197 protein-coding genes and 1 tRNA gene (2 of these 198 cut by a window edge) are annotated in these 230,686 nt (G+C 45.5%); 75 read left to right on the top strand and 123 right to left on the bottom strand.

Annotated elements, in window-relative coordinates; genetic code table 11:
• From AC0L6N_RS21375 to AC0L6N_RS21360, 4 genes are all read right to left on the bottom strand, one after another.
• A protein-coding gene (locus tag AC0L6N_RS21375; protein ID WP_011573181.1) for an OmpA family protein crosses the window boundary here: on the bottom strand, window positions 1-1,035 show its 5' portion. Its footprint begins 72 nt before the window's first position; 1,035 of the gene's 1,107 nt are visible here — the first part of the coding sequence; it begins with the start codon at window positions 1,033-1,035; the stop codon falls past the left edge of the window.
• 88 nt (window positions 1,036-1,123) lie between these two features.
• Complete coding sequence (locus AC0L6N_RS21370; RefSeq protein ID WP_473477536.1) at window positions 1,124-1,561, bottom strand: secondary thiamine-phosphate synthase enzyme YjbQ; 438 nt, start codon at window positions 1,559-1,561, stop codon at window positions 1,124-1,126.
• A complete protein-coding gene (locus tag AC0L6N_RS21365) occupies window positions 1,551-2,015 on the bottom strand; it encodes a chemotaxis protein CheX (RefSeq protein ID WP_006993004.1) in 465 nt (154 codons plus the stop codon). The genes AC0L6N_RS21370 and AC0L6N_RS21365 overlap by 11 nt, the downstream gene beginning before the upstream one ends.
• Window positions 2,016-2,064: 49 nt before the next feature.
• Window positions 2,065-2,496, bottom strand: coding sequence for a transcriptional repressor (locus tag AC0L6N_RS21360; protein ID WP_006993003.1), 432 nt, complete (start codon window positions 2,494-2,496; stop codon window positions 2,065-2,067).
• A 334-nt stretch (window positions 2,497-2,830) separates the two neighbouring features.
• Between AC0L6N_RS21360 and nudC the strand changes: the two genes are divergently transcribed.
• Together nudC and hemE are read left to right on the top strand one after the other, a co-directional pair.
• Complete coding sequence (gene nudC / locus AC0L6N_RS21355) at window positions 2,831-3,646, top strand: NAD(+) diphosphatase (protein WP_011573179.1); 816 nt, start codon at window positions 2,831-2,833, stop codon at window positions 3,644-3,646.
• Window positions 3,647-3,897: 251 nt separating this feature from the next.
• A complete protein-coding gene (gene hemE, locus AC0L6N_RS21350; RefSeq protein ID WP_473477534.1) occupies window positions 3,898-4,965 on the top strand; it encodes a uroporphyrinogen decarboxylase in 1,068 nt (355 codons plus the stop codon).
• A gap of 74 nt (window positions 4,966-5,039) precedes the next feature.
• Here the strand turns inward: hemE and AC0L6N_RS21345 are convergent, their stop codons facing one another.
• Window positions 5,040-5,810 (bottom strand): S1/P1 nuclease, encoded by a 771-nt coding sequence (locus AC0L6N_RS21345; RefSeq protein WP_473477532.1) that lies wholly within the window; start codon window positions 5,808-5,810, stop codon window positions 5,040-5,042.
• Between the two features lie 59 nt (window positions 5,811-5,869).
• The gene (gene mpl / locus AC0L6N_RS21340) at window positions 5,870-7,216 is read right to left on the bottom strand and encodes a UDP-N-acetylmuramate:L-alanyl-gamma-D-glutamyl-meso-diaminopimelate ligase (protein ID WP_011573176.1); all 1,347 of its coding nucleotides are present in this window, start codon (window positions 7,214-7,216) and stop codon (window positions 5,870-5,872) included.
• A 225-nt stretch (window positions 7,217-7,441) separates the two neighbouring features.
• Here mpl and AC0L6N_RS21335 point away from each other — a divergent pair, with 225 nt between their 5' ends.
• Complete coding sequence (locus tag AC0L6N_RS21335; protein ID WP_006992291.1) at window positions 7,442-8,413, top strand: class 1 fructose-bisphosphatase; 972 nt, start codon at window positions 7,442-7,444, stop codon at window positions 8,411-8,413.
• A 93-nt stretch (window positions 8,414-8,506) separates the two neighbouring features.
• On the opposite strand, the gene AC0L6N_RS21330 is transcribed toward AC0L6N_RS21335, so the two are convergent.
• The 13 genes from AC0L6N_RS21330 to AC0L6N_RS21270 form a co-directional block, all read right to left on the bottom strand.
• Entirely contained in the window at window positions 8,507-9,250 is a 744-nt protein-coding gene (locus AC0L6N_RS21330) for a type II secretion system protein N (protein ID WP_011573175.1), read from the bottom strand.
• Window positions 9,247-9,726: a type II secretion system protein GspM gene (gene gspM, locus AC0L6N_RS21325; RefSeq protein ID WP_011573174.1), complete on the bottom strand. Its 480-nt coding sequence runs from the start codon at window positions 9,724-9,726 to the stop codon at window positions 9,247-9,249. The genes AC0L6N_RS21330 and gspM (AC0L6N_RS21325) overlap by 4 nt, the downstream gene beginning before the upstream one ends.
• Before the next feature lies 1 nt (window position 9,727).
• On the bottom strand, window positions 9,728-10,921 hold the full coding sequence (gspL, locus tag AC0L6N_RS21320) for a type II secretion system protein GspL (protein WP_473477529.1): 1,194 nt from the start codon (window positions 10,919-10,921) through the stop codon (window positions 9,728-9,730).
• Window positions 10,922-11,000: 79 nt separating this feature from the next.
• Entirely contained in the window at window positions 11,001-12,005 is a 1,005-nt protein-coding gene (gene gspK / locus AC0L6N_RS21315; protein WP_473477527.1) for a type II secretion system minor pseudopilin GspK, read from the bottom strand.
• Window positions 12,002-12,700 (bottom strand): type II secretion system minor pseudopilin GspJ, encoded by a 699-nt coding sequence (gspJ, locus tag AC0L6N_RS21310; RefSeq protein ID WP_473477525.1) that lies wholly within the window; start codon window positions 12,698-12,700, stop codon window positions 12,002-12,004. The genes gspK and gspJ overlap by 4 nt, the downstream gene beginning before the upstream one ends.
• Window positions 12,687-13,082 (bottom strand): type II secretion system minor pseudopilin GspI, encoded by a 396-nt coding sequence (gene gspI, locus AC0L6N_RS21305; protein WP_473477523.1) that lies wholly within the window; start codon window positions 13,080-13,082, stop codon window positions 12,687-12,689. The genes gspJ and gspI overlap by 14 nt, the downstream gene beginning before the upstream one ends.
• Window positions 13,079-13,687 (bottom strand): type II secretion system minor pseudopilin GspH, encoded by a 609-nt coding sequence (gene gspH, locus AC0L6N_RS21300; RefSeq protein ID WP_473477521.1) that lies wholly within the window; start codon window positions 13,685-13,687, stop codon window positions 13,079-13,081. The genes gspI and gspH overlap by 4 nt, the downstream gene beginning before the upstream one ends.
• A gap of 42 nt (window positions 13,688-13,729) precedes the next feature.
• A complete protein-coding gene (gene gspG / locus AC0L6N_RS21295) occupies window positions 13,730-14,170 on the bottom strand; it encodes a type II secretion system major pseudopilin GspG (RefSeq protein ID WP_006992299.1) in 441 nt (146 codons plus the stop codon).
• On the bottom strand, window positions 14,170-15,390 hold the full coding sequence (gspF, locus tag AC0L6N_RS21290; RefSeq protein WP_011573168.1) for a type II secretion system inner membrane protein GspF: 1,221 nt from the start codon (window positions 15,388-15,390) through the stop codon (window positions 14,170-14,172). The genes gspG and gspF overlap by 1 nt, the downstream gene beginning before the upstream one ends.
• A 1-nt stretch (window position 15,391) precedes the next feature.
• The gene (gene gspE / locus AC0L6N_RS21285; protein ID WP_011573167.1) at window positions 15,392-16,969 is read right to left on the bottom strand and encodes a type II secretion system ATPase GspE; all 1,578 of its coding nucleotides are present in this window, start codon (window positions 16,967-16,969) and stop codon (window positions 15,392-15,394) included.
• Between the two features lie 2 nt (window positions 16,970-16,971).
• Window positions 16,972-19,041 (bottom strand): type II secretion system secretin GspD, encoded by a 2,070-nt coding sequence (gene gspD / locus AC0L6N_RS21280; protein ID WP_011573166.1) that lies wholly within the window; start codon window positions 19,039-19,041, stop codon window positions 16,972-16,974.
• A 5-nt stretch (window positions 19,042-19,046) separates the two neighbouring features.
• Window positions 19,047-19,949 (bottom strand): type II secretion system protein GspC, encoded by a 903-nt coding sequence (gspC, locus tag AC0L6N_RS21275; protein WP_473477520.1) that lies wholly within the window; start codon window positions 19,947-19,949, stop codon window positions 19,047-19,049.
• Window positions 19,950-20,045: 96 nt separating this feature from the next.
• Window positions 20,046-20,741 (bottom strand): SDR family oxidoreductase, encoded by a 696-nt coding sequence (locus AC0L6N_RS21270; protein ID WP_473477518.1) that lies wholly within the window; start codon window positions 20,739-20,741, stop codon window positions 20,046-20,048.
• Window positions 20,742-20,899: 158 nt separating this feature from the next.
• Between AC0L6N_RS21270 and hslR the strand changes: the two genes are divergently transcribed.
• Both hslR and hslO read left to right on the top strand, forming a co-directional pair.
• Window positions 20,900-21,316 (top strand): ribosome-associated heat shock protein Hsp15, encoded by a 417-nt coding sequence (hslR, locus tag AC0L6N_RS21265; RefSeq protein WP_011573163.1) that lies wholly within the window; start codon window positions 20,900-20,902, stop codon window positions 21,314-21,316.
• A 32-nt stretch (window positions 21,317-21,348) separates the two neighbouring features.
• A complete protein-coding gene (hslO, locus tag AC0L6N_RS21260) occupies window positions 21,349-22,242 on the top strand; it encodes an Hsp33 family molecular chaperone HslO (protein ID WP_011573162.1) in 894 nt (297 codons plus the stop codon).
• Window positions 22,243-22,296: 54 nt separating this feature from the next.
• Here hslO and envZ read toward each other — a convergent pair whose 3' ends face one another.
• Together envZ and ompR are read right to left on the bottom strand one after the other, a co-directional pair.
• Window positions 22,297-23,595, bottom strand: a complete 1,299-nt coding sequence (envZ, locus tag AC0L6N_RS21255; protein ID WP_011573161.1) for a two-component system sensor histidine kinase EnvZ — start codon at window positions 23,593-23,595, stop codon at window positions 22,297-22,299.
• Window positions 23,596-23,620: 25 nt separating this feature from the next.
• Window positions 23,621-24,343 carry an osmolarity response regulator transcription factor OmpR gene (ompR, locus tag AC0L6N_RS21250; RefSeq protein WP_007983803.1) on the bottom strand — a complete coding sequence of 241 codons (723 nt, stop codon included), beginning with the start codon at window positions 24,341-24,343 and terminating at the stop codon, window positions 23,621-23,623.
• Between the two features lie 380 nt (window positions 24,344-24,723).
• Here ompR and AC0L6N_RS21245 point away from each other — a divergent pair, with 380 nt between their 5' ends.
• Both AC0L6N_RS21245 and AC0L6N_RS21240 read left to right on the top strand, forming a co-directional pair.
• Complete coding sequence (locus tag AC0L6N_RS21245; protein WP_011573160.1) at window positions 24,724-25,626, top strand: phosphoribulokinase; 903 nt, start codon at window positions 24,724-24,726, stop codon at window positions 25,624-25,626.
• A gap of 81 nt (window positions 25,627-25,707) precedes the next feature.
• Window positions 25,708-26,781: a peptidase M42 gene (locus AC0L6N_RS21240; RefSeq protein WP_473477516.1), complete on the top strand. Its 1,074-nt coding sequence runs from the start codon at window positions 25,708-25,710 to the stop codon at window positions 26,779-26,781.
• Between the two features lie 85 nt (window positions 26,782-26,866).
• Here the strand turns inward: AC0L6N_RS21240 and AC0L6N_RS21235 are convergent, their stop codons facing one another.
• Window positions 26,867-27,088 carry a hypothetical protein gene (locus AC0L6N_RS21235; protein ID WP_473477515.1) on the bottom strand — a complete coding sequence of 74 codons (222 nt, stop codon included), beginning with the start codon at window positions 27,086-27,088 and terminating at the stop codon, window positions 26,867-26,869.
• A 377-nt stretch (window positions 27,089-27,465) separates the two neighbouring features.
• On the opposite strand from AC0L6N_RS21235, the gene AC0L6N_RS21230 reads away from it, so the two are divergent.
• From AC0L6N_RS21230 to AC0L6N_RS21195, 8 genes are all read left to right on the top strand, one after another.
• Window positions 27,466-28,551, top strand: a complete 1,086-nt coding sequence (locus AC0L6N_RS21230) for a hypothetical protein (protein WP_473477513.1) — start codon at window positions 27,466-27,468, stop codon at window positions 28,549-28,551.
• Between the two features lie 184 nt (window positions 28,552-28,735).
• Window positions 28,736-29,440: a spondin domain-containing protein gene (locus tag AC0L6N_RS21225; RefSeq protein WP_011573156.1), complete on the top strand. Its 705-nt coding sequence runs from the start codon at window positions 28,736-28,738 to the stop codon at window positions 29,438-29,440.
• A 10-nt stretch (window positions 29,441-29,450) separates the two neighbouring features.
• Window positions 29,451-30,170 (top strand): spondin domain-containing protein, encoded by a 720-nt coding sequence (locus AC0L6N_RS21220; RefSeq protein ID WP_473477511.1) that lies wholly within the window; start codon window positions 29,451-29,453, stop codon window positions 30,168-30,170.
• A 105-nt stretch (window positions 30,171-30,275) separates the two neighbouring features.
• Window positions 30,276-30,995 carry a winged helix-turn-helix domain-containing protein gene (locus AC0L6N_RS21215; protein WP_473477510.1) on the top strand — a complete coding sequence of 240 codons (720 nt, stop codon included), beginning with the start codon at window positions 30,276-30,278 and terminating at the stop codon, window positions 30,993-30,995.
• Window positions 30,995-32,494 (top strand): sensor histidine kinase, encoded by a 1,500-nt coding sequence (locus AC0L6N_RS21210; protein WP_473477508.1) that lies wholly within the window; start codon window positions 30,995-30,997, stop codon window positions 32,492-32,494. The genes AC0L6N_RS21215 and AC0L6N_RS21210 overlap by 1 nt, the downstream gene beginning before the upstream one ends.
• Window positions 32,495-32,550: 56 nt before the next feature.
• On the top strand, window positions 32,551-32,736 hold the full coding sequence (locus AC0L6N_RS21205) for a DUF2065 domain-containing protein (RefSeq protein ID WP_011573152.1): 186 nt from the start codon (window positions 32,551-32,553) through the stop codon (window positions 32,734-32,736).
• 81 nt (window positions 32,737-32,817) lie between these two features.
• Window positions 32,818-34,116, top strand: a complete 1,299-nt coding sequence (locus AC0L6N_RS21200; protein ID WP_011573151.1) for an adenylosuccinate synthase — start codon at window positions 32,818-32,820, stop codon at window positions 34,114-34,116.
• A 123-nt stretch (window positions 34,117-34,239) separates the two neighbouring features.
• On the top strand, window positions 34,240-34,659 hold the full coding sequence (locus AC0L6N_RS21195) for a VOC family protein (RefSeq protein WP_473477505.1): 420 nt from the start codon (window positions 34,240-34,242) through the stop codon (window positions 34,657-34,659).
• On the opposite strand, the gene AC0L6N_RS21190 is transcribed toward AC0L6N_RS21195, so the two are convergent.
• Entirely contained in the window at window positions 34,641-35,324 is a 684-nt protein-coding gene (locus tag AC0L6N_RS21190) for a YitT family protein (RefSeq protein ID WP_473477503.1), read from the bottom strand. The two genes, AC0L6N_RS21195 and AC0L6N_RS21190, sit on opposite strands and share 19 nt — an antisense overlap.
• Window positions 35,325-35,681: 357 nt before the next feature.
• Between AC0L6N_RS21190 and AC0L6N_RS21185 the strand changes: the two genes are divergently transcribed.
• The gene (locus AC0L6N_RS21185; protein WP_473477501.1) at window positions 35,682-36,878 is read left to right on the top strand and encodes a pyridoxal-phosphate-dependent aminotransferase family protein; all 1,197 of its coding nucleotides are present in this window, start codon (window positions 35,682-35,684) and stop codon (window positions 36,876-36,878) included.
• Between the two features lie 243 nt (window positions 36,879-37,121).
• Window positions 37,122-38,144: a patatin-like phospholipase family protein gene (locus tag AC0L6N_RS21180; RefSeq protein ID WP_473477499.1), complete on the top strand. Its 1,023-nt coding sequence runs from the start codon at window positions 37,122-37,124 to the stop codon at window positions 38,142-38,144.
• Between the two features lie 3 nt (window positions 38,145-38,147).
• On the opposite strand, the gene AC0L6N_RS21175 is transcribed toward AC0L6N_RS21180, so the two are convergent.
• Entirely contained in the window at window positions 38,148-39,026 is an 879-nt protein-coding gene (locus AC0L6N_RS21175; RefSeq protein WP_473477497.1) for an ADP-polyphosphate phosphotransferase, read from the bottom strand.
• A 354-nt stretch (window positions 39,027-39,380) separates the two neighbouring features.
• On the bottom strand, window positions 39,381-40,115 hold the full coding sequence (locus AC0L6N_RS21170; RefSeq protein WP_473477496.1) for an SDR family oxidoreductase: 735 nt from the start codon (window positions 40,113-40,115) through the stop codon (window positions 39,381-39,383).
• Between the two features lie 149 nt (window positions 40,116-40,264).
• Here AC0L6N_RS21170 and AC0L6N_RS21165 point away from each other — a divergent pair, with 149 nt between their 5' ends.
• Both AC0L6N_RS21165 and AC0L6N_RS21160 read left to right on the top strand, forming a co-directional pair.
• The gene (locus tag AC0L6N_RS21165) at window positions 40,265-40,864 is read left to right on the top strand and encodes a TetR/AcrR family transcriptional regulator (protein WP_011573144.1); all 600 of its coding nucleotides are present in this window, start codon (window positions 40,265-40,267) and stop codon (window positions 40,862-40,864) included.
• Between the two features lie 224 nt (window positions 40,865-41,088).
• Window positions 41,089-41,979, top strand: coding sequence for a dienelactone hydrolase family protein (locus tag AC0L6N_RS21160; RefSeq protein ID WP_473477494.1), 891 nt, complete (start codon window positions 41,089-41,091; stop codon window positions 41,977-41,979).
• Window positions 41,980-42,071: 92 nt separating this feature from the next.
• On the opposite strand, the gene AC0L6N_RS21155 is transcribed toward AC0L6N_RS21160, so the two are convergent.
• Window positions 42,072-44,651, bottom strand: coding sequence for a CotH kinase family protein (locus AC0L6N_RS21155; protein WP_473477493.1), 2,580 nt, complete (start codon window positions 44,649-44,651; stop codon window positions 42,072-42,074).
• Between the two features lie 413 nt (window positions 44,652-45,064).
• Between AC0L6N_RS21155 and AC0L6N_RS21150 the strand changes: the two genes are divergently transcribed.
• Complete coding sequence (locus AC0L6N_RS21150; protein WP_473477491.1) at window positions 45,065-46,816, top strand: FAD/NAD(P)-binding protein; 1,752 nt, start codon at window positions 45,065-45,067, stop codon at window positions 46,814-46,816.
• A 67-nt stretch (window positions 46,817-46,883) separates the two neighbouring features.
• Here the strand turns inward: AC0L6N_RS21150 and AC0L6N_RS21145 are convergent, their stop codons facing one another.
• Window positions 46,884-47,381: a hypothetical protein gene (locus AC0L6N_RS21145; protein WP_473477489.1), complete on the bottom strand. Its 498-nt coding sequence runs from the start codon at window positions 47,379-47,381 to the stop codon at window positions 46,884-46,886.
• A 74-nt stretch (window positions 47,382-47,455) separates the two neighbouring features.
• Window positions 47,456-48,733, bottom strand: coding sequence for an MFS transporter (locus tag AC0L6N_RS21140; protein ID WP_473477486.1), 1,278 nt, complete (start codon window positions 48,731-48,733; stop codon window positions 47,456-47,458).
• Window positions 48,734-49,201: 468 nt separating this feature from the next.
• Here AC0L6N_RS21140 and AC0L6N_RS21135 point away from each other — a divergent pair, with 468 nt between their 5' ends.
• Window positions 49,202-51,157 (top strand): TonB-dependent receptor plug domain-containing protein, encoded by a 1,956-nt coding sequence (locus AC0L6N_RS21135; protein ID WP_473481409.1) that lies wholly within the window; start codon window positions 49,202-49,204, stop codon window positions 51,155-51,157.
• A gap of 499 nt (window positions 51,158-51,656) precedes the next feature.
• Here the strand turns inward: AC0L6N_RS21135 and fadA are convergent, their stop codons facing one another.
• Both fadA and fadB read right to left on the bottom strand, forming a co-directional pair.
• Window positions 51,657-52,817, bottom strand: coding sequence for an acetyl-CoA C-acyltransferase FadA (gene fadA, locus AC0L6N_RS21130; protein WP_473477484.1), 1,161 nt, complete (start codon window positions 52,815-52,817; stop codon window positions 51,657-51,659).
• A 21-nt stretch (window positions 52,818-52,838) separates the two neighbouring features.
• Window positions 52,839-54,998, bottom strand: a complete 2,160-nt coding sequence (gene fadB / locus AC0L6N_RS21125) for a fatty acid oxidation complex subunit alpha FadB (RefSeq protein ID WP_473477481.1) — start codon at window positions 54,996-54,998, stop codon at window positions 52,839-52,841.
• Window positions 54,999-55,305: 307 nt separating this feature from the next.
• On the opposite strand from fadB, the gene AC0L6N_RS21120 reads away from it, so the two are divergent.
• From AC0L6N_RS21120 to AC0L6N_RS21105, 4 genes are all read left to right on the top strand, one after another.
• A complete protein-coding gene (locus AC0L6N_RS21120; RefSeq protein WP_473477479.1) occupies window positions 55,306-57,219 on the top strand; it encodes a lytic transglycosylase domain-containing protein in 1,914 nt (637 codons plus the stop codon).
• Between the two features lie 94 nt (window positions 57,220-57,313).
• The gene (gene pepQ / locus AC0L6N_RS21115; RefSeq protein WP_473477476.1) at window positions 57,314-58,645 is read left to right on the top strand and encodes a Xaa-Pro dipeptidase; all 1,332 of its coding nucleotides are present in this window, start codon (window positions 57,314-57,316) and stop codon (window positions 58,643-58,645) included.
• Between the two features lie 143 nt (window positions 58,646-58,788).
• Window positions 58,789-59,745 (top strand): SPFH domain-containing protein, encoded by a 957-nt coding sequence (locus tag AC0L6N_RS21110; protein WP_006992346.1) that lies wholly within the window; start codon window positions 58,789-58,791, stop codon window positions 59,743-59,745.
• Window positions 59,729-60,181: an NfeD family protein gene (locus tag AC0L6N_RS21105; RefSeq protein WP_473481407.1), complete on the top strand. Its 453-nt coding sequence runs from the start codon at window positions 59,729-59,731 to the stop codon at window positions 60,179-60,181. Before AC0L6N_RS21110 ends, AC0L6N_RS21105 begins: the two co-directional genes overlap by 17 nt.
• A gap of 64 nt (window positions 60,182-60,245) precedes the next feature.
• On the opposite strand, the gene AC0L6N_RS21100 is transcribed toward AC0L6N_RS21105, so the two are convergent.
• Window positions 60,246-60,848, bottom strand: coding sequence for a glutathione S-transferase family protein (locus AC0L6N_RS21100; protein WP_473477474.1), 603 nt, complete (start codon window positions 60,846-60,848; stop codon window positions 60,246-60,248).
• Between the two features lie 168 nt (window positions 60,849-61,016).
• On the opposite strand from AC0L6N_RS21100, the gene AC0L6N_RS21095 reads away from it, so the two are divergent.
• Complete coding sequence (locus AC0L6N_RS21095; protein WP_473477473.1) at window positions 61,017-62,129, top strand: hypothetical protein; 1,113 nt, start codon at window positions 61,017-61,019, stop codon at window positions 62,127-62,129.
• Window positions 62,130-62,215: 86 nt separating this feature from the next.
• The gene (locus AC0L6N_RS21090) at window positions 62,216-64,132 is read left to right on the top strand and encodes a S9 family peptidase (protein WP_473477471.1); all 1,917 of its coding nucleotides are present in this window, start codon (window positions 62,216-62,218) and stop codon (window positions 64,130-64,132) included.
• A 74-nt stretch (window positions 64,133-64,206) separates the two neighbouring features.
• Here the strand turns inward: AC0L6N_RS21090 and pmbA are convergent, their stop codons facing one another.
• Window positions 64,207-65,532, bottom strand: a complete 1,326-nt coding sequence (pmbA, locus tag AC0L6N_RS21085; protein ID WP_011573130.1) for a metalloprotease PmbA — start codon at window positions 65,530-65,532, stop codon at window positions 64,207-64,209.
• 108 nt (window positions 65,533-65,640) lie between these two features.
• Between pmbA and yjgA the strand changes: the two genes are divergently transcribed.
• On the top strand, window positions 65,641-66,168 hold the full coding sequence (gene yjgA / locus AC0L6N_RS21080; RefSeq protein ID WP_011573129.1) for a ribosome biogenesis factor YjgA: 528 nt from the start codon (window positions 65,641-65,643) through the stop codon (window positions 66,166-66,168).
• A 5-nt stretch (window positions 66,169-66,173) separates the two neighbouring features.
• Window positions 66,174-68,609, top strand: coding sequence for an Ig-like protein, group 1 (locus tag AC0L6N_RS21075; protein ID WP_473477468.1), 2,436 nt, complete (start codon window positions 66,174-66,176; stop codon window positions 68,607-68,609).
• A 98-nt stretch (window positions 68,610-68,707) separates the two neighbouring features.
• Here AC0L6N_RS21075 and tldD read toward each other — a convergent pair whose 3' ends face one another.
• From tldD to AC0L6N_RS20935, 28 genes are all read right to left on the bottom strand, one after another.
• Window positions 68,708-70,150, bottom strand: a complete 1,443-nt coding sequence (gene tldD / locus AC0L6N_RS21070) for a metalloprotease TldD (protein ID WP_011573127.1) — start codon at window positions 70,148-70,150, stop codon at window positions 68,708-68,710.
• A complete protein-coding gene (locus AC0L6N_RS21065; protein WP_473477465.1) occupies window positions 70,143-70,973 on the bottom strand; it encodes a carbon-nitrogen hydrolase family protein in 831 nt (276 codons plus the stop codon). The genes tldD and AC0L6N_RS21065 overlap by 8 nt, the downstream gene beginning before the upstream one ends.
• Window positions 70,966-74,871 carry a YhdP family protein gene (locus AC0L6N_RS21060; RefSeq protein WP_473477463.1) on the bottom strand — a complete coding sequence of 1,302 codons (3,906 nt, stop codon included), beginning with the start codon at window positions 74,869-74,871 and terminating at the stop codon, window positions 70,966-70,968. The genes AC0L6N_RS21065 and AC0L6N_RS21060 overlap by 8 nt, the downstream gene beginning before the upstream one ends.
• Complete coding sequence (gene rng / locus AC0L6N_RS21055) at window positions 74,868-76,331, bottom strand: ribonuclease G (RefSeq protein WP_473477461.1); 1,464 nt, start codon at window positions 76,329-76,331, stop codon at window positions 74,868-74,870. Before rng ends, AC0L6N_RS21060 begins: the two co-directional genes overlap by 4 nt.
• Complete coding sequence (locus AC0L6N_RS21050) at window positions 76,321-76,899, bottom strand: Maf family protein (protein WP_473477459.1); 579 nt, start codon at window positions 76,897-76,899, stop codon at window positions 76,321-76,323. Before AC0L6N_RS21050 ends, rng begins: the two co-directional genes overlap by 11 nt.
• A 19-nt stretch (window positions 76,900-76,918) precedes the next feature.
• Window positions 76,919-77,395: a rod shape-determining protein MreD gene (gene mreD / locus AC0L6N_RS21045; RefSeq protein WP_011573122.1), complete on the bottom strand. Its 477-nt coding sequence runs from the start codon at window positions 77,393-77,395 to the stop codon at window positions 76,919-76,921.
• Window positions 77,392-78,252 (bottom strand): rod shape-determining protein MreC, encoded by an 861-nt coding sequence (gene mreC / locus AC0L6N_RS21040; RefSeq protein ID WP_011573121.1) that lies wholly within the window; start codon window positions 78,250-78,252, stop codon window positions 77,392-77,394. Before mreC ends, mreD begins: the two co-directional genes overlap by 4 nt.
• A gap of 50 nt (window positions 78,253-78,302) precedes the next feature.
• Window positions 78,303-79,346 carry a rod shape-determining protein gene (locus AC0L6N_RS21035; RefSeq protein WP_006992360.1) on the bottom strand — a complete coding sequence of 348 codons (1,044 nt, stop codon included), beginning with the start codon at window positions 79,344-79,346 and terminating at the stop codon, window positions 78,303-78,305.
• Between the two features lie 265 nt (window positions 79,347-79,611).
• Window positions 79,612-84,225 carry a DUF6701 domain-containing protein gene (locus AC0L6N_RS21030; protein WP_473477457.1) on the bottom strand — a complete coding sequence of 1,538 codons (4,614 nt, stop codon included), beginning with the start codon at window positions 84,223-84,225 and terminating at the stop codon, window positions 79,612-79,614.
• A complete protein-coding gene (locus AC0L6N_RS21025) occupies window positions 84,225-84,665 on the bottom strand; it encodes a pilus assembly PilX family protein (RefSeq protein WP_011573119.1) in 441 nt (146 codons plus the stop codon). The genes AC0L6N_RS21030 and AC0L6N_RS21025 overlap by 1 nt, the downstream gene beginning before the upstream one ends.
• Window positions 84,655-85,497 (bottom strand): PilW family protein, encoded by an 843-nt coding sequence (locus tag AC0L6N_RS21020; protein WP_473477455.1) that lies wholly within the window; start codon window positions 85,495-85,497, stop codon window positions 84,655-84,657. The genes AC0L6N_RS21025 and AC0L6N_RS21020 overlap by 11 nt, the downstream gene beginning before the upstream one ends.
• Entirely contained in the window at window positions 85,497-86,066 is a 570-nt protein-coding gene (locus AC0L6N_RS21015; protein ID WP_473477453.1) for a type IV pilus modification PilV family protein, read from the bottom strand. The genes AC0L6N_RS21020 and AC0L6N_RS21015 overlap by 1 nt, the downstream gene beginning before the upstream one ends.
• A complete protein-coding gene (locus tag AC0L6N_RS21010; RefSeq protein WP_473477451.1) occupies window positions 86,056-86,622 on the bottom strand; it encodes a prepilin-type N-terminal cleavage/methylation domain-containing protein in 567 nt (188 codons plus the stop codon). Before AC0L6N_RS21010 ends, AC0L6N_RS21015 begins: the two co-directional genes overlap by 11 nt.
• An 82-nt stretch (window positions 86,623-86,704) precedes the next feature.
• Window positions 86,705-87,259 (bottom strand): prepilin-type N-terminal cleavage/methylation domain-containing protein, encoded by a 555-nt coding sequence (locus tag AC0L6N_RS21005; RefSeq protein WP_473477449.1) that lies wholly within the window; start codon window positions 87,257-87,259, stop codon window positions 86,705-86,707.
• Between the two features lie 103 nt (window positions 87,260-87,362).
• Window positions 87,363-88,001, bottom strand: coding sequence for a type II secretion system protein (locus AC0L6N_RS21000; RefSeq protein WP_011573114.1), 639 nt, complete (start codon window positions 87,999-88,001; stop codon window positions 87,363-87,365).
• Window positions 88,002-88,018: 17 nt separating this feature from the next.
• The gene (locus tag AC0L6N_RS20995; RefSeq protein WP_011573113.1) at window positions 88,019-88,531 is read right to left on the bottom strand and encodes a hypothetical protein; all 513 of its coding nucleotides are present in this window, start codon (window positions 88,529-88,531) and stop codon (window positions 88,019-88,021) included.
• A gap of 3 nt (window positions 88,532-88,534) precedes the next feature.
• The gene (locus tag AC0L6N_RS20990; protein ID WP_011573112.1) at window positions 88,535-89,752 is read right to left on the bottom strand and encodes a type II secretion system F family protein; all 1,218 of its coding nucleotides are present in this window, start codon (window positions 89,750-89,752) and stop codon (window positions 88,535-88,537) included.
• Window positions 89,745-91,658 (bottom strand): GspE/PulE family protein, encoded by a 1,914-nt coding sequence (locus AC0L6N_RS20985; protein ID WP_473477446.1) that lies wholly within the window; start codon window positions 91,656-91,658, stop codon window positions 89,745-89,747. The genes AC0L6N_RS20990 and AC0L6N_RS20985 overlap by 8 nt, the downstream gene beginning before the upstream one ends.
• Entirely contained in the window at window positions 91,655-92,776 is a 1,122-nt protein-coding gene (locus AC0L6N_RS20980; RefSeq protein WP_011573110.1) for a tetratricopeptide repeat protein, read from the bottom strand. Before AC0L6N_RS20980 ends, AC0L6N_RS20985 begins: the two co-directional genes overlap by 4 nt.
• A complete protein-coding gene (locus AC0L6N_RS20975; protein ID WP_011573109.1) occupies window positions 92,773-93,681 on the bottom strand; it encodes an ExeA family protein in 909 nt (302 codons plus the stop codon). The genes AC0L6N_RS20980 and AC0L6N_RS20975 overlap by 4 nt, the downstream gene beginning before the upstream one ends.
• A 4-nt stretch (window positions 93,682-93,685) precedes the next feature.
• Window positions 93,686-95,338 (bottom strand): pilus (MSHA type) biogenesis protein MshL, encoded by a 1,653-nt coding sequence (gene mshL, locus AC0L6N_RS20970; protein ID WP_473481405.1) that lies wholly within the window; start codon window positions 95,336-95,338, stop codon window positions 93,686-93,688.
• A complete protein-coding gene (locus tag AC0L6N_RS20965) occupies window positions 95,328-95,678 on the bottom strand; it encodes an MSHA biogenesis protein MshK (protein ID WP_473477443.1) in 351 nt (116 codons plus the stop codon). Before AC0L6N_RS20965 ends, mshL begins: the two co-directional genes overlap by 11 nt.
• A gap of 1 nt (window position 95,679) precedes the next feature.
• The gene (gspM, locus tag AC0L6N_RS20960; protein ID WP_473477441.1) at window positions 95,680-96,372 is read right to left on the bottom strand and encodes a type II secretion system protein GspM; all 693 of its coding nucleotides are present in this window, start codon (window positions 96,370-96,372) and stop codon (window positions 95,680-95,682) included.
• Window positions 96,369-96,980 carry a PilN domain-containing protein gene (locus AC0L6N_RS20955; protein WP_473477440.1) on the bottom strand — a complete coding sequence of 204 codons (612 nt, stop codon included), beginning with the start codon at window positions 96,978-96,980 and terminating at the stop codon, window positions 96,369-96,371. The genes gspM (AC0L6N_RS20960) and AC0L6N_RS20955 overlap by 4 nt, the downstream gene beginning before the upstream one ends.
• Entirely contained in the window at window positions 96,977-97,909 is a 933-nt protein-coding gene (locus AC0L6N_RS20950) for a type IV pilus biogenesis protein PilM (RefSeq protein WP_011573104.1), read from the bottom strand. The genes AC0L6N_RS20955 and AC0L6N_RS20950 overlap by 4 nt, the downstream gene beginning before the upstream one ends.
• Window positions 97,910-98,161: 252 nt before the next feature.
• Window positions 98,162-98,968, bottom strand: a complete 807-nt coding sequence (locus tag AC0L6N_RS20945) for a 2-oxoadipate dioxygenase/decarboxylase family protein (protein ID WP_473477437.1) — start codon at window positions 98,966-98,968, stop codon at window positions 98,162-98,164.
• A 70-nt stretch (window positions 98,969-99,038) separates the two neighbouring features.
• Entirely contained in the window at window positions 99,039-100,079 is a 1,041-nt protein-coding gene (gene astA, locus AC0L6N_RS20940; RefSeq protein WP_473477435.1) for an arginine N-succinyltransferase, read from the bottom strand.
• Between the two features lie 5 nt (window positions 100,080-100,084).
• Window positions 100,085-101,290, bottom strand: a complete 1,206-nt coding sequence (locus AC0L6N_RS20935) for an aspartate aminotransferase family protein (RefSeq protein WP_473477434.1) — start codon at window positions 101,288-101,290, stop codon at window positions 100,085-100,087.
• Window positions 101,291-101,442: 152 nt separating this feature from the next.
• On the opposite strand from AC0L6N_RS20935, the gene AC0L6N_RS20930 reads away from it, so the two are divergent.
• Window positions 101,443-101,871, top strand: coding sequence for an Lrp/AsnC family transcriptional regulator (locus AC0L6N_RS20930; protein WP_011573100.1), 429 nt, complete (start codon window positions 101,443-101,445; stop codon window positions 101,869-101,871).
• Between the two features lie 93 nt (window positions 101,872-101,964).
• On the opposite strand, the gene AC0L6N_RS20925 is transcribed toward AC0L6N_RS20930, so the two are convergent.
• On the bottom strand, window positions 101,965-102,639 hold the full coding sequence (locus tag AC0L6N_RS20925) for a TetR/AcrR family transcriptional regulator (protein ID WP_473481403.1): 675 nt from the start codon (window positions 102,637-102,639) through the stop codon (window positions 101,965-101,967).
• 183 nt (window positions 102,640-102,822) lie between these two features.
• Here AC0L6N_RS20925 and AC0L6N_RS20920 point away from each other — a divergent pair, with 183 nt between their 5' ends.
• Complete coding sequence (locus AC0L6N_RS20920; RefSeq protein ID WP_473477432.1) at window positions 102,823-104,160, top strand: DASH family cryptochrome; 1,338 nt, start codon at window positions 102,823-102,825, stop codon at window positions 104,158-104,160.
• Window positions 104,153-105,640 carry an FAD-binding domain-containing protein gene (locus AC0L6N_RS20915; RefSeq protein ID WP_473477430.1) on the top strand — a complete coding sequence of 496 codons (1,488 nt, stop codon included), beginning with the start codon at window positions 104,153-104,155 and terminating at the stop codon, window positions 105,638-105,640. Before AC0L6N_RS20920 ends, AC0L6N_RS20915 begins: the two co-directional genes overlap by 8 nt.
• Window positions 105,641-105,682: 42 nt before the next feature.
• Here AC0L6N_RS20915 and AC0L6N_RS20910 read toward each other — a convergent pair whose 3' ends face one another.
• The 4 genes from AC0L6N_RS20910 to AC0L6N_RS20895 form a co-directional block, all read right to left on the bottom strand.
• Window positions 105,683-105,832: a DUF2256 domain-containing protein gene (locus tag AC0L6N_RS20910; protein WP_011573088.1), complete on the bottom strand. Its 150-nt coding sequence runs from the start codon at window positions 105,830-105,832 to the stop codon at window positions 105,683-105,685.
• Between the two features lie 475 nt (window positions 105,833-106,307).
• A complete protein-coding gene (locus tag AC0L6N_RS20905; protein ID WP_473477426.1) occupies window positions 106,308-108,716 on the bottom strand; it encodes a TonB-dependent receptor in 2,409 nt (802 codons plus the stop codon).
• A gap of 593 nt (window positions 108,717-109,309) precedes the next feature.
• Window positions 109,310-109,912 carry a single-stranded DNA-binding protein gene (locus tag AC0L6N_RS20900; protein WP_473477425.1) on the bottom strand — a complete coding sequence of 201 codons (603 nt, stop codon included), beginning with the start codon at window positions 109,910-109,912 and terminating at the stop codon, window positions 109,310-109,312.
• A 316-nt stretch (window positions 109,913-110,228) separates the two neighbouring features.
• The gene (locus AC0L6N_RS20895) at window positions 110,229-111,572 is read right to left on the bottom strand and encodes an MFS transporter (protein WP_011573085.1); all 1,344 of its coding nucleotides are present in this window, start codon (window positions 111,570-111,572) and stop codon (window positions 110,229-110,231) included.
• Between the two features lie 291 nt (window positions 111,573-111,863).
• Here AC0L6N_RS20895 and uvrA point away from each other — a divergent pair, with 291 nt between their 5' ends.
• The 3 genes from uvrA to AC0L6N_RS20880 are packed head-to-tail and all read left to right on the top strand — an operon-like array spanning window position 111,864 to window position 115,816.
• Window positions 111,864-114,692, top strand: coding sequence for an excinuclease ABC subunit UvrA (gene uvrA, locus AC0L6N_RS20890; RefSeq protein WP_011573084.1), 2,829 nt, complete (start codon window positions 111,864-111,866; stop codon window positions 114,690-114,692).
• Between the two features lie 16 nt (window positions 114,693-114,708).
• Window positions 114,709-115,116, top strand: a complete 408-nt coding sequence (locus tag AC0L6N_RS20885) for an acyl-CoA thioesterase (protein WP_011573083.1) — start codon at window positions 114,709-114,711, stop codon at window positions 115,114-115,116.
• On the top strand, window positions 115,109-115,816 hold the full coding sequence (locus AC0L6N_RS20880) for a 2OG-Fe(II) oxygenase (RefSeq protein ID WP_011573082.1): 708 nt from the start codon (window positions 115,109-115,111) through the stop codon (window positions 115,814-115,816). The genes AC0L6N_RS20885 and AC0L6N_RS20880 overlap by 8 nt, the downstream gene beginning before the upstream one ends.
• Before the next feature lie 25 nt (window positions 115,817-115,841).
• Here the strand turns inward: AC0L6N_RS20880 and AC0L6N_RS20875 are convergent, their stop codons facing one another.
• The 5 genes from AC0L6N_RS20875 to yrfG form a co-directional block, all read right to left on the bottom strand.
• Window positions 115,842-117,461, bottom strand: coding sequence for a methyl-accepting chemotaxis protein (locus AC0L6N_RS20875; protein WP_011573081.1), 1,620 nt, complete (start codon window positions 117,459-117,461; stop codon window positions 115,842-115,844).
• An 84-nt stretch (window positions 117,462-117,545) separates the two neighbouring features.
• A complete protein-coding gene (locus AC0L6N_RS20870; protein WP_011573080.1) occupies window positions 117,546-118,007 on the bottom strand; it encodes a DUF3299 domain-containing protein in 462 nt (153 codons plus the stop codon).
• The gene (locus AC0L6N_RS20865) at window positions 118,004-119,227 is read right to left on the bottom strand and encodes an MFS transporter (protein ID WP_473477422.1); all 1,224 of its coding nucleotides are present in this window, start codon (window positions 119,225-119,227) and stop codon (window positions 118,004-118,006) included. The genes AC0L6N_RS20870 and AC0L6N_RS20865 overlap by 4 nt, the downstream gene beginning before the upstream one ends.
• Window positions 119,228-119,347: 120 nt before the next feature.
• Complete coding sequence (gene ppa / locus AC0L6N_RS20860; RefSeq protein ID WP_011573078.1) at window positions 119,348-119,881, bottom strand: inorganic diphosphatase; 534 nt, start codon at window positions 119,879-119,881, stop codon at window positions 119,348-119,350.
• Between the two features lie 166 nt (window positions 119,882-120,047).
• Entirely contained in the window at window positions 120,048-120,731 is a 684-nt protein-coding gene (gene yrfG / locus AC0L6N_RS20855) for a GMP/IMP nucleotidase (protein ID WP_011573077.1), read from the bottom strand.
• Between the two features lie 94 nt (window positions 120,732-120,825).
• Here yrfG and nudE point away from each other — a divergent pair, with 94 nt between their 5' ends.
• Genes nudE through AC0L6N_RS20840 form a run of 3 tightly spaced genes read left to right on the top strand, consistent with a single transcriptional unit; the run spans window position 120,826 to window position 122,818 of the window.
• Complete coding sequence (nudE, locus tag AC0L6N_RS20850; protein WP_011573076.1) at window positions 120,826-121,389, top strand: ADP compounds hydrolase NudE; 564 nt, start codon at window positions 120,826-120,828, stop codon at window positions 121,387-121,389.
• Window positions 121,389-122,225 carry a 3'(2'),5'-bisphosphate nucleotidase CysQ gene (gene cysQ, locus AC0L6N_RS20845; protein ID WP_473477419.1) on the top strand — a complete coding sequence of 279 codons (837 nt, stop codon included), beginning with the start codon at window positions 121,389-121,391 and terminating at the stop codon, window positions 122,223-122,225. Before nudE ends, cysQ begins: the two co-directional genes overlap by 1 nt.
• On the top strand, window positions 122,222-122,818 hold the full coding sequence (locus AC0L6N_RS20840) for a YceI family protein (protein WP_473477417.1): 597 nt from the start codon (window positions 122,222-122,224) through the stop codon (window positions 122,816-122,818). Before cysQ ends, AC0L6N_RS20840 begins: the two co-directional genes overlap by 4 nt.
• A gap of 36 nt (window positions 122,819-122,854) precedes the next feature.
• Here the strand turns inward: AC0L6N_RS20840 and AC0L6N_RS20835 are convergent, their stop codons facing one another.
• From AC0L6N_RS20835 to AC0L6N_RS20765, 15 genes are all read right to left on the bottom strand, one after another.
• On the bottom strand, window positions 122,855-123,091 hold the full coding sequence (locus AC0L6N_RS20835) for a YheU family protein (RefSeq protein WP_011573073.1): 237 nt from the start codon (window positions 123,089-123,091) through the stop codon (window positions 122,855-122,857).
• Window positions 123,092-123,111: 20 nt separating this feature from the next.
• Window positions 123,112-124,173: a hydrolase gene (locus AC0L6N_RS20830; protein ID WP_473477414.1), complete on the bottom strand. Its 1,062-nt coding sequence runs from the start codon at window positions 124,171-124,173 to the stop codon at window positions 123,112-123,114.
• 193 nt (window positions 124,174-124,366) lie between these two features.
• The gene (locus AC0L6N_RS20825; RefSeq protein ID WP_473477412.1) at window positions 124,367-125,494 is read right to left on the bottom strand and encodes a topoisomerase IV; all 1,128 of its coding nucleotides are present in this window, start codon (window positions 125,492-125,494) and stop codon (window positions 124,367-124,369) included.
• A gap of 14 nt (window positions 125,495-125,508) precedes the next feature.
• A complete protein-coding gene (locus tag AC0L6N_RS20820; protein ID WP_473477410.1) occupies window positions 125,509-125,934 on the bottom strand; it encodes a type 2 periplasmic-binding domain-containing protein in 426 nt (141 codons plus the stop codon).
• 369 nt (window positions 125,935-126,303) lie between these two features.
• The gene (gene nagB-II / locus AC0L6N_RS20815; RefSeq protein ID WP_473477408.1) at window positions 126,304-127,299 is read right to left on the bottom strand and encodes a glucosamine-6-phosphate deaminase NagB-II; all 996 of its coding nucleotides are present in this window, start codon (window positions 127,297-127,299) and stop codon (window positions 126,304-126,306) included.
• 66 nt (window positions 127,300-127,365) lie between these two features.
• On the bottom strand, window positions 127,366-129,609 hold the full coding sequence (locus AC0L6N_RS20810) for a GH92 family glycosyl hydrolase (RefSeq protein WP_473477407.1): 2,244 nt from the start codon (window positions 129,607-129,609) through the stop codon (window positions 127,366-127,368).
• A gap of 32 nt (window positions 129,610-129,641) precedes the next feature.
• The gene (locus AC0L6N_RS20805; protein WP_011573067.1) at window positions 129,642-131,432 is read right to left on the bottom strand and encodes a sodium:solute symporter family protein; all 1,791 of its coding nucleotides are present in this window, start codon (window positions 131,430-131,432) and stop codon (window positions 129,642-129,644) included.
• 2 nt (window positions 131,433-131,434) lie between these two features.
• Window positions 131,435-133,999, bottom strand: coding sequence for a beta-mannosidase (locus AC0L6N_RS20800; RefSeq protein ID WP_473477405.1), 2,565 nt, complete (start codon window positions 133,997-133,999; stop codon window positions 131,435-131,437).
• Window positions 134,000-134,108: 109 nt separating this feature from the next.
• The gene (locus AC0L6N_RS20795) at window positions 134,109-134,846 is read right to left on the bottom strand and encodes a copper homeostasis protein CutC (protein WP_473477403.1); all 738 of its coding nucleotides are present in this window, start codon (window positions 134,844-134,846) and stop codon (window positions 134,109-134,111) included.
• Window positions 134,846-136,615, bottom strand: coding sequence for an endo-beta-N-acetylglucosaminidase (locus tag AC0L6N_RS20790; protein ID WP_473481401.1), 1,770 nt, complete (start codon window positions 136,613-136,615; stop codon window positions 134,846-134,848). Before AC0L6N_RS20790 ends, AC0L6N_RS20795 begins: the two co-directional genes overlap by 1 nt.
• A complete protein-coding gene (locus AC0L6N_RS20785; RefSeq protein ID WP_473477401.1) occupies window positions 136,615-137,598 on the bottom strand; it encodes a glycosylasparaginase in 984 nt (327 codons plus the stop codon). Before AC0L6N_RS20785 ends, AC0L6N_RS20790 begins: the two co-directional genes overlap by 1 nt.
• Window positions 137,599-137,638: 40 nt before the next feature.
• Entirely contained in the window at window positions 137,639-138,508 is an 870-nt protein-coding gene (locus AC0L6N_RS20780) for a glucosamine kinase nucleotide-binding domain-containing protein (protein WP_473477399.1), read from the bottom strand.
• An 86-nt stretch (window positions 138,509-138,594) separates the two neighbouring features.
• Window positions 138,595-141,429: a discoidin domain-containing protein gene (locus AC0L6N_RS20775; protein WP_473477397.1), complete on the bottom strand. Its 2,835-nt coding sequence runs from the start codon at window positions 141,427-141,429 to the stop codon at window positions 138,595-138,597.
• Window positions 141,430-141,498: 69 nt separating this feature from the next.
• The gene (locus tag AC0L6N_RS20770) at window positions 141,499-144,393 is read right to left on the bottom strand and encodes a TonB-dependent receptor (protein WP_473477396.1); all 2,895 of its coding nucleotides are present in this window, start codon (window positions 144,391-144,393) and stop codon (window positions 141,499-141,501) included.
• A gap of 286 nt (window positions 144,394-144,679) precedes the next feature.
• Window positions 144,680-145,693, bottom strand: coding sequence for a LacI family DNA-binding transcriptional regulator (locus tag AC0L6N_RS20765; protein WP_473477394.1), 1,014 nt, complete (start codon window positions 145,691-145,693; stop codon window positions 144,680-144,682).
• A 352-nt stretch (window positions 145,694-146,045) separates the two neighbouring features.
• Here AC0L6N_RS20765 and AC0L6N_RS20760 point away from each other — a divergent pair, with 352 nt between their 5' ends.
• The 5 genes from AC0L6N_RS20760 (at window position 146,046) to AC0L6N_RS20740 (ending at window position 155,485) form a co-directional block, all read left to right on the top strand.
• Window positions 146,046-148,364, top strand: a complete 2,319-nt coding sequence (locus AC0L6N_RS20760) for a GH92 family glycosyl hydrolase (RefSeq protein WP_473477391.1) — start codon at window positions 146,046-146,048, stop codon at window positions 148,362-148,364.
• 56 nt (window positions 148,365-148,420) lie between these two features.
• Window positions 148,421-149,698: a sugar MFS transporter gene (locus tag AC0L6N_RS20755; protein ID WP_473477389.1), complete on the top strand. Its 1,278-nt coding sequence runs from the start codon at window positions 148,421-148,423 to the stop codon at window positions 149,696-149,698.
• Between the two features lie 79 nt (window positions 149,699-149,777).
• Window positions 149,778-150,965: an AGE family epimerase/isomerase gene (locus tag AC0L6N_RS20750; protein ID WP_473477387.1), complete on the top strand. Its 1,188-nt coding sequence runs from the start codon at window positions 149,778-149,780 to the stop codon at window positions 150,963-150,965.
• A gap of 12 nt (window positions 150,966-150,977) precedes the next feature.
• A complete protein-coding gene (locus tag AC0L6N_RS20745; protein WP_473477385.1) occupies window positions 150,978-153,206 on the top strand; it encodes a GH92 family glycosyl hydrolase in 2,229 nt (742 codons plus the stop codon).
• On the top strand, window positions 153,203-155,485 hold the full coding sequence (locus AC0L6N_RS20740) for a GH92 family glycosyl hydrolase (protein ID WP_473477382.1): 2,283 nt from the start codon (window positions 153,203-153,205) through the stop codon (window positions 155,483-155,485). The genes AC0L6N_RS20745 and AC0L6N_RS20740 overlap by 4 nt, the downstream gene beginning before the upstream one ends.
• Window positions 155,486-155,591: 106 nt before the next feature.
• On the opposite strand, the gene AC0L6N_RS20735 is transcribed toward AC0L6N_RS20740, so the two are convergent.
• Window positions 155,592-156,698: a YeiH family protein gene (locus AC0L6N_RS20735; protein ID WP_473477379.1), complete on the bottom strand. Its 1,107-nt coding sequence runs from the start codon at window positions 156,696-156,698 to the stop codon at window positions 155,592-155,594.
• 118 nt (window positions 156,699-156,816) lie between these two features.
• Between AC0L6N_RS20735 and AC0L6N_RS20730 the strand changes: the two genes are divergently transcribed.
• Window positions 156,817-157,701, top strand: a complete 885-nt coding sequence (locus AC0L6N_RS20730; RefSeq protein WP_473477377.1) for a LysR family transcriptional regulator — start codon at window positions 156,817-156,819, stop codon at window positions 157,699-157,701.
• A gap of 4 nt (window positions 157,702-157,705) precedes the next feature.
• On the opposite strand, the gene AC0L6N_RS20725 is transcribed toward AC0L6N_RS20730, so the two are convergent.
• Together AC0L6N_RS20725 and AC0L6N_RS20720 are read right to left on the bottom strand one after the other, a co-directional pair.
• Window positions 157,706-158,275, bottom strand: a complete 570-nt coding sequence (locus AC0L6N_RS20725; protein ID WP_473477374.1) for a GNAT family N-acetyltransferase — start codon at window positions 158,273-158,275, stop codon at window positions 157,706-157,708.
• 39 nt (window positions 158,276-158,314) lie between these two features.
• Entirely contained in the window at window positions 158,315-160,267 is a 1,953-nt protein-coding gene (locus AC0L6N_RS20720; protein ID WP_473477371.1) for an ATP-binding cassette domain-containing protein, read from the bottom strand.
• Window positions 160,268-160,346: 79 nt separating this feature from the next.
• Here AC0L6N_RS20720 and AC0L6N_RS20715 point away from each other — a divergent pair, with 79 nt between their 5' ends.
• The gene (locus AC0L6N_RS20715) at window positions 160,347-160,553 is read left to right on the top strand and encodes a YheV family putative zinc ribbon protein (RefSeq protein WP_006993525.1); all 207 of its coding nucleotides are present in this window, start codon (window positions 160,347-160,349) and stop codon (window positions 160,551-160,553) included.
• Window positions 160,554-160,592: 39 nt separating this feature from the next.
• On the opposite strand, the gene AC0L6N_RS20710 is transcribed toward AC0L6N_RS20715, so the two are convergent.
• Together AC0L6N_RS20710 and AC0L6N_RS20705 are read right to left on the bottom strand one after the other, a co-directional pair.
• Complete coding sequence (locus tag AC0L6N_RS20710; RefSeq protein WP_006993524.1) at window positions 160,593-160,805, bottom strand: SlyX family protein; 213 nt, start codon at window positions 160,803-160,805, stop codon at window positions 160,593-160,595.
• 12 nt (window positions 160,806-160,817) lie between these two features.
• On the bottom strand, window positions 160,818-161,792 hold the full coding sequence (locus AC0L6N_RS20705) for a WD40 repeat domain-containing protein (RefSeq protein WP_473477368.1): 975 nt from the start codon (window positions 161,790-161,792) through the stop codon (window positions 160,818-160,820).
• A gap of 118 nt (window positions 161,793-161,910) precedes the next feature.
• On the opposite strand from AC0L6N_RS20705, the gene fkpA reads away from it, so the two are divergent.
• Both fkpA and greB read left to right on the top strand, forming a co-directional pair.
• Complete coding sequence (gene fkpA, locus AC0L6N_RS20700) at window positions 161,911-162,660, top strand: FKBP-type peptidyl-prolyl cis-trans isomerase (protein ID WP_006993522.1); 750 nt, start codon at window positions 161,911-161,913, stop codon at window positions 162,658-162,660.
• A 457-nt stretch (window positions 162,661-163,117) separates the two neighbouring features.
• Window positions 163,118-163,594, top strand: a complete 477-nt coding sequence (gene greB, locus AC0L6N_RS20695; RefSeq protein ID WP_006993520.1) for a transcription elongation factor GreB — start codon at window positions 163,118-163,120, stop codon at window positions 163,592-163,594.
• An 82-nt stretch (window positions 163,595-163,676) separates the two neighbouring features.
• Here the strand turns inward: greB and AC0L6N_RS20690 are convergent, their stop codons facing one another.
• The 3 genes from AC0L6N_RS20690 to AC0L6N_RS20680 form a co-directional block, all read right to left on the bottom strand.
• Window positions 163,677-164,078 carry a GFA family protein gene (locus tag AC0L6N_RS20690; protein ID WP_473477364.1) on the bottom strand — a complete coding sequence of 134 codons (402 nt, stop codon included), beginning with the start codon at window positions 164,076-164,078 and terminating at the stop codon, window positions 163,677-163,679.
• 770 nt (window positions 164,079-164,848) lie between these two features.
• Window positions 164,849-165,988, bottom strand: coding sequence for an acyl-CoA dehydrogenase family protein (locus AC0L6N_RS20685; protein ID WP_473477362.1), 1,140 nt, complete (start codon window positions 165,986-165,988; stop codon window positions 164,849-164,851).
• Window positions 165,989-165,990: 2 nt separating this feature from the next.
• Window positions 165,991-167,172, bottom strand: a complete 1,182-nt coding sequence (locus AC0L6N_RS20680) for an acyl-CoA dehydrogenase family protein (RefSeq protein WP_033185221.1) — start codon at window positions 167,170-167,172, stop codon at window positions 165,991-165,993.
• Window positions 167,173-167,376: 204 nt separating this feature from the next.
• On the opposite strand from AC0L6N_RS20680, the gene AC0L6N_RS20675 reads away from it, so the two are divergent.
• Complete coding sequence (locus AC0L6N_RS20675; RefSeq protein ID WP_473477359.1) at window positions 167,377-168,363, top strand: GlxA family transcriptional regulator; 987 nt, start codon at window positions 167,377-167,379, stop codon at window positions 168,361-168,363.
• Window positions 168,364-168,367: 4 nt separating this feature from the next.
• On the opposite strand, the gene AC0L6N_RS20670 is transcribed toward AC0L6N_RS20675, so the two are convergent.
• The 3 genes from AC0L6N_RS20670 to AC0L6N_RS20660 all read right to left on the bottom strand — a co-directional run bounded on the left by AC0L6N_RS20670 (window position 168,368) and on the right by AC0L6N_RS20660 (window position 171,482).
• Complete coding sequence (locus AC0L6N_RS20670) at window positions 168,368-169,738, bottom strand: vWA domain-containing protein (protein WP_473477357.1); 1,371 nt, start codon at window positions 169,736-169,738, stop codon at window positions 168,368-168,370.
• Complete coding sequence (locus AC0L6N_RS20665; protein ID WP_473477355.1) at window positions 169,739-170,674, bottom strand: AAA family ATPase; 936 nt, start codon at window positions 170,672-170,674, stop codon at window positions 169,739-169,741.
• Between the two features lie 379 nt (window positions 170,675-171,053).
• Window positions 171,054-171,482 (bottom strand): organic hydroperoxide resistance protein, encoded by a 429-nt coding sequence (locus AC0L6N_RS20660; protein WP_473477354.1) that lies wholly within the window; start codon window positions 171,480-171,482, stop codon window positions 171,054-171,056.
• 129 nt (window positions 171,483-171,611) lie between these two features.
• Between AC0L6N_RS20660 and AC0L6N_RS20655 the strand changes: the two genes are divergently transcribed.
• The gene (locus tag AC0L6N_RS20655; RefSeq protein WP_473477352.1) at window positions 171,612-172,052 is read left to right on the top strand and encodes a MarR family winged helix-turn-helix transcriptional regulator; all 441 of its coding nucleotides are present in this window, start codon (window positions 171,612-171,614) and stop codon (window positions 172,050-172,052) included.
• A 109-nt stretch (window positions 172,053-172,161) separates the two neighbouring features.
• On the top strand, window positions 172,162-173,433 hold the full coding sequence (locus AC0L6N_RS20650) for a hypothetical protein (RefSeq protein ID WP_473477349.1): 1,272 nt from the start codon (window positions 172,162-172,164) through the stop codon (window positions 173,431-173,433).
• A gap of 105 nt (window positions 173,434-173,538) precedes the next feature.
• On the opposite strand, the gene AC0L6N_RS20645 is transcribed toward AC0L6N_RS20650, so the two are convergent.
• From AC0L6N_RS20645 to AC0L6N_RS20635, 3 genes are all read right to left on the bottom strand, one after another.
• The gene (locus AC0L6N_RS20645) at window positions 173,539-174,657 is read right to left on the bottom strand and encodes a nucleoside hydrolase (protein ID WP_473477348.1); all 1,119 of its coding nucleotides are present in this window, start codon (window positions 174,655-174,657) and stop codon (window positions 173,539-173,541) included.
• A 283-nt stretch (window positions 174,658-174,940) separates the two neighbouring features.
• Entirely contained in the window at window positions 174,941-181,996 is a 7,056-nt protein-coding gene (locus AC0L6N_RS20640) for a family 16 glycosylhydrolase (protein WP_473477345.1), read from the bottom strand.
• Entirely contained in the window at window positions 181,993-182,676 is a 684-nt protein-coding gene (locus AC0L6N_RS20635) for a PEP-CTERM sorting domain-containing protein (protein WP_473477343.1), read from the bottom strand. Before AC0L6N_RS20635 ends, AC0L6N_RS20640 begins: the two co-directional genes overlap by 4 nt.
• A gap of 770 nt (window positions 182,677-183,446) precedes the next feature.
• On the opposite strand from AC0L6N_RS20635, the gene AC0L6N_RS20630 reads away from it, so the two are divergent.
• Window positions 183,447-183,959, top strand: a complete 513-nt coding sequence (locus tag AC0L6N_RS20630; protein WP_473477341.1) for a winged helix-turn-helix transcriptional regulator — start codon at window positions 183,447-183,449, stop codon at window positions 183,957-183,959.
• A gap of 23 nt (window positions 183,960-183,982) precedes the next feature.
• On the opposite strand, the gene prmA is transcribed toward AC0L6N_RS20630, so the two are convergent.
• Window positions 183,983-184,861, bottom strand: coding sequence for a 50S ribosomal protein L11 methyltransferase (prmA, locus tag AC0L6N_RS20625; RefSeq protein WP_473477338.1), 879 nt, complete (start codon window positions 184,859-184,861; stop codon window positions 183,983-183,985).
• A 140-nt stretch (window positions 184,862-185,001) separates the two neighbouring features.
• Between prmA and AC0L6N_RS20620 the strand changes: the two genes are divergently transcribed.
• Window positions 185,002-186,366, top strand: a complete 1,365-nt coding sequence (locus tag AC0L6N_RS20620) for an MATE family efflux transporter (RefSeq protein WP_473477336.1) — start codon at window positions 185,002-185,004, stop codon at window positions 186,364-186,366.
• 65 nt (window positions 186,367-186,431) lie between these two features.
• On the opposite strand, the gene accC is transcribed toward AC0L6N_RS20620, so the two are convergent.
• The 3 genes from accC to aroQ are packed head-to-tail and all read right to left on the bottom strand — an operon-like array spanning window position 186,432 to window position 188,787.
• Window positions 186,432-187,781, bottom strand: a complete 1,350-nt coding sequence (gene accC / locus AC0L6N_RS20615; RefSeq protein ID WP_011573031.1) for an acetyl-CoA carboxylase biotin carboxylase subunit — start codon at window positions 187,779-187,781, stop codon at window positions 186,432-186,434.
• A 14-nt stretch (window positions 187,782-187,795) separates the two neighbouring features.
• Window positions 187,796-188,242, bottom strand: coding sequence for an acetyl-CoA carboxylase biotin carboxyl carrier protein (gene accB, locus AC0L6N_RS20610; RefSeq protein WP_011573030.1), 447 nt, complete (start codon window positions 188,240-188,242; stop codon window positions 187,796-187,798).
• 59 nt (window positions 188,243-188,301) lie between these two features.
• The gene (aroQ, locus tag AC0L6N_RS20605; protein WP_011573029.1) at window positions 188,302-188,787 is read right to left on the bottom strand and encodes a type II 3-dehydroquinate dehydratase; all 486 of its coding nucleotides are present in this window, start codon (window positions 188,785-188,787) and stop codon (window positions 188,302-188,304) included.
• 214 nt (window positions 188,788-189,001) lie between these two features.
• On the opposite strand from aroQ, the gene AC0L6N_RS20600 reads away from it, so the two are divergent.
• Both AC0L6N_RS20600 and upp read left to right on the top strand, forming a co-directional pair.
• Window positions 189,002-189,601, top strand: a complete 600-nt coding sequence (locus AC0L6N_RS20600; protein WP_473477333.1) for an acyl carrier protein phosphodiesterase — start codon at window positions 189,002-189,004, stop codon at window positions 189,599-189,601.
• A gap of 25 nt (window positions 189,602-189,626) precedes the next feature.
• Window positions 189,627-190,256, top strand: coding sequence for a uracil phosphoribosyltransferase (upp, locus tag AC0L6N_RS20595; protein WP_473477331.1), 630 nt, complete (start codon window positions 189,627-189,629; stop codon window positions 190,254-190,256).
• A gap of 83 nt (window positions 190,257-190,339) precedes the next feature.
• On the opposite strand, the gene AC0L6N_RS20590 is transcribed toward upp, so the two are convergent.
• The gene (locus AC0L6N_RS20590; protein ID WP_473477330.1) at window positions 190,340-191,194 is read right to left on the bottom strand and encodes an alpha/beta hydrolase; all 855 of its coding nucleotides are present in this window, start codon (window positions 191,192-191,194) and stop codon (window positions 190,340-190,342) included.
• Between the two features lie 46 nt (window positions 191,195-191,240).
• Entirely contained in the window at window positions 191,241-193,019 is a 1,779-nt protein-coding gene (locus tag AC0L6N_RS20585; protein WP_473477329.1) for a protein-disulfide reductase DsbD, read from the bottom strand.
• Between the two features lie 261 nt (window positions 193,020-193,280).
• On the opposite strand from AC0L6N_RS20585, the gene AC0L6N_RS20580 reads away from it, so the two are divergent.
• Entirely contained in the window at window positions 193,281-193,784 is a 504-nt protein-coding gene (locus tag AC0L6N_RS20580; RefSeq protein ID WP_473477327.1) for an FxsA family protein, read from the top strand.
• Window positions 193,785-193,851: 67 nt separating this feature from the next.
• On the opposite strand, the gene arcA is transcribed toward AC0L6N_RS20580, so the two are convergent.
• From arcA to AC0L6N_RS20545, 7 genes are all read right to left on the bottom strand, one after another.
• Window positions 193,852-194,559: a two-component system response regulator ArcA gene (gene arcA / locus AC0L6N_RS20575; protein WP_006993490.1), complete on the bottom strand. Its 708-nt coding sequence runs from the start codon at window positions 194,557-194,559 to the stop codon at window positions 193,852-193,854.
• 216 nt (window positions 194,560-194,775) lie between these two features.
• Entirely contained in the window at window positions 194,776-196,419 is a 1,644-nt protein-coding gene (locus AC0L6N_RS20570) for a sensor histidine kinase (RefSeq protein ID WP_473477325.1), read from the bottom strand.
• 109 nt (window positions 196,420-196,528) lie between these two features.
• Window positions 196,529-196,849 carry a hypothetical protein gene (locus AC0L6N_RS20565; RefSeq protein ID WP_473477323.1) on the bottom strand — a complete coding sequence of 107 codons (321 nt, stop codon included), beginning with the start codon at window positions 196,847-196,849 and terminating at the stop codon, window positions 196,529-196,531.
• Window positions 196,850-196,873: 24 nt separating this feature from the next.
• A complete protein-coding gene (glgA, locus tag AC0L6N_RS20560; RefSeq protein WP_473477321.1) occupies window positions 196,874-198,304 on the bottom strand; it encodes a glycogen synthase GlgA in 1,431 nt (476 codons plus the stop codon).
• A gap of 118 nt (window positions 198,305-198,422) precedes the next feature.
• Window positions 198,423-199,454, bottom strand: coding sequence for a methyltransferase (locus tag AC0L6N_RS20555; protein ID WP_473477319.1), 1,032 nt, complete (start codon window positions 199,452-199,454; stop codon window positions 198,423-198,425).
• Window positions 199,454-200,173 (bottom strand): tRNA (guanosine(46)-N7)-methyltransferase TrmB, encoded by a 720-nt coding sequence (gene trmB, locus AC0L6N_RS20550; RefSeq protein WP_011573020.1) that lies wholly within the window; start codon window positions 200,171-200,173, stop codon window positions 199,454-199,456. Before trmB ends, AC0L6N_RS20555 begins: the two co-directional genes overlap by 1 nt.
• 80 nt (window positions 200,174-200,253) lie before the next feature.
• Window positions 200,254-200,985, bottom strand: coding sequence for an alpha/beta fold hydrolase (locus AC0L6N_RS20545; protein ID WP_473477316.1), 732 nt, complete (start codon window positions 200,983-200,985; stop codon window positions 200,254-200,256).
• Between the two features lie 76 nt (window positions 200,986-201,061).
• Between AC0L6N_RS20545 and mutY the strand changes: the two genes are divergently transcribed.
• From mutY to AC0L6N_RS20460, 17 genes are all read left to right on the top strand, one after another.
• Window positions 201,062-202,126: an A/G-specific adenine glycosylase gene (gene mutY / locus AC0L6N_RS20540; RefSeq protein WP_473477314.1), complete on the top strand. Its 1,065-nt coding sequence runs from the start codon at window positions 201,062-201,064 to the stop codon at window positions 202,124-202,126.
• A 113-nt stretch (window positions 202,127-202,239) separates the two neighbouring features.
• On the top strand, window positions 202,240-202,512 hold the full coding sequence (locus tag AC0L6N_RS20535) for an oxidative damage protection protein (RefSeq protein WP_033185091.1): 273 nt from the start codon (window positions 202,240-202,242) through the stop codon (window positions 202,510-202,512).
• Between the two features lie 177 nt (window positions 202,513-202,689).
• Window positions 202,690-202,765, top strand: a tRNA-Phe gene (locus AC0L6N_RS20530).
• Between the two features lie 152 nt (window positions 202,766-202,917).
• Window positions 202,918-204,165, top strand: coding sequence for an integrase domain-containing protein (locus tag AC0L6N_RS20525; protein ID WP_473477312.1), 1,248 nt, complete (start codon window positions 202,918-202,920; stop codon window positions 204,163-204,165).
• Between the two features lie 27 nt (window positions 204,166-204,192).
• The gene (locus tag AC0L6N_RS20520; RefSeq protein ID WP_473477309.1) at window positions 204,193-204,636 is read left to right on the top strand and encodes a hypothetical protein; all 444 of its coding nucleotides are present in this window, start codon (window positions 204,193-204,195) and stop codon (window positions 204,634-204,636) included.
• 92 nt (window positions 204,637-204,728) lie between these two features.
• Window positions 204,729-205,334 (top strand): hypothetical protein, encoded by a 606-nt coding sequence (locus AC0L6N_RS20515; protein ID WP_473477307.1) that lies wholly within the window; start codon window positions 204,729-204,731, stop codon window positions 205,332-205,334.
• 79 nt (window positions 205,335-205,413) lie between these two features.
• Window positions 205,414-205,692: a helix-turn-helix transcriptional regulator gene (locus tag AC0L6N_RS20510; protein WP_473477305.1), complete on the top strand. Its 279-nt coding sequence runs from the start codon at window positions 205,414-205,416 to the stop codon at window positions 205,690-205,692.
• A gap of 11 nt (window positions 205,693-205,703) precedes the next feature.
• A complete protein-coding gene (locus tag AC0L6N_RS20505; RefSeq protein WP_473477303.1) occupies window positions 205,704-206,015 on the top strand; it encodes a helix-turn-helix domain-containing protein in 312 nt (103 codons plus the stop codon).
• Window positions 206,012-206,254, top strand: coding sequence for a hypothetical protein (locus tag AC0L6N_RS20500; protein ID WP_473477301.1), 243 nt, complete (start codon window positions 206,012-206,014; stop codon window positions 206,252-206,254). The genes AC0L6N_RS20505 and AC0L6N_RS20500 overlap by 4 nt, the downstream gene beginning before the upstream one ends.
• 6 nt (window positions 206,255-206,260) lie before the next feature.
• Window positions 206,261-207,145: a hypothetical protein gene (locus AC0L6N_RS20495; protein ID WP_473477299.1), complete on the top strand. Its 885-nt coding sequence runs from the start codon at window positions 206,261-206,263 to the stop codon at window positions 207,143-207,145.
• 81 nt (window positions 207,146-207,226) lie between these two features.
• Window positions 207,227-207,559 (top strand): HGGxSTG domain-containing protein, encoded by a 333-nt coding sequence (locus AC0L6N_RS20490; RefSeq protein ID WP_473477296.1) that lies wholly within the window; start codon window positions 207,227-207,229, stop codon window positions 207,557-207,559.
• 290 nt (window positions 207,560-207,849) lie between these two features.
• Window positions 207,850-208,041, top strand: coding sequence for a hypothetical protein (locus tag AC0L6N_RS20485; protein ID WP_473477293.1), 192 nt, complete (start codon window positions 207,850-207,852; stop codon window positions 208,039-208,041).
• Window positions 208,042-208,666: 625 nt separating this feature from the next.
• Entirely contained in the window at window positions 208,667-209,215 is a 549-nt protein-coding gene (locus tag AC0L6N_RS20480; RefSeq protein ID WP_473477291.1) for a DUF4760 domain-containing protein, read from the top strand.
• Window positions 209,216-210,499: 1,284 nt separating this feature from the next.
• Window positions 210,500-211,327 (top strand): alpha/beta fold hydrolase, encoded by an 828-nt coding sequence (locus AC0L6N_RS20475; RefSeq protein ID WP_473477289.1) that lies wholly within the window; start codon window positions 210,500-210,502, stop codon window positions 211,325-211,327.
• A gap of 254 nt (window positions 211,328-211,581) precedes the next feature.
• Window positions 211,582-212,421: a DNA ligase gene (locus AC0L6N_RS20470; protein ID WP_473477287.1), complete on the top strand. Its 840-nt coding sequence runs from the start codon at window positions 211,582-211,584 to the stop codon at window positions 212,419-212,421.
• A 109-nt stretch (window positions 212,422-212,530) separates the two neighbouring features.
• Complete coding sequence (locus tag AC0L6N_RS20465) at window positions 212,531-212,929, top strand: c-type cytochrome (protein WP_033185088.1); 399 nt, start codon at window positions 212,531-212,533, stop codon at window positions 212,927-212,929.
• 136 nt (window positions 212,930-213,065) lie between these two features.
• Window positions 213,066-215,657, top strand: a complete 2,592-nt coding sequence (locus AC0L6N_RS20460; protein WP_011573014.1) for an EAL domain-containing protein — start codon at window positions 213,066-213,068, stop codon at window positions 215,655-215,657.
• Window positions 215,658-215,660: 3 nt separating this feature from the next.
• Here the strand turns inward: AC0L6N_RS20460 and rep are convergent, their stop codons facing one another.
• Entirely contained in the window at window positions 215,661-217,676 is a 2,016-nt protein-coding gene (gene rep, locus AC0L6N_RS20455; RefSeq protein ID WP_473477285.1) for a DNA helicase Rep, read from the bottom strand.
• Window positions 217,677-217,858: 182 nt separating this feature from the next.
• On the opposite strand from rep, the gene ubiK reads away from it, so the two are divergent.
• The gene (ubiK, locus tag AC0L6N_RS20450) at window positions 217,859-218,110 is read left to right on the top strand and encodes a ubiquinone biosynthesis accessory factor UbiK (protein ID WP_011573012.1); all 252 of its coding nucleotides are present in this window, start codon (window positions 217,859-217,861) and stop codon (window positions 218,108-218,110) included.
• A gap of 5 nt (window positions 218,111-218,115) precedes the next feature.
• On the opposite strand, the gene AC0L6N_RS20445 is transcribed toward ubiK, so the two are convergent.
• Genes AC0L6N_RS20445 through AC0L6N_RS20435 form a run of 3 tightly spaced genes read right to left on the bottom strand, consistent with a single transcriptional unit; the run spans window position 218,116 to window position 221,540 of the window.
• Complete coding sequence (locus AC0L6N_RS20445; RefSeq protein WP_473477283.1) at window positions 218,116-220,062, bottom strand: methyl-accepting chemotaxis protein; 1,947 nt, start codon at window positions 220,060-220,062, stop codon at window positions 218,116-218,118.
• A 37-nt stretch (window positions 220,063-220,099) separates the two neighbouring features.
• Window positions 220,100-220,921, bottom strand: coding sequence for a 4-hydroxybenzoate octaprenyltransferase (ubiA, locus tag AC0L6N_RS20440; RefSeq protein WP_473481399.1), 822 nt, complete (start codon window positions 220,919-220,921; stop codon window positions 220,100-220,102).
• Window positions 220,922-220,961: 40 nt separating this feature from the next.
• Window positions 220,962-221,540 carry a chorismate--pyruvate lyase family protein gene (locus AC0L6N_RS20435; protein ID WP_473477282.1) on the bottom strand — a complete coding sequence of 193 codons (579 nt, stop codon included), beginning with the start codon at window positions 221,538-221,540 and terminating at the stop codon, window positions 220,962-220,964.
• A 127-nt stretch (window positions 221,541-221,667) separates the two neighbouring features.
• On the opposite strand from AC0L6N_RS20435, the gene AC0L6N_RS20430 reads away from it, so the two are divergent.
• Complete coding sequence (locus tag AC0L6N_RS20430; RefSeq protein ID WP_011573008.1) at window positions 221,668-222,081, top strand: flagellar basal body-associated protein FliL; 414 nt, start codon at window positions 221,668-221,670, stop codon at window positions 222,079-222,081.
• A 6-nt stretch (window positions 222,082-222,087) separates the two neighbouring features.
• On the opposite strand, the gene glpG is transcribed toward AC0L6N_RS20430, so the two are convergent.
• The 7 genes from glpG to AC0L6N_RS20395 form a co-directional block, all read right to left on the bottom strand.
• The gene (glpG, locus tag AC0L6N_RS20425) at window positions 222,088-222,966 is read right to left on the bottom strand and encodes a rhomboid family intramembrane serine protease GlpG (RefSeq protein ID WP_473477279.1); all 879 of its coding nucleotides are present in this window, start codon (window positions 222,964-222,966) and stop codon (window positions 222,088-222,090) included.
• 3 nt (window positions 222,967-222,969) lie between these two features.
• Window positions 222,970-223,290, bottom strand: a complete 321-nt coding sequence (gene glpE, locus AC0L6N_RS20420) for a thiosulfate sulfurtransferase GlpE (RefSeq protein ID WP_011573006.1) — start codon at window positions 223,288-223,290, stop codon at window positions 222,970-222,972.
• A 15-nt stretch (window positions 223,291-223,305) separates the two neighbouring features.
• Window positions 223,306-224,328 (bottom strand): L-threonine 3-dehydrogenase, encoded by a 1,023-nt coding sequence (tdh, locus tag AC0L6N_RS20415; protein WP_011573005.1) that lies wholly within the window; start codon window positions 224,326-224,328, stop codon window positions 223,306-223,308.
• Window positions 224,325-225,521, bottom strand: coding sequence for a glycine C-acetyltransferase (locus AC0L6N_RS20410; protein WP_011573004.1), 1,197 nt, complete (start codon window positions 225,519-225,521; stop codon window positions 224,325-224,327). The genes tdh and AC0L6N_RS20410 overlap by 4 nt, the downstream gene beginning before the upstream one ends.
• 146 nt (window positions 225,522-225,667) lie before the next feature.
• The gene (locus AC0L6N_RS20405) at window positions 225,668-228,082 is read right to left on the bottom strand and encodes a putative bifunctional diguanylate cyclase/phosphodiesterase (protein ID WP_041713103.1); all 2,415 of its coding nucleotides are present in this window, start codon (window positions 228,080-228,082) and stop codon (window positions 225,668-225,670) included.
• Between the two features lie 35 nt (window positions 228,083-228,117).
• The gene (locus AC0L6N_RS20400) at window positions 228,118-229,299 is read right to left on the bottom strand and encodes a TonB-dependent receptor (RefSeq protein ID WP_473477277.1); all 1,182 of its coding nucleotides are present in this window, start codon (window positions 229,297-229,299) and stop codon (window positions 228,118-228,120) included.
• A gap of 1 nt (window position 229,300) precedes the next feature.
• A complete protein-coding gene (locus AC0L6N_RS20395; protein WP_473477275.1) occupies window positions 229,301-229,753 on the bottom strand; it encodes a hypothetical protein in 453 nt (150 codons plus the stop codon).
• Window positions 229,754-229,979: 226 nt separating this feature from the next.
• Here AC0L6N_RS20395 and AC0L6N_RS20390 point away from each other — a divergent pair, with 226 nt between their 5' ends.
• A protein-coding gene (locus AC0L6N_RS20390) for a 3-deoxy-D-manno-octulosonic acid transferase (protein WP_473477273.1) crosses the window boundary here: on the top strand, window positions 229,980-230,686 show its 5' portion. The gene runs 610 nt beyond the window's last position; only the first 707 of its 1,317 coding nucleotides appear in the window; its start codon is at window positions 229,980-229,982; its stop codon lies beyond the right edge, outside the window.

Here is a 230,686-nt window from a genome sequence, read left to right as displayed (position 1 = left end):
TTTAGCTGTAGGTGCGTCAAGCAATTTGCTTTCACCAAAACCAACCGCTGTGATGCGAGCAGGTTTGATGTCGTAATCTTCAATCAATACCATACGTACCGCTTTTGCACGCTCTTCAGACAACCACTGATTGTAGTCGCTTTCACCAGGAGCTGACGCGTAGCCTTCGATTACAGTATCAGTTGAAGGGAAGCGCTTCATGAATGCTGCGAAGTCACGGATGTCGCTGTTCGCACGGTTTGCAATTTCTGCACTGTTGTTAGCGAACAAAATGCGTAAGGTTTCTTCAACTTCAACTTCAGTAAAAATGCTACAACCCGTTGCATCTACTTGGTCTGTTGAAGGCGTGTTTGCACACTTATCTTTGCTATCTACAACGCCATCGTTGTCTGAATCAGATTCAGTCATTGCAGCAGCAAGTGCACAGCCCATAGCGTCAACTTTAACGCCAGGTGCAGTACCAGGACATTTGTCCATGCTGTTGTTTACGCCGTCGTTATCAGAATCGCGAGTCACTGGAGTAGATGTTGTACCGAAGCTATATGCCAAACCAATTTTTGCGCTTACGTCATTGTATGCTTCACCAAAATCGTGATACGCAGCGATTTCGGTAATAACACGCCATTTGTCATTGATAGCCCAGTGCTTACCAATACCAACATTAGCTAAGCGAGAACTATCAGCTAAATCAAGGTGTTTGACACCTGCGAACACATACATTAAGTCGTCAGGTAAAAAGTACATGGCGTCGACACCAAAGCGGTTACCAGACTCGTCGCCTAGGCCATTAGTTTGGTCAATGTTTAAGTGTGACCATTCTAATCTTGCAGCCCACTGAGGCTTGAAGCGAAAGCCTAGCTCAGCACCAAAGCCTACACCGTCATCATAAAATGTAGGCGCGCCATCTAGCTCACCATCAGTTTTATAATATTCACCGAAACCACCTACCCATTTGTCGCCTACTGGCGCAGATTGTGCGAAAGCGCCACTGGTAAAAGCAAGTAAGATACCCATGGCTGTCATGGTTTTTTTCATAATAAACGTCCTTAATGTAATGTGTTAATCATTCGATATAACGACCGACTTAACGTCGATATATATTCTGATTCAGTGTGTAAAATATTTATTGGCCGGTAATTGTTGCAATCACGCTACGCTTACCACCATGATTTCTATGCTCTCCCAAATATATTCCTTGCCATGTACCCAGTGCTAACCTTCCGTTTTGTATAGGAATGGTAATGTTGCTACCAAATACACTGGCTTTAATATGTGCTGGCATATCATCCGAACCTTCATAATTATGCAGATAATATGCCGCATTCTCTGGAATAGCTTGATTAATGTGACTCTCTAGGTCTGACCTGACTGTTGGGTCTGCATTTTCATTAATCGTCAAACTGGCACTTGTATGCTGAATAAACAGATGCAGAATGCCAATATTTACCGTCGTTAAAACTTCTAACTGCTTCTCTATTTCATCTGTGATGAGATGAAATCCTCTAGGTTTAGCACGAAGGCTTAACTGAAATTGTTGCCAAACCGGTAAACTATTTGTCAAAACACATCTCTAAATACACTTTGCCGTGTTCATTAGCGAATGGCATGATCAATTTACGACCAGATGCCGTGTGACTTAGTGTATGATTTTTACCGAAAACTACAACCGGTGTTGCCATACCAAAATTGTAACCAAGTTTAGCTAATTCGTTTTTTGCACCACCACAAATCATATTGGTGATTTCACCAACCATATCGGCCACGTCTTCATTGACCGATTCTAATTGCTCTCCGAGCATATTATGCATAACTTTAAGCGCAATGCTGGTTTCAAAAGTAATTGATAGTGACCCTTTTACATCGTCACCAACCATACCAATTAAACCAGACACATCACCTTTCGCCGCAGAATCCGTTTTCTTCTGTGGCTTGCCTGGCACCAACTCTAATTGCGCCATGGTACTGAGAACGTTGCGTAAAGCGGCAATGAACGGATTTATAAACTCTGCATTCATTTTTGCCATACTTCCTGTCGATTACTAAGTATCTGCACTGCCTTGAACATTATTGGCATGCTGTACACAAACCATGCGCCTCAATAGTTTGTTTTGAAACCTTAAATCCATGGGACTCAGCATGCTTGACTAAGGTATCTTGCAACCCTTCAGACTGAATCTCTTTAACCAAACCACAATTATCACAGATTAAAAACTGCACTGGATGGCTGCAACCAAAATGATGGCAAGCAACAAATGCGTTAGTCGACTCCAATCGGTGGATCAGACCGAACTCAAGCAAAAAATCTAAAGTACGGTAAACAGTCGCAGGCTTGGCATTCGTTTCCGTTTCTTTCAATGTATCAAGCAAGTCATAGGCGCCAACAGCCCCTTCTTTTTCTAACAACAGGGCGTACACTGTTTCTCTTAAATGGGTAAAACGTGCACCTTTTTGTTCACAATATTGACGTGCTTTTTCTACTTGCGATCCAATACTCATCTTTATGCTGCAGGCCTTCCAGTTAATCAAGCTGTCCTTTAAACGTAAAAGAATAGCGCTCAATCAGAGTTATCTGATTATTTTAGCGAAGTATATCACTCATCTAATAGGGTTTGTATGAATAGTAGCTTGATTTACTTCATAAAGTTGAGGAATTAGTACACATAATGAGTATCATTGTGGACAAGCATTTCTTAACGAAAGCTGAACCAATCCGTTTTAGGCGCAAAATGATAAATCGCTAAGATGTAATTTTTGCATTCTCTCCTACAAAAACGTCCATCGTGTAGGTAGCAGTATCATTTTAGTGCCGATGAATAAGTGGTAAAAATCTATGATCAAACAAAATGTAAACATCAATGTTGATACCCCAAGCATCTGGTTTATTTTCAGCGCCGAAAAACTGTTAGTGCCTACAAAGCAGCCTGGTCCAATTATCGAAACATGGAAAAAGCTAGAATTTGCTCATGCATATGAAGAGCAAGTTGTGCAGGTAGGGGAGCATAATGGACAAGTTTGCTATCTCGTCGATATGGGCAATGAACTCATCGAACAAGCGGGATTACAACTAAGTCACCTCAGATCGTTATTGCTTCATGATGAAATGGATATATTTTCTGTGGCAGCCAGAGCTTGGCAAGTTGCTCTATTTTTGCGTACTCATAGGTTTTGCGGCCAATGTGGCTCTACCATGCAGAAAATAGATTGGGAAATGGCCATGCACTGTCATCGCTGCCATCACAGATGTTATCCAAGAATATCGCCCTGCATTATTGTTGCTATTCGCCATGAAGACAAAATTCTACTGGCACAAGGTAAACCCCAGAAAGAGCGCAATATGTTTTCAACATTGGCTGGTTTTGTTGAAAGCGGAGAAACCTTAGAGGACGCGGTTCACAGGGAAGTATTTGAAGAAGTGGGTGTCGCGATCAAAAATATCAGATACATGTCTAGCCAACCTTGGCCTTTTCCACATTCATTGATGGTCGGCTTCTTAGCAGACTTTGATAGCGGCGATATCAATGTAGATGGGCACGAAATCATCGAAGCCCACTGGTTTAAATTTGACGAGTTGCCGAATATACCACCGAAGTTTTCTATTGCCGGACAATTAATCGAACGCACGATTGAAGAAATTTGCCAAAACTGAAAAAAACACCAAGCATAAAAAACCCCACTTTGAGTGGGGTTCGAATATTTTAGCGTCTAAGTCTCGTTTTTTCGAGCTTCTTATTGTTAGTTTGCTTTCGCAACATTGTTATAACAGAGTTTTTGGTTATGTTGCAAGTTTTTACAAAATTTAGGTTGATTTCACTTCTACCTTAAGATTAACAGGGTACAATGTCGACTTTTTTGGCCTAGGACTGGCGCACTACTTTCACAGATGTATAGAGGAAATTCATGAATTCGTTAAAAAACGATCGTTATCTACGCGCTTTACTTCGCCAACCAGTCGATGTCACCCCTGTGTGGATGATGCGCCAAGCAGGCCGTTATTTGCCTGAATATAAAGCAACGCGCGCGCAAGCCGGTGATTTCATGTCATTGTGCAAAAATGCAGAGTTGGCATGCGAGGTGACGCTACAACCTCTTCGTCGCTTTGATTTAGACGCCGCTATACTGTTTTCTGACATACTCACTATCCCTGATGCGATGGGCTTAGGATTGTATTTCGAGCAAGGGGAAGGTCCAAAATTCTCTAAACCAATTACATCTATGGCGGACATCCAAAATCTACCCGCACCGGATCCTGAGCAAGAACTGCAATATGTGATGAATGCAGTGCGTACCATTCGTAAAAACTTACAAGGTGAAGTACCACTTATTGGTTTCTCTGGCAGCCCCTGGACGCTAGCCACTTACATGATTGAGGGCGGTTCCAGCAAGGCGTTTACTAAGATTAAAAAGATGGCGTTTAGCGATCCTCAAGCGCTGCATTTATTACTCGATAAACTCGCTGACTCTGTCATTTTATATCTTAATGCTCAAATCGCTGCTGGCGCTCAATCCGTCATGGTGTTTGATACTTGGGGCGGTGTATTATCGCCGCGCGACTATCAAGACTTTTCACTGCAATATATGCATAAAATTGTTGATGGGTTAACCCGTGAAAATGATGGGCGTAAAGTGCCTGTCACCTTATTCACCAAAAACGCTGGTATGTGGTTAGAGTCCATAGCCGCGACGGGTTGTGATGGGGTAGGCTTAGATTGGACTATCGATATCGACAACGCTAAAGCCCGCGTGGGTGATAAGGTTGCTTTACAAGGTAATATGGACCCATCCATGCTTTATGCCGCACCAGAGCGTATAGAGCAAGAAGTACAGAAAATACTAGCAGGATTCGGTGAAGGCCCAGGGCACGTGTTTAATTTAGGGCACGGCATTCATTTAGATGTTCCCCCCGAAAACGCTAAAGTATTTGTCGACGCAGTGCATAAATACAGTGCTCAGTATCACAAGGGCTAAACATTAGTTACCAGTACATCTAATAAAAAGGCAGCGAATTCGCTGCCTTTTTGCTGTCTGCTATTGGCCAATATTTATTTATAAATCTCATTCAAATAAGCAGCAATTCGAATACCTGCCATTTTTAGGCGCTGCTTCGCTTGCGGTAAATGATGGTATAAGTAATCCCAAGATATCGTTTCTTGCGAAGGGTAAATCTCGTCGCGAATTTTCACACTTTCTGCTATCCATACTTTAGGGTCAGTTGTGTTCCAATCATTTATATCCTGCGCGCTAATTTTGCGATTCAATATTGCTGTCCACTCGGTATAAGAAAGCTGACGCTGATCAAGAAGCTCACTATCCCACACTCTGTGCAAGTTAGAATCCTGCCAAAAAAAGTTCACTTTAAAGTCATTACCGCCACGGTCAGTGCCATTTCCAGCATGCAAAGGCTGATGTAAATCTCCGATAATATGCACGATAAAGCGTAGTGCGAGTTGCTTTTCTGCTTTGCTGGTCTGGCTGCTGGTTAAATTTGCCGTAAACATTTTTAAAGCCGATACGCCATCCCCCTGCTCAGGTGCACCGACATCTGCATAGGTCTGACCTTTAGGAATAGTCACATAGTGAAACGGACCTGCTTTTTTCTGCCAAAAATCATCTGGACTTGAGCGCATTTCATCGGGGTAAGTCGAGGCTTCGGCCAAGTCTTCGTTTGGTAGCAAAGCACTGATAGCCGCTTGAGCCTGCGGCGTGAGATGTTGCTGCGCAATTGCACCTGTTACTCGATGTCCTATTTGCCCCCAAGCCAACACATTGACGCTGAACGAAGCCATAAGAAGGCCAACTATAAATTTATACATGAATGAAAAGTCCTAAAATTTTACTTATACGAAGACAGAGTATTAATAATTGTGTACTTCTACTGTGACAGTTTTTGTAATAGCCGCTGGTGTATACCACCAAATCCACCATTACTCATAATCAACACGTGATCGCCAGGCTGAACGTAAGACAAAATAGACTTTTCTAATATGTTCAAGTCATTGTGCAGTGATGCCGTTACCTCACTTTGCGCCAATAGCGCATCCATTGACCAACTAAGGTTACTCGGCTCATAAATAAAAACTTGGTCCGCCGCAGACCAAGACTTCGCGAGTGTTTGCTTATGTACACCCATCTTCATTGTGTTTGAGCGAGGCTCAAGCACCGCTAAAATACGGGCATCGCCTACTTTTGCTCGCAGCCCTTCCAGGGTTGTAGCAATAGCGGTGGGATGATGTGCGAAATCATCGTACACCGTGATGCCATTGACAGTGCCTAATATCTCCATACGTCGCTTGGCATTCACAAAACTGCCTAACGCCTCAATAGCCACTTCTGGTAACACACCTGCGTGACGAGCAGCAATAATGGCCATCATGGCATTTTGTACATTGTGCAGGCCTAACAGCGACCATTTCACCCTACCAAAGGACTTACCCTTGTAGATCACATCAAACTCACCGCCATCTGCAGAGCCGTTTTCTGCTTTCCAATCGCTACCCACAAATTGCACTGGCGACCAACAACCTTTATCTAGCACTTGTGTAATCTGGTTATCTGTCTTTGGCGCAATCACCAATCCGTTTCCGGGTATCATTCGGATAAGATGATGAAACTGCTTTTGAATATCTGCGATGCTATCAAATATATCAGCGTGGTCGAACTCGATATTGTTAATCACTAGCGTACGAGGACGATAGTGAACAAACTTCGAACGTTTATCGAAAAAGGCACTGTCGTATTCATCTGCTTCGATAACAAAAAACGGCGTTTCACCCAAACGAGCAGAAATATCAAAATTCTGTGGAATACCACCAATCAAAAAACCAGGTGACATTCCCGCAGATTCTAATATCCACGCCAACATACTTGATGTGCTGGTTTTGCCATGGGTACCTGATACCGCTAATACCCAGCGGTCTTTAAGAACATTTTCCAATAACCATTGCGGGCCACTAGTATAGGGAATTCCTCTGTTGAGTACGTATTCAACTGCAAGATTGCCCCGGGAAAGCGCGTTGCCGATCACCACCATGTCAGGCTGTGGATCAAATTGGTCTTCACCGAAACCTTGGGTTAGCTCAATGCCTAGTGCCTCGAGCTGCGTACTCATTGGCGGGTAAACATTATTATCAGAACCGGTAACTTTATGACCCATCGCTTTAGCTATTGCCGCAATGCCGCCCATAAACGTCCCGCAAATACCTAAAATATGTAGATGCATATAATCTTTTCTGGGATAAATAGGGAAGTAGATTACCAGATTCCTATGCCGGTTCGCACTGACAAGATGACAAATTCATCAACAAGTCTACAAACAGGATTATTCGGTGCTGAGTTTTGCGAAAAATCCAGTTACACTGGTCTTTACGTACTTAGCGAGCATAAAAACAACAATATTCGCCGGTATTTCTGTCCCTACAATCATGATAAAAGGTCAAAATAACACATGAAAAGACTCAACTCGCAACTGCAAGAAGACGGCGCTCCTATGGAGCTCATCCTGCTACTGAGAACACTTTTAGCAGGGTGCAAAGAGATATCATTTAGGGTCAGCCAAGGGGCGTTAGCTGGAGTGTTAGGCTCAACACTAAGTGAAAACGTACAAGGCGAAACACAGAAGAAACTGGATGTTATCTCCAATCAAATTTTAAAAGACATACTCAGTGAATCTGGCTATGTAAAAGCCATATCATCTGAAGAAGAAGACGACGTGGTGGCTTGTAATCCCAACGGGAACTATTTAGTCAGTTTCGACCCCCTTGATGGCTCATCAAACACGGATATCAACAGCTTGATCGGTACGATATTCTCCATTACCCACGCTCCGCAGTGGATGGATGCCGATGATCCATCAGCATTTCTACAGCCAGGTACGCAGATCGTCGCTGCTGGCTATGTGCTATACGGCCCAAGCGCTATGCTCGCACTTAGCACAGGTCGTGGTACGCATTTATACACGCTTGATAAAACCCACGGTGGTTTTTTGTTAACTCAAAAAAATATTCAAGTGCCTGCACAAACCTCTGAGTTTGCTATCAATGCGTCTAATCAGCGCCACTGGGAAGACCCGGTACAAAATTACATTGGCGATCTAATTGCCGGTGAAGACGGTCCTAGAGAAAAAGATTTTAACATGCGCTGGGTAGCCGCCATGGTAGGCGATATTCACCGGGTACTTAGCCGAGGCGGCATTTTCATGTACCCATTTGATAGACGTAACCCTGAAATGCCAGGGAAATTACGTTTGCTATATGAAGCAAACCCAATGGCTTTTTTGATGGAGCAGGCCGGCGGCTTAGCCTCTACAGGACAAGGGCGAATACTAGAAGTCATGCCCACTGAGATTCACCAACGAGTACCTGTCATTTTAGGCTCTAAGGAAGAAGTAGAGACCTGTTTGAGCTATTACAAGGCTTAAGCCTCGCTCAAACTGTCTTGCAATAGTTGGTATATATAAAAAAGGCGCTTTTAAGCGCCTTTTTTATATTTGTTACGTATCCTCGCGACAACACTAGAATTTAACAGGATAATAGCCTTGTGCATCTTTCTTACCAAAAAATTGCGCCGCTTGATGCACTTCTTCCGGTAGATTTTCATCTGGTTTAAAGCGGCCATTGATGCGAAATGCCAAGTCACTAGGAATATGCGCAACGGCACTTAACCCAAAGCTATTCGGCTCATTAATCGTCATCACCACTTCTTTGTTTTCACACTTTAGGTTGGCTTCAAAATTACCCAACTCTATATCTTGCTGAGTGCCCTGTACTTTCGCTTTAAGCCATAAACCTTGACCAGTTAGTACTTGGCATTGCTCGGTATAATCCAACTCCTGCAGGGATATTTTGAAACGCCCACTGGCATTCACTGGAATAGGCAAAGGCAAACTAGTAATCACTAAACGAGTAGGTAAAAAAACTTGAACATCTTCACCTTGCACATGTCCGTTAGATATCGCCACATGACCTTTAACAGAGATATCGTCCACTTCGCGAATATTACCTGCATCGACATCGATGGCGGCCGTGCCAGTGAGTAACGGCCAAAATGCCAATTGCCATTTAACATCTCGTATGGGTAAACCCTGTAACGTGACGGTATCTGCTTGTCCATTCCAAATGGTGCCTGAGACTCCGCTGACGGTAATATCAGGTGGTAACTGAACCTTTGCAATCACGTGTACTGCGGGGAGTTTAGCAATCAAAAAAACAACATAAATAATCAGGCAAGCAATTACCCATTTCACAACTAACTTCATGATTTACCTAATTTCAAACGACGAATTTTGACTTGTCCTGGAGCATCGGCTTCAGCAATATCTAAATCCAAAATGCTGACTCCCATCTCCTCAAGCGACTTAAGCCAATCTAGCACTCCGTTAAACGGCGCCTGATCAACCCACACTTGCAGCTCATCACCTTGCGGCTGCATGCGCGCAATAGGAATATTAGCGTTCGCAGCAGTCTGATTTGCCGCTTGGGCGAGTGAACCGTTAAATCCTGCGCTTACTCCTTTAGCCGCGCGTAACTGTATTGCACGATTAGCACTTTTCTGAACCCAGCTTAATAATGATTTTTGCGAATCAAGCGCCTTTTGATCTCGTTCGATCGCTTGGTTTAACGGAGACCACACCAACCAGTAAAACATTCCAACGACCACCACCACGGCTGAAATAAGCACCAAGCGCTGTTCTCGTTCGGTCAATTGACTGAATTTTTGCTTAAGGGTATTCATCTTAACTCCTTACCAACAATGAGCCGTAAACCAGATCGTTGCGGTTATTGATGGCGCCCTGCTCTACTTCAAAACCTTGCGCTTCGGCTAAACGCTTGAACAGCTCTAAAGACTCGAAGTTAGCTGCCATCGCTTGCATACGTAGTTCTCTTCTTGATGCATCGAACTTTACGCTAGAGGGCTTTACTTGGCTTTTAGCAAAGGCATTTGCAAGCTGGTCCATCATCACCAGCATAGATGAGCCACCTGTGCCTTGCTCAAGCGCGGCTAACTTAGCGCGCATAGTTGCACGAACATCACGATAAGCCCCTGCGTTTGGGAAGGCTCGCGTAAATTCCGCCTTTATCTGACTGGAAACCAGCGCTCTTTCGCTACTTAATTGCTGCTGTAAAGCAACCTTGTCAATCAACGTTGTGCACAGCGCGACAATGGCCAATACCGCGGCTAAACGCCATTTCTTGAACTCCCCGCCTTGCTTTTTGCGCGATTTAAATTCACCTTGCAGCAAGTTGAACTGCGTTGTTTGTAAACCACTTGCCAGTATTTTCATCGGCATATCAACGTGCTGCTCTTGCAGCAGCACGTTATTTAATTCTTGCGAAGACAAACGACTGAAGTTGTCCAGCGACAAGGGAATTGGTTGCTGCTTTGCGTGATGGTTAATGGCCTGAACCAACCAGTTTTTCTCACCTTGAATACCCGCCCACTGGTCTTGTCGGATAAGTAACTGCTCACCCAATTCGAGCACTGCCCAGCCAGATGTAGGTTCAGGCACGGCCAAAATGTCTGGCACAATTCGCTCACAATGCAAACCTGCATCAGCCAATTGAGTTCGCCACGCTTGCAGTCGTATTTTACTCACCACAGCAACTGCTTGTTGGTTATCTTTACGCCCACCGAGCGCGAAAAACTGGCTGTCAATATCGCCGCTGATTTCATCCTCAAGCATAAACGGGATAGCCGATAGTGCTTTGCGCCCGGCTTTACTAGGAAGCGTGACCCATTTGAGTAATACATCGCTAGTCGGTACCAGTGCTGTGATGGGACGTTGCCCCGCTCGGTCTTTTAAAGACGATAAATGCGCTACACCGGGAAGTTCACCGCTGGCTATGACGTCATCCTCATTGCAAGAGCAGACAATCCAATGGATAACATCGTCATCATTCGAACCCAATCTAACTATTAACTGTTCCATTATGCTAGCCTGCTTTGGTCAATACACATTTCGTTGTCCCCACTGTTCACTGCCGGTGGATTTTCATTTTTAGCGTTTATCATTGTATGCCAAACTCTCTTCGCAGTATGCTCACGTTCTGGCTGTCATCTACGGTGAATACGGTGACCATGGAAAATGTGGCGTTATTATACGTAGTCTTCACCTTCAATAAGAAGTGCTGCGTGGTGACATCAAACCAATCTTCTCTCTCGGTAGGCATGTTTAAAGCTGACACCGTATTCACGGCTAAAAAGTCATCTTTGGTTTTATAACCATCATTTGGGCGATTGGAGATGACATCTTGTGCACCTGACTCATCTAGACCCGTTAAAGCAGCTAATACCACCACGCTGTCTTCATTTATCGTGTTCACATTGATTTTTAATTGATCATCACCTGGTATCACACAAACCTGCTCTAAAATATCGTCTAACCATTCGTTACTGACGCCATTAACTAACCGTAATTCTGATTTATGCGCCATTAAACTGTTTGCCGCAAGATAGGGAAACTGACGAGATTCATACTCGCTATCTTCTGCGCCCTGTTGACTCATCTGGCTGTCCACATCGAGCCAGTCGACGAGCGAATCACTAAAGGTATCAATGTCATAGGTACTGATATCGGCATTAATGTTGGTCATTAAACGCTTAAAGGCCAACTGACGCTCGCTGACACCTGAATTTGAATCAGAGCCTGTACTGTTTTGCGCACTTGCTTGTAGGCTATTAATATTAAAACAGCTCTGCATATCAAATAGCTGAGCTTGTATTCCCCCACCTTCAAGTGGGTAAACGAAAGGCTCTGACCACTGCTGGTCTAGATGAATCACTCCGTCGCTATTCTCAAGTAGGAACTTTATCGACTTTTGCGCGTATTGTTCAGCCCCCATGGCATACCAGTAAGCTTGGTTATTGTCCTTGATATTCGACGCGCGTTTTACTTGTAGCTGTAACCTTGAGCCCATTTGCGTTGCTAATACACTTACTAGGGCAACAATCAGCAATACAATAATCAGCGCGACGCCTTTTTGGTGCTTTACAGTTGCAACGCTCAACCTCATGAACTCGCGCCTGATAACAAAAACTCACGGCGAATTAGCCCAAAGTCTTGACTGGTAATTTCTATGGCGACAGCCTTAGGCAAAACCTCATCGCTGTAATCATCTTGCCACGCAGAGTCGCCCTCTTCATCCTCATCAACCGGTATAAAATACACTTTAAAATCATCGATGTTCTCAAGTAGCACTTTTACTTTGGGCTCATAGCCAATAACATTATCCACATAGTTGCCGTACAAACGCTGTAATTGGCGCTCCTGCACCCGATAACCCACACCTTGTAATGTGCTACGAGGCAAACGTAGCTGCGGATTATGCCAACCACCATGCACAAAAACTAACCCGTCATGATAGCTGTCTAACACCCCGTCGCCACCTAGCATGACGCGCTCATTCGCTTCGCCTTCCACTCTAACGGGACGCGCAACAGCCTGTAATATATCACGCTCAAGTGTCAGCATTGCTCGCTGCAATGTTTGTAGTTTCTCAAAACGTTCAGTGGAGAGCTCATCGCTATCGATTACACTTGTCAGTACACCTGTGCTGGCGATACCAATTAAGGTAAAAATCGCCATGGCAATAAGAATCTCTAACAAGGTGAAGCCGTGCTCTGCCCTACGCTTTACTGAAGTTTTTAAACATCCTGCAGGTGAAACAAGTTGGCAAGTAGGCGCGAGAGCTGGCTTACACATCATCATCTCGCTTAGCCACAAAGGTCACCACAGATGTGATTGGCGCAGATAACTTCGCGTCAAGGGCAACGCTCACCTCCACCGACATAAGCTCGCTATCATTCGTTTTGGTGACTTTTTGCTGCCAATACCACGTACGATCTGCCATGGTTTGCTCCCCCTTGGCATTATCTTTTGGGGGCCACTGGCTCGATAACTGTAATTGTGTCAGGCGATTATTCGCCACCCAAGTAGCAAAGGTAATTTCTTCAATTTGGCCAATACTGCTCAGGTGATCACTCGCGGCCTTCATTATCGCGGTGGCGGTCATGGCAAAAATCACTAAGGCAACCATCACCTCTAGCAGTGTCATACCCTTTTGATGGCAGCCTCTGGCAAGTGACCTCATAAATTTTCCAATGGCCCCTCTACCGCAACCGGCAGAGAATCTTGTACATTCACTCGAAAATAACTGGCAGCTTCAGACGAAAAATCAGGCTCAAAAGAAAATGCCAGTGAAAACGGGGTGATATCACCGCTGGACAATAAAAACACTTGAGGAGGCGGCAGTTTTTTCTCTTCTTCATCACCGATACTTATTTCATCATCACTGAAAGACAATTCAGCATCGATAGATGACTCATTAAACAAGCTGTCGTCAGTATCCCAAGGCAGATCGTTTAACGCTAATGCAAAGGTGAACTCATCAGGCAAGGTATGCGCTTCAAAGGTTTTATCACCAGATATAAGCTGCCAGTTTTGCTCCTCATCCAACATCACAAAGCTGTATTGGTTTCTGTCTTCATCTACATACAAACCAAGCTGTTGTTGGTTCAGCACTGCGTAATCTGAGGCCATACTAAACACGACTTGAAAGCGTTGTACTTGCTGTTTAAGCCTGTCTTGCCCACTTTGACCACTGATATTGAACACCACAGTACCCGCCAAAAGCCCCATAATAACTAACACCAACATCACCTCTAATAAGGTGAAACCACGTTGTATGCGAGTCATAATGCTGTTCGTTTTGTATGAAGCTGTCTGGGCACCTGCGAGCTAGCCTAAATAGTCATTAAGGTTCCAGTTACCAATATCATCATCAGTGCCGGCTTCGCCATCAGGTCCATTTGAGAAAATATCAATCACCCCGACTTCCCCTGGGCTAATTAGCTGATAGGGATTGCCCCAAGGGTCCTCAGGTAAACGCTTGATGAATCCACCGTCTTGATAATTACGAGGAATGGGATCGATGGTAGGAATGGTAACTAGGGCATCTAGGCCTTGTTCACTGGTAGGAAACACGTTATTACGCAGCTTGTACATTTCTAGTGCGCTTTCAAGCTGCTGAATATCCACTGCCGCTTTTTTCAGTTGCGCTTGTTCTTGATTACCTAAAATAGACGGGGCAATCATCGATGCCATAATGCCGATAATTAGTAGAACCACCATGACTTCAATCAAGCTAAAGCCGCGCTGTGTACGTTGTAACGTTTTCATTAAAGATTCACCATGTTGTTTAAAGCTAAAATAGGTTGCAGGATGGCCATTACGATAAACAGCACAATGCCCGCCATAGAGACAATTAAAAGAGGCTCGAACACTTTCAAAGATACCCCAACCAAGGATTCAAACTCTCTGTCTTGGTTGTCCGCTGCGCGCCCTAACATTTGCGTCAGCTCACCACTGCGCTCCCCCGATGCAATCATATGCATCATCATGGGTGGAAACATTTTGGTACGCTCTAGAGCCGCACGCAGGCTTGAACCTTCTTTTACATTGACTGATGCACCTTTGACCTCGTCTCGAATGTACAAGTTCGCCAACACATCACTGGAAATTTTCATGCTCTCAAGTAAAGGCACCGAGCTAGAGGTCAGAATACTTAATGTTCGAGCAAAGCGTGCAGTATTTAACCCTTTAGAGACCTTTCCCAATAAGGGTAAACCTAGAATAAAATGATGGTAGCGTTTTTTCATCGCAGGTTGTTGCAGCACGCGACTTAGAACAACAGCCGCCAATGCAAAAATCACAATCAATAGTAAACCGTAGTTTTGCATCCATTCACTGACGCTGATCAGCACCTTAGTAATGGTGGGCAAATCTTGCCCCATGTGATCAAATTGGCCGACAATTTTCGGCACCACCACGGTGAGTAATAAGATCACTATTCCCATGGCAAAAAACATCATAAGCGTAGGGTAAACCATGGCTTGGGTTATTTGGCTGCGGGTTTGTTGACGCTTCTCAGTGTAATCCGCTAAGCGATTAAGCACCGTATCTAAGTGGCCAGACTTTTCACCCGCTGCGACCATAGCTCTGAACAGCTCATCAAATACGTGAGGGAATTCCGCCATGGCATCCGCTAAATTGTATCCCTCTACCACTTTACTGCGTACCGCCATCATCATGTTTTTCTGGCGAGGTTTTTCAGATTGCTGCGCCACAGCCATTAACGCTTCTTCAATGGGCAAAGAGGACTCTACCAAAGTCGCTAACTGACGCGTTAACAAGGCTAAATCAGAGGCAGAAATTTTCGGTTTGAACAATGAAAACTGTTTGGCGGACTGGCGCTCCTTTTCCGCGACTTGTTCGACTTCTAGCGGAATAAGTTGCTTTTCACGCAGTTGCTGACGTATTTGGCGAGCATTGTCACCTTCTAGTACGCCACTTTTATTTTTACCGCTTTTATCAATCGCTTTATATGCAAACGCTGCCATTCTAGTCTTCTCGCGTTACACGCAGGACTTCTTCTAGTGAAGTTTCTCCGCTCAAGACTTTTCGACAACCATCATCACGAATGCTAGGCGTATTTTGACGTATGTATTTTTCAATAGCTTGCTCGCCGTGACCGTTATGGATCAGCTCGCGTATGCCTTCATCGACAATCAATAATTCGTGAATACCGGTACGCCCGCGATAACCAGTATGGTTGCACGCCGCGCAACCTTTAGGTCGACACACCTGATGACTGGCTTCGCTGCCAATAGCCACACCTAAAATACTGCACTCTTGGGCGCTAGGTTCGTGGGTGGTTTTACATTGTGGGCACAAGGTTCTTACTAAGCGCTGTGATAAAACAGCCAATAAACTAGACGACAACAAGAATGGCTCTATGCCCATATCTTCCAAGCGCGTAATTGCCCCTGCAGCGGTATTGGTATGCAGTGTCGACATCACCAAATGGCCTGTTAAACTGGCTTGCACACCAATTTGCGCGGTTTCTAAGTCTCGGATTTCCCCAACCATAACCACATCAGGATCCTGACGTAAAATCGCCCTCAGGCCCCGTGCGAATGTCATGTCGACTTTAGCATTGACTTGGGTTTGCCCTATGCCTTGTAAATCAAATTCTATTGGGTCTTCAACGGTAAGAATATTACGATCTTTTGAGTTGATTTCGCTTAATCCCGCATACAAGGTTGTGGATTTACCAGAACCTGTAGGGCCAGTCACCAAAATAATGCCATGGGGCTTACGAATAAGACCGGAGAAATGCCCGCGGTTAACTTTGGTCATCCCTAGATCTTCAAGATTCAAGCGTACATTATTCTTATCAAGCAAACGCAGCACCACGCGCTCACCGTGGCTTGATGGCATGGTCGATACCCGCACATCAACCGCTCGACCGGCAATGCGTAAGGTAATGCGTCCATCTTGGGGAACACGCTTCTCGGCAATGTCCATTTTCGACATAACCTTAATACGAGACACCAACATTGAAGCCATCTTACGATTCGGTTTTAAAATTTCTCGTAATACACCGTCAACCCTAAAGCGCACCAACAACTGGGTTTCAAAGGTTTCAATATGAATATCAGATGCGCCTTCTTTGATGGCTTCGCCCAACATGGCGTTAATCAATTTGATGATCGGTGCATCATCTTCACTTTCTAACAAGTCTTCTGTGTCAGGTAACTCTTCGGCAAGCGCAAATAAATCACTTTCGTTGCCAATATCTTCCATTAGCTGTTTAGCCGCTGACGAGTCGCGCTGAAATGCGCTAGTCAGTAACGTTTCAAACTGGCCGCTTTCAATTTCTCGCAATTGAAAAGGCTGACCCAAAAAGCGCCTGACTTCAGCAAAAATAGCAAAGTCTGTCTCATTGGTATGATAAAGCAGTGCAGGCGTTTCCGCGGTTTCTAGCAGCACTTTATGGCGCTTAGCAAAACTGAACGCAAGCTGCTTGTGTTCAGCATCTTCTATGGGGGCATCTACATCTGTGCCCGCAGCAACGAGGGCCTGCTCTTCGGCTTCCACAGTACTTATTGACTCTGTGATCGTTGAATCAGAGCTCATGGCTACTCATCATCCTTTTGCTGCGCGGCTTTTTCAGATTGCGCTCTTTTTTCCATATACTCGCCATAGGAAGGCGGCAAAGCTAAGCCATCGTCCCATTCTGGTAACGCTGGGTTTTCAGAAAATGGCATTAACGGGATGCCCTCTGACTGGCGCTTAAGCTGCTCGGCGCGAATGTAATTGTACTTTTTACGACTAATATCGCTGGCTGTTACCCCATCGCGAATAATCGTAGGACGAATAAACACCATCAAGTTACGTTTAGATTTACTGGTAGTGGTCGACTTAAACAAGTTACCAAGATAAGGGATATCACCCAAAATAGGCACCTTAGACACGCTCTCTTGCACATCATCATCAATTAATCCACCCAGTACAATCGTGCCTCCATCGTCCACTATAACGGTGGTTTTGATCTCACGTTTGTTGATCAGAATATCCACTGAGGTTGCGCCGCTAATACTCGATACCTCTTGCTCTATAAGCAGTTGTACTGCGTTACCTTCGTTGATTTGTGGGGTAACTTTAAGCTTAATACCTATTTCTTGACGCTCTACAGACTGAAATGGATTGGTGTTATTCGAACCGGTTGTGGAGCCTGTGATAATCGGTACTTCTTGACCCACAATAAAGAAGGCCTCTTCATTATCAAGGGTCGTTAAATGCGGGGTAGACAGTACGTTAGAGTTAGTATCTGTGCTTACCGCTTGCAGCACTGCGCCCCAACCATCTTTTACTGCCCCCACCAAGAAACCATTTACGCCACCAAGCAGTGAAGCTAGGGCGGTGTAGTCTCCTTCTGTTGTTTCATCAAATGAGTACGGGTCGCCATCATCATCAAAACCAACTGTGGTTGTCGTTGTATCTTCTGCTTGTTCTGCGGCAACGGCTAATGAGCCAATGCCTACCACGTTACCATTGCTAAACTGCTGCGCACCGTATTTCTCACTTGCCCATTGCACACCAACCGTGGTGCCGTCGCCTTCAAACACTTCCACGATTATCGCTTCCACTTGTACTTGTGCGCGGCGGATATCTAGTTGGCGGATAACGTCTTCTAATGAACGCATCATATCTGGCTGGGCGGTGATAACGAGGGCATTGGAATCTTCGTGGGCTTCAATACTGATATCACGCGCCGCTTTACTAGTTGATTTCGCCGCACCTTGCTCTTCGGCTTGAATGCTGGCGCTAACCCCTTGCAATACTTTGACGAGTTCTTCTGCTTTGGAATATTTGAGGAAGATAACTCGCGTATTGCCGCTGGTTTCTAATTCTTGATCCATGCGTTCAATCAAATTCACGATTCGCTGGCGCGCTTTGATATCACCACTGACCATAATACTGTTTGTTCTGTCATCCGCCACTACGCGAGGAGCGTCTTTGCCACTTGCGCTGGCTTTTCCCGTAGTTTTATTAATACTCTCGATAATGCGCACTAATTCCGTGGCCGACGCGAATTTTAGCTTCACGATTTCCACTTCTTCATCGCCGGCTTTATCTACCCGCTCAATGATTTCCACCAACCGATTGACCACTGCTGCTCGCCCCGTAAGCATCATTACGTTTGATGCATCATGGCTGACAACGTTGCCGCCACCTGCTTGGTCATTTAGCTGACGCAAAATAGGAGCAAGTTCCCGTACCGGTACATTATATACCGGCATTACTCGGGTGATCATTTCATCACCGTCGAACGGTGTGCCCTCAACAACGGGCAAGTTTGACGTTTTTGCGTCTTTTGAACGTACCACTTTGACTATACCCGTCGGCATTTCAACCACGGCATAGCCATACACTTGCAACACGTTTAAAAAGAACTGGTAATACTGTTCCTCGTTTAACAGATCGTAACTGCGAACAGATATTTTGCCGCGCACATTGGGGTCAACAATGATGGTCTTTTTGAGGTTTTTACCCACAATATTAATGAATTCACCGATATCAGTATTTTTAAAGTTAGGTGAGTATTCGTTGGCTGCTACAAAAGTTGACGCAGAGAAAAATGCGGCCCCAATAATAAGGCACAAGCTGGGTAAAATATTACGGCTTGTTCGCTGGATAAAATTCATTCTAGTTATTCCTGTTCCGCATCGGGTAATTCTAAAAACAAGGTCAGCAAATCGTTGTCTCGGCTGACGGTAATTTGTAAGGATTGCGCACCGCGCAATTCGCCCATGGCCTCAACAGCTTGCTGAGGATCGGTTAAATTCAAACCATTGATATCGGTAATGACATCACCACTTTGCAAACCTGCCGCTTTAAACAGCGCAGGCTTTTTACCTGGACTGACGCGATAGCCTTGTAACTCACCATCGGCGCTATGGGGAGCGACCGAGATAAACTCAGTAAAATTAGCGGGTTGCTGCTGAAGCATACGCGTGGCATCTATCACGTCATCAGATAAAGTAATCACGTTATCTTGTATCGGCGAGGGAGAAATTGCAGGTGCAGGACGACGAGGGGTAATCGTGCGTTTTTTATTGGCTTCATCAAAATCAACACCATCTAACATAAGGGTCTCATTTACCACACCATTACGGATAATGACTCGGTCACGAAACACTTCACGTAACGTAGCATTGGTGCCAATGATCTTTTCGCCTAGGCCGTAGGTGTCTTGACTACCTCGGTTTTCAATAATAGCGGCACCTTGCTCTTGCACTGAGCTGGTGACTACACCAGTCAGTGTCAGGTTTAATTTTGTTTCAGGTGCATCAGTAACGGTTTGCTCAGCCACCGGAGAGGCTTGAAAATCGCCAAATAAATTAAGTCGTTTTACGGCGTTCAAATTGAGAGTGGAATTATTGCCTGAGGCTATCGGGGCAAGACGCGTTAATGGCGCATCATTATGTGCCAATTCGCTTTTGGGCCATAAGCGCCAGGTCAACTCGGCTAAATAGGCCAATAAGAAAATCACTAATACCGCCACAACAACGCGATTTATCAGCTGCTGGTACTTAATTAAGCTTAGCCACAAGTGATTGAAATTATAATTAGTGATAGTTCTTTTCTCGTAGTTGAATCTTATAAATCATCGGCTGAGCCATACTCAGGCGTGTACGCACTAAATCCTTTACCATGGGAGCTGCACCCCATTTTCATCAAAAAAATGTCCGGTATCCGCTATGGTTAACCGCTCAATTAAGGTAACTATTTTTCGCGACGCATTTTGTACTGTACTTGTTGCATCTTGTCCACCCATATCAGTTTGAACCCAACCTGGGCTTAGCGCGCAAATAACTTGCTGGCTAGCCTGATGCTGGATTGCAAAACGACGCGTAAACATATTCAACGCCGCCTTACTCATGGCGTAAGCGTCTAACGGTGCTTGAGCAAACTTGTCACTTTGGGCGATAGAGGCAACCCCTGAGGATAACTGAATAACGCGCGCTTGTGAGGTTAACGTATCGTGCAATGCTTGGCACATTAAGCTGGGCGCCACACTGTTAACCAGAAAATTATCCATAAAGGCTGTCTGCGTCCATTCACCTAGGGGTTCGTTGGCGCTCACACCGGCATTATTAATCAGCACATCAATTTTGAACTGATCTTGCACACGCTCTGCCAACTGCTCGATTGACGCCTGTGAATGAAGATCAGCGTGCATGATGTGCATCCTATCTTCATTTTGCGCTTTTAACGCGAGTAAGTCTGTTTGATCAGCACTTGCACGGCAGACGCCGATAACCACATCCCCTTGTGAAAAATATTGCTGGCATAGCCCTAAACCCAAACCACGGTTAGCGCCTGTGACAAGCACAGTTTTCATCGGTTAAATTTTCCTTTTAGGGGCTGTGGGCGTAACATAAACCACTTATATTTTATTATTATTTTTAAATTTCTTTCCACCAATGATAACGAGTCGCCATCGGGGTCACAACTCTATTAAGCATTCGTTACGAAAATATTACATATCGGCCACTCTTTATGCCAAACAACATGCAAAACAGCAAAAATTCTTTTACAGAACAAAGTGTTCGCTTAGATAAATGGCTTTGGGCTGCGCGCTTTTTTAAAACACGTGCTCTCGCCAGAGAAGCGGTGATGTCAGGCAAGGTCAGTTACAATGGCCAACGGTGTAAACCTAGCAAGGCGGTAGAGCTCAAAGTTACAATAAAAGTTCCCCAAGGATACGATGTAAAAGAGATCATCGTGGTAGAATTAGCCGAACATCGTCGTTCTGCTCCGTTAGCCCAGCGGATGTTCGAGGAAACCCCGGAAAGCCTCGCACAACGTGAAAAAAATGCTGAGATGCGAAAGTTAAGTGCTTTTCATAGCCCCAAGCCTGATCAGCGCCCTGACAAGAAACAACGCCGACAAATTATCCAACTTAAACACCAGTAATCAGCGAAAAGCTGCTACATAGAGAAATTATTATGTCTTTTGACCAATTGCATCGTTACCTTTTCAACCAAGCTCATGTGCGTGGTGAGCTCGTTAGATTAGAAAACAGCTACCAATCTATTTTGGATTCTTACGCTTACCCACCTGTCATCCAGAAACTACTTGGTGAATTAATGGCAGCCACATCACTACTGACTGCCACATTGAAATTTGAAGGGGATATTGCCCTGCAATTACAAAGCGATGGCCCGGTAAACTACGCCGTTATCAACGGTACTCATGATCAGCAGTTACGTGGCGTAGCGCGATGGGATGAGTCGTTGGCTGAATTACCTACTGACTTTAGTCAGCTGTTTACAAAAGGTATTTTAGTGATCACTATCACCCCTGAAGACGGTGAGCGTTATCAGGGAATGGTGGCGCTAGATAAACCGACCTTAGCAGAATGCATTGAGAGCTATTTTCAACAATCAGAGCAACTTGCGACCAAAGTCATTTTGCGCACCCAACAGACGGATAGCGGCGCAAAGGCCTGTGGCATGTTCTTGCAAATTTTGCCCACCAGCAGTCAGGCGACAGCAACCACCGACACCGGATTCGAGCATTTAGCGAAGCTGACTGAAACCATTAAAAATGAAGAACTGTTTAGCTTACCCGCTGAAGATATTCTTTATCGCCTTTACCATCAGGAAGAGATTGAAGTTTACCCGCCAGCTGACATTATTTTTAAATGCAGTTGCAGCCGAGAACGTAGCGCGAATGCATTAGCTGCAGTGGAAAAAGCGGAATTATTGGATATTGTTGCCACTGAAGGCGCTATCAAAATGAACTGCCAATATTGTCATCGTGAGTATCGCTTTGATGAAATTGACGTACACGCAATTCACGCGGGCACGTTTGCGATGGACACTCAAAACGACCAATAATTGCAAGCCCAAGCAATCAGGCTTACATGCGTAAACCCTACTTGCCCTTGTTCGTTAAGGGCAAGTGTGGGGAATAAAAATACTGGCGATCAAACCACCTTCAGGGTGGTTTTTTAATGTCACTTCGCCGCTGTGCATATCGACAATTCGCTTGATAATGGCAAGCCCTAACCCTGAGCCCAAACTGCCTCTGGCCTTATCGCCTTGAGTGAAAGGTTTGAACAAACCTTCGATTTGCGTATCAGGAATACCTGGACCGAAATCTCGGATCGAGAAAAACAGCAAATTACGCGCCTTATCGTAACCAGAGCGAATTTCAATGTCTTCGCTACCATAGCGAAAAGCATTTTCAATCAGATTATCTAACACCCGCTTAAGCGCGACCCTGCGCATACAAGCGGTAGGGATAGGTTTTAGGTGTAAGTGGATATTGTGGTGCTCTTCAATGTTGCGTACTTGAACTGCATCACGGATAAGATCGTTGACGTCCACGCCAACCATGCTTTCTTGTTGATCTTGACGCACATAATTAATGAACTGATCAATAATTTCGTTCATGTCTTCAATGTCGTTTACTATGCCCTCTTTTAGCCAATCTTGGGCTTCAGGGAGCATTTCAGTGGCTAAACGAATGCGGGTCAAGGGTGTGCGTAAATCATGAGAGATACCGGCCGTTAACAGCGCCCTGTCATCTTCAAGTTGCTTTATTCCCTTGGCCATTTGATTAAATGCCTGAGTAACAGCCATTAATTCAGTTGAGCCTTGCGCTTCGAGCGGCGGCGGTATATTTCCTCGCCCTACTTCAATAGCCGCATGTTGCAAGGCTTGTAATGGTTTATTCAGCCTGCGCACGAATATCCAACCGCCCGCGACACTCAAAATACCGATCACCAGCAAGTAAATGGTCAATGGCGAAATGTCTGACTCACCGTGGCTTAGCATCGGAATAGTGACCCAGACGCTAGGATCTTGTGGCGGTTTAACCCAGACCAAATACGGATTCCCCTGAGTAATACGTACTTCCGCTTCGCCGCCGAGTTTCAAACTCATTTGGCGCGACAAATAAGGATAATAAATCGCCTGCTCTACCCCTTCCTCTTGCGCTTTTTCATTACTCAATAAGCGCATGCCAGTCGCGGCAAAAAAGCGTTTATGCAGCTCGGGATCTTTATGGTCGATTTCTTCGATAAAGACGAGGTTGATCTGGGTGGCCAACAAATTATTGATTTGCTGGTAACTGGGGCGGATGAAGTAGTAGGTCACAGACAGATACGATACCACTTGATTGATCAGCAACAACATACCAATCAGCAGTACCGTTTGCCCGAAAGCACTTTTAGGAAGGAATCTCACGTTCTATTGACTACGCTAGCGACGGCTAGGCTCCACCACCGTCTGGTACAAAAACGTAACCTAGGCCCCACACGGTCTGAATGTAACGCGGGTTTGCAGGGTCTTCTTCAAGCATGCGGCGTAAACGAGATACTTGCACGTCGATGCTACGCTCGAGTGCGCTGTAATCACGGCCACGCGCTAAGTTCATTAATTTATCCCGCGATAACGGCTCGCGAGGATGAGTGACCAAAGATTTAAGCACAGCGAACTCGCCACTGGTCAATGTCATTGGCGTACCTTCACTCGACATTTCACGCGTGCCCAAATTCAATTTGAACTTGCCAAACTCAACAATTTGCTCAGCGTGAGACGGCGCACCAGGTGCTTCAACGACTTTTCGGCGTAACACCGCTTTCACCCGAGCCAATAACTCACGAGGGTTGAAGGGCTTGGGTAAATAATCATCTGCGCCCATTTCAAGACCGATAATACGATCAACTTCATCGCCTTTGGCCGTTAGCATCACAATAGGAATTTCATTTTCTTTTTGACGTAAGCGGCGGCAAATAGACAAGCCATCTTCCCCAGGCAACATCAAATCAAGTACCATTAAATGGAAATTCTCACGTTCTAGCATGCGATCCATTTGTTCTGCATTGGCAGCCGCTCGCACCTGATAACCCTGCTCGACCAAATAGCGTTCAAGCAAGCTGCGTAAACGCATATCATCGTCTACTACTAAAATTTTTGTGGTTTCTTGTCCCATTATCGGATCCCTTTATCACAGTACAGCCACTATAAGGTAAAGCGCTGAAATTCCAAAGCATCCTCTGGATTTGCAGCATTTTGGTTTGTTACAAAGTTTGTCCCGTGACGCACGTCACATCAGCTATGTAGCGATGTAGTGTTACATTTTTAGTCGTGACGCAATCCGTTAGTTTATTTGAACTGCTCAACCTAGCAAAACAATCTATGTGAAAAAAACACCACGTACTAACTCGCGTTGACATACGCCTAGCTCGCTTTCGCACAAGGCAAACACTGTCTTATGCAACGCCAGTATTTATAACTAAATAAGAATAGCGCTTGACCCTAACTAGCCGCTTGCATTTAAATGGTACTCATTTTTTCCATCAAGAAACCTACATGTCTGTAAAACACCCAATTATTGCAATCACTGGTTCTTCTGGGGCTGGCACCACTTCAACCACCAATGCGATCCGCCATATCTTTCGTAATTTGTCGGTGAATGCTGCTGTTGTGGCTGGTGATAGCTTTCACCGTTTTACACGCCCAGAGATGGAAGTCGAAATTCGTAAAGCCCAAGAACAAGGGCGACACATTAGCTATTTTGGCCCCAAAGCCAATGATTTCGTGATGCTCGAACAATTGTTCAGTGAATATGCTGAAACGGGTAAAGGCAAACACCGCCACTATTTGCATTCGTTTGACGAAGCGGTGCCGTTTAATCAAATGCCCGGTACCTTTACGCCGTGGCAAGAACTGCCAACCAATACCGACGTGTTATTTTATGAAGGCTTACATGGTGGCGTAGTCACGGAAGAGGCCGACGTTGCAACCCACGTAGACTTATTGGTCGGCATGGTGCCCATCGTAAATTTAGAATGGATCCAGAAAATAGTGCGCGATACTGCAGAGCGTGGGCATTCACGAGAAGCCGTCATGAGCAGCATAGTGCGCAGCCTAGACGATTACTTTCAATATATTACACCGCAGTTTTCTCGTACCCATGTAAATTTTCAACGTGTACCAACAGTTGATACTTCAAACCCCTTTAGCGCCCGGGAAATTCCCAGCCAAGACGAAAGCTTTGTTGTTGTGCGTTTTCGCCGAGAAATGAAAACCGTTAATTACCCCTACTTACTGCAGATGATCGACGGTGCTTTTATGTCTCGTATCAACACCTTAGTGGTGCCAGGTGGTAAAATGGGCTTGGCCATGGAGCTCATCCTCACGCCTTTATTAGAAGAGATCCTCGACAAAAAACGCCGAGCGGGTTTTCAAATGGACTGGGTCTCAGATAAATAATCCATTGAGCAATTAACATGGTATAACGCAACCTTATTCATTTAGTTGCCCTACAGGCAAACCAAAATCAGGTCGTACGTTATGCCCCACCCTTTTGCCCAAGTCGATTTGCCAGCCAGTTTTATTGAATTGCTCAGCAGCCTAATGCGCAGCCCCAGTGTGGTCGGCGCAGAGCATTCATTTTTTCGCGTGTTGCAACGTGAATTAGAAGAACGAGGTGCAAAAGTGACTTGGTATGAAGGCTTGCTTGTGGCTCAGGGCAACGCCCCGGATAGCATGATGTTTTCGGCGCATATTGACCGCCATGGTTTAGTCTGCACTGGCCCAAATGAATTCCAGTACGCTGCTTTTGTGGCGGGTGCTCGCTCTGACTTGCTAGGCAACTCTGTCAGCGAGAGCTTGATGCGTAAAATAGTCGACCGTTTCGATGATGAATCGGTTTATGCTTACGAGCCTTGGTCCGGTGCATATCGTGGGCGCGGCACCATCAAAGGAGCCTATATCTGTGAGAATCGCAATAACCTAATTTTTGAAGTCGATGGCTTAGAACACGTTGTCGCGGGCACACCTGTAGCGTTTACTGACAAACTCAGCATTACAGATCAAGCGCTAGTAGGCCAACTCGATAATATATTGACCACAGCCGCTCTTGTGCATTTATTCGAAGGTGGATTCCAAGGAACCGCTTTTTTTACAGCTCAAGAAGAAGCCGGAAAAAGTTGGCGTTATTTGTTGGAATGGTTCAGACGTTTCGGCGGCTCGACTAACCAGTTAATTGTCGTTGATACCAGCCCCTACCCGGATTTACCTAGTGCAGCACAGCAGAACCTTATATTGCGCCACAAAGACGCCAATGCTGTATTTAACCCGCGTTTAACCGAACGTTTGATGGCTGAATGTCAAAATTTGGGCCTGAGTTATCAATTTAAAGACACTTACGTAGAAGCGCAAAATGCTAAGCTCATCGCCAATGGCGACGCTCCTTATTCCCTCGGTGCCACGGAGTTAGGCCGTATAATATCTGCTTCTAATGGCCTGGTAGACGGCACAACCTTACAAATTCCATCTTCGGGCTACCACACCATGCAGGAGTCCGCGCCATTGTCTTCTGTTGCAGGCTTTTTGCGTATGCTAGCGGTACTGGCGAATGGATAAACAGCGACAAGAATAATGAGATAACGCACAAACTAGATAGCCACGTCTTATGACGTGGCTAATATGTTGTTTGCCAAGGATTGGCTTAGATTTTTTCTACTTTTTGGTAACCTTCATTTGTCAGCTCGTTGTTTACACATTCAAGCAAAAACGTATTTAGGTTTTGTCCGCCTGTACCGTCTTCTTCAGCAATGTCATTACAATACTGTTTTAACTCTGCAATCAATGCTGCATCGGCAACGTCGCCTTCATCAGCAACCGCACCGAACAATGTCAGTGATAATATCAATCCTAGTAAAAATTTCATAAATTCCTCACCAAAATAAGGATGCCTTACGGCGATAGAAACGCTTATTTCTTGCAGCAATTTTTGTCTGCAATCGGCGGATTTTTACGCCCAATTTCAAATCTCGTCAAGAAAATTTAACCTTGATATTGAAAATAATTAACAGCTCAAATAATGACTTTTAAAAATCATAATTTTCAATAACTTAGATTTACTTGAACACCGCCTAATATAGTCAGATTCTGTCGCAGTTTAACGACATATTAGCCACTTAATCACGGCTTTCAAAAGGTGTCACTAGCAAGTAACACTTTTTTGCACTTTGCTAAGGAATATAGGCACCTTTTTTGGGCCTATAGCGGTATACTTAGCCCAACACTCAAACTCTACTATTTTTCATGCTGACCAAAAAATCTATTACTTATCTCGTATTGGCGACTACAGCCATATTCATTGCAGTACAAGGTTACCGCGTGTGGTTGCTCAATAGTGTTAAATTCATCAGTTTTGATAGCCGCTTAAAAGAAATTTCTGGTATTGAGTTCGATAAAAGGCAGCGTTTGTGGGCAATTAATGATGGCGGAGATGAGCCGCGCTTGTATCAACTTGACGATACAGGTGACATCGTCCGTAGCATCAAAATCACTAATGCCAAAAATTCTGACTGGGAAGACATGACCCAAGACTATTTTGGCCACTTTTTTATTGGTGATTTTGGCAACAACGACAATGATCGAGAATGGTTAACCATCTACAAAATTGAAAATCCTATCGACATAAAAGGAGATACCACCACTGCCGAAATCATTAAGTTTACCTACCCCAAATTCAAGGCCATAAAAGGTGAAAAACCGCGTAAAAATGTACATTACGATGTTGAAGCCTTTATCTATTTTAAGCGCAATTTGTATCTGTTCACCAAAAATCGTACGAGCCCTTTTGACGGGAAAACACGCATTTACAAAATTGGAGATCACGCAGCCAATTTTGACGCAGAATACATTAATGAATTTTCGACCTGTACCATCATAAAAGAACTGTGCTGGGTGACTTCAGCTGCGCTTAGCCCAGACCGCACCAAACTGGTATTGCTCGATTCAGAGCGTTTGTGGTTGTTCGAAAATTGGAAAGGCGATGACTTCTTTTCTGGCGACGCTTATCAAATTGATTTAGGCATAGTCACGCAAAAGGAAGCCGTTACATTTGCTGCTGACAACAATACTATTATTTTCACTGACGAGGTCTTTAATGGCATTGGTGGTAATGGTTACAGTATCCAACTAGACAAAGCGAAGAAAATTCCCGTTAGAAAACAAATGAAGAAGTCAATCAAAGTTAAACCCAAACTTAAGCCTGTAGCGCCAACGCCTAAACAGGACACCCCCGCGGTACCTCTGTCGTCACCAGCGCAGTCTCCAGAGGGAGCGCCTGCTAAATTAGCTCCAACAATAGAGCCTGAACCGGCAATTCCCCATCAATCGTAAACCGTTATTCAGTCACATGTAGGGGCATCTTTTGCCCTTCTAACCCACCTCAATTTGCCTTTTTTAAGAAATATTCATTGTTTGACCAGTAGAACAAAATCGTGTTTTTTCCGTGATACTTTCGGGATATTTACCTCGCAATATTGATTGTGCATTAACACAAATTCACTATTGAGGAACGATCATGAAGCGCACAACTATTCTATCTGCGGCAGCAATGCTAGCGTTATCAAGCCAACAAAGCTTGGCCGCCGACATCAGTGTCGAAGTACAAAATTTAACCCACGGTTTATATTTCACTCCCATAGCGGCAGTTGTTCATACCCCAGATGTCAGCTTGTTTGAAGTAGGCGAAGCCGCCAGTACAGAATTACAGATGATGGCTGAGGGCGGCAGCATCGACGGAATCACCACAGTCGCTACCGCTGCTAGTGCTGACATGATCGCCAACCCTGCAGGCGGATTACTTGCCCCAACAATGAGCGCCTCTGGGGATGTAATGACCACAGACGGTAACGTCATGTTGTCTGTGGTGGCCATGGTTTTACCTTCTAACGATGGCTTCGTTGGGCTCGATAATTGGGAAATCCCAACCGAAGCAGGCACTTATACTGTATTTCTAAATGCATATGATGCGGGTACAGAAGCCAATGACGAACTACGCGGCAGCGGCGCACCAGGTATGCCAGGCATGCCTGTTCCACCACCGTTAGACCCGTTACTTGGCACGGGCGGTAGCGGAGTAGCTGGTGCCGATACCAATGCTACTGTGCATATTCACCGCGGCAACATTGGTGACGATTCAATGACCGATGGCACAAGCGATGTAAACAATAGCGTGCACCGCTGGTTAAACCCGGTCGCAAAAGTAACAGTAACCGTCAGATAAGGAGACTGTTATGCCAAATTTAATCAGACATTATAAGAAAGCCGCTCTGCTGGCTTTGCCATTAGCGCTTAGCGCCTGTGGCGACGACACCAAAGAAGTGATTGTTGAAGTTGAAGTCCCCGCCCCGGTGCCTACGCCCGTTGACGTGAGCTACGACGTAACGGTTATCAACCTAACCAACGGACAACCTGTATCACCTCCCGCGATTGTTCTTCACGCCGATGGCAATTTATGGGCAGTAGGTCAGGTACCTTCTGTTGAGTTAGAGCGAATCGCAGAAGTCGGCGACTCTGAGTCATTCCTCACCCTAGGGATGACAAGTGCCGGTGGCGAAGGCCCAATCATGCCTGGCGACCAGCAAACTATCAGTGTCACCATCCAAGACATCACTGATGCTAAGTTGACTATCGCGGCAATGCTAGGCAATACCAATGATGCATTTACCGGCTTAAATGCATGGGATTTGTCTCAATTGGAGGTAGGTGACAGCTGGACAAGCAACCGCCCTGCATATGATGCAGGCACTGAGAAAAACACCGAAAGTGCAGCAACTGTGCCAGGCCCAGCTGCAAGCGGTGAAGGCTTTAACCCTACCCGTGATGACACTGGCTTTATCTCCATGCATCCAGGTGTGGTTAGTGTTGACGATGGCTTAAGTACCTCAGCTTTAACGGTTGAACACAAGTTCGACAACCCTGTCATTCGAGTGCGCATTACGCGAACGGAATAACAAAAATAACGTGAGGAGATAGGTGTTTAAAATAAAAAGCGCTGATCGAATGAAAGATAAGCGCTTTTTTATCGCTCTATATGTTTTTAAATAGTGGTACTCCCTATGACAGATAGCATCCTCATTGTTGAAGACGACCTTGATATAGCCAACCTAATGCGGGTTAATTTACTCGAACTTGGTGTTGAAATAGATCATCAAGTCGACGGCGAAACTGCGCTACACCAAGCACTAAGTAACGAGTATGACGTTATTTTACTAGACGTCATGTTACCCAACATGAGCGGCTTAGATATTTGTCGTAAAATTCGTGATAAACGCCCAATGCAAATCATCATCATGCTGACCTCAAAAAACTCTGAAACCGATAGGGTACTGGGATTAGAGTTAGGCGCAGATGATTACATGACAAAGCCGTTCAGCGTGCGTGAGCTACAAGCTAGGGTACGTTCACAGTTACGCAAAGTGCACGCTTTGCGCCAGTCTCACGTACCGTCACAGCAACCTGATGAAGCGTTAAACACAGGTGATTTACGAATAGACCAAAAAACCCATCAGGTGTTTTTAGCAGAACAAGAACTGGTACTAACCGCCACCGAGTTTGAATTACTGCATCATCTCGCCAGCCACCCTGGCCAAGTGTTCAGCCGAAGCCAATTATTAGAATCGGTATGGGGTTATCACCACAGCGGCTATGAGCATACCGTCAACTCTCATATCAATCGACTGCGGGCCAAGCTGGAAAACGATGCCACCTCTCCTAAAATTGTGCAAACCGTCTGGGGCGTGGGCTACAAATTTAATCCTCAAGGGGTATCAGGCTAATGAAAATCTGCTTCTATCAACGTTTAGCAATTTCACTGGTGGCGGTATTTATGCTGGTCATGATTGCCTGCTTTTACTCCACTAATGAGTTACAAAAACTAACCCAACAAGAAGCAGAACAAAAACTGCATATAGGCTTGGCCGAGCACCTAGTGCGCGACAACCCACTGTTAAAAGAAGGCGTATATGACTATGACGCGTTAGGAAACCTCTTCCATTCTCTGATGATACTGGGGCCAAACTTTGAGTTTTACTACCTAGACCCGAAAGGGAAAATACTTACCTATTCGGCGAAACCTGGCAAAGTAAAAGCCACATCAGTGGATATTGCCCCGATTAAGCATTTGATTGGCGACAATCGGAGCTTTCCTGTTGAAGGAGATGATCCTAGGCAACTTGGGCGTCATAAAATTTTCTCCGCTGCACCTGTCTATAACGATGACAAACTACAAGGTTATTTGTATGTCATCATCGGCGGCGAGCGTTATGACTCCATTCTGGCGAGCTTAAAGAACAGCCAAAGCATGCGTGAAATTGCTATATTCTTGGTGGTCGGTTTAATGCTGTTGCTAATCGCATTGCTGGTCATGTTCAAGTATTTCACCACGCCATTGAGGCGCCTAAGTGACGACATGGAAAAGGTGCGTGAAGCTGATTTTCATCGTGAACAGGTACCCCGGGATTTAGCCGTGTGGAATAAAAGCAGCCACAACGAAGTTGACCGACTCGGCTGTGCATTCACCGATATGCTGACGCATATCGATAACCAGTTCGAACAGCTAAGTAAAATAGACACCCAGCGCCGTGTACTTTTAGCCGATTTATCCCATGATTTGCGCACACCGCTGGCCAGTTTGCAGGGTTATATTGAAACCCTAGCGTTAAATGGTGAGAGCTTATCCAAACAAGACCGAGAGCATTTCGTTGATGTGTCCCTTAAAAATGCTAAAAACCTTAAACACCTTATTGACCAAATATTCGAGCTCGCTTATTTAGAAGGCGGGCAAGTCACCTTGCATCAAGAGCCATTCCCTCTTGGGGAGCTACTTCATGATGTGGCGGCCAAGTTCGCCTTAGAAGCGCAAAGCAAAAACATAAAGATCCGCGTCATTCCTAATCATTTCGAGTATCACGTTTTTGCAGACATAGGTAAATTGGAAAGGGTGCTGACCAACCTAATCGCAAACGCCATTCGCCATACCCCTGAACAAGGCAAAATAGATTTAGCTGTTGCGATACACAACGACAAACTCAGGGTGGATATTCGCGATACTGGCGTTGGTATCAGTGACAAAGAAATCGCTTTTATTTTTGATGCGCGATACCAAGCAAGTAACACCGAAAAAGACACCTGCAGCCACGCTGGTTTAGGCTTAGCCATTTGTCAAAAACTAATGGCGCTGCTCAATTCAGACTTAACGGTTGAAAGCAAACTGGGCAAAGGCACCTGCTTTAGCTTTGAGTTAACACTGGTAAACAGTCATGCATTAGCCCATTAGGGTGAGGGATCAATTTGCTATATCATATGCCGCTTGTTCCGTTTTAGAGCGTTTTTATGTTGCATACACTCCTTATTGCCTTCGCATTAGTCCTGATCCTCGAAGGCATCGGCCCTATGTTGTTTCCAAATAAATGGCGGAATTACCTGCAACAAATGTTAGAACAGCCTGTAAATCAATTACGTAGCGTCGGTGGCGTGCTTGTGACTATAGGTGCCGTCAGCCTGTTTTTCCTGATATAAAAATTAAGCGCATTTTTGTATTCAGATGCCGCTTGAAATTTGATAGGATCCCCGCCTAATTTTCTGACACTTCTCTAATCCATGGCTAAAAATGTAGTGGTACTCGGAACCCAATGGGGTGATGAGGGTAAAGGTAAGGTTGTAGATCTTTTAACTGATAAAGCAACCTATGTTGTTCGTTATCAAGGTGGACACAACGCAGGACATACACTGGTCATTGACGGCGAAAAAACCGTTTTGCACCTCATTCCTTCTGGTATTTTACGTGAAAACGTAACCTGTGTTATCGGCAACGGTGTTGTCCTTAGCCCTGAAGCATTGCTGAAAGAAAGCGCGATGCTTGAAGAGCGCGGCGTACCGGTAAAGGAGCGCTTGCGTATCAGTGAGGCTTGCCCACTTATTCTCCCCTTTCACGTCGAGCTTGATTTAGCCCGTGAAAAAGCCCGTGGCGACAAGCCAATCGGCACCACTGGTCGCGGTATTGGGCCGGCATACGAAGACAAAGTCTCTCGTCGTGGCCTACGTGTTGGTGACTTGTTTAATCCTACCGATTTCGCTGTAAAGCTAAAAGAAGTGCTTGAGTATCATAACTTTATGCTGACCAACTATTATAAAGTTGAGCCAGTAAGCTATGAGAAAACACTGGCGGATGCATTGGCCGTGGCTGACATATTAAAAGCCATGGTGGTTGATGTAACTGACGTATTGGATCGCGCCCGTAAACGAGGTGACGAAATAATGTTCGAAGGCGCTCAAGGCACCTTGCTTGATATTGATCACGGTACTTACCCTTATGTCACCTCAAGCAATACCACTGTTGGCGGCGTTGCAACAGGGGCAGGCTTTGGCCCGCTACATTTAGACTATGTGCTAGGTATTGTTAAAGCTTACACGACGCGTGTAGGTTCTGGCCCGTTCCCAACGGAATTAGGTTGTGATGTCGGCCAGCATTTGGGCATTAAAGGTCATGAATTCGGCGCAACCACTGGGCGTAAACGTCGCACGGGTTGGTTTGATGCTGTTGCCATGAAACGCGCAGTGCAAATTAACTCTATTACTGGCTTTTGCTTAACCAAACTAGATGTACTGGATGGCTTAGAAACCTTAAGCATATGTACTGGTTACAAGCATGCAGATGGCACAGTAAAAGATGTACCGCCTATGGCTGCTGATGATTATGAACTCATCACCCCTGTGTATGAAGAAATGCCGGGCTGGAGTGAAAACTCTTTCGGTGTGACCGAGTATGATAATTTGCCTCAAGCGGCTAAAAACTATATCAAACGCCTAGAAGAGTTAACGGGCGTACCCATTGATATTATCTCAACGGGCCCTGACCGCAACGAAACCATCGTTCTGCGTCACCCATTTGAGGTGTAATAGCCAATTGTTATATTCTGAAAGCCGCTTTTAAGCGGCTTTTTTTATGCCTGGGCGGTTGCCATAGCTTCACCAGCGCGTTTTCGTTAGTACATTGCTCACGTACAGCCAAAAGGAAACACCATGTCAGTTATGCCTTTTCATTTAGCCATACCCGTTACCAGCTTAGTCGCCAGTAAAGAATTTTATGGTGAATTACTCGGTTGCGAGCAAGGTCGCTCTTCAGAGCAATTGATAGATTGGAACTTCTTTGGGCATCAATTAGTCACACATTTAGTTGCAGCAATGCCGAGCCAACCCGCACCCAATAAGGTGGATGAGAAAGCCGTGCCTGTGCCGCACTTCGGAGTTGTACTTAATATGAACGATTGGCAAGACCTAGCGCATCGCCTACTAGCCACTGAAGTGAGTTTTGTGGTTGAACCTTATGTGCGTTTTAAAGGGCAGCCTGGGGAACAGGCCACACTTTTTTTACTCGACCCTTGCGGCAATGCCTTAGAGTTTAAGGCGTTCGATGATATGAATCAGCTATTTGCTGGTTGATCTGAAACCTGTGCTGCTTTTACTTCTTGCGCAGTTTCTGAGGTTAGCTCAGCCATGGTTTCTGCATAGTTGCTGTGATAGCGTCCGGGTTTATGGTTCACCGCGAGTATTACGTTAGTTGTGACCATGCCTGCCAATGAAATGGCCAATAAAATCGGGTCCATAATGAATAACGCCCCAACGACAATCAGGCTATCTACCACCAGTTGAAACGTACCAGCGCGAATGCCTCGGCTGCCCTGTAGATAAAACGCTAAAATACCCAGGCCACCTAAACTGGATTTGTGCCTGAATAAAATCAGCATGCCCATACCAATTAGCATTCCCCCTACAACAGCACCAAAAACCGGCTGAATGTCACTCAAGGATATAAACAAGTGCATGTTTTCCACCAGCAAAGACACCAGTGAAATGGTCACAAAGGTATTCAAGGTAAAACGCCAGCCTAACTGTTTCAGCGCAATGTAATAAAACGGCAAGTTCACAAGAAAGAACAGTAAACCAAAATTAACCGGCACAAATTGGCTCAGCAGTAGCGCAATACCTGCCGTACCACCAATCAATAAACCTAACGCTTTAAAGATGGCTAAACCTAAGCTAACGAAGACCGTACCGCTTAAGATGGCCAGTACATCTTCGTAAAATCGATGTGTTGAGGAATGCATACTTGAATTTCTCCTAGATTCTTCCAGTGTCTAAACGTGTTTCAAACTCGTTACTGGATATATTTTGAGCAAGTCTATGCTTTCGAGGGGCGGCATTGTACAGTAAAAACACTCCCTCACAAGCCTTATCGCCCCTCAGGTTAATGTGATGTAAATTATTGATATTACTTGTAAAAAGGCATTAATATTCAGAAGGTTTAGCCATATATTTGTGAGTAAATGATCTGGGGCGTTTATAAGCGCAAAACCAACGATTGATTAAATATATTTGTTTCAATTTTGCACTATGCGTACCTGCTGCTTGGCGATATGCTAGGGATCCACTTTTTTTAGCAGTCTAATGACTCAGGAGACCCAGTGTCGATTTGTGTGCCACAAGGAATTATTTCGCTAGATAACATTTTACCCGATGAACCCTTACTGATGATGGGGGCAGGTCCGGTACCTATTCCGGCCAAAGTAGCGGCGGCGAATGGCATAGTGATCAACCATCTCGGCGACACCATGGCGCAAATTATCGAACAAGTTAAAGTCATGTCGCGCTATGTTTTTCAAACTGAAAACGGCTTGATTTTAGGCGTCGCAGGCCCGGGGTCAGCTGCTATGGAAATGGCAGTAGCGAATTTAGTTCGCCCTGGCGATAAAGTGCTTAGCATCTGTAACGGTTTTTTTAGTAGCCGCTTAGCTGAAATGGCTGGGCGTTTACAAGCTGATGTGACCAAGATCCTGATCGATGAGCGTCAGGCGGCGAGTGCCGAAGCCATCGAACAGCATATCATTCGTACCCAACCCAACGTATTGACCATAGTGCAGGGCGAAACCTCAAATACCGTGCATAATGCCGAGCTAGAGCAGATTTGCCGCGTAGCCAAAAAGCATAACTGTATGGTCATTGTCGATGCAGTTTGCACACTGAGCACGATGGCATTAGACATGGACGATTGGGGTATCGATGCTGTGATCACTGGCGGCCAAAAAGGCTTGTCGTGTATTCCTGGCATATCTTTAGTGGGTTTTTCAGAGAAAGCGTGGGCCTTTATTGAATCACGCACCGACCAACTGCGACACTGGTGCCTTGATGCGAAATTAGGCCACCAATTCTGGTACAAAAAGTCTTATCACTACACCGCGCCCGTATCCGGTATTTTAGCTATTCATGAAGCGCTACGTTTGGTGTGCACAGAAACCTTACCGGTGCGATTTGCCCGCCATGAACGTTGTTCAAAAGCGCTGCAAGCAGCAGTCGAAGGCATGGGGCTAGAATTATACGTGGAGCCACATGCGCGTCTTGCATCAGTGGTGGGGATCAGCTTACCGCAAAACATCGTCGGCAAAGATGTACTAAGTACGATGTCAAACCGCTATCGAGTTGAGATATCCGGCTCGTTTGGGCCGAATATTGTGCGCATAGGGCAAATGGGTGAACAGTGCCGTACTCATAACTTGTTCCGCACCATTCATGCACTAGGCTCTGCCTTTATCGATTTAGGTCACAAATTAGATTTGCCTACCGGTATGGCCGCACTCGAAAGCACTCTAGACAATATGCGTTAGAAAAATGGCGCGTTAACGATATAACCCGTTAACAACACCCTCTAACGGGTAGGTGCAAAGCGATACGCTGTTGCTTTGCACCTCCTCTTAAAAGCCTCCCTCTGCGGCTCTCAACTGATGTAAATTCATCTATGCTTAAATAGACAAAGGGAGTGCTAATTTTGACTGTCATTTTGCTGTGCCTCCCTTGTGTTAAAACGGACTCATTAACAATGCTATTAGGCGAAAATAAAGGAGAACAGTATGTCTAAGTTGATACTTTCACTGGATGGCGGCGGTATTCGCGGCGCAGCCACAACGCAATTTTTAACCCATGTCGAAAACGCCCTTCAAGAAAAACATCAAAAATCCCTACGAGATTGCGTGGATTTTTATGCGGGTACCAGTACGGGAAGCCTTATCGCTTTAGCACTTGCCACCACCGACATGGACATACAAGATATTAATAAGCTGTATAGCTACGCGAACGCGAAAAAAATCTTTATCGAAAACCGCGGCGCATTTGAACTAGACGGCATCAACGCGCCTAAATATGAAGCCAAGGGTAAAACTGACATTCTTAAAAAGTCCCTCGGTCAGGCAAAAATAAAAGATGTGCCCGAGGGGAAGCATATACTTGCTATAACCTATGGTGTCGAGAAACATCGCCCGCACATAATTAAATCAACCCGTAGCGAATTTCAAAACTTACTTTCGTATCAAGTGGCTGATGCTTCAAGCGCAGGGCCAACCTATTTTCCCACCCAAGTCATGAACCTCCCCCCGGATAACGAACAAACATGGTTAATTGATGGCGGCGTAGTAGCAAACAACCCAACTATGTGTGCTATTGCCGAAGCATGCCGGTTATGGCCAGATGCCAATAGACGCGTGCTGTCGATTGGTACCGGTACCCAAACACGCAAAATTAATGGACCTGATTCGCGTAGTTGGGGAGCACTACAATGGATGCTAAAAGGCTGCATTATTGATGTGTTATCAGATGAAAAAGTCGTCGCTTATCAGGCAATAACCATTACACCACCTGGAAGTTATATCCGCGTTAACGCTGAAATGCGCACTCAACCCGGTTTAGCCAAAGCCCCCGATGATGCCATGGATGACATTAGCCAAACCAATATTAAGCGCTTAAAAGGCATGGGGGATTTTTGGTATAGCCAGTATGGTGAAGCCGTGGTCGAGCTGCTTAACAATAGTTATGACGGGCCCTCCCTCGACAGGATTGATGCAAATACGGGGCAGCCCATTCAATATAAACCAGGGTGAGGATTATTTGGCTTGCGCCACTAACAACCCGCGCATACGTTGCAATTCTTGTTTGCGCTGCTCATCCACTTCTGGGTAATGCATATCCAATGATTCGAAGGTTTCTACTATGGTTTTGGCGATGATCAGGCGTGCGTTACGCTTGTCATCCGCTGGGATCACATACCAAGGGGCCTCTTTGCTGGTAGTGGAGCCAATACAATCTTCGTAGGCGTGCATATACTGCGGCCAAAACTCCCGCTCTTGTATATCGGCATCGCTGAATTTCCAGTTTTTATCTGGGTTATCGATACGGGCTAGAAAGCGCTTGCGCTGCTCTTCTTTAGACAAGTGCAAAAAGAACTTAATGATGCGCGTACCATTTCGCGTCAAGTGCTGCTCTAAATCATTGATCGAGCGGAAACGTTCGCGCCATATATGCTCTTTGTGCATTGCTTCATCAGGGATGTGTTGGCTGTGCAAAATTTCAGGATGCACACGGGCAATTAGCACTTCTTCATAGTATGAGCGGTTGAAAATCCCGATACGTCCCCGCTCCGGTAACGCTAGGTTCGAACGCCACAAAAAATCGTGCTCTAGCTCATTCTGACTAGGGTGTTTGAAGCTATGTACTTGGCAACCTTGAGGGTTAATACCCGACATGACATGACGAATTGAGCTGTCTTTACCCGCTGCGTCCATGGCCTGAAAAATGATCAACACCGAATGCTCATTAGCAGCGTATAACATGCGCTGCAAATCACTCATTTTACCGATTTGCTTTTTGAGCTTCTGTTTATAATGCGCTTTGGACGTATACAAAGGGGCAACAGCGGTGGGACGCTGGCTCAAATCACACGACTCCCCCTGGGGTGCTTTAAAATCTCTTGGGTTAACTTTCATTTTTTCCCTTATTTATCAGCATCGAATTACCTTATACCAACGCCATCGAATAATTAGCCACTCAGCGAGAATTTAAAGGAGTTGGTATTAATATCGTCCTTACCTTGTGCCCTATAAAGAGCCGTGTCAATTAGATAGACCAAAGAAAATAAGCTCACTAGCCTATTCCAAAAGGACGCTTACGGTGACGTTAAGAAGAAATGAGAGAAAGGCTTAAAGATGAGGGTGAAGGCGAAGCACGCGATTAAAGTTTGAGAAAAATTACCACGGAATATTTCACAGAGAACTAAAAAGCTGGGTGTTGCACCCAGCTCAAGAGCATAAGGCGGGTAATATCCGCCCTAAGTTAAGCACTTATAAAGATAAGTCACTGGTGATAATCGCATCGGAATAACTTTGGTAGGCTGCTTCAAGCTGCTTCGCCACTGGGTCAGGGAACGAGTGGAAGTCACCGCTTTCAAGTGCAGCAACAATGGCTTGTGCTACTACAGTTGCATCAGGCGCACCTTCGAAGCCTGCTGAATCCCCCATTTCTGTACCAATTGGCCCTGGGTGTACGCTTAGTACACGAATACCTTTATCAGCCCACTTGTCTTTTAAGCCTTGGGTGATCGAATACGCAGCTGCTTTAGATGCACAATAAGTGGCAATGTCTCCAAAGGTTTTGATTGATGCGATAGAATTCAACTGAACCAATACGCCTTTATTGCGCTCTAGTGTTTCAGCGAATGCATTGGCAACGCGCATCAAACCAAACACGTTCACGTTAATTTGCTCCATCAATGACTCTTCTGCATTTTCAGCCAGAGGTGAAGTCACGTGCATAATACCCGCGTTATTAACCAAAATTTCAACGTCGCTGGCTTGAGTAGCCAAACGCTGAATTGATGCGGTATCGGCTACATCGGCAGTCAATGTGACAACTTTACCAGCGTATTGCGCTTCGATGTCTTTGGTTGATTCTGGGTTGCGTACCGCTAAATAAACCTTAGTTGCCCCATTTTCGATAAGTGAATCGACGATTGCTTTACCAATTCCGCGATTTGCGCCTGTGACGAGTGCTACTTTACCTTGAATTGAATCAGTCATTGTTTGCTCCTGTTGATGTACTAAGTACTTTAAAAAGTATTTAAAAAAGTATTTAAAGTTGTACCGATCGGTAACGTTGATTAATGTTATACCGATCGGTAACATACGTCAAATAGATCCCTAGATTCATTTTTGCGAGGTTCATAGCGATGAGTGGTAAACGTACTTTTGACGATGAAAAGGCACTTGAGTCAGCTATGGGCGTCTTTTGGAAGAAAGGCTACGCTGGTGCGTCTTTGGCTGAACTTACCCAAAGTATGGGGATCAATAAGCCCAGCATGTATCGCACATTCGGTAACAAAGAAGCCTTGTTCTTAAAAGCGACGCAAAGATACATCGAACAAAATGCCATGCCGCACTTTGTTTATCTGCATCAGGCCGGCGTGTCGTTAGATAAGCGCATAAAAAACTATATGGTGTCTGTGGTCAGCGAGCAATGCACCCCGAGCGATCCAAAAGGGTGTTACATATTCTTGTGCCAATCTGAAATTGCCGGTGGCGATATCCCTGAGCTTCCCAGTAATTTGTTGATTGAGGCAGGCAATAAAATTCAAGAAGAATTAATCAATATTTTCACCACGGACCCAGAAGCAATCGCCCTTGGCTTAGACACTCGCGCAGCCAGTATCGCTTTATGTATCATTACGACACTTAGAGGCACGGCCTCAATGGCAAGAGCTGGCGTTACATTAAGTGAGTTAGAAGACGTAATCGAACATAGCCTACGCGGCATCGGGCTCGTATCTTAACGACCCGCTTACGAGGGATTAGGCTGGTCACTAGCCACAGCAGAGCAGAAGGAAGAAAGCTATCCTTCATTTTTAATAGATCTTACTCTGGCGTTACATTTCAACACAGTTATCCCAAGCATTGCCTCTAATGCAGCTTGAATTGTAGTTCTTATGGGCAGATAGTTAAGCTTCAAAATAACGGCTGGCAAAGGCTTACATTGCTCATCTACCGGAGAAGATCCATGTCACATATCGACCCTAAACACATCCCACAACAAGCCTTTGATTGGTATGACGAATACGCCCATGGCGACATGGACAGACGAACATTTATGTCCCGTTTGGCTTCATTGTCAGTCGCGGGATTGAGCATAGGCACGCTAAGCGGTGCATTGACCCCCAATTACGCCTTAGCCGAGCAAGTGTCATTCAACGATGAAGCGATTACTGCCAGCTACCAAAAATTTGATTCGCCCGAAGGACACGGCACAGGCCAAGGTTATTTAGTGGTGCCAAGTGATATGCTCAAGCCCGCACCAGCGGTGCTAGTGGTGCATGAAAACCGCGGCTTGAACCCTTATATAAAAGACGTTGCACGCAGATTAGCGAAAGAAGGGTTTATTGCGTTTGCCCCAGATGCATTATTCCCTCTGGGCGGTTACCCTGGAAATGACGATGAGGGCAAAAAAATGCAGCGCAGTATGGAGCGTGAAAAAATTGAAAATGACTTTATTGCAGCGGCCAAATTTATTAAGCAACACGAAAAAACGACGGATAAAATAGGCGTAGTAGGTTTTTGTTTTGGCGGTTACATCAGTAACTTTTTAGCAGCTAAAATACCTGACGTTATTAGCGCTGCTGTTCCGTTTTATGGGACCCCGGCCGCTGACAACTTAGTCAGCCAAGTCAAAGGCCCGCTTCTACTCAACTTTGCAGAAAACGATAGTCGCGTCAACGCGACTTGGCCTGATTATGAAGCTGCACTTAAAGCCAATAATGTCACCTACAACGTCCATATATATCCAAACACCCAACATGGTTTTCACAATGACTCCACCAGCCGCTATAGCCCTGAAGCAGCAGAGCTTGCTTGGTCTCGCACAGTGGATTTCTTCAAAACAAACTTGGCATAGCGTTAACACATGGGCAAAGTAAAAACGGTGACTCGGTGCATGCAATCTGCGTGCACCGAGTTACAGAACGTGCAACGCAAACCAATAACGAATTATCGGCTACAAAACCCATTACCGTCCCCAGCTGATGCAATGCTGCCATTTAACTGTTGCGTCATATTCGCTGTGCGATAGCTTATAAAAGAGGTTAATCCGTAAAAGCGTCCCACGGTAGAGGTCTGATTTTGCTCATATTCAGAAAATGAATAAAAAGCGCTCGGATCATTAGCCACATGTTCACTAATCAGTGTATCAATATTGGCTACCCGCTCAGCAAATTCACTGCTAGAGAGTGGCCCATTAATGAGTTGATTTAAGTAACCATGGTAGGTATCTAAGTTATCACTGCTCGCTAATGCACGTGCAATTAGAGGTTTATCAGCAAGGGCACCGTCAGTGGGCTCATCGATATACAATTCACGAATATCAGCACTGTTACATCCTTGACTAAAAGAACCAAACGATTCGTTTAAATCCCAAGGCAACATAGTAAAAACGTTATCTTGATCATAGATATAATAGTTATGCGCCAGCGAGCCGTGATAACTATCAAGGTTCGATAACGACACGCTAACGGATAAATAACGCAGCACAGAATCTTGGTCAATCACACTTAACCCATCGCTGTATTCCATGTCATATACGAAGTCCATAAATGCGCCATTGTCTGAACTGTCTTCGTTAGTCTTTAATTCCACACCGCTGTAACTCGAAAAGTTGTCATCGATATATTGTAAATCACTACCTGTACCATCGGGTTTGTATAAATCGCCATTCGCATTACTGAAATGCTTAGCAAGAAATTGCTCATTGACAAACTCCACCAGCAAATACAGTCCTTTCAATTCGCCATTCACATACACATTAACGTAGCTATGATCAGGGGCTGACACGCCCATTTCGTCCATCAATTCGTAGGCTATATACTCGCGCATATAAGATGGGTCATTGTACATATTATTGAGCACAAACTTTTTCATGCCCAACAGCTTCTGGCCGCTCACGTATTCATTCACATCTATATTAAAACTAAAGCGCTCGCTATTCGATTGGTAAACAGATTGCAGGCTTGAATTACCCTTAGTGCGTATCGCGACTTCATCCAGCGTTACGCCTTTAAAAGTCACCGATGTAAGGTGATACTCTTCATCTAAGGCATTATCCAGTAAGTCTTGCCACTGGTCTTCGTCGATTTCAAAATAAATAGATTCCACTACATCTTTGGCGTAAATATCAGGCAGTTGATTGGCCGTCCCTTGCGTGACAGCCAGCGTGTTGATTGCCCAGCCTCCGTCGGTTGTTAGCCCATAACTGTATCCTAGTGATACATCACTTTCCTGCCATTCGAGGTAATCCACGGTTTCATTATTCTTAATTAGGCTGAGCTCATCTTCTTTGCCTAATTTAAAGGGCACATAATCACTGCCTGGGTCTTCATCTGTCGCGTAGATCACAATGCGTGCGCCCGCTGCTAATAGAATGTCAGGCAACGTAATCGGGTCGATATCGTCACTGCTGTCCAGTACTTGATAGTCACTCAATAAGATCGCGTCAGCGCTGTTGTTATATAATTCAAACCAGTCATTGCCATCATCTTCGGCCGAGGCCACGACTTCGTTGATGACCAATGGGCCATGACTAGCTGAGCTGTTGGCTGCCACAGGCGTAGGCGCGAGGGTAGCCGTTGCATCGCTGCCATCTGGATATCGACCATAACTAAACCCAATTAGCGCCTCGCCGCTATCCCAGCTAAGTTGGTCAATTAAATCTGTATCAAGAAACAAGCTGACTTTATCAGATGAGCCTAGTTTGAAGTCAACCGTAGCAAAATCGTCTAGTTCATCGGTAGTGGCATACACTCGGTAGAATTCCCCCGGCGCAATGGTTACATCAGGCAATGAGAATAACTCCCCCCCTTCGTCACTAACGGAATAATCTCCCAAGAAAACAGCGTCGTCGCCTGCTGCATAAAACTCTATCCAGTCGTAACCACCACTCTCGTCTTTAGCAACAACTTCATTAATACGTAGCTGAGCGTCGTTGTTAACAACCGTATCTGCCACCACGACATCTTCAGTTAACTCTTCATTGACGGCGCCTTGCGTGGGCAACATGGTTTGCGCACTGCCTGTGCCATCAATATACAGACCATAGCTGTAGCCTTCTTCGGCCTCACCGTCTTGCCAATCTAATTGGCTGATCAGTGTATCGCTCTCATACAGATAAACCGCGTCATCGCCGCCCAATTTAAAGGTCACATAATACCCGCCATCAGGGGGCGTATCGCTTTCATCGATCGCTTGAATAATGACAAAGTCACCCGCTGCTAGAGACACCCCAGGCAACGCCTGGGGTTCATGGTCCGCATCATCATCAACTAAGCTGTAAATCGACAAATCAGCAATATCTGAATTGGCATAAAGTTCTATCCAATCATTGCCGTCATCTGTAGCTGAAGCCACAATTTCATTCACCACTAGCGCAGCGGTTGCAGTGTCATCTGTAGTCGTATCATCTTGAACTATATCGTCACTGACCGTGCTGTCTGACGAGGATTCCGACGACCCACAAGCGCTAAGCGTGCTCGTAATCACTAGCATGAGAAAAAGCTTATTTAGGGTGGTCCACTGCATGAACGTATCTCCGATGTAAAAGTGCATTAATCGCATAAACTTATCTCATAAGTGCGTAGTCACAGTGCAGGAAAAAAGGAGATTCAGTGCAATTTGGTGTGGAAATAAAGTGTTAAAATAAACAATAAATATTTAGCGGGAGACAAATGATACAAAGGTCTTTGTAGCAGCCACAACGGTCAATATCAATGACTCCTCCAAGGATAAAATGCTTGTAACAATTTCTCATCGACTCAAGCTTTTTACACATTAAAAAAATTAAAGTGCTTATAGCCGCTCTCGAAGCCAATAGTGCTTCTTATACCTTTGATTAATAAAGAAAAAAACTGTCTAGGTAATCAAACCTTCGGCATGTCTCGTGCTACATCAATATTTTCTGACCAATGTTTCCCCTTAAGATTTGAGGCAAGCACATGAGTAAAATTCGTATTGCGTTGATAGGCGGAGGCCCTAGTGCTCTGACTATTATTAAAAAATTACTTTCCAGCGAACTACGTCAAGAACAAAGCCATGGGGCGAGCCGATTTAGTATTGATATTTTTGAGCGTAATTCTTCCTTAGGCAAAGGAATGCCATACAGCGAAGAAGGCGCATCGGCTGAGCACATTACTAATATATCTTCAGACGAATTAGCCCCATTTGATGAGACATTAGCCCAGTGGTTAGGTAAGCAAAGTCACGCTTACCTCGCACGCCACGACATCGATAAAGCCAATTTACATGTCAAACATGTTATCCCGAGGCTTCTCTTTGGCGACTATCTAAACGCTCAGTTTGACGCGCTTATACACAAGGGTGCGAACAATGGCCTAAATATTAATCTGCATGTAAACAGTGAAGTTTTAGATATCAAGCCCAGCACAAACAGTCAAACCAGCGATGTACATACCGTGTCTGGGTGGATAAAAGGATTCCATAAAGTCATTATCTGTACTGGTCATGCATGGCCGCGCAGGAACGAAGGAAATGTCGCTGGCTATTTTGACTCGCCTTACCCGCCCATTAAATTGCAACATAAATACAATCACGCTGTGGCGTTAAAAGGCAGTTCGCTGACGGCGATTGATGCAATTCGTACTCTAAGTAAAGCCAATGGGCACTTTTATCACGACCAAGAGAAGCTAAAATTCAAACGAGCACAGGACGTGCCTGATTTTAAAATAGTGATGCACTCACTGGATGGTCTATTACCTAACATACGCTTTCATTTAGACGATCCATTAGTGTCTGAAGAAGGCATGCTGAGCGAACAGCAAATCGCTGAGCATAGGGCTGAAAACGACGGTTTTTTGAGCCTAGATTTCACCTTCGAGCATAATTTCAAGAAGGTGCTTGCAAAGCGTGACAACACTTTTTACCAGAAAATAGCTAATAAGAACTTAGAGCAATTCACCGACTGGATGCTTGAATCGAGAAAGGCTTTCGACCCGTTTACCCTGTTTAAAATTGAATGTATTCAGGCTGAGCAATCCATCAAACATGAGAAAACCCTGCAATGGAAGGAAGTTCTTGCCTTGCTCAGTTTCACCATAAACCACCCAGCCAAATACCTCTCTGGCGAAGATACACTTCGCTTACAGCAAAAATTACTGCCCTTGATAGGCTTAATGATAGCCAATATTCCCCAAGCCTCGGCGGTACAACTCTTAGCGTTATACGAAAGCAAAGCGCTTGAGATTATCTCTGTCGATACGAACAGCAACGTGCAAATAGAAGGCGACCATTGTTTTATGTATCACTATGAAAATAGTGCGAAGCAATCAGTCACAGAGCAATATCGGATTTTCGTTGATTGCACCGGGCAGAAGCATTTACCCATGGCTGACTTCCCCTTTACCTCAATGTTTGAGGCCGAACCAGTACTGCCCGCTTGTGTACGCTTCAAAGAGAAAGCGCATGGGCAAAAACAGCAGCGTGTTGATCGAGACAATGTCAGCATAGGTGCAGACGGTGAGTACTACTTAACACTAAAAGGCTTTGCAATAAACGATGCTTACCAGCCCATTTTAGCCACTGGCAAACCAAGCGAACGTTATTTTATGATGGCGGTGCCATTTATCAGTGGTTTTAATCCAGACTATTCAGGCTTCGATTTTTGCGAACAGGTGTCCACTATCATAGTGGAAAAGCTCTGCGCTGAACGGCCTCAACACTATGCTAGTTAACGGTGTAATCCACGGTATTTAGACAATGAAATCACAAAGGACAGAAGCACCACGGGCTAGGAAAGTACTAACCAGCATTCGCTGCCGTGGTACTCACTAGGTTTATGTCGTCCATTGAAGCGACGCGCATGTGGGTTTGGTAGTAATACTTGTTACTGCGCTTACCGTTTGAACTAAACCAAATCTTCACTTGAACGAGTTGCCCCTTTACCAGAACGCGCTTTTTCAAGAAGTAAGCTTCAGGCGACATTTCATGCTTTTTTTCAAACTCGGTAGCGATTTCAGGTGAGAGCACAATTGTAATATTTCTTGGGTCGCGGTAATCGTACTCGGTATTTAAAAACACCCGCCCCTCAAGACGACCTGTTGCTTTCACTTTGAAAACACCCCCTGTCTCAAAAGATTTTGGGTAAATAACAGCGGCCAAGTTGCGATACGCCATGGTATCTGTGGTTGCGCTCTCGTCGCCAAATTGCGCAGGTTGGCGCTGTGAATTACCGCTATTTTGAGAAGTACTGCTGCAACCCGCCAACAATAGTATTAACAATGCTGTCCATAATCTCATATCTTCATCCCTAATCATTAGTGCACAATAAACACCCATCAAACTTTATCGAAACGTGAAAGTGAACTCCACCATCATGTCTTGCTGAGCGACTCGCCTGCCTCTATCGTCTCGACTTTCGTATTCAATGGCTCTTCAGGCTCTTCACTTTCTAAGCCCATTTCGACCACTTCTTGGGTGGTATTTCGCATATTTACAAACGGCTCGTAATGCTCTCTCGTGACATCGTGGAAGCGAATACGATATAAGGTCCAGCAAGCCAAAATCGACAGCGCCACACCCGACACTACAAACAGTGCCATATGGGTATACCCCAACAAAAAAGAAACAGTAAGGGGCCCAAGAATACTGCCCACGCTATTCATCATCAGCACCCCACTACCCACTTCCATAATGGATAGGTCTGTATTGTCATTGGCATGAGCTAAGCACAGGGAATAAAGTGGAAAGCTCAAACCGCCTAACAAAAACATGGTCACATAAATCACTTCAGGCGAGCGGCTATCAAGCATAATGGCGGCAATACTGGTTAATACCGCAACAACGGCCAAACCAGTTATCACATAGCGCCTGTCTATCCGGTCAGATAAACGGCCAACAGGCAATTGCAATGCTGTGCCGCCTAATATCGTCACCGCCATAAACACACCCACTTGCCCTGCACTTAACTGATTGGCATCCGCTATCACTGGCCCTAACGCCCAAAAACCACCGGTCACTAGCCCACCAAAAAACGCTCCCACCATGGCCACTTGCGATACAGCAAATAAACGTCTGAAACTGAAGCTAACAGCTGGTATAGGCTGCGGAGCAGCCCGCCTAGTTAGGCCCACGGGTACAATACCCAATACCAGTAACGCAGCCGCCAACATAAATAAGCCAGCATAACCAAGTTCAAAGCCAACCAATAACTGCCCCACGCAGATAGCTGAAAGCGAGATCACGGTATACACAGAAAGTACGCTACCTCGGTGCTCGATACTCGTCTTATCATTAAGCCAGCTTTCAATGACCATATAAATGCCCGCAATGCCCCAACCAATAAGACAGCGGGCGAGTAGCCAAAGCACAAAATGATCAACTAAACCAATAAATAACAGTGAAGCCGTAAAAAGTGCAATTAATACGGTAAACACCCGAATATGACCTACCCGGGCGACTAGACGGGGAACCGTTAAACACCCCAGCACAAAACCAAGAAAGTAGCTTGAGCCGATATAACCAATTAAATCCGGCTCCCACCCTAAACTTATTGCATAAAGAGGCACGATTGTAAGTTGCAGGCCATGGCCAACGAGCAAAATAGCGGCTGAAAACAACAAGGAAAACATAGACTGTAGCAAGGTCGGCATAGCGCGATCCAATTCGAAAATTTAGCTTAAGCCACCGACAGTGACAGTTGCAAACACAGGCTCAAGCAAGTTGAGAGCGTTGAAATATTGAAGAGCCACATAGTGGTGGTTTCGGCATATGAAGTCCAGAATGAATTGATTGATTGGCTAGGCTTTATCAGCATTGAGGAGCAAACTTGCCTCTAGTGCCCATAAAAGTTGATAGCATTTTAATTTATCTCGAATTTAAATAATAAGTGCGCATCCATTTTAGCTTGACCTTCCAGTGGCAAGAACCTTTAGAATTGCCCAAATTTTTATTAGCTGATTCAAGAAGTTTATATGCCCTCCCGCGCCATTTTTAGTACATTTGTTTTGTCCGTTATCGTTGCTCCACTCACTCAAGCCCAAGAGTTGAAACCAATCGTTGATACGACTAACGCACCACTAGCCCATCCCAACCAAATACCCGAGCAATACGCTCAGGAAATGAAAACCACAGAAAAAAAGAAAGACACCCATAATAACGATCTTAATATTGATGCTCACTCAGACGAACATGAGCATACCGAACAGGTTGAAAAAATTGTTGTTCAAGCCACACGCTCAGGGCGTATCGCCGATGACCAGCCTATACGTGTGGAACTTATCGACAGAGAAGAAATAGAAGAAAAAGCGGCCATGCGCCCGGGTAATATCTCAATGCTGGTCGCAGAAACAGGTGGCGTTCGAGTCCAAACCACGTCCCCTGCCCTTGGCAGTGCAAACATTCGGCTGCAAGGTCTGTACGGTCGTTATACTCAGTTGCTGGCAGACGGTTTACCCCTGTACGGTAACCAAGCATCATCCATTGGCTTACTACAAATTCCTCCGACTGATCTTGGCCGGGTTGAAATTATCAAGGGCTCCGCATCTTCCTTATATGGTGGCTCAGCATTAGGTGGGGTAATTAACCTCGTATCTCGAACGCCGGGAGATTCGCTCAACGGCGAAGCCTTACTCAATGTAACCACGCGCAATGGGCAAGACCTAACCTCGTATGTGGAAAGCCCCCTAAGTGACGATGTAAAAGGCTCTCTTACAGTAGGCGCTCATCATCAAAACAAGGAAGACATAGACGATGATGGTTGGATAGATCTGCCCAGTTACGAGCGCTACACTGCGCGCCCCCGATTGTTTTGGGAAGGTGAAAACGGTGAATCACTCTACGCGACGGCAGGTTTTATGACCGAGCAGCGCGAAGGCGGCACCATGCCTGGGGCAGTCGTTGCTGACGGCAACCCCTATGAACAAACCCAAGACTCCCAGCGTATTGATGGCGGCTTGGTGTTCAATATGCCGATGCTCGATACGCTGACCCTTAATGCCAGAGCCTCTGCTATGGTGCAAGATCACGATCATACTTATGGTGTTCTGGCAGAAGACGACAAACATGAAAGCTACTTATTAGAAAGCAGTATTGCCGGTTATAGCGGTGCTGCTGACTGGCTAGTGGGCTTAGCTTACCAAACAGAACAGTTCACCTCTGAGACCTATAACGAATTCGATTATACCTACGAAGTACCCGGCATATTTACTCAGTTAGATTATGAATGGAATGAGCAACTGACTACTTCAGTAAGCGCCCGTTTAGATGAGCACAGTGAATACGGCACGCAATTCAGCCCTAGAATATCGATGTTATATCGCCCTGGTGATTTAACCATAAGGGGTTCATATGGTCAGGGTTATTTTGCCCCGACACCTTTTGTTGAAGAGATTGAAGCCGCTGGCTTATCACGCCTCGAGCCCTTACAAAACTTGGAAGAAGAGCAGGCCGAAACCGCATCACTGGATGTAACCTATCGATTCGAGAGCATCGAAGCGAGCGTGACAGCATTTGGCTCTAATGTTGAAAACGTGACTGAGTTACAAGCCTTTTCATCGAACAACACAAATGAACTTGACAGAGTAAGACTCGTAAACGCCGAAGGCGAAACACAGATCCGCGGCTCAGAAGTATTAGTAAGATATTATTGGCGCGACGTAAAACTGACCGCAAGCTACCTATACCTAGATGCAACGGAAGTTTCACCGGACAACAGCGGTAGAAGAGAGATCGCGCTCACTCCAAGGCATTCCGCAGGTTTTGTTGCCATGTGGGAGCAACACGGAAACTTCAGGGTCGGCTTTGAAGCCTATTACACAGGTCAGCAAAGGCTGAACGACAACCCGTACATAGACGAATCGAATCCCTATTGGCACTTAGGCCTCATGGGGGAAATCACGGTAGGCAGAGCCAGCTGGTTTATTAATTTAGAAAACCTGTTAGATGTAAAACAAACCGACGAGCACCCGCTGTTACTTCCATCCAGAGCAGCAAGTGGCCAATGGACCACAGACATCTGGTCAAGAAACGACGGCTTTATTGCTAATGCAGGCGTTAGAGTGAAGTTCGGTAGCTAGTTATTTTTGAAACAGCATTAACTTGTCAGTATGTTAATGCTGTTTCCCCCCTTCTGATCTCGTTGACGCCTTTCTATTCGCTTCGCGAACATTGTGGCTTTCAAACACCTCTGTTCTGCGTGCAGTATCGAATTCGCCTTGTGCGCTTTGCTTATGGCATCCTGTAATTAAACCAGCGTCAGTCAAGACGCGCAGGGAATAGAGACTTGCTGGAGGGCGGCCTTTATTTCGGGCTATCCATGCCCTTCATGCTTCGCACCATCCTTCGGATGTTCAAAATGGTTCCCAACCATTTTGTCTTGGTGACTCTTTCTTAGCTGTTGGAAAGAAGTCACTGGCTGACCAAGGATGGTTTGTCATACCCAGCAAGGATGCTGGTACGCGCTGCGTATATTTTGTGGCCGCAGACCATAAATAAGCAAAGCGTATGCTTTTAGGCCGAAGCCATAAAAAAAGGCGCCTATCTGGCGCCCTTCTTAATACTGAATCAAAACACGCGTTATACGCGCTCGAACACAGTGGCAATACCCTGGCCTAAACCAATACACATGGTCGCTAAGCCGATGGATTTATCGTTCGCTTCCATTAGGTTGATCAAGGTCGTAGAGATACGTGAACCAGAGCAGCCTAGCGGATGCCCTAGCGCAATCGCGCCACCATTGAGGTTTACTTTGTCTTCGTAAGTATCTAACCAACCTAACTGCTTAATGCATGACAAGGCTTGCGCTGCGAATGCTTCGTTAAACTCAGCCAATTCGATGTCAGCCATTGTCATGCCGGCACGTTTAAGGGCTTTTTGCGTCGCAGGAACTGGGCCAAAGCCCATGATAGCGGCATCACAACCGGCAACCGCCATAGCACGAATTTTTGCACGTGGGGTTAAACCCAGTGCTTTGGCTTTATCAGCAGACATAATCAACATAGCTGATGCGCCATCTGATAACGCTGAAGATGTACCAGCCGTTACGGTGCCGTTGACTGGGTCGAATACTGGGCGCAAGCCAGACATACTTTCAGTGGTTGAGTCAGGACGAATAGTTTCATCTGCATCAATCAGTTTTAGTATACCGTCAGCGTCATGGCCTTCAGTGGCTACGATTTCATTCCAGCGACCTTCAACAGCTGCCGCATGAGCTTTTTGGTGGGAACGTGCGCCGAATGCATCTTGCATTTCACGGGTGATACCGTTTTGACGTCCCAGCAATTCAGCGGTCATGCCCATGCTGCCTGAGGCACGAGCTGCGGTTTTAGCAATGCCTGGGTGAAAGTCGATGTTGAAGTCCATGGGTACGTGGCCCATGTGCTCTACACCACCAATCATGTACACATCACCGCGGCCACTCATGATGCCGCTTGTTGCATCATGCAAAGCTTGCATAGATGAGCCACATAAACGGTTAACCGTTACGGCAGCCACACTGCGTGGAATGTCAGTTAATAACTGCGCATTACGAGCGATGTTGAACCCCTGCTCTTTGGTTTGTTGTACACAACCCCAAATGATGTCTTCAATCTCGTTTGGATCAAGATTGGGGTTACGTTCTATCAGCTTACTCATTAAGTGCGCTGATAAGGTTTCAGCACGTACATTGCGGAAAATACCGCCTTTCGAGCGCCCCATTGGGGTACGAATACAATCGACTACTACGACTTCTTTCATGTTCTTGTCCTCTGGTGCAATTTAGGCTGATTGAGAAAAATAAGATTTACCTGAAGCGGCCATTTCGCGCACGCCGTCAGAAATCTGATAAATCGGACCTAAATCCGCGTATTTGTCGGCTAGCGCTACAAAGTTAGCCAAGCCCATGGTTTCGATGTAACGGAACACGCCGCCTCTAAAGGGAGGGAAGCCCAAGCCGTACAACAAGGCCATGTCAGCTTCTGCTGCACTGCCTACTATGCCTTCCTCTAAACAACGAATCGCTTCGTTTGCCATTGGGATCATGACCCGTGCAATGATTTCATCCGCGTCGAAGTCACGCTTGTCGGCGCAATGTGGTGCAAACAATTCGTACGCTTCGTCAGCGGCTTTCTTCGCTGGGCGACCGCGCTTGTCTAGGCTGAAGTTGTAGAAACCTTTGCCGTTTTTCTGCCCTAAACGCTCAGATTTGTACAACAAGGTAACCGGATCGTTGTCAATTTTCTGCATACGCTCTGGAATGCCATCGGCCATTACGCTTGATGCGTGATCGGCGGTGTCCATGCCTACTACGTCAAGTAAATAAGCTGGGCCCATAGGCCAACCGAAGATTTTCTCCATGACTTTGTCTACTGCTACAAAGTCAGCGCCGTCCATAACCAATTTGCTAAAGCCCGCGAAGTAAGGGAACAACACTCGGTTTACCAAGAAACCAGGGCAGTCGTTAACCACAATCGGGGTTTTACCCATTTTCAGGGTGGCTGCAACCACAGTGGCAATGGTCGCATCAGTGGTTTTTTCACCGCGAATAATCTCAACCAATGGCATTTTGTGCACTGGGTTAAAGAAGTGCATGCCGCAGAAGCGCTCAGGCTTTTCTAGGCTCTCTGCCAATTGGTTAATGGAAATCGTTGAAGTATTAGAACAAATCACTGTGTCATCAGACACATTTTGCTCTGTCTCTTTAAGCACTATGCCTTTGACTTTCGGGTTCTCAACAACCGCTTCGATAACCAAATCAACGTCTTTTATCGCTGAGTATTCAAGGGTCGGTACGATGTTATTCAAAGTGTTGGACATAACAGCAGGGGTCACTTTACCGCGCTGCATACCTTTACCTAAAATTTTCGCCGCTTCATTCAAACCAAGATCCAATGCGTCCTGGTTAATGTCTTTCATGATAACCGGCGTGCCTTTAACAGCTGACTGGTATGCAATACCGCCGCCCATGATACCTGCACCTAATACGGCCGTTTGCTTAACGTCTTTGGTTGAGGCTTTGGCTTGTTTTTTACCTTTGCTTTTCACTAACTGATCCGCAAGGAAGATACCCACTTGGGCCTTCGCTGCATCGCTTTTCGCTAGTTTGGTGAATCCTTGGTTTTCAAGCTCTAATGCACCAGCGCGGTCTAAACGGGCTGCGTTAGCAACGGTATCAACCATGGCATGAGGTGCTGGGTAATGCTTACCCGCTTGGGCGAATACCATGGCTTTGGCTGTTGAGAAGCTCATCATGGATTCATTTTTGTTCAGTTTAAGAGGCGCTTTCTTTTGGGCGCGACGGGCTTCCCAACCGAATTTCCCGTCGATAGCGTCTTGCAACATGCTAAGGGCAGCGTCATGCAATTTTTCAGGCGCAACTACGGCATCAACTGCGCCTTCAGCTAGCGCTTTGGCCGCTTTGCGGTCACGGCCGGTGGTCATCCACTCTAGCGCATTATCAGCGCCGATTAAGCGAGGTAAACGTACTGTGCCACCAAAACCAGGCATAAGGCCCAATTTCACTTCAGGCAAGCCAATGGCTGCTGTGGTGTCTGCAACACGCAGGTCACAGGCTAACGTCATTTCACAACCACCCCCTAGCGCAAAGCCATTAATAGCCGAAATCGTCGGGAAAGGTAAGTCTTCGAATCTATCGAACACCTGAGACGTTTTCGCTACCCAAGTTAATACTTCTTCAGCAGGCATATCGAATAAGCCAGTAAATTCAGTAATGTCAGCACCCACGATAAAGGTCGACTTATTCGAGCGCACCAAGACCCCTTTCACATCTGACTGACTTTTAAGGGCTTGAGTCGCTTCGTCAAGCTCGCTAACCGTTTGGCGATCGAATTTATTCACCGAACCTTGAGCATCGAATACAAGCTCTGCAATGCCGTTTGGCAACAGCGTTACGTTGAGGCTTTTGCCTTCATATATCATTATTTTCTCCTTTGGCTTTGGCCAGGATTGAGGGTATTAAACTGTATGACTGTTTAGATTTCGATCACCGACTTTCCGCTGCTGTCAGTGCAATCGTGAAGCAACGATTTGGTTAATATCTTAATATCAAAACAACAACTAATTTATAACAATTATCAAATTGGGGTACGTTGCCATAATTCAACTGGTCATGCCAGTTAAATATGTTGAAACTTAGGTTGTCCCCTAGCCCTGATTGCAGATATCTTATGGAAGTTATTTAACCAACGAATGAGGCAGGGTTATTCTGCGTATTCTCCATATTCTGTTGCTACTGCTGGTATGCTTTTCGTCTCAAGCAACGACAACTCTTTCTTCAGCAGAGCAAAAACTACAACATCAGCGTGAAATCTTCGTCGAAGCAGAATCATTGGCTAACAACCCACAAAGCGCTGATTACCAAAGGCTGGTTGCGCAATTAGTAGACTATCCTTTGCTACCGTATGTCCAGTTGAAAGCATTGATGAACAACATCAATAGAAAAAATGGTCCAGAAATAGAAGCCTTCTTAGGGAAATATGAAAATACCCCGCTGGACCGTTCATTACGCAAAAAATGGCTGCAATATTTGGCCAAGTCGCAACGCAAAACGGAATTTTTGGCCGCGTATACTAATACCGGCAACGCCCAACTAGCGTGTAAAAACGTTGAATATCGCTTGTCTGACCCTGCTGAGCGCAAAGTCGCGTTGACCGAAGTACCCAGATTATGGATTGTGGGTCAGTCACAACCCAAGGAATGTGACTATGTATTTCGTGAATGGAAAAAAGAAGGTTTACTCACCAAAGACATGGTTTGGCAGCGCTTAGTACTTGCTGCCACTAGCGGCAAACACACGCTGGTGCCTTATTTACAAAAATTGCTACCAGAAAACGAACGCTATCTAGCTGACTTGTGGCTAGCGGTGCGCCGCGACGCTAGCTACGTGAGCCGTAGTTCGAAATTTCCTCACAAGTTAGTCAGCAAAGAAACCCAAATACTGATTTACGGTTTAAAGCGCCTAGCGTTTAGTCAGCCTGATTTAGCCTTAAAAAGCTGGTACGCGCTAGAGAAACGGTTTGCTTTTAGCGCTCCCCAGCGCAAAGCGATGACCGAGCGCTTCGCTATTGCTTTGGCGGTTGCTGATCACCCACAAGCTGATTTGTGGCTTGATAAAGCCAGTGCAGATTCCACCGACATCGAGTTATTTCGCTGGCATCTGGCCCACGTATTGCGCCTTGGCAACTGGCAACATGCGCTGGAATTAATTGAATCAGCCCCGTCTGGCATCACTCAAGATTTAGCCTTTCAATATTGGCTTGGCCGCACTTACGAGCAGTTAGAAGCCGGTGATTTAGCACAACAGACCTTTAATAAATTAGCGGATCAACGTCACTACTACGGCTTTATGGCCAGCGGTAAACTAGCTAAACAGCCTAGCTTGCATGACAAAACCTTAAATTTTAGCCCTGAGCAATTATTAGAGGTTGCCAATATGCCTCAAGCCAAACGCGCCTATGAGTTTTTGCAACTTGACCGAAGCTTGAGTGCAAGGCGCGAATGGTACGACTTACAACAAGGGTTAAACGAACAACAAAGTTTGATGGCGGCCGTACTGGCAGACAGCTGGAAGTGGCATGACCAAGCGATATTCACTTTTGCCAGAGTAGGCTATTTAGACGATTTGGAGCGACGCTTTCCAATCGCCTTTGATAAAAGCTTAATCAACAGTGCCAACAAAAACCAAGTCGACCCCGCATGGGCCTTTGCTATTGTGCGCCGCGAAAGCTCGTTTATGCCTGATGCTAATTCACACGCGGGCGCCCGGGGGCTGATGCAACTTATGCCAGGCACGGCTAACTACTTAGCCAAAAAGAAAGTGGGCGGCAGCAGCCTATTTGACCCTGAGCAGAACGTGGCTTTTGGCACCCAATACATGCGCTACCTAATGGATAAAATGGACAATAATCCGGTACTCGCTACGGCCTCTTATAATGCCGGATGGCGCAAAGTATTGGATTGGTTACCCGAGCGCGATGCCGTACCCATGGATATCTGGGTGGAAACGATTCCTTACAAAGAAACCCGTAACTATGTAAAAGCCGTAATGGCTTATAAACAAATATACGCCCAGCGCTTAGGCCAACCCAGTCAGGTGTTTAAAGAGTTGGTGGACATGCAAATAGCCCCTATACAGCAATAACTTTTAGTTGCCTCAAGTAACCCTAGCTAGCGCGGTGATCCTGGGTTGTGGTAACGTAAAAGGATGAAACACCCAAGGGCAATGGACAACAAAAATGCAGCAGCTAGCCGAACTTTATCCGCAACACATATCAGAATTACAATCCCGCACCAAAGAAGCGTTATCGCGCGAGGGTATTGATGGCTTAATTATTCATTCTGGCCAAGCCAAACGCATGTTCTTAGATGACAATAATTATCCCTTTAAATGTAACCCGCAATTTAAAGCATGGTTACCGGTCATCGATAATCCAAATTGTTGGCTGATCGTAAACGGCAGTGACAAGCCCAAACTGATTTTTTATCGTCCTAAAGACTTCTGGCATAAAGTCCCCCCCGAGCCTAACGATTTTTGGGTTGAACAGTTCGATGTAGTGCTGCTCACTCAGGCTGATGCCGTTGAGAAACACTTACCTTATGACAGAAGCCGTTTCGCTTACATCGGTGAATACATTGAAGTGGCTAAAGCATTGGGCTTTGATTTAGTGAACCCTGATAGAGTATTAAACTATCTGCATTACCAGCGCGCTTATAAAACAGACTATGAATTAGTGTGTATGCGCCAAGCCAACGCATTAGCGGTGGCCGGGCACAACGCGGCAGCCGCGGCTTTCAAGGCCGGTAAAAGTGAGTTCGATATCAATCAAGCCTATTTAGCTGCTGTGCGTCAAAGCGATAACCAGGTGCCGTATAACAATATTGTGGCGTTAAATGAGAACAGCGCGATATTGCATTACATGGAGCAAGACGTTGTTGCCCCAAGTGAGTCACGCTCGTTTTTGATTGATGCTGGTGCTAGTTTTCATGGTTATGCGGCAGATATCACCCGCACCTATTGCAACGGGAGTATCCCCAATAGCAGTCACTTTGCTGAATTAATTAACGGCATGCATCAGGTCACATTAAGCTTAGCGGATTCATTGAAGCCAGGTGTGCCATACAGCGATATACACATTGCCGCACACGCGCAAGTTGCCCAATTACTGCATCAGTTTGACATTGTTAATCTGTCTCCCGACGATATTTTGGCCGAGCAAATAGTCAGTACCTTTTTTCCCCATGGAATAGGACATTTCTTGGGTTTACAGGTTCACGATGTGGCTGGCCATGTAGCGGATGATCGCGGCACGCCTAATCCGCCACCCGCTGAGCACCCATTTTTGCGCACGACCCGTATGATTGAAGCGCGCCAAGTGTTTACCATAGAGCCTGGTTTGTACTTTATTGATAGCTTACTAGCGGATTTAAAAAGCACAGAGAAATCTAAATTCATTAACTGGGATGTTGTTGATACGTTTAGGCCTTTCGGCGGTATTCGCATTGAAGACAATATTATTGTGCATCGTGATAAAAACGAAAATATGACCCGAAATTTAGGCTTAAACTAGGCTCGCTACTGGGGCTTGTGTAGCGACTTGCCCCTTGCGTTAACTTGACATAAAAACAGAATTCAAAAATAAAAAAACTAACATAAGTAACATAAGTAACATCAACGCTAGCGCCCACAGGGCATTTAAATAGGAAGAGATATATGGACGTTCTACTCAGTTATTTACTCTCAGTGCAAACATTGCTTTTAGTGTTTGTGATTGTGCTGCTCAAGTCTTCTATCAAATTTGTACCGCAAAACCGCGCCTACGTGATCGAACGTTTTGGTAAATATCAATCTACCAAGGAAGCAGGCCTAAATTTTATTGTGCCCTTCATCGACCAAGTGGCTGCAGATCGTTCACTCAAAGAAAAAGCCGTAGATGTACCTGAGCAAAGCGCGATCACTAAAGATAATATTTCCCTGTCGGTAGACGGCGTATTGTATTTTCGAGTGCTTGACCCGTATAAAGCCACGTACGGTATCGATGACTATGTGTTTGCGGTAACGCAATTGGCGCAAACCACCATGCGTTCTGAGCTGGGTAAAATGGAGCTAGATAAAACCTTTGAAGAGCGTGACATCCTAAACACCAATATTGTTGCGTCTATCAATGAAGCATCAGGCCCTTGGGGCATTCAAGTGCTGCGCTATGAAATTAAAGATATTGTGCCGCCGCTATCAGTTATGGAAGCCATGGAAGCCCAGATGAAAGCGGAGCGAGTAAAACGCGCCCAGATACTCGAATCAGAAGGTGACAGGCAAGCTGCCATCAACCGCGCTGAAGGTGAAAAGGCCTCAGTGGTACTCGCCGCCGAAGCGGATAAATCAGAAGCCGTATTGCGCGCTGAAGGTGAAGCAAAGGCGATTGTTGCGGTTGCTGCAGCGCAGGCTGAGGCGCTACGCCAAGTCGGTGAGGCCGCTGCAACGGAAGAAGGCCAAAAAGCCATTCAGCTGGACTTAGCCACGAAAGCCATTGAGGCCAAAGAGGCAATTGCCAAAGAGTCATCCGTGGTGTTACTGCCAGATAGCGGCACTGATATCGCAGGCGTTGTGGCACAAGCCACCACCATTATTAACTCACTAAATCGAGCAAAACATGATGTGGCTAAGCGATAATTTAGGCATAGGCTTAATCAGCCTTGGCCTCTTACTGTTAGCAATTGAAATTCTGGTGCTGGGGTTTTCCACTTTCGTACTGTTTTTTGTGGGCTGTGCTGCCGTTATAACGGGTATTTTAATTCAATTTGGCATTGTGGCGGACACCGCCCTCAACGCGACCTTGTTTGTGTCGTTGATTACAGCAGTGCTCGCGGTATTTTTATGGAAACCCCTTAAAAATATGCAAAAAGACGTGGATCCCAAAAAAGCCAGTAATGACCTGATTGGACACAGCTTTATACTTGCCACAGACACCAGCGCTGAACAACCGGCGATTTACCACTTTTCGGGGATAGATTGGCGCTTAGTCAGCGAGAACCCCATCACTAGCGGCACCAAAGTTGAGGTCATTGCTGTAGATGTAGGGCAATTTACTATTGCCCCCTGCGCCTAGGCGCTCAGCTCTCGACGCTCAGCGCTCGGCATTCAGTGCAAGGCTTTACCGCTTATGCTTTGCCCTAGCTTGCATCCATCGCGATGTAATTGGGCAAAGCCTCGATGCGAGATAGCCACGCCTGCACATTAGGATACAGCGACAAATCAAATCCTCCTTCATGCGCGACATGTGTATAGCCATACAAGCTAACATCAGCCGCAGTGACACTCTGACCGGTTAAAAATGGCGTCTGGGTTAACTGTGACTCCATGACAGCTAGCGCCTTGTGCCCACCCGCTTGTTTAGCTTCATACTCGGCTTTTTTACTCTCGGGCAAGCCTAAATATTTAGCAATAAAGCGCGCTACAGCAATATAAGGTTCATGGCTGTATTGTTCGAAAAATTGCCATTGCTGCACTTTGGCTAAAGCAAAGACGTCGCTTGGGAGTAAGTCACTGCCGCTGGCCAAATAATTAATAATGGCGTTTGATTCCCATAAATGACGACCATCATCCAGAGCAAGCAAGGGGATTTTGCCATTGGGGTTCTTGGCTAAAAAAGCGTGGGCATTGGTGTCGCCGGCCAATATATCAACATGGATCCACTCGTGCTCAATATTCAATAACGCGCACATCAATTGCACTTTGTAGCAATTGCCAGATTGTGCATCCGCATAAATTTTCATCTTTAATTACCTTACACTTAATCAAAAATTGGGGCTGATAAAACTGACTTTATACTCACCTTTAACGCTTGTAATTCTTTGCATAAATCCATATAAACAAACAAGAATATTAAACTTATGACCACAAGCGAAATGCGAAAGTAACCCACAATAGAGAAGAATGCACCTATGGCTGATCAACGCCCTTTGTTTAAACACATTAGAAACCACGATGCCTTGTTCTCTGAATTAGCTCTGTTGCGCAGTGAATATGTCGCGCAATTAGGTTTGAACCATCATGAGTTTCACAAAACCCCTAAGTTCATTACCCCTGATGGGCGCCGCTTAACCATTGAACCAGAGCGCAGCATAGTCGTGCCGAATGTAGACGTGCTGAGAGGCGTTAAAAGCCAGCTTGAAAAAAGCATTGCGGGCTTTCATATTATCCCCAAAAGTGAAATTGGTTTTCGTTACCCGACCGCCGCAATTGCTGGCAGCGATGCGCCTTTTATCAAACGCTTTCGATCAGAGTTTTTTCATAAAGACGGTGAAAATCGCGACATTTGTCGCCCTATTAACTTGTCATACGGTATCAAAAGCCGCGGTAAAGCGGACAATCGTCAAGAATATGAAGTGTGGGTACAAGACGCGCATCTCGCCCAAGACCCGTCCCATTTATTTATCGATAAATACGGTGAGGACTTGCCTGATGAAGTACGCCAGTTCGCGTTAGAAGAGCCTGTTGTGCATGGTTGGATGGGCGTAAAGCGCGCGGCGTTTGAAGCCATTTACTATGTTCCCAGCCGCTTTGGCGATATCGCTGTGTGCGTGGGCTTATCCGTTGATGCTTATAATATCGGCGCGCGCCCTGATTTAGCTTATTCGGCGGAAATAGGCAGTTCAATTGCCAAGGGTAATGCTGAATTAGAATGGGAAGTAATGGGTTACTACGCCCCTATTGGCCAAGCCTTCGAACACGACCAAATTTGGCATGCCATCGATAGCACCATTGCTGCGATTGCAACGCCTTTAGAAAACACCTATCAAAACGATTTAATCGCCACTAATGAGAGTAAAACCGAGCGTATTTTAAGTACCGTGGCAGCGGTTGGCTCAACACCTAAGCAAATTGCCGCATGGAATTTAAAACCATGGGAATTTTTAGAAACCAGCAGCGAACATCGCAAAAAAGCGCACGACCCAAGTCGTAGCGTAAATTTGCTAGGGCGCTTGAATCGTCTATTCTATCAAGACACGCAACCTTTGCCGTCGCTGAATAAAATTCACGACTTAATCGCCTAGGAAGCGCGTGACTCAATATTGAGGGGAACCGTCCCTTCAATATTTGTGTACATCAATTTTAGATAAACTCATTAAGGATGATGAACATGAAAATGCTTTTTTTCATCACTTTGTTGTTTGCTCAATCATTATTAAGCAAAGAGTGGCCATACCCCCAAGATACACCCCAAACTAAACCTATCAACATAGGTACAGCCAGCGATAGACCGTACGATATTTCACGCTTAATCCTGGCGCGAGGGCCATATAACGCCTCTCTTAATCCCCAAGGTACGATTGCCGCATATATGAGTGATGTTAGTGGTGCTCCGCAACTTTGGTTAATGCACATAAAAGATAAAAAAGTGACTCAATTAACCTTCGGTAATGGCATTACACATTATCTGTGGCACCCCAATGGCAAAGAGCTCATTTATGGTGCAGACAACAACGGTGATGAGCGAGAAGCTTTCAATTTGATATCGATTGACGGCCTACATGAAAAAATTGTGCTTCCCTTTAGTGACGCCTACCGCGTTCCTGGGTGGTTTGATACCAGCGGGCGTCACTTTGCGTATTCATCGACGGAACGCAACGGCCGAGACTTTGATATTTATGTTGTCGATTTTAATGCCCAGAGCAATAAGCTAACACCCCGTCTCATGTATCAAGCGGAGTATTTCTTTAGGCCTCATCAATGGCAGCCGAACGGCGAACATCTTATTGTCACAGAAGCCGTAGGTGAAGACGGGGCGAATGTATATTTGCTTAACACCAGTAACGGCAAAATGTCCTCATTATTCAAACCTCAGATACCTTCAAGTTATGGCAATTTTGTTTGGTCAGGCTCAGGTGAATCATTTTATTTTACGTCAAATGAAGGGCAAGAGATGAATGCGTTACGCCTGTATGACTTGAGTTCGGCTACTGAGCGCACTTTATTTAGTGGTGATTACGATATTGAAAATGTACAGATTTGCATGCAAGGCACGTATTTGGCGTGGACAACGAATGAGAATGGCTTTGACAAACTGCATATTTATCATATGCAACGTGATGACCAACAACAAATACCCTTGCCCGAAGGGGTATACTCCCTTTCTTGCGCTGAGCAGGGTAAAGATTTATTAGTCCGCATAACCGGCCCCGCTACGCCGGGGAGTCTGTATTTGGTAGATTTAACCAATCAGCAAACTGAACTGCTACTCGCACCTAACATGGCGGGTGTCGATAATGAAGAGATGTTATCTCCCATTGCAGTCAGTATGCCAGCACGGGACGGCGTAACTATTTTCGGATTATTATACTTACCAATAAGCAAACAAGACACCTTGCCTCCCATAATCATCAACGTGCATGGCGGGCCAACTTCACAATCTCGTGCCAGATGGAAACCAGCTATCCAGTACTTACTCGGCAAAGGCGTAGCAGTACTCGATATAAACGTGCGAGGCTCGACTGGATTTGGAAAAACTTATGCTCAATTGGATAACCAAGAAAAGCGCTTAGATAGCGTACGTGATTTAGTGGATGCCTTGGCTTGGTTTAAAAAAGAAGGAACGGTCAACGTAGATCGCTCCGCGGTTATGGGTCGCTCGTACGGTGGTTACATGGTTAATGCCGTAATGGGGGCGTATCCTGATGCCTTCTCTGCGGGTATATCCATCGTTGGTGTCGCTGATTGGGTCACCGCATTGAAAACTGCATCTCCTGCGTTGAAAGCCTCAGACAGGATTGAATATGGTGATATAAACGAGACACGCTGGCAGAAGTTTTATGCAGAAAACTCACCCATTAATACGGTGCATAAAATCAACGCACCAATGTTTTACGAGCATGGTGTTAATGACCCAAGAGATCCTGTTGCGGAATCAGACATTATGGTAAAAACGTTGAGAGCAAAGGGGTTGCCCGTTACCTATCTGCGCTTTCCAGATGAAGGGCATGGAATATCCAAAGTAGTCAATCAAGTTACTTTTTATCAGCAACTTGCCGACTTTTTACAAGTTCACTTAATTGATTAAAACAAAGGGCAACCACATTGCTGTGATTGCCCTTTATTTTTAATATCCGCTATTCATACCAAATGGAGTTGATACTAATCGCCAGCGACCTGCATGTTATCAATTAAGATAGAGCCAGTTTGAATGCTGCCGCGGCGTTCTATTTCTGAACCCACAGCAACGATATTCTTCAACATATCGGCCAGATTCCCCGCGATGGTGATTTCGTGCACTGGATATTGAATCACACCATTCTCGACCCAGAATCCCGCCGCACCGCGGCTATAATCGCCCGTGACCACGTTCACTCCTTGGCCCATCAATTCAGTGACTAACAACCCTGTACCAAGCTCAGCTAACATTTGCTTATCACTTTGCCCCGTAGGCTTAATGAGCCAGTTGTGAATACCGCCAGCATGGCCAGTGGTTTGCATTTTCATCTTACGGGCAGAGTAACTGGTTAACAGGTATTGATTAAGGATACCGTCGGTGACGATCTCACTGTCTTTGGTACGCACACCTTCATGATCAAACGCTGAACTGGCTAAACCACGCATGATAAAAGGGCGTTCGCTGATGCTGAACCAGCTAGGCAGCACTTGCTCACCGAGTTTATCCACTAAAAATGACGATTTACGGTATAAATTGCCACCGCTGATTGCACTGATGAAATGCCCAATCAAACCAGAGGCAATTTCTTTGTCAAACAACACGGGAACTTTGGCTGTTTTGATTTGACGAGCGCCCAAGCGACCTAAGGTAAACTCAGCCGACTCTTTGCCTATTTGCTCAGGGCTTGCCATAAGGTTTGCTTGACGCTCAACGGTATAGCTGTAATCACGCTGCATATCGCCATCTTGTTCACCAATGACCACACAGCTCATGCTGTAGCGACTGCTGTTGTAACCCACATTTAAACCGTGGCTGTTACCGTATACCTTGGTGCCCAGATTCGCATTGTAAGACGCGCCATCAGAGTTGGTAATGCGCGGGTCGAATGCTAATGCAGCGGTTTCCGCTTTAATGACTTGCTCTATGGCAAAGTCAGTATCTAGCTCGATAGGGTGAAACAGGTCAAGGTCTTGCGGCTCAAACGCCATCAATTCTTTGTCAGCTAAGCCAGAGCAAGCGTCTTCCCCCGTGTATTTAGCGATTTCGATGGCTTTTTCCACCGTTAAGCGCAACGCTTGCGGGCTCAAATCTGCGGTTGAGGCGCTGCCTTTGCGTTGCCCCTTGTATACCGTGATCCCTAGACCACCATCGTTGGTAAACTCGACTGTTTCTACTTCTTTTAAACGAGAGGAAACCGCGATACCGCGCACCTTTGACATGCTGGCTTCGGCTTGCGTGGCGCCTTTTTCCTTGGCCAGTTTCAGTACGTCTTCGACTATTTGTTGGATATCAGTTAATTGCTGCTGCATACACCCTTCATTATCAAACCAGATTACCCCGAGCGACTAACGACTAACTATATTAATCGCCAATACAAGGTTACAATATTTTCCTAGTGTACCATTAAAGACATTGTTATGGCCGTATCTCCAGATAAAAACGAATTCGAAGTAGAACAAGAAGACACACAACTGAGCAAGACTCAGATTAAAAATCAAATGAATGATTTGCAAAAGCTAGGCGTATCCTTAGTGGATCTCAGCCCCACTGCGCTGGCCAAAATTCCTATGGATCAGGAGTTACTCGACGCTGTAATGCTGGCGAGGCGTATTTTACGTAAGAAAGAAGGTTATCGTCGTCAACTTCAGTTGATTGGCAAGCTTATGCGCCACCGAGATGTCGCCCCTATCGAGCAAGCATTACTGCAAATTCAGGCTTCACATCAAAAAACCAATCAAAAATTTCATAAATTGGAGATGTTGCGCGATAACCTAATAGCCCAAGGTGATAGTGCAATCGAAGAAGTACTTGAAGAACATCCTATTTTAGAACGTCAAAAGTTACGCCAATTGGTTCGCCAAGCCGCAAAACAGCAAGCGGATAATAAACCGCCCAAGGCGGCTCGCGAGTTATTTAAGTATTTACAATCTTCAATAGACGGATAATAAATATGAGCAAACGGTTACCGATGTACGTAGTGTGGTTAGCGATTTTTACGCTAACCAGTTGTGGTGGCGGAGTTTCTGGGGAAAACGGCGATGACCCGTTTGGCTCTGGTGGCAATTCAGGCGGCGACACATCTAGTTTTACCTTGGCGGTATCAACCTATGATGAACAATGCTCCACATCTACTCAAAGCTTTACCTCAGGCCAAGTCGCCTGCGTACAAGCCACTTTGATGCAAAACGGTAACCCTGTTGAAGGTGAAATTATTACCTTTTCTGGCACGCTTGGTACATTTTCCAGTACGACGAAATTGACTGATAGCCAAGGTGTCGCACAAATAGCGATTTCCAGTGAGAACAGTGAAGTAGGCGCAGCCGTGTTAACCGCTACCTTTGATGACAGCACGAGCAGCGAAAATTACGAATATTTAAGTGCTGATACCTTAACCGGCCAATCTGCCGTGGTTAACTTAGCGTTGCTTAACAGTGGTCAGGTAGTCAATCGCTTTCAGGCAGGTACTGACATTCAGCTGCAATCACAAATTCTCGATGAAAACGATGTGCCAATCCCAAGTGTTATCGTTACCTTTAGTGCACAGCGCGGCACATTAAACACCGATTCAGCGCTGACCGATAACAACGGCGTAGCGCAAGTCACCCTTTCGGCTGAAGATAGCGACATTGGTGCAGGTGTAGCAACAGCCACCGCTGTGGTTAACGATGTCGATTTAGCGTCGTCGTTTAATTACGAAATACAAGCTGCAGGCGCCATCTCAGAACAGATTATCCGTTTAGGTTACTTTGATGACAACGGCGTATTTATTGAAGGTCAACTAGGAGTCAGCACGCGTAATAATGCCGGTGACGTGGAAATAGGTGCCGGTGGTACTTTGGGTGTTTCTATCGCGCTGGTCGATGAAAATGACCAACGTATTTTAACCCAAACCCCTGTTACCTTTAGCTCGAACTGTGTCACTGACGGTTTCGCCACAATCGACACGCTAGTTAACACGATAAACGGCGTGGCTAACGCCACGTTTGAAGACCAAAGCTGCGCAGGTGGAGACGGTAACACCGATTCTATTGTTGCATCTTTGGTAGTGAATAACGCAACCCTTAGTGTTTCTCAGGCGATTTCAATACAAGCAGAGTCCATTGGCTCATTGGCTTTTGTATCGGCTGAACCCAGCTCATTAGTGCTTCGCGGTACGGGAGGTCAAAACAGCTCTACGGTTTCAACTTTGGTATTTCAAGTAAATGGTGCGCTGGGTAATCCACTAGCGCAACAAGCAGTGTCGTTTAGCTTAAACACGCAAACTGGCGGTTTAACACTCTCTTCGGCTACTGGCCTCACCAACTCGCAGGGTCAAGTGAGCACGCGCGTAACTGCGGGCGACGTACCCACATCGGTGCGAGTAACCGCCGAAGTAGAAACTGAATCAGGCGAGACTATCATCACCCAGTCTGACCTATTGTCGGTTAACACGGGCTTACCTGACCAAAACAGCATGACCATTTCCGCTGATAACCTCAACCCAGAAGCGTTTGATATAAACGAGCAAGAAGTGAATCTAGTGGTACGTTTGGCAGATACTTTCAACAATCCGGTGCCTGATGGTACCGCAATCAGCTTTACCACTGAGGGTGGCTCTATCGACGGCAGTTGCACTACGGTGTCCGGCGCATGCGCTGTAACCTGGTTGAGCGCGAATCCTAAGGTGCCTGACCACCGTATCACTATTTTAGCGACCGCTATAGGCCATGAAACCTTATTTGATAGCAACGGTAATAATTTCTACGATGATGACGATGGTGCAGGTTTTAATGACAACACGGACAATGGCTTGTCGACCAGTCTGTATGGGCAAACCGGCTTTGTGGACATCAGTGAAGCCTGGCGCGATGACAACGAAAATGGCATCCGCGATGCGGGTGAGATATTTCTTGATTACAACGCCAACGGTAGCTTTGATTCAGCCGACAACCTCTTTAACGGCCCTCAATGTTCAGGCAGCAGTTGCGGCACGGGTGATGCGAATACCATGCATGTGCGCCGCGCCTTAGTGTTGGTCACATCAAGCTCCGCAGCGCAAATCGATGTTATTGATAACAGCGCCGCCGTCATTGCCAGCAACTATCAAACATCAACAGCGGCAACGGCTATACCGCGCGACACCAGCCAAACCTTTACGGTTGTTTTTGCAGATACCGCGCGCCAGCCTATAGCGAGCGGCTCCACGGTTGTTGTCAATTCAAGTGCGGGGCAACTCAATGGTCAAACAAATTTAACCATGCCCAGCACCTCGGTTAATGCGGCATCGCAAGCGATCTTCACCCTAGAGAATGATGTATCTGAAGCAACACAAGCTACATTGAGCGTAACGATCACCTCCCCTAGCGGCCTTGAATCTACGACCAACACGATAGTGACGTTGAATTAATCTTGTAACAGTCTACAGATACAAAAATGGCGCGATATTCGCGCCATTTTTTATTGCTTGGAAAGTCGTTGTTTTAAAAATAACAACTCGGTAATTAGCTAGGCTGTACCGCCTACGGTTAGTTCATCCACTTTAAGTGTAGGCTGACCAACCCCCACTGGCACGCTCTGGCCATCTTTTCCACACACGCCAACGCCTTTATCTAGCGCTAAATCGTTACCCACCATAGAAACCTTTTGCATGGCTTCTGGGCCGTTGCCGATCAGTGTAGCGCCCTTAATCGGCTTAGTGACCTTACCATTCTCAATGAGATACGCTTCTGAGGTAGAGAACACAAACTTTCCTGAGGTAATGTCTACTTGACCACCACCAAAGTTGGGTGCATAAATCCCATTCTTGATGCTGGCAATGATTGCTTCTGGCTCATGTTGCCCACCCAACATATAGGTGTTGGTCATGCGCGGCATAGGCAAATGTGCATATGACTCACGGCGACCGTTACCAGTAGGCTTAACACCCATCAAACGCGCATTGAGTTTATCTTGCATATAGCCAGTCAGAATGCCGTCTTTGATCAATACATTGTACTGGCTCGGGGTGCCTTCGTCATCGACCGACAACGAACCACGGCGATTAGCCAATGTGCCATCGTCCACTATGGTGCAACCAGCTGAAGCAACTTGCTCCCCCATGCGCCCGCTAAATGTCGATGCGCCTTTGCGGTTAAAATCTCCTTCAAGCCCATGCCCTACTGCTTCATGTAATAATACTCCTGGCCAGCCACTGCCTAATACCACCGGCATTTGACCTGCAGGTGCGGCCACTGCGCGCATGTTTACCCGCGCCATATGAATGGCTTCGTCAGCAATTTGTTCGTAAAGTGGGCGCCCATCAGCTTGGCTTAGGAAATATTCATAGGCATAACGGCCACCCGCGCCTGAGCTACCACGCTCGCGACGAGCGTCTTTTTCCATTAACACGGAACAGTTCAAACGTACTAATGGGCGAATATCAGTGCAAAACGTACCGTCGGTAGCAGCAATTAACACTTCTTCGTAAACACCACTGATGCTCACAACCACTTGGCTTAGTGCGCTTTCTTGCTGGCGAATGTAGTTATCAACCGCACGTAAAAGGGCTATTTTTTCTTCGTCTTGCATACCTAAAATAGGATTGTCAGCATGGTACTTAGGGTCAACCTTGCTGTTTTTAAGGCCTGTCACTTTGTGCTTGCCCCCCGCACTTGCAATGTTGCGCGAGGCTTTTGCCGCTTGCATCAACGCTTCTGGGTTGATGTCATCAGAATAAGCAAACCCGGTTTTTTCGCCACTAACAGCACGCACACCTACACCGCGCTCGACGTTATAGCTGCCATCTTTAATGATGCCGTCTTCGAGCACCCACGTTTCGTGCTGGCTGGCCTGAAAATACAGATCAGCAAAATCATTATCATGTTGATAAATGGCATCTAACGCGTTTGCAAGATGGTCTCTGTCGAGGTTAGCGGCAGTAAGCAGGTTTTGTTCAACCAGATTAGACAAGGTAACTCCTGAATTTATTATGGGCATAGACCGGCATATCCCGGCGAATTCTATTAAGTATGGCAGGTTCTAGCTGAGCGTTGATCACACCGACGGACTGCGGTAATTCAGCTAAAGTTTCACCCCAAGGTGAAATAATACAGGAATGACCATGGGTTTGTCTCTGATTGGCGTGCACACCAGTTTGCCCAGCTGCTACCAAATAGCATTGATTTTCGATTGCGCGAGCGCTTAACAAAGCCTGCCAATGTGCTTCACCCGTTTTTTGAGTGAATGCCGCGGGCAGTGCTATCACGTCTAACGCTTTGTGTTCAGCCATGGCTTGAAATAACCCTGGAAAACGCACGTCGTAACATATTGCTAAGCCTAAATGTCCAAATGGCGTGTCTGGCACACTCACAAGTGTGCTGCCCGCTTGCGTGTACTTAGACTCACAATAGGTCTTAGTGTTGTCTGCGACCTGCACGTCGAACAAGTGAATTTTTTGATATTCAGTCACCCGTTCGCCAGCATCATTGATTAACAAGCAAGATGCGGTAAATTTATCTGGGTTTTCACTTTTTAACGGCATACTGCCAGCCACTAGCCACACACCATATTGCTTGGCCATACCCATTAGGCGCGCCTGTATTGGGCCGTCACCCAATGACTCAGCAATACTCAATAAGGCCTTATCGCCGCCGCCAAAACAGGCGAAACATTCAGGCAATACCACCAAGGTAGGCTCGTTGACCATTAATTGAGCCAGTTGTTGTTCAACAAAATGCAGGTTTTCTGTGACATCAGGTGTGGATGTCATTTGCAGGGCGATAAGATTAGCCATCGGATACCTCCAGCGCTACGCGCTCTTGATCTATCTCTTGTGGGAAGCTTATATCTGTATTGTGGCCATTAGGGTCTATTGCAAGGCCAACATTTGGCGTATCAACCGGCGCTGGGGCGGTTTGTGCCGGCAAGCGAATTTCTTTACTGTCACGCTCCAACTCTTCTAATTTAGGGTCGTCTAACGTGCCCGTTAAAGAGAATTTAATATTGGATATGACCTTGGCTGACGTCAGTACCTGATCCAGCGCTAAAGCGGCCAATGCGGTTGCTGGATTAACCATATAAGCGACGATAAGCGGCAAACTGGATGTCACTTTAGGGGCAAACGCAATGTTGTAGTTTACCTCTCGGGTGTTTAAGTTGGTGTACCCTTGCATAGTGATTTCACCCGCGCCGCCATCTACCACGGTATCACGGGTATCGACTGTGCCTTGGGCCACCTGAAAACTGCCTTTCATTTTGTCGTAAAAGAAGCCCTGGGCAAATACATCACGAAAGTCTAGGCGCAGCTTACGCACCAGCGACTCTAGGCTCAACAAGCTAAATATCCGTGAGCCTTTGTCTGTTACCTCAGTGAGATAACCATCGCTCAAACGCCAATCAATATCGCCATTTAAGGTAGCAAAATCAAACTCAAACGGGGCGCGCTGCCAATCTAAATTGAATTTAGCTGAGGCTTTTGAGTCTTTAATACCTGAGTCAAACTCGAAACCTTTTAGAAATAAACCAAAGTCTGAACTGCTAAATTCACCTTCGATCTTGGTTTGGTTGCCGCGTGGGGTAAACAGCCAATCACCGCTTGCGTAAAACAAACCGTGGTCGTTATTTAAACGCAATGAATCAATGTGCATACCGTTGGCGGCGCGTGATAATTTGAAGTCGACTCTACCCAAGTCTTTGTCTTCAAAACGACAGCGTTCACATAAAAACTCGACTGGCGGTAGGGTTTCGAGCTTAGGTTCAAACTCCACAGCCTTGCCTTCGCTTTTCTCCCAACCGGCCAAATCTAGGTAATCCGCTGAAATAGTAATGCCTCTGGCTAACCAATCTTTATAGAGTGATACATTGGCCCTGACTTGCTTGGCGTTGACGTTTATTTGCCAACTGTCATTGGTGTTTTTGGTGACAGCTTCTAAGTCTGTTAATTGCTGAGAAGCCACGGTAGCACTATCAGCATTTAGAAAAATACGCTGTGGCTCGCCAATAAAGGGCTTTTTGTTGGGGTCTGAAGCGATACCTGATTCATCGCCTGTTAAATCATGCAGCAAAGAAGAAATAGCATAATACCAATTATCAATGTTCACGTAGGGTAAGTTCATAGCAACACTGAAACCTAACCCCATGGGCATATCCAATGATTCACCTATGGCTAGATGGGCCCGGGAAAATTGCATGGTTTCATAAGGCAATACCCCATCAAAGTTGACTTGTGAACCCATTTTCAAATTGACCGTTGATGCAGTCTCATCGCCGGAAATATCCAAGGTAAGCGGCTTGTTTTGATTCACCGTTTTGTTAAGCGGTTCAGGCAGCTGCGAGCCAATGCCCTGTAATCCAGAATACACGCTGGCCTGATAACGAAAGCCATCTTCGGGCAAGGTCAGCTTGACATTCGCTTGCCACGGCGACTTACCATCTAAATAACTGGCCAAACTAGGCACGAATCGTTTAACCAAGGGTTTAACCTTCCAATCGCCTAGTAGATCGATATTCGCTAAGTAGCCCTCTTTGCCCTGGCGACCACTAAAATCGACCTCAACTGGCTGGTCAAATAGTTGCGCTTGCAAGCCGCTCATATCAACCACTTCATTTTTAAAAGACACCTGACCTTTAGCGTGGGTTAAATTCATGTCAACCCGAGGTACATAAACACGGTTGTCAGCTAAGTGCACCACGCCGCTTGCCACAACATCCTTGCCTGATAGAGGAATAACCAAATTCAGGTCTACATTAAGCGCATCACTGACTTGCACTTCATCAAGGACCTTGCCCAAACTGCTGGCAAGACTACTGCGTTTCATTAACTCGTTAACCTGAGTGCCAAGAGCTGAGCCTTGTGCATCAATGCTTAGCACGGCTCCCACATCCAGATCTGGTATATCTGCTGATAACCCAGACAAGTTTACATCTAGTAACTTGCCTGCACTCGCTTGCATAAATAAACCTTTGTTTTCGAACAACAGGTCAATGTTCAAGTCATTTAGTTGCGGCCAATCTTCAGCAAACTCGAAACTCGCATCTTCCACCCCAACAGTAATTTGAAATACACCTTGATTATTAGCGTAAGGGAACTGGCTTAGTTCTCCATTCCAAAGAATTTTTGCGCCGTTAACGTACCCAGCCTTAAGGGCTCTTTGCAAATACGCTTTGGTATCTTTACCCATCACGACACCAGGAAAAAGTTGATTCACTTGTGCTACATCTAATCCGCTAATCGTGCCGCTAAGCGCAAGATAACCGGTGTTACTCTCATACCGCAGGTGTTGATCTATGTTTAGCCAATCATTGCCTAACTTCAGTTTCGGCGCATATAGTTCGATACCTTGGTCAAGAGACTGAATATACATATCAAGGTCAACCCGCTGAAATTCAATATTTCGGTCGACTATATTGTCCATTTTCCACTGGGAATTGCGCCCACGAATTTGCACTCGGCCCATGTCGTTGTGCCAGTTTACGTTTAACTCAAGATTATCTACCCCAGGCACATTGCCGCTTTGCTGCCAGCCAATTTGGCTGAGATTCACTTGGGCATAGGTATCCGATTTATCAAATTTCACATTGAATTTGTTCAAAGTGGCATTAGGCGAAAGGTCCTTTAGAAGGTTGAAATCGACCGGATTCAAAACAAGGGGTAGCAAGGGGGTAATAGCGGATAAGTCTACTCGGTCTGCATTTTGTATATGTACTTGTCCTTGGTGGTTAATTTCGCCATACCAATTGGATGTTTGCGTGCGCTCATTAGCTTGTAAGGCAAGGTCGTATAAATTGAAAACCCAACCGTCGTTACTGGGCTCTGCATTGAGTTGCCCCCCCAATATAGCAGCTGTGATTTCGGCATCTTCGTTTTGCCATACAAAACGGCTATCGGCCAAATCAAGCTGAGCATTTTTGATGTCGCCGTCTTCGATACTCGCCCACACAACAAAGTTGCCCCGACTTTCAACCAAGTCGTAACGGGTCGCCAGCCATTGATTTATCCAAGGGGATAAATCTACTTCGTGCGCTCTGGCATAAAAAGTACCGTTAAGGGAGTCTTTGTCACCGCGTAGGTCTAAGGTAAATGACGCGGAGTTACTTGCTAGCTCTTCGACCTGCAATTCACCGACGCCTTGATGATGAAGCCCGCTGTTACTCCATAGCAACTGATTAACCAACACGACTTGCTGGTCGTGCGCGGTGCTGATTTCAAACTGACTATCACTTACAGAAAACGATTGAAGTTGCTCTAGAAACAACTGCTTCAAGGCCGATACAACAGGAAAGTCACTACCTTCTTTGTTCATCAAAGTGACATCAACCTTAACGTTCAGGCCGTTTAAGTCAAAGCGCTGAGAGCGGATCTGACGCCCCAATATTGAGCCCCAAAAATCCAGTTCGATGATGGTTTTTTTAATATCTAAACTAAGGGGAGATTGAGCATTTTGTACCAGCTGCAGGTCTTCAAGCACAATCGCTGGGCCTGCACCTTTCCACTGCGCCGTGATAGTGCCGATATTAATTTCGACCCCATATCGACCCTCGACCCATTGCTCTAAACGATGTTTTTGCCCGTCCATGTAGGGCAACGTGTAACGCACAACACTGATGGCCACGGCCACCAGCACCAACAAAATAGCAGCGCAAGTCCATAGTTTTTTAATAATATAAGCGGCATAAAAAGAGCCTGACCTCACATCATTACCACATCGTATTTATCTTGGTTGTATAGCAACTCTGTATGCACCTTTATTTGTTTAGAAACAAAGACTTCAAGCTCAGCGAGCATGTGTGATTCTTCGCCTAACAAGGCTTCGACCACAGACGGTGCCGCATAAACGACAAATTTGTCTGCATCGTAGGCACGATTCACTCGAACAATTTCACGCATGATTTCAAAACACACGGTTTCTACTGTTTTTACCGAACCGCGTCCCTTACATACTGGACATTCACCACACAGAATATGTTCCAAACTTTCCCGTGTTCTTTTTCGAGTCATTTCGATTAAGCCTAGTGCGGTAAAGCCGTGAATGTTAATTTTAGCTCGGTCTTTACTGGTTGCAGTTTCGAGGCTGTGAATAACGCGCCTCTTATGGTCAGCATCAGCCATGTCAATAAAGTCGATTAAGATCATCCCGCCAAGGTTGCGCAAACGAAGCTGACGCGCAATCGCAGAGGTGGCCTCAATATTAGTGTTGAATATGGTTTCTTCTAAATTACGGTGCCCAACAAATGCTCCAGTGTTGATATCGATGGTGGTCATGGCTTCGGTCTGATCGATGATAATATAACCACCCGATTTCAAATCGACCCGTCGCTCTAAAGAGCGCTGCGATTCGTTCTCAACGTCGTATAAATCGAAAATAGGTCGATCCCCTGGGTAGTACTCTAATAAGCGGTGTAGCTCGGGCACATACTCACGGGTAAACTGCTGTAACTCATGAAAAGACAATTTAGAATCAATACGAATTCGGTCAAGCTCAGTCCCGACAAAATCACGTAACACGCGTCGTGCTAGGGGCAAATCTTCATATAATATATGGGTTTTCTTTTTCATCCGTGAACGGATTTTTTCCCATAGACGACGCAAAAAATCAGCGTCTTGGCGCAGCTCTTGGGCTTTCACGCCTTCGGCAGCAGTACGTAAAATAAAGCCGCCATTTTCACTACAATATTCTTGTACCAAGCTCTTTAAACGCTCTCGCTCGGCTTCATCTTCAATACGCTGGGAGACACCCACATGCTCAACGCTAGGCATGAACACCAAATACCTTGATGGAATAGTGATATCTGTGGTTAAACGTGCGCCCTTCGTGCCTATTTGATCTTTGACGACCTGCACCACAATATTCTGACCATCACGCACAAGCTCACGTATGTCACGTTTTTCTAGGTGGCTTGATGACACTTCGTCTTCTACTTCGCTATGAATAGCGATATCCGAAGCGTGTAAAAAGGCAGCTTTGTCTAAGCCAATATCTACAAAAGCGGCTTGCATACCCGGCAAGACTCTACTGACTTTACCGCGATATATATTGCCTACCAAGCCACGCTTGGTATGACGTTCAATGTGAACCTCTTGCAAAATACCATTTTCGATAAGGGCCACGCGAGACTCAGAAGGGGTAACATTAATTAATAGTTCAGCACTCATGGGCTAGGCTCATCCGAGAAAGTAGTTGATTCGTTTCGTACAAAGGTAATCCGACAACAGCGCTATAACTACCCTTTATATGGGTAACAAATTTTCCGCCTATGCCTTGAATAGCGTAGCTACCCGCTTTATCGCGTGGCTCACCTGTTTGCCAATATTCTTCTATCTGAGACGTGGTTAAATCACAAAAAGTCACATCTGTTTTCACCAATATACTCTCACATTGATCGCCAGAAGTGATGGTTACTGCGGTAAACACTTGGTGTTTTTGACCTGAAAGTAGCTGAAGCATACGCCTAGCATCATCGAAATTTTCCGGTTTACCCAACGCGTGTTCATGAATGACCACAACTGTGTCGGCGCCTAGTGCAAGTCGATTTTCTGCTATATCTGCACTTGCTTGCCAACCCGCTTGCGCTTTTTGTTTTGCTAAGCGTTGCACATAGATTTCTGGCGTTTCACCAGGGAGTATTGTTTCGTCAATATCCGCGCTTAAGGTGGTAAAAGGCACACCGATTTGACTAAGTAACTCAGCGCGGCGGGGTGACTGAGAAGCTAAAATAAGCATAACTGATGTCTGGTGGGGCTCAGCTCAAACGAAACTGACGGCGAACCCGACGTAGTAACCAAAATATCCATGGCCAAATTACCATAGAGGTAATCACAGGCCACATGTAAGTAAGCATGAAATAGATGTCGGTTAATAAATGCATTAACCAAAATACCACTAAATTATAAAGCGCACATAAAATACCGATCACAACCGCTTGCTGCCAAACCGAATAATTACGCAAACGCTGATAATTGGCTGCAAGTACGAACACACTCAAGCTCATGGCAAAACTGTGTACGCCAATACTGGTGCCTAACAATATATCGAGTACTAAACCAACGATAAAAGCAACGCCTACATTGACGCGTTCAGGCAGGGCAAGCGCCCAATACCCTAGGACCAAAAACACCCAGTCGGGACGATACTGTTCAACTATGGCCGGCATCGGCATAATTTGCAGCACCAAAGCCACTATAATACTCAGACCGATGGTATTGTTTCTTAGTTTCATTGTTCTGCATCCGGAACAGACTGCTCTGGCCCTACAAGATTATTTGGCCACAACAAGAGTAAGTATTTCAGACGATCCAGCAGCGCCACTGGCTCAGCATTGACCTGAGCAAAAGGGCGCCCTTCATCACGGACAATCGAGGTAATTCTTGCCACCGGATAGCCTTCAGGAAATACATTGCCCAAACCAGATGAAAGCAGCAAATCGCCTTCTTCAATATCAGCGCTGTGGGGAACATGCTGAATGATTAACTCGTTTAAGCTCCCTGAGCCCGAAGCAATCATGCGTATATTGTTTCTGGCAACACGCACAGGAATGGCATGAGTCACGTCCGAAATCAGCAATACGCGGCTGTTGGTCGAACCGACCTGCATGATTTGCCCTACGATCCCTTTATCATCAATAACGGGTTGGCCTTCATACACCCCTTGAATGGCACCGCGGTCAATAACGATTTGGTGACTATAAGGGTTGTTATCTACCGCCATTAATTCTGCCACTTCTTTACGAATATCGCCGCGCACTGGGGTGTTCAGAAGACGGCGTAAGCGGTCGTTTTCTTCTTGCAGCAAAACAAAACGCTGCAACTTGCCATTAAGCACAACGGCATCGTGTTGTAGCTCAGCATTTTCTTCAAGTAATTGCTGATGCGACACCAAACGACTAGCACTGGCGTTGAGCATTTCGCTAGGTAAGTTAGCTAGATATTGAATGGGGCTGACCACAGAGTTTAGGTAAACACGGGTTGTGGCGAAGCCATCAAAGACATGATCAAACACGATTAATCCGGCTGATAGCGCAAGGGCAAAAACCAGTTTAATGTGTAACGATGGACCACGCAGAAAAATCGAGTTCATATGAAATGTAAAAGCGGCTAATGCCGCTTTTTAGTATCCTTTACTTGGGGTTACTCGTAGCTAAATAAATCGCCACCGTGCAAATCGATCATCTCGAATGCTTTACCACCACCTCGTGCCACGCACGTCAAAGGATCATCAGCAATCACTACTGGTATGCCAGTTTCTTCCATTAACAAGCGATCTAAATCTTTGAGCAAAGCTCCACCACCTGTTAATACCATACCTCGCTCTGAAATATCAGACGCAAGTTCAGGAGGAGATTGCTCAAGCGCCACCATAACGGCAGAAACAATTCCACTTAATGGTTCTTGCAACGCTTCTAGAATTTCATTGCTGTTAAGTGTGAAACCTCGAGGTACGCCTTCGGCTAAGTTACGGCCACGTACTTCAATTTCTTTCACTTCTTCACCAGGATAAGCAGCACCAATCTCGTGCTTAATACGCTCGGCTGTGGCCTCACCAATAAGTGAACCAAAGTTACGGCGAATATAGCTGATAATGGCTTCATCGAATTTATCACCACCGATACGAACCGATGACGAGTAAACAATACCGTTCAATGAGATGATTGCTACCTCAGTAGTACCACCACCAATATCGACTACCATAGAGCCGGTCGCTTCTGATACGGGTAAACCCGCGCCAATCGCTGCTGCCATTGGCTCATCAATAAGATAAACCTCACGCGCGCCAGCACCTAATGCCGACTCACGGATCGCACGACGTTCTACCTGTGTAGAACCACAAGGTACACATACGAGTACGCGAGGGCTAGGGCGCAAAAAGTTGTTGTCGTGCACTTGCTTGATAAAATGCTGTAGCATTTTCTCAGTCACATAAAAGTCAGCAATAACACCGTCTTTCATGGGTCTGATGGCTTTTATGTTGCCAGGAGTACGTCCCAACATCCGTTTTGCTTCACCACCGACAGCTGCCACACTCTTAGGACCACCTGCACGCTCTTGCCGAATAGCAACAACGGAAGGCTCATTTAGTACAATTCCCTGATCCTTTATATAGATAAGCGTATTTGCTGTACCGAGGTCAATAGATAAGTCGTTGGAAAACATTCCTCGAAGCTTTTTGAACATTGAAAAACCGCAACCTGTTTGATATGAGAGATAATCCGCTAACTTTACCAATGCCCCCCGTCTTGGGCAAGTAAACACCTCATTTGACGCAATAAAAAGTGAAGAAACCTTAGTTTAATTGAGGTTTAGCTAACAAATTTTTATCAAGTCGCCAAAAAAGGACGAATATGGACGTTTCGCTACTAAAAATAGATCTAGATGAGACCACGCAATAAATAGAAAGTGCCAAGCCGATTTACATTTATTGTTGAATCATTTCTAGCCGTTAATGGAACACTTCCCGCCAATGAATGATCCGGTCATTTCCGCGGTAAAGACCAAAGGTTATTATGGAAGCGGGCCCATCGACAGCGGTCGCGCCTGAGCACAATGCTAAGTCTGGGCAGATAAAACCGTCACCGCTCCAATCAAAGTTCATGTATTGCGCCCAAGATGGATTACCCACGCTGGGATCTAAAGACACTTCAACCACACCAGCCACCCCCGGACCATTGCCTGCACCACTGCCCGTTAAGGCAAAGTTGCTGTTACCTAAGAGTTCACCACCGATTAGCGTTCCAGCACTCGTCACAGAATCAATCTGCCCGGTGATATCGTTGCTACCTTGGGCACTTAGTACGATCTGCCCTGAGCTTTCGGTTAAATCGATGTTTGTACAATTGTCTTCTTGATTAAGCTGCCAACGGCCATTTAGATAATGCTCTGCGCTTACAGGGGTAACTAGAAAATCCGGTTCAGGGCCAAAGTTAGGCCCAAGCGCCAGACGCCCGTGGCGAACATTGACGTCTACTCCCGTAATATTACTGCCTGTTGCATCACTAATGCGAAATCCTTCACATCCTGAAATCGGGTAATCGCTTTGATAACACACATTATTATCCCCGCTTAAAAACGTTGTTAAAAACGTCATGTCCACAGCGGCGACGAAGGGCTCTATCAAAGGGTAAGCGGCAAAGTCCGTGGCTACTTTTTCATAGGTAAATGTGCCATCAGGCACGTCTATTAGGGTGATGCCAGTGAACGCACTGGGCGCGGTGATCGTGGCTGAAGCGGCACCGGTAATGCGCGTCACCGCTGGGCTCGCGCCAGCATGAACCGAGGCATCGTCTATCACTACAGCTGCTGCGGTATCTGGGTTATAACGCCAATAGCCATTGATGAAATTTTTGGTGACTTCTCCCAAGGCATTCATCGCAATTAATTCAACTTGAGTGGTCGGCGAAAAAGAAATCGGTTGACCCATATAAGTGAAGTTACCACATTGATTGACTAACTCCGGCGCGGTTGACACCTGAACGTCAAAGTATGCTGGGGTGAACTCCCCTAGAGTAATAGGATCTTGGCTATTGATGACACTTGTTGGGTTGTTGTTATCACTCAGGTAGTCGATATCCCGAATATCTAGGCGAATAACCCCCACTTCACTGAAGGTTGCCTGATAATTGTATTGCCCCTCGACGAAGGTTAACTCAGGTGTGTCTGCGAACTGCTTATTTACATTACCCAACACACTAGCGCCGTCGCCAAAGACTAATGTACCCTCGGCTGCGTTTGATTCAAAAGGCAGCATACGCTCAACCGCTATTTGTAATGAGCTTGGCTGATAATTAGGTAACGCGATATCCCCTAAGACCCCATAGGCGGTAATATTAAAAGTAAATTCTTCGCCTGCAGGGTAAACGTCTGTATCCGCACTTGACGGATAAACACTGAAATCAGTATCGGTATAAATAAGGGCTGGCGGCGCAACCGCCAAGGTTAATTTTGTGGGGACGATATCCACACTGGCATCACCTGAGGTAATAGAGACCCCATTTATTTCAGCGGCGGCTCGCAATGCCACTCGCCCGGCATCCGCGTAATTAAACGCTCCCAATGATGCCACGCCGTCAGCGTCAAAAGTAAGAGAGATAATACCCGTGGATTCACCATCTGGGGAAGCACTCACATCGATACCGCTAAAATCAGTTAAACAACGATTTGGCGAAACACAATTCACCCCGAAAGTGACATCTTGTTGCCCTTGTAATAATGCTTTGCACACGCCGTTATCGTTTTGAACTGCGCGCAAATTTGCCCCAACAAAATTAGCTTGTGACAACTGATCAGGCAAAAACTTATCCGTCACTTGTTCACCGATAAACTCAAATCCCGCATCGACGAAATTGATGTCGCAGCTTTCTATGCCTGACCCAGTATTTAGGCAGCGCAAAGGCGCAGAGGGATTAGCACGCACTGTGTCTAATGTTGCTAATTCAGGCTCTAACACTGCCAGAGGTGTATTGATAATTTCGCCAGTAAACACCAATGGGTTCCCAGCCCTCCAACCATCTGGAGCTAACTCTACACTGCTTGTTTCGGTATACAATTGGGTGCAATTCTCGTCTGCACAGGCTTTTATAGAGATGTTTTCTGTTTCACAGGTTAATCCTTGACCATCATGCTCCAGTTGATAGTGATGGATAGATTGACATATGGCGATTGCGTTCATGTCCTGTGTAATTTCTGCGCTGTTTTGCACATAAGCATTCACACGAATATTATCAAACTGGCCGTTGGCGGAGTTCGCTGTCATGTTCGTTACAATATAGTCCGAGCGGTTATCACCAAAATACAACGTGTTAAATTGGGCGATGTTGTTATTCAAATTTAAACTATTCGATCTGCCCGCTTCAGCCCCATTAATATGAATAACGGCTGTTTTTGCCGCATAGTCATAGCTCACGGCTACATGTACCCACTCACCTGCAGAAAAATTTAACCCGGAAACAATAGCTTCGGCGTCCCTATCATCAATATCCTCTAAACCAAAATATAAGGTGGATGCACGTAGGCTTAAATAAAAATACTTAGCGGTTGAATTAGAGTTTCCAGCATCGGTAGAGGCGTCGAATAACTGCCGTGCATTGTTACTCGACCAATCTTCGTTACTGCGATACCAAAAGGATATGGTCCCGGCTTGGCCAATATCATTCGGTGAGAATCCGCTATCAATAGTATCTATTACCGCTGCATCTGTGTTCATTGGCACATCCGCAAATCGGCAGGAAACTTGGGCCGTTGATAACACAGAAACCACTTCCCCCAAAGGCGATGCATGGCGCTGGTTACTTGTGCTATCTAATATGCTTTGACTGCCATTAAATTCCACCTGCTCAAACTCGTAAATCGCAACAGGAGCCACAGCACAAGGTGAGACATTGTCTAGATCTGTATTGACCTGACTTTGGCTTTGCGCGTAATCGTAGATACGTACATCATCGAATTCACCGTCTGCAGAGTTAGCCGGCGAATCGGCAAAATTATATAGACTGCGGTTATCTCCGATGTATAACGTGTCCAAGACTGGCATGTCACCATTCAGTCCTAGGTCTGATGTTTGACTGGCTTGACGGCCGTTGATAAAAATTTCAGCGCTATCTTTGCTGTAATCATAAGTCACTGCAATATGCACCCACTCATAAGGGGCAAAGGTTAACCCACTCACACTGGCAGCAGCATCATTATCGGTAGTGTCCTCTAGGCCAAAACGTAAAGTCCCATTGCGTAGGCTAAGATTAAAATATTTAGAGTTTGCATTGCCTATCCAAGTCGAAGCATCAAAAAGCTGCCTTCCTCTCCCATTGCTCCACGCTAATGCACTGCGATACCAAAACGATATTGTGCCCTTGTCGCCGATATCGGTGTCTACTCTGAGCTCAGTGTCTATGCCCGCGCTAATATTTGCATCAGTATTTTTCGGAACACTCATCACTTGGCAAGACGTTTGAATACTAGGAAATGTTGGAAATGCATCCCCCAAGGGTGACGCATCATATTCTGACGCTGAAGAATCAATAACGCTGTTCGTTGTCGCCCACTCTTCTTGTTCAAACTGGTAAAAAGCTATCGCCGGGCCGTCACAGACTTCCGCCTTTGCCGCACTGACGTTGATATCATCCACATAGAAGCCCGATTCAGAATTTGTACCACTGACCTGAAAGCCAATAGCAACATTACTGCCGATAAAAGCACTAATATCGAAACTTTGCGCTGTACTAGAAAAGTTGCTGGCGGTGACCGTGTAATCTTTTAAATTCGTCCAAGTACTGCCACCGTTGGTGGAGATACCAAGCCTTATTAAAGATTCACCTGCATTGTGACCGACTCGGTAATTAAAATGAAGTTGAGCAGTAACGGCATCGGATAAGTCCAACCTCCGGTACACGAATCGCGCGCTATAGGAACGTGGATTTTCAGATGCGACAACCCCTAAGCGCAAACAGTTACCGGATGAACAAAGTGAATTATTGACCCGCAAATACCCGCGTGCCGGGCCATCAGACTCTCCCGCCTCTAGCCAATCGGAGCTCCAAGGCGCAGAGCCCGAAGAAGCGCTGTAACTGACTGATGGAAAATGATCAGCCATATTGAAGGTCTCGGTACTACAACTATTACTACTGATGGACCAAGTGGCCGCTAAGCCTTGCCTTACAGCTGAACCATCTGTGCTATGCGCGATAAACATGGTGCCTGAGGTAGCCACCAATACAGACGGAAGATTTGAGCCACTGAAAGTCCCTAAAAGTGGCGCACTGGCATTTTCACCATCATATACAGAAAAAAAGTCATAGTTTTCTTCGTAATCAAAGTCAGAAAAGCTGAGAGTAATAGCCCCTCCCTGAGGAGCACGAATAGTAAACTCACAATCCTCATTATTGGCATAATTACCACTTGCCCCGCCTGAATCAAATAACGCCCCGCGAGCACGTGATGTTTCTGTGTCTGAACATAGCGTGTCGGCGAGTACCTGCGAACAACTGAGCATATTCAACATCAAGAGCAAAATAAGTGAATTAAAACGGCCGATACGTTCGGGTATTGCTCTTATCCCTTTCATTACTGGATCCCATCAACCGATACGTTGCGACTGACGACTGTGTCGCCCGCAATGCATTGCCCTTGAGCAGTAAATCTAAAATATTGGTAGCTGTCACCATCGTCTACAACCGAGACCACGGCACAACTGCTTTGATACCCGCAGTTCGCAAGTCCTGGGGTACTGGTGAAGGTAAAATTATCAGAGGCCATGCAATTACTTACCCCAACGACGGGAAACGCTGCGGCAATGGAACGCTCTACGCCTGCTCTTGCAGCGTTCAATGCTCTTTGCCCATACACTTCACTGACAACACTATCGGCAGAGGCTGCCAGCATTCTAAGCATAGCTAAACCTAAAATCGCCAAAACGATGATAATAAACAATGCGATAACCAACATGCTGCCGCGTTGCTTTCTCAGGCCGCGAGGTTGCTCAGCGCAAAGGCGTTTATGGGACATTGGGCACATGAATATCACTACTGAGGTTAATTGTTTCATCATTTAGCTCAAACGCGAGCAAGATTTGTATTAAGCTATTTCGATTCAAGGTAGCATTTTGTATGGTGAATGGCAGCTCTGCCGGATTGGCAAGATCATTGGCGATATTTTCAGCCATTAAGGTGCCTCCCAAGGTAAACGCTGTTTGGTCCTGTCCTATCGAGGCTTGATGTCTAAACATGCTCCCTCCGCGTATGCAGTAACTTACTGCATTTCGCACTATGTATAATCGTGAGGCAGGAGACACATCGGCAAATGCACCATCGACGGTTAATGTCGCTAAATGCTCAGCGCTATCATTTGTCGTGCAATCACCATCACCGCTGTCAGTGCAAGATAAAACGGTCCGTCGCTTTTCCTCATTAACGTCATACACATCTTGACTATCGGTAGGATAAACCACCGCCATATCACCACTTGTGATTGAAAACTGATCATTAGCATCACCCAATTCAACAGTATTTACTGTTCGCTCTGTAGAGGGTTCTAATGGTAAACGCGTGTAATAAGTGGCCCATATTGTAGGCACAAACTCTAAACACTGGGCGCTATTTTCTAGTTTGACGCGGGCGCTGTTAGGTACTGAACTGCGCAACTCTCGATTTAAGCGCTCAATCACAAAACGACTTTGACTTAAGAGTTCATCTCGCTCGCTCACATCATTAAAAATCTGCACACCAGAGCGAATAAAGCTGGAGACACCAATAGACACAATACCCAGCACAATAATCACTGTGACCAGCTCAACCAAAGTAAAGCCCTTGTGTCGGCCTAATGCATGTCGTGAAGTCATCAGTAGTTGTACCTGTAGGTCGAAAAAACAATCTCCTCACTACTAGGGGTTGTTATTCTTACGGTGATCAGTTTCGCAGCACCCACTGCTCCATCGTTTGTACCGTTTAAATCAGCATCGTAAAAGACCGAAACGTTGGCCCGAAATCCCTGATATAAGTTACGCCCATTGATACCTATTGTGCCGCCTGTCGCACTAAGAATAGTGCCGTCCCTTTCATCTAAACCGTTAAAGTCATCCACATCGTTATACGCACTTCGGTTTTCACTGTCTGGTCCTAAAGCATTCGGCAGCGTGCAAGCTGGAGCGCTACCATCTCCACAACGTTCACTGGCGTTGCGACTAGAATGCTCATCGAACGACTTGCTGCTAATTTCGTTAAGCAGTGACTGGGCAAGTTCCGTCGCTCTGACTTGAAATATAGGGTCAATACTACGGGTAGTTTGTGGAACGATAAGACCAATGAAGAACGTCATCGCGATAGCGAAGACCAACATACCCATGACTAATTCTATTAGCGTAAAGCCTAGATTCAGCCCGAACCGGATAGCACCTCGGTTAACACTCACGAATATATCCTTCGCTTTCTACGCAAATGGCCGGGGATTGCGTTCCCTGAAAGGTTATGCGGCAAGTGGCTTGGCAACTGCCAGCACTTGTCAATGGGCGACCTAGGCTATCAAATCGTATCCAATTAAATGCACCATTTCCTGTGTCTAACGTGCTCAGGCCAATACCGTCAGCAGCGATTTCACCATTACTGGTGCGTAGGAATTCAGGTGTGGTGTAATTAATCGCAGTAGCGCAAGTCGCTGTATGCTCAGCAGGGGTGTTGTTGCGATAACTAAGCGTAGGCGGGCCAAAGCCAGGATTGGAAATATTGAAGTTTATTTGGAAGCAATAATCTGCTCGGGTATCTTGCATAGCGCGTTGCTGCATGGCTCGCAGCGCTGATAGTAAACGAGACTGGTAACTGTATTCGGCGTATCCGGTGCTATCAAACCGACTTGCAGCAGATACTGCAAGTACACCAATAATCAGGATCACGACGACAAGTTCTACAAGGGTAAAACCACGTTGCAAAGCAGTAACATGAAACTTGTTTACGCTCAGCAACGTTTTCATTTTATTTGCTCCCAAAACAGCTAAAGCTGAAACAAAACATCGAGCAAACTTGTGTTTACTCGAGTAAAGGCAGCTTAGCTAATTAACAGCCGGTAGTAATACTACCTAGTACTGGCTCTGAACCTTCTTCAGTCGCACTTTCATCGTGTGTATAATATGCATAGCAGCTACCAGTATTAGTAGTGCCATTAGGGTAAATGATTAGAGCGGTTGTAGGAGACGGCGCAGTCACCCCAGCAGCGGTCAAGTCAGTCGAGATATCTTGGCTATCATCCACACAAAATTCTGTGATGCATGATCCAGATGTTCGCACCGTGACATTAGCATCAAGCATTTCATCCCATGTAAGCAACCATTCATGACGAGGATAGCCGAAATCGGTTCGTACTGAATCACCATTTTTTAAAGTGATCGTCGCCGCAGCAGATGAATTAGTCCCATTAAGTAACGATTTTGCATAAATGATATCACTCGCAGACTGCATGGCACCTTCCATTCCCCTTACCACTGACGCGCGTGCATCACCTTGAAGATCGAGAAATTTAGGCGCAGCGGTTACCGCCAAAATACCTAAAATAACGATAACAATAATCAATTCTATTAGAGTAAAACCACCCTGTTGTTTGCTGCTTTGCATAATGTTTCTCCCACTTGCTGAATTTGAAATTCTAAACTTTTTTTATTTTAACCACTCGAGCTGGCACAGGCCATTAGCAAATGGTAGCGTGTCAAATTATTGACTAATTATTACTAAAAACAATCACTTGCCCGATACGGGGATCGTATATAAAACCATTACCTGCAGTGTTGTCAACAGGCTCATTGGTATCGTTTTTTATCGTTTGGGTTAAATAATAATAACAAAGATCATTTCCCCCAGAGCCATTTCCTTCGCTTTGGCGAGTAAAATAGCGGTGGTCATCAAACGGGCGCTCATTCCAATCAGATGAAATTGTTGGCGCGCTTTGCATGATTAAGTTAAAAATACTCTCACAATCTAACAAGCTTATCTGTGTATCTTCAGTACTGCTGTCGGTATCGAGTTGTCCTGTGGGATATCCAGTATCCTGATCAACGCCAATACGAATATCGTCGATGGTCACAAAACTTAGATTAGTGGCAAAGTTCTCCTTCGGCCGCCCTTCAATTTCCCATTGAGCTCGCACTAAGCCAACCCCCGTTGCATAGCCACCCGCTACCCCCTCGACCGTGGCATCTTCAGCCTCTTCCGTCACATCAAGTAAGCGCGGTAAAGCAGTAGCAGCTAACAAACCTAAAATAACTACGACTATGACCAATTCAATTAAAGTAAACCCTCGCTGACGCTGAACGCCGCCTTTAGCAAAGGTTTGGTATTGTGATCTAGCTAATTTCGTCATATTTTTTATCCATTAGGTTAACTTATAATTTTGGAAACCTGTCCCGTATACACTTTGTACTCAAAATAAGGCCCTGTTGATAATCTATATCGACAGATTGAAGACAGAGCATTATTGTTAATTTGCACACCATCATAAAATTCAGCGTACATTTTGAACCCTTCAACTTCTAATTCTGTATCCAGTACGTCTCGCCATAAAGCAGCACATCCTTCACTGGTTGGTTCTAGCTTTGGCCAACCTAGGTGGCTCATCGACAGTGGGTGTCTGCCTGTTTCATTGCCCTGAGTATCGTATTCAATCAACAAAATACTGCTGGGTCTGCCCTCATTTTGCCACTGCCAATGCGCGTTCAAGGTACTCTTAGTGAACTGCTCTACTAAGTTCTGCAGCGCTACCTTACGAATACTTGGACTGCTGTCATTAAAATAAACGATAAACCCCAGAATAAGTGAGGTGAACACGACCACTACAATCAAATTGCTAAAGAGGCTACGTTCTCGTTCATCAGAGGCTTCATTTCTACGCATAGCTTAACCTTGAATCGCTCCCATCATGTTCCACATTGGTGTAAAAATGCCCAAGGCCAGTACCAGCACCATAGCGGCAACGACCATGATAAGAATTGGCTCGATTTTAGAGGTCAGGCTCTTCAAATCGTAATCCACTTCGCGTTCGTAAAACTCGGCCGCTTCGCCTAGCAGTTCATCTACTCGGCCTGTTTCTTCACCTACATTGATCATCTGTAGCACCAAAGGCGTAAACATCTTACTTGAGCTTGCTACCCGTGAAAGGCTTTCACCTTTTTCGATGTTTTTGCGCATTTTCACTATCCTATCAGCCATGAAGGCATTGCTGACGGCATCTGCAACCAAATTTAGGGCAGTGGTTAATGGAACCCCGGAGCGCAGCATCATAGAAAAACTGCGAGCAAAACGGCTGAGTAAAGTGCGCTCAAATATGCCCCCAACAATGGGTAAACGTAACTTGGCGCGATCCCAATTAAAGCGGCCTTTTGGGGTGTTGATATATTTAAAGACTAAAAAGATCGCTAGGCCAATGCAGATGAGCATATGCAGCCACTTTGTAATAAAAAAATCTGATGTAGCTAATAATACGCGGGTCATTAACGGCAGTTCAGCGCCAAAGCTAGAGAACATATTGGCGAAGACCGGTATCACAAATATATTCATAATGATTAAAGCAGCGACGACAGCCAAAATCACAAATGTTGGGTAACGTGTAGCCGCTTTGATTTGTTTTCTAGTTTCCTGTTCGCGCTCCATATAGTCTGACAATTGAAGAAAGGCTTCATCCAGCCTACCGGTATTTTCCCCAACGTGCACAATGCTAACAAATAACTGACCGAAAACTTTATTATGCCGATGCAGGGCCGAAGATAGCGTGCGCCCTCGCTCTAACTGATCACACACATCATTCAAAATTTTTGTCATGCGTTCGCTGTTCGAGGTCTCTGCCAAGCCCTTAACTGAACGAATTATCGGAATGCCAGATTTGGTCAGCGAATACATTTGACGCGAGAAAATAACCAAATCTTCGAGCTTTATGTTCGGGGCGAATATGGATAAATTCAGAGTCACGTTAGCAGAATCACTCACTTCTTTTATTTCAATTGGAGTGAATTTTCGGCCAAGTAGAATTTGCGCCACACTAGAAGCATCACTCGCTTCTAGGCTACCTGAGGCCAGTTCACCACTCGCGTTACGCGCTTTGTAGGTGAAATTAGCCATTGTTACCGCCTGGGCCATCGTCGCGAGGCTCTAGCTCGAAGGAGAACTCACCACTTGATGGAGTCGGTTTATTATTCTCAGAGCGAGCCGCTGAAGTGGGTGATGCGCCAGACTCTGCATTCCCCTCAGGCGAGGCAGCTTGGCTGGATTGAGTCTCTGTCATTTCAACAAGTTCAGCGTTTTCTTCTAGCCCTGGCTCTCGTGCTTGTTCATCAGCCACCATTTCAATCAGTTTCAATACTTCATCGACTGTGGTTATCCCCATTTTGGCATACGTTAATGCAACTTTTGCCAAAGGCACGAAGCCAGGGCTGTGAAGTGCAGCTTGGCCAAACTGAACAGAGTCATTGGTTTTCAATGCATTCATCATGCTCTCTGTCATTTCTAATAACTCAAACACACCTACTCGGCCGCGATAGCCTGTATTGTTGCAGGTTTGACAGCCACGGCCGCGGCGAAACGTCACATTAACCACTTGAGAGTCGATACTTTTCAGCCACAAGGATTCTTCGCGTGTGGGTTGGTATGCCTCACTGCAGCTTTCACACACTTTACGCACCAAGCGCTGGGCGATAACAGCGCGCAAAGAACTCGCCACTAAATACCCTGGAGCTCCCATATCAAGTAGACGTACCGCACTGCTGATAGCATCATTGGTATGCAAGGTTGATAACACTAAGTGACCCGTCAAAGCGCCTCGAAGACCAATTTCCGCCGTTTCTTGGTCTCGCATTTCCCCGACCATGATGATGTCAGGATCTTGCCTTAGTGTTGTGCGTAAAACATTGGAGAAATTCAAGCCAATCTTACTATTGGTCTGCACTTGATTGATGCGTGGTAAGCGGTACTCGACGGGGTCTTCTACTGTGATAATTTTAGCAGAAGGCTGATTTAACTCACTTAACGCACCGTAAAGCGTGGTTGTTTTACCAGAGCCTGTGGGTCCCGTAACCAAAATCATACCGTGGGGGCGTCTCAATAACACTCGAAAGCGTTTTAGTAAGGCGGCTGGCATACCGGTTTGCTCGAGAGAAAGCACACCGGCTGACTGATCAAGCAATCGCATCACCACTGATTCACCATTCTGCACTGGCATAGTAGAGACCCGTACATCGATGGAGTGGCCTTTGATACGCATATTCGTCCGTCCATCCTGTGGAAGGCGTTTCTCTGAAATATCGAGCCCAGACATTAGCTTCAACCTCAATACTAAAGCTGAGGCTATGTTCTTTTCCTTGATGATGTTTTCTTGCAGTACGCCATCCACCCTTAAGCGAATACGTAACATCTCGCTGTCTGGTTCGATATGGATATCTGAGGCTTTGGTTTGTAGTGCATCTTCAAAAATCGATTGCAGTAAACGGGCTACGGCAGTGTCCTGCTCATTGTCGACGCCTGTATCGAAATCAAACTCTTCATCATCTTGGTATTCTTCCGCTAACTCTTGGGCGAAAGAAGCGATATCTTCCGTTCGACGGTAGAAACGATCGTACGCTTGGAACAATTGCGCGTCACTAACAACAGCGACCTTAACAGGTTTGGGTAACACACCAGATAAAATATCAAGAGCGGCCAAATCAGCGGGGTCACTCATACCGACCAGTAAATGATCCCCTTTATCGTCAAGCACTAACGCTCTGTAACGTCGAGCCTGAACCTCTGGCAGTAGCAATACCGCTTCTACCGACACCCGATATTGGGTTACATCAATTAATGGCACACCCAAATGCTGAGATAAAAAGGTAAGCAACTGATTCTCGGTCATAAAGCCAAGTTCAATAAGCATGTAACCTAATTTACGGCCACTTTGCTTTTGTGCAGAAAGAGTCTGCATCAATTGTTCTTCGCTAATAATCCCTTCTTGTACAAGAAGATCGCCTAAGCGAATTTTGGCTTTAGGCTTCATTCTATTCCAACCAATTCTTTCAATCGTTGACGCACAAACGTAATCACTTGCGGTGACAACTGTTGCTCGTCATCTGCTTTTTGATAACTCATTAACGCTTGTTTATTTTCACCTGCGCTGTCCTGGGCGATGCCTAATCCTAACCACCATTTAGCCTTGCGTGGCTCAGCATTGACGAGTCTTTGATAATCTTGTTGTGCTTGAGCATAGTTTTGAGTCTGTTGTGCTAACGCTCCCCTGTAAGCATAGTAATCACTGTGCAGTACTAAAGAGGGCGAGACTTCTAACAATAGGGTTAACGCTTTCGCTTGTTGGTTTTGTTGAGCAAATAATCTGGCGAGCATTAAGCGTAAATCGTGAAGCTCGGGGGCGTCTGCTAGCCCTTCGCTGAGCAAGGCTTGTGCTTCTAACATGCGATTTTCAGCAAACAACAGGGACGCTAACTTCTTGCGAATGCGCAGATTATCAGGCTCTTGGCTTAGTAACTGTTGCAATCCTTCGATGGCGATCAGTGTTTTGCCATCTCGTAAGGCTTGATTAATAGATTGCTTTAATCCGGCCTGCGCATTTTGAGCACGATTGGCTTTCTTACTAAATGTCGCTTTAGGCGGTATCACTTTTTCTGCAGCAGCGTAGGGAGGACTCATGGCACTTTTAGGATCGATAGCGACTGGACTAGACTGAGCTGATTCATCACTTTGCAGCTGAGCAACTTGCGACTCTGGCTTCTTGTCAATTTTAGGCATCGCTTGCATTTGTGAGTTTGTTTCAAGCTGCTTTTGATGACCTGCAGATAAATCTATGTTTGCCTTATCAGCCGGTTCAAGCCAAGTCATGCCGCCTTTTGCCGGCGTGTCAGGCTCAGTAGGCTCAACTACAGCTATATCCCTTAATGCAGGATTGATCATGTTACTTGACGTGTCCTGACTAGATACGTCATCTGTCACTGTCGGCCACATAAATGTCACAGCGGCGAAGAGCAACGCAATCACCATCAATAAAATCAACCATGCCAATCTTGTTGTATTGCGCTGCGGTGGCTGATAGTCCGCGCTGACAGCGTCAGAGCCAGTTTGCCTAGCCTCAAGATCTTGCAGCATTTTGTTTACCACACTCATAAGGTAAACCTCTGATACGCCATATACCCACCCAGTGCGATGCAGATAGCAAGTAGTGTAACGACAACGAATTTCCCCATACCGAAGCCCATTTTATAAGCTGCTTCCGTGTCTGCTATGGCTAATTTCACGTGCTTAATTTCCACCTGTTGTTTGCCTTCACCATACGCCAACATCAACGCTTTGTGGCATAACACATTCACGATCCGCGGAGTACCTTTACTGGCTTTAAACAATAGTTTGCACGCTCGGTTAGAGAAAATATCTCCCCCTCGATATCCGGCAACAGACATGCGATGACGCACATACTGGAACAACTGGTCAGCATTCATAAGCTTAAGCGCATAGGAAAAAGTGACCCGCTGTTTTAACTGGCGCAATTCAGGTAGGGCAAGTTTGTCGTCTAGCTCTGGTTGACCAAACAGCACTACCTGCAATAATTTTCGCGACTCAGTTTCTAAATTAGTGATTAAACGCAATGCTTCGATACTCTCTACCGGCAATGCCTGAGCCTCATCAATAATAAGAACGACTCCGCGATTCTGTTGGTTAATTTCAATCAAACGGCGCTGGATACGCTGAGTAAACTCTTGTTGATCTGCGTTTTCGCTTAATGTCACATTAAGTTCAGCGGCAACAGAGCGGCGCAATTCACTTGGCGTTAAATAAGGGTTCGGAATATATGCCGCGACGAAGTGCTCTGGAAGTTCGTTAAGTAACTTGCGACAGATCAACGTTTTGCCCGTACCCACTTCGCCGGTCACTTTAATAAATCCCTCTCCCGTTTTAATGGCAGTGAGAAGCACCTCAATCGCTTCTTTATGGCTAGGCAAGCCAAAGAAATAGCTGGTATTAGGGGTTAAGGTAAAAGGCAATTCCTTTATACCGTAGTGGTATAAATACATACGATTAGTCCACGTGTAGCCAGTCAGCCATTTGATTACGGCTGCGGATCAACTGCTGGCGCCACGTGTCTGCGCCCACCACTGTGGGACGAAGCAAGATAACCAGTTCTTTTTTGGTTTCTGTTTCTTGGCGGTTTTTAAATAAATTACCCAGTAGCGGAATATCACCTAGTAAAGGTGTCTTTGACTCTGTTTCAGAAATAATTGATTGCATTAACCCGCCGATAACGACTATCTCACCTGAGCGAGCATGAATAATTGTGTCTGATTCGCGTATGTTACTTGCGGCAAGAGGCAGCACGAACTGCTCTTCATTTAAGGTCACAACCTTCTCTTGTTCTTCGGTTTCAATCACAGATGGGTGCACATGTAATAGCACCCCACCTTGTGCATCAATTTGCGGGGTTACGTCTAACGCGATACCGGAAAAAAACGGTGTCAGTTCAATATTCGGTGTGGTGGAGCTAGTCGCCGCAGTTACGGTACTTTGACTGGATACGTCAGTCACAAAGTACTCGTCATCACCCACTTTAATCACGGCTTTTTGATTGTTGATCGCCGTGACTCTAGGGCTAGACAAAACCTGCACATTGCCTTGGGTTTGTAATAAGTTCAGTACGCCGCTGAAGTCTTTATTAACGAACGACAAACTTGTAATGCCCCCCAGTGACGCAGAAATAGCATCCCCTAAGCTGCCTGCAGTGGTGGAAAATTGAAAGTCAGTACTGCCACTATTAGCTAATACTTCTGTCCAGTTGATACCTTGCTGATAACCATCGCTCAGTGACACCTCAAGAATACGCGCCTCTAAAATAACTTGGCGCTGTACATGTTCTTCTGATATCGCCAAAAACTCTTTAACCGAGCGTATTTCACTAGGCATAGCACGCACGGTGACCAACCCGGCTTGGGGCATAACCATCACACTACGACCCTCTTCTGCGCCAATCATGACTTGCAATGATGCTAGCAAATCTGTCCAAAAATCGGTTTCAGTACTGGTAGAAATACTGGTGCCGTTACCATTACTTCCTGAATTCAAGTTATTTGCACTACCGGAAGAAGAATTGCCGCTAAAGCTGTTCAGCGAACTGCCTGAGCTACTACTGCTGCTGTTTTGTGCTTGTGAGACGCCGCCAGAGGTAATACTGGTTTGCGTCGCCCCGTCGCGTTTCATTAATAGATAATTCACGGCGAATGTTTCTGTACGCATGCCCGAGGGATATATACGATAAATATTTTGCCTGCGTTGCACATCGTAACCGTATATCTCAGTGACGATATCGAAAATCTGCTCTAAGGTGACCTGTTTCAAATTCAAGGTAATCAAACCCGACACAGATGGATGAATAGCCACGCTGAAAGGCGTATCTTCTACGATTCCAGCGAAAAAGCTCACTGCATCGATTTGCTGAGCATTAATATCAAATTTAGGTTCGCCAAAAAGCGCTTCATCAGCTTGCTCTGACCTTGGCATTAACGTTTGATGAACGGCATCAGGCAAATCAGGTACACCTTGCTTTTTAGGGCTAACTGTCTTTTCAGTGTCAGCAATTGCGGCGTCCAGCGATTTTTCATAATGCTGAGTATCATGCTTTGCCTGACAGGCGACTAAAACCAGCAGAAACCCGCTTAGCGTAATGAGCTTAAAATCCATCATTTGCATCTTTTATAAATTGAGAGTGATTGACATAAAGTTCTTGCGAACCTTTAGCGCCGCGCAATATAACTCGACCCTTGCTGATCGAAATGAGTGTTTTCCCTGCCACGTCCTGCCCTTCTTTAACATTCATACCATTAATAATGGCGTGCTTGTGATCACCATTAATAAATATGGCACTGAGTATCAATGTATCGGCTATTTCGCCTCTTGCTGAAGTGCTGGGAGTGGCGTCGAATGGGCGAGTTGGGTCGACTAAAACCTGAGCGAACGCGGCACTCGTAAAAACCAATGTCACGACGAAAATACCTAGCATAAATTTGAGGTTTATATACACATCAGACTCCTATAAACGCTTTGCTGGTACTTAAGGTATACAGCTCAACTTCAACCGAAGCGTCCGGATAATCAGTGACCACGTAATTAAAACGCTTCCAATAAAATTGCCACCTGAGATTTTCAATGCCCGTTAAATAACGTTGAATATCAAAGTAACTGCCCTTTAATGACAAAAGCACACCGTGGCGGTACAAATTAATATCTGCTAATTCGTTGGCAACGCTTTCAGTGTCACCGCCTTTTTCCCCCATGTTAAGCACGGGCGCTGGAGGGATTGACTGCATGCTGATTAACGTAACGCCCTGACTTTCGGCCAACACTTTTTCCAGTAGTAACGGCATTTGTTTAGGCGGCACCAAATTGACCGTTTCTTGTTGCAAATCTGTGTCTAAATCAAGACTTCTTTGCTTAAGTTTATTTAGCGAGGCCACCAATTGCTCATTGGGGTCATTACTAAATGCATGTTCACTGACCTCGATTTGTGCTTCAACGCTGCGCACTTGATTACGCATAGAAGCGATATTCTGCTCATCCCGGGTAACTGTTTCATTCACGGGCTCGATGAATAACAGGTAACCAACCATACCAATGACAACCACGCCACTAAGTAGAATCAGTATTTGTTCGCGTTGTGTAATGGCGAGAAACTGAGCGAAAAGCGTGTTATACCTTTCTTTTAGTGTTTGGCTCATGGCTGCTCCCCTGCTTGTGCGTCACTTGTCGTTCTAGTGCCAAGGGTAAACATTAACTGTTGATTTGGATCGCGATACAGCTTAGTGGTAGAGAACTCTTGACCTTTTAAGCGCTCTGTTAAGCTCAATTGCGTCATCCATTGCGGGATAAGCGATGAATCGGTTGCCGCTCCTTCCAACATCACGTGATTCTCATCTAATCGGATTCCAGTTAACCATAGCCCGTCCAAATGATGCTCTGCCAGCCCCAACATCAAACCTGCAAAACCGTTCGATTTAAACTGCTCTTGCCCAGATAACTCATCAATGACACGCTGCTTTAAACTCACTTCTAACTGCTTACTCTCAATTGCCGCAAGCAATTTGGGATCTTTCGTGCGATTCGCTAACGTTTCGTTTAGCTCAGCGAGTCGGTCCTCTGCCTGCTGCTTTTGCACTTCAATGGCCATTAAGTCCGCTTTTACACTTTGTCCGTGACTATAGTCATGATAGTAAACCAGCCCAACAATCGTGAATAAAATTGCCCACACAGTCAGTACAAACGACAGCGTCAACACTTCTAGTTTAGGGTGTAATTCGGGTAAGTAGAGATTAATACGAGACTTCATTGTGCGGCCTCAGTATTCAATTTTACATCTGACAACGCAGCACCTAAGCTCGCTAAACTGACCATTTTCTCTGGCTGGGGCGATGCTAAAGGCAGCGCCATGACGGTGACAGGCATAAAGGTCAGCTCTTGGATGACCTTCGCCAGCTCTTGTTGAATAGATGAATTGAGGTGAACGACAATCTTGCGCACGGGGGCTTGACGCAGTTGACTCTCGAAATAGTCCATGGAGCGTTGAATTTCAACACTCAAGGTATCTCCCATCCCCATTTGGAACTCCTCTAACGAGAAGCTAGCCAAGTTTTCATAGCCTTTCAAACGCCGTGAGAAGAATAACTTGCCTTGTTTAACGATATTTAAATTTATCTGACCGCCATTCTCTTGGAATAAAGTCAAAACAGCATCATCATCCGTTGGCAGAAGCTCGCTGGTTGCCAACTCTTCTATGGTAATGGTATTGAGTTTTAACTCTGCGCGGGTAATGCCTTTGATTATCCCGTGAATGTGAGCGCGGCTAATAGCCACCACATTGACCCTTTTTTTACCGCCAATCACTGCTGGGTGGTCGTAGTAATCAAAGACATGCTCATCTGTACTGGTGAGCTGTTCTTTGATTTGCCATTTGAGAGCGGAAGCAATTTCTTGCTCTTCCACTTCAGGCCTATCTACTTGAAAGTGCTGATATTTATTTAACCCCAATGCAATATAACAAGGGGTGCGAGCTAAATTATGGTTCGCTACGTACTCTTGCAAATGTTTCGCCCAATCTTGCATAGGCAAAGTGTGCTGCTCTACCCACTGATAGGCACCAGATTTTTTTTGAATAACATTAAGGTGCAATTCAGCATCGCCCATTTCAATTCCAATCGAGTGAAATTTTGATGGCTTGCTAAAGTACTGCTTTATAAACTCGCGCCAGCTAATTCGCATTGTTCAATTCATATCTTGTTACATTGCTCTGCCATTACAGCAAAATTTAGAATAAAGCACCAGCAATATAAATCGCTACCTTAATCACGATTTATTAGCGATACCAATAAGTTAAGTTGAGGATTTGTAGCTTAATTTCGCATCAGTATAGGTGACAATAGCGACATTGCGAATCGTAAACAATTAGACAATCGGCTAAAAAAAAGAGGCCTTTAAGGCCCCTTTTTTAGGTAAGTAAACGTACCGCGGATTTTATCTTGCGTTAGTACTTTCGAAGATTTTATCTGCTGATTCAGCCACAAACCCAGTAAATAATTTGCCGTCAGGCTTAGGATAACGTTTAGCGAACTCGTAGAAGCAGCTAGGAATCTCTCGCTCCCCATCACTAAACGCCACGGGGTGCTTATCTGCCAGGGTAGATGATTGCTCTAGCATGACCTCAACCGAACCTTTTATTTCGCCGCCTGCAGTATTCAAGGCAAGACCTGCCGCTTTCACTGCTTGATTGATTTGTTCGATAGAATCAAATTCGCTGAGATGGTTATTGCTTACAGTGAAATGATTCGCTCGGTAGCCCCACGCAGCGACCCAAGCCGCAAACTCGGATTCTTGCAATAACTGCTGATAGGTCGCGTAATCAATGTCCCAATGACGCCCAGAATATAAAAAGTTATCTTGTGTCACTGCATCAACGCTCATATTCGAAACAAGATTTCGAATGGTTTGCTGCAGTGATTCGCTGCACTGCTCAAGTAAAAGCTCTGAAATAAAGACTTTGGGTAAGTCTGGATTTTCTGAGTGCTCAAAATGTTTAGCGTACAGCTTTTTGCCTACGAAATGGTATTCACCACAGGCCTTGTAACCCAACGCCTCAAAATGTGCCGCCAGCGCGTCAAGTCCAATACCAGGTAAGTTGAAAGTACGTAATGCGATGTGATCGTTGATCACTTCTTGCCCTTGCGTTTTGCCAAACAAGTCATGAACGGTAACCGCTGAAGGGGTAACAGCGAGGTAACTTTCCCACAGCTTTTCAAATAATGTATTCACGTTAGTATGCATAAATAAAAACCTTTCTATTCAATATAATATCTTGCAAAGGCGGTTTAACCTTTGCGCCTAGTTCTTTACGCTACAGCCCAATAAAGCGCACATCGCTGGCGTTCATTAAGCCTAATTCAGAGGCCATCTCAGCACTAATTAACAACGTATTGCTTTCATTTTCATACCTGATACAGGGTGTGATAGTGGCGCGAAACTGGCTCACATCTGTGCTGCAAAGCATGTAGTTCTGAGCACCTGAATCCGTCGTTGGTAACTGGCTTTTATCGGTTATCAGCACAGTAGCCAGCTGACTCTGTTGCACTGTACGAATGTTCTTAAGAGCGACTTCTACCGTTGGTCCCGCATCAAATAAGTCCACATAACCACGATGAAAAAAGCCTTCTTTTTGCAATAATCGAAGTGCCGGCGCCGTTTTTTCATGCACCTGACCAATCACGTTTTGCGCGTCTTCACTTAATAGCGCCACATATATTGGGTGCTTCGGCATCAATTCTGCGATGAATGATTTATCACCCATTCCCACGAGGTAGTCAGCAGTTGGGAAGTCGATACCAAAAAAGTTTGGCTCCAACCATGCCCAAAAAGGTGAGTGACCATTTTCATCAGAAACGCCGCGCATTTCAGCGATAACTAAATCTGAAAAACGCTCTGGATGATTCGCCATGAACAAGTAGCGTACCCGAGACAATAATTGTCCGGCGAAACCACGGCGGAACTTTTCGCGCACAAACAAGGTACAGACCTCTGACGCCCCCGTGTAGTCGTTACACAAGTTAAGTGTCTCTACGACCTTTTTCACCCCTAAGCGCTCTGAATAATGCACATGACTGGCAATATGATAATGATAAAACGGCGCATTCAGTCCAACTGCGGCTTCAATGCCGGTAACCCCAATAATCTCTTTGCTTTGAGTATCTTCGAGTACGAACAAATAGTTTTGTTGGCCAGGGGAAGTCACCTGCTCAGTAAAACTTTTTTGAGCACGCGAAATCTTGCTTAGTAATAGCTCATCATTATCAGGCAATGAGGTAAAGCCGTGACCAGACTCGACAGCAATTTGCTTTAATGCCGCAAAATCTGCGGCACATATAGGGCGAATAACCAGCATGCTAGTTAGCCTTTAACCACTTGCGCAACGGCCAACTCAAAGCGCTGTAAGCCTAATTCAATGTCTTGCTCTGGGATCACCAAAGACGGAGTGAAGCGCACCACGTCAGCTCCTGCAATTAGGCACATCAAGCCATGCTCTGCAGCTGCGACTAAAAATGCTTTTGCTTGGCCTTTATATTTTTCATTTAATGCGGCGCCGAGTAACAACCCTTTGCCACGAATTTCATCGAATACGTGATATTTGTCGTTGATACGCTGTAAACCGTCACGGAACAAGGTTTCACGCTTCGTCACTCCCTGCAAAACGTCGTCGTGACTAACCACGTCTAATACCGCTTCTGCGACAGCGCATGCCAGTGGGTTACCACCATAAGTTGAGCCGTGCGTACCGATTTTCAAATGCTTGGCAATCTCAGTCGTGGTTAGCATGGCCCCAATAGGGAATCCGCCACCAAGGGCTTTCGCCGTGGTTAAAATGTCTGGTGTTACCCCTAAGTTTTGATAAGCGTACATAGCCCCCGTACGACCAACCCCCGTTTGCACCTCATCAAAAATCATCAGCGCATTGTGCTTATCGCATAGCGCCCTAACGCCTTTTATAAAATCAGCGCTAGGTGAAATGATACCCCCTTCACCTTGCAGCGGCTCTAGCATTACAGCGCAAGTTTTATCAGAAATGAGCGCTTCTAAGCCGGCTAAATCGTTGTAATCTGCATGTGCAATATCGCCTGGCTTAGGGCCAAAACCATCACTATAGGCGGTTTGCCCGCCCACCGTTACAGTGAAAAACGTACGCCCGTGAAAGCTCTTGTTGAACGAGATAATTTGTGACTTTTGAGCCCCATACACATCTAACGCCCAGCGCCGAGCAAGCTTTAGTGCAGCTTCGTTGGCTTCTGCACCTGAATTGGCGAAATACACTTTTTCAGCGAATGTTAATTGCGTGAGTCTTTGGGCTAGGCGCAGCGCCGGCTCGTTAGTCATCACGTTAGAAAGATGCCATAATTTTTGCCCTTGCTCTGTTAAAGCTTGCACTAAAGCAGGGTGACAATGACCCAAACAATTCACCGCAATGCCACCAGCAAAGTCGATAAACTCTTTGTCATTTTGGTCCCACACGCGAGAGCCTTTACCGCGCACTGGAATAATCGCGGAGGGCGCATAGTTGGGCACCATGACGTCATCGAATAATTCTCTGGTTACTTGCATTGTTGCGCTCCTTTAAGGCCTAAAATAGTGACGTTGCTAATAAGCATCGTTGAGATAATTGACTATTATCGAGGTAAACAGTTTAAAATTGCAGTAGCATTATGGTCAAAATGAACACACTATTTAGCAAATAAACCAAATAAAGTATCAAAATGATAACTAAGCAAGAACAACAACTGTTATCCATCTTGCGTTCCAACGCCAGAGCCAGCATTTCGGATTTAGCGCGAGTGCTAAATCTATCTCGCTCCACGGTTCAAAATAGAATGATCAAACTTGAACAGTCCGGCGTCATTAAAGGCTATGCAGTGCAATATGGCAGCGAATACCAAGACAACCTAGTGTCTTCTCATGTATCCATCAAAGTACGCCAAAAGCTCACCGCCAAAACCAATGCAGAACTACGCCAAGTCAGTGAGGTCAGCGAGCTGTATGCCATTAGTGGAGAATATGATCTGATTGCCATTGTTCAGGCCGAATCCCTTGAGCAACTCAGTCAAATTTTGGACAATATTGGTAACCTAGAGGGAGTGGAGCGCACTAATTCGTCAGTTATTTTAGAAACGAAATTTAAGCGTTAGTTTTAGTGAGAATTTGAGTGCTTAATTCAAGTAAGCGCCAAGTGTAATTAAGCGTAAACTCAGCAGCTTAGAGCATTTACTCAATATAAATAATTACCCTTTGTCAGCGGCAAGTATAAAACTATTCTCTTGAATATCTTCAGGCGTAACATTTTTGACCAACTGAAGAAAGCTCATTGTTGCTATGTTCGCCATGTGTTGAATAGAATCGTTCCACACTTTGCCGTGGCCAACGAACATGGTCATGCCTTCCATGGATGAAGAAATAAACAAAGCCACTTTTTGCACCTGCTCGAAGTCCAATCTTGGGTTCAGCCGCATAATGCTATCTTCGAGTGGTACGCGCACGCGAGCGTATATTTCATCCATTAATTTGTCAGCATATTCATCGTGATTTGCTAAGGCCCATAACTCAGGATAAAACGTAGTCGTTGTGGGGTTGCCTAAATCAAGTACGATAAAATTGATAATGGATTTGAGATGCAGTTCAGGATCGTTATTCGTCCCCAATCTTAATCGTTCAAATTCATCCATAAACTCATCAATACTGTGATCGAGCATATCTTTGAGCAAGTCATTCTTGCTTGGATAGTAATATTGTAAATTTCCCACGCTAATTTGCGCGCCCACAGCAACCTTACGCATAGACAACTTACTATAGCCTTGCTCAATCAATATGGTTTTAGCGGAATTTAGTATCAATAAAAGAGTTTCTTTACCGCGACGAGACTCCCCTGTCCCCTTCCTAATATTTCTCATTTTATGTATGGAATTACCTTGTCTCACGTGAGATTTTTAATGGGCTGACTACCTAATTTCCAAACTATATCAGATCGTAAAGCTGCCACACATTAATACGGGCGTCTTATTCCTGGCTCTAAGCTGATCTCATCTGTTTAAGCACACGTATTTATTGCTATTGACTGACTCTAAGATGACGGGTGTTTATTTTTGAAAAAGCTATCTTCAGCCCTCCAAAAGCGAGGCATTTTTTGGTTTCGTCATGATCTGCGTTTACATGATAACCCTGCGCTTGTTGCGCTTAGTGAACAAGTCGATGAACTATTATGTGTATTTATAATCGACCCACGATGGTTCAAGAGTAGCCATTTTCAGTCGGCGCATATGGGCGATAAACGTTGGGCGTTTCTGCAACAGAGTCTGTCTGAATTACAGCGTCATTTGCAGGAGCAAGGCCAACAGCTGTTCGTACTTGAGGGAGAAACCTTAGAGGTACTTGGCGCCCTTATTGGTAGTTATACTCCAGATATAGTCGCCTCAGGTATGCACCCTGGTGTGTATGAGCGCCAGCAATGGCAAAGAGTAAAGCAAGGTAACCCTAATACACTCTTTATTCAGGAAAACGGTCACAGCTTATTTCAACCTGACACGCTACCGTTTGAAATAGAATACTTGCCCGCAAGCTTCACTCCCTTTAGAAAACGCGTCGAGGATCTGCAAGTAGTAGCTGCTTTACCAGCCCCGACAGCTCTGCCACCCGCTCCCGATTTAGCTTGGTTGTCATCTAAGAACGTAAACCCATCGAAAAAAGCAATTGGGCTTGCTTTCACAGGAGGTGAAGACGCTGCTTTAGCGCAACTTGAGTACACTCTTTTTACCAGCCACAACATTAAAAATTATAAACAAACACGTAACGGTTTGGATGGGTGGGACTATTCCAGCAAGCTATCCCCTTGGCTCGCTAATGGGTGCCTTTCTGTTAGGCAAGTATTCACTGAGCTGAGGCGATACGAATCAGAATATGAAAAAAATGACTCAACTTATTGGCTTTACTTTGAGCTGCTATGGCGAGAGTACTTTCAATGGCACCTGTTTAAATACCAATCAAAACTATTTCAGTTTTCTGGGACGCAAGACACTCGTCCCTTAACCACCTTTATCGCTTTACGGTTCGCAATGTGGTGCCAAGGTGAAACGCCTTATCCCATCGTGAATGCCTGTATGAAGCAATTAAATCATACTGGCTACATGTCAAATCGAGGACGCCAGTTAGTCGCTAGTTGCTTGGTAAATGAGCTCGGTGTTGATTGGCGCTTCGGGGCAGCTTACTTTGAACAACAACTTATCGACTTTGATGTGGCATCAAACTGGGGGAACTGGCAGTACCTTTCAGGTGTAGGCGTAGACCCTAGAGGACATAGGCGATTCGATTTAGCCAAGCAGGCGCAACAATATGATCCGAACGGGGAATTTGTGCGCCAATGGGCTGGGGATACGTACGTTAGCGGTATAGACCAAACAGACGCGGCAGACTGGCCTCTTGGGTAAAGAGCACATCAATGTGGTGTGGTTGAAGCGAGACTTGCGTTTGAGAGATCATCAAGCCTTATTCGCTGCCGCCCAGCAACCGCTGCCGGTGGTCATGATGTACCTATTCGAGCCCTCAGTTATAGCAGATCCGCATTACGATGTACGTCATTGGCGGTTTGTGTGGCAATCCATAGTCGACCTAAACAGCCAACTCGCCGATTATAATGCTCGCATCGTTGTATTGTTCGAAGAAGCCCATAGGGTGTTTGCTCAACTTATGCAGCGTTTTCATATTGCTGGCGTGTACAGCCATCAAGAAATCGGTCTTGCCTGCACTTACAAACGGGATAAAGCTATCGCGCGCATGTTAGATGCTGAAGGCATAGGCTGGCACGAATACAATCATGGCGGCGTTATCCGTGGCGCCACTCACCGACGTGACTGGGAGCAAAATTGGGATAAGCATATGAATGCACAATGTGCAGATACGCCTCTGCATGAAGTCAATTGGCTAACCTTTGCCACCTTGATGACGCTAGATGAATGCGAAGCATTGCCACAAGAGTACAAAACTCAACATCCTACATTTCAGCTTGGGGGTGAAAAACGCGCTTGGTACACCTTGCATCATTTTCTAAAAGAGCGCGGAAAGGCGTACGCCTATTCAGTTTCTAGCCCGATAAAAAGTAGAACAGCCTGCTCTAGGCTTTCTCCCTATTTGGCTTGGGGAAACATAAGTACTCGCCAAGTTTATCAATCAACTGCATCTAAAAAGCACAAAGATGGGTGGCAAAGGGCTATCAACGCCTTTCGGTCTCGCCTGCACTGGCATTGCCATTTTATTCAGAAATTTGAAAGTGAATCAGACATGGAGTTTCGCCCTGTCAACAAAGCCTACCTTGCTTACGAATATGAGCAAGGTGAACAAAAAGACGCTAACTTACAGGCATGGAAAACAGGCCAAACGGGCATCCCCATCGTGGACGCTTCGATGCGCTGTCTGCATCAAACGGGTTACCTGAATTTCCGCATGCGAGCCATGTTAGTGAGCTTTTTGTGTCACCACTTAAATATTGATTGGCGAGAAGGAGCCATTCATTTAGCTCAGCTCTTTTTAGACTTTGAACCAGGGATACATTATCCGCAATTTCAAATGCAAGCGTCAGTAACGGGGACCAACCTTATCCGCTTGTACAACCCGGTCAAACAATCACAAGACAAAGATCCTCAAGGGCAGTTCATCCGCCGTTTTGTACCTGAAATTTCTGACCTGCCGGATGCACTCATTCACACGCCATGGCTACTTACCCCCATGGAATGTCAAATATATGAAGTGGAATTAGGACGAACATACCCGCACCCAATGATTGATCTTGAACAAACCGGTAAGCGAGCAAGGGAGACTTTGTGGACGTTTCAAAAACGCGATGACGTTCAACAAGAAACTAAGCGCATTCTCAAGCAACACACCCTGGTAAATCGTCCTAGAAGAATCTGAACCTTCGGCGATAAAAATACAATTTGAGCAAACCTACGATAACTACCTTTTATCGTCGAGAGACTTTCTATTCCCCGCGCATCGCTTCGAGCAGTATTTGACATGCTCCCAGTCTTTTTGCCACTTTTTTCGCCATGAAAAGGGCCGTTGGCAAACGGGGCATATTTTGCTGGGTAGCTGTGTTTTGTTCATGATATGTAGCCGTTAATAACGCCGTTAACGCAGGTATTTTTGGTCAACAAGGTCGCCTTTTTCTGTCTCGTTTAGCCAAGCTTAACGCAACTAACATGAAACAAAGCATGTCGATTTGATATTTCACAGGAAATAGGGAGGAGAATGCGCAGCTAAACGTCGATTGATGTTTAGCTGCTGATTATTTTTTGAGTATATGACTAGGGCGTATTGATCTTTCCTGTTCATTTTTGCAGCGGTCTGTGTGCTGTTTAGGCAAGGCGAATGGTTGAAGGTCTAGTGGGCTAAATCAAAACCATTCAACGCGGTCTAAACAGTACACAGGCGCTGCCCGAAGGGGTCGTTATGGAAGTATTTTACTCTTTGTCACAGTCCTTTAACTTAGCCCACTAGGCCCGCAGGACTGTTTCGCGATTAAAACGCTTCCATTTAGACCAAAATTCGTACTGCAAAGATTAACACGCCCTAGCGAACGTTACTCAAAGAAGTAACGGAATGTAGCACCAATTGTTCTAGGTTGGTTGGTCGTAAAACCGAGTCGAGCCCGACCTCCACGCTCTCTGTCCAATGACAACAACGCATTTTCATCAAACACATTGTTGGCATACAAAAGAATTTCGTAATCGTCGTAGGCCAGACCAAAGCTAAGATTCATGGTGCCGTAGGCATCAAGCACCAAATCTAATTCGGTGGTTTCCAGACCCGTTGCTCCACCAAAGGCCAAGCCAGAAACAAACGTGCCCGCACCAGCGACTTGGTCGCTAGGTTGAGTGATTCGATCACCAACGTACTGGTATGAGCCTTGGAAATAAGTGCTATTTGAAGAGAACAAAGGCGAAGCGAGATCGTAAGTAAACGAAATCGAGAAACTTTCTTCAGGCACTGACGCCAAACGGTTGCCATCTTCTACCCCACCGAGTACCGCACCAGAGCCATCAACCACGGTTGAGTCAAATTCTGCTTCTATAATGCTACCGCTAAGAGAGAAGAATAATTGATCTGTGAACTGGCGTGTAAGCTCAAATTCTAGGCCTTGCGTGTGGGCATCAGGCACATTAAACGACACTCGAGAAGAACAAGAGCCTGCATCTAACGTCACCTGTAGGTCTTCGATATCATTATAAAACGCTGACACGTTCGCGCTCCAGCCGCGGCCAGAAGATTTGAAGCCTAACTCATAGTTGGTTAACTGCTCATCTTCATAATCTTGGAATGAACCAAAAATCGCCTCATCCTGATCAGAACACAAGCTTCTGTTCAATGGATCGTTTACCCCACCTAACCTAAACCCTTCAGAAATCTGCGCGTTAATGTTCACGTTATCGTTCAAGCGATATTGACCAAGAATACGTGACGTAAAGCCATCAGATTCAGTTGCATCGGTTTGATTGTCACCATTGGCGAACAAGCCGCCTGAAATAAACTGACGCTCTTCTTCGTAATCATAAAAACGCGAACCTGCAGTCACTTTAAGATCGTCGTTCACTTGATAATTAACTTCACCGAAAATAGCTAATTGTGTTAGATCGTAAGGCAAGAAAGCGTTGTAAGGTGAATCGACATCAAACCCATTGGCTACCGCCGCTGAAGTCCCTGCACCTAAGGTTGCATCGGTAAAGCTATCGTATCCAGGTGTGGGCAGTGTTTGTTTGTACGTTCGGTCAGTTGAAGAATAAAACGCGCCGACTATCCAATCTAACGCGCCGTCATCGTTTGATGCTGCGCGCAGCTCGAACGTGTCTTGCTCCACTTCTGTACGATCGAGTAGGTTCGATGGCAGCGTGACGGCCGCATCAGGGAAACCTAAATCAACACTCACTGAGCCAGACAGTGCGCTCGCATCTCGGCTCACCAGAATATCTCGGTCTGTGTAGCTGTAGACAAAGGTAAAGTCAGCAATCTCAGCTTGATACTCTGCGGTCAAATCAGCTATCAGCGTATCGTCAGAAAAGCCTTCTTCTAATAGTAAGAACTGCTCTCTATCTTTTAATTGTTTCGCTGGCCACGTTGTGGTGTAAGGGTTGGCAAAAATATTGAACGCGTCTTGTCTATTGAAGCCATTTATTTCGAGCTCTTGAAATATGATCCGCGGGGTAATAGTGAGTTTGTCATTTGGGCTGATAACAAACGCTACTCGACCACCGGTTCTGTCTCCGTCGTTAACATCTTCTTTAAACGCATTATCAGGACCGTATGCGTCAATAAAACCCGCATATTCAGTGCGATAAACCACCGCGCGCATAGCGACAGAATCTGAGATAGGCAGGTTAACCATGCCTTTCACATTGCCGCCGGTGCCGCCGTCTGATACTGAACTCAGGTTCGCTTCAAATTTCCCCTCGAACGTGTCTAGTTCGGGTTGATTAGTAATATAGCGTAACGTTCCACCTATTGAGCCTGAGCCAAATAGCGTACCTTGCGGGCCGCGCAGCGTCTCTATACGATTTAAATCAAATAAGTCTAAGTCAGGGGTAAATAACGATAGAGAAATAACACTTTCATCCAAATAAACGCCCACCTGCTCTTTCACGCCCGGCTGGTCACGTACGATTTGCCCTGCAGATACACCGCGCATGGATACTTGGCTTTGTCCGGGGCCAAGATTTTGAATTGCCACACTCGCGACGTTGCGAGCAATATCTTCTAGATTACTAGCACCACTTCGTTCAAAGTCCTTCTGGGTTTGCGCGTTGATTGAAAATGGAATATCGCCGATTGACTCTGCGCGCTTTGTCGCTGTGACAATGATTTGCTCAACATCTTCTTCTTGAGCTTTGTTTTGAGCAGCGCTTGTTTGCTGTGCCATCGCCCCTGTACTGATCAGTCCCATCACCGCAGCACTTATTGCGCATAGGCGAAATTTTTGTGTGTTTAGTTTCAACATTTGTCCATCCAGATTGATTGTTGTTTTTTTGTTAATAACCGTCGTGTAATGTGGCAAAAAAAGTTGGGCATTTCTACTGCTTACCGACGATATGTTGTTATTTTTGTAAGTATTGCTGTCCAAACCCAGAATAAAAACCTTAAACCTGAGGTTTGCGCATGAGTATATAAAATAAGTTTCATTGCTGTGAAAGCCGACCAGAGCGAATTAAAGCCTACAATAGGCTTTGCCAATACTCCGCTCGTATATAACACCGCGCTTTAAATCGATTTATGCAGTGCTGCAGCAAGAGGTCAGAGAGTGAGTGAAAGACTGTTTAGAGATAACAGATTTTGCATAGTTAAAGCTGTGGGAAGACAAATAAGTGTCTTTATCTATCATTTTTACTCACCAACTCACTAGATGAGTAAGCCTAAGAGCAACGCGTGTAGGCAGCGTATAAATCAGCATTTAGCGGCTGGCCAACCGCTGGGAAATCACAGTAAAACCGCCATCTTCGTTCCAACGTATTTTGGGAAAAATCAAACCGATACAAAAAAGCCCTGTTTTAACAGGGCTTTTTCAAAAATTATTTACCGTGTAAAGACTCCGAGCTAGAACGGAATATCATCGTCGAAATCAAAGTCAGGTTCAGCCATAGGTGCTGGCTTGTTTTGGCCGCCTTGCGGGGCTTGGTTGAAACCTTGATTGCCTTGGCCACCTTGAGGGGCTTGGTTGTAACCTTGGTTAGGAGATTGTTGAAAACCGCCTGAATTTTGACCGCCAGAGCGCTGGCCGCCAGCATTTTGACCGCCTTGTGCAGAACGCTGTGCAGGTTGACGCTGCTGCCCTTGGAAGCCGCCTTCAGATTGACCGCCGCCTTTGCCACCTAACATTTGCATTTGGTCGACAATCACTTCTGTGGTGTATTTGTCTTGGCCTTGCTGATCTTGCCATTTACGGGTTTGCAATTTACCTTCTACGTAAATTTGTGAGCCTTTACGCAAGTATTCGCCAGCCACTTCAGCTAAACGGCGATACATAGTCAGGCGATGCCATTCGGTGCGCTCTTGCATTTGCCCTTGTTGGTCTTTCCAGCTTTCACTGGTCGCGATGCTTAAGTTCGCTACCGCATTACCATTTGGCATATAACGTACTTCAGGATCTTGCCCTAAGTTGCCCACCAAGATGACTTTATTTACGCCTTTGCTCGCCATTTTAACTCCTATTATCTGCCCTAAAACCTAAGGTCTTAAACACTTACAGTTTAAATATCACTTGGTTTTAAGTATGAATATGTCTATTTTTCAATTAATTAGTGATCAATTTTACCGCATTCACGCTAACTCGCGTTAATTTCGCCATTGTTCCGCTATTGTTTCGCAACAGAAGAAATATGAGCCTATCACCACCAAAAGGTTCACCCGCTAAACGAAAGCTCGAACAAAATTGATTTTCACTGTGCCGGTTATTATAACGTGATTTCGCAGATTATTTCTTAAAAATTTAGCCTTGATTAACGTAAAAAGCTGCTTAGCCGTTGACTAAAATATGAGCCTTTTCCAGTGAGAATTGCTTACCATCTGCCTTGATATAGACCACACCCTCATCTGGCACTACCGTCACATCTACCACTCCTTCGAGTGTGGCTAACTGCTCACCAATGGTATCGGCTGAATAACGGGTAAAATCTGGTTTTAGAGTAAAGCGTTTCAAGCGTTCACTGGTACCTAACTTACGTAAACCAAGCCACCATATACCACAGGCACCGCCAGCAATAACGAACACCCACTGGGGGCCAATATACTGACTCGCGAGCCCAGAAAGCGTGCCGCCTAAAAATGCCCCTAAAAACTGAAAGCTGGCATAAATACCCATGGCAGAGCCTTTTTTACCCGCTGGGGCAATGCTTGACACCATAGCCGGAAAACTTGCTTCTAAGAAATTAAAGCCGGTAAAAAATAGCCAGCCAAATACCATTACCGCAAGCACGGTACTGTGGGAAAAGTGCAAACCGAGTAATGCGCCACCTAGTAATAATATGCACAAACGAATCACGCCCGCTTGGCTCATCCTTTTGGTTAACATCATCAACGCGACTAAGCCAACGACAGAAGCTGCGAGTATGGGTAAATATAGTTGCCAATGACTTTCTAGCTGCCAGCCTAAAGCACTGAGTAAAATCGGCATTTGTACAAACAAAACCGTGATCATCATATGCAGTAACATTACGCTGATGTTCAAACGACGTAACTGTGGGTCAAAGAACAAGATTTTCACATCGGTAAGAACAGGTAGGGTATCGCCCTTGGGCGCGTAGTTTATTGCGCTGGGCACCACCCAAATGACCAAAGGTATGCATGAAATAGCGAGTATACCTGTAATAGAAAATATACCGTGCAGACCGTAATTATCAGCAATGACAGGGCCTATTAGCAAGGCTATATAAAATGAAAAACCAATAGCAATGCCGATAATCGCCATTACTTTTGGCCGCTGCTGCTCACGACTCACGTCCCCAGCTAATGCCATGATGGCACCGGCAATTGCCCCAGCACCTTGCAAAAATCGGCCGATCACAATCCATAACATGCTATCTGCGGTGGCGGCAACACCGCTACCAATAGCAAACATCAGTAACCCGCCAACGATGACAGGTTTGCGGCCAATCTTATCGGACAACACCCCCATGGGGATTTGCAAAATAGCTTGGGTCAAACCATAGCCACCAATAGCTAAACCAAGCATTAGGGCTGAATAATCTGGGTAATGTACCGCGAGTATGGCCAGTACTGGCATCACCATAAACAATCCCAGCATACGCAAGACATAAACAGCGGCCAAAGCCAAAGAGGCGCGAATTTCGGTTCTATTCAAATGAGCAACTAATCAGTTTGAGGTTATCAAGGCGGCGAAGTTTACCACAAAATTATCGCCCTAAACGACAGCAACATTGCAGCTAGCGAGGGGAAAAATAGCATAAGTTCAATGATATGCCCGAGTTTAAAACATCCACTTACATATTTCAGCGGCGATCTAATCAGCGCCATGACGCGTATCTTTCTAATCATTAATCATCTGGGTATTGAAAGTATAATTGTTCAACCACATAGAGCTCTTATATCAAGTATGTAATACTCACTCTTTTGAGGACGACTTTGGTCAATAATGGATAAGATAGCTGTACGTGGCGCGCGCACTCACAATCTAAAGAACATCGATTTAGATATTCCTCGAGACAAACTTACTGTCATCACCGGCTTGTCTGGCTCTGGTAAGTCTTCATTGGCATTCGACACCCTTTACGCCGAGGGGCAACGTCGATATGTTGAGTCCTTGTCTGCCTACGCAAGACAATTTTTATCCATGATGGAAAAGCCCGACGTTGATCACATCGAAGGCCTATCTCCAGCAATTTCTATCGAGCAGAAGTCCACCTCTCATAACCCACGCTCAACCGTGGGTACCATCACTGAAATTTACGATTATTTGCGTTTGCTTTACGCTCGTGTGGGTGAGCCGCGTTGCCCAACTCACCATGTACCGTTAGATGCACAAACTGTTAGCCAGATGGTTGACCGCGTACTAACCATGCCTGCAGATGAAAAACTCATGCTGTTAGCGCCTGTAGTTCAAGACCGCAAAGGCGAACATGTTAAAACCTTGGAAAGCCTTGCAGCCCAAGGATTTATACGCGCTCGTATTGACGGCGAAGTGTGTGACTTGTCAGATCCCCCTGAGCTCGATTTGCATAAAAAACACAATATCGAGGTGGTGGTTGACCGCTTCAAAGTGCGTGAAGACTTAGCACTTCGCTTGGCAGAGTCATTTGAAACCGCGCTGAACTTGTCCGCCGGCACTGCGAAAATAGCCTTTATGGATGACCCGCACAAAGAAGAAGTGGTGTTTTCATCTAATTTTGCCTGCCCGCATTGCGGCTATTCAATGGCCGAACTTGAACCAAGACTCTTTTCGTTTAACAACCCGGCAGGCGCTTGCCAAACTTGTGACGGCTTAGGCACAAGACAGTTTTTCGACCCGCACCGAATTATCAGTAACGACGAGCTAAGTTTGTCGGGCGGGGCGATACGCGGTTGGGATAAGCGCAGTTATTACTACTTCCAAATGCTGCAAGCTGTGGCCGATCACTATAAATTTGATCTGACCACGCCTTTCTCTGAACTTGACGAAAAAGCCAAAGACATCGTGCTACACGGTAGTAAAGGCACTTCAATCAACTTCAAGTACATTAACGATCGCGGCGATATTATGGAACGTAAGCATCCCTTTGAAGGGATTATTCCAAATATGGAGCGCAGATACCGTGAAACAGAATCGAATGCTGTTCGCGACGAATTATCGAAATACTTAAGCCAGCAACATTGTAGTAGCTGTAATGGCACGCGTTTGCGCCTTGAAGCACGCAACGTATTTATTGGCGACACACCACTGCCGACCATTACCGATATGTCGATTGCAGAGTCGTTGCAGTTTTTCACTGACATTGAGCTGACAGGTAAACGAGAAAAAATCGCCGATAAGATTTTCAAAGAGATTAACGACCGTCTGAATTTCTTGGTCAATGTTGGTTTAAATTACTTGTCACTTTCACGCAGTGCCGACACATTATCCGGCGGTGAAGCTCAGCGTATCCGCCTTGCCAGTCAAATTGGTGCCGGCTTAGTTGGGGTAATGTACGTACTGGATGAGCCATCAATTGGACTGCATCAAAGAGACAACGAACGCCTACTGACCACGTTAGAGCATTTACGCGACTTGGGTAATACCGTCATCGTGGTCGAGCATGATGAGGATGCTATTCGCGCCGCTGATTTCGTACTCGATATTGGTCCTGGAGCCGGTGTGCACGGGGGCGAAATTGTGGCCCAAGGCACTATTGACGACATCATGAAAAGCGAGCATTCATTAACAGGTAAGTACTTATCTGGGCGTGAAGCAATCGCTATTCCTGAGAAGCGCACTGAAATTGACCAAGATAAATGGATTGAAATGTGCGGCGCCACGGGTAATAACTTACAGGACGTAGATTTACGCATTCCATTTGGTTTAATGACCTGCGTAACCGGTGTGTCCGGTTCAGGTAAATCTACCCTTATTAATGATACTTTTTATCGTATTGCTCATCGTGAGCTAAATGGCGCGACAACCGGTGAGCCCGCACCATACAAAACGATCACTGGCATGGACATGCTCGATAAGGTGGTTGATATTGATCAAAGCCCGATTGGACGCACACCACGTTCAAACCCAGCGACGTATGCGGGTATTTTCACCCCAGTGCGAGAGCTGTTCGCTGGTACGCAAGAAGCGCGTTCACGTGGCTACAAGCCAGGTCGATTCAGCTTCAACGTCAAAGGCGGCCGTTGTGAAGCCTGTCAGGGTGACGGTGTGATTAAGGTCGAAATGCACTTCTTACCTGACGTATACGTACCCTGCGACGTATGTAAGGGTGAGCGTTACAACCGCGAAACATTAGAAATTCAGTATAAGGGTTTAAACATCCATGAAGTACTGGATTTAACCGTAGAAGACGCGCGCAAGTTCTTTGATGTTATTCCTGCGATTGCCCGCAAATTACAAACGTTGATGGATGTCGGTTTATCGTACGTACGTTTAGGACAAGCCGCCACTACCTTGTCAGGTGGTGAAGCCCAGCGAGTCAAACTGGCCAAAGAATTATCTAAACGAGACACGGGCCAAACCCTATACATTTTGGATGAGCCCACCACTGGTTTACATTTCCACGATATAAAACAACTTCTACAGGTATTGCATCGCCTACGCGATCACGGCAATACTGTGGTGGTTATTGAGCACAACTTAGATGTGATCAAAACAGCTGATTGGGTGATTGATTTAGGACCAGAAGGCGGCTCAGGCGGCGGGCAAATCATCGCTCAGGGCACACCAGAACAAGTTTGCGAAGTAGAAATATCTCATACGGCGCGCTTTCTTAAACCTTTGCTATCAGTTTAAACAAGGAATTTAATTTATGTTTATTGAAGATTTTAATGTGCGTTTTTGTGAAACGGATGCCCTAGCACATGTAAGTAATACTGTGTTGGTGGACTGGTTTGAAATGGCTCGTGAGCCTATTTTTAAGATATTTAGCCCTGAATTAGATTTAAAAAATTGGCCGCTTATTTTAGCCAGCTACAAAGTCGATTTTCTGGACCAAATGCACTATGGCCATCCTGTTCAAGTACGCACTTACATCAGTCGTATTGGTGGCAGCTCGTTTGACGCCTACCAAGAGCTTTGGCAAAACGGCACTAAACGCGCCACAGGCACAACCACTATGGTGCAGTATGACTACGCTGAGAAAAAATCTGTGGTTATTAATGAAGAAATCCGTGCACAGCTGACCGAGCATGCCATACCTCGGGGCGTGAATGCCTAAGTCAGAAACTTTCATTAAGGTTATTGAGCATGCAATCAGTGACGAACTGTGTGATCAGTTCGTTACTCAATTTGATTCCAGTAAAAATATCCTACCTGGGCGCACAGGTGGCGGTATAGATACAGACAAAAAACGCAGTAGTGATGTATCCATTATCACCCATCCTGAATTTAACGTCCCCTATCAAGCACTATTGCCTATTCTTGGGCAACACATTTTACGCTATTTCGAAGAGTACTTTTTCGCCTTAATTGGCCCTATCGGCCTCACGGTGAAACACCCAAAGACAGGGCAGCCCGTTAAACTAACCCATGACAATTTTGCAGAAGTAGGTTTGCCAAATTTGTCTAATTTGATGACGTACCTTTTTAGGTTAGGCAACATCAACGCGCAAAAGTACGAAAAACAACAAGGTGGCTACCCTTATTGGCATTCAGAGGTGTATCCACAGTCGAAGAGTACCGACGCGCTGCACCGGATATTACTGTTTATGTTTTACTTAAATGATGTGGATGAAGGCGGGGAAACCGAGTTTTACTACCAAGATGTAAGTATTAAACCCCGCAAAGGCACTATGGTGATTGCACCAGCTTACTTTACCCATACTCACCGAGGCAATGTACCCATCTCAAACGACAAGTACATTCTCACCTCATGGGTGCAATTTAACCAAGGTAACGCGATTTTCGCTCAACGCTAAGCGCACTCGCTTAGCGTCTTGGGCGCTAGACCTTAAATTGCTGCGTAATTCCTTCTAAGTGCTTTGCTAACTCTGCAAGCTCGCCGCTCACTGAGGCTAAGCGACCTGAGCTATTAGCTGTTTCTTCTGTACGCTGGTGTATCTCATCTACGTTGTGGCTTATCACACCTGCCACACTTTGCTGCTCGCCTGTCGCGTGAGCAATTTGGTCGTTCATTTGTGTTATCCGGCTGATCGTCTGGGTAATAACGGTCAAACTGGCACCGGCTTTATTTGCCGTATCTACACTGCTCGTTGCTTGCTCTGTCCCTTTTGCCATAACACTCACCGCTGAGCGCGATGCATTTTGCAGTTGTTCAATCGTTTGTTGAATTTGCTCGGTAGATTGTTGAGTACGCGACGCTAGCGTGCGAACTTCATCCGCCACGACCGCAAATCCTCTACCATGCTCCCCCGCTCGTGCGGCTTCAATAGCGGCGTTTAGCGCCAACAAGTTGGTTTGCTCAGCAATACCTTTAATCACGTCCAGCACTACGCCGACTTGTTTTGAATCTGCTTCAAGTTGCTTGATAACCTCAGCAGAACTATCCACGTTGGCTGCCAGCTCACGAATACTTTGTACCGTATGATTAACCACTGCTTGGCCATCATCTGCTGCAGCGGATGCATCACCTGCTGCATTAGCCGCTTCAGCGGCACTTTCAGCAACCGCGTTTACACTGCGCGTCATATCATCAACCGCTGACTTAGCTTGACTAGCGGCACTTTGCTGAACATCGATTGTGCGGTTAGTATCATCGGTAAGTTGATTTAAGTTTTGGGCCAACTGAGATAAAGGCATGGATGCATTCACTATGTCTTTGACCACACCTTGTAGCTTTTCCATAAACTGGTTAAACCAATGCACCAAATCACCAATTTCGTCTTGATTCCGGCTTTGGATACGCACCGTAAGATCCCCATCTTCCTGGGCTATGTCTTTTAATGAGTTAACAACTTGGTCAATACTGCCGCGGATCCCCATGACGATAGGAATGGCTGTGGCAAACAACAACACAATCGTCACCCCAGCCATAATGGCACCAAATGACAGCATATTTTTTAACGCGTCGTTAGATTCCGTTATCGCTTGCTTGAAGCCATTTACGCGTGCATCACGAAAAGCACCTAACGCTGTAGTGGCATCATCATAGCTTTTGTTCATTCTGGTGGATAACTCGCCGATCTTTGAGAAATCAGCCGTATTGTTCACCATTGACTCAGACACTTTGTAAGCAAGATTAAAATAGTTATTAAAAGACTGCTTAATACGATTCGCCTCCACGCTCAAGCTAGGCTCGATAGAAATAATCTTATCTAACAAAACCTTAGTATCCGCCGCCTGCACTTTAGCAACAGCCAGCGTCTCTTCATCGCCAGTGGTAACAGCGCTACTGAGGGTTTCTTTGACCTTTTCCATTTTGACCAAGGCACTACTGGTGGCTTCTAATGCAGGATACTGCACCTTGTCTGCGTCTTCGAGCAGTTCAATGTTGTTCATTGCAGTGTGAGTTGTGACCCACAAGTAGACTAAAAAGCCAATGGAGCCAATGATCGGAATCAAGTACAACTTTTGCGCTATCGACATTTTCGTTAAGAAACTCATTAAGTTACCTTTTAATTTTTTCGAGGATCAATGCAAGTGTAGCTTATGACCGATGTGATTAGCCGACATCAGGAAAATCTTTGACTATCCGTCGTATGGAGTCACTTCAATCCCTTGCAATGTGTAACCAACAGTCGCGATATCGCCTTCCCATACTTGGGTGGCTAATTTACCGGTAACCCAAACTGCATCGTATATGTTGTCTATCGGCACGCCACTTGAAAACTTCACATAAACTATTTGATTCGGCGGCGGGGGCGGAACGTGTATACACGCCCCAAAATACGGGACTAATAGGAATTCAGTGGTGGTATCACTACTGCCTTCAAGTGGCACCACAAAGCCGGGGATTTTCACCACTTTGCCGTCTAATTCTTTGACCACAGGCGCATTCAAACTCTGTTGCACCATTGAACCGTTATGATTAACGTCTTCTTGAGGTGCAATGTAGTTTTTCGGGATCATATCTTCCCAATATAACTCTTCAGGTTCTTGGCTAAAAGCTGCAAACGAACTCAACGTCAGCAATAACACTAGATACTTCATGAACGCTCCTTAGGCGAAATTCCAACGGGCATGTTAGCCCAACGTAATAAATTAACTCTGACTTCTTTACCACTGGTAGGCTGCAAAGGAATGTTTAACGCCAAAATTAAAGAACAAATCGCAAACCCTGCGCCAATATAAAATACCAAGGAAGGAGAGGTTAACCATACAATACCCAACAATGCCGGGATCACAACAGCCGCGATATGATTGATAGTAAAACTGACACCCGCGGTTGAGGCAATGTCCCTGTGGTCGGCAATTTTCTGGAAGTAGGTTTTGACAGCAATTGCCATGGCAAAAAATAAGTGGTCGATGACATATAGCCCTGCAGCTAATTGGCTGTTTTCTACCAAGGCATAACCAACAAACACACACAGCAGGCCTAGATATTCAATGCACAGCGCGCGCTGCTCGCCGATTTTGTGGATCCAGCGTCCAATTTTAGGGGCAAAGAATAAGTTAAATACATAGTTAAGCATATACAGTAGGCTGATATCCCCTACCGAATAACCAAATTTTTCTACCATCATAAAGGAGGCAAACACCATGAAAATTTGCCGCCGAGCACCACTGAAAAACACTAAACCATAATACAACCAATAACGTTTGCGTAAAAACATATGCTTGTGTTGGACAGACGTTTGATTGAATTTATCAAACGCGAACCATAACCAAATCACGATCAGTAACCCTACGACACCAGCAAGCATGTACATTGCCATATAGGAAATACCAACCCACTCCATCAGTAACCAAATAGCACCGTAGGCCAGCAACGAGGCAAAACTCTTTACCGCAAGCTGTTGCCCCATAAAATGCGCACTTTTGTCTTTATCAAGCCATTGTAATGTCAACGACTGATTGATGGTTTCAAAATAATGAAAACCGATAGACATCAACACCGTGGTGCAATACAAGCCAAGTTCAAACGGCAACCAACCGGTTAATGCTACACCGACACACATCACCGCTAATGAGACTAACGCAAAGGTTTGCTCTTTGAGCACTAACAGCACGAATACAGCGGTGAAAGCTAAGAAGCCCGGCACTTCACGCAAGCTTTGCAGCATGCCAATTTGTGCCCCGTCAAAACTGGCTTTTTCTACTACAAAGTTATTTAACAGGGCATTCCAAACGGAAAAAACCAGTGGCATAACAAATGCCATGGCCAATAGAAAGAATTGCGGGTTTGCTGTTAGAGCGCGTAACGATTTCATGGCTTTCAACTAGAAAAAGGAGATGGGAAGTATCTCACAGGGACCAAAGAGTGAATATTAGAAAAGCCGACATAAAGTCGGCTTTTTTTGGTGCAGAGTCATATTCTGAGAATATGAAAATTAACCTTCTGTTTTATAGCGCTCAACGCTGCTGACGATTTCAGCTTTAGCGGATTCAGCATTTTCCCAACCGTCGATTTTCACCCATTTACCAGGCTCTAAATCTTTGTAATGTGAGAAGAAATGCTCAATTTGATTTAGCGTCAACTCATCAACGTCGCCAATGTCTTTGATGCCACGATAAATCGTAGATAATTTATCAACCGGCACCGCCAAAATTTTAGCATCAGTACCTGATTCATCAGTCATTTTTAGTACGCCAACAGGGCGACATTTGATAACACAACCCGCTAGAAGTGGGAACGGTGTCATCACTAGTACGTCAGCTGGATCACCATCTTCTGACAATGTTTGATTAATATAGCCGTAGTTAGTGGGGTAATGCATGCAGGTCGCCATGAAGCGGTCCACAAAAATAGCACCTGTGTCTTTATCCACTTCATATTTAATTGGATCTGAATGCGCAGGGATTTCAATCACTACATTAATTTCTTCTGGTAAGTTTTTACCAGCTGGAACATCGTTAAGACTCATAGACTTGACCTATAGATTGATGAAAATTGGCTCGAATTATAGGGTGATCAACAACAATATGAAACGCCACAGGAGCAATTAAGCGTGGCTTTTAGCTGTTATTCACAAAAAAACTGCCAAAAGCACGGTTAATTGCCGTTAATCGTTATTGTCTGCACCATTTCGTTCAGCCCGTAAAAGGAGCGTTGCGTATATCGTCAAGCAGGGTTCTGTAGTCACTAGTGGCCAAAAATTGTGTAACATCTTTTATCGGTAGTTGGCTGTCTGGATTACTTACCGCTAGCAAGTGGGCAATACCAAAATCTTTGGCTGATTGTAAAATTGGCAAACTGTCATCGACAAATAACGTGTGTTTGCTATCAAAACCGACCCGCTGTTGTAGTTTCTGCCAAAGCAATTGAGATTCTTTAGTCACCCCAAATTCGTGAGTCGAGATAAGCGTGTCGATATGGCTATCAAGGGCAGTATGTTCGATTTTCAGGGATAAACTTCCTGGGTGTGCATTGGTCACCAAAATAACCTCACGCCCCGATTCTCTAAGGGCGTCCAGCAATGGAATAGTGTCATCACGCATGCTGATTAAATGCTCAACTTCGCGTTTAGCTTGCATAATATCCAGCTGTAATTTATCCGCCCAGTAATCTAAACAGTACCAATCAATGGTGCCAAACACCTGGCGATATTCCGCCATCATGTACTCTTTCCCTTGCTCCTCGCTAATCCCTTTTATGCCAGCGTATTTTTTTGGCAAATGCTCTAACCAGAAGTGGCTGTCGTAGTGTAAATCGAGCAAGGTACCGTCCATATCCAGCAAAACGGTTTTAATTTTGTTCCAAGGTAAGTCAGGCAAGTGGCAAGTCCTTAAGTTAAACGTTATATTCGTAGTTACAGTAGTTTACGCGTCATTGATGGAATTAGTGAGGCTATGATAACGTGATAGGTAGATGAGCAAAATAGACCCCAACAAAACACTTCCACAAATTCACCAGCGACGCACCGTAGCCAAAAGTGGTTTATTCACCGTTGAGCAAATTGATCTAGAATTTTCTAATGGCGAATTACGCACATTCGAACGCATGGCGGGCGGTGGGCGCGGTGCCGTAATGATAGTACCTTTTATTAATGAGCATGAGTTTCTATTGGTTCGCGAATATGCTGCGGGTACGCACTCTTATCAGTTGGGTTTTCCCAAAGGTTTAATTGACCCTGGTGAAGAATCCCACGAAGCAGCCAATCGCGAATTAAAAGAGGAAGTCGGTTTCGGCGCACATACGCTACATTACTTACAAAACGTTAGCATGGCCCCCGCATTTTTTAACGCACGCATGGATATTTTCGTTGCCCAAGATTTGTATGAAAAGACGTTACCCGGCGATGAACCAGAGCCTTTAGACGTCATTACGTGGTCTATTAACGACCTCGATGGCCTATTAGCCCGTGAAGATTTCGTTGAAGCCCGCTGTATTACAGCTCTTTTTCTGGCCCAAAAGTGGTTAAAGGAACAATAATGCCTACCGACCAAATATCTGCATTACTCGACATCGCTAAAACCGCAGCCAAAGAAGCTGGCAAAGTGGTAATGGAAATCTATGACAGTGGTGACTTTAAAAGCTATCAGAAAGACGATGACTCACCCGTTACCTCTGCTGACTACAAGGCCAATGAAGTTATTTTGGCCATCTTGCAGCGCGAGACTCCGCATATCCCTATCATGTCAGAAGAATCAGAGAACGGTACACTAGCCGAGCGCAAAGATTGGCAACGTTATTGGTTAATTGATCCTATCGACGGTACCCAAGAGTTTATTGCCAGAAGCGGTGATTTTGCCGTAAATATCGCGCTAGTTGAAAACAACCAACCTATTATTGGCGTGATTTACTGGCCTCCAGGGGAGACGCTTTACTTTGCGTCAAAAGATAATGGGGCATTTAAAGAGAGCGAGTCAGAGAACAAACAGATATTTGTGCGCAAGTTTGACGACCCAGAAAACGATGCAGTGATGATTGCCATAAGCCGCCGCCAAGCGCGAGAAAATGTTATGCGCAGTATGAGCGACCATCGCACTTATCAAACCTATCCAACAGGCAGTTGTTCGCTAAAATCGTGCTTTATCGCAGAAGGTAAAGCAGATGTGTTCTTGCGCTTAGGCATTACTGGCGAGTGGGATACTGGCGCTTCTCAGTGTATCGTCAGTGAAGCAGGCGGCAGTATACTCGCGCACGACTTTTCTTCCTTGAGTTACAACGAACGTGATTCTGTTACCAACCCAGATTTTATCGTCATGGGTGACCAACGAGTAAATTGGCAAACCATAGTGAAATACACCACAGGAGATACCGAATGACCCTCACCAAAAATACCACGTTTGTGAAACTGGTCGCTTTTTCCAGCCTACTCGTATGTGCTAGCGCGTCTGCCGATTGGCAGCTTCTTAACAAAGATTCTCAGTTAAATTTCATTTCTACCAAGAATATTAAAGTCAGTGAAATTCATCATTTTTCTAATCTAAGCGGCTCACTGACCAGCGCAGGTGAACTAACGGTTGATATCGATTTATCATCAGTAGAAACCGGCATTGATATTCGTAACGCTCGTATGCGCGAAAAGCTGTTTATGATCGAAAACTTTCCTAAAGCAACGTTAACCGCTAGCCTGCCAAAAGAAATCGTCGCGTTTACTAAAGGCCAAGCCGGCACCTTCACTATCCCCGCCAAGTTGAGTGTACTAGGTCAACAGAGGGACGTTGAAGTGAACGTGCAAGTGACGAAAACCGATCACAATCGCTTTGTTGCGACCAGCGTGCAACCTGTCATGATTAGCGCAGGGGATTATGGCTTGCAAGACGGGATCGACTGGCTACAAAATGTTGCGGGCCTGTCTAGCATCAGCCCTAATGTACCGGTAACGTTCAACTTAACCTTCATCGAATTGATGTAATTAATCGCTACCGTTAATTGAGCCAATAAAAAACGCTTATTCTGTTTCCTCATCGATCAGCCCCAGCTGATCTTTGGGGATGATATTCACTGTTTCATGCAACTCTGAGTACACCAGCAACGCCTCACCCGATGCTAGCTGAGCCCGCACCTGTTCAACCTTATCCGTTAAGCTACAATCGGCTTCACCGTACTCAGTGCCTTCACGCAGCACAAACCCCTCAATCAGATTGCTTAACGCATCTGGGCTGACTTCATTAATGGGTATAATCATAAAACTATTTCGCTTTGCACTTAATCGCGCAAAATCTCCTGAAAGTATTGGTTTACACGCTTTTGCATCCAAATAACCGGGCGCCACGGCGTACCTTGCATGAACCCTACATGGCCCCCTTTAGCACTTAATTCAAGGCGCACCGAAGATGAAAGATCTTGTGCATTAGGCAACACGGTTTCGCTCATAAAGGGATCGTCTTTGGCGTGTATGATCAGCGTTGGTGTCGCGATGGTTTGCATAAAACTGATCGCGCTACATTTTTCGTAGTAATCGTCAGCACTATCGAAACCATGTAGCGGCGCAGTCACATGCTGGTCGAACTCTTTGAAGCTCTTGATGGTACGTGCCTTTACATCATCTATTTCAAGGTGGTCCGAGTAATCTATTGTGCGCATCTTATCGACAAGGTTATTAACCATACTTTTCAGTAAATACGACTGATACATGCGGGACATACCCTGATTAATACTGAGCGAACACTCCGCCAATTTAAATGGCGGCGAAATAGCGATACCAGCACGTAAAATGGTTTGCTGAGGTCGTTCACCTAACAGCTTTAATAACATGTTCGCGCCGAGAGAAAAGCCCATCGCCACTTTCGCAACGTTTGGGTAAAGCTCAGTCAGCCAGTTCAGCAAGTACCATGCATCTTGTGTCTCACCAGAGTGATAGGCTCTGGGTAGTGTATTGTGCTCACCACCACAGCCACGGAAATGCATCAATACCACCACATAACCTTGCTCAACTAAGTTCGCTGTCATGTCATTCGCATAATGGGATTTATTTGAGCCTTCTAACCCGTGAAAAACCACCACTAAACCATGGCTGCTATCGATGTTACCTCTATCACCTGCCCAAGCTAAATTCACGAAATCGCCATCGGGCAAAAGCAATCGCTCTTTATGCCAATGAACCTTTGAACGTCGCTGAAAAAAGCGTGGCCAAATAGTTTGGATATGGCGATTTTTCGCCCACCAAGGCGCGGCGAATGCGCTTTTTGCAATTTCCCCATGAGAGGGTTTTAATTCATCCGATTCAAGGTTTACTGGTGAATATAACGAAGAGGCAGGTTGAGGCATTGAGGCTTGTATGCATTCCAGTTTGCAAGGGCTATAGCGTCGAGTATACCAACTCCCTATCCACTTGTAAGCAGCACATTAATGCCCTTTGGAGTGACGCATCTAACGTAAAGCCTGAGAAACACAAAAGACATATTAAATTTTGACGTAAAAAAAAGCGCCTCAATTGAGACGCTTATTAGTTCTTCATTTACTAAAAAATATAGTTAACTGCGAAGCGTAACAACCCCGTATCTAATGAGTCATCAACGTCACTTGTATAAGAGCTAATATCAGCTTTTAAGGCAATATTCGTGTCATAATCATAACGTACACCTAGGGTCACCACATCATACTCATCAGCAACGGCTTGCTGTAAACCAACCACTGCAGCGGTCGCTGCGGGTTGCGCCGCTTCAGGTAAGGCTGCTACCTGATCTAAAAAACGTAGATCACCACGACCATCTAATTTCTCATAGGTTAGCGATGGAGTAAAAGCACCAAAACGCATACCAGCAGTCACATAAAACGCGGTATCTTCAGGTGAAAATGAATCTTCCACATCAATAGAGGTTATTTCACCACTTATAAACCAATCGTAAAAATCGGCTTCTAAGCCAAGACCTAAGAACACGCCACTGTCATCATCTAGTGCCAACTCATTAGCAAGTACTGGAGATATTTGCGCTAAAGCATTAGTAATGTTGTCTACATTATCCGCTTCCAAGGTGACGTTACCGCGACCAGCTACCACACGGGCTTTGAACCAATCACGTTGCACTTCAGCAGTACCAACAATGACATTCTTGCCTTCAACATCACCTAAGTCGTTATCACCACTAAAGGTACCCACGGCCAGTTGCAGATTGTATTCCCAATCACCTAGGTAATTTGCGTAATCAACACGCAGACCATCTAAGTTATTAAAAGGTACATCGTAAATAGAACGAGGGGTATTCACCCAATGGTATGAATAACCAACATCACGAGAAGCAGAATATTTAAAAAGCGGAAGACGTAATCGACCCGCTGAAATGCTCACGTGATCCGTGGCATTAAAAGTAAAGTAGGCCCACTCGAAGTCAGCGTCATAATCATCTTCGCCGCGCGCAATAATTTGGCCGGTGGCAGTCATTTTATCGTTTATGTCGCCGCTGACCTGCAAAGCGAATGAGCTTTCAGACTTAAACGAAAACGAATCATCGTAACCATACAGTGCATCATCACTGCTGGTAATCCCGCCGACTAAGTTCGCGAAACCGTTAATTCTTAATTCTGCATTTGCGGCACAACCAAATCCCAAAGATGTTAGCAATACCATTGTTTTACTTAAATTTCTCATTTTATGATCCTTGACTAGTTTAATGGAATTGCTTTTACAGATGCGTCAACTGAGCCACTGTCCACGTAACCAATGGCATTTGGATTAGCAGCTACAATAGCGATGACTTCACCATCGTTGGCTACTTCTTTGGGCGGGATACCCTTTCCGGTAAAAACTAGCTTTGACCAATAAGCGGATACTTGGGCAGAATTTCGACCAAGCGTGTCGTTATCAAAACTATTACGACTTGCAGTGCCTGCAGCTTGGTTAATTGGAGTGGCTTGTTCTCCAGAGGAAAATTTCTTCTCTTTTCCTAAAAAAATTCGTTGGGTGGTTTTTGCATCAATGCTAGCGCTATTAGATGGATGCACAATAATAACAACTTCAGCAAAAACTGAAGCGCTGCCTAATAACAAGGCCGCTGTTAGAGATATTTTTTTTATCGTGTGTTTCAACATGGTGTTCCCCGTAATTGGAGTGTATCGAAGGTAAATTTTCGGAGGGCGTAATGTATAGATCTTGTAACAAATAACCACCCTAAACCGGTATAAGTACGCACACTTAGGTATAAATTTTAATCCCTTAACGATAAATCCCTATGACTAAAAACATAGCATAAAATGGTAAATAAATAACACGTAGGAATAAAAATACATATCGCAGACAATACGTTAGGAGAGAAAAGGTAGGATGAGAGCGCAACAAAAAACGAGTTTTACGTCTTTAACTTCATAGAATGCTTATACCCTAAACAAGCACCAATCAATAAGAGTATTTAAAACAAAGACCGTGCTTACCGAGTTTTACCGCAGTAAGCACGATTTACTTTACACGGTTAGCGTCACTTTATTTAATCCTTGTGGCGAATCCGGATCACAACCCAATTGCAGGGATATGTCAGCAATATCAAGGTAGAAACGCTGCATGATCATTAATGCACCAAGCCTAGGGTGCACATCATCGGGAAATGGCTTCATACTCAGCACACTTGCCCCGCGCTGGGTTACGTCATCTATTTGTTGCTCGTGGGCGACCTGGGACTCATCGAGCAATCCTAAACTGAGCACTTTTAAAGGTTTTTGTGCCAATGCCACAGGGCCGTGCACAAACTCCGCACTAGAAAACGCCTCTGCTTGAATAGCACAAACTTCTTTTAATTTTAACGCCACCTCTTTAGCTATGGCGTAGCCAAAGCCACGGCCAAGTACAATGCACTTATCACATCCTGTGAACATATCACTGTGCAATTGCTTCGACCCCTCTATGGCAAGTCTTAAAGCCTTGGGAATTTCGCTTACTGCGGCCAACAGTTCTGGGTCTTTCTTACAATGCGCCACCAATTGAAGAAGGGCGCTTAAACACGCCAAATAGCTTTTTGTTGCCGCCACTGCCACTTCTTGCTCAACCCGTAAAGGAAGGAGCTGATCCACTAATTCAGCTAACGGAGAAGATTCATCATTCACTAAACCAATGCACAGCGCTCCAGCATCTTTCGCCATTTGCATATGCTGAAGAATATCTGGGCTGCGTCCTGATTGAGAAATACCGATAACCAACGCGTTATCAAGTTTGAGTTGTTTGTGAAACACAGTCACCACGGAAGGTGCGGCAGCCACCACGGGAATACCCAGCTCCACTTCAATCAGGTATTTAGCAAATACGCCAGCATGGTCTGACGAACCTCGCGCCACTATGTACACTACGCTTGGGTTAAGGAGTTGTATTTTCTGAGCAATACGCTCACAACTTTCGTGATTTAGCATAAGTTGCTTAGCTAACAGTTCAGAGGCTGATGCAGCCTCTCTTGCCATGATACTGGTCATTGGAGTCTCCGGAAAATCGTCAAAAAAAAGGTGGCGAATAGCGCCACCTTGTTAAATTACTAAATATCAAAAAGTGAAAATAAGCTCGCCGCCCTGCATCAAGTCACTGTGACTGATGGTGTTCATATTGACAGGCTGACCATTAAGTGTGGCTTCTTTTACATAGCCAGCCGTATCTTCAGCGGACTGCACACGCTTAATAGTGAAGACTTTATCGTCTGGCAGTTGGATCTGCACTGAATCAAACTGCGGGGTGCCTAGTACATACTGCCCATCGGCTGGGTTTAGTGGGTAGAACCCAAGTGCACTAAAGACATACCAAGCAGACATTTGTCCCACATCGTCATTACCCGATAATCCATCTGGGTTATCGCGATACATGGTCTCGCGGATCTCTTTTATGCGCTGTTCGCCTTTCCATTTTTGCGACGTCAGGGAATACATGTAAGGCACATGATGTACAGGCTCATTACCGTGGGCATACTGCCCAATCAAGCCAGAAATATCCGGTGATACATCTCCTTCCATAAAGGAATCAGTACTAAATAAGGTATCTAATTTATTTAGAAATGGCGCTTCACCGCCGAATAATGCCATCAAGCCATCAACATCGTGGGGCACAAACCAAGTGTACTGCCACGCATTCGCCTCGGTGTAATCAGTGGTGCGGTGATCTACATGGGTCGGGCTGAAGTTTTTCACCCATTCACCCTGTTGGGTTTTACCACGCATAAAGCCGGTTTGTTTATCGAACAAGGTTTTATAAGACTCAGCTCGTTGCGTGAAATAGGCATAGTCGGCGTTTTTATTAAGCGCTTTAGCCATGCGTGCAATTGCCCAGTCATCAAAAGCATATTCTAGGGTTTTCGATACGGCTTCTACTTCTAAGTCAGAGGGCACATAACCATACTCAGCAAACAGATCGATACCAAAACGCGTTTGCATCGCAGAGGCTTTCAACGCCTGAAATAACAATTCAGGGTCTACATCAGTCAACCCTTTAAAGTACGCATCCACTATCACTGGCACTGCGTGATAGCCGATCATCACATCAGTTTCATTGGCCATTAGATCCCACGAAGGCAATAAGCCGGTTTCGTCATAAAAGGCCATCATCGAGCTGACCATGTCATTGACGCGCTCACCGTTAGAAATGGTCAATAAAGGATGTAATGCGCGAAACGTATCCCACAGCGAGAACAAGGAGTAACGCTTGAATTGCTGACTATTGTGGGCGCTGCCGTCTGCACCGAAATAGCTGCCATTAACGTCATTAAATGTCTGGGGGGCTAAAAACGAATGATACAACGCGGTGTAGAACTTACGTTTTGCCTGCTCGTTATCATCAGTGACGTTAAACTTGCCTAATTGAGCCGCCCACAGTGCTTGTGCTTGCCGCTTGGTATTATCGAAATCAAAATCAGCGACTTCTGCTGCTAAGTTTTGCTTCGCCCCAGCAATACTCACGTAAGAAATACCTACTTTTGCCACCAAAGCCTTGTCAGCAATTTCACCGAAGTTAAGCACCACTTCGCTTTTTTCCGCATTGATGAACGGGCCGGCTAGCGCTTCGCCTTCTTTGTAAAACTGATGTGCAAAGGGTTGGTTAAACTTGGCAACAAAATACACAGGCTGGTAGTCACTCCAGCCGGTTGAAATGCGATAGCCAACTAAGGTGCTATCGTCTATCACACGCATAAAGGTGGCCACAGATTTATCGTAGTTCTGGGCATAGCCTAAATCGATTAATACTTTAGCGTCTTCTTGGCCTGAAAAGGTATAACGATGAACACCAGTGCGCTCGGTTGCCGTTAGCTCGGCGTTAACCTGCTCTTGAGGCAACCCCACTTGGTAGTATCCGGGCGAGGCACTTTCATCAGAATGTGAATACTCACTCACTACGTGCTTTAGTTCATTATCACGTCGAGTTTTGTAATCACCACGAAACGGCATCACAAGCACATCAAGCAAGTCACCGACACCAGTGCCAGATAAATGCGTATGGCTAAAACCAAGCAACTGGTTGTCACTGTAGTTATAACCGGAAGTCCAATCCCAGCCTTTAGAAGGATTGTCAGGGCTTAATTGCACCATACCGAAAGGTACCACTGCACCGGGAAACGTATGGCCGTGGCCGCCTGTGCCAATAAATGGGTCTGCGTATTGTAATAACTGCTCGTCAGCGACCTGGACGATTGTGGCCTGTGGCACTGAAGCTTGTTGCATGCTAGAAACTGAGCTTGTGGCACAACCAGCAAGGCTGCCCACAGCACATAGCGAGAATGCGCCCGCTAAAAATTGTTTTTTCATTATATTAATCACTCTTTTACGTAAACTTGTACTCAGTCAGGGAGTTTGTCTAACCAGTTCTTTTTTAAGATCCAACTGGTCACAACAATGACCCCAAAGGCTGCCAACATGGACCACCACTGCTGAATCACTAAATAAATCGGCATCACCACTAAGGCTATTTGCCACACGATACCGATAGCAACATTGAACATGTCACGAGAAAATTCTTTGTTTGGGGCAAAGCCAGGATCCAAGGCTATGACTTTGTCACGAATGGGCCCCCATGCCCCCCAAGGTTTCACCGTTCGATAAAACTCACATAACACCTCGTCTGATTCAGGGGGTGTCAGTAAAGTCCCTGCAATCGAGCCAACCAATCCGAATACCAGTAGCAGCGGAAATGCCATTAAGGGTTGCACATCGGGGAGCGCAATCGGTAACACCAGCGCCCCAATCAAACCTGCTAACATGCCCCAGAAATAACCATAGGCGTTGAATCGCCACCAATGCCATTTCAATAAGTTAGCCGCTGCATACCCACCAAATAAGGCAGCGAAGATCCACTGCATAATCGCGTTGATGCTACCTAGCATCAGGCCTAAGCCCATACCTAATACCACGAGTACAATAGACACTATGTAGCTCATACGCACATAGGTGCGACTGTCTGCATCTGGGCGTAAGTAACGACGATAGATATCATTCACAAAGTATGCGGGAGCAGCATTGACCGACGCTGCATATGTCGACATAAAGGCTGCGAGCAAACCAGCTATAAGCAAACCGGTTAAGCCTACAGGCACAAAATTATTGATGGCAAAGGGCAAAATCTGCTCAAAATCAAATTGCTTACCTTGGGCCTGAATGTCTGGGCCCATGTACACAATCGCCAAGATAGATAACCCTGCCACCATCATGTAACGAGGGAAAAACATTACCAAAGACACCAAGCCGCTCATTTTCGCCGCGTCTTTGGGACTTTTGGTGGCTAGAATACGTTGCATGTCATAGTTCGGCACTGGGCCGGCCATGCTAGATAGCACACCTTTAAATAGCATCATCATGATCATGAGCCCGAACAACTCAAGACCGTCCTCTTCCACTTTAACATTGACGCTATCAATCAAGCCTTGCCAGTTAAGGTCTAATCGCCAATCGAAAAACAGCTGATCCCAACCGTGAGGCGTGGCAGCAGCCAGTTGCTCTGGTGACACCATATACATGGCAATGATCCCCACAGAAACAGCCGCAATCGTCATAATCACAAACTGCAAAATCTCAGTGAAGACCACGCTGTACATCCCCCCTTTGACCACGTAAATCGTGGTGATCGAGAAGATAATCAACGCATAAATGTCTGGTGATAATTCCCACGGGAAGAAGATCGCGGCAAACTTGCCTATGCCTTTAAAGGCGTACGCAATAAAGCCTATCGCACTGACCAAGGCAAATATCACTACCACCATTTGACTCATTTCTGCGCCTTTACCAGTGCCAAAGCGCGTTTCCATCCACTGGGCCCCTGTCATCACGTTTGAACGACGTAACCATATGGACAAATAAATCATCAAAAATATTTGGTTGAATATCGGCCATATCCAAGGCAACCACGCGCTCTTCAAACCGTAGACGAAGCACATAGACACCAACCACATGGTGCCCGCGATATCGAACATACCCGAGGCATTTGACACCCCAAGCGCCCACCAGGGTATGGTTTTGCCCCCTAAGAAGTAGGAGTCCATGTCACGGCTAGCACGCCGTGAAATGTACAAACCGATCATTAACACCAGTACTAAATAACCAATGATAACGAGTATATCTATCCAACTTAAAATCATCGCTATAACCCAGCTATATTACGTTGCTCATTGCTTAATGAAGCAAAACTATCAAGTAGCGATTGCCAGCTTACCTTAGCCCCAAGACGCTCAATATCGTGTTGCTCCAGGCCCGGCAGCGCAAGGTGAATCGAGACGTCGATTCCGGGGATCAGATCAAAAAAGTTATCACTAAAATTGCCGACTTGCTCACCAGCACTGACATACAACTGACGAACGAAAGTGTCGCTGCTAAACGTCAGCGTTAAACACTCAGGCGTAACAACCTGTTCGCACTGTATATCAGCAGCTTGCAAGGCCAAGTCCTTGTTGGCTACAAAAAAGTGACTATTTTGGCTAAGCACTCGGCCATCTTGATGCATTAAGCGCGCAACTAACACAGAACTATTGGGCTGAGCTTGAGAAACAAGTTCTGACATAGCAAGCGAAGTAAGCGACAAAGACGCATTAGCCGGCACAAGCACATCTTGCTCATGGGAATACACCACCAACCCATCGAAGTCATAAACCTGAATGTGTAATTGAGCGGAACAAGGCTGTAAATCATCAGAAATCAAGGTGACCTCAAGCTGATCATTCACTTGGTCAACCACCAATAATTGTTGGGCAAAGCTGCGTTTCGCTTGATAGTGCAGCGCCTTCCAACGACCGTAATAATCGATACCAGACCATGACGCAGCCGGCCAAGTATCATTCAATTGCCAATACAGGGTTCCCATGCAAAATGGCATGGCTTTGCGATGCGCCTCAAACGCCATTTTTAATCCAAGGGCTTGTTGAACTTGGCTTAAATACAATAACTGATCGAAATCTTTCGGCGCATTGAACTCTTCATCCATATAGCTACGGATAAGCTTATTGCCACGCGGGTGCTTTTGATGCACCTGCATCACGGCTGATTCAAGTTCGCGATCTTCAGGCCGGGTAAACGTGTGGGTTGATTCAGCAATAGGAAACGACTGAAAACCGTATTCACTCATAAAGCGTGGCACACGCTTTTTATATTCACTGAACGGCTCTTCACCGTGCCATACGCCCCAGTAGTGATGATTAGCTTTGTTGTCTTCGTCATTTTCCCAAAAACCTATGGGTGAAGAACGCAAATAAAAGCGCTGCGCATCAAGGGCATTGATAACCTTGGGTAAGCAGTTATCGAACAAACGTATGTAATCTTGTTTTAGTCGCCCGTACAGCTCATCAGAATAGCCAAACTTTTCAGCCCACTGCCATTTTTCGATGGCCATATCGACTTCGTTGTTGCCACACCACATAGCGATACACGGGTGGTTACGCAAACGTTTAACGTTATATTCTGCTTCTTGTTTCACATTTGCTAGAAAGGCGTCATCTGCTGGGTATAAAGTGCAGGCAAACATAAAGTCTTGCCAAATCAAAATGCCGTTGCGATCCGCTAGTTCGTAAAAAGCGTCGTCTTGATAAATGCCGCCGCCCCACACTCGCAACATATTCATATTGCCTGCCACCACGGCATCAAACACTTGCTCATGTCGCTGGGTATTAACTCGATGAATAAAACTGTCATCCGGAATGTAGTTCGCGCCTTTCATAAAGACGGGGTGACCGTTTACTTTGAAATAGAATGACTCCCCCATTTCATCAGCTTGGTTTACCACTTCTATTTCCCGCAGCCCCACTGCTTGCTCGCGACGGGCGATAACCTGCTTATCCTTGACTAACTCAAAGCTAAAGTCATATAAAAATGCTTCCCCCAACCCATTAGGCCACCAGCGCTTAGGATCGGTAAGCGTGAAGTTAACCAGCGTGCTTTGCTCGTTAGCCTGGGCCGTTAAACGCACATCTAAGGTTTGATTCAACTGCGGAGCCTGTTCGCACTTCACCACTAGTTGGGCATCAAAATCTGTCATCGCGCTAACGTCTAACGCAAAATGAAAATCGGCGCGCTGTGCTGACAACGCCTGCTGTACAAAATGTACGTCTTTGATTTCAGCACTGTCGATAAACGCTAAATAAATGTCGCGCCAAATGCCAGACGTCACGAACTTCGGCCCCCAATCCCAACCAAAATGGCAAGGCGCTTTGCGACAAAAGACACTGAGCTTCTCGTCACTTTTGTCGTTTTCCGCTGGGTAGGTAAAACCGTTCGCTATAAATTGCGGATACACTTCATTCATGGGTGAGCGAAAACGAATTTCCACGTCATTTTCACCTTCTACTAGCAAAGACTTACAAGCAAGGTGTTGACCCACAAACATATTTTGCCCGCTAGCGAGATGCTGCCCATTGAGATAAATATCACAAAACGTATCGAGCCCTAGAGCGACTAGATTAACTTCGCTGTGGGCCAATTGTGCTGCTGATACATTAAACGAACGGCGATAATGCCAGTCCTTTTTCTCAATCCACTGCAAATGGGATTCGTTGTCTCGGTCAAACGGATCGTCTATTAAATTGTGGGCTAGCAAGTCAGTAAAATTACACCCTGGAACCTCTGCATTTCGCCAGTCTTGCTTATCGGCTTGGCAAAACTGCCATGTTCCAGTTAGGGGTAATGTCTTCATTTGTGTCATATATTCTTCGTTAATCATAAAAACCAATGTTGTAAAGTGGGCTGTCGAGTCGAGTGCGGGGCCGCCCAATGAGTCATCCCCACGATGAAATTATTACTGTGTAAAACGCTGCTTGGTAAGAGTCGAGCTAAGTGTCATTAACACCATGATATAACTGTCGAACAGGGTCTTCATGTACCACCCCGTCGATAAGAGCAGACGAATAAGCGTGAAAAGAATAATGATAATGTTGCTCCATCTGCTGGCCTATAGACTGCGCTATTAATTTAGCGCTTACGGGAGCAATACCACCGCCAATCACTATCTCAATTTGCCCCTTAGCTAGGGCCAAGTAATGTGCTATTTGTGCGCTATGCTGCTGCGCAGTATCGTGACTCCCCCAGTCACAACCTGAGGTGAGAATACGTTGCACGCCTAGCTCAATAAGGGTGTCAATGGCTTGCGCTGGTTCAGCCAAGGCATCAAATGCACGATGAAATGTCACCTGCAAATTAGCCTTATTAGCCACCGCAATTAGTCGAGTTAACGCGCCCTGATCCAGCTTGTTATCTGGTGTGAGCGCGCCGAGCACCACCCCTTGCATGCCAGCTTGTGCAGCGAGAGCGATGTCCTGCTGCATTTGCAGTATTTCACCCTCGTCATAACAAAAATCCCCACCACGAGGGCGGATCATTGCCAGCAAGATTAACTCCCCTTGGGCCGCTGCCCTAGCTTGCTGCATGGCATTCATACTAGGCGTGAGTCCCTGATGTTCCATATGGCTGCAAAGCTCTACCCGCGCTGCTTTCCCTCTATGTGCGGCACGAATTTGCTGGGCAACATGCGCCAGGTCATCACAAGGTAGGCAAATTTCGATATCAATCATTAATGGATCGCCAATTGCCCTAAATTCACATTCACATTCACATTCACATTTTCCTCGCTCGTACCGTCACTAAACAACATACCGAGTTGAGTAATAGACTGCTTTGCGAGCGCACTAAGTGATACTTCATAGGAGCGCCAATCTTGTTGAGTGCCATTTGGGGTAATCGCGTCTAACGCGAACATATGTCGCTTACCGTCAGCAGTTTCCACATACAATGACAGGGCACTGGCATCGCCTTTTAGGGTTAGCGTCGCTGTGTTGTTTTTGCCCAGTACCAAATGAGTCTGGTACAAAGGAATGCGTGTTTCTTGCGCGCTAAGCGAGCCTGTGAAGACCAAAGAGCTGCCACCAGAAAACACCTCTTCAAAGTCATACGCTACCGTCATTGACGGGTTGCCATACACGGCAAATTGCCAAGTGGGCAGCAGATCCTGCTTGCTCATATCAGTCCAGCCACTTAACACTTGCTGGCCGTTTTCGATCAGTTTTTTACCCTGGCCAGTATTAAAATACGTTTCGAACGGTAACGAATTCACAGTGGTTTTTGCCGGTACGTAGCGTCCTATGCCCGGCCAACCATTAAGATCATTATTGGCAAGGTTTAAATCATCCCCCACAAACAAGCGTTGCTCGGTTTGGTAAAACCGTAGCGAGTCTTGGGGATCGTCTTTAAATTGGCTAAAAATAGGTGTATGAGGTTCGCCACTGAAATTAAAATTGAAGTTCGGTGCGAATAGCGCAATGGAGGTTGGCCCTTGCTCGGTATCACTATCAAATAGATCCTCTAACCACTGGGTCTTACTAAAAGCGCGCTGTGCATTGCGACTTGGCCATAAATCAGCGCCAAAATATAAGTCGTAGCCAGAACGCCCCAACGCTTGGGCAAGCGAGACAGAGCGTTCGACCATGGCTTTGTTCCACCAGTAATTCATAAACATGGCATCGGCACTGGATACACCCTGGTGTAAAAACGCTTGGTTCTTCTCATTCAACTGGTTTTGCCAGCGCACTTCACCGTTTTCCAGCATGGAGTCATACCAATGGATCTCCATTCCTTGGGGGGCAATAGCCGTTAAATACTGCATAAACGCCAACATTTTCTGGCCAAGTTCTGCACCGCGACGAGCATCTTTTTGCCCTTCGACTAATTCATTTTCTGCATCTTTAATGGCGGTCAAGTTAGTTTCTTGGTTCATTAGCCAACCGTCAAAACCATAATATTGGGCGATATCGACAAGTCTATGGGCCATAATAAATCGCCCCTGAGCATCCTGTTTGAGCAAAGCTTCTGCGGTATCGGGACTGCCGCCATATTTAGCGATGGCTAAGAAAATCGAGCCGATAACCTTGACGCCATTTCGATGCGCGGTGTCAACCCAAGGCCGAGCAGGTATTTGCACCACATGATCAGCCGTACCGGCAAACCAGTTCAGCACATCGATTTGCGACCAGTGAGTAAAGTTATACAAATTAAATGTGGCTTGAGTATCGAGGTAATTTGCAAAGTTGTTCATGCCGTCAGGCGCGTAGAGCACCTTAACTTGCGTATCTAAATTTGCTCTACTGGGGTCTAACTGTGCACCAAAACGTCTAGCTAACGGCTGTTTAGAGATATTCTGTGCAGAGGTAAAATCACTTTGTGCAGTCCAGTTCATGGCTTGCTCAAGGGTTAATGCAAATGGCGCTTGATTAGCTCGAATATCATTGCTTTGTGCCAGACAAAAAAATGCGGTGCACAGCAATAAGCCACACAGAGTTTTGAGCATCATGCGCCTTCCCCTAATAGGTTTTTGCCATCTATAAGGTGCTCACCACCGGCATCTTTAACCGCGTAATTAAAACCCGGTTGAATGCAATAAGCACCGTACTCACCAGCCTTGTTCAGGGCCAAAAAGCCCACTTGAAATTCGGCGAAGTTGTCCAAACGGGTGGCTATTCGCTCCACTGCTTTTTGACAGGCTTCTTGAGGTGAAGCGCCTTGGCGCATCAGCTCAACCACTAGATGACAGCCCACGGTTTTCATCATCAGCTCACCCATGCCCGTGGCTGTGGCAGCACCGACTTCGTTATCCACATATAAACCGGCGCCGATAATGGGTGAATCCCCCACTCGTCCTGGTAATTTGAAGGCTGCGCCACTTGTGGTACAGGCCCCGCTTAAGTTACCCGACGCATCCAGCGCTAACATGCCGATGGTGTCGTGGTTTTCAATGTTAATTTGTTTTTTCTGCTGACCCGACTGACGCCACGCCAGCCAATCTTGTTTAGACTGTTCGGTAAGTAAATTCTGCTCAGCAAAACCTTGCTCTACAGCGAATTTCTTAGCCCCTGCTCCCACTAACATTACGTGGGGCGTATTTTCCATTACTTTGCGCGCAACCGAGATAGGATGCAGGATGTCTTGCAGGTAAGCCACAGAGCCACAATTCATGTTTTCATCCATGATGCAGGCGTCAAGCGTCACATTACCTTCACTGTCAGGGTATCCGCCCAAACCAACCGTTCTAACCAAAGGGTCAGCCTCTGGCACACGCACGCCTTGCTCAACAGCATCCAATGCGCGGCCATTTTTGTTGAGAACATCCCACGCCACTTTATTTGCCGCGATACCATGCTCCCAGGTAGATATCACTATAGGTTTATTGGCTTTTTCTGCCCTAGCGAAAGCAGTTTTGCTGCTCGCGGCGAAAGCACTCGCGATACTGCTTACTAATGATAATTTTAAGAACCTTCTGCGCGTGGCTGTCATACGCTATCCCCTTTGTTGCGCTTGCACATAAGTATGCTGTTTATTGATTTGGGTTATGTTGTTTGGCCAGTAACATGGCGCCATATTCTGCTGAGGCTTTGCCGGGCACTATGGCTTGATTCACCGTCGCCTCTAGGCGACTTTGTAAGCGCAGAGCAACACTGCCGACCAAAACGACCTCTTCGACCCCTAAATCATTGAGACGCAAAATAACCCGCTGCAAAAATTCAGTGGCTTGCTCGATAAGGCCTTTTGCCAGTAAGTCACCTTGTTCAGCGTGTTCAAACACCAGCGGTGCGTATGTGGCAAATTCTGTGGAGGTGCCCTGATTAAGTCGTGTAGCCAAAGACATAATATCTTCGTTTTTGGTCATGCCAGCGATGAGGCTAGTGTGCGGACCAATACCGTCATGTGCGAGCAACACAGCTTCAACGGCTTGCAACCCAAGCCATGAACCGCTGCCTTTTGCATTAATAGGAAAGCCGTAACCACCGATAGAGTGCATTGCCCCATCCACCATACCTAACGCACTAAAGCCGGTGCCCAGAATAATGACTCCGCCGTTTTGCCCTTGATGCATACCCGTTACCGCGGCATGCAAATCTGTGGTGCAATAGAATGAATGAAAAGGGTGCTGCCACTGCTCCATGGCCTCTTGAAGGCTGGGTAAATGCAAACCTGCTACTCCTGCCCCAACACACAATTGATTAAAACCAACATGAGGCAAAGACGCTGCACTCAGGGCAGATTCTGCAGCTTGAACTATGGCATTTTGGGCGATTTCTAGCCCATTTACAGGGTTGCTTGGTCCACTTATTCCTGTGGTGAGTAATTGTTGATCATGGCTGTACAGAGACGCTTTGCATTGTGTGCCACCTGCATCAATTCCAAGATAATAGTATTCAGCCATAGTGATTATTTTCTTTTAAGCGTGGTCTATGTGGAACAACAAAAGCCCACTATCAGAGATAGCGGGCTTTCACCTAGGCTCTGTGCTTATTCAGCTGGGCCGATTAACTCGATTTCTGCAATTTGCATTAAATTGCTGTCACCTTTGTTTTTGCTGATATTGATACGATAGCTCGAGTAAGCAAAGCCGTTACGCATTTCGAACAGTTTGCGCTCAAATCGAGCATCAAAGCTTTCGCCTATCCACGATTCGACTTCGTCCCACGTGGCACCACCGTCATTTGAGCCCAAAACCGTAAAGTTCTCAGGATCACGCTCTGGTGAGTCGTTGGCACTGGTGATCGCAATGCTGTTAACGATACGTGGTGCGACGAAATCAAGCTGCACCCACGCTGGGTCTTCAGCACTGGGCACGCCACCGTTGTCTAACCATTTGGTTTGCGTATCATCGTCAAAGGCCATCGTTTCGGCTTCGTTGTCGCTAATGCGTGCCCGACCGGTTATTGTGGTACCTGCATCAGACGAAATATCAACCGAAGCAACCTGTGGCCCAATAAGCTCTATTTCAGCGATTTGCATTAAGCTGGTATCGCCTTTGTTTTTGGTAATGTTAAAGCGATAAAAGCTAAAGCCAACATCATTGGAAAACGCATATTGCTTACGCTCGAAGCGCTCATCAAAGCTCTCACCTAACCAACTGGCTAGCTCGGTCCAATTTTCATTGTCGTTTGATGCCCAAACCGCAAAGTTCTCTGGGTCACGCTCTGGGGCATCATTGGCGCTGGTTAGAGCCAATGTGTTCACAGCTGCGGCTTCAGGCAAGGCAATCACGACCCAAGACGGCTCTTCTACCGACGGAACACCGCCGTTATCTAGCCATTTGGTTTGCGTATCGTTATCAAACGCCATAGTACCTGCTTCACCGTCACTGATGCGCGCGCGCTCAGTATAGGTTACGTCTGGGCCGTGACTGTGTTGAACACTTGGCATTTCAGGACCAATCAACTCAATTTCTGCCAGTTGCATTAAACTGGTATCGCCTTTATTTTTAGTGATATTCAGTCTGTAGCTGCTGTACGCCAGTGCATTGCTCGCACTGAACAACTTACGCTCGAAACGCTCGTCGAATGACTCACCAAGCCAATCGCCGATCACCGTCCAAGTCGTTCCACCATCATTTGAGCCCACTAAAGTAAAGTTCTCTGGGTCGCGTTCTGGTGCATCATTGGCACTGGTAATGCCAAGCACGTTAACAGCAACCGCTTCTGGGAAGTCCACTTGCACCCAAGAAGGGTCTTCAATTGAAGGAACACCACCGTTATCTAACCATTTGGTTTGTGTGTCGTTATCAAACGCCATGGTTTCTGCTTCACCATCACTGATACGTGCACGGCCACTGATCGCACCTGTACCGACAGGGTCTGTGTGATCTGTACTCGCGTAAATGGGCCCAACCAGCTGAATTTCAGCCAATTGCATTAAGCTAGTGTCACCTTTATTTTTAGTGATGTTCAGACGATAAAACGAATACGCTAAACCGTTAGAGAACGAAAATTCTTTACGTTCAAAACGCTCATCGAAAGATTCACCTAAAAAGCTTGCCACCGTGACCCAGTTTTCGCCGTCATTAGACGCCAGTAAATCGAAGTTTTCAGGGTCGCGTTCTGGCGCATCATTGGCACTGGTAATGAACACACTGCTCACCGCATGGGCCTGGGCAAACTCAACCTGAACCCAAGCTGGGTCTTCAACAGAAGGCACACCGCCATTATCTAACCATTTGGTTTGCGCGTCTTTATCAAACGCCATGGTTTCCGCTTCGCCGTCACTGATGCGCGCACGCCCTGTGATAGTGGCACCCGCTAAGTTTTCAGTTGTGGTCACTTCTTGAACTGGGCCGCTGCTATCATTAGAAAGTGCAAACGATAAGCCAAGGTCAATCACGCTGTCGGCTGAAACCCCTAATTCAGACAAGAAAGGCACTGCGCTAACTGAAGCAAGCAAACGCTCCCTGATAGGCGTAAGGGCTGTTGTGTCACCCTCGATAGCCGTGGTAATAGCGGTATTAACCGCATCAAACTGCTCGTTAAAGCTTTCGGTTGCTGTGATGTTCGCAAATGCCGCATTGGCCAAGGATAAAGTGATAATAGCTGGAGATGCCAATACGTCCGTACACTCATCCATGGTCACTTCATTACCTTGCGCATCTGTTGAGGTCACAGGAGCACAATCTTCACCCATCACAAAGTTGTCGTAAGACTCTGCACTAATCAGGGCGGTTTCAAACAAGTTTACTCCTGATGTCGCCACACCCAATGCGCGAAGCGCCAACTCAGATGCGATAACGGCTTGGGAATCAAACAAGACTTGTTGAGTGATATTCGCGCCGCCTGCAACGGCACTTTCCACTATCGGCGTGGCAATAGTAGTCAATGCATTTGCGTGAAAGGGCAGGCTGCTGCTGTTTGCAGCTGAACCGTAAGGCACGTTCACAAAAGATAAAGAGTTAAGCACTGTCCCTGTTAGCGGCTCGCCACTTAGTTCTTGGCCTAAAGCTACCCCAGCGCAATCAATAGCATCACACATCATGCTGGTGGCATCGGTTGCTGTTACGGTTAATTTAAATGGACTGTTGATGCCAAACCCAAGGTCGCTTTGAACGACTACGTTGACAGCTCCCGATGCATCAGTTAATTCACCATTGATAATAGTGATGGGTGAATTGTTCATCTGTTCAACACTGATTTGAGCGCTATCTAAGCGACCTTTAACTGCCTCACCGGCAAGGGTCGCCTCTGTGGTAACACGCGTGTCTACTGCATCACTTGGGTTGGGATCATCGGCACTGCCGCCACAACCGTACAAGGTGCTCATTGCCATCAGCATGGCCACTGTGGTTTTATTCATTTTGAGCTTTTTCATTATTATTCCTCTATTCAATCTGTCTTTTACGTTTCCATTTAACCGACTCTTACGAGCCGGTCTGACGCATTAAAATCTGTAATTGACGCCTGCAAAGAAGCGACGCCCGCTGTACGAATTAGTTAAGAAGCGTACTTTGGTGTCATCCCCTAAATGGACGTAATCTTCTGATTTAGTCAGATTGATAACCGAGGCGCTCAAGGTGATATCTTCGTTTATGTTATAGCTGGCGTTTACGTCAACTTGATCATAGGTATCGCTATAACGGTTGATGTCCCAATCTTCGGCCAGTACTCCAATTGTTGGGCCTCTGCGGTTATATGAAACGCGAAGGCTGTAATCGTCATTCTCATAAAAGGCCGAGAAGTTACCCTGATATTTTGAGCTGCCCGTTAATGGCGATTCACCCACTAGGCGGCCATCAGCCTCAACGGTAGCGGCGCTGGTGATATTGCGTGTGTAGTTACCCGATACCCCAAAGCCGTTTTCAAAGAAATGCTGGAATGAGAACTCAACCCCTTTAGACTCCGCATCAGTGCCGTTGGCCGCGGTGTCGAAATCACGTACCAATATGTCTCCACCAACATTGACCGTACCACCACCTGACTCGACCAAGGTAAACGTTTGATCAGGAACACTGCTGTTCACATCTAACGTGAATGGCACAACGAAATTATCAATATTCTTTAAGAACACAGCCAAGCTGACGCCCGAGCCTTCCCCGTAGTAGTACTCTAGTGATAAGTCGTATTGCACTGATTCAAGAGGACGTAGCGATGAATTACCGCCGCTGCCTGTCCAGCCTTCACTGTCACGAAGGGGATCATAATCTGGGCGATCGCTAGAATCTGCTTCCCACTCACTTGAGTTGTAGGTCAATGTTTGGAATTGGCCTAAATCAGCATAATCAGGGCGTGATAACACTTTCGCTGCTGCGCCGCGCAATACCCAATCATCGTTGATATCCCAGGCGATGTTAAAGCTAGGCAGTACGTGGCTGTATGAATTTTCTTTGGGGTTAACAATCACGTCGCGCACAATACCGTTAACTTGGGCAACGTCATCTCCGTCAAGATTGACGCGGTCTAAGCGAAACTCCAAACGATCACTGGCGGTGTTGGTGTTAACTGTGTCTACAAAGCGTACGCCAAAGTTACCGCGGAAATTTTCCCAACGATAATCAGCTTGCACGTAAGCGACTTTAACCTCTTCCTCTACGTCATAGACAAAGTCGGGTTCAAAACGGGTGTAACGTTGGAAATTGGTCTCTAACTCATTTTGATATTTGTTCCAGTTCACAACCGGGAACAAGTTCGTATTAATTGACCCACCTAAGTTTCCTAAAGGCTGGTCAGCAATCACAGTAGTAAGCAGCGGAATACCGCCATTACGTGAGTAATCATCATCCAGCGTGATCCCGCCAGGTCGTGCTTCACCTGCTGCGATATCAAAATCTTTGTCTAAGTAGTAGGTATTGCGTGTGTCACGATGAATAGAGCCTTTACGATACTTCACACCAAAGCGCAGCGTTTCAACTATGCCCCAGTCAACAAACCAATCCGTATCAATCTGGGCGTAATCTTCTTCTTGAGTCCCGCCAACAAAGCTTGAATCAGTGGCGCCTATATCCGCTTCACCACCTTCACCTGCCTTTAAGCGATTAAACATTTCTGGATCAATATTAGTGACTAGATTTTCGTTTTCAAAACGCCAGCCCCAATAATCTGCAGTACTACCAGAATAATATGCGGCACGGTACTTTTCAGTCGGCCCACCTTCAGCTTCAGTATGACCAGCAACAAATTTCACATTAAAGTCGCCGCCTTCGTATTCCATGAAAAAGTCGAACGTGTCAGACGTAGACTCTTCAACCACGTACTCGCCGTTCATGCGGGGAATTTGTGTATCTAACGCTTCTCCTGAAACGCCTCTGGCGTAGTCAATACCTGTGACGTATTGCGCTTCTGCATCAACGTACACGTCCGTCCAAAATTGGTTGGTATCATGCCACTCAGGGTATTCAAGTTGATGTAAAACCGAATCTAAGCCGAGTTTGAATTGAAAGTAGTTGAAGCCAACTTCTAAATTGTCAGTGGGGCGCCACTGCGCAGTAAACTGCACACCCGTGCGCTCGCGATCTTCTTCTAATACTTCTTGAACTAAACTTTGGCGCGCATAACCTTGGGCACCGCCTTCAATTTCTTGACCGTTGCGACGCTCGGTATACAAAAAGTTTTGATTGATGATATTAACTCGAGAAGTCTGAGTACGGTTGGTTCTGTCTTGCTGTGTAAAGCCCACCAAGAAACCAAAGTCTTCTTCGTCAGTCTTCCAAGAATAGATACCACTTAGCTGAGGCTCGTAGGAATCTGTAATATCTGCATAAGTGTATTCGAGACTAACTACGCCCGAATTTTTATCCATGTCTAGCGGTTTACGGCTATGTACTATGACCGTACCGCCGATACCGCCTTCATCGAGGCGGGCTTCAGACGATTTAAATAACTCGACCTTACCGACTAAGTTTGAAGGCAGTAACTCGTAAGAGAACGAGCGAGACGGGTTACCAGAAGAGGCTGCAATAAAGTTACCGTTTAATTGGGTAAACGTCAGGCTAGGCGATAAACCACGTATGCTCACACTTGAACCTTCGCCGCCGTTGCGCTGAATAACAACACCAGGTACACGCTGCAAAGAATCCGCAACGTTTTTATCTGGGAACTTACCGATATCTTCTGCCGTGATGGCATCCACTACCGCGTTCGACAATCGCTTGATTGCTAAATTTTCTGCAGCTGAAGCACGAATACCACGTACTTGAATGACCTCAGTTTCTGCATCGCTGCCACTGGGCTCTTGGTTTGTCTGCTGTGCTAACGCGTACGAAGGTACAAGACCCATTGCACACACAACCGCAAAATTCAGCATTGATTTACCGAATATTTTGTCACTGGTGTTGTTCATATGTGTTTTCCTAATCGCCATCGGATATTTCCGTTTAACCAAATGTAACCGTGAACATGTGTCACAGCCCACTTTAGTAACCGCTTATTTTTTCTTTGTTTTATGCTTTTTACAGAACACTGAATTAGTAATTTCCTACCCAATAAAATGTAATCGATTACAATTTACCGGAAAAATATAGAGCCACTCTTATAACAAGTCAACAACTTAAGCTAAAAAATATACAAAAAATTAACAAGGTAAAATAAAAACAATCTTTTTTGATGGTCTTTGTTTTACACGAAAATCACTTTAAAATAGGAGCGGGGCCGCTACTTTCACGCTCAAGCAATTGAAAAGGAAGCATTTCGCTACTGCGAGTCAACGGAACCCCATTAATTACATCACTGAGGATCTCCATTCCTCTGCGACCCATTTCATAAGCGGGTTGATCAATAGTTGTTAACGGGGGGTTCATAAAAGCAGCCACTTTTACGTTATCAAATCCCACCACGGAAATATCTTCTGGTACTCGTAGTCCTTGGCGGTGAATTTCGTGCATGGCACCAATCGCTATATCATCGTTAAAGCAGATAACCGCGCTGGGTCGATTAGGTTTTTCTAATAATTGGCGCATACCTTCTATGCCATTTTCAATGCTATAGCTTTGCCCAACTATCATGTCTTCGTCAAACTCAATATCCTCTTCAGCTAAGACACTGCGCAGCCCGTAGAGACGATCTTTATGAATTTGGCTAACCACTTGGCCCACAATAACAGCGAACTTGGTATGTCCATAACTGACTAAGTGATGGGCTAAGGCGCGGCTAGCGGCATAGTTATCAAGCGCCACGACTGGGTATTTTTTATCAGAGTGAATACGTTCACAAACACTGACCATAGGAATAGTTTCAGCTAATTTGGCATCATCTTCAGTAAAGGGAAATGAATGATCGAGTTGAATTAAGCCATCAGCCCTATTGGTCAATACCATAGAAGCATAATCACTTTCGCGCTTACTCTCCCCTTGGGTATCGCACAGCAACACGGTAAAACCACGTTCTTGGGCGGCCTGCTCAATGCCGCCAATGATGCGCATAAAGAAGGGGTTTATCAGATTAGGAACTAAAACAACGATAGTATTTGTGCGCCCAGTTTTAACACTGGTCGCTAACCAGCTTGGCCTATAACCCGCTTCACGAACGGCTTTCATCACCTTTTCTTTGGTTCGAGCGGTGACCATATCTGGCATTTTAAGTGTGCGTGATACTGTTGCGGTTGATACGCCTGCAAGCTCACTTACTTTTTTAATATTCGTCATTTACGACTTCCGAAAGTCAGGCCCCATTATGGCCTTGGTTAGTTAATTGCACCGTTAGAGCAATAGCTTAGGTAAAGTAAATACCTGAATATGTAAATAATATCAATCTTGTGACGAAAGTAATTACTGTAATCGATAACAAAACAACGGTCGAACAGCCGTTTTTTCAGTAGTAAGCGCTTGTTTTGGCTTTTAATTGGACATAACACTAGACCATTAAATTGTAATCGATTACAATTTTACAAAGCGTTAACGTTTGACTTAAGTATTTAGCTTAAAAATAACTATCATTATAAAGTGAAACGGTGGCAGAAAGCTGCCATAGAAAACTGACTCACGTAGGTGTAAACAAATGAATTACAAGCTTATTTTTACCATTCCTGGCTTACTGTTATTGGCCTCATGCGGCACGACAACAGAACCCAAGGAGGCTGTTGCAACCGCACCTTCGGTTGATTTGGTTGATTATGTTAATCCGCTTATGGGTACGGATTCCAAGTTCAGTTTATCAAATGGCAATACTTATCCAGCGATAGCCACGCCATGGGCAATGAATTTCTGGACACCGATGACTGCCCCCATCGGCGATGGCTGGACGTATAAATATAACGACGATCAAATTCGCGGTATTAAGCAAACACACCAACCCAGCCCTTGGCTAAACGACTATGGTGCGTTTTCTTTAATGGCGGTGACAGGCGAAATGAAATTTAACCAAGATGATCGTGCGTCTTGGTACTCCCACAAGGCAGAACAAGCCAGTCCTGATTACTACAGTGTGTATTTAGCCTCTTACGATGTCACCGCTGAGGTAACGCCTACCGAACGCGCTGCGCAGTTTCGCTTTACCTTTCCGGATACCGACAATGCCTTCATTATCTTAGATGCATTCGACAAAGGCTCTATGGTGAAAATCATCCCAGAGGAGCGAAAAATAGTCGGTTACGCGCGCAACAATCACGGTGGTGTGCCGGACAACTTCCACAATTATTTTGTGGCTGAATTTGATAAAGACTTTGAAATTAGCCGTACTTGGACTGACGAATACCAATTAAACGCAGATGCTATTCAAAGCAAAGGCGAGCACGTAGGTGCCGTTATCGGTTTTAAAACCAAACGCGGTGAAACGGTATCTGTGAAAATTGCCTCGTCATTTATTAGCCCTGAACAAGCACAGCTCAATTTAGACCGAGAAATCGGCCAAGACACCTTCGACACCACCCGTGAAAAAGCCCATAAGTATTGGCAGGACGAGCTGTCACGTATTGAAATAGTCGACGACAACAAAGATAACCTACGTACGTTTTACTCTGCGCTTTACCGCGTATTATTATTCCCGCGTAAGTTTTACGAGTACAACCAAGCGGGTGAAGTCGTGCATTACAGCCCTTACAACGGTGAAGTGCTGCCCGGCTACATGTTTACCGACAATGGCTTTTGGGACACTTTCCGCGCGGTATTCCCCTTCTTTACCCTAATGTACCCAGAGCTCGACGCACAAATAATGGAAGGCTTAGCCAATACCTACAAAGAATCCGGTTGGTTGCCTGAATGGGCTAGCCCAGGCCATCGCGGGGTAATGATTGGCTCTAACTCCGCAGTAAATATTGCTGATGCCTACCTCAAGGGTATTACCGATATCGACATCGATACGCTTTACGAAGCCATAGTCAAAAATGCCCAAGTCGATGAAGGTCGCCCGGTTAGCTCAGTCGGTAGAGAAGGCGTCGATTATTATAACGAGTTAGGCTATGTGCCTTACGACGTTGGCATTCACGAAAACGCAGCACGTACCCTTGAATACGCCTTTGCCGATTTCAATATTTATCGCCTCGCTGAGCGCTTAGGTAAAACCGACGATGCTGCCAAGTACAAGCAAAGAGCGATGAATTACAAACACTTGTTTGATAAAGAAAGCGGATGGATGCGCGGTAAAAACGAAGACGGCAGTTTTCAAACCCCGTTTAACCCTTTGAAGTGGGGTGATGCATTCACCGAAGGCAATAGCCTGCACTACACCTGGTCTGTGTTTCATGATATCTCAGGTTTGAAAGACATGATGGGGGGCGATCAAGCCTTCGTGAATAAGCTTGATAGCGTGTTCAGCATGCCACCTACCTTCGACGATTCTTATTATGGCTTTACCATTCATGAAATTCGCGAAATGCAGATCGTGAACATGGGCAACTATGCTCACGGTAACCAGCCTATTCAGCATATGAGTTATTTGTACAACTACGCTGGCCAGCCGTGGAAAACCCAATATCACGTGCGCAACATCATGGATAAGCTTTACTCAGCCACACCTGATGGCTACTGCGGTGATGAAGACAACGGTCAAACATCCGCTTGGTACGTGTTCAGCGCCCTTGGTTTTTACCCTGTAGCGCCCGGTAGCGATGAGTACGTGTTAGGTAGCCCACTGTTCGACAAAGCCACGTTGCATTTACAAAACGGCGAACGCTTTACCGTCAAAGGCAATAACAACAGCAAAGACAACGTCTATGTGAATAGGGCCAAACTAAATGGCAAGACTTTCGATAAGACCTTCTTGTCTCATCAGCAAATTCAGCAAGGCGGTGAAATATCTTTTGATATGACCAACCAACCAAACAAGTCATGGGCTACCAGCAAAGAAGCCGTGCCCTATTCAATGTCGACCGCTGACTAATCCACCCATTTATCAACGTGCCAGTTTCTACTGGCACCTTTTACGAGTAAAAAATTATGGCAGGACCGATTTCTCAATCATCCGTAACCTTAAGTGAGCCCGCGAAGAACAGTCACTTTGCCTTCGCAGCAATGACTACCTTGTTTTTCATTTGGGGGTTTATTACTGCATTAAACGATATTCTTATTCCGCATTTAAAAGCGGCTTTCGACTTGAACTATACCCAAGCCATGCTGGTTCAGTTTTGCTTCTTTGGGGCCTACTTCATTATCTCGCCTTTCGCTGGTAAGTTAATTGAAAAGATAGGGTATATTCGCGGCATCATTACCGGGTTGGTGACCATCGCCATAGGTTGTGGCATGTTCTATCCAGCGGCCGAAGTCGAAGTGTATGCAGTGTTTTTGCTCGGTTTGTTTATTCTCGCCAGTGGAGTAACCATTTTGCAGGTGTCGGCCAATCCTTATGTCGCTGTGTTAGGTCCAGAGAAAACCGCCACCAGCCGTTTAAGCTTGGCACAGGCGATTAACTCTGTTGGTCATACGCTTGGCCCTATGTTTGGTGCTGCATTGATTTTTGCCGCAGTTGGGGTGGCATCTGAAGACGCAGACATCGACGCCAAAGCAGTACAATTACCCTACTTGTTACTCGCAGGCGTAATGATCGCCACAGCTATTGGTTTCAAATTTTTAAAACTACCCACCATCACTACCAATGAAACCGAACAAGAAGTGAAAAGCACGGATTCTATTTGGTCTCACAAAGCGTTAATTTTCGGTACCCTCGCGATCTTCTTCTACGTGGGGGCTGAGGTAAGCATCGGTAGTTTCTTGGTAAACTACTTTTCGCAACCTGAAATAGCTGGGCTAAACGAACGCCAAGCCAGCCAAATGGTCTCTTACTACTGGGGTGCAGCTATGATCGGGCGGTTCGTTGGTGCGGCGCTAACTCGCATTATTTCGCCTATCTACGTATTGGCGTTTAATTCAGCAGTAGCCATTATCTTGTTATTTACCACCATGAATTCTCAAGGCGATTTGGCCATGTGGAGTGTGATTTCAATCGGTTTCTTCAATTCAATTATGTTTCCCACCATATTCACCTTGGCCATTCGCGGCTTAGGCCCACTGACAGGACGTGGCTCAGGTTTACTGTGCCAAGCTATTGTTGGTGGCGCAATATTGCCCTTGATTCAAGGTTATGTGGCCGACGTTACGAGTGTTCAGTTTAGCTTTATCGTGCCAGTTGCTGCGTATGTCTATATTGCATGGTACGCCCTATTTGGCTCTAGAGTGAAAAGTGCTGACGCCCCTACGCCAGCGCCTGTAGCCAACTAGTTTTAATCCCACTTAATGAGAAAAGCCCTGTCGCCTAATCTGGCGACAGGCTGCAAACCTAATAAGCGAGTAACTATTGATGAACTATCACAGCCCCGCATTTTTAATGACCCATTGCCAAGATATCTTGAATTTTTATGATCCTAGGGTGAAAGACGCCCAAGGCGGTTACTTTCAGAACTACATGGATAACGGCGATCTGTTTGATTCAGGCTTTAAACAACTGGTTAGCAGTACACGTATAGTGGTGAACTATGCCGCAGCAGGTATGCTATTTCAGCGCGACGATTATTTAGCCATGGCCCGTCACGGTCTGGATTTCGTCGAACAGGTTCACTGGCAGACAGATGCTGACGGTTACGCCTGGACTCTGCAAGACAACCAACCTCAAGACATGACACAGCAAGCCTACGGCTATGCATTTGTTTTGCTCGCTTACGCTGCTGGGCGCAAAGCCGGAATTGTGACCAACAACGACATGCTGCTAAAAACCTACCAACAACTTGAGAGCCGTTTTTGGCAAGCTGAGTTTGGTTTATACGCAGATGAAATTAGCCCAGCGGGTGAACTCAGCTCTTATCGCGGTCAAAACTCCAATATGCATTTATGTGAAGCTATGTTGGCGGCTTATGAAGCCAGCGGCGAGACAGTGTTTCTGACACGGGCGCAAACCCTTGCCGAAAACATTGCCTTTCGCCAAGCGGACTTAACTGACGGCCTGATTTGGGAACACTACACCACTGACTTTCAGCCGGACTGGGAATACAACAAAGACGATCCCAAAAATCTGTATCGTCCTTGGGGGTTTCAACCCGGCCATCAAACAGAGTGGAGCAAGTTGCTGTTAATTTTGCATCGCCATGCCCCAGATCAAAAACTGGTTGAGCGGGCGAAAAGCTTATTCGATCGCGCTTATGAAAAGTGCTGGGACGCCACCCACGGTGGGTTAATTTACGGTTTCGCACCCGATGGCACTTGGTGTGACGACGACAAATACTTCTGGGTACAGGCAGAGAGCTTTGCCGCAGCTGCGATGTTATTTTCAGTCACCCAAGATGAGCAATACCTCACTCAATACAATGCGCTCTGGGACTACAGCTGGGAGCATATGATTGATCATCAATACGGTGCTTGGTTCAGAGTACTTCATCGAGATAACAGTAAATACAGTGAGCAGAAAAGTGCTGCGGGCGCTAAGTGTGACTACCACACCTTGGGCGCGTGTTTCGAAGTATTGCGCACGCTCGGCAATACCGGCTTAAAGTAAACGGATACCAGCATGATGAAACAGATATTCATTACCGGCGCTGTGTTGGCGTTATGCGCATGTACGCAGCCGACTCCAGACGCCACCGTAAACACGCCTCAGGCAATTGATCCCTTAGATTATGTGGATCCGTTTATCGGCACTGACGGCAAAGGCAAAACCTATCCCGGTGCTACCGTGCCTTACGGCATGGTGCAATTAAGCCCAGACAATGGGCGCACGGGCTGGGATTGGATTTCAGGTTATTTTTATCCCGACAACATCATTGCTGGTTTTAGTCATACCCATTTATCTGGCACGGGGGCCGGTGATTTGTATGACATTTCATTCATGCCTTTGACCCGACCTTTTCACCGAGAAAAAACCGAAGGTGGCCCTGAGAATGGCACCATTGTTTCTCGTTTTAGCCATCAAAATGAGCAAGCATCACCTGGGTATTATCAGGTGTTTTTAGATGATTACGGGGTGAATGTAGAGCTAACCGCAGGGCTTCGCACCGGTTTTCAGAAATACCAGTTTGCTGATGATGCAACCCAGGGCGTGGTACGCGTAGACTTAGGCTACAGTCGAAATTGGGATAAAACCCTAGAGACTCACATTCAAATTATCAATGATAAGACCATCGCTGGTTACCGCAAATCCACTGGCTGGGCTAGCGATCAGCGCGTGTTCTTTTACAGCCAATTTTCACAGCCGATTGACCGCTACACCTTGAACACAAACGGAGTGATAAGCCAAGAGCAATCAGCCTCTGGTGAAAATATAGCGGCGGAGTTCGATTTTGATTTCTCTGAGGCCAGCAGCAAAAAGCTAGTTACGGTGCGCACCGCAATTAGCTCAGTCAGCATAGAGAACGCCAAGCAAAACCTGCTTGCCCAAGGACCAGATAAAACCTTTGAACAAGTAAAAACGCTTGCTCAGCAAGCATGGCGAGAGCAACTTAACACAGTAGAAATAAGCGCTGACAAAGATGACATGGTCCAGTTTTATACGGCCATGTATCACACTGCGTTAGCACCTCGGGTGTTTTCCGACAGTAACGGGGAATATAAAGGCCCTGATGGCGAAGTCCATAAAAGTGAACGCTACCCTAGATACGAGTTCTTCTCTTTGTGGGACACGTTTCGTGCCTTACACCCATGGAAAACGATTGTTGAACCCACTCGCACCCGAGAGCTCATGGCTTCGATCATGGCGCATTACGATGTGGCAGGTCGCCTACCCGTTTGGAACTTTCAAGGCAATGAAACAGACATGATGATGGGTTACCACAGTGTCCCTGTGCTTATCGATGCCTATTTCAAAGGCCTGCTAGACGCCAGCGGGGAAGAAGTACTCGCAGCAGCTATACAAAGCGCCACTCAAAATGAGTTCGGTTTAGAGAGTTATCAAGCATTGGGCTATGTGCCCTTTGAAGAGCGTAGTTGGAACGTATCGCTAACCTTGGAATACGCCTTTGATGATTGGGCGATTGCTCAGTTGGCCAGTTCCTTAGGTGAAAATGAGGTATCTCAAACGTACCAATCACGAGGACAAAACTATCGTAACCTGTTCGACCCACAAAGCCAGTTTATGCGTGCCAAAAGCGTAAATGGTGAGTTTCGCAGCGATTTCGACCCGAATGCCTACCATCCAGAGGACTACTGCGAGGCCAACGCTTGGCAATACAGCTTCTTTGTGCCACAAGATGTCACTGGGTTAATCGATATAATGGGCGGTGCGGCGCCGTTTGAAGCTCAACTGGATGCGATGTTCGAAGCCGAGCAAACCGTGGGCGAGTTCCCCGAGTGGATTTCAGGCTACATAGGTCAGTATGTGCATGGCAACGAGCCAAGCCACCATGTGCCTTACCTCTATCAATACGTTGGCAAGGGTTACAAAACACAAAAATACGTACGCCAAGTGATGGACGAGCTTTATCATACCGCCCCGGATGGCTTGTCGGGTAATGAGGATGCAGGCCAAATGTCGGCATGGTACCTATTCAGCGCATTAGGCTTTTATCCGGTTAACCCGGTATCAGGGGAATATGTGTTAGGTAGCCCAGAAGTTTCTTCTGCCAAGATTCATTTAGAAAATGGCAAAACCTTTAGCGTGCAAGCGCTCAATCAATCGAAAGAGAACGTGTATGTTCAAAGCGTGAGCCTAAATGGTCAGCCTTTGCAGCAATTCTTTATCCGTCACAGTGATATATTAGCCGGCGGAAATTTGGTATTTGAAATGGGAGCCCAGCCAAAATGAAAATATTAGTCAATATGGCAGTTGCTGCGCTTACTTTGGCCGGTGTCGGCTGTTCAGTTGCTAAAACGCTTAGCGAAGTTACAGGGGAAACATCGCAAAAAACACCTGCCGAGTATGTTAACCCGTTTATTGGCACCTCTAATTTCGGGGCGACCCATCCGGGGGCGCAGTACCCTCATGCACTCACATCGGTTGCGCCTTTTAACGTTGCGTTCGAACACAAAAAACTGAATGAGTTTGAAAAAGATGCCGCGTGGAATTCACGCGTATACATCCACGAAAATAAATTTTTGACTGGTTTTACCCATGTGAATTTAAGCGGGGTTGGTTGCCCAGAGTTAGGGGTCATTAATATCATGCCCACCGCAGGCAATTTAGAATTAGACCCCCAGCAATACGGCTCAACCTATTCGAATGAGCAGGCAAGTCCGGGCTACTACCAAACCACACTCGATAAATATGGCATCAAGGCAGAAGCCACCAGCGCATTGCGTACAGGCCTAAGCCGCTACACCTTTCCCGCAGGCCAAAGCAATATCATTGTTAATTTGGGCCTAGGCTTGACCAACGAAACCGGCGGCTCCCTCAAGGTTGTGTCTGAGCAAGAAATTGAAGGCTCTCGCACGGTAGGCACGTTTTGCTATAACCCCCAAGACGTACGCCCTGTGTACTTCGTAGCACGTTTTAGTAAACCAGCCAAAGCCTTGGGCACGTTTAAGAAAATGCCAGCGTTCACAGGGGTGGAAGGCGAATGGATGCAGCACAATAACAGCATCAAGCCTTATCCGAACTATCAGCGCGTTATGAGCGGTGACAATATCGGTGCTTACATGCGTTTCGATACACAGGCTAACGAGCAAGTTGAAGTCAAGGTAGGTATTTCTTATGTCAGCATCGAAAACGCGCGGCAGAACCTAAACACTGAACAGCCCGACTTTGCCTTTGATCGCACCCGCAAAGACGCCCAAGACGCTTGGAATGGCTTACTCTCACGCATCGAAGTACAAGGTAGCGAGCATAACAAAACGCTGCTTTACACTGGCCTGTATCACAGTTTAATTCACCCTAGTATCATTCAAGATGTGAACGGCGAGTACCCGATCATGAGCCAGCAACACACGGCGAAAGTGGGCAATACGCAGGGTAAAAACCGCTATTCGGTATATTCACTGTGGGACACGAGTCGTAACCTGCATCCATTGCTAAGTTTGGTCTACCCTGAAATCCAATCACAAATGGTTGATTCTGCTCTTAGTATGTATCAAGAAAGTGGTTGGTTACCCAAGTGGGAGTTACTCAGCATGGAAACCCAAACCATGGTCGGTGACCCAGCTACCGCCATGATTGCTGACACCTATTTACGCGGCGTACACACCTTTGATGTAGAGCTGGCTTACCAAGCCATGCAAAAATCCGCAGACACGGTAGAAAACAACCCTATTCGCCCTGAGAACCCAGACTACCTGAATTTAGGGTATGTGCCTGTTGATGACGAAGAGCCGTTCGACGGTAGCGTGTCTACCAGTCTTGAATATTACGTGGCGGACTTCGCTCTAGGTCAGCTTGCAAAACGTTTAGGTCGCGACCAAGATGCGCAAAAATACCTGGCCCAAGCACAGAACTATAAAACTTTATTTGATAAAAGTACTGGCATGCTGCGCCCGAAAAAACGCAGTGGTGACTGGTTAACCCCTTACGACCCCGAGTTAGGGCGTAACTTTGAACCCGCACCGGGTTACATTGAAGGCAATGCATGGAATTACCGCTTTTATGTGCCTTTTGATATGCCAGGTTTAATCGCGTTAAATGGTGGTGACAGTGCTTTTATAGCTGCATTAAACGCCACCTTCGATACCAACAACTTCGATATGGGTAACGAACCCGACATTACTTACCCTTACCTATTTAACTACGTGCAAGGCCAAGAGCATAACACCGCGCAGCATGTAAAAAGGCTGATAGCGAAGTACTTTACCAATCAACCGGTTGGGCTGCCCGGCAATGACGATGCGGGCACTATGTCAGCATGGTTAGTCTTTAGCATGTTAGGCATTTACCCTGTCTCTCCTGGGGACATGGACTATGCCCTAGCGAGTACAGCGTTCGACGAAGTGACCATTCACCTCGATTCAAAATATTATGCAGGCAAAACCCTGATCATAACCCCTTTGGGCCAAGGACAAACACAGCCTTCTCTTAATGGCGATCCGCTAAGTAAGGCATTTATTAGCCATCAGCAACTTACCCAAGGTGCGAAGCTACGCTTAAAAGCTCAGTAATTGGATTGTGAGTCAGCGTTTTATGGATGACATAAAATGCTGACTCTTTGGGTAAAACGTCCGTTCTTGATATTGCGAGTGGTTCAATTACGCGTTGTTATATTAGCTATAACCACTGAGCTATCACTAAATTCAGCCCATATCCGCCTAGGGTTAAGAACAAAAACAGACAGCTTGCTAGTAGCAAGGGTTTTACGCCAGCTTGGCGGATTGCGCCTATGTGCGTTCGAAGCCCTAACGCCACCATGGCAATGGTAAGTAACACGCCGTCTAAATGCACAACTTGCTCGGTAATATCAGGTGAAACCAACTGGCTAGAATTAATCCCACTAGCAACAATAAATAGTAGGGCAAACCAGGGGATCATGATGTTGCTTTTACCACTGTCGCCCTGTGAGCTAGCTCCGTCGACCACTTTGCCCGTAGCGCGCTTGTTGCTTTGCCACAGCGATAACAGCACTAAAAACGGGGCAAGCATCATCACCCTGAGCATTTTCTCAATCACCGCCGCGTTAGCGGCTTCAGGGCTAACAGCACTGCCTGCCGCCACGACTTGCGCCACCTCGTGAATCGTTGAACCAGCGAAAATACCGTATGCATGTTCACTAAGGCCTAAGTGACCTTGGGCAATGGGATAAACAAATATGCTCAAGGTGCCAAACACCACCACGGTAGCGACTGCGACTGAAACCTTGTGCGCTTGAGCTTTTACCACAGGCTCTGTAGCCATCACCGCCGCTGCACCGCAAATAGCGCTGCCGGCACCAATCAAAATGGTGGTTTGCTCGTCTAACTTAAATACCCGTTTACCAAGTTGCACTGCCAGCCAAAAAGTTAAGCTCAGTATGGCGATGTCAGTAATTAACCCTTGCCAGCCGACTCCCGCCACTTGTGCGAAGGTAATCCGAAAACCAAACAACACCACACCGGCTTTTAATAAGGTACTTTTGGCGTAATCTACGCCTATATCAGTGTGCGTGGCCATGCTCGAGAACAAAGTGTTACCAACAATAATCCCCAACACAATGCCTATGGTTAGCGCGCTCAAGCCAAGATGTTGAACAAAGGAAACATGACTCAGATAAGTGGCGATAAACGCGATGCTTGTTACTAAGACTAAACCTAACCACCAGCGTGAATCGCTATAATGATGGCGTGTGCTTGAGGTACCATCTTGCCCCGTAATGAAAAAACGCTTAACTGCCTCGAACATAAAGCTACTCCTATCGATGGGTGTAGTACCTGATTAAAAGTTGACTTGATGATAGGCAGCGTCAAAATATAACTCCAATACATATAAATCATGAATTGATAACTAAAGGTTAATTAATATGAATTTACATGCGCTCAGGGTTTTTCATAGCGTTGCTCATTTGGGCAGTTTCTCCCAAGCGGCTGAGGCGCTTTATATTAGCCAACCCGCGGTTTCAAAAGCACTCAAAGAGCTTGAACATCAACTGGGTATGCAACTCATTGAGCGAGCAGCTAAAGGAAAGAAGTTAGCTTTAACCCAAGGTGGGCAGAGCTTGTTTAATCATGCCCGCAGTATTTTTGCGATTGAACAAGCGGCACTTGAGGACGTAAGAGCACGCACAGGATTAAAACAAGGCACTCTGGTTATAGGCGCCAGCACCACTATAGCCGGTTACTGGTTAGCGCCTTATCTAGCCCGTTTTAATCAACAATACCCGAAAATTAAAGTAGAAGTGCAAGTAGCCAATACCGCGCAAATTGAACAGGCATTACTGGCCTGCACCATTGACTTTGCATTGGTGGAAGGGAGTGCAAGCGACCCACACATTAGCAGCCAGCATTGGCAAGACGACCCCATGAGTATTGTGTATTCAAGCTCCTTGAAACCCACAGATAACAAAGAAAAATGGCTAAGCGAGCAACGCTGGTTGCTGCGGGAGCCTGGCTCGGGCACCCGGCAAATGTCATTTTCGCTATTGGCCGAACAAGGCATAGCAGTGAATGACAGTATGCAACTAGGCAGTAATGAGGCGATAGCTCGTGGCGTCACTCAAGGAATGGGAGTGGCGTTATTGCCCCAAGTTGTCACCGAAGATTTACTTGCGCTGAAAAAATTAAAGGTAATTTCTACTCAAAAAAGCAAGCTGTTGTCTCGGCCTTTGTACCAGCTAGAATACCGTGACCGGCCATCGTCACCGGCAGCTAATGCCTTTGCGCAGATCTTGTATCAGGCAGTTAACTAATCGCTCACTTGCCGCTTTGACTTGTTTGCTCAAGCCAAGCATTTCGGGTGATGTGATATAAAACATGTTCCGCTAACGGATGTTCAGGGGCAATATCTGGGTGAATAAAGTTATTGAGTGAATCTTGCAATCCAATTCGCGCCATAACGGCCCGAGAGGGTTGATTCGTTTTTGAAGTAAACGAGACCACCTCTGGCAGCCCCAGCTCATTAAACGCATATTCTAACGCCTTTTTCGCCCCTTCAGTGGCGAAGCCATTACCCCAATATTGAGGAAGCAGACGCCAGCCTATCTCAACACAAGGGGAGCACGGCATGTTTGCATTTGGCGTATGCAAACCCACAAAGCCAATAAACGCCTCACCCTCTTTCTCACTCACCGCCCACAAACCCCACCCTCGCTGCTGAATCAAAGATTGGCATTTGTCCGCTAAGTGATCGCTTTGCGCCCGAGTATAGGGGGAAGGGAAATAACGCATGGCCTCAAGGTCAGAATTTAACGCGTAGAATGGCTCATAGTCGCTTGCCTTCCAGTTTCGCAATATGAGCCTGTCAGTTTCCAGTTGCTGAGACATCCTTTTCTCCTTCTGTATTCACCGATTTTCGATAGCGAGCTAACCCGTCACCTGAGCATCAAATTCGGCCTGTTTGGCTTCAATTTGCTCTTGGGCATCTAGCCACAGCATTTCTGCTTCTTCTTGGGCAACTTTGCAACTCGCTTGGTCTGCTAATAGCACTTTTAACTCGGCTTTTTTATCGGCATTGTAAATATCTGGGTCTGCCATTTTTTGCTCTATGCCTTCAAGTTTGGCTTCAAGCTCGGCCATTTTTTTCTCTTGGGTTTGCACCGTTTTGCGCAGAGATTGCGTCGCTTGCCTAAATTCAGCCTCTAAGCGCTTAATAATCTTACGATCTAGCTTTGGCTCTTTGTTCTCAGCGCCTTCTTTGTCAGCAACACCTTTGGCTGTCGCCAACTTATCGGCTGATTGTTTTTCTCGGTCTGATTTTAGCAACCAATCACGATAATCATCTAAGTCCCCATCAAACATAGTGACTTGCTGGTTATCCACCAAATAAAAGTCATCACAAACCGATGTAAGTAAATATCGATCGTGAGACACCAACACCATTGCCCCTTCAAACCCCTGAAGGGCCATATTCAGCGCATGGCGCATGTCTAAGTCTAAATGGTTGGTAGGCTCATCGAGTAGCAACAAGTTAGGCTTTTGATACACAGTTAGCGCCAACACTAAGCGCGCTTTTTCCCCCCCCGACATGGGTGCCACACGTCCTAGGGCATCGTCCCCCCTAAAACCAAAGCCGCCTAAATAATCCCGCAGACTTTGTTCGGTGGCTTTTGGATCGAGGCGCTGTATATGGGCGAGAGCTGAGTCGTCAGCGCGCAAATATTCCAATTGATGCTGAGCAAAATAGCCAATGCGCAAACCCGCTGAGGTTTCGTAAATGCCTTGCATGGGCTCTTTTTCCCCAGCAAGTAGTTTAATTAACGTTGATTTACCCGCACCATTTCTACCAAGTAGCCCAATTCGGCTACCGGGCACTAAATTAAGATGCAGTTTTTCCAAGATAATTGTGTCGTCGTACCCCAGTCGTACCTGCTCCATTTTTACCAGTGGGTTAGGTAATTTGGGCGGCATAAAAAACTCAAAACTAAACTGTGAAGCGGCAAGCGCTGGCAATAAAGTTTCCATTTTCTCCAGTTGCTTCACACGACTTTGAGCCTGCTTGGCCTTGCTCGCTTTAGCACCGAAACGATTGATAAACGACTCTAAATGGGCAATTTTATCTTGTTGCTTCTGAAACTGTAGGTTCTGTAAGCGCAAGCGCTCTGCACGTTGGCGCTCGAAGGCATCGTAGTTACCTGTGTAGCTAACTAGTTGCTGTTGCTCAACGCTGATAATTTCGTTCACTGTGCTATCCAAAAAGGACTTATCGTGAGATATCAGTAACAAGGTGCCAGCGTAGCGCTGCAACCACTTTTCAAGCCAAATGACAGCGTCTAAATCTAAGTGGTTGGTGGGCTCATCAAGCAGTAATAAGTCTGAATGGCATAAAAGTGCTTGCGCCAAGTTCAAACGCATACGCCAACCACCTGAAAACGCGGTGACCGGACGGGCAATAGCGTCATTCGCAAAACCTAAGCCTGCTAATATGGTGGCCGCGCGGGATTCAATATCGTAAGCACCTGCATGGTCTAATTGGCCGTGTAGCGCGGCGATTATAACGCCATCATGGGCGTCTTCCGCTGCACGCAATTCTGCCTGTAAGCGGCGGTATAGCTTGTCGCCGTCAATCACATAATCAAGGGCTGAGCGCTCAACCGCTGGGGTTTCCTGGGCAACGGATACGACCTGCCAGTCTTTAGGGATATTGCACTCGCCTTGCTCAGGGTGTAATTCTCCCCGAATAAGCGCAAACAAGCTGGATTTTCCACAGCCATTTGCACCGATAAGACCTGCTTTATGCCCTGGGTACAGCACTGCATTGGTTTCATGTAGCAAGGTTTTGTTGCCACGCATAAGGGATAAATCAGAAATTTGGATCATGAATGCCTATTGACGGATAACATAGTCGGTCGATTGCGGTATGATAGCAAGATGACTGACCGAAGAAATCCTCTTGATTATGACGACGAAAATTAAAAAGCGTTTTATCGCTGGGGCCACCTGCCCTCAATGTAAAAGCATGGATACACTGATGCTTTACTTCGAGAACAATGTTGAAAAGATGGAATGTGTACAGTGCCATTATCAACAAACCCAAACTGATAAAGAAGTGACGCAAGCCTCTCGCCAAAGCGAAAACGTGATTGGCGTATTTAAACCCGAATAACGGCGTTTACTTTGGCAGAAATCAGTTATCGTTTAGCCTCTAGTAATGCGGTGGCGGCGGTTCAACTTCTTGTGAATCGCCGCTGGGCACATCAATTTCTTTGACCTTGTTAATGACATGAGACAACTGAAACTCTAATAGTTCGAGTTGCTTCTGTTGCTTAATCAAGGCTTTGTTTAGTTCTTCTATGGTGTCCTCTTGAAAAGCCACCTTCATTTGTAGCTGCTCTATATCTGCTTCTATGTGTTGCATAACCTACTCTAATTACTGATTTATTTGCCAAAACTCAGCTAAACCACTGCTGCTTTCTGTCACAATTTGATTGTCTTTAGCAAATCCCACCCCGTATACCACTGCGGTCTGCGGACGGCTACCTTCTCTGGGTGACACCTGCCATTCTTGTATTTCTTTTCCATCGGTCACGCGCCACAAATTTAATCGCTTAGCGGGTGAGCCCGTTAACAAGTACTGGCCGTCTTTTGAAAACGCGGCGCTGCTGAATATTTTCTGCCGGGCAAGGTAATGCAAATTACTCACTTCTTCACCTGTGACTAAGTCCCACACCCTAGCATCACGCTTACTATCGGCGGTAAAGCCATAGCGCCCTTCATCGTCTAACGCCACTTTGGTCACGCGACTTGAATGGGTGAAACTATGAATAACCTGACCTGTTCGGGTATCCCACAGATAAGCAGTGTAATCATTGCCACCGGTAAGGGCGTAAAAACCATTAGGAGACAAATCCACACTGTTCACTTTTTCTTGATGCCCTAAAAACTCTAAACGCCGACCGGTTTTGGGCTCAAAAAACATTACCTTACCATTGCCTCGGCCAACCAGTATCCCCCGCCCTTGGTTTGATACCGCCACATCACGAATACTTGACTCATTGATACGCCAGAAGCCTTCTGGCTCGCCACTGGCCACATTCCAAAGGGCAAAGGCGTCACGGTCAGATGTCACCACATAACTATTATCAAAAGCGATGTGTACATTAGCGACTAAATTATTTCCCTCGCCTTGGTGCTGCCAAGTGTAGCGTTTTTCATTTTTTTTCAGGTCCCAAACCGCTATGCCCCCCGTAACGCTCGACACCACAGCTAGCGACGCATCCGCTGATATATCAGCGGCATAGGCGCCATCATCAGCATGTCGCCACGAGGTTACTGGTGTTGACGATTGCCCGCTACAGCCAGTTAGCAATAATAAAATTAAACTTAATCGTAACAAGACGGTCAATGGATTGTTCCTAATTGGGTTTCTCTTTTCACTCAGGGCGTTTAGTATAAGCGCTTTATCAAGTTGAAACACTTCACAAGTCACGTATTCGACACATATTATCTCAGGGGAGAAGTAAATGAAAAAAACCGCTATCGCGATTCTAATTACCTCAGCCATTGGCCTTACCGCCTGTGGTCAACAAGACACGGATTTACTAAAAGTTGAAGAGCAAAAGCTTGAAACAGAAGCACAGCAGCAAGCTTATGCAATGGGCGCGAGCGTGGGACAGTTCATCGAGCAAAAAATGAATGAACAAGAAGCACTAGACGTTAACCTCGATAAAGACTTAGTGGTTAAAGGATTTGTAGCGGCGCTACAGGGTCAGTCTCAGCTTGATATGAAAGAGATTCAAACGCTTACATTAGCTATGGAAGCGGCTTCACGTGAAAAGCAAAAAGCTATTTCTGATGCAAAAGCAGAAACAAACATTGCTGATGGCGAGAAATTCCTTGCTGAAAACGCAGAGCGTGAAGGCGTAACAGTGACCGATTCAGGTTTACAGTACGAAGTCATGAGCGAAGGCGAAGGTGCATCTCCTACTGCTGAAGACACTGTAACCGTACATTACAAAGGCACATTGCTAGATGGCACTGAGTTTGACTCATCTTATAGCCGCGGCGAGCCAGCAACCTTCCCTCTTTCGCGCGTCATTCCTGGTTGGACCGAAGGTGTGCAGTTGATGAAAGTGGGCTCTAAGTTCAAATTCTTCATTCCATCTGAGCTGGCTTACGGCGAGCGCGCGACTGGAAAAATTACGCCTAATTCAACGCTAGTATTTGAAGTAGAGCTATTAGATGTTGCTTCTGCTGAAGGTGCTGCTGAATAAGCCCCCCGGGTTTAGTGCTATATAGGTAATAAATGCACAGACATAAAAAAACCGAACATCATTGATGTTCGGTTTTTTCTTTACTCATCAGCCTCTTTCCTTGCTGAACCTTATTCCCTCGGTTTTCTACCCTTCGAAAGGGTTATTTGGCCCAGAATATCCGGGTAATTTTTTGAATTTGGTATGCTGTATCTCTGCAGATGCCCTACCTTAGCACCAAAAAATAAGGGTAAATTTGATCTAATCAGACAGCTAACTATCGCGGCTGCGTGTTAACTATTTGATGACTTAAGACTAGACTAAAGTCGATAAAAACAGAAGCTGGCAAAGGTCATATTTTTGTAATAAATTGCGCTAACAAAATGGTTTTTATTCCTGCTGGCTTTAAGAGGATCGCATACCATATCGCAATTTTTCTCGCGTCTAATTACAAGTATCTGTTTTAAAAGGACAAGCATTGAAAACAAAACTCATTACCCCTGAAGGCTACAAAAAACTCAACGACGAGCATGATGAACTGTGGCTAAAACAACGCCCAGAGATCACTAAAATCGTCACATGGGCAGCCAGCTTGGGTGACAGAAGTGAAAATGCGGATTACCAATACAACAAGCGAAAGTTGCGAGAAATCGACAGACGCGTTCGCTACCTACGCAAGCTCCTGCCTGAATTACAAATCGTTAATTACTCCCCTCAGCAAGCGGGTAAAGTATTCTTTGGTGCTTGGGTAGAGATTGAAAACGATGAAGGCGAAACAAAGCAATTTCGCATTGTCGGTCCAGAAGAAATCTACGGCGATGCTAAAGGCTACATTTCTATCGACTCCCCCATGGCCAGAGCGTTAATCAAGAAAGAAGTAGATGATGTCGCCAGTGTCAAAACCCCCACCGGCTACAAAGACTGGTACGTTACCTCGATTGAATATAAAAAATAGCGTCGAACAACCCGCTCCTTGCTCGAACCTTTTTGTAAACTACCGGATGAATTATTAAATCACTAGGTCATGTAATGGCTGCTCACTCCGGTAATCCGTCGAACACTATGATTCCCTCTAACTCAGTATCCCAATAAGCTTTGCTGGCTGAAAAAATTTGGGCAGTCGGTGACATGGAAATTTCAGTGTCTAGGCACCCTGCTGGTACAATGAGCAAGCCTGCAATATGGGTATTTGGCAGTGCTGAACCGCAGAGCTTACAAAAACTTTTACTGTGACGAGTATTAGGGAGCGCAAATGAAGTCACTGCATGTAAACCCGACAGCCAGACCAATTCTGCGGACTGTGAGAATAAATTTGCCGCATGAGCCGAACCTGTATCCTTTTGGCAGCGGTGACAACGACACAAATAAAAACTGTCAAACTCTCCTTTTATCGCAAAGCTGACCGTTTCACAAAGACAAGAACCTAAATGATCAGTCATTGAACCTCCTCAAATGCACGCGATTTAAAGACAAATAATAATATTATTATCTTTAGAATTTCCGTCTTTCAATGCATGTCTTTTTTAGCATAATCGGTAACCTAGGGTACAGGTTGAATTTTTCCAGTTTTTTGCTTTTCACTTATGGGAATACAGGGTAGTTCCAAGATCTTACTCTGTACACGAAGCGCATGCTTTAGTGAGCGTAGCGAATCAATAGGCGACTCACACTTTCCGTGTAAAAGCCGTGACTTGTCAGATGGCCAGACAAGGATGAAGCCGAGGATTTTAGGAGCATCGCTCCTATCGGGTGAACGAGCCGCCATGGATGGCGAAGCTGTAACTCCGTTATGGGGAGAGCCACCAAGGAGGGGTTTAAACTCAGCTTTGTATTATACGTTTTCGAAGAGCTAAGTTAGCGAAGTGCTTCACAAGCGATCTGCAAGGAAGCAGAAAGGTAAAGCAACGCAGGAGCAGTTGCCGGGATGTTTCCTCACGCCGGTATGACAAAAAAGGCGTGGCTTTTAGCGGTTTTGGAAGTTTGCTGGAGGGCGGCCTTTCTTGGTTACTTCTTTCGGCTGTTGGAAAGAAGTGACTGGCTGACCATGGATGGTCTGTCATATCCAGCATGGATGCTGGTAAGCGAAGCGCAGCTGTGCTATCTGGCCGCAGGCCATAAATAAGCGAAGCGCAGCTTATAAATCCATATAGTAAAAACAAAAAAGCCAGCTATGTCAGCTGGCTTTAACATCGACTCTAAAAATAAACCGTTAGTCTGTATAAGCTAAACGGTTAAACTTCTGTTGCTGATAATCTGCATCACCGAAGGTGGTGTTAATCATCATCAGGCGCTTAACGTAATGGCCTACATCTAACTCATCCGTTAACCCCATACCGCCATGCAATTGAATGGCTTCATCACCAATCAATTTACCGTTGCGCCCAATCATCACTTTCAGTGCAGCGATATTTTTAGCTAAATCTTCGGCTCCGCTTTCTGCCGCACACACCGCGCGGTATAAAATAGACTTGGCTTGTTCGCCCGCCATAAACATATCCACCATGCGATGTTGCAACGCTTGAAAGCTACTGATCGCCACACCGAATTGTTGACGCGTTTTAGTGTATTCAATGGTGGTGGTATTGAGCTTTTGCATAATACCCATAGCTTCTGCACACAGGGCAATCGTCACGTCGCTAACCACAGCATCTATCAGCTGGTAACCATCGTCGACTTCACCAACGACGTGGTTTGCCGCTACGCGTACATCGGTGAGTTTAATGTTAGCGACTAACTGACCGTCCATTAAGCGGTAAGCCGTACGTTGTAAACCCGGTGCATCTGCATCAATCAAAAACAGAGTGATACCTGCTTCATCGCACTGTTCGCCTGAGGTTCTGGCTGACACAATCATCTTGTTGGCGGCTGCACCATTGAACACAACGGTTTTTTCACCGCTGAGTACAAAGTCATCACCGTCACGCTTTGCTTGGGTTTTCACGTCCGCTAGTTCAAAACGGCTTTGACGCTCAACATAAGCAAATGCGCCTTGCAGTGAGCCATCAATGATCTTTTCAATATTCGCATCTTTCAGAGCTGCGTTGCCGCTTTTACTCAATAAACCACCGAACATCAGCACGGTTGCCACAAACGGTTCAACCACTAGGCCTTTGCCCATTTCTTCCATAACGGCCATGACGTCAGTGGGACCACCACCAAAACCACCGTAAGCTTCTTCAAATGGAATAGACAACCAACCCAACTCTGCGAAAGTTTGCCAATTGTCAGGATTAAACCCTAATGCATTGGCGGCATTGCTGCGGCGTGCTTCAAAGTCGTATTCGTCTTGCACAAAGCGCGCAACGCTGTCTTTGAGCATGTTTTGTTCTTCAGATAAATTAAAATTCATGATTAAAGACCCAGTACGTATTTAGCGGTAATGTTTTTCTGCACTTCGTTTGACCCACCGTAGATAGTGGCGGCTCGTCCGTACATATATGCTTTTCTTGCGTCGTGACCAAAGGCGTGACCAATACTTTCAGCGGTTTCATCGCCGTGTAGCACACCGCTGTAATAACCCGCTAAGTCCATGTACATCTGTTGGATAGCTTGTTGAATTTCGGTACCTTTAATTTTTAGCAACGAAGATTCCACGCCCGGCCCTTTGCCATCTGCTGTTGACGCCAGAACGCGAAGCTCGGTGTATTCCAATGCCATCAACTCTATTTCTGTGTTCGACAAGCGATTTTGGAATTGCACGTCTTCGATCAGTGGACGCCCGCCGCTGATTTCTTCACTGAGTAACTTGCGCAAGTCACGCAAACGGCGCTTTGAGTCAGCCACAGCAGCAATTGAAGTACGCTCATGTGCTAACAAGGCTTTGGCGTAGGTCCACCCTTTATCTTGCTCGCCGATGCGATTAGCCACGGGAACGCGCACATTGTCGAACACCACTTCATTCAAGCTGTGATGATCGTCAATGGAGGAGATTTTATTCACGGTAATGCCTGGGCTTTTCATATCAATCAGTAAGAAACTGATACCGTCTTGACGCTTACCTGATGAGTCGGTGCGCACGAGACAGAAAATCCAGTCGGCGTATTGGGCGTAGGTAGTCCACACCTTAGCGCCGTTAACAATGTAGTCATCACCGTCTAATTCTGCTTTGGTTTTTAGTGCGGCTAAATCAGAACCTGCACCTGGCTCTGAGTAACCTTGACACCACCAATCTTGGCTTTTAAGAATGCGAGGTAAAAAGCGTTTTTTCTGTTCGTCGTTACCGAAGCCATAAATAACCGGTGCAACCATTTTTAGGCCAAAAGGCACCACATCAGGGGCGCCTGCGAGTGAACGCTCGGTCTCAAAAATGAAGTTTTCAGTCACTGACCAAGCAACACCGCCATGCTCTACAGGCCAGCCTGGGGCTAACCAGCCTTTGTCGTTTAGTTTGTTCTGCCACTCGATTTGCGCCGCTTTGAACTCTTCATCTTCACCACGGATTCTGCGTGCTAAATCTTCGGTCCAATTCTCTGCTAAAAATTCGCGCACTTGGTCACGAAAGGCTAATTCCTCAGCCGAAAAGGTAATATCCACTTGCTGCATCCTCGTTCAATTGATCATTTGTAGCTAATAAGTAGCCACCGCATTTTAATACTGCATACCACTACTGTACGCCCCTTCCTTCTTTTTGTACTTAGGGTAAAATGCCACTTAATCTGGCATATGTGCCAAATAACACGTATGCAAAAATGATGCTCTCAGCCAATGGCGGATATATAACAAAGCGGAGTGAATACTGTGGCAGAGGCAAAATGGCGGGTAGCCTTACTGATTTTTAACGGCGCTTGGGCGTCCACTGTGTATGGCTCAATGGAGTTATTTCACAGCGTTAATTTGCGCCGCCCTAAGGATCAGCAGTTTCACTGCGATTTGGTAAGTGCTGATAGCCAGCCAGTGCAACTGTATGGCGGGCAGTCAATTCAAGGTGATGCCGTTATTAGTGATGAGCCATATGACCTGATCATGCTGGCCCATTACTGGGGGGATTTTCAGCATCTTACCGAGCAATATCCAAGCATTCCCCCGTGGCTGGCTAAACAACATACAAAGGGAGCACGCATAGCAGGGGTTAACAGCGGTATTTTTTGGGCGGCAGAAGCGGGGCTGCTAGATGGCGGACGCGCCACTACCTATTGGCGACATTTGCGCGAGTTCGAACGGCGATACCCAAAGGTGCAGTGGCAGGCTAACCAAGCCAGTGTTGAGCATGCCAGAATTTATAGCTCAAACGGGCAAAATGCGTCGATGGATTTAAGCTTACACTTGGTTGAGAAGTTTTGCGGCGCATCCATTGCTGCTGGCTTGGCCCGAGACATCAGCTTTGATAGTCGTCGTACTTATGATTTAAATTTGATCAATATCGCGGGGTTTCGTCAGCATCGAGACGTGGGTATTCACCGGGCACAAGACTGGCTAGACGAGCATTTTACCCAAAGCGTTGAGCTACAAGCGTTGGCTAATCAAATTGGCATGAGCAGACGCACCTTTATTCGCCGCTTTCAAAAAGCAACCGGTGAGCTACCCTCTCGCTATTTACAACGACTGCGAATAGAAGCCGCTAAGCACCGCTTGGGCAATACCCAAGACAGCATTAAAACCATTGGAATGGGTGTGGGTTATCGGGATATCAGCTCATTTTCGAAGGTATTTAAGTCTTTGACAGATGTTACCCCGAGGGAATATCGCCAGCGTTTGCGCCCAACGGACACTAGAACGCAGGCTTAGCCTATTACGAATACTTTAAAATTCGACCAAATATACCTTCAATATCTTTCAGGTTACGGCATGGCTCAACGCTACTACACCAAGGCGAATACTCAGACATGATTGAATCGCCCGTGTCCCAGCTGTTGTGTTGCTCTGGGTTTAGCCACAGCACCCGTTTACTTTGGCGATACACTTTTTGCCAAATGTCGGTGCGCCCATCCCCGTCGTTATTGCGTGCATCTCCGAGCAAAATAACCGTGGTTTTTTTATCGATACTGGTTAGGGCTTGATCCTGAAAGCCTGCCAGCGCCTTGCCATAATCGGTCGACAGGCCGCCCCAACGTTGCATAATTTTTTCCAGTGCAGATTCTATGTCTTCTTGTTGTAATAGCGTGGTGACTTCAATCATATCTGAGGCAAACACGAACGAGCGTACTTTGGGGATAACGTCTTGCAGTGAATACAAAAACAATAACAAGAAACGCGCCACGCGACTCACTGAACCACTGACATCACAAATCACCATGATTTTAGGTCGCTCTACGCGCGTTGCCTTCCAGCGAGTGTGAAACAAGGCACCATCAAACGCTGCATTTGCCGCAATGGTTTTACGAACATCTAATTGCCCGCGCTTACGTGTTAAGCGCCTACGGCTGTGTTGGGTGGCTAGTTTGCGCGCCGCCTTTTGCACTAAGCGCTGCATTAGTGCGTAATCGGTATGCTCAAGTTGGCTTAATTTTGCTTGCTGTAGGTGATCTTCACGAAACTTCGCCCCCTTGTGCCGAGCGAAAATAAGGTATTGCTGCTCTACATAGTCTTTCACTTGCTCAAGCAAACGTGCACGGGCTTGTGTTAGTTGATCTTGCAGTCTTTTTTGTTCTGGGCTATCTGGCGTAGCGCGAAGTTCAGCGCTTAATTCATTCCCCCCAAGGCGTTGCATTATTTTGTAAGCGAAGTGATTTTTTTGAGTAAAGAAAACAATAGAAGATAGATCTTCGGCTTTCGCCGCTTGTGCAATGGCTAACGCCATATCTTGTTGTTGTGCGAGTGACTGACCTAATGCAGAGCTAGCAGTAGCTGCCGACTCGCCTTTTGCCTCAGCGTTTTCTTGATTTTGTCTTTGCTGCTTGTCTGTCGCTGCTAGCGATTCAAGCGTACCGTCGTCGCCGTCTTTCTCATTTTCGATATTAGCAAAATACAACTCAAACAATTCGTGGTACGTGGCTTGGTCTTGTTGGCGCTTCACTAGCGTGAGCGCCAATACGGATTTGGCTGTTGCTCGCGACCCAAGCCCCAACAGCCCAATCGCCTTTATCGCATCTAACGATTCGGCCGGGGATATAGGCAAACCCGCTTCACGCAGTGCACCAATAAAATCAGCGATAAAACGCACTTAAGCCAACCCTTTGAGCAAATTGGTGATCTCTGGCTCGACTAACTCGATGTCATCCTGAAATTTTAACAGTAGGTTAAGCGTTTCTTTAACCCAGTGCGGGTCAAGCTCTTCAACGTTCAAAAGCAGTAGCGCCCTCGCCCAATCGATCGTTTCGCTAACCGCGGGGGATTTCTTCAAAGGCATGTCGCGTAGCTTGGCAATCAGCGCCACAATTTGCTCTCGTAACTGGGCGTCTAAATTATCCACTTGAGCAGCCAAAATACGACTTTCCAGCTCAGTGTCGGGGAAAGGAATATACAGGTGCAAGCAGCGGCGTTTCAACGCATCCCCAAGCTCACGCGTATTGTTGCTAGTCAACATCACGATGGGCGTTGAACAGGCTTTTACCGTGCCAATTTCGGGTATAGACACTTGATAATCCGACAGTAACTCAAGTAAGAAGGCCTCAAACTCCTGATCTGCCTTATCAATTTCATCCACCAGCAACACAGCGCCTTCTTCGCTTTGCAAAGCTTGTAACAAGGGCCTGGGCTCTAAAAAATCCTGTGAATAAAAAATATCACCAAAATCATGTAATCGAGCGATGGACTCATCCAATCCCCGCGCGCCCCTGAGCACATCACCTAACTGTTCTTTTAGCACTTGTGTGTAGAGCAATTGCTTGCCGTACTTCCACTCGTATAAGGCTTTTGACTCATCCAGCCCTTCATAGCACTGCATGCGAATAAGTGGTGCATTGAGACACGCAGCGGTGATTTTAGCGAGCTCGGTCTTTCCCACACCAGGCGGTCCTTCAATCAAGATAGGCTTTTGTAAGTGACACGCTAAGTAAATGGCCGTCGCCACAGAGGGGCTGCAAATGTAGCCTAAGGCCTCGAACTGACGTTGAATTACCTCTGGGGAAGCAATTTTTTCTTGGTGTTTAATGATCACGAGTATCCAGCGTCTTAGGGAAATTATTGGGCATTATTTGTGTAAGGCTTGGGCAAATGCAAATCGTTATGGCTGTTGATGCGCAATCAATTAGTTTAATAGTTAGGCAAAACGTAAACATGAAACAAGCGTTGTAAATCCGCTTAATATCATTAATCTGAACAGGAAATGTGCTGCGTCATTAATAGATAATAAGGAATAACGCTATGGACCAACTGTGGTTTTTAATACCTGTGACGGTGTTTGTGCTTGGCAGTATTTGGATGGCCTCGAGACTAAAACACGACGACACTCTAAATGATCATAAAGACGGATTAGAATAGCGAATATTTTTTAAGCCAGCTAATAAAAGCTGGCTTATTATTGCTGCGTGGCAGTACTAAATAACTGAAATTTCCACTTCGATATTGCCACGGGTAGCATTTGAATAAGGGCACACTTGATGTGCTTTCTCAACCAAAGCTTGGGCTTGGCTTTTGTCCATGTCCCCTAGTGATACCGCCAATTTTGCGGCGATACCAAAACCATTTTCGATACCACCAATAGATACCTCCGAATTAATGTACACATCACTAGGCAAGGCGATTTTGGCTTGGCCTGCCACCGCTTTTAACGCGCCGATAAAACACGCGGCATAACCCGCTGCAAATAATTGCTCAGGATTTGTGCCCTGCCCGTCATCACCCCCTAACCCTTTAGGCGTCGATAGCGTGACATCTAAACGACCATCATCAGATTTTGCTGAACCAGCACGGCCCCCTGTTGCAGTGGCTTTTGCTGTGTATGCGACATTTTGTAATACGTTCATAAATTTCTCCGCGGTGAGTTTTTTAGTAAAATTAAACGATGAATTTATTTTGCATACAAAATATTAGACCGGATAAATACTCTTTGCAAATAATTTGCATGCAAATTAAAATATTTGTCGAGGTAAATTATGTCGTTTGAAAACTTACAGTTAAAAAATCAGCTATGTCATCGCTTGTACATGGCTTCCAATAATATCGCCCGTGCCTATCGCGAGCCTTTACTTGCACTGAATCTGACCTACCCGCAATATGTGGTGATGATGGCGTTATGGGAAAAGGACGGGATCACCATCGCCCAACTCATCGAGCAAACCGCTATCGATGGTGGCGCGATGACGCAAATTTTGAAAAAGATGGCAGACAAAGAGCTGCTTAACATCATTAAAGACGAGCAAGACAAACGAAAACGGGTAATAAAGCTCAGTGACTCAGGCCAAGCGTTAAAGCTTAAAGCCACTGACGTCCCCGACAAAGTATTGTGTCAATTTGCAGCGATTACCCCAGCACAAAGTAAACAGCTAATGGATTTGCTTGATTTGGTTGTGGCTTCGTCATCGTCTGTTGATTAACAACTAACGATGCCGTTCTCCGTTACAAACTATAGAAAATAGCTATAAATATCAGTTACTAAAGAGGTACACTCAGTACACCTTTACTCTTTGATTTGGCAGGTTTGGTTTGCAACAGGCATTAACTTATTTGGGCACCCTTGATGATGTGGTGCAACGTTACCCTTGGAATATGGAAATGGGTCAGCAGCAGTTTAACCAGATGTTGATCCGTAAGGCCCTATTGGGTGAAAAAGTCATTATTAACGATGGTTACTTGCTAAATCATCCTTTTGCTCGCCACGCTTTGCTTAACCCTAGTTCTTCCCCATTAAAAGCCTTAATCGAAGCAAACTTTGTACAAATTATGTCCCGTAGTGGCTCATTGTTAGACGTGGCCGAGAAAATGTCAGCCCAAGGCGTAGAAAGTTTTCAGGCCCTACAAAAGAGTGCCGACTGGCCTGCACTACACACAATGCTAAAGCAGTGGGAGCCGGGGTTACAACGTATCGAGAACTTCATCTCTTGGCCTAAGAAACACATTAGCCACGGTTTTGACAATATGCTTGGGCGCAGCCGCGATTTACAGGTTGAAGACCTCGGCATGACGGCTGTGTCTAACGATGACTTTCAGCGGGTATTTGATTTATACACATCGAAAAACAAAACCGACAAAGAAGCGACGCGCACCCGCTGGGAGCAAGCGTGTTTGAGTATTTTGGGTGATGCGCCTGATGCCAAGGTAAAGATAAATGAGTTAATGGGTTTGGCCACCGAAGCTTATCATTACAACTTTGCTGTGTGTTTAAGCTCTCAGTTTAGTGAGCGGAAAATTTTGGTCGAGACCCGCTATAGCCGTGCATTTGCTGATCTCATTCAACTCGGTCAACCAACTGAGTCTGAACTGGTAGATATTCCTTCTATTCAAATACCGCAGAAACTACGCTTTGATCGCCCACAATTATGGAAAGAGTTGGTCGACCCATTTAGTGACGTCGCGGGTGTTCAAAAGGAATATCAAGATATCATGGAGCAGTTTTTTGCCGGCCAAGCCAATGCCAAGCTGGTTGAAGAGGTTTCAATCAAATATTCAAGAGCCTTGTCTGAGCATTTCGAAAGCGACGAGCCAGACGGGGGCATAAAAAAAGTGGCCTTAAGTATTGGCTTTTTAGGCCTTGGTTTGGTGGCAGGAGGCCCTGTAACAGCGGGTCTGCTGTGGCTGGCTGAAAATAGTTTACTGCCTACTGTCACTCGGGTATTTAAACTCAGAGACAAAGGTTTTTTTAAAAAACAAGCGAGCGCTCAACCGCTGGACCTAAGCCGCAAAAATACCCTAAGTTCGGTGTCTATATCCCTGCCATTAGCCAAGAAACTTGCTAAGGATATTCCTGACTTTGCTTAACTAAGCCAGGCTGATTCAGTCATTAATCGAATAGATAAGCGAGTAAAGCAAGCAAAGACCGTTAGCTTGAGCGAACCGGCTAACGGCTTTGAACGTACTAGCGCATCAGATGGCCTTGTTGCCTGATTGCTTTTCAATATTAAGTATTTCAATCAACGCATCGAACGCTCTTTGTGGCTGGGTGTGGCGGCATATTTTCACTTTTGGATTGTCACCGCCAATGCGGGTAATACCAAATGTAGCGGGGTCGTAATGAGAGCGAGGTAGACCGGCTTCAGTGACGTCTGGCATGCTGGTATCTACCCATTTATCCCCAGCGGCCACCTTGGTATATTCAACCCATACCGACTGCATTTCGCCTTGGCATAGCTCAGGTTCAACCACCACGAGTGCGGCTAACACGTCCCAAAAGTAATACTCATCCGATTCGATAAACCAGTCGTTGTCGTCTAATACTTTATCCCAAAACTCTGCTGCTTGGGTTTTAACCTGTGACTTAAAACGCTTGGCGTATTCTGGGGTCACCATGACCTGATTGGTTAAATCGAGCCCGACTACTTCTACCGCTAAATCAGATGTAAATACGATATCTGCCGCCACCGCATCTACATATATGTTCCACTCAGCTTTTTTGTTGGGGTGATCCCCCGTAAAGCCAGGCACAATAATATTGCCTGGGGCATCGAAACCGCCCCCCATCATCACTAAGCGCGAAACTTTGGGTATATCTTGCGGGTATTTCTGCAGCCACTGGGCGATATTCGTTAAGCTACCAGCACTGAGTAATACTACTTGCTCATTTTGCTGGCTAAGCAGCTGATGAATCAAATCAACAGCATCAAGCTCTGTTGGCTTACGGTTGGTTTTGGGCACAGGCACCCCTGACAGGGTATCCGCTTGTTGCCGCCACGGGGCCGGAAAGGCATAGTAACCATCCATCGGGAAATCATCACCACACGCAAAGGGCACATCTGGCGAATTTGACAGCGCCAACAAGCCCGGAATATTCACCATATTATCAGCGCAGTGACCTTCCCCTACCCCATTTGATGTCACTCCGAGCAATTCAATCTCTGGGTGATTCGCTACCACCAGCATGGCCGACCAATCGTCGATCCCCATGTCGGTATCATAAATGACTTTTTCAGCAGATGCAGTGGAACAAAAAATAGAAAATACGAAGAGCAGTGAAGCATTAGATAAGCGGGAAAAACCTTGAAACATCTCAATACCAATAACAAATTATAAAAGGAGCGCAAATGTAGCAAAAACAACACCACATTTCTCTTTATAAACAAGCCTTTAAATTCAGGGCTTTACAACCTATATAACAATTCATCAACGTGCTTATCTGCACCACCGCATCAAACATTGCACCATTAGGTAAATACACTTCTTATTGCGTCTGCACACTATTGCAAATAGCGTATAAAAATTGTTGTAAATTGCGCATAAAAAAACCAAACCACAGGTTAAGCACACTTAACCTGTGGTCCAGTTGCTTTTGCTACTTGCTAAGGTTCATGTCAGTAATGTAAATGCTGTGACCTTGACCTCCGCCAACCCCGAAAATGGCGATTTGGGTCAGCTTAGACAGGTTTAACGGTACATCCGCTAAGTTAATGGTCACATCATTCCAGTTGCCGTTCACCGTAAGTGGGATTTTATGTTCAGCCCCATCCACGATAAAGTCTAAGGTGTACTCAGAGAATCCACCTTGGGCAGCAATTTTGAAGTTGAGCGTCTGATACTGCGCAACATCAATGCTGTACTGCTGCACATCACCGTAAGTATCCCCCATTAAGGCCAGTACCGCGCCCCAACTGCCCGAGCCGCGCACTAACTGAAATGCGCTTAGCCCGTTATACATCACGTCAGGGGTAAAGCTCGTCCCGGTAGACCACTCGCTTATAGTCATATTGCCGTTATGAGCAGAGTTGTCACCGTCAAACACCATATCGCTGGTTTCGCCCGTTGATGAGAAGAATACAAACTTGTCATCCGAGCTGTCTTTGCTATTGGTAGCGACTTTACCTGTGTCGTACATCACAAGGTCGGTAATGTACAAGCTTTGGCTCGCTGAGCCTCCTTGATACACACCAAAGACCGCAATTTGGCTAATATTAGCTAAATCCACTCCATACATGCCAAGGTCAATATCGATATTGTTCCAATCAGCTTGGCTTGATAGCGCAAACCCTACTTCTTGGACTGATTCACCATCACCGATTTTAGACACGATAGACACGGCATATCGCTCAAACGCACCTTGTGACGCTGCTTTAAAGCGCAGGTTTGTGTACTGACTGAAATCAACGTCGTAGTTATCGATATTCACGCCATCAGAAATATCGCCTTGCAAAGCCAATACCGCACCCCAAGACCCACCAGCAGCCAAACGAAGTCCATTCAGACCAGCGTATTGAGTATTTGATATCGCGGTGCCTGTGCTCCACTCACCAAATATGACATTACCTATGTCGCTAAAATTATCGTTATCGACAATCAAGTCACTGCTTACAGCTGCATCCGATGAGATGAACACGAAGTCGTTCTCAGTACTTGTATCAAACTCAAGCGCTGCGTTTTTTATCAACGAAAAGTCAGTCACATAGATTTGTGACACGCCCGCTTCACCACCAATGCCATATACGGCAATCCAATCGACCTTGGACATATTCAGTGGAATGTCAGCAGTATTAAAGGCCAAACTCTGCCAGGTACTTATTGATTCATTGACCGGTAGCGCGATTTCTTTGCTCACGCCATTGGCCGATATAGCAACCTTATAGCCACCAGCAAAATTGCCTGTGGTAGCCAACTTCAACTCAATACGATTGAACAAGCTAAAGTCGCCGTTAATACCGTTTTGAAAGGCGAGCACTGTGCCCCAGTTGCCTTGCTCTGGTGAATTTGAGCTAGAGGTTAATTCCCAGCCAAGCAAGCCATCAAACATCACGTCGCTCTGAATCGTGGTACCTGTGCTCCACTCACCGACTGTGCTTGGCACAAAGTCGATATCGGTTGCTTGAGTTGACGAAATCAACACGAACGCTTGCTCAGTAACTGGTTCACCGTCGCCACCACCTGCTGGTGCGACTTGCACCACACTGACGTCATCGATTTGCACTACGCCAGTGTCAGCACCAAGGTCGAAGAACACTCTGCTATTGTCATCACCGAAACCATGAGTGGTTAACGTGTAGGTATAGCTCTGCCAATCAGTGGTCAGCCCAACGGTTTCAGTGACATTGGTCCACGGATCGTGGTTTAAGCCAAGTCCGACTAACATATCGCGTACTTTTGACGCTTTGGCTTTGAAAGTCACCGTGTAAGTAGCGCCTGAAGTCAAGGTCATTACCTGACTTAGGTTGACATCCCATGGGTTGCCAGCCATCGCAATATCGGCTTGAAACACATGATTGCCGTCAGCAGAAGTTGTATCTTCCACCACGCTTACATCACCAGTCCAGCCTTCGCCGCCGTTTTCAAAAGAGCCGTTTGCGACGATCTCATCACCCACGATTGGGTCCGTGCCACCGCCGTTGCCGTTATCGCCACCGTCTCCGTCGTCACCTCCGCCTGTACTATCGTCTTCGCCTTGCAAAAATTGCATGTTGTCGACACGGAAGACTGCTCCTTCTCCTTCTCCCCAATCAGGGAATATCATCACTACATCGATTCCGTTCAGGCCAAGACCGGCCTGTTTTAGCGCTGCAATGTCAATAGTGTAGTGCTGCCACTGAGCTGTGGGTGTTGCTAGGGTCACAACTGCCTCCGTGGTCGCGCCGCCCTGCTCTACTTTTAAGTTCCACGAGGCAGATGTATTAGCACTTGGGGTGACTAGTTTGAGGTCAAACTCCAAGGTGCCATTTGCTTCAATGGGCGATGCATCAAATGGGCTAGGGGCATCAGCAAAGTTTGTGTTAAAACCAAGTACCGTTGGCGTTGCCCCCACCGTAAATTCAATCACTTGTGATTGGGCTGCATCATCAAAAACAACACTCGGGGTTGAACCACCGCAACAGTCCCATGCTGGCCATTGAGGGTTAATAACATCAGCGAAGATCAGCAAGTCCCGCGCGATGCCGTCAGACTCGGGTACAGGAATGGGCGCAGCGCCGGTTATTAATGTTCCGCCATTTTCAACTGACTCAGCGTAACCATCATTCACAGTGGCACAGCCTAGGCCGTTGCTAGGCGAATTAGCACATTCGTAAACCCGCACATAATCAATAACGAAGCGATTGGTACCATCAAATGCTGAGGCATCTACTCCGCCTTGGTTGACCACTTCTGGCCAAGCACCACCGACTGCAAAGTTGAGCAATAAATGAAAACGCTCGTCAAAAGGGGCGTTGTTCCATAACGTTTCGCCACTTTGCTCGGTGTACCAACCTCGATGAGCCAAACCATTCGCAACACCGTTGCTGTTATAGCTGAGTGTTGATTTACGCTGTGTTTCGTAAAGCACGCCATCCACGTACCAACGCATTTCGCCCTCTTCCCATTCTAAGGCATAAATATGGAAATCATCCGCCGGGTTTGCGCCATTTGGCAACAAGTAGCTTTGGCCTGAGTTATCGTTATTTGGCCAACTTTGACCATAGTGAAGTGTACCGTGAACATTCGATTCGACGTTATCTGTACCGTCATTTAATGGCACGCCTAAATTAACCGCCTCGAAAATATCGATTTCACCCGAGTGCGGCCAACCACCGTAAATATTGTCGGTAGGTAGCATCCAAATAGCAGGCCATGCCCCTTGGCCAGATGGAGCCTTAGCCCGAATTTCAAAGCGGCCGTATCTCCAGTCACCTTGGTTTTTAGAGATTAAACGAGCTGAACTGTATGGCAATGCTTGGTTAGACTCGGCCTTGGCCACTATGTTTAGCAGGCCATCTTCTACAAAAGAGTTGTCGCTGTTTGCGGTATAGCATTGCTTCTCATTGTTGCCGCCACCGTCGCAATTCACTTCGTGGGTCCACTTACTTTGATCTATGGATGTACCACTGAACTCGTCACTCCAGACTAAATTCCAGCCTTCAGGCGCACTCACATCGTCACCATTGGTGAAGCGAATATTATCGAAATACACAATGTTGTTTTGCGCACGGGTATCGAAATCAAAATCAGGGAAGATAATGATTTGGTCGATATCTATGGTTTCAAATAATCCTATATAACCAGTAAAATCAAAGGTGAGCTCTTCCCATTGGTTTATTTTCGTATTGGCGACTTTTATCTCGCCTTGGGCGCCGCCATTAGCAATCGCGAACTTAACACCCACATCACTGACAACAGTCTTGTACACCATCATTTTAACGATGCTGTTGCTTGCATCTAAAGTGAATGGGGTCATTTGCCCGTGCTGTATTTCTGTGCCTACCCATGGCGCACCTGCAACTTTTGCGGTGATTTTCGCCACGGTACTTGAATCGTTAATACCAGAGGTATCGGGGTTAGCAACGAACTCAAGGGGGGCATTATCGTCATTCTCAAATACGTTCCAGCTTAAACCAGCGCCAAATCCTGTTGATTCAAAATCGAATGTTGCAAGGTTGCTCGAACCTCCGCCATTGTCACCCCCACCAATTTCATTTTTTAACACCACACTGACATCATCGATGTAAACCGCACCCACTTGGGCACCTAAGTCGAAAAACACCCGACTATTGTCATCACCAAAGCCCGTGGTGGTTAAGGTGTAGGTAAACGTTTGCCAAGTGGCCGTTAACGCTGCGGTTTGCACGGTATTCGTCCAAGGATCGTGATTTAGCCCTAAACCAGCGATAATGTTACGCGCCACAGATGCTTTCGCTTTGAAAGTTAGCTCGTAAGTTTCATCTGGTACCAAGGTCATTACTTGACTGAGATTTACGTCCCAAGGGTTACCTGCAACCGCAACATCAGCCATAAATACATTATTGCCATTGTCAGAGATAACATTCACTACGCCTATCCAGCCGTCAGTGCCACTAGTGAAGTCACCATTAGCGACCAAGTCACCATCGGGCGTAGGATTTTGCCCGCCATCACCGCCACCACTGCCGTTGTCGCCGCCATCACTTCCGTCGTCGCCCGTGCTACCAAAGAAACGGATGTTGTCGAAGTAGACTGTGTTGTCTTGTGCACGAGTAGAAAAATCAAAGTCGGGGAAAACGATCACTTGATCGATATCGATGGTTTCTACTAAGCCAATATAAGCACTGAAATCAAAGGTGAGTTCTTCCCATTCATTGACCTTAGTATTAGCCACTTTTATTTCGCCTTGGGCGCCGCCACTGGCAATTGCGAACTTCACGCCTACGTCGCTGACAACACTCTTGTACACCATCATTTTAACGATGCTATTGCTTTCATCTAACGTGAACGGGCTAATTTGGCCATGCTGAATCTCTGTACCTACCCAAGGCGCACCAGCAACGCGCGCGGTAATTTTAGCCACGGTTGATGAGTTATTTATGCCTGACGTATCTGGGTTAGGTACAAATTCCAGTGGTGGGTTATCGCTATTTTCAAACACATTCCAGTTCAGCGCGGCGCCTAAGCCATTTGGTTCGAAATCAAATGCAGGTAAGTTGCTTTCCACTTCACCGTTGTTCGCATCATCACTTGGTGTTTGCAAAATACTGATATTATCAACGCGGAAGACTGCTCCTCCACCTTGGCCCCAATCAGGAAACAGCATCACTATATCTATACCGTTCAAATTTAAACCCGCGTCACTTAGGTTTTTTAGCGGGATTGAATAATGTTGCCAAGTTTCAGTTGGCGTGGCGATACTCACTTGCGCTGCGCTGGCGGCACTGCCCTGCTCTACCTTCACATTCCAGCCAGCAGCACTATTGTTTGGCGGTGTGACAAGCTTTAAATCAAACTCAAGTACGCCAGTCTCATATAGAGGTGAGGCATCAAATGGACTCGGATTGCTCGCCTCATTGGTATTAAACCCCAACACGGTTGGCGCGCCGCCCACGGTAAATTCAATAACCTGTGATTGACTATCATCATCGAATACAACATTTGGGTTAGTACCGCCACAACAGTCCCACGCAGGCCAAGCAGCGGTCATTTCATCCTCGAAAATCACTAGGTCTCTTGCCACGCCGTCAGATGGCACAGTCGGCGCAGGGGCTGCACCATTAATCAGTGTGCCCCCTTCAGATTTAGGCGCTAAGTAGTTGTCTGTTACCGTTGCACAACCTTCCCCCGTACTAGGCGAAACCGAACATTCAAACACACGCACGTAATCCACATCGAAGCTGTTTTGCCCATCAAAAGCACTGGCATTTATGCCGCCTTGATTCACTGCTTCAGGCCAGCTCCCGCCTACTGCGAAATTAAGCAACAAGTGGAAGCGCTCATCAAACGGCGCGTTGTTTAATAGGATTTCGCCGTCTTGTTCGGTAAACCAGCCTTTATGCGTTAAGCCATCTGCTTGACCGTCAGAGTTATAGCTCACCTCTGATTTCAATTGAGTTTGGTACAATACGTCATCTACATACCAACGTATTTCGCCTTCTTGCCATTCAACTGCGTACACATGAAAATCATCCGCTGGGTTTTCCCCATCCGGCAGGGTATAGCTTTGCCCTGTATAAGAATTATTCGGCCAACTTTTGCCATAATGCAGTGTGCCATGCACATTTTTTTCAACAGAACCTTGGCCGTCGTCAAAGGGCACTCCCAGATTAACCGCTTCAAAGATGTCAATTTCACCTGAATGTGGCCAACCGCCATAGACGTTGTCGGTAGGTAACATCCAAATCGCTGGCCATGCGCCTTGCCCTGATGGCGCTTTGGCGCGAATTTCAAAACGGCCATAGGTCCAATCGCCTTTTTCTTTGCTGATCAGGCGCGCTGAGCTGTACGGTAGTGCTTGATCCGATTCAGGTTTAGCAACGATTTTTAGAACGCCATTTTCAAGATAGGCATTATCGCTGCTGTCTGTGTAACACTGCTTCTCGTTGTTACCACCACCATCGCAATTCACTTCGTGAGTCCACTTGGTGTCATCAATCACGTTGCCACTAAATTCATCTCGCCAAACTAGCGTCCAACCCGAGTTACTGTCGATTAACGGGCAGCCTGTCTCATCAACTGCTATTCCCTCAGGCGTGGTTGGGCATAAATCATCGTCATCGTTGACGCCATCACCATCAGCATCTAACGTGGCATTACTTTGAATAGATAGTTCGAATGTGAGCCTGGTGCGCCGCGCATATTCGAATCTTACATTGACCGATACCGTCGCACCGGGTGCTATTTCGTCTAACAGAAAATTGAAATAAGGCACACCATTGTCTGTTTGTCCGTCAGCGTCTTTTACGTTCAAGCTGGCGTTTTCAATGAGTACCCTAAAAGGACCACTGATAGTTTGTGCACTACTGTTCGTTGCTTTAACCTGCACTACGTATGCGCCTTCAGCGCGCATATAACGTGCGCTGGATTGAGACACACTGATGGTATTGTCTAATGAGCTCCACTGGGCGGATGCCGTACAAGACGCAAAGAACAAAAGGGCACCCAGTGCCCCGCCCATATCGTTTCTAATTTTCATTGGTTTATCCCACCGTTCACGTTAGTCCAAGACACGGCCGCTTTTTGGCTAGGCCATCCGTTGGAACGAGCAAGCGCTTTACGCGTGAACAAGCCTGCAAAGCCCAAAAGCAATAATGCAAAGCCCGCTGGCGCAGGCACGTCCGTTACTACGGCATCTAAGGATGCAAATGTAATGGATGCAGTGGATTGATTGCTGTCCGCTTCAAAACCATCAAACATATAAAACGATAATGACCAGTCTTGATTTGCGTAGCTGGCAAGATCAGAAGCGGCAATTGTTAAGGATTCACTGAAGCTTTGCGCCGATAAGATATCCGTAGAGAAGAGCTCAATGAATTCAAAATCTTGATTAAGCAAGCTGATGGAGAACCAATCATCCAAGATTGGGTCACTCATCGTTGTATCCACACTAAAATCTACATTTAGCGTGTAGTCTATTCCACTGCTTAAGGATAGGCCTTGGGACAATTCAGTCTCAAAATCGATGACATCGTCAACGCTTAAAGTCGCTGCACAATTGCCTGGCGCTCCGCTAATGCCTACATTCCCGAACTGGTCCCAGTCAGCAATACTGCAATTGTTGGCGAAGTCTCCTCCCGTTAGCATATTGGCCATTGCTTGCGGGGCGGCTAGCAGGATGCTACTCGCTAATACGATGTGTTTAACGGTTTTGTTCATGTGTTTCTCCTGGACGTGTCTTGTGTTTTAGCCTTAAAAGGCGTTGTTTTGGACTGTATTTCTATTAGGTCGGTCGAACTCTAGGAACGCCTAATAGCGCACTCAAATAACACACAACAAAACCCAAACCCGTAATTCTCTTATCACTGCTTTTTGTTTCTTCTTTTTATTTCTGTGTTTTATAAGCAAAGGTAAATCAGCTTCTAATACGGCAACAAATGAAATGAAAGCGCTTTCATTTCTGATTACATTAAAGCGTTATTTGAGTAGCTAAGTCCCAAGCAAAAACTTAACAACAAAGAAACAATACATTTACAGTAGCAAAAGAGATACATTTATGAAAGCGCTTTCATAAATATATTTTCAAACTCATTATGTAATTTCAGTATGTGCATTTGAGCGATTTTATTGAGGTAAAAAAGACGCCCAGCGCAGTCGCGACACTGCGTTGAAAATAATTACCGAAAAAAGAGCGGTTATATTTATGGCGTCTAAATTAGATAAATTTTAGTAAGGAATTTTTCAATTATTTTCATTCTCGTCAGTGGAATTACTGTTAATCTGTTAACTCGTTGAAGTTAAAAAGAATGATTTTTCTGTGTTTTCCGGTCAATTAGTTCATGGGTTACCGACACGTATTTGGAATAATTGCAGCCCGCTCTTATTCGGAACGACAAATAAACCTGATGTGCAAACACCTCTTTTGCCAAACGTTTCAACCTATGTTGTGAATTAACACAGTCATTAAAATAAGAAAAAGAATTTACGTTATGAAATGGAGCCAAATAAACGAGCAATCTTGCTCTATCGCCCGTTCAGCTGCGATATTCGGCGATCGCTGGACACTGCTTATCCTCAGAGACATCTTTTGGAAAGTCACTAAGTTTTCCGAATTGCAGAAATCATTAGGAATAACCAAGCATCGCCTATCTGACCGCCTCAATCGTTTGGTCGATTCAGGGGTACTGTATAAAGACTTATATGATGAAAACAGACAACATTTTGAATATAAGCTTACCGAGAAGGGCCTTGACCTCTACCCTATCATGCTGGCAATTGCCCATTGGGGAGACAAGTGGGAGGGAGATCTGGATGGCCCTCCTGTTCATTATTTTCATACGACTTGTGGCGAAGCTGGCACAGCACATGTAGCTTGCTCGATATGTGGGGAGGCCATGAATGTGAATAATACCTCAGGAGCGTTAGGGCCAGGCATTTTAAACAAAGTGGAAAGAGGGGAAGAAACCGGCATTAAACTTGATATTTACGCCGGTAATTCGTGACAACCTTTTAGCCGCAGGCTTCGCTATTTGCGCTTACCTGATACCCTCGCCCATTCACCGTCAATTTCAATCGGCTCCATGTGAAAGTCTTGACTGTATAAATCGTTGATCCCTTGAGCCTGTTCGGCCAAGATGCCAGATAAAACCAATTTGCCACCAGATTTACAATACGCAGTGATCACTTCACGTAAATCCCGAAGTGGTCCTGCGAGTATATTCGCCAGCACGACATCAGCCTTTAATTCAGGTTGATGCTCGGGCAAATACAGCTCTATTTTGTCGCCTATGTGATTACGATCGGCATTGGTTTGGCTCGACAGTAGGGCTTGAGGGTCAATATCGATGCCTACCACCCGCTTCGCGCCTAACTTAATTGCCGCTATTCCCAGTATTCCGGAGCCGCAGCCAAAATCGACCACTAATTTATCGCTTAACTCTAGCGCATCTAACCAACGTAAACACAAGGCGGTTGTTGGGTGCGTACCCGTGCCGAATGCGAGGCCCGGATCAAGCATAACATTCACCGCGCTTGGGTCGGGCACGTCGCGCCAACTTGGGCAAATCCACAGGCGCTGACCGAACCGCATAGGATGAAAGTTGTCCATCCATTCTCGCTCCCAATCTTTGTCTTCTAGTTGGTCAAGCTTGTGAGGAAAATCTGCCCCTAGCACCTTTGATTTACTCATTCTGGCGACGACACCGTCCATATCATAATCCGCTTCGTATAAGCCCACGACTTGCGTTTCAGGCCATAACATTACCTCTCCTGGCTTGGGCTCGTACATAGGGGTGTCTTTGGCGTCAACAAAGGTAACCGCTTGGGCACCGTTAGCGCTTAGCATGTCACCCACTTGCTCAGCGTATTTGGCTTTAGTGTCGATGATGAGTTGGATCCAAGGCATGGCAGGTCTTATCTAATGGCAAAGAAGCCAGTATAACATTAGTTAATTAGCGTAAACTAACGCGTTCGCTGATCACGTTGAACTTTTGCGCAGATAAATGCGTTCTTGTTATTGTCTGTGTTTATTTTTTGGGAGCTATCTTGCCTACATCTCGCGACTTAACTGTCCCACCTGTTCATCAGGTATTAGTGAAACTCACCTTACCCATGATTTTTGGCATTATCGCGGTGCTGTCAGTGTCGTTAATCGATACCTATTTTGTTAGCCAATTAGGTACCGAACACCTTGCCGCTTTGTCATTCAGCTTTCCCATCACTATGAGCATATCAAGTTTAGCCATCGGCTTGGGGGTTGGAGCGGCATCAGCGGTCTCCCGCTCAGTGGGCTCAAATGACAAAGAACAGGCCAAGCGTTTGTCTACCGATAGTTTATTACTCGGTATATTGGTGGTTATGTTTGTGGCTATTCTTGGTTATACATACGTGAAACCGTTACTGGGTTTATTAGGTGCAACAGGGCAAGTGTTGGAGTTAGGTGCGCGCTATATGCGTATCTGGTTTATCTCTGTGCCATTCTTAGTTGTGCCCATGATTGCAAACGCCTTGATCCGTTCAGTAGGGGATGCATTCTGGCCGAGCTTAATGATGATTGGCTCTGCGCTGGTCAATATTGTGGCCACACCTATCTTAATTTTTGGTTGGGGCGTTATTCCGGCCTTTAATATTGAAGGAGCAGCTTACGGCACTTTACTGGCCCAAGTACTGACTCTGTTCGCATCACTAGCCATACTGATTATGCGTGAAAAACTACTGAGTTTTCAGCTTGCCTCCAAAGAGCAACTAGTGGCTTCGTGGCGCTACTTGCTCTCTATTGCTGTGCCTGCCGCCGCGGGTAATATGGTCAATCCCTTATCTATCGCCATTGTCACCGCTATTGTGGCGTGGTTTGGCGAGAAATCAGTTGCTGCATTCGGCGTGGCAACACGAATCGAGTTTTTTGCGGTGATACCCATGCTTGCCTTGTCTTCTGCTATTGGCCCATTGGCGGGGCAAAATTGGGGCGCGGGCAAAGTTCAACGCATTATTGATGGACTCAAGATTAGCTATTGGGTGTGTATTGTATGGGCGTTGATGTTGAGTGCGTTTTTATGGTTTACCGGGCCGTTTATTGTCGGTGCTTTTACGGACGACGGCAAAGTATCAACCCAGGCGTTGAGTTATCTGCGCATTATTCCCTTGAGTGTTTGGGGTTACGGTATCGTAATTGTAGCTGCTGCTGCCTTTAACTCTATTGGCAAGGCTAAAGTGGGGCTGGGGTTTTACGTGGTTCGCTCTGCGTTATTTTATGTCCCTTTGTCTTGGCTTGGCGCCACATTTGCGCAAATCGATTATGCCTTTTTTGGTATCGCCGTCGCTAATGTTGTATCAGGCATTGCAATAGGTTGGTATTCACTTTGGAGGCTAAACCTTATTCAAGCTAAAGAAACGGCTGACGCACTAGGCTAACCATATACAGACCAAAAAAAAGAGTGCATAAGCACTCTTTTTCGATTTGTCTCGAAAGACCTAAACTAGTGACCACCAAGGCCTAGTTTCTTCTCAAGATAGTGAATATTCGCACCACCAGCGGCAAAGGCTTCATCGGCCATAATACGCTGTTGTAATGGAATATTGGTTTTTATACCTTCAATGACCAGCTCGCCTAATGCGTGGCGCATTCTAGCAATCGCCACTTCACGGGTTTCACCGTATGTAATCAACTTACCAATCATAGAGTCATAGTTAGGCGGTACGGAATAACCCGCATAAATATGCGAATCCCAACGTACACCTAAGCCACCAGGTGGGTGAAACATATTAATTTTACCTGGGCTTGGTATGAAAGTGTCTGGATCTTCGGCATTAATACGACATTCAATCGCATGCCCACGCACTTGGATCTGCTCTTGAGAAATCGTTAGTTTTTGGCCGTCCGCGATACGTAATTGCTCTTTGATCAAATCGACACCCGTGATCATTTCCGATACTGGATGCTCAACCTGAATTCTGGTGTTCATTTCAATGAAATAAAACTCACCATTTTCGAACAAGAATTCAAACGTACCTGCTCCGCGGTATCCGATATCGATACATGCTTGGCAACAACGGGCACCAATTTTGGCGCGCATTTCTTCAGTAATGCCTGGCGCTGGCGCTTCTTCAACCACTTTTTGGTGACGACGCTGCATAGAGCAGTCACGCTCACCTAAATGAATTGCGCTACCTTGACCATCAGCCAAAATTTGAATTTCAACGTGGCGAGGATTTTCAAGGAACTTCTCCATGTAAACCACATCGTTGTTGAACGCGGCGGCTGCTTCGCCTTTCGTTGCTGCAATAGCACCGATTAGCTCTTCTTCACTGCGAACAACGCGCATACCACGGCCGCCACCGCCACCAGCGGCTTTAACAATAATCGGATAACCGATGCCTTGGGCTAACTTTTTATTGCGCGCTTCATCATCATTTAATGGCCCATCAGAACCAGGCACACAAGGTACACCGGCCGCCTTCATCGATTTGATTGCCGACACTTTGTCGCCCATCAAATTTATGGTTTCAGCTTTTGGTCCAATGAAAATAAACCCGCTACGTTCAACCGCTTCGGCAAAATCAGCATTCTCTGCTAAAAAGCCGTAACCAGGGTGAATAGCCACTGAGTTAGTGACTTCTGCCGCTGCGATAATACGCGGAATGTTTAAGTAACTTTCGGTTGCAGATGGCTTACCGATACAAATGGTTTCGTCAGCCAAAAGCACGTGCTTTAAACTTTCATCTGCGGTGGAGTGCACTGCGACTGTCTTGATGCCTAACTCTTTACAGGCACGCAAGATGCGAAGCGCAATTTCACCGCGATTGGCAATCAGTACTTTATCAAGCATTTTCAGTAACCTGCTTATTCAATGATGAATAGGGGCTGATCGAATTCAACCGGCTCTTGGTTGTCGATTAGGATTTCTTTGATAACGCCAGCTTTGTCCGACTCAATTTGATTCATCATTTTCATGGCTTCGATGATACATAAAGTGTCGCCTACTTTGACGCTTTGGCCCACTTCAGCAAAAGGTTTTGAACCTGGAGAAGATGAACGGTAGAAAGTACCGACCATTGGTGACTTAACACGGTGACCACTGGTTTCAGCAACGGCTGCAGGTGCTGCTTCAACGACGGGAGCAGCTGCTACAGGTGCAGCTTGTTGGATAGGGGCAGAGTACTGTACTTGCGCTGCCGGCTGGCCGCTACGATGGATTCGTACAGATTCTTCACCTTCAGTAATTTCTAACTCAGAAATACCTGATTCTTCTACTAACTCGATGAGTTTCTTAATTTTGCGTATATCCATGATGTTATCTCTTTTTGATTTGTATACATAAGCGACCGGTAGCACACCGACCACGGCAACTAATTCGTTTGGTTATTTACATGTTGTTGAGCTGCATTGAGTGCAAACGCATAACCCTGTTCACCCAAACCACATATCACCCCCACTGCTACGTCTGATAAGTACGAGTGATGGCGAAAAGGTTCGCGAGCATGAACATTGGATAAATGCACTTCGATGAAAGGAATCGATACACTGAGTAAAGCATCGCGTAAGGCAACGCTGGTATGCGTAAAGGCACCAGGATTGATCATTATAAAGTCGACTTTTTGATAAGCGCTGTGAATAGCATCGATTAACTCGTGCTCAGCATTTGATTGCACATGATCTAACTCGATCCCCATGCCTTTTGCTTGCACATTTAAGGTGTTAACAATATCTTGTAGGCTACGTGAGCCATAAACTTCGGGTTCACGTTTGCCCAACATATTGAGGTTGGGTCCATTAATTAATAAAACTTTCAAGAATACGCCGCTATCTTCGTTAAAATGATAATTATCTTTCATTATTAGCAAATAAGTATCCGATTAGCGACTAATTTCGCTTAAATTTTCAACTCATCGCACTCAATTGAGGTCATTATAGAGCTAACTTACAAATTAGCAGCAAAATACTGGTCTTATCAGCGAAGATTGCCCCCAAGTTTACGTATTTAATCTCTGTGCTAGGTATACTGATAAGCCATTTGACCCCAAGTCGGTATCGCGTTCAAATACAAGCATGAACTACATTGCACATTTACATCTTGCTAAACACACTCAAACCAGTTTGGTTGGTAATTTTTTGGGGGATTTTGTAAAAGGCAGTGCCTTGGCTGACTTCCCCCTAAATATACAACTTGGTGTGCGCTTGCATCGCCAAATTGACACTTTCACTGACTCTCATCCCCGGGTAGTGGCTTTAAAACGAGATTTCCCTAGACCGATACGACGTTATGCAGGCATTGCGCTTGATGTGTATTTTGACCACTTGTTGATCCAGCATTGGCAACAATTTTCGGCGCCTAAATTACCTATGCACACCTTGTTTAAACAATTTTATCGAGACTTAGAGCAGCTTAATTATAAGGTCAGCCCTCATTTCGCCCGAGTCAGGGCTGGGCTTATCAGTCATCAATGGTTAGCAGACTATGAAAACCTCAGCGCCTGTTTGCGCGCTATGCAAACCATTGAAAAACGCTTCAGTCGTCCAACTAAGTTTGCTCAACAAGCCATGGACTACATCAGCGAAAATGACAGTGAGTTAAGACAGTCTTTTTTACATTTTTATCCTGATTTACTTAAGCACAGTGAGCTATTTGTCAGTAAACTGATCAAATAAATCTATTCTACATTCGAGGTACCTTGTGTCAGTCAAAGAAATCAATCACCCCTTAGTGCAACATAAATTAGGTTTGATGCGCGAGGCTGGCATCAGCAGCAAAAATTTTAGAGAGCTTGCCAGTGAAGTGGGTAACCTGCTGACCTACGAAGCGACCCGAGAGTTAGAAACCGAGACTGTTGAGATTAACGGCTGGAACGATGAGCCGATTAAAGTCAAAAAGATCAAAGGCAAGAAAATCACCATAGTCCCTATTTTGCGTGCCGGTCTTGGCATGTTAGACGGTGTTATGCAGCTTATCCCAAATGCAAAGGTCAGCGTGGTAGGTTTGTATCGTGATGAAGAAACGCTGCAGCCGGTGGCTTATTTCGACAAAGTGGTAAAAGATGTGGAAGAGCGCACTGCGCTAATAGTTGACCCTATGCTCGCCACCGGCGGTACGTTAATCGCGACCATCGATTTACTGAAAGAAAAAGGTTGCCAACACATAATGGGCTTATTCCTGGTCGCGGCACCAGAAGGCATAGAAGCGGTTGTGAGCAAACACCCAGATGTAGACATTTATACCGCAGCCGTAGATGACAAACTCAACGAGCACGGTTACATTTTACCAGGCTTAGGTGATGCCGGAGACAAAATATTCGGTACACGATAAACGCTAGCTTATATAGCCCCCTTCCCTAATGCGTTATTACATTGCGCAGATGGTACTTAGCCATTGCCCCGTGGAATAACGCCTTAGAGCGTATCGATTAACCAGTCCAACGTCTGCTTTATCACCCGCTCATCGTATTGGCTTTCGGGGTTAAACGAATCGAATATATGATCCGCCCCTTGAATGACACGGGCTTCAGCAAGTACTGATGAGGTTAATGGGAGTAAGGTTTTCTCAATAGGTTTAACGTAGTCTTCGCTGCCTCGAATGGACAACAGGGGCCCGCTATAAGCGTTAATATTCTGATAAATGTCGTGCCCCATCATACCCAAAACATGCGTTTTGGTGACGGTTAGCGTTTCCCATGTAGGCACTTTTACTTCACCGTTATCAAGCACTTCACGCATTTGTGCCGTGGATAGGATGCTTTGCCCTACCAGCGCTGGGTCTCCCGCGCTTGACCACAGCACGACACTGTCAATATCTGTAGGGTGCAGTCCCATAAGCCTTATGGTAGTCGACCCCCCAAGACTAAAACCGATCACACCAGTGGGAGTTTCAGGATATTGCTGACGTAAAAACATCAACCCCGTTTCAGCATCGGTTACCCGAGACGAAAAAGTACTGGTGAGTCGATATCCGCTTTTTTCGCGTTCACTTTCGCCGCGTATATTGATTCTAAGGGAGGCAATATGCTGCTCTGCCAGCTGCGCCGCTAAGCGCTTATACATATCGCCCACTTCATTCATGTTGCCAGCCCAGCCATGAATGAGTAACACACTCGCAATTGCCTCACCTCGCGCCTGAGTATGGGTGGCTTGCATGTCATTTTCTAGAGTAATAACGCGTTCTGTTTCGGCAGTAGCAGCGCTCGACGCGAAACACATCAAGGACAACAACATACTCACGATATAACGATTAAAACGGCGGGCTAACATGTGATTCATCCTTCTAATGCCTTGAGTTTGATGGACTCTACCTGAGTTATAAGATATTTTTTGCATGGGCGGCAAACGCTGACGCTTGCATAAATCCGGTGACCCGAGAGCCGCTAATCTCTTTACCTTGCAGATCAAAGAACAAGATAGTCGGCAAGCCTAAAATTGAAAAATGCTCTTGAAATGCAATGTTAGTCGCCGTGTTATCGGTTAAATCAATTTGCATCCACACAGTGTTACTAAGCGCGTCTACCACTTGCGTATCAGGAAAGGTGTATTTTTCGAACTCTTTACAGGCAACACACCAGTCCGCGTATAAATCGACCATCACGGTTTTACCTTGCGCGTTGGCAGCAGCTAATTTTTGCTCAAAATCATCAAGGTTTTTAACCACTTCAAACCGAGGATGGCTTTGTTCTGTATGCCCGGCAACAGACAATGTCTGGCCAAAAATAGTCTGATAGCCATACATGGCAGACGCAAACAAACCGATAAAAATAACTAGCGCGCGAACACCCTTACCAAAGGTCACTGAACTGGCTTGATTCATCACATAAAAATAGCTAAAAGTCACTAGCCCTAACAACGACCACAAAATATCTGTTGCCATATGGCTGACTAAACGCTCTACAAACATTAACGCGACGGCCAGCATCATGAAGCCAAAAGTGACTTTGATGATGTTCATCCATGCACCTGCTTTAGGCAGTAATTTACCGCCTGTTATGCCAAACAATATCAATGGTATTCCCATGCCCAAACTTAGTGCATAAAGTGCACTGAAGCCCAGCAATAAATCGCTCGTTTGCGCTATGTACAATAATATTCCGGTTAACGGCGCGGTGGTACACGGGGATGCAACCAGCCCTGATATTGCCCCCATCAAAAGCACGCCTAAGTAACTTCCACTTTTCTGTTGGTTACTCACGCCATTGAGCTTTTCTTGCCAGCTTGAGGGTAGCTGAAATTCCCAAGCACCGAACATCACCAACGCCAGCAGTGCAAAAACGACGATCAACGCACCTAATATAATGGGATGCTGCAACGCCGCTTGAAACTGCACGCCCGCCGATGCAACAACTAACCCCAGTAAAGAGTACGTCAACGCCATACCTTGCACGTAAACAAAGGATAGAACGAACGCTCGCGATGTACTGATACTCTTCCCTTGACCTATGACTATGCCAGATAAGATCGGATACATAGGGAAGACACACGGCGTAAACGCTAGGCCCACACCTAACGCTAGAAATATTAATAACACCCATATCAGGCTCTGGTCGCCCGTGAGTAAATCCGCCAGCTCAAATTGTTGTGAGACAGAGCCGCTACTTTCAACACTAGCTTCGTCGGTATTAGAAAGATCATCACTGGCATTGACTGCATTTAGATAAACGACCTGCGTTGTTGGGGGGTAACACAGTCCCGCTTCTGCACAGCCTTGGTAGCGAATTTTAACCGCAGAATCATCTTGTGACTGTAGGATAGGATAGGTGACTGAGACCTTGTGGTAATAAACTTCTTGAGGCTCATCAAAAAATTCATCCTCTTTCATTTTTCCTGTAGGAAAAATAGGCTCACCTAACGAGGCGTTTTTCGAAACGGCTTTGAATTGTTGCTGATAAAGGTAGTAGTCATCGGCAATGTCCCAAGTGACGACTAGTTGGTCACCATTTTGCACATAATCAAACACGAAAGCTTGATCCACCTTTAGAAACTCAGGTTCATTGCTAAACAAAGAATCGAAGGAATTGCTTTGGCCTAAGCTGGCGAATGACCAAATGGACATGAGCATAAAAATGGAAAACGATGCTATTAACTTCATTTAAAACGACTTCTTTTTTGCAGTTCAACAGTTAAAAAATAAAATAAGGTAACATACTTAATACAATATTAAGTGACCCTACGGTAGGCCAATATAGACCTAATTAGTAATAGATGTCTTTCAAAAATGTCATCATCTTCCAAAGCTTACCATTAAGACCTTCAACAAAGAGCAGTTGCCATACTTTGTAACACTGTTACCCTTGGTTATCGGCCTTTCGACGCCATTATATTCATTCATAAAGTAATTAAAGAGACAGTTTTGGGTAAATTATTCTTATTGTTTGTTTTGCTGCCTATCGTTGAGATATCACTCTTGATCAGTGTAGGCGAGCAAATTGGCGGCTGGAACACAGTCGCAATCGTAGTCGCCACCGCTATGATAGGCTCGTATTTGGTTCGCCAACAGGGCGTCAGTACATTAATTCATGCACAACAAAAAATGCAACAGGGCACGATCCCGGGCCAAGAAGTCGCCGAAGGTTTATTACTCGTCATTGCAGGTGTCATGCTTGTTACGCCTGGTTTTGTCACTGACGCGTTGGGTTTTTTATTCTGCCTACCTATGACCCGACCGTTGATTGCTAAGGGGTTGCTGGCAAAATTATCAGTACAAGTGGTTAATCAAGCACAAGGTGGTTTTGCGGGGCAGTCGAGACAAGGCTTCGACAGTCGCCAATCCTCGAACGACGATATCATTGAAGGCGAATACGAGCGCAAAGATGAAATTAAGCCTGAGTCAGAAAGGCTTAAAAAACCGGACTAGATACTCATGTAACAGACATAAAAAAAGCGGCTTAAGCCGCTTTTTTTTGTGTTTGAGCTGTTGTGACTTATACGTCAACGGTACCGCAGAAACGGTAACCTTCACCGTGAATAGTCACGATCAATTCGTCAGCATTTACTTCTGATTCGAAATGCTTACGGATACGACGAATGGTGACATCAACAGTACGGTCATTCGGGCGTAATTCACGACCTGTCATTTCCATAATCAGCTGTTCACGAGTTAAAATTTTGCCCGGGTTGCTTAAGAATAAATGCAACGCACGGAATTCACTGCGTGGTAGTCTGAATTCCTTCTTACTAGGAGAAATCAAACTACGGCTGTCGCCATCTAGTGTCCAACCGTTAAAGCTAACTCGACTTGGCAAGTCGTCGTCTTCTGCGTTGTTCAATGTACGCGTTAATAAGTTTCTGGCTCTGATGGTCAACTCACGCGGGTTAAACGGTTTAGTTAAATAATCATCTGCGCCGATTTCAAGACCTAATATACGGTCAACATCGTTATCGCGACCGGTTAAAAAGATTAGACCGATATTTTTACGATCACGTACTTCACGGGCCAAAATCAAACCATTTTTACCCGGTAAGTTAATGTCCATGATCACTAAATTTATTGCGTGATTTTCAAAAAACTCATGCATTTCGCTACCGTTTTCGGCTTCAAACACATTATAGCCTTCTGCTTCAAACAGGCTCTTGAGGGTTGTTCTAGTAACAACTTCATCTTCTACAATCAAAATATTGGGCGTCAGCATCGTATTCACACCATGTTAAAAATATGGATAAAAGTTTATCAGAAAATATCTAAAAATCAGGGTTTTATCTAGATTAAATTTTAGCTAATGCAAACAACCCGCCAAACACGACAAACAATATGCCGAAAAATGACTACATCCGTTGTATTGAAGATATTTTCCACTACGCAAAGTATGTGGGGATATAAATGAAAATTGCAAACACAAAATAGCTGATTAGTTTTTGTGTGCCAACGTTTGGGTGGCTTTTTTGACCGGAAACAAGATGGTGAACTCGACCCCCTGCCCTTCTTCGCTGGTTAAGGCTATTGAACCATTTAGCGCTTGAGTGACTAAGTTGTACACCAGATGCATACCTAAGCCACTCCCGCCCTGTCCACGCTTGGTGGTGACAAAGGGATCAAAAATACGCTTACGTAAATACTCGGGGATACCCGCACCATCATCTGAAAATACTACGCTGATTTTTTTCTCGGCAATCAAACTGATTTTGATGTTAATTTCGCCTTGGTCTTTGTTCTCAAAGCCGTGAATAATGGAATTCATAATCAAGTTGATCATAATCTGGTTAATTGGGCCCGCTTTAGACTCAATATATAAATTTTCAGGACATTCGACATGAATGACGTGCTTCATGCTTTTCAGTTTTGGGCGCATGGATAACAAAATTTCATCCATCAGTTTTGAAAATGAGAAAACCCTGTCGACCTCTGATGATTGGTCTACCGCAACTTGCTTAAAGCTAGATATCAGCTCCGCCGCTCGATTTAAGTTGCGATAGATGATATTGAGGTTTTCTTGGCCTTCTGAGATAAACTTGGATAACGAACTGGCTTTTAGCGTTTTATTCTCAAAGTCTTTCTGCATGCCCGCTAAGCGGTCGAGCATCATCGTTGACGCAGTCACACCAAGACCAATAGGTGTGTTTACCTCGTGAGCAACCCCCGCCACCATATCTCCAAGGGAAGCCATTTTCTCGTTCTGCACCATTTGACGCTGAAATTGATGCAGTTTCTCTAAGGTTTGAATGAGTTCGTTGTTTGCTTCTTTTAAAGCAAGCGTACGCTGAGTGACCTTTTCTTCGAGGCTACTGTTGAGTCGTCTGTGCTCTTCTTCAGCCTCATTTTGCCGCTGCAGATGCTCTTGAGTGCGCTGCATCATGGCATTAAATGCATCGCTGAGAATATCCAGTTCTTTGATGTTGCTCGGCTGAGCTCGGCCTGAATAATCTTTGTGACGAGAAATGCGTTGCACCAAGTGTGCTAAATTGCGGATCGGCGCGGTGATCGTGTTCTGCAACTTTAAGGTGAGCAAGAAGCACAGTAGTAATGACAAAAGCAGCACGCCCACCGCTATACCCACTGAGCGAGAAATTAATCTCTCAAGGCCATCAGCTGAAGCGCGCACATAGGTATAACCTAATAACTGACCATCATCGCGATTAATTTCACGTATCACCTCAACGGTACTGCCATCAATAGCCGCTTGAGATAATGCTTCAATACGATCGAATTTGGCATTTACAGGGGCGACACCGTCTTTGTTGTAGCTGGCGAAAAATTCTAATTTACCGTCTTCCACAAAGCGATAAATATGCACATTTTCTAATATATCCGATGCACTGAGTGTGCTGAGATTACGCTCTTCATTGAAATTGAGCTCATCTTCGATTGTGGCAACCGCATTACGGCTGATGAGCTCGGAAAAGATGTTGACGTTGTTGATGAGTTGAAGACGGTAGCTGCTGATTTGACCGTATAAATTGATGCAGGTTGCCAAAAGCAATGCTAACGAGGTAATCGCCATTACAACCCAAATAATTAGGCTCTTAATAGACAAAAAATTACTTTTAGCATGCATATTTTAAAAATGAAACCTTAGCAGAGTCTATGCAACATATTGAGCTAAACCAGTGAAAAATGAAACAGTTAATCTTATTAGAGGGGACTTTATTACTCCCACTGCGTTTCTATTTTCGTATCAGAAGTAACAATTCTGATTCAGACAAACCCCAATCATTTGCAAATCGGCTTAGGGTTACCTGTAATTCTGGACTGCGTAGATCTTTTTCCGATGCCCCTCGCACATCAGGCAGATCTGATAAACATAAACAAACCATGTCACCGGATTTCACGCTTAGCTTTTTTATATCGACAGGTGATTTCTTGTAGATCAGGTGCGGGCAAGCCTCGTCCCGCCCACTCGATTGCAAACATTGTTCGGGCATTGCCTGCAATTTTACGGCAAACAGCATACCTACAACCAAGCCCCAAATGACTCTAAAGAACATATCTATCGTGCACCTCACTCAGCATTAACCGCCAATTGCTTCATGGTATAAGGCTAAATACTGCTGGGCAGCTTGCTGCCAAGTGAATCGGCTGTGCATGGCACGCATTTGCGTAGCTTTAAAACGCTCTGGATATTCACGGTAGAACAATAGCGCGCGTTGAATACAGGCGAGCAAGGCATCGCTGTCTGGATGCTCGAACACGAAGCCAGTTGCTTGCTCTGGGTTATCTGCAAGGTCAGTAACAGTATCCTTTAAACCTCCAACTCCACGTACGATTGGCAGGGTACCAAAGGCAAGGCTATACATTTGATTTAGGCCGCAAGGCTCGAATAATGATGGCATTAAGAAAAAGTCACTGCCCGCTTCGAGCATATGGGCTTTTTGTACACTGAATGCCTCGATAAACGCGAGCTTTTCTGGGTGTCGCTGTGCAACACTGCGCAATGTATGGCTTATTTGCGGGTCGCCAGTGCCAATAATCACCAACTGAACATTATGCTGCATGAGTTGCTCAAGCATAGGTAGTATGTAGCCAAACCCTTTTTGTTCAGTTAATCGACAGACCATGCCCACCAGCGGTATGCCCAAATCTTGCGGTATTTGTGCTTCTCGCTGTAAATCAATTTTGCACTTCTCTTTACCGCTCATATCATCAGCGGTATAGGTTTGAATAATGTGCGGGTCATTGACGGGATCCCACTGGGTGTAGTCACAACCATTTAGAATACCGCTTAGATCATTCCGGCGCTGCTGAAACTCATGGTACAAATGATGCGAGCCCAAAGGTGTTAACAATTCTTGAGCATAGTTTGGACTCACCGCATTAATTTTATGCGCATAGCGAATACCCATGCGTACAAAATTCAACGCATCACCGTCTAATTGCGAATGAAGTAAATAATGCGGCTGCAAAAAAGGAATATCTGAAAAACGATGTGTGCCCTGATATGCGCCATTGTGAATAGTAAAGATGCTGCGACTACGATCAAAGAAACCACTGTCATCAATGCTCATAAAATAAGGCGTTAGCGCCGTATGCCAATCGTTGCAATGCACAATATCTGGCTGGAAATCTAACGCTTTAGCGACTTGTAATGCGCCTTGGGCAAAAAAAGCAAAACGCTCAGCATTATCAGGATAAGCGTGATAGCTATCAGAATATAACCCATCACGTGCAAAGTAAGCTGGGTAATCTATTGCGTAAACAGGCACATTGCCAATCTGTAGACGTTTAATCGTAAAATCGTAAGGTTTGCGGCTGGCAAAAAGTGCCTGAGGCTCAGCGCAGTCTTCACCGGGGTGTTGCTCTGCCAACATTTTGTAGTAAGGCATAACAATACACACTTCGTGGCCCATTTCGCTTAATGCAATGGGAAGCGCTTTAGCGACATCTGCCAGCCCACCCGTTTTAACCAGATCTTCAACCTCAGATACAACGAATAATACTTTCATCAACACTATACCCCATTGGTTTCTCGATTCACTGCCCTATCGGAAAATCATAGCGATACTGATTAACGTGGACTCAAAGACACATGCTTGCTCTATTAACGCATTAATATAACTGCAATCAACGACGACAACAATAAACACTAAATTTAGTCGTTTCTGTTAACGTCTGAACGGATTTGAACTGTTTGTCGAGTTCATCCGCGTAGCGCAAAAACTTATTGGCCACCAAAATCAGACTGCCTCGGTCTTGTAAGTGGTTTTTAAGCTGCTGCATAAAACCTTCCGTAACCGAGTAATCTGTTTTAATCCCCGTGTGAAAGGGTGGATTGGTAAAGACTTGGGCAAATTTGCCCGTTAATGCACCAAGCCCGTTTGAGGGAATAACTTGTGCTTTTACACCATTTAACTCAGCACTTTTCTGCGAGCAATATATAGCTAATGCACTCACGTCACTCATCACGACCTGAGCTTGTGGATTTTTAAGGCCCGCGAAGCAACCGATAATACCCGCACCGCAAGCAAAATCTAAAATACGACCTGACACCACCCTGTCGATGTTATCAAGCAATAATTGCGTACCTGTATCCAATTCACCATGACTGAATACCCCCGGCAATGAGCACACTTTAAAGCTAATATCAGCGACTCGGTGCTCTGAGACATCTTGCCATTTTGTGATATCAAATGGCGCAACAGGTTTATCAACCACAGCGGCAAACATGGCGCAGTGACGAGCGGAGTCAATTTTATTCACATTATCTGAGTATGGGGTTAAAAGCTTAGCCGCACTTTTGATACCACCTTTATTCTCACCCACCACCAACAAAGTACCGCCAGGTTTCAAACACGCCACAATATTCGCGAGCAACATTTGCCCATGGGCTTTCGCTTTAGGTAAATACAATACCGCACCATCAAACGAGGCATCAGTATCATATGCAGCTACAAATTGGTGTTGAGTGTCGCGCCCTTGCGCTTTCGCCGATGCAATACTTTGCTCATAAATATCAAAAAACTGATGAAAACCATAAACCTCTGGATTCGAAAGCGCTGAAAAAACATGGCCATCAGTGGGATTTACAAGCAACCATTTTCCTTGCTCGAGTAGCTCTTCACTACGCAATAATACTTGGCTTGCTGCACTTAACATTATGCGACTCTCTCAAACATCAAATCCCACACACCATGACCTAAACGATGGCCGCGCTGTTCAAACTTAGTCAACGGCCGTTGCTCTGGGCGTGGCACATAATCACTGGTAGAAGATAAGTTCTTATAACCCGGCGCGACGGCCATGATTTCTAGCATATGCTCTGCGTAGTTTTCCCAGTCTGTCGCCATGTGAAAGACACCGCCAATCGCTAATTTACCGCGTAATTTTTCAACAAACTCAGGCTGGACAATACGGCGTTTGTGGTGACGCTTTTTGTGCCAAGGATCTGGAAAGAACAACTGCATGCGGCTTAAGCTGCCATCAGCAATACAATCAGCCAAGACTTCAACAGCATCATGTTCATAAACACGCAAATTGGTGACACCTTGCTCTTGGGCGTCAGCCAAACATGCACCAATACCGGGGCGATGCACTTCAATGCCGATAAAATCCTTGTCGGGCTCATTTTTTGCCATAGTGACCAATGACTTGCCCATACCAAAACCAATTTCTAACACCACTGGTGCCGTGCGACCAAACACTTCGTTCATATCGAGCAAACCAGATTTATGCTCTAAGCCCATGGTTTCCCAATTGCTTTCAATTGCCTTTTCTTGGCCCTTGGTTAAACGACCTTCGCGCTTAACAAAGCTCTGGATTTTACGGATATAAACGCCGGATTCGGCTGCTTCTTCTTTGGATTTAAATTGGCTCATGATTCTTCTCGTATCTCGCTGTACTTAGCAGCCGCGCATTATGCCGCCCACTACAGGTATTGCAAGGCTATAAGGGTAATTTAGCTGAAATTTTCAGCAAAATACTGGGCCAGCGCTGCAGGCTGCTCTAAAGGCAACATATGTGCGGCGTCGTCAAAAATATGCAGGCGACTGTCGCTTAAACCCTCGTCCAAAGCTGTTATCTTGCTAGGTGGCGCTATTTTATCTTGTTCACCCACTAACAAATGTAGCGTAAAATTGGCGTTTGCTAGACGGGCTGTTAAATCTTCACGCTCACTCAACGCCGCCATTTGTGCGGCCAAAACAGCAGGTCCTAAATCGCTTTCCATTGACTTAATGATGTCTACAACTTGGGTATTATCTATGGAGAATACGAATTGCTTCAAGCGGCTGTCACTCATGCCCTGATATTTTTTATTCTTTATTGCCTGAATGATGCTGTTGCGTGCTTGGCGTTCCTGCTGATTAAATTGGCCTGGGTAACTGCCAATCAATGTCAGTGAGGCGACTCTGTTAGGTTGCTCTAAGGCCGTTAATGCGGCGACGTAACCGCCCATGGAAAAACCAACCAAATGTACCGGTTCATCAAAATAATCTAAACGGTCGCGACTCAGCGCCAACATTTGATCCAAAGATTCAGCCCATTGCAGCGGTACGAACGCGCGTTTAGGAATATCAATGGCCCGCCAGCAAGGCATAAATACCCGCTCATCGCACAAGGTGCCGGGATAAAAAATCACTGGTTGTTCAAGAGTCACTGGGGATGCCACTGGGGGAAGAGTTGTTGTCATTTCAAATGAACCATTTATCTGTAATTGAGGTATGATCGAGGCATAACTTAAAAGTGCATAAGCAGTATATCAACCCGTGCAATCTCAGTCTCAGCTAACATCATCTTTTGCAAACCGAATATTGACTTGGTTTGATAGCCATGGTCGCAAAGACTTACCCTGGCAGCAAGGGAAAACCCCTTACTCTGTTTGGGTGTCAGAAATTATGCTTCAACAAACCCAAGTCAAAACGGTTATTCCCTATTATCAAAAATTTATGCGGCGCTTTCCTGACATTTTAAGCTTAGCCAATGCCCCACAAGATGAAGTATTGCACCACTGGACGGGCTTAGGCTATTACGCTCGCGCCAGAAATTTACAAAAAGCAGCGCAAGTTATTCGAGATGAATATGATGGAGTATTTCCGCCAGACATAAACGATGTAGTCGCTTTGCCAGGTATTGGTCGCTCTACTGCTGGTGCAGTTCTATCGTTAGCCTGCGGGCAACATCACAGCATATTAGATGGCAACGTGAAGCGGGTGTTAGCTCGTTATTTTGCAGTTGATGGTTGGCCGGGTAAAAAAGACGTTGAACAAGCGCTATGGCAATACGCCGATTCGCTTACCCCAAGCTCACGTACCGGTGATTACACACAAGCGATGATGGACATGGGTGCCACTATTTGCACTCGCAGTAAACCAAAATGCGATAACTGCCCTTTACAACAAAGCTGTTTGGCTTTCGCCCAAGGTCGCCAAAGTGAATTACCCGGCAAAAAGCCTAAAAAAGACATTCCAGTGCGCACTACTGTCATGCTCATACCTATGTGGCAGTCTCAGGTATTGATTTATCAAAGACCCCCCACAGGCTTGTGGGGTGGTTTGTGGGGATTTTATGAAGCCGACACATTAGAAGCACTAGACAAGACGGCTCAGCAACTAGGACTAAGCGATTATACACGCGTTACGCTTGAGCCTTTTCGCCATACATTCAGCCACTTTCATTTGGATATTCAGCCAGTTATTTTGCAGCTTGCACAACCCACATCATTACAAATTAATGAGAAGCAGCAAATCTGGTATGACTTACTCAATCAACCCAATGTTGGCTTAGCGGCCCCCACCAAAAAATTACTCACGGTATGTCAGACCCAACTTTAAAGAGCATGTTGAATCAACGCGATACATTGCTTAGCACGCAGCGTTGAATTTGCTAGAATGCGCGAAACAAGGTCGGTATTAGCTGGCTTTTCATACACAAGGTGAGAATTAGCATGAGCAGAACGGTATTTTGCCAGCACTTAAACAAAGAAGCTGACGGTTTAGACTTTCAACTTTACCCAGGTGAACTCGGTAAAAAGATATTCGACAATATTTCCAAAGAAGCATGGGCTGAGTGGCAAAAGAAACAAACTATGCTAATTAACGAGAAAAAGTTAAATATGATGGAGCCCACTGCACGTAATTTCCTTGAAACACAAATGCAGGCGTATTTGTTCGAAGGAAAAGAGCCTGATATTGAAGGTTACGTTCCGCCAAAATCATAACCATATATGTGGATTTTCGATAAAATCGTGCACAACTCAACCAGTGGTGCACGTTTTTCAAGCAAACAGTCAATAAAGCGAAAATAAATCGCATAAAGTAGTTGACTTGAATGCCGAGAATCCGTTTAATACGCACCCACAACGAAGCAGGCACAAGCCAGCAACGTTAACAGATTTGCCCAGATAGCTCAGTTGGTAGAGCAGAGGATTGAAAATCCTCGTGTCCGTGGTTCGATTCCGCGTCTGGGCACCATTATACAGTTCGATAAAGGCCAACCTCATACGTTGGCCTTTATTGTATCTGGCTTCCACGTTCTATAACGTTCGGCAACGTTTGCTTCTTTTCTCATTTTTAGTGACACTCTTGGTAACACAACTGCTTTTGTTACTAAATGGATGTTACAAATGGCTCGCCAAACGCTACCAATCAACCCTACGCAGCTCGCTAACCTAAAGCCCAAAGAGAAAGAATTTAATCTCGCTGACGGCAATGGATTAATGCTCAGGGTGAAGCCGACAGGCACTAAGTCATGGCTATTCAATTACTCACACCCCATTACGAAAAAGCGCAGCAATATCGGTATTGGTACCTATCCCAATACGTCACTTGCTCAGGCAAGAGAAATCAGAAAAACCTATTTAGCGTTACTTGCCCAAGGTGTGGATCCTAAAACCCATAGAGAAGAAACAAAGCAGCAAAAGCAAGACGCCCACAACAACACCTTTCATGCTGTTGCTACCCGCTGGATGGAGATAAAGCGTACTAAGGTAAAAGAAACCTCAGCAGATAAAATATGGCGCTCACTAGAAAACGATGTATTTCCACGAATAGGCAAACTGCCTGTAGACCAAATAACCGCGCCTAAAGCCATACAGGTGTTATCAGACATAGTTGGTCGCAATAGCTATGAGATAGCGCGTAAAGTGGCTAGGCGTATGAACAACGTCATGACCTATGCTGTTAATATAGGCCTAGTACATCACAACCCGTTAGCAGGCATAAAAGAGACAATCCCTGCGAACAAGGCTGTTAACTACCCTACCCTAGCACCTGATGAACTCCCCGAACTGATGAAAGCGATAAACTTTGCCAGTATCAAGTTTTCTACTCGCTGTTTGATTGAGTGGCAACTACACACCATGGTTCGCCCCGGTGAGGCAGCACAAGCTATGTGGTCAGATATAGATTACGAACGCAAGTTATGGGTAATCCCTGCAGAGCGTATGAAGATGAACAAAGAACATCACATTCCATTGTCTGATCAAGCCTTAGCAATCCTTGAGCTAATGAAGCCATTTAGCGCCCACAGGCCGCATATTTTCCCGTCTTACAAACACCCCAACCAACCAGCGAATAAAGAAACGGCAAACATGGCCTTAAAACGTATGGGCTTTACAGGTCGGCTGGTGGCTCATGGACTAAGAGCATTAGCTAGTACTACGTTGAACGAACAAGGTTTTGACCGTGACGTTATCGAGGCAGCGCTCGCTCACAGTGATAGAGATCAGGTAAGGGCTGCGTATAACAGGGCAACTTATCTAGAGCAGCGCAGAGTCATGATGGTTTGGTGGTCGACACACATTGAACAAGCCGCCATGGGTAACATGAGCTTAGCAAACGCTAAGCAAACATTAAGACTAGTTAACCAGTAACCAACCACCAGCAAAAAGGAAAACAATATGACTACTATAACGTTAGACACTCGTATCGAAGATTTCTATTTTGACATGCAAAGTGCTCATGCAATTTTAGTGTGCTTGAATGAGTCGGTGAAAAAGAACAAAGACAAGCAGTTAGCCCCAATTTTTACAAAGCTTAGGACGTTCGAGCTGGCGATGGCTGAGAGTTTATCGAAATTTGAAAGGCTTTATCAGGTAGAGCAATTCCCACATTCGGCAACCGTCGATATACAAGAGGTGTTACTTTGCAAGTGGCAAACAGAGCAGCTTAATAACTCTCTGTCAGAGCTTTATGAAGAAGTTCCGAACCTATCAACGTTTGCATCATCAAGGAAGATTGAGAAAGCAGCTTTAGATGGTTTTTATGGTGTGCGCTCCCTAATTGTACGTGCGCTAGATCAGCTAAACGACCAGATAAACAATCCAGCTAAGAAAGCCGCTTAAACCAGTTTTACCAAGTCTAGGGTAGCTTCCGAAAGGCCAGAACCCTACTGGCCTGACTTGGTGATTCTATAGGGGGGTGTTAAGGGTTAGTGATGACCAAATCCACACATATAAAAAATACTTGGTCAAACGTTCGTAGTTGGCGCAAAGAATTTACTAAAAAAGATGTAGATAACTATCCAATTTTATCTTCGCATGAAGAACTTTGGGCTATTAGTTCTCAAATTAATTCCGGTGTTGTAAATAGAGGTGATGACGAAAAAACAGCAGCAACTCCAATTGAAGCATTTATGTATCTCACTGAAATGGGATTTCAATCCCCACCAGAAATTTTAATGACTATTCGCGAATGTTTCGAAACATATTTTGCGGCAGGTGGGACATTAAGTTTAGAAGAAGTATTTTTTGGCAGAGAAAAACCGTCTATTGGTAATTATGCCAGCAGACAAAGGAAGAGTGGTCTTTACGAACAGTTTTCGATAGCTGTCAGTCTAGATAATATACAAGCTAAACATCAAAAAATAAAAAGACTTTCACTGGAGGTTATCGCCGAAAATATGTTCCAGCGACACAGAGAGTTAATTTATAAATTGAAAGGTGACGAATTAGCCCTTGATGAACTACAAGATAATTTTCCAGATACCGAGAGCTTTTTACGTGGGTGGAGACGTTGGAAAAATAAAAAATCGGACAAGTAATCGAATTTACTGTCCGTTACTTTAAAAATTATGTGCTTATAATTCTGTATCAGTCCTTAACAACCCAAACGAGACTGATATGTACAACACCAATCTAAGAGTTATCCGTAAACCTGAAGTCTGTAACATTGCAGGCTTATCTAACACGTCTTTATTTGAACAAACCAGAGCCGGGATATTTCCGCCCCCTATATCTTTAGGAGCTAGAGCCGTGGGTTTCTTTATGCACGAGGTACAAGCCATTATTGCCGCTCGCAGTGTGGGAAAATCAGACGATGATATTAAGCTGATCGTTAAAGCGCTGATGAAGCAACGTGAGCAATCCGCTAACGACTTACTTAAACATTTAGCAGCTTAGGAGTAGCAGAAATGAAAAACGCCACTCCCGACCAAAAGAGCAGCGCCTTGCTTAATCAAAAAGATACTAGCGCCAATACACAGCGCCTACAGATTGTAGCACTGATTAATGAGCGTCAGTCCGTCAACACCCCTGAATTTAGAAAGCTTGGCATTATGGCCCCTGCACCGCGCATATTTGAGCTAAAGCAACAGGGCTACAATATCGAAAAGGTCTTAGAAACCTACGTTGATGATACGGGCAAGGCCCACAATGGCGTAGCACGTTATTACTTCGCCAATAATCCACCAGCGAATGACAAAGACCAGGAGCAAGCAGCATGAAGAAATGTGACTTATTCCCTGTATTAGATAACCAATCAAAGCAGCTTAAACAGCTCGCAGGGCTATCAAACTTAATATCTAGTGCTGGTGGCTTATCTAACACATCACAAAGCGACATATGCGCTTGTTTAAGCATAGTAAGCGACATAGCTAACAATACACTCAGCCAAAATGATGTAATAACCCATGAAGTCACGCAGCTTACGATAGTAAGTAACAGTGTCGCGGGCCTAGGGTGATCGCTCATGGCTGGCAGCTTAACTAATGGCCTTTTAAAACGGGGAGATAGCCTAGCTGTCTCTCAAGGCCAATTACTAATTACTCCAATCAGCGGTGAGCCAGTCCCTTTTGACTGGCTAGCGACACATCGCTGCAAAATCATGTCAGAGATTGCCATGCAGTCGGGGCACTCAATATATTCATACGCATATTATCAAACAGGTATTTATAATAACGGGCGTTCACCGGGCGTCATGATCAGGTTTGTTGACTTACTCACGGGTGAAGATGCCTATGCCGTATTTAACGCAGACCTAAAGCGACAACGAACCACAAAAAGTAAACATGCCGGAGAGCCATTACCAGAGGGACAATTTAGAATTGGTGTGCGCTCAGCGCTTTACTTGCTGTGGATTAAGACGGCACTTGATATACCAAGACGTTTCGCTGAGTGGCATAAATCTATGAGCAAGCTACAACAGGTCTACTTTGTTGCTCAAAGCAGCTCAGGAGGCAAGTTAGCCAATAAATCAATCCAGCCCTTAACGCTTTCGTCCAACCAGATAATGCAGTTATTTGGTGACAACGTAGCGACAAGCCAGCGACAAGGGAGCGACAATTTGGTGACAAGGAATGGTGACAAGCTTCGGGGACAAGGATTGGTGACAAGCAGTGGTGACAAGCATATCGCTAGAACCCTAGCGAGTAATGACCTAGAGCCTGATTCAAAGTGCGTGTCAAAACAAGTACGTGTGTCTGAAAGTGCGGGGAATTTAAGTGCGTGTGCCACAAACCGCGTTTTAAGTAATCAAGTAATGACGTGTGAAGTAGTACCTATAACCCCTAGTAAGAAGTTACCTCAGGAACAAACTAGAGAAGAGTGGCTTCAAGATTATGACTCAGCAAGTTAGCGCTGTTAAACATCAAATCAGCTTTAAGAAACGAGGCTTTATAAATTTGGCCTCACAAAAAAAAGACTGAGAAACACTGAAATGATAACTGACCCGGTATTGAGGGCTGAACAGGTAAAAGCGCTTAAAGCGTTCTATCGTGACGCTACGGTGAAATACAAAGCATGGGTTGCTGGTGGCTATAAACAGCCAGCGCCCGCTTCTTTACCCTTTCCTGATATTTGCATCGGTATGAAATGCGAAGCTAGAACACGCTCAGGTGCGCCATGTAAGAACAACGGCACTGATTGGGGCAACGGTCGCTGTAAATATCATGGAGGCGCTAGCACTGGCCCAGTGACGCCAGACGGTAAGAAACGAGTATCATTGAATAGCCAATCAAACAAAGTTCATGAAGCCCTAATAAAACCCTAAGGTAAAGATGGGCCTGAGGGCACCTCAAAACGAAGCCTATTTCGTTAGATAAGAATATGCATCGAAACCAAAGTCCATGTATGGTTGATCATTGTTATTATCGAACGCACTTATAGAAGCGAAATGTGAGATCGGAATAAAGCCCGTGTGAACGGCAAGATTGCGGCAAGTTCAGGTATTAAATCAAAGCCAGTCTATGCGGATGACAACTCACAGAACTTAGCTTTTATGCCAAACAGTTAAAACTTTACTTAGGCTATTAAGTAGATTTGCAAAAAGAGGGAAACATTATGTCTGTTGAAGTTGATGAGCCAATCAAAAGCGCCGATTGTAATCAAGCTACTCTAGACGATAACTTTATGTGCATCATGAGAAGTGACAACTCCACCATCGTCAGTAGCAGTGAGGTGATTGTAACTGGCACACCTTTGATAAAGCACCTGCTGCAGAACAAAAAGCAAAGGTACTTTAGAGCAACCTAATCAGTACGGGTAATTCGCATCGCAGAGCTTGCCTAGTTACAAATCGTTTTACCCTCAGGTTGTTGTTTCGTTATCCTTGCTCAGACTCGATAAAGATAATTGGGTCCCTCTACGCAATACCTATACGGGTACGTCGCATCGCAAAGAATGCAGTGTGTATGCACGTTAGAAACCGATTTTTTGTTTTCTTCTAAATGGTGCTAACAGCTCAAATGTGAGGCTATACAAAGGTTAGGGCTATATTGGGGTTGTTTTAGTGAGTAAACGTGACAACCAAAGTAACCTATTGCTCGTAAAACAAGTTTGATATTGCCACACTATTTCAGCTCTAAAATTATAGGTTAATTGAACTATTCCGCAGTAAAAACGTCGATATATACATCGAGTTGTAGTTATTCATTGTCATTCCAAGTTGATTGACATGTACACGTTACGTGTACTAATATTGTTCGAGTATTGTGTAATTACATTATGTTCAACATGTGTAAGATTGCTCGTATAGAGTAACAATAAAGGAGTTAGTTATGTTTAGAGAAGAAGATTGGGGCATATAGCCTGTAATTATTACTAATTTAGTAAAAAGGGCTGATGCCCTTTTTTTGTGCCCAAAATAGACGGATTTTGAATGGAAACTATACTAGATCATATTATACTGACTCTTACTCACCCAGCGTTTCACGCAAGCCTATTAGCCTCCATTGTTGCAGTAATAGGTATTATGAAAACCCGACAATCATCTAGAGAAAAAAACTCTATCGATTTTGAGACCACATATAAAACAAACACTGAACTAGTTAATGCTTGGGCCAAAATACTCCCCATTTTAACCAGAGGCCTAGCACAAGAGATTAAAGAGACGGCTAATAGCGTTAATTCAGAGGATTATTACTCAATATCTTTAATATTGAACACTTGGGAAAGAGCCGCAAATGGTATCTTTTACAGTGTTTACGATGGGCCTTTTCTATACAAAACTTATGGTTCAACTGTAATACAGCTATACGAAACTCTATATCCTTTTATCGAATCTAGGCAGAATTTTAACCCAAGATTCTATGCAGGATTAACAAAGCTTTATATAGAATGGAAAATATATCGGCAGTGTGAAGATCGAAAAAGAGTAGATAAAGATTTGAAGTCCATATATATGAACTTACAGAAGTACACTAAGTAGCCTATTCTCAAAATCACAATACCTAAGAACATAGCTAGTTTTGATATTGAGCAGGGGCACCCTAAATCGCTAGGGCCATTTTATGCAGTACCGCCGCCTAAGCTCTTTTTGCATACCCGCAACTTGAAAAAATTTTCTGGTCAGAGGAGTTTGCTGTTTTAGGTGATCACGCCACCAGCTTTAGTAACACCCTTTGTAACAACACCAACAAACAAAAATTAATTTCTCCTTAAATATCAATGCAATAAAACAATAAATTGATTCCGCGTCTGGCACCATTATTAAAAACGAAAAAGCCTCAACGTTGTCCGTTGGGGCTTTTTTGTTTTTAGATATTCTCAAAACGCGGGTACCGCGACTGGGGTAAAGCCAGTCTCTTTAGCTGCGCAGCAGCATCTGGCAGAACGAGCTGGCAAGGATGGCAGGGCTGGTAACAAACACCATGGATGGGATGTTACATCCACACCGCCATGCTCCTCTACACTTTCACGTTTTTATACTTTTACGTCTTTTCTTGCGCGTTTTGCATCTCCGCGCTTTTTCATTGGCTCAACGTCGTCCGTTGAGGCTTTTTTGTTTCTAGATAGTCTCAAAACGCGGGTACCGTGACTGGGGTGAAGCCAGTCTCTTTAGCTGCGCAGCAGCATCTGGCTGAACGAGCTGCCACGGATGGCAGGGCTGGCAACAAACACCATGGATGGGATGTTACATCCACACCGCTATGCCCCTTTACACTTTCGCGCTATATACTTTTACGTCTTTTCTTGCGCGTTTTGCATCGTCGCGCTTTTTCATTAGTTCAACGTCGTCCGTTGAGGCTTTTTTGTTTTAGGATCGTACCAAGACGGAACGCTCATCAACCTTTCATATTTTAAAGAAGCTGGTCTGTCACAGGGATCAGCGAAATGATGTTGAGCAATGTAATTATTTCTCTTGAGTGTCCTTAATTTCTCGATCGTCTTTACCGCTCACCTTCCCCACACACAGCCTTTCCACTTTTGAGTAAAATAATCACGTTCTTTTGGGTACCTCCCTCCAACTAGCTACGGCAAGCCCTCCCAAGGTTTAACAATAATTAACAGCGGCGACCTGTTACAGACAAACATTCATCCAAGCTTATTGGGATGGAATTTGCTTTGTCTGTTTAGGTAAGTTTCAAGCACTTCATTCTAAGTTGGCTTTATGCGGAATAACGCTGCGTTAGTTAGCTCGGTTGGTGAAAAGGAACGAAGATTTAGAAAGAGGAAGTGCCATCTCGAATTTTGACTAAAAGGAGACGCTAATATGAGCACGACAAAATACGTTACCGTTGAAGGACATCAAATAGCATATGAAGAAATGGGAGAAGGTACTCCATTATTGTTATTCCATGGTATACCGACGAACAGGACGTTGTGGCGAAACGTTATGCCACAACTTTCCTCCCAGTATCGAGTAATAGCACCCGATTTGCTCAATTACGGTGAGTCAGACATGCCACAAGACACTGATGTTTCTATAAATGCTCAGAGCAGGATCATGAGTAAATTTATGGGGGCGCTGGGGATTTCACGTGCCAATATCGCCGGCCACGACATCGGCGGTGGTGTAGCTCAGCTGATGGCCGTCAAACATCCAGAGAAGGTAGATGCGATCGTACTAATAGACAGTGTGTGTTTCGATTCCTGGCCTATCCCGGAATTTACCCCTCTTTTAGAGCCCGGCGTGGAGGAAAAAACCACTACCGACGAGTTAGTGAGTATTCTAAAAGATTTCTTGCCTAAGGGCGTCTATGACCAAAGTGTAATGACCGAAGAACTTGTTCGCTTGTATGTGGGCCAATGGAGTAGCGATCAAGGTAAAGCGGCCATGTTTCGTAATTTAAGAAGGCTTAACAAAGAGTATACTCAAGCCATTGCGGGCGAGCTCAAACACCTGCCCCATAAAACGCTAATACTGTGGGGCGATCACGATAATTTTCAAAAGCCCGAATATGCTCCTCAATTAGCACAGACCATTCCTAATGCATCCCTAGTATGGTTGGAGAACGTGGGCCACTGGTCTATTGACGAGCAACCGGAGAAGGTCACAAAACTGATCAGTGACTTTTTGCAACAAACTGAAAATCACTGACCTGATTAGAAGACCACATTAACTCGCTCCGAGTGAAGGCTCGGAGCGAGTGCTGCGATGACAGTCGATAGGCCCACCGGCAACAGTCCACTTGAGCCCGTCACTAGTTTACCTATTTTGGTGCTATATCCGGCAATCCCTCGACCTTTGACTCTGTAATTAGCCTTAATTCCGATGCCCTTTGTGACAACAAATCATGGCTCACACTTATGAACTAAGCTGTAAGCTAATTTTTGTTGAAAGGCGATCTCATTATGTCAGTGTTCACGCCCCCTATTTTAATTTTCTTAATAAGCATTCACAGCTCTACGGTACTTGCCTTAACCAAGCCAGAAATCGAGTTAGCCAATCGTTTCAATGATGCTGTTAACGTCTCTGACTATCTTGTGAGTGAAAAGCTAGACGGCATTCGGGCTCGTTGGGATGGTAGTAGACTACTCACACGCACGGGTAACCCCATATTTGCCCCGCAATGGTTTACCAACGGCATACCCAAACATATTTTTGATGGTGAATTATGGATTGCCAGGCAACGCTTTGAAAAAACGGCTTCAGTGGTGTTAACTCACGAGCCAGGGGATGACTGGCGAGAGGTAAAATTTATGTTGTTTGATTTACCCGAGTTTACAGGCGCTTTTAGTGAACGTTTGCGAATGCTGGAAGTATTAGTGCAACAAGCGAACCTACCTCACTTGCAAGTCATCCCTCAACAAAAGCTCCATAGTAAATCAGCGCTTATGCAGTTGCTTGATCAAGTAATTGATGGTGGTGGCGAAGGATTAATGCTGCACCACGAAGATGCGCTATATACGCCCTCACGGAGTGACAATGTGTTAAAGCTTAAGAAGCATCAAGATGCTGAAGCCATAGTGTTGGCGCATTTACCAGGTAATGGCAAGTACCAAGGAATGATGGGCTCTATTCGTGTGCAAATGAGCAATGGTAAAGTATTTAAAATCGGCAGCGGCTTTTCTGATCAAGAACGCTTGTCACCACCGCCCATTGGGGCCGTGATCACTTTCAAGTATTACGATTTAACCATTAACGGGATCCCCAAATTCGCCAGTTATATTCGCCAAAAACCAAGCTATTAAAATCTTACGTATTACATAAATGGTTGTTCACACTTAATTAGTCGTTATAATCTCAGCAGATTATTTAGCAGCAACGATAAGCAGGGTGATCCCTGACGTGGAGAAAATAGTGAAACGTAAATTTTTATTGTGCATGTTTTTAGGCTTAGCATCGATTTTCACAGCTAATGCAGCGGTTAACTCTGATGATGAAATAAAATCACGTATTGCCCCGGTTGGCAAAGTGCATGTTGCCGGCGCCAAAGCTGAAACAGCATCTGCTGGCGGACCTCGTTCTGGCGCTGACGTTTATGGAGCTGCGTGTGTGGCGTGTCATAGCTCTGGTGTTTTGGGTGCACCAAAATTCCAAAATGCTGCTGATTGGGCACCTCGCCTAGAAAAAGGCTTCGATACTGTATGGCAAAATGCCATTAACGGTATTAATGCGATGCCTCCTCGTGGAACGTGCGCTGATTGTTCAGATGACGAGATAAAAGCAGCTATCGAACACATGACAGAAGGTCTGTAATTAGTTGTTTTTGTAAAAATTTGTTCATAAAAAGGCCACCTTAAGGGTGGCCTTTTTGTAACGAATAGTTTATTTTGAACGCATAAAAATAACTATAAATAGACTGTTTGTGCACGCGTCCTCAACCAATATTCAAATGAGCAATATTCCCGATAACTTATCCATTGAAGAGTTACGTGAATTAGTTCCTCAATTACAACAACTTACTGAAAAATATAAGCATTCAGAAGCCATTCAAAAATCCCTTTTTGATATCTCTGAATTAGCGAGCTCAGTAGGAGAGTTGTCACGTCTATACCCCGCTATCCACGACATCATTGGTCGCTTTATGAATGCCCAGAACTTTTATGTGGCGTTCTACGATCAAGTCGATGAAGTTGTCGACTTCGTGTATTTTGTAGACCAGTTTGACGAAGTAGCGTTGCGTCAAATCCCCGCAAGTGAATTGATGGAAGGTTTTACAGGCTATGTGTTACGCACCGGTGACTATTTATTTTTAACTGAAGAAACCCGCGAGACTCAGCTCAATCAAATCAACGTAAAACAGATAGGTTCCGGCCCTGTTGATTGGATTGGCGTACCTTTAAAGCGTGGTAACCAAGTGATTGGCGCCATGGTGGTGCAAAGTTACGATAAATCTATTCGCTATAATCAAGAAGATTTAGACATTCTGCTGTTTGTTTCGCAGCATATCGTTAATACCGTCGACAGGGTAAAAAGCCGCGAAATGAATGAGCAAACTATTCGTGAGCGCACCAAGCAACTTCAGAACATTAACGAAGAATTACAAGAAGAAATTAACGAGCGACAAAAAGTAGAATCCCTGCAAAATGCTCTGTTCGAGATATCAGAGTTGTCTGCCTCGGTAGACGGCAACATGGCGGATTTTTACGCTTCATTGCATGAAATTATTGCTCGGCTTATCAGTGCACCCAACTGTTATATTGCCACTATTAGTGCGGATAATACCCGTCTTGAATTTCCTTATTATTCTGATGAAATCAACACCGTCATAGAATCAAGAGAAATCGGCTTTGGTCTCACTGAATTCGTGCTTCGCTCTGGCAGTGCTGAGCTGATTAACCCTTCTAAGGTGAAAGAGCTCACTGCAAATAATGAAATAGATGCCATCACCGCCAAGAATATGATTGAACAGAACAATTCGTGGCTAGGCTCTCCACTTGTGGTAGACGGTGAGATATCGGGTGTTATTGCGATCCAAAGTTATAGCCAGACTGAGCATTACTCGTTACGTGATCTGGAACTGCTGCGCTTTGTTTCCCATCATATTGCCGTTGCATTAGAGCGTAAGCGCTCGTCAGACGCGATCCAGGCATATAACCAGCAACTTACTGAGAAAGTTAAAGAGCGCACTGAAGAGCTTAACAAAGCCAATCAATATCTACAGAAGCAAATTGAAGAGCGCAAAGCCATTCAGCAGAAACTGGTACACGATGCTCATCACGATGCCTTAACAGATTTACCTAACCGCACCATGTTTAATGCTCGATTGAGTCAGGCTTTGGCCAATAAGAAGCGCTATCAACATAATAATTTTGCGGTAGTGTTTATTGATTTAGACCGTTTCAAACAAATTAACGACACCATAGGTCATCACGCAGGTGATTCATTCTTGATAGAGGTCGCTAGTCGAATCAACCACTGTATTCGAGGCCATGATTTGCTGGCTCGTTTAGGGGGCGATGAGTTTGTGATTTTGTTGGATAATTTCGACTCCCCTGAAGACGTTGAGATTATCTCTACACGTATTATCGAATCAATTGCCACACCATTTGTTTTAGATGGCCGAGAAATCTTCTCTGGCGCCAGTATTGGTATCGCATACCTTGAAAGTGGTTACCGCTCAGCGAGTGAAATAGTGCGAGATGCTGACGCCGCTATGTACCAAGCAAAGTCTCAAGGCCGCGGTCAGTACGTAGTGTTTGATTTGACCATGCGCAAGAAGCTGCTTGAAGAGTTAGAAATTGAAACTGAATTTCGTAAAGCACTCAAAAATGAAGCCTTTGATGTCTACTCACATCCAGTCTTTAATATGACAGATAGTACGCACTTATACGATGAATGCAGAGTTCGCTGGGTACACCCTAAACTGGGTATCATGGATCGTGACAGCTTTTGGCAAATTGCTGAACATAGTGGCCTGGTGGTTGAAATGGACAACTACATGCTTAGAGCTGCGTACGCGATGTTAAGCCAGCCACTGACCTCTTATGCTAACAACGAGTATTATAAAGTAGCCGTTAATTTATCAATCCATTATTTAACCCATAGCGAAGCTGCTGTGCAGCTTATTCAAGATATTAGGGATAGGGGAATTGATCCTAAGCGGCTAATTTTTGAGTTTGACGAGAACGATTTAAATCGACGCTCCCAATTTAGTCTGCCAGCGATTAAGCATTTAAAACGATCAGGCATTAAGTTGGTGCTGGACAATTTTGGCAGTGGCTTGGCATCGCTAAGTTACTTGTATTCTTATCCGTTTGATTTTGTCAAAGTCGATCATCGCTTTGTGAAGACTATCCCAAGATCAGAGCGAAATTTAAAACTCATACAATCCGTATACGCCATGTCGGAACAACTCAGCTTTAGGTTAATCGTCTCAGGGATCAGTGACAAAGAGCAAGTAGACCTACTGCGCTCAGTTGGCTGTCAATTGGGTCAAGGACCCTATTTAGAAGCCCCATCTCAAGTAACACTGCCGATTTAGAGCTTACTTTTTGTTCATCATATCCCGCAGGTGAGCAATGCCTGTTTGACCCTTTTGCTGGCGGGCCTCGGCGCTCACTTTAGGTTTCTTCACTTCCCAGTGAATATCATCAGCGGGTAGTTCGTGTAAAAAGCGACTAGGCTCAGGTTGTATCACTTCACCATATTGGCGACGCTCCTTGGCTAAGGTGAAAAACAACTCCTTCTGAGCCCGCGTGATCCCCACGTAGGCTAAACGACGCTCTTCCTCGATATTGTCCTCATCGATACTACTTTGATGAGGCAACAACCCCTCTTCCATGCCCACCATAAATACGTAAGGAAACTCTAACCCTTTAGATGAGTGCAACGTCATAAGTTGCACCTGATCCGTTTCTTCTGTGTCTTCTCCGCGCTCCATCATGTCGCGCAGAATGAGTCTGTTGACCACCTCTTGTAGGCTCATAGGAGGGTCTAGCTCCCCACCTTCAAGCATATCGCTAACCCAGCCAAATAAAGTACTGATGTTACCCATGCCCATTTCGGCCGCTTTAGGGCTGGTACTGCTTTCATAGAGCCACTCTTCGTAACCCATGTCTTTAATCATTTGGCGGATGGCAGCAATACTGTCGCTTCGTTTTATTTCATCAGACAGTTCCACTATCCAGCGGGCGAATCGCTCTACCGACTCAAGAGACTTACCGGATATCACGGTGCTCAACATCGGCGAACACGCCGCTTCAAACATACTAATGTGATTTTCGTTCGCGTAATTTCCAAGCTTTTCTAACGTGACGCGTCCTATACCGCGGGTGGGTGTGTTGATGATGCGCAACAGGGCATTATCATCATCTTGATTCACCAATAGGCGTAAGTACGCCATGATGTCTTTCACTTCAGTCCGCCCAAAAAACGAAGTGCCACCATTTATTTTATAAGGGATACGGTTGGCCATAAGGACTTTTTCAAACAAGCGAGATTGGAAGTTCCCTCGATATAAAATGGCGTAATCTTTGAAACTTGTACCTTGCATAAACTTGTGAGCAATAAGTTCAGCGACCACCCTCTCGGCCTCGTGTTCTTCATTTTTAGCAGTAATGATGCGAAGCTCACTACCGTAGCCTAATTCAGAGAATAACTTCTTCTCGAACACATGCGGGTTGTTTTGGATCAGAATATTGGCGCAATGCAAAATGCGCCCTGATGAACGATAGTTTTGCTCAAGCTTAATCACCCTCAAGTCAGGGAAATCTTTGCTCAATAACACCAAGTTCTGTGGCCTAGCCCCACGCCACGAATAAATCGACTGATCATCGTCCCCAACCACGGTGAAGCGCGCACGCTGGCCCACCAATAAGCGTACTAACTCGTATTGACTGGTGTTGGTATCCTGATATTCATCCACCAGCAAATAACGAATTCGGCTTTGCCATTTTTGGCGGGCTGTTTCATTGTGCTTGAGCAACAAAGTCGGTAACAGGATCAAATCATCAAAATCTAACGCATTGTACGCCCGTAAGTGATTTTGATAACGCTGGTAAAACTCAGCAAACTCCGCTTCCCCCGCTGAGGACGTGCGCTTAAGTAATTGCTCTGGCAGCAACAAATCATTCTTCCAATTAGAAATGCAGCTTTGCAATAGTTGCAGTTGTTCTTTGTCGCCGCCCAGCTCCACATCGGTCAAATCCTTGAGCAGCGCCATACTGTCTTTATCATCAAATAAAGAAAACCCTGCTTTTAAGCCTAGGGTTTTTACTTCAGCTTTGATAATTCTCAGGCCCAAAGTATGGAAAGTAGAGACCTTTAGCCCCCGGGCTTCTTTTCGCCCAAGCGTTTGCGCCACACGCTCTTTCATTTCACGCGAGGCTTTATTGGTAAAGGTAACGGCGGCGATATAGCGCGCAGGAATATCGCATTCGCGCACTAGATACGCAATCTTATTGGTAATAACACGGGTTTTACCACTACCAGCGCCCGCCAGCACTAAGCAAGGGCCAGAGATGTAATTTACCGCGTCGTTTTGGCCGGGGTTGAGTTTCATGCAATTCACTTTTGTATTGGGCAGCGAATTGTAATATTAAACCCCCTATGAAGGCGAATAATCCGCAACAAAATCTGTCTGTATGAAAACTGATAGTTGATTAACTGAGCGTATCGTTTTTATGCTGCTAAGCGCTTTGGTATTCGCTACAATAAGGCATCATCATTATCATGGAGCCACCGATGCTTGATCCTAAAAAATTAGAGGATATTGCCAAACAAATTACCGAAGCTATTCCTCCTGGTGTAAAAACCATGGCTGAAGGTGCAGAGTCGAAGGTAAAGCAGGTTTTACAAAGTCAGCTGAACAAATTGGATTTTGTCAGCCGTGAAGAGTTTGAGATTCAAAGCAATGTACTTATTCGCACCAGAGAAAAGCTTGCCGTATTAGAAGCTAAGCTTGAGGCGCTAGAAAAAAGTCTACAAGAAAAATAGGCCGATTAACGGCCCTTTTGTAGTTGGCCCAACTCGTTTTTAAGGCTGTTGACCACAACGAGTAAATCTTCTGCTGAATGTTCAGTCTCCTGAGCCCCACGCATAGTGGACTCAGAAATCGCCGTTATCTCGGCCACTTGCGATGCAACAGAGCAGGTTACGTCAGACTGCTGTGTTGCCAAATCTGAAATTTCACCGCTCATATCATTAATAGTGCTTATCACCTCAGTGATACGCTGTAAGGATGCTTCAACCACAGCGCTTTCTTCAACGCTGACATCCATTTGAACACGGCTTTGCTCCATGCTCAGCTCGGTGTCTTTTGTTGCTTGTTGTAGCTTGCTAATGATGTCATGAATTTGATTCGTTTGGTCTTGCGTGCGTTGAGCCAACGTTCTCACTTCATCTGCTACGACCGCAAAACCCCGACCATGCTCCCCCGCCCGTGCGGCTTCGATTGCGGCGTTTAGCGCCAGTAAATTAGTTTGTTCAGCAATTCCGTTAATCGCACTGGATACCTGACCTATATTTTTGCTGTCTTCCACCAATCTATTTAACGCTTCTTGTGAGCGGCTAGACTCGGTTTGCATATCACGCATCACTGATTGTAAGCGACTAACGAGTTGCTTGCCCTGCTGCGCTTCATTGTGGGCAACCTCCGCTGATTCGGTGGCAGTACCTGAGTTGTTATCCACGGCTTGTGCCACTTCGGTCAATTGTGTCATGGAGTGCGAAATGAGTTCGGTGCCGGATTTTTGCTCTGTTACATCGACTTTGGTTTTTGCTGTGATCCCTTTCAAATTTAGAGCAGATTGGCTTAGGGCATCTATCGCATCACTGATGCGAGCGACTAATGTCTGTAAGTTCTCAGTCATGTGATTCATATCACTGGCGATATCACGCATTTCATCTTTGCCTGACACGCTGACTCTTGAACTTAAATCCCCATCAGCGACACTGTGCACCGCCTGCACTACGTTTTTAATATTCTCAGTAACGGACAAATACATGCCGATAAATAAATACACGGCTAGCAATACCGCAATCACTGATACGCTCAAAATCACATTGTTTTTAAATTGAGCTTGCTCAATTCTGTGTTCCAGCAAACCATCAAGGATCGGCACGAGAGAAGTGGCAAAGTCACTCAGTTGCTGGTTGAGTGATGTGCTCGACAAAAGCAATGTATTGGTAGCGATATTGATATTATCTGGATCAAGAATTTGCTGCTGAACAGTGCGCTGATATGCGACTAAATTGCGCTGAAGCGATAACCATTGCTCCCCTGCCGTTTTTTCAATCTCTTGATTAGCTTGCAAACTCACTTGAATACTTTGCTCAAGTCCTTTTAGCATAACAGGTAGTTTTTGATTTGCGTTAGACAAGCCAATGTAGGTATCAGGGGTAAAGCTACCGGCTTGAGTCACCTTTAACGCTAACGCGGCGGTCATGGACAATTGATCTTGCATTAACGGTAAGCTGCGCACCAAAGTAGTAATTAAATAGCTGGTATCCAACGCCAAATCTAACTCTAAGTTGGTGGCGTCGGCAACCGCTTGAGATAAACCAGCAAGAGATTTAATCGCCTCTTGCAAATCTGCCTTTTTCAATGCTTGTTGATAATGTTCAGCAGCGCTATTCACGCGCTTAGATGCCAAGGCGCTCAGAGATGCCTGATGCTCGCTTAGGGAAGTGGTGAACGAAGAATGGGTATCAATGAGGCTCACCGCCAATGCATGTTGTTCATCTTGCAGTGCACTAACAAGCGCTACGCCTTGGCGTTCTTTGCTCATAAAACGAATATCATCGCCATACTCATATTGCAGCAACGCTAAGCTTAAAATCAGTGGTACCAGAAAAATAAAACTGATAATGGTAAATTTGACTGAATAACGAAATTGCGACATTAACGTTTTGGCCGGATGGCAAATAGTGCCCACTAAGTTACTCATATCACTATCTCCAGTACGTGTGATGTCAATTAAGAAGTTACATAAAATAATGTCCAGCTATGCCAACGGCGATAGCCATGCCCACATAATTATTGTTTAGAAACGCGCTAAAACAGGCTTGCCTTGCACGTCCACTAATCAAGCGTTGTTGATGGATAAACAACACTGAGGCCAGCAACACTCCCACGTAAAACGACAGCGTAAAACCTAAGTATTGGCCCATTCCTAACAACATCACGACAACGCTTAGTTGCAGCAAGCCAATGATCAACCTATCGTATTGACCGAACAATACCGCAGTTGATTTCACCCCAATTTGCAAATCGTCATTTCTATCGACCATGGCATACTGAGTATCGTAAGCCACAGTCCACAAGACATTAATGGCAAACAACCACCAAGCAATAGCGGGTACCGACTCAGTTACCGCCATAAAAGCCATAGGAATTGCCCAACCAAACGCTGCACCCAACACCACCTGGGGGAAATGGGTATAGCGTTTCATAAAGGGATAAACACTGGCTAACGCGAGCGCCCCTAAAGACAAAACAATGGTCTGCCAATTTAAGGCCAGTACGAGTAAAAAAGCCACCCCGACTAAAGTCGCAAATAACCCTAAGGCTTGTTTCTCAGTCACTACACCACTAACCAACGGCCGAGCTTTGGTTCGGTCAACTTTGCCATCTACCTTGCGATCTGCATAATCGTTGATGACACACCCTGCTGAGCGCATAACAAAAACCCCAGCCATAAAAATGCCGGTAATATGCCAAGGCGGTAATCCCTGTGCCGCGATCATTAACGCCCATAGCGTCGGCCACAGTAGCAGGTAACTCCCTACCGGTTTATCCGCTCGCATTAATAGCCAGAAGCCTTGTAATACCGAGCGACTCAATAATTTATCGGTCAAAATTTGAATCTCTGTATGCCGGAGCCTTAGGTAAAAACAATTCAGCAACCATCATGGCATATTGTTGGTAGCAAAACACCGAGCGCCGCCCCCAAATCTCCGTTAGTGGCGGCAAACCGTATTCGTGTAAAAAGGCTTTGTCCGGTTGTAAGCACATTAATTGAAAAGGCTGACGCTTAAAGCGATCGTCATTAAAAATTAAATGCCCCAAAGGTTTATCACCGAGCTCTAAAAAGTCAGCCTCACACAAAGCTTGAGGAATAATCGAGCGGGCAAATACCCACGGTTGATTATCTCCATGTAAAATAACCTCTCGGACCTGCCAGTTCTCTTTTTGTTGAGACATTTCAGAAACGCCGAGCTGAATATACTCTGCAGGTGTCGCTAACTCCTGACGCTGGCTAACAAGCTGCACTTTGAAGTCGTTACAATGCGTTTGCAGGCGTTGCGTTAATGAGCCTGTATTTAGTAGCCAACTTTCTAAATGAGCATTAGGGATCGACAACCGCCCTTGATTACTCCAAGTAACGTCGCCTAAAGGGAAAGCATGTGAGATAGTCTTTTGCATAGCTCACCATAATATCAACTGAAGTAGCTAGACTAAAGAGTGAATAAATAGTTTTAACGATTCTGTGAAATCTTGATAAGCTATTGACACAAAGGAAATTGATATTACGCAAATTCAAGAGGTAGAAATGAGCATTGTCAGATTATTTGGTACTTGCCTAGTATTGCTTAGTACTCTGCTCAGCCCCTCTTTTGCTCAAGAAGCACCTAGCAAGCAATTCGCCTATTTTGGCTTGGAACCCGACATAGTAACAAACTACCTTGGGACCAGTAATCGTAAGCTCGGTTATGTGCGGATTACTGTTGAGTTAATGCTTGAAGATGTGGACGCTCTAGAACAAGCAGATCATCACTCACCGTTGCTACGTGCCACTGCCATTGAGATTTTAGGTCGCCAGCCCGAGGAGCGGGTAAAATCGCTCACCGGCCGAGAAGATATTCGCCGCACTTTTCTTGATACCATGCGCAAGTTAATGAAAAAAGAAACCGGCTCGAACATGATCAAAGATGTTATTTTCACAAAATACATCTATTACGGTTAAGTGTAATTAGCTGTTAATACTTCGTTTATTTACTGCAGATCGGCTGAGTATAAAAGCAAAGGCACAGCCACTGATTAAGCCGACAGTATGCGCAGTATTTGCCATGCTAACCCACAATATATCTGCATAACCCACCACCAACCATATTAACAAGAAACCGACCAAAGGCTTAGGCATCATAAGCCCCCAAGATGGGCGCAGCCACCCTAACCACCACACGCAACCAACCAAAGCATAAACCACACCTGACAGGCCACCAAAATGCTCGCCACTAACCAATAGCTGGCCAACATTGGATAGTAACGCTGAGGATAAGAATAAGATGATGAGCGTAGTTTTCCCTAAAAGCCTTTCTATTTGTCCGCCGAGTGTCCACCACCACAACAAATTGAATACAATATGCAGTACCGAGAAATGAATGAGTGCGGGCCCGATTAACCGCCACCATTGATGATTTTCCATTAGCTGAGGAAGTGGCTCGATCGCCAATACCTTGTACGGCCAAAAAAAGCCTACCATCGCTAGCAGATACACAATCATACAGGTGAGTAACACACTGGTTGTAAAGGGAATATCACGCAGTTGTTGCCAAATACCGCTAGCAGAAATTCCCGAATTTTTATCACGCAGCCTAACCGTCTCGCCGCTATCCCAAGCGGCTTGCTGGTATTTTTCGTCTTGGGGGGACTGAACAAATTCGCTGGCAATATGGCTAGCAACGTCTTTGTCGGCTTCGCTGAGCAGTTGTACACCATGTTCAGCACTATTTACGTCATTTTTATCGACGTAATATTGAGCGGCTATTCCCTGACTATTCAAATAGTTTATGAGTAATCGAGCGGCACGTTCTTGATTAAAGCTAACCAGTAAAAAAGGCGCTGACATAGTTTACTCACCACTAACAAAAGGCAGACTCTGGCGCCATGCTTCGAAGCCACCATCCATGCTGTACACTTCCTCAAATCCTTGATGAAGTAGGAACTGAGCGGCCTGTTGACTGCTGACCCCATGGTAACAACACACTATCACAGGTGTATCGAAGTCTGTCTCTTGAGTGAAATTCACCAAGGTACCATTGGTTAAATGAACCGCGCCTTCAATATGTCCTGCAACAAACGATTGTTCATCGCGAATATCCACTAAACGGGCTTCTTTCGCTGCAAGTTTTTGCTGTGTTTCCTGCACTGAAATATGTGCGAATTGCTCCATTACTTTACCTTTTGCTTACCAGTTTAATATGACTTTGCCAGATTGGCCGGAGCCCATGGTATCAAATCCTTGCTGAAACTCATCGATATTAAATTGATGGGTAATAATTGGCGCCAAGTTTAAACCACCTTGAATGAGGCTCGCCATCTTGTACCAGGTTTCGAACATCTCTCGGCCATAAATGCCTTTGATCACTAGCCCTTTAAAAATGACTTTATTCCAATCAACAGCCACATCGCCTGAAGGAATACCTAACATGGCCACTTTTCCGCCGTGATTCATTTTATCGAGCATATCGCGAAATGCTGCTGGCACGCCCGACATTTCAAGCCCAACGTCGAAGCCTTCAGACATGCCTAAATCATTCATAACGTCTTTCAGGCTCTCTTTAGCCACGTTCACAGCGCGCGAGGCACCCATTTTACGAGCCAAATCTAGGCGGTATTCATTTACATCAGTAATGACGACGTGACGTGCGCCTACATGTTGCGCAACAGCAGCAGCCATAATGCCGATGGGCCCAGCCCCTGTTATTAGTACATCTTCACCGACTAAATCAAACGACAATGCGGTATGTACGGCATTACCAAAGGGGTCAAAAATAGCAGCGAGGTCATCAGAGATATTGTCTGGGATCTTAAATGCATTGAATGCAGGAATAGACAAATACTCTGCAAAAGCACCCGCTCGGTTGACGCCAACGCCAGAGGTATTACGACACAAGTGACGACGCCCTGCACGACAGTTACGGCAATGCCCACAAGTAATATGCCCTTCACCAGATACGCGATCGCCAATAGCAAAACCGCGCACTTCCTCACCTATTTCAACCACTTCACCCACGTACTCATGTCCCACTACCATAGGCACGGGTATGGTGTTTTGAGACCACTCGTCCCAGTTATAAATGTGCATATCCGTACCGCAAATAGCGGTTTTACGAATTTTAATCAGTATGTCGTTATGACCAACAGTAGGCATTTCGCTATCATGCAACCAAATGCCTTTTTCTGACTTGAGCTTGGCGAGTGACTTCATTTAATCACTCCTAACTCTTTACCCACTTCGATGAAGGCATCAACGGCGCGATCAATCTGTCCAATACTGTGAGCAGCTGACATTTGCGTGCGAATTCGCGCCTGGCCTTTTGGCACTACAGGGAAGGAAAAGCCAACGACGTAAATCCCCTTTTGGAGCATTTTATCTGCCATTTCACTGGCTAATTTAGCATCCCCCAGCATCACTGGAATAATTGCATGGTCTTTGCCTGACATAGTGAAACCGGCTTGCTCCATGCGGCTTCGAAAGTGAGCGCTGTTGCGTTTTAATTGCGCACGCAACGCATGCCCATCTGCCAACATATCAAATACTTTTAGGGACGCTGAAACAATTGGCGGGGCAACTGAATTAGAGAAAAGATAAGGGCGAGAGCGTTGGCGCAGCCATTCAACGACTTCTTTTTTGCCTGACGTATAACCGCCGGACGCACCGCCTAACGCTTTGCCCAATGTGCCGGTGATTATATCGACTCGGCCCATCACCTCACAATATTCGTGACTGCCTCGACCGTTCTCACCGACAAAGCCTGTCGCATGACAGTCGTCAACCATAACTAACGCGCCATATTGATCCGCTAGATCACAAATTCCAGCCAGATCAGCAATAACGCCATCCATTGAAAACACACCGTCGGTCGCGATCACTATGGTTTGAGCACCATCATTTTTCGCTTTTTCAAGTTGCACCGACAGCGCTTGCATGTCGTTGTTAGCGTAACGGTAACGCTTAGCCTTACACAAGCGCACACCATCGATGATACTGGCATGATTAAGTGCGTCAGAGATGATGGCATCCTCTGGCCCTAAAATTGTTTCAAATAGGCCACCATTAGCATCAAAACATGAAGGGTACAAAATGGTATCTTGCATGCCTAAAAAGGCGCTAATTTTCTCTTCCAATGCTTTATGAATATCTTGGGTTCCGCAGATAAAACGTACCGATGCCATACCAAATCCATGACTATCCAACCCTTCTTTCGCAGCATCAATTAGTTCGGCGTTGTTCGCTAAGCCAAGGTAATTATTGGCACAAAAATTTAGCACTTGCTGGTTATCACCAACTTGAATATCTGCACTTTGTTGCGACTGAATCACCCGTTCAGTTTTATAAAGGCCTTGTGCTTTAGTGTCACTAATTTGCTGTGCTAAGCGATCATAAAAGGCTTGTTTCATGAGTTGTCCTCAAAGAATAGTAAGATGCGCGAATGATAAAGGATAATCTAGCCTTGACGCGAATAATCAAGGCAATTCCTGTGATTTAGGATTGCCGGGAACGTCATCGTTTTTTTACATTAATACTGTATAAACGCAAATGAGCGTTAAAATGACAAATCGAAGTTCTTCCAGACACCTTCCTTTATTTTTGAAGGGAGCTTTTGGTACAAATCATCCTCTAGAAGGGGTTTTGAAATATAATAACCTTGGGCAATATCACAATGCATATCGCCTAATGTATTCAATTGCTCCGCTGTCTCTACTCCTTCAGCGACAACCTTCATACCTAGTTTTCTGACCATAGCGATGGTTGATTTCACGATCTGCTTGTCTGCGCTATTTACACTCATACCGGATATAAAGCTGCGGTCGATTTTAATAATATCTACCGGTAGCTGAGATAGGTATGCGAGAGACGAATACCCTGTGCCAAAATCATCAATAGAAAAACTAAACCCTAATTCCTTGAGCTGATACATGATCCGCAGCGTATGACTGATGTCAGCAACCACTGTGCGCTCAGTCAATTCCAATTCAATTTGCTCTGCACCTTGCTCGCTTTTTGCTAATTGTTCGCGCATAAAATTGATTAAATTAGGATCTAAAAACTGACTCGCAGATAAGTTTACTGCTACTCTCAACCCACTCAGTCCCATGCTTTCAAGATGTGCCAAAATAGCAAACGCGCGCTTTATACCCCAGTAACCTAAGGTGATCATGCTTTCAGAATTTTCCATAATAGGAATAAATTCATCAGGCATGATGTAACCATTTTTCGGATGCAGCCAACGGATCAGTGCCTCGAATCCCACCAGCTTGCCGGTACCAATGTCTATTTGTGCTTGTAGCGCGAACTTGAACTGTTCTTGCTGCAGTGCGTCTCGAATATCATGCTCAATTTCAATATGGCGCATGACCCGCGTGCTCATGCCTTCATTGAAAAGTGTAAAGCGGTCTCCGCCAGCATCTTTTGAAGCATACATAGCAATATCCGCTTGGCGCACCAAGTCATCCACAGTGAGATGTTGTTCGTCACAAGAGGTGATCCCCAAACTCACAGAGGTATAAAAACGTTGAGCGCCGATCTCAATAGGCTCTCTAAACTTAGTCACCAGCTTTTCGGCTAAGGTCATGGCATTACTGACCTCATCAACCTCTTGCAGCACAATGACGAATTCATCACCACCGAAGCGGCTGATCACGTCTGATTCGCGCAGATTGCTGCGCAATCGCTGGGCGACGATAATCAAGAACTCATCACCAATGCCGTGACCATAACTGTCATTAATTTTCCTAAAATTATCGAAGTCCAATAGAATAACGACCAAAGGTTCAGGGTTACGCGCTAAAGACGCTATTTTTTTGCGCAGCACAAAATTCAGCATATTTCGATTTGGAAGCCCCGTAAGCCGGTCGTACATGGCTATATTTTCAAGTTCTCGGGTGTTTTGTTCTATCTTGACATCCATCGACTCAAGCTGTTCACCCAATAAATTTGAAGAGCGTTGGACCTCATCTATTTCATCTAAAAACAGTCTACTATGTGGAAATTGCATGGCGTTAAATTCGTCGTATTCCTTCTGTGCTAAAAGCGGTAAACGCTTTGCAACGATAAGTAGGCGTCTACGCAGCCGCTCGGCCATTAAAAAGAACGTCAGAATACAAAGTGCCACTGTAATAGCTGAGATGATAATGACACCGAATTGATAACTATCATGCCTTGCCCACTCGTCGCTGATATCGTGCACGGCAAGCAGATATGCAGGGTCAGTCACCTTTTCATCAACGGGCAGTAAATTAATCAAATATGCCTGCTCATTGACCACCAATCGGTAGCCTTTATCCAGCACCATATCGAATGTTATACCCCCAGGAATTAGCTTGAGTAATGCGCTAAGTTCTTGGCGTCTAATATTTGAGATGGGCGGCTGTATCTGCGCGTCTCGAAGAGAAGCCAGTTCGAGGGAATGTATATTTGCTACTAAGGCAAGTTCAGCCAGCGTTGAACGATTCAAGGCAGCCATCATTTCCAGCAAAGAGGTGGTAGCGGTCAATACCAGAAGCTCACCGTTAGCAGCCAAAATTGGCATGCTTATAAGCTGAAAACATGACTGCGCACATAAAATATTGGACGTAGATGATTGATTTTGCAGTGTTTGCTGTGCACTCGCCGTTACATATTCAGGCACATGTTGATGATTAGCGAATATGACTTTGTACTCGCTGTCGAGCAACCAAAGATCCTTAACTTGCCAATTCAACTGTAAGTAATCAAATTCTTCGTTAATAAAATCGGCAGTCGCTTGCGGATTATCAGTGATGTCTTCATGCAGGTGAATAAACGACTCAAACCATAACTCGAGACGATTACTCAACATGTCGCGGATCAGGTGCATTTGACTTAGATCTTCATCATGTAACGCCTGATGCTGACTTAGATAATCCTGGTTATTTTTATCAATCCAAATGAAGGTCAACAACACGCTGGCAATCAGTAAAAAACCAATCAATAGACCCATGATTTTCCACGGTAAACTGACGAAGATTCGCATGCTTAAAACCAGTAAATCACTTGCAGCGCCCAAATGTCCCAATATTCAGAATCATTTGTCACCGTATCGGGAATAAACACAGGTGCTAAGCGTGCACGACCTTTTACTTTGTGAAATTCAGCGCGTACTCGCCAGTTAGCATGAAAATCCCATGAAGCGCCAAATGTAATTTGATCTCGATAGGCAAAATAATCCGGCACCGTCCCCCCTGAATTCTGCTGTAAAAGCCGACCAGAGCGATCGTCTTTATCTGCATCAAACATGTCAATTCTTGCCAGCAAGGTGACTTGAGGGGTAAGAAATAGACGTCCTTGTACATATATCCCTTCAGCGGCAGTATCCTTGATGCCGCCGTTAGGTAACAGCCCTATAAAGTCTGTTCGCTCCCGCATCGCTTCGGCGTTAATATCCCAAAACTCAGCACTGTAGGTTAAATTTAGCATCAGGCGAAACAACTTCGCTTTACCATCAATGAATACGTCATTGCTACCGGCGTCGTAGCTAAAATCTGTTCTTAGCAAGCTGACGCCCATTGCGATACCCGAACTAAATGGGCTAAATGAGAGACTGAATTGCGTATCAAAATCATGCTCTAACTCACCGGTGGCAAATTCGGACATTAAATTTTCAGTTTGCTCTTGGTCTACTGACGTATTGCCGTAACTCCAACGCATGTCCCACTCACCTAAATTGTTGTGATGTTGAGCGATAAGTGAAATGCCATCACTGCCAAGTGATGCGTCACGAAATGCATCAAAATAAGAGGACTGGGGCAATACAATGGTTGGCATGGTATGGGGCACATCACGGGTGGCAGAATATAACCAGTGATAGTTCTTATATCGCCCTAAATGAGCATTAACCTTCCAACTTTGCGTGCTCAGCAATTGATAATCCAAAAATAAGTAATCCAAGCGCAGCCCTTCATTAAAACGATTGCCATCGTTAATATAAATGCCCTGCGCAGAGACCCGTAGTTTTTGATTGATCCGATACGACGTATTAAGTCCCACCTCGGTCAGACTAAACGACACGTCACCGCTTTCATTTATATAGTTACTATCGCTGGATTGAATGACGCCTTGGGCGCCGAATCCGTGCCAAACGAAATCCCCTGCGTGACTTACGTTCGTCAGAAAAAAGCTAAAAGTACAAAGAAGATACATTACGCGCGATTTGTTCATATTAACCCTCCTTGCTAATGTGCAATTCATGCAGGTTGGGCGGTAGCGATGGTGAAAGCACGTATCCTATTGCGCCGGGCTCTTGACTCACCATATCAATCATCTCTTGGCTATCTCTGACCAAAGTGGGTTTTTCTCCTAAGCCTGAATAAGCCAACTTATTCCACGTTCGTTCAAGTTGATAAGGAAACATGCTGAGGACATCTTTGCAAAAATTTTGGTGGGCAGGGTCTTGCTGATGAAGAACATAGACTTTTATCGCACTTCCGTCTTCCCAAGTAGTTTGACGCATCGAAAAAATCCAACGCACACTACTCTCGCTCAAGGAATTCACCTTGACGTTATCATTCACGATAACACGCAATTGGGATTGCTCAGCGTAGGCATAATTTACGCCAAATAGCATCACTAGAGCGAGCATAAGGCGCAAACCTATGCGGTGGATATTCAGCAAAAAACACTCCTAATTAAATACCATTTTTTGTGCGACAAAAAACAACTGGGAGCACAACTCCTTGTCTTCTTGATACGGTATGGGGTAAGTATTACTTGTTATTGTATTTTATTACAGGAAATTTTTTATCCTATTCAATGTTTTGCGAGGGCTCTGATGGTCTCAAGCTTAGTCGAAAATCAACGAAATACTGTTAAAATACCCGCTGAATCTAATTGATGGCGGTATGATGAAGTCCACTTTCACTCCTAAAGCAAAAGAAAATTACAGCCTGTGGGGATACACCTTGCTGATGTGTATTTTGTTACCCTTTGTGTTTTTACATTTTTGTTATCAATATTTGACGAAAAAACCTACCGCGCCTTGGGCTCGAATCCAACGCTTTGGTGTGAATATATGCACGGCAAAAACAGGTGGGTTGCTCTTTCATTGTGTGTCAGTAGGTGAGGTGGTTGCCGCTGCCAATGTCATTAAAAGAATTCGCCAATTTCAACCTGAGATACCTGTCACTATTACTACTACAACGGCGACTGGGGCAAAGCAAGCGACCGACTTATTCAACGACTCAATCACTCATTGCTATTTGCCAATCGATATTCCATGGATGATGCGCCGCATCCTTAAGCAAGCAGCGCCCACTCACGTCATCATTACTGAAGTGGAGCTTTGGCCGAATATGATCGACCAATGCTGGCGTCTAAATATTCCCGTGTCGGTGATTAATGCACGTATGACTGACAGCTCTATGCGCACATATGCCAAAATATCGGCTCTTTTTAGCCCCATGCTGCATAAATTACATAAAGTTTGCGCCCAAGGAGAGCGCGACTACCACAACTACCAGCAACTCCATGCTCCTGAGCAAACGTTGGTACTGACCAATAATATTAAGTTTGAGCAGCCTGCTCGTCCCGAAGCTCACCAGCAGGCCAA

This window comes from Paraglaciecola sp. G1-13, from assembly GCF_055809255.1.
This window is presented reverse-complemented; position numbering and strand designations above follow the sequence as displayed.

Bases quoted from the DNA above. Each gene is read 5' to 3' on its own strand.
- AC0L6N_RS21365 (WP_006993004.1), bottom strand. From the start codon at position 2,015: ATGAATGCAGAGTTTATAAATCCGTTCATTGCCGCTTTACGCAACGTT.
- AC0L6N_RS21360 (WP_006993003.1), bottom strand. From the start codon at position 2,496: ATGAGTATTGGATCGCAAGTAGAAAAAGCACGTCAATATTGTGAACAA.
- nudC (WP_011573179.1), top strand. From the start codon at position 2,831: ATGATCAAACAAAATGTAAACATCAATGTTGATACCCCAAGCATCTGG.
- hemE (WP_473477534.1), top strand. From the start codon at position 3,898: ATGAATTCGTTAAAAAACGATCGTTATCTACGCGCTTTACTTCGCCAA.
- AC0L6N_RS21345 (WP_473477532.1), bottom strand. From the start codon at position 5,810: ATGTATAAATTTATAGTTGGCCTTCTTATGGCTTCGTTCAGCGTCAAT.
- mpl (WP_011573176.1), bottom strand. From the start codon at position 7,216: ATGCATCTACATATTTTAGGTATTTGCGGGACGTTTATGGGCGGCATT.
- AC0L6N_RS21335 (WP_006992291.1), top strand. From the start codon at position 7,442: ATGAAAAGACTCAACTCGCAACTGCAAGAAGACGGCGCTCCTATGGAG.
- AC0L6N_RS21330 (WP_011573175.1), bottom strand. From the start codon at position 9,250: ATGAAGTTAGTTGTGAAATGGGTAATTGCTTGCCTGATTATTTATGTT.
- gspM (WP_011573174.1), bottom strand. From the start codon at position 9,726: ATGAATACCCTTAAGCAAAAATTCAGTCAATTGACCGAACGAGAACAG.
- gspL (WP_473477529.1), bottom strand. From the start codon at position 10,921: ATGGAACAGTTAATAGTTAGATTGGGTTCGAATGATGACGATGTTATC.
- gspK (WP_473477527.1), bottom strand. From the start codon at position 12,005: ATGAGGTTGAGCGTTGCAACTGTAAAGCACCAAAAAGGCGTCGCGCTG.
- gspJ (WP_473477525.1), bottom strand. From the start codon at position 12,700: ATGATGATGTGTAAGCCAGCTCTCGCGCCTACTTGCCAACTTGTTTCA.
- gspI (WP_473477523.1), bottom strand. From the start codon at position 13,082: ATGAGGTCACTTGCCAGAGGCTGCCATCAAAAGGGTATGACACTGCTA.
- gspH (WP_473477521.1), bottom strand. From the start codon at position 13,687: ATGACTCGCATACAACGTGGTTTCACCTTATTAGAGGTGATGTTGGTG.
- gspG (WP_006992299.1), bottom strand. From the start codon at position 14,170: ATGAAAACGTTACAACGTACACAGCGCGGCTTTAGCTTGATTGAAGTC.
- gspF (WP_011573168.1), bottom strand. From the start codon at position 15,390: ATGGCAGCGTTTGCATATAAAGCGATTGATAAAAGCGGTAAAAATAAA.
- gspE (WP_011573167.1), bottom strand. From the start codon at position 16,969: ATGAGCTCTGATTCAACGATCACAGAGTCAATAAGTACTGTGGAAGCC.
- gspD (WP_011573166.1), bottom strand. From the start codon at position 19,041: ATGAATTTTATCCAGCGAACAAGCCGTAATATTTTACCCAGCTTGTGC.
- AC0L6N_RS21270 (WP_473477518.1), bottom strand. From the start codon at position 20,741: ATGAAAACTGTGCTTGTCACAGGCGCTAACCGTGGTTTGGGTTTAGGG.
- hslR (WP_011573163.1), top strand. From the start codon at position 20,900: ATGCCAAACAACATGCAAAACAGCAAAAATTCTTTTACAGAACAAAGT.
- hslO (WP_011573162.1), top strand. From the start codon at position 21,349: ATGTCTTTTGACCAATTGCATCGTTACCTTTTCAACCAAGCTCATGTG.
- ompR (WP_007983803.1), bottom strand. From the start codon at position 24,343: ATGGGACAAGAAACCACAAAAATTTTAGTAGTAGACGATGATATGCGT.
- AC0L6N_RS21245 (WP_011573160.1), top strand. From the start codon at position 24,724: ATGTCTGTAAAACACCCAATTATTGCAATCACTGGTTCTTCTGGGGCT.
- AC0L6N_RS21240 (WP_473477516.1), top strand. From the start codon at position 25,708: ATGCCCCACCCTTTTGCCCAAGTCGATTTGCCAGCCAGTTTTATTGAA.
- AC0L6N_RS21235 (WP_473477515.1), bottom strand. From the start codon at position 27,088: ATGAAATTTTTACTAGGATTGATATTATCACTGACATTGTTCGGTGCG.
- AC0L6N_RS21230 (WP_473477513.1), top strand. From the start codon at position 27,466: ATGCTGACCAAAAAATCTATTACTTATCTCGTATTGGCGACTACAGCC.
- AC0L6N_RS21225 (WP_011573156.1), top strand. From the start codon at position 28,736: ATGAAGCGCACAACTATTCTATCTGCGGCAGCAATGCTAGCGTTATCA.
- AC0L6N_RS21220 (WP_473477511.1), top strand. From the start codon at position 29,451: ATGCCAAATTTAATCAGACATTATAAGAAAGCCGCTCTGCTGGCTTTG.
- AC0L6N_RS21215 (WP_473477510.1), top strand. From the start codon at position 30,276: ATGACAGATAGCATCCTCATTGTTGAAGACGACCTTGATATAGCCAAC.
- AC0L6N_RS21210 (WP_473477508.1), top strand. From the start codon at position 30,995: ATGAAAATCTGCTTCTATCAACGTTTAGCAATTTCACTGGTGGCGGTA.
- AC0L6N_RS21205 (WP_011573152.1), top strand. From the start codon at position 32,551: ATGTTGCATACACTCCTTATTGCCTTCGCATTAGTCCTGATCCTCGAA.
- AC0L6N_RS21200 (WP_011573151.1), top strand. From the start codon at position 32,818: ATGGCTAAAAATGTAGTGGTACTCGGAACCCAATGGGGTGATGAGGGT.
- AC0L6N_RS21195 (WP_473477505.1), top strand. From the start codon at position 34,240: ATGTCAGTTATGCCTTTTCATTTAGCCATACCCGTTACCAGCTTAGTC.
- AC0L6N_RS21190 (WP_473477503.1), bottom strand. From the start codon at position 35,324: ATGCATTCCTCAACACATCGATTTTACGAAGATGTACTGGCCATCTTA.
- AC0L6N_RS21180 (WP_473477499.1), top strand. From the start codon at position 37,122: ATGTCTAAGTTGATACTTTCACTGGATGGCGGCGGTATTCGCGGCGCA.
- AC0L6N_RS21175 (WP_473477497.1), bottom strand. From the start codon at position 39,026: ATGAAAGTTAACCCAAGAGATTTTAAAGCACCCCAGGGGGAGTCGTGT.
- AC0L6N_RS21170 (WP_473477496.1), bottom strand. From the start codon at position 40,115: ATGACTGATTCAATTCAAGGTAAAGTAGCACTCGTCACAGGCGCAAAT.
- AC0L6N_RS21165 (WP_011573144.1), top strand. From the start codon at position 40,265: ATGAGTGGTAAACGTACTTTTGACGATGAAAAGGCACTTGAGTCAGCT.
- AC0L6N_RS21160 (WP_473477494.1), top strand. From the start codon at position 41,089: ATGTCACATATCGACCCTAAACACATCCCACAACAAGCCTTTGATTGG.
- AC0L6N_RS21155 (WP_473477493.1), bottom strand. From the start codon at position 44,651: ATGCAGTGGACCACCCTAAATAAGCTTTTTCTCATGCTAGTGATTACG.
- AC0L6N_RS21150 (WP_473477491.1), top strand. From the start codon at position 45,065: ATGAGTAAAATTCGTATTGCGTTGATAGGCGGAGGCCCTAGTGCTCTG.
- AC0L6N_RS21145 (WP_473477489.1), bottom strand. From the start codon at position 47,381: ATGAGATTATGGACAGCATTGTTAATACTATTGTTGGCGGGTTGCAGC.
- AC0L6N_RS21140 (WP_473477486.1), bottom strand. From the start codon at position 48,733: ATGCCGACCTTGCTACAGTCTATGTTTTCCTTGTTGTTTTCAGCCGCT.
- AC0L6N_RS21135 (WP_473481409.1), top strand. From the start codon at position 49,202: ATGAAAACCACAGAAAAAAAGAAAGACACCCATAATAACGATCTTAAT.
- fadA (WP_473477484.1), bottom strand. From the start codon at position 52,817: ATGAAAGAAGTCGTAGTAGTCGATTGTATTCGTACCCCAATGGGGCGC.
- fadB (WP_473477481.1), bottom strand. From the start codon at position 54,998: ATGATATATGAAGGCAAAAGCCTCAACGTAACGCTGTTGCCAAACGGC.
- pepQ (WP_473477476.1), top strand. From the start codon at position 57,314: ATGCAGCAGCTAGCCGAACTTTATCCGCAACACATATCAGAATTACAA.
- AC0L6N_RS21110 (WP_006992346.1), top strand. From the start codon at position 58,789: ATGGACGTTCTACTCAGTTATTTACTCTCAGTGCAAACATTGCTTTTA.
- AC0L6N_RS21105 (WP_473481407.1), top strand. From the start codon at position 59,729: ATGTGGCTAAGCGATAATTTAGGCATAGGCTTAATCAGCCTTGGCCTC.
- AC0L6N_RS21100 (WP_473477474.1), bottom strand. From the start codon at position 60,848: ATGAAAATTTATGCGGATGCACAATCTGGCAATTGCTACAAAGTGCAA.
- AC0L6N_RS21095 (WP_473477473.1), top strand. From the start codon at position 61,017: ATGGCTGATCAACGCCCTTTGTTTAAACACATTAGAAACCACGATGCC.
- AC0L6N_RS21090 (WP_473477471.1), top strand. From the start codon at position 62,216: ATGAAAATGCTTTTTTTCATCACTTTGTTGTTTGCTCAATCATTATTA.
- pmbA (WP_011573130.1), bottom strand. From the start codon at position 65,532: ATGCAGCAGCAATTAACTGATATCCAACAAATAGTCGAAGACGTACTG.
- yjgA (WP_011573129.1), top strand. From the start codon at position 65,641: ATGGCCGTATCTCCAGATAAAAACGAATTCGAAGTAGAACAAGAAGAC.
- AC0L6N_RS21075 (WP_473477468.1), top strand. From the start codon at position 66,174: ATGAGCAAACGGTTACCGATGTACGTAGTGTGGTTAGCGATTTTTACG.
- AC0L6N_RS21065 (WP_473477465.1), bottom strand. From the start codon at position 70,973: ATGGCTAATCTTATCGCCCTGCAAATGACATCCACACCTGATGTCACA.
- rng (WP_473477461.1), bottom strand. From the start codon at position 76,331: ATGAGTGCTGAACTATTAATTAATGTTACCCCTTCTGAGTCTCGCGTG.
- AC0L6N_RS21050 (WP_473477459.1), bottom strand. From the start codon at position 76,899: ATGCTTATTTTAGCTTCTCAGTCACCCCGCCGCGCTGAGTTACTTAGT.
- mreD (WP_011573122.1), bottom strand. From the start codon at position 77,395: ATGAAACTAAGAAACAATACCATCGGTCTGAGTATTATAGTGGCTTTG.
- mreC (WP_011573121.1), bottom strand. From the start codon at position 78,252: ATGAACTCGATTTTTCTGCGTGGTCCATCGTTACACATTAAACTGGTT.
- AC0L6N_RS21035 (WP_006992360.1), bottom strand. From the start codon at position 79,346: ATGTTCAAAAAGCTTCGAGGAATGTTTTCCAACGACTTATCTATTGAC.
- AC0L6N_RS21030 (WP_473477457.1), bottom strand. From the start codon at position 84,225: ATGAAAGGGATAAGAGCAATACCCGAACGTATCGGCCGTTTTAATTCA.
- AC0L6N_RS21025 (WP_011573119.1), bottom strand. From the start codon at position 84,665: ATGTCCCATAAACGCCTTTGCGCTGAGCAACCTCGCGGCCTGAGAAAG.
- AC0L6N_RS21020 (WP_473477455.1), bottom strand. From the start codon at position 85,497: ATGACTTCACGACATGCATTAGGCCGACACAAGGGCTTTACTTTGGTT.
- AC0L6N_RS21010 (WP_473477451.1), bottom strand. From the start codon at position 86,622: ATGAAAACGTTGCTGAGCGTAAACAAGTTTCATGTTACTGCTTTGCAA.
- AC0L6N_RS21005 (WP_473477449.1), bottom strand. From the start codon at position 87,259: ATGCAAAGCAGCAAACAACAGGGTGGTTTTACTCTAATAGAATTGATT.
- AC0L6N_RS21000 (WP_011573114.1), bottom strand. From the start codon at position 88,001: ATGACGAAATTAGCTAGATCACAATACCAAACCTTTGCTAAAGGCGGC.
- AC0L6N_RS20995 (WP_011573113.1), bottom strand. From the start codon at position 88,531: ATGCGTAGAAATGAAGCCTCTGATGAACGAGAACGTAGCCTCTTTAGC.
- AC0L6N_RS20990 (WP_011573112.1), bottom strand. From the start codon at position 89,752: ATGGCTAATTTCACCTACAAAGCGCGTAACGCGAGTGGTGAACTGGCC.
- AC0L6N_RS20985 (WP_473477446.1), bottom strand. From the start codon at position 91,658: ATGAAGCCTAAAGCCAAAATTCGCTTAGGCGATCTTCTTGTACAAGAA.
- AC0L6N_RS20980 (WP_011573110.1), bottom strand. From the start codon at position 92,776: ATGAGTGTGGTAAACAAAATGCTGCAAGATCTTGAGGCTAGGCAAACT.
- AC0L6N_RS20975 (WP_011573109.1), bottom strand. From the start codon at position 93,681: ATGTATTTATACCACTACGGTATAAAGGAATTGCCTTTTACCTTAACC.
- mshL (WP_473481405.1), bottom strand. From the start codon at position 95,338: ATGGATTTTAAGCTCATTACGCTAAGCGGGTTTCTGCTGGTTTTAGTC.
- gspM (WP_473477441.1), bottom strand. From the start codon at position 96,372: ATGAGCCAAACACTAAAAGAAAGGTATAACACGCTTTTCGCTCAGTTT.
- AC0L6N_RS20955 (WP_473477440.1), bottom strand. From the start codon at position 96,980: ATGAAGTCTCGTATTAATCTCTACTTACCCGAATTACACCCTAAACTA.
- AC0L6N_RS20950 (WP_011573104.1), bottom strand. From the start codon at position 97,909: ATGCGAATTAGCTGGCGCGAGTTTATAAAGCAGTACTTTAGCAAGCCA.
- AC0L6N_RS20945 (WP_473477437.1), bottom strand. From the start codon at position 98,968: ATGCATACTAACGTGAATACATTATTTGAAAAGCTGTGGGAAAGTTAC.
- astA (WP_473477435.1), bottom strand. From the start codon at position 100,079: ATGCTGGTTATTCGCCCTATATGTGCCGCAGATTTTGCGGCATTAAAG.
- AC0L6N_RS20935 (WP_473477434.1), bottom strand. From the start codon at position 101,290: ATGCAAGTAACCAGAGAATTATTCGATGACGTCATGGTGCCCAACTAT.
- AC0L6N_RS20930 (WP_011573100.1), top strand. From the start codon at position 101,443: ATGATAACTAAGCAAGAACAACAACTGTTATCCATCTTGCGTTCCAAC.
- AC0L6N_RS20910 (WP_011573088.1), bottom strand. From the start codon at position 105,832: ATGAACAAAACACAGCTACCCAGCAAAATATGCCCCGTTTGCCAACGG.
- AC0L6N_RS20905 (WP_473477426.1), bottom strand. From the start codon at position 108,716: ATGTTGAAACTAAACACACAAAAATTTCGCCTATGCGCAATAAGTGCT.
- AC0L6N_RS20900 (WP_473477425.1), bottom strand. From the start codon at position 109,912: ATGGCGAGCAAAGGCGTAAATAAAGTCATCTTGGTGGGCAACTTAGGG.
- uvrA (WP_011573084.1), top strand. From the start codon at position 111,864: ATGGATAAGATAGCTGTACGTGGCGCGCGCACTCACAATCTAAAGAAC.
- AC0L6N_RS20885 (WP_011573083.1), top strand. From the start codon at position 114,709: ATGTTTATTGAAGATTTTAATGTGCGTTTTTGTGAAACGGATGCCCTA.
- AC0L6N_RS20880 (WP_011573082.1), top strand. From the start codon at position 115,109: ATGCCTAAGTCAGAAACTTTCATTAAGGTTATTGAGCATGCAATCAGT.
- AC0L6N_RS20875 (WP_011573081.1), bottom strand. From the start codon at position 117,461: ATGAGTTTCTTAACGAAAATGTCGATAGCGCAAAAGTTGTACTTGATT.
- AC0L6N_RS20870 (WP_011573080.1), bottom strand. From the start codon at position 118,007: ATGAAGTATCTAGTGTTATTGCTGACGTTGAGTTCGTTTGCAGCTTTT.
- AC0L6N_RS20865 (WP_473477422.1), bottom strand. From the start codon at position 119,227: ATGAAATCGTTACGCGCTCTAACAGCAAACCCGCAATTCTTTCTATTG.
- ppa (WP_011573078.1), bottom strand. From the start codon at position 119,881: ATGAGTCTTAACGATGTTCCAGCTGGTAAAAACTTACCAGAAGAAATT.
- nudE (WP_011573076.1), top strand. From the start codon at position 120,826: ATGAGCAAAATAGACCCCAACAAAACACTTCCACAAATTCACCAGCGA.
- cysQ (WP_473477419.1), top strand. From the start codon at position 121,389: ATGCCTACCGACCAAATATCTGCATTACTCGACATCGCTAAAACCGCA.
- AC0L6N_RS20840 (WP_473477417.1), top strand. From the start codon at position 122,222: ATGACCCTCACCAAAAATACCACGTTTGTGAAACTGGTCGCTTTTTCC.
- AC0L6N_RS20835 (WP_011573073.1), bottom strand. From the start codon at position 123,091: ATGATTATACCCATTAATGAAGTCAGCCCAGATGCGTTAAGCAATCTG.
- AC0L6N_RS20830 (WP_473477414.1), bottom strand. From the start codon at position 124,173: ATGCCTCAACCTGCCTCTTCGTTATATTCACCAGTAAACCTTGAATCG.
- AC0L6N_RS20825 (WP_473477412.1), bottom strand. From the start codon at position 125,494: ATGAGAAATTTAAGTAAAACAATGGTATTGCTAACATCTTTGGGATTT.
- AC0L6N_RS20820 (WP_473477410.1), bottom strand. From the start codon at position 125,934: ATGTTGAAACACACGATAAAAAAAATATCTCTAACAGCGGCCTTGTTA.
- nagB-II (WP_473477408.1), bottom strand. From the start codon at position 127,299: ATGACCAGTATCATGGCAAGAGAGGCTGCATCAGCCTCTGAACTGTTA.
- AC0L6N_RS20810 (WP_473477407.1), bottom strand. From the start codon at position 129,609: ATGAAAAAACAATTTTTAGCGGGCGCATTCTCGCTATGTGCTGTGGGC.
- AC0L6N_RS20805 (WP_011573067.1), bottom strand. From the start codon at position 131,432: ATGATTTTAAGTTGGATAGATATACTCGTTATCATTGGTTATTTAGTA.
- AC0L6N_RS20800 (WP_473477405.1), bottom strand. From the start codon at position 133,999: ATGATTAACGAAGAATATATGACACAAATGAAGACATTACCCCTAACT.
- AC0L6N_RS20795 (WP_473477403.1), bottom strand. From the start codon at position 134,846: ATGATTGATATCGAAATTTGCCTACCTTGTGATGACCTGGCGCATGTT.
- AC0L6N_RS20790 (WP_473481401.1), bottom strand. From the start codon at position 136,615: ATGCTCAAAACTCTGTGTGGCTTATTGCTGTGCACCGCATTTTTTTGT.
- AC0L6N_RS20785 (WP_473477401.1), bottom strand. From the start codon at position 137,598: ATGACAGCCACGCGCAGAAGGTTCTTAAAATTATCATTAGTAAGCAGT.
- AC0L6N_RS20780 (WP_473477399.1), bottom strand. From the start codon at position 138,508: ATGGCTGAATACTATTATCTTGGAATTGATGCAGGTGGCACACAATGC.
- AC0L6N_RS20775 (WP_473477397.1), bottom strand. From the start codon at position 141,429: ATGAAAAAGCTCAAAATGAATAAAACCACAGTGGCCATGCTGATGGCA.
- AC0L6N_RS20770 (WP_473477396.1), bottom strand. From the start codon at position 144,393: ATGAACAACACCAGTGACAAAATATTCGGTAAATCAATGCTGAATTTT.
- AC0L6N_RS20765 (WP_473477394.1), bottom strand. From the start codon at position 145,693: ATGACGAATATTAAAAAAGTAAGTGAGCTTGCAGGCGTATCAACCGCA.
- AC0L6N_RS20760 (WP_473477391.1), top strand. From the start codon at position 146,046: ATGAATTACAAGCTTATTTTTACCATTCCTGGCTTACTGTTATTGGCC.
- AC0L6N_RS20755 (WP_473477389.1), top strand. From the start codon at position 148,421: ATGGCAGGACCGATTTCTCAATCATCCGTAACCTTAAGTGAGCCCGCG.
- AC0L6N_RS20750 (WP_473477387.1), top strand. From the start codon at position 149,778: ATGAACTATCACAGCCCCGCATTTTTAATGACCCATTGCCAAGATATC.
- AC0L6N_RS20745 (WP_473477385.1), top strand. From the start codon at position 150,978: ATGATGAAACAGATATTCATTACCGGCGCTGTGTTGGCGTTATGCGCA.
- AC0L6N_RS20740 (WP_473477382.1), top strand. From the start codon at position 153,203: ATGAAAATATTAGTCAATATGGCAGTTGCTGCGCTTACTTTGGCCGGT.
- AC0L6N_RS20735 (WP_473477379.1), bottom strand. From the start codon at position 156,698: ATGTTCGAGGCAGTTAAGCGTTTTTTCATTACGGGGCAAGATGGTACC.
- AC0L6N_RS20730 (WP_473477377.1), top strand. From the start codon at position 156,817: ATGAATTTACATGCGCTCAGGGTTTTTCATAGCGTTGCTCATTTGGGC.
- AC0L6N_RS20725 (WP_473477374.1), bottom strand. From the start codon at position 158,275: ATGTCTCAGCAACTGGAAACTGACAGGCTCATATTGCGAAACTGGAAG.
- AC0L6N_RS20720 (WP_473477371.1), bottom strand. From the start codon at position 160,267: ATGATCCAAATTTCTGATTTATCCCTTATGCGTGGCAACAAAACCTTG.
- AC0L6N_RS20715 (WP_006993525.1), top strand. From the start codon at position 160,347: ATGACGACGAAAATTAAAAAGCGTTTTATCGCTGGGGCCACCTGCCCT.
- AC0L6N_RS20710 (WP_006993524.1), bottom strand. From the start codon at position 160,805: ATGCAACACATAGAAGCAGATATAGAGCAGCTACAAATGAAGGTGGCT.
- fkpA (WP_006993522.1), top strand. From the start codon at position 161,911: ATGAAAAAAACCGCTATCGCGATTCTAATTACCTCAGCCATTGGCCTT.
- AC0L6N_RS20690 (WP_473477364.1), bottom strand. From the start codon at position 164,078: ATGACTGATCATTTAGGTTCTTGTCTTTGTGAAACGGTCAGCTTTGCG.
- AC0L6N_RS20685 (WP_473477362.1), bottom strand. From the start codon at position 165,988: ATGAATTTTAATTTATCTGAAGAACAAAACATGCTCAAAGACAGCGTT.
- AC0L6N_RS20660 (WP_473477354.1), bottom strand. From the start codon at position 171,482: ATGAACGTATTACAAAATGTCGCATACACAGCAAAAGCCACTGCAACA.
- AC0L6N_RS20655 (WP_473477352.1), top strand. From the start codon at position 171,612: ATGTCGTTTGAAAACTTACAGTTAAAAAATCAGCTATGTCATCGCTTG.
- AC0L6N_RS20645 (WP_473477348.1), bottom strand. From the start codon at position 174,657: ATGTTTCAAGGTTTTTCCCGCTTATCTAATGCTTCACTGCTCTTCGTA.
- AC0L6N_RS20640 (WP_473477345.1), bottom strand. From the start codon at position 181,996: ATGAAAATTAGAAACGATATGGGCGGGGCACTGGGTGCCCTTTTGTTC.
- AC0L6N_RS20635 (WP_473477343.1), bottom strand. From the start codon at position 182,676: ATGAACAAAACCGTTAAACACATCGTATTAGCGAGTAGCATCCTGCTA.
- AC0L6N_RS20630 (WP_473477341.1), top strand. From the start codon at position 183,447: ATGAAATGGAGCCAAATAAACGAGCAATCTTGCTCTATCGCCCGTTCA.
- prmA (WP_473477338.1), bottom strand. From the start codon at position 184,861: ATGCCTTGGATCCAACTCATCATCGACACTAAAGCCAAATACGCTGAG.
- accC (WP_011573031.1), bottom strand. From the start codon at position 187,781: ATGCTTGATAAAGTACTGATTGCCAATCGCGGTGAAATTGCGCTTCGC.
- accB (WP_011573030.1), bottom strand. From the start codon at position 188,242: ATGGATATACGCAAAATTAAGAAACTCATCGAGTTAGTAGAAGAATCA.
- aroQ (WP_011573029.1), bottom strand. From the start codon at position 188,787: ATGAAAGATAATTATCATTTTAACGAAGATAGCGGCGTATTCTTGAAA.
- AC0L6N_RS20600 (WP_473477333.1), top strand. From the start codon at position 189,002: ATGAACTACATTGCACATTTACATCTTGCTAAACACACTCAAACCAGT.
- AC0L6N_RS20590 (WP_473477330.1), bottom strand. From the start codon at position 191,194: ATGTTAGCCCGCCGTTTTAATCGTTATATCGTGAGTATGTTGTTGTCC.
- AC0L6N_RS20585 (WP_473477329.1), bottom strand. From the start codon at position 193,019: ATGAAGTTAATAGCATCGTTTTCCATTTTTATGCTCATGTCCATTTGG.
- arcA (WP_006993490.1), bottom strand. From the start codon at position 194,559: ATGCTGACGCCCAATATTTTGATTGTAGAAGATGAAGTTGTTACTAGA.
- AC0L6N_RS20570 (WP_473477325.1), bottom strand. From the start codon at position 196,419: ATGCATGCTAAAAGTAATTTTTTGTCTATTAAGAGCCTAATTATTTGG.
- AC0L6N_RS20565 (WP_473477323.1), bottom strand. From the start codon at position 196,849: ATGTTCTTTAGAGTCATTTGGGGCTTGGTTGTAGGTATGCTGTTTGCC.
- glgA (WP_473477321.1), bottom strand. From the start codon at position 198,304: ATGAAAGTATTATTCGTTGTATCTGAGGTTGAAGATCTGGTTAAAACG.
- AC0L6N_RS20555 (WP_473477319.1), bottom strand. From the start codon at position 199,454: ATGTTAAGTGCAGCAAGCCAAGTATTATTGCGTAGTGAAGAGCTACTC.
- trmB (WP_011573020.1), bottom strand. From the start codon at position 200,173: ATGAGCCAATTTAAATCCAAAGAAGAAGCAGCCGAATCCGGCGTTTAT.
- AC0L6N_RS20545 (WP_473477316.1), bottom strand. From the start codon at position 200,985: ATGACAACAACTCTTCCCCCAGTGGCATCCCCAGTGACTCTTGAACAA.
- AC0L6N_RS20535 (WP_033185091.1), top strand. From the start codon at position 202,240: ATGAGCAGAACGGTATTTTGCCAGCACTTAAACAAAGAAGCTGACGGT.
- AC0L6N_RS20525 (WP_473477312.1), top strand. From the start codon at position 202,918: ATGGCTCGCCAAACGCTACCAATCAACCCTACGCAGCTCGCTAACCTA.
- AC0L6N_RS20520 (WP_473477309.1), top strand. From the start codon at position 204,193: ATGACTACTATAACGTTAGACACTCGTATCGAAGATTTCTATTTTGAC.
- AC0L6N_RS20515 (WP_473477307.1), top strand. From the start codon at position 204,729: ATGACCAAATCCACACATATAAAAAATACTTGGTCAAACGTTCGTAGT.
- AC0L6N_RS20510 (WP_473477305.1), top strand. From the start codon at position 205,414: ATGTACAACACCAATCTAAGAGTTATCCGTAAACCTGAAGTCTGTAAC.
- AC0L6N_RS20505 (WP_473477303.1), top strand. From the start codon at position 205,704: ATGAAAAACGCCACTCCCGACCAAAAGAGCAGCGCCTTGCTTAATCAA.
- AC0L6N_RS20500 (WP_473477301.1), top strand. From the start codon at position 206,012: ATGAAGAAATGTGACTTATTCCCTGTATTAGATAACCAATCAAAGCAG.
- AC0L6N_RS20495 (WP_473477299.1), top strand. From the start codon at position 206,261: ATGGCTGGCAGCTTAACTAATGGCCTTTTAAAACGGGGAGATAGCCTA.
- AC0L6N_RS20490 (WP_473477296.1), top strand. From the start codon at position 207,227: ATGATAACTGACCCGGTATTGAGGGCTGAACAGGTAAAAGCGCTTAAA.
- AC0L6N_RS20485 (WP_473477293.1), top strand. From the start codon at position 207,850: ATGTCTGTTGAAGTTGATGAGCCAATCAAAAGCGCCGATTGTAATCAA.
- AC0L6N_RS20480 (WP_473477291.1), top strand. From the start codon at position 208,667: ATGGAAACTATACTAGATCATATTATACTGACTCTTACTCACCCAGCG.
- AC0L6N_RS20475 (WP_473477289.1), top strand. From the start codon at position 210,500: ATGAGCACGACAAAATACGTTACCGTTGAAGGACATCAAATAGCATAT.
- AC0L6N_RS20470 (WP_473477287.1), top strand. From the start codon at position 211,582: ATGTCAGTGTTCACGCCCCCTATTTTAATTTTCTTAATAAGCATTCAC.
- AC0L6N_RS20460 (WP_011573014.1), top strand. From the start codon at position 213,066: ATGAGCAATATTCCCGATAACTTATCCATTGAAGAGTTACGTGAATTA.
- rep (WP_473477285.1), bottom strand. From the start codon at position 217,676: ATGAAACTCAACCCCGGCCAAAACGACGCGGTAAATTACATCTCTGGC.
- ubiK (WP_011573012.1), top strand. From the start codon at position 217,859: ATGCTTGATCCTAAAAAATTAGAGGATATTGCCAAACAAATTACCGAA.
- AC0L6N_RS20445 (WP_473477283.1), bottom strand. From the start codon at position 220,062: ATGAGTAACTTAGTGGGCACTATTTGCCATCCGGCCAAAACGTTAATG.
- ubiA (WP_473481399.1), bottom strand. From the start codon at position 220,921: ATGCGAGCGGATAAACCGGTAGGGAGTTACCTGCTACTGTGGCCGACG.
- AC0L6N_RS20435 (WP_473477282.1), bottom strand. From the start codon at position 221,540: ATGCAAAAGACTATCTCACATGCTTTCCCTTTAGGCGACGTTACTTGG.
- AC0L6N_RS20430 (WP_011573008.1), top strand. From the start codon at position 221,668: ATGAGCATTGTCAGATTATTTGGTACTTGCCTAGTATTGCTTAGTACT.
- glpG (WP_473477279.1), bottom strand. From the start codon at position 222,966: ATGTCAGCGCCTTTTTTACTGGTTAGCTTTAATCAAGAACGTGCCGCT.
- glpE (WP_011573006.1), bottom strand. From the start codon at position 223,290: ATGGAGCAATTCGCACATATTTCAGTGCAGGAAACACAGCAAAAACTT.
- tdh (WP_011573005.1), bottom strand. From the start codon at position 224,328: ATGAAGTCACTCGCCAAGCTCAAGTCAGAAAAAGGCATTTGGTTGCAT.
- AC0L6N_RS20410 (WP_011573004.1), bottom strand. From the start codon at position 225,521: ATGAAACAAGCCTTTTATGATCGCTTAGCACAGCAAATTAGTGACACT.
- AC0L6N_RS20405 (WP_041713103.1), bottom strand. From the start codon at position 228,082: ATGGGTCTATTGATTGGTTTTTTACTGATTGCCAGCGTGTTGTTGACC.
- AC0L6N_RS20400 (WP_473477277.1), bottom strand. From the start codon at position 229,299: ATGAACAAATCGCGCGTAATGTATCTTCTTTGTACTTTTAGCTTTTTT.